Below are 230,686 nucleotides of genomic sequence, written 5' to 3' on the forward strand. Positions count from 1 at the left end.
CGTCTGCGACAGCAAAGGCTTCGACCTTCAAGCTGTCGCTGAACGTTGCGGACAATGCGTCAGCGCCCCACAGCAACGTGACTCGATCCCCCGCCGCCATTCGGGCATAAGGCTGGAGCACGATAAGCGTGCCGTCCGGCACCCGCGCCGGATCCAGCGCCCCTCCGATGGCCCCCTCGACAATCGGTGCAAGCAATTGTTGCCGGACATCACCCACGGACAAATGCACACGGGCAGACACCGCCGGTTCAGCCGAGCGCGCACTGAGCAGTTTCCAGTAGACCGCCAGCGAACCGCCATCCAGTGCAGCGATGTGCAGGCCTTTGATCACGAAAACGATGTCTTTGCCGACCTGGGCTTCGCTGATATAGCGAACCATTTCATGCTGATAAGCAAAGCCCTCTATGTCCAGACCGTCCCAACTCAAGAGCAACTGATCGCCGCAGCTCATGTTTGCATAAGGAGCAATACGGACAACGACCTTGCCCAGCGATGGATCAAGCACCGCCCCCTTCAGACTATCAACGATTGCCGCTGGCAGCAGTTCGTTCGAAACACAGGGGCTGGCGGGGTGGCGCATCCGGTAGCAAAACTCGACTTCGTGCGTGTGCATTAGTGGCTCCATTCCTTGGAAAGAACGCCGCTTTCATGGGCGGCGTCGACAGCCAACATTGAACGCTATTGCGCACACTTTCGATGTCAGCCTCAGCCGCCGCGAACACCCGGCAAAGGCCTCCCACCGGGTAGGCAAACTACGCAAAAACGCCATCAACCGAGCGAAAGATGTCCTCAACTTCCGATTCGGATTTCATAAGTATCTGAAAATTCGTACAGCCACTAGTCCAGATTCAACGGCCAAGAGAAGCCCCTTCTTACTTCTTCAACGGGATGAGTGTTTTAGAGTGGCCTCCGGATTCCCCGATGAACTTCTGCGAAAAAGGTAAGAACATGCAACGGAATGCTTCAACTCGCTATCCCGTCCTGTTGGTACATGGCCTGTTCGGATTCGAGCGCATCGGTCACTTCGAGCTGTTCCATGACGTAAAGGACGCTCTGAAAACGGCCGGCAGCCGAGTGTTTGTTCCGCACCTTTCTGCCACCCATAAAAACGAAACCAGGGGTGAACAATTACTTGCACAGATTGATCGTGTCTTGCGAGGCACAGGTGCAGACAAAGTCAACCTCATAGGACACAGTCAGGGAGCACTGGCTGCTCGATACGCTGCGGCGCTCGCGCCACACGCCGTCGCTTCCGTAACCTCCGTCAGCGGCCCGAATCACGGTTCGGAACTGGCCGACTTTCTGCGTAAGGCCCTGATACCCGGGCGACTGCCGGAGGTCGTCGCCCAAAATATAGCGACGCTATTTGCCGATTTTCTATCGTTGCTCAGTGGCAGTGTCACCTTGCCGCAGAACGCACTGGCGGCGCTCAATGCACTGACGACCGAAGGCGTAGGCGAGTTCAACGACAAGTTTCCGCAGGGATTGCCCAGCACTTGGGGCGGACAAGGCCCGGAACAGGTCAACGGCGTACGCTATTACTCATGGAGCGGCGTCCTGCCGGCCAACAGCCCGTCGACACTCGATCCAACCCAAAGCATTTGCCACGCGTTATCGCAGTACTTCATGACCGAAACGCAGCAGAATGACGGCTTCGTTGGCCGCTTCAGTTCTCACTTGGGGCAAGTGATCCGCTCCGACTACCCGCTGGACCATCTGGGCAGCCTGCGCCGCACGGCCAGCACGGCAACCGCACTGCTCGACCCGATTGAGCTGTACGTCGAACATGCTGAACGTTTGCGAGCCGCGAATCTCTGATCAAGGCCACGGACAATCGAACGGAACTTTGCCGAGAATTCGCCCACTGAATCCGGTAGGCTCCACACTTTTACTGAAATAGATTGGAGAGTTTCCCCATGGCTAAAGCCACTGCCCGCCACATCCTGGTTTCCAGCGAAGACAAGTGCAACGAACTCAAGGCCCAGATCGAAGGTGGCGCTGATTTCGCCGAAGTTGCCAAGGCCAACTCCACCTGCCCATCGAGCCGTCAGGGCGGTGATCTGGGTTCGTTCGGTCCTGGCCAGATGGTCAAGGAATTCGACACCGTGGTCTTCAGCGCGCCAATCAACGTCGTGCAAGGTCCGGTAAAAACCCAGTTCGGTTATCACCTGCTGGAAGTCACCAGCCGTCAGGACTGATCCGTCGCCTGATTGCTTGCCAACGGCCCGCCTTCTGGTGGGCCGTTGTGTTTCAGTTACATATACGGCTGGCGACTGACGCGCCTGTAGCGTACAACTTGCGCTTATCGATTTCCCGGTTCCAAGGCTGACAATGCGACTGGTTTTCCCCACATTGATGCTCACCGCCCTCGCCCTGTTGACGGGCGCCACCGGCGCAAACGCTGCACCGCAACACGCGTTGACCGTTTATGGCGAACCTGCCAAGTATCCTGCCGGTTTCAGTCATTTCGACTACACCAACCTGCAAGCGCCAAAGGGCGGGACAATGCGCCGCTCGGCCATCGAGATCGGCCACTTCGACCATGTCCTTCCTTATATAGACAAAGGCATCGGCGTCACTCAGATCGATGGCTTGCTCTATTCGCCGCTGGCCCAGCGTTCGCTCGACGAGCCTTACACGGTCTACGGTCTGGTCGCGCAAAAGATGGAACGCTCGGACGATGGTCTGTCGCTGCGCTTCTACATCAATCCCAAGGCACGCTTCGCCGACGGCAAAGCGATCACCGCCGAAGACGTGCGTTACACCTACGATTTATTGATGACCCAGGGCAGCCTGCGTTATCGCACCCAGTTTGCCGACGTCAAAGGCGTCGAAGTCGAAGCGCCGCTAACCGTGCGCTTCGATTTCAAGAGTAATGAAAACCGCACCCTGCCACTGGACATCGCGACCCTGCCGGTATTCCCCGAGCATTGGTGGAAGCGTCGCGATTTCGCCGGCGGCGGCGGTTATGAAGCCCCCTTGGGCAGCGGCCCGTATCGAGTCGGCAAGGTCGATTCGGGGCGCAGTATCACGTTTGAACGCAACGCCGAATGGTGGGGCAAGGATCTGCCGGTCAGTCGTGGCTTGTACAATTTCGATCATTTCAGCATCGAGTACTTCGGTGATACCGACGTCGCCCGCCAAGTGCTGCGCGGTGGCGCCTATGACTACAACCGCGAGTTTTCGGCCACTGGCTACTCGATCGGCTATGACAGCCCGGCACTGAGCGACGGACGCCTGCAAAAGGCGCATCTGGCCACCGAGGCGCCACAGTCAGCCCAGGGTTTTGTGTTCAACCTGCAGAAACCCATGTTCGCCGATCGCCGCGTACGCCAGGCCTTGGCCATGCTTTGGGATTTCGAGTGGAGCAACCGGCAGATGATGCGCGGTATGTATATCCGCCAGCAGAGCTACTTTTCCAACACACAACTGGCGGCAAGCGAACTGCCCGATGCGCAGGAACTGAAAATCCTCGAACCGCTGCGCGGCCAGGTTCCCGAAGAGGTTTTCACTAAAGTCTTCGAAGCGCCGAAAACCGATGGCAGCGGCGTCATCCGTGACAAACAGTTGCAGGCCCTCGAACTGCTCGAACAGGCGGGCTGGAAACCGGATGGCGATCAGTTGGTGAACGCCCAGGGCGAACCACTGAGCTTTACCTTCCTGGTCAGCCAGAACGGCATGGATCGCTTGCTGCTGCCGTACAAGCGCACGCTGAAACAGATCGGCATCGATCTTAACATTCGCCGTATCGACTCCTCGCAATACGTCAATCGCCTGATGAGCCGCGACTACGACATGATCGTCACCGGCTACCCAGTCAGCACCTCGCCGGGGGGCGAATTGCTCAATTACTTCGCCTCCGCATCGGCCAACGACCCGGGCGCGAACAACTACATGGTGTTGAAAAATCCTGCCGTGGATACGTTGATCAACGGCCTGATCCGCGCCTCCACCCAGTCCGACATGCTGCATTACGCGCACGCCTTGGACCGGGTCCTGCAATGGAATTACTACTGGATTCCCAACTACTATCCACCGGGCACCTCGACCGTGTGGTGGAACCGCTTCGGCATACCGTCGGTGCAAGCCAGCAATGACGAAGCCATCGAGAGCTGGTGGGAAATCAGCAGCACACCGCTGACCAATCAGCAGATGACCGCGGAAAAAATTGCCCGTGGCAGACCCGGAGGGCCGCACTGATGTGGGGTTACATACTGCGGCGCCTGCTGCTGATCATCCCGACGCTGGTGATCATCCTGCTGGTCAATTTCGTGATTATCCAGGCCGCGCCCGGCGGTCCGGTGGAACAGGCCATCGCTCACCTGCAAGGGATCGGCGGCGCCAGTGTCGGCGGCGGTGCCAGCGAAACCATGAGCGGTACTTCCCGCGCCAGTCGCGGCCTCGATCCGCAACTGATCAAGGACATCGAAAAACAGTACGGCTTCGACAAACCGGCCCATGAACGTTTGTGGCTGATGTTGAAGAACTACGCGCAACTGGATTTCGGCAAAAGCTTTTTCCGTGGCGCGACAGTCACCGACCTGATCCTGGAAAAAATGCCGGTGACCATTTCCCTCGGGCTATGGGCGACGCTGATCACCTATCTGGTGTCGATTCCGCTGGGGATCCGCAAGGCCGTGCACCATGGCAGTCATTTCGATATCTGGAGCAGCACGGCGATCATCATCGGCTACGCGATGCCGGCGTTTCTGTTTGCGATGTTCCTGATCGTGGTGTTTGCCGGCGGCACGTCATTGAACTGGTTTCCGGTGCGTGGCCTGGTGTCGGACAACTTCGAATCGCTGTCGACCCTCGGCAAAATCGCTGACTACTTCTGGCACCTGGTGCTGCCGGTCACGGCGCTGGTGATCGGCGGTTTCGCCACGCTGACCATCCTGACCAAGAACTCGTTTCTCAATGAAATCACCCGCCAATATGTGGTGACCGCTCGCGCCAAAGGCCTGAGCGAGCGTCGCGTGCTGTACGGCCATGTGTTCCGCAACGCGATGCTGCTGGTGGTGTCCGGCATCCCTCAGGCATTCATCAGTGTGTTCTTCGCCGGCTCCTTGCTGATCGAAGTGATCTTCTCCCTCGATGGTCTTGGGCGCATGAGCTACGAAGCAGCAGTTTCGCGGGACTATCCGGTGGTGTTTGGTTCGCTGTTCATCTTTACCCTCTTCGGCCTGCTGATAAAACTGGTGGGTGACCTGTGCTACACGCTGGTCGACCCGCGCATCGACTTCGCCGCGAGGAACGCCTGATGTTCGAGCTCTCCCCTCTAGGGCGTCGGCGCTTCGAGCGCTTCAAGAAAAACCGTCGTGGCTGGTGGTCGCTATGGCTGTTTATCGGCCTGTTTGTGGTGACACTGGGTGGTGAGTTGATCGCCAACGACAAGCCTCTGGTCGTCAGCTATCAGGACCAGTGGTACTTCCCGGTGTTAAAGCGCCACACCGAGCAGGAGTTCGGCGGACAGCTGCCGTTCCAGGCCGATTACCGCAGCGACTATGTGCAGAACCTGATTCGCAAGGACGGTGGCTGGCTGCTGTTCCCGCCGATTCCGTTCAGCGATGACACGCCGAACTACGACCTCAACAAACCGGCGCCGAGCCCGCCGACGGCGGTCAACTGGCTGGGCACTGATGATCAGGCGCGAGACGTGCTCGCGCGGGTGATTTTCGGTGCTCGGGTGTCGATTCTGTTTGCCTTGATGCTGACCTTTGTCAGCGCTCTGATCGGCATCGCCGCCGGGGCATTGCAGGGCTACTACGGTGGCTGGGTCGATTTGCTCGGGCAGCGCTTGCTGGAAGTCTGGTCGGGGCTGCCGGTGTTGTACCTGTTGATCATCCTCTCCGGTTTCGTCGAGCCGAATTTCTGGTGGCTGCTGGGGATCATGGCGCTGTTCTCATGGCTGGCGCTGGTGGATGTGGTGCGCGCCGAGTTCCTGCGCGGACGTAATCTGGAGTACGTCAAAGCCGCCCGCGCGCTGGGCCTGAGCGATCGCAAGGTGATCTTCCGGCACATTCTGCCCAACGCCATGAATGCAACATTGAGCTACTTGCCGTTCATTCTGACCGGGGCGATTTCCACCCTCACCGCGCTGGATTTTCTCGGTTTCGGCATGCCCGCCGGCAGCGCCTCGCTGGGTGAGTTGATCGGTCAGGGCAAACAGAATCTGCAAGCACCTTGGCTCGGGTTGACGGCGTTTTTCACCCTGGCGCTGATTCTTTCTTTATTGGTGTTCATCGGCGAAGCGTTGCGTGACGCGTTCGACCCTCGATCCTGAAGCGTGGCCATGACTGACAACCTGATTGAAATCCGTAACCTCAACGTTGCCTTCCATGACCAGAGCGTGGTGCGCGACCTGTGCCTGGACATTCGCCCCGGTGAGTGTCTGGCCCTGGTTGGCGAGTCGGGTTCAGGCAAATCGGTGACTGCCCATTCGATTCTGCAATTGCTGCCCGAAAGCGAAGCGCAAACCACTGGCAGCATTCGCTATCGCGGACAGGAACTGATCGGCGCCGATCCCAAAGTCTTGCGCGAACTGCGTGGCAACCGCATCGCCATGATTTTTCAGGAACCGATGACCTCGCTGAATCCGCTGCACACCATCGAAAAACAGATCGGCGAAACCCTGCTGCTACACCGTGGCCTCGGCGGCAAAGCGGCGCAGGCGCGGATCCTCGAACTGCTCGGACTGGTGGGCATCCAGAAACCCAAGGAACGCCTCAAGGCTTACCCGCATCAACTTTCCGGCGGACAACGCCAACGGGTGATGATCGCCATGGCCCTGGCCTGCGAACCGGAGCTGTTGATCGCCGACGAACCGACCACCGCGCTTGACGTGACCGTGCAGCGCAAGATCCTGCTGCTGCTCAAATCCCTGCAACAGCGCCTGGGCATGTCGCTGCTGCTGATCAGCCATGACCTCAATCTGGTGCGCAGCATTGCGCAACGCGTGTGCGTGATGAAGGCCGGGGAAATCGTCGAGCAGGCACCCTGCGAAACCCTGTTTACCGAACCGAAGCATCCTTACAGCTGCGTGCTGCTCAACGCCGAGCCCGAAGGCGAAGCACTGCCTCGGGATGAGCGCGAAAACGTGCTGGAAGTTGACGATCTCAAGGTTGAGTTTGTCGTCGGTGGCGGTCTGTTCCAGCGCAAGCAGTACCTGCGCGCGGTGGATGGCATCAGCCTGAGCATCCAGCGTGGCAAGACGCTGGGCATCGTCGGCGAGTCGGGTTCGGGCAAGTCGACGCTGGGTCAGGCGATCCTGCGTCTGCTCGACTCCGAAGGCAGTATCCGCTTTCAGGGCGAGGCACTCGACGGTCTCAATCAGAAGCAAATGCGCCCATGGCGCCGCCAGATGCAGGTGGTGTTTCAGGATCCGTTCGGCAGCCTCAGCCCGCGCATGTCAGTCGCGCAGATCATCAGCGAAGGCTTGGAAGTACACTGCGAGTCGACGGCTGATGAATGCGATGAGCAAGTCATCCGCGTACTCAAAGAGGTCGGTCTCGACCCGCAAAGTCGCCATCGCTATCCCCACGAATTCTCCGGTGGCCAGCGCCAACGCATCGCTATCGCCCGAGCTCTGGTGCTGAAACCGGCGCTGATCCTGCTTGATGAGCCGACGTCGGCGCTGGATCGCACGGTGCAGAAACAAGTGGTCGCCCTGCTCCGCCAGCTTCAGGAAAAACACGGTTTGACCTATCTGTTCATCAGCCACGATCTGGCGGTGGTGCGCGCCCTGGCCCACGACATGATCGTGATCAAGGACGGCAAAGTGGTCGAGCGTGGCGCCAGCCATGAGGTGTTTGATGCGCCGCAGCATCCGTACACCAAAGAGCTGTTGGCGGCGGCGCATCCGGGGTAGGCATAATCTGTGCTCGACCTGAAACCGGGTCACGGCTTTCGCGAGCAGGCTCGCTCCCACAAGGTTCACGGTCGTTTACAACATTTGTGAACAACCCGGTTCACTGTGGGAGCGAGCTTGCTCGCGAAAGGGCCGGAACAGGCAACATACAATCAGGATCAGCCTCCATGAACACCACCGAAAGCCTCAAGGACTACCAACGGGTGCGCACCTTGGCGATCCGTTCGCTGTTCGAGATCATCGAGCAGTCCAGCGAAGGCACGGTGATTGTCGACCGCGATGCCAACATCGTCTGGATGAACGAACGTTATGCTCGGCGTTTCGGTCTTGAATCGGCTGCAGGCGCGATCGGCAAACCCTGTGAAAGCGTGATTCCCGGCAGCCTGTTGCGGGAAGTCGTGCGCACCGGTCGCCCTATTCTTCTGGACATGCAGGACACACCGAAGGAGCCTTTGGTGGTGATGCGCCTGCCGATCCACGATGACGCCGGCACGGTCATCGGCGCGATCGGTTTTGCCCTGTTCGACGAGTTGCGCACGTTGTCACCGATGCTCAAACGCTACTTGAGCATGCAGGAAGAACTGGCCTCGACCCGTTCTCTGCTGCGCGCCCGGCAGACCAAATACAACTTCGCCCATTTCATCGGCACCAGCGCCGCCAGCCTTGAAGTCAAACGCCGCGCCCGGCGCAGTGCCAGCGCCGAGTCACCGGTGTTGCTGCTCGGTGAGACCGGCACCGGCAAAGAGCTGCTGGCCCAAGCGATTCACAGTGCCTCGCCACGGGCGCACAAAGCATTCGTCAGCATCAACAGCGCGGCAATTCCCGAGGCACTGCTGGAGGCGGAATTTTTCGGCACGGCACCGGGCGCGTTCACCGGCGCCGACCGCAAGGGTCGCACCGGCAAGTTGCAGATCGCCCAGGGCGGCACGTTATTCCTCGACGAGATCGGCGACATGCCGCTGCCCTTGCAGAGCAAGCTGCTGCGCGTGTTGCAGGAAAAGGAGTTCGAACCGGTCGGCTCCAACGAGGTGATTCAGAGCGACGTGCGCGTGATCGCTGCCACCTCGACCGATCTGCAAGCGGCGATCAAGCGCGGCGAGTTCCGTGCCGATTTGTACTATCGCCTGAATGTGTTGCCGATTCAGGTGCCGCCATTGCGTGAACGCCTTGATGATTTACCGGCACTCAGTGAAGCGATTCTGGAAGAACTGCGCAGCCAACACGAACTGCACCGGGATGCGCTGGCATTGCTCGGACAGCACGCGTGGCCGGGGAACATTCGCGAACTGCGCAATGTGCTGGAGCGAGCGGCGTTGCTCAGTGATGACTTGATGCTGACCGAGCAGGATATTCGTGCGGCGATTGGCACGTTGACGCCGGTCGAGCGTGCGCTGACGCCAATGGCTGAAGCGTCGGTGTCTGAGACGTTCACCGAGGCGCGGGCGCGTTTCGACCGGCAACTGATTCAGTCGACCCTTGTGCAATGCGCGGGAAACGTGCCGGAAGCGGCGGCTCGACTGGGGCTTGGGCGGTCGACGTTGTACAAGAAAATGGTGGCGTTGGGAATCGCCTGAATCTCTATATAGAGACGTTAATCTCTATATGTAGATATGCATAAAGGAGTGCTTCGCACTCATCGCGAGCAGGCTCACTCCTACAGTTTTACCGGTGTACACATCCCCCCTGTAGGAGTGAGCCTGCTCGCGATGACGCCAAATCGATCAACACTATCTCAAAACAGAGACAAACAACTCATTCGCCACTCAATCACTCAGATTAACTTCATATATTTCAATTGCTTACGTATCTGGCACAGATCTCGCTAACACCTCTCCCACACCCGTTCTACCCACAAAAATAACAATTCTGGAGAGACACACCATGAGTGTGATCATTGCCTTGGCAGCCCTGGCGCTGCTAATGCTGGCCGCCTACCGTGGCTACAGCGTTATCCTCTTCGCCCCGATTGCCGCCCTCGGCGCAGTTCTGCTCACCGACCCTTCCGCCGTTGCCCCTGCGTTCACCGGGGTGTTCATGGAAAAAATGGTCGGCTTCATCAAACTGTATTTCCCTGTATTCCTGCTCGGCGCTGTGTTCGGGAAGTTGATCGAACTGTCGGGCTTCTCCCGTTCGATTGTCGCGGCGGCCATTCGCTTGCTCGGCACCAAGCAAGCGATGCTGGTGATCGTGCTGGTCTGCGCTCTGCTTACTTACGGCGGCGTGTCGCTGTTCGTGGTGGTCTTCGCGGTCTATCCGTTTGCTGCCGAGATGTTCCGCCAGAGCAATATCCCCAAGCGGCTGATCCCGGCCACCATCGCTCTCGGCGCTTTCTCGTTCACCATGGACGCCCTGCCGGGCACGCCGCAGATCCAGAACATCATCCCCAGCACCTTTTTCAACACCACCGCATGGGCGGCGCCGTGGCTGGGGGTGATCGGCACGATTTTCGTGTTCTGCACCGGCATGCTGTTTTTGCAGCGGCAACGCAACAAGGCGCAACGTGCTGGCGAAGGATACGGCACTGAATTGCGCAACGAGCCGGAAACCGCTGAAGATCTGAAACTGCCAAACCCATGGCTTGCCCTGTCGCCATTGCTGGCGGTGGGCATCATGAACCTGCTGTTCACCCAATGGATTCCGCAGTGGTACGGCAAGACCCACAGTCTCGCGCTGCCGGGCATGGCGGCTCCGGTGACCACCGAGATCGCCAAACTGACGGCGATCTGGGCCGTGCAGGCGGCTTTGCTGGTCGGCATTCTGATGGTGCTGGCGTTTGGCTTTCAGGCGATTCGCAGCAAGCTCGCCGAAGGCAGCAAAAGTGCCGTAAGCGGCGCATTACTGGCGGCGATGAATACCGCCTCGGAGTATGGCTTTGGCGCGGTGATCGCGTCGCTGCCAGGCTTTTTGGTGCTGGCGGACTGGCTCAAGCAGATTCCCAATCCGCTGGTTAACGAAGCCATCACCGTGACCCTTTTGGCCGGTATCACCGGTTCCGCTTCCGGCGGCATGAGCATTGCGCTGGCGGCGATGTCCGAGCAGTTCATCAGTGCGGCCCACGCCGCGAACATTCCGCTGGAAGTGCTGCACCGCGTCGCCGCGATGGCCAGTGGCGGCATGGACACCCTGCCGCACAACGGTGCGGTCATCACCTTGCTCGCGGTGACGGGCCTGACCCACCGCGAAGCCTACAAAGACATTTTCTGTATTACGCTGATCAAGACCCTGGCGGTTTTCGTAGTGATCGGCACCTTCTACGCCACTGGCATTGTGTGAGGTATTCATGACGACTCTTTCCGGCAAGACCGCGCTGGTGACTGGTTCCACCAGCGGCATTGGTCTGGGCATCGCACTGAGCCTGGCCAAGGCTGGCGCGAATCTGATTCTCAATGGTTTTGGCGACGCGTCGAAAGTCATCGCCGAAGTCGCCCGGTTCGGCGGCATGGTCGGCCATCATCCGGCCGATGTCAGTGACCCGGCGCAGATCGCCGACATGATCAATTACGCCGAGCGCGAATTCGGCGGTGTCGACATTCTGGTCAACAACGCCGGCATCCAGCACGTCGCCGCCGTGGAGGATTTTCCGGTCGAGCGCTGGGACTCGATCATTGCCATCAACCTGTCTTCGGTGTTTCACAGCACGCGTTTGAGCTTGCCGGGAATGCGCGCCAAAGGCTGGGGGCGGATCATCAACATCGCCTCCGTGCATGGCCAGGTCGGCTCGACCGGCAAAGCGGCATATGTCGCCGCCAAGCACGGCGTGATCGGCTTGACCAAAGTGGTCGGCCTGGAAACCGCGACCAGCAATGTCACCTGCAACGCGATCTGCCCGGGCTGGGTGCTCACGCCACTGGTGCAGAAGCAGATCGACGACCGTGCGGCCAAGGGGGTCGATCCGCAGCAGGCGCAGCATGATTTGCTGGCCGAGAAGCAACCATCGCTGGAATTCGTGACGCCGCAGCATCTGGGCGAACTGGTGTTGTTTTTGTGCAGCGAGGCTGGCAGCCAGGTGCGCGGCGCGGCGTGGAATATTGATGGTGGGTGGTTGGCGCAGTAATGCTGCGTCCCTGTAGGAGTGAGCCTGCTCGCGATAGCTTTGTGTCAGTTAACTTTTACGGTTCTGGCACACCGCTATCGCGAGCAGGCTCACTCCTACCGGGGATAGGTGAACCGCCCAAGCTTTGTGCATGAATAAAACAAGAGGCAAACAATGTCCGACATCCTCTGGCAACCCGACGCCAACCGTATCGCCCAGTCGCGCATGGACACCTTCCGTCGTGCGGTCAATCAACGCCATTCACTGAAAGTCGACGATTACCCTGCCCTGCACCAATGGAGCGTCGAGCAGCGCGCGGAATTCTGGCAGGCGATTGTCGATTTCTTCGATATCCGCTTCCACACGCAACCCGATGCCGTGCTGCGCGAAGGCTCAAAGATGCCCGACGCCGAGTGGTTTCCAGGCGCCACGCTGAACTTCGCCGAACACCTGCTGCGGCGGCGTGACGATGCCGTGGCGGTGATCAGCGTGGCGGAAAACGGTCAACGCGAGCAGTTGACCTGGGCCGAACTCGCCGAGCATGTCGCCGGATTTCAAGCCGGTCTGCGCGCCGCCGGTGTTGGTCTTGGCGATCGCGTCGCCGCCTGCATGCCCAATACCTGGCAGACCCTGGTGGCGATGCTCGCCACCACCAGCCTCGGTGCGATCTGGTCGTGCTCCTCACCGGATTTCGGCACCCATGGGGTGATCGATCGCTTCGGCCAGATCGAACCCAAGGTGCTGCTCACCTGCGCCAGTTATCGCTATGCAGGCAAAGTCATCGCGCAGACCGACAAAATCAACGGAATACTCGAGCAACTGCCAACCCTGAGGCAGTTGATCATCGTGCCTTACGCCCAGCCGCAGGCCCGTGTCGAGGCATACAAGACTCCCGCCGAAGTGACTGTGTGGGATGACTTTTATCAGGTCGGCGGCGAACCGGACTTTGTCCCGGTGCCGTTCCATCATCCGCTGTACGTGCTGTATTCCAGCGGCACCACCGGCGTGCCGAAATGTATCGTTCACAGCACCGGCGGCGTGTTGCTGCAACATGTCAAGGAACACGGCCTGCATTGCGATCTCGGCCCCGGCGATCGACTTTTCTACTACACCACCTGCGGCTGGATGATGTGGAACTGGCTGGTCTCGGCGCTCGCGGTCGGCAGCGCCGTGGTGCTGTACGACGGCTCGCCGTTCCACCCGGACAACCAGCGTTTGCTCGACTTGATCGACGACGAGCGCATCAGTGTGTTCGGCACCAGCCCCAAGTTTCTCGCCACCCTGGAAAGCAGCGGCGCCAAGCCCCGGGAAAGTCATGATCTGAGCAGCCTGAAGACGCTGCTGTGCACGGGCTCAGCGTTATCGCCGCAAAGCTATGACTTCGTCTATCGCGACTTGAAAGCGGATGTATGCCTGGCGTCGATGTCGGGCGGCACTGATATTGTTTCGTGCTTCGTCAACGCCAATCCGCTGTCCTCGGTGCGGCGCGGCGAGATCATGGGCAAGAGCCTGGGCATGGCGGTCGAAGTCTGGAATGACGCCGGCCAACCGGTGCTTGGTGAAAAAGGTGAACTGGTCTGCACCCGGCATTTCCCGGCCATGCCGATTGGCCTGTGGAATGACCCGGACGGCGCAAAATTGCGGCAATCGTATTTCAGCCTGTTTCCCGGGGTCTGGGCACAGGGCGATTACGCCGAGCAACGGCCTCACGGCGGGATGCTGATCCATGGTCGCTCTGACGCAGTGCTCAACCCGGGTGGCGTGCGCATTGGCACAGCGGAGATCTATCGGCAGGTCGAGAAAGTCAGCGAAGTGCTGGACAGCGTCGCTATCGGTCAGCAGTGGCAGGATGACGTGCGGGTTGTGCTGTTTGTGAAGTTGCGCGAAGGGCTGGCTCTGGATGACGCATTGGAGCAACGCATTCGTCAGGAGATCCGCGCCAATACCACCCCAAGGCATGTACCGGCGAAGATCGTTGCGGTGACGGACATTCCGCGCACCATCAGCGGCAAGATTGTCGAACTTGCCGTGCGCGAGGTGGTGCACGGCAGGCCGGTGAAAAACACTGATGCGTTAGCCAATCCCGAAGCGCTGGAGCAGTTTCGGGATCGGCTGGAACTGAGCATTTGAACCCGGCGCTGATACGCTTACGGCAAGCGTTGGCGACGGTGCCTGGCGTCAGCGGGGTTTGTTCAGCGTAATCACAACCGGCTGACCAATCGCTCTACCGCCACTGGCATCGAGTGCCCTGCGAATGATCGTCATGTTGCGGTCGAATGTCGTTTTGTCCGTAGCCATTTGACTCAGTAACGAAGTGGCAATTGCCAGCGAGTCGGCATTCTCAAAGGCCTTGGATACCGCATGATTGCCAGCGATCGAGTCCGCGACAGGGAGGTTGCCGGACGCAAGATTCAGCAACTGCGCTACATCCAGTCGCTGCCCGCTGTGGCTTGCATGCTCTGTGTCCGTGGCGTAGCCGACATCCACGGTCTGCGCACTGCCATGGAACAGTTCATGGATCAGGTCATCGGCCACCACGTCATGGTTGAAGCCCAGATTGACGAAGTGTTTGTTCAGGTTTTGAGTATAAATCTCGATAAACGCAATACCCGATGCGTCGTTGGAGCTGGCACTTTTCCATCGCTTGTAGTTGTTCACATCAAAAGAGGCGAGTGTCTCGTTATGCTTCACTGCATCGAGAAGCGTGTTGCTCACCGAGAAGCCAGCGAAATCAAAGCGAATCAAGCGCAGATAATTCACCAGTCGATCGGTCGCTACCTGCGACGTGTTACCGAACAGTGCCTTCATCAGCAGATCGCCGTCTCGCTTGAACTCATGTCGGCTGATCACAGCAATAGCGTTGTCAATCTTCGCCCGAGCGCGAGGCAGACTTGTTTCGATGAAGTTGCGCGTGTAGCTCGCGGGAAGTGTCTTGGTCGAATACGGCAACTGCAAGGGCGTTTGATAGGCGAAGCCGCTCAGCGGTTGACCCCACAACTTGCCACGGCGGTTCAAGGCGTACCATTCGTTGCCACTGCGGGCCGCCTGAACAACAACGCTGCCAGGCGTGCCGCGAGGTTGCCAGTGACCCAACCCCAAATGGGTACTTTGCGACGCACCGAGCAAATCATAGGACTGCCGACGACCACTGAGTTTGTGCAATTGGCTGTTGGCCCTGGCAACCAGTTCATGGCTGTTTTTGCTACAACGCAACAAGCCCTTGTTCACCAGTTTTCCGCCCGACTGAATGCCAGAGGGCACCCCATCCAGCGGGTTGAAAAGGGAAACGGCCGAGGTGAATGCCAATCGGGTAAAACGCGCCGCCCTGGATGTGGTTGAAATAGCCTTCGCCGAAATGCTCAAGACTTTGGAGGTGGCTCCTGTCACCGTGCCCACCAGGCCGATGCCATCCATCAGACATCCGTAAACTCCGTCGACGACCTTGTCATGTTCACCCGAGGCAATATCCTCGATGCACTTTTTGAAAGGCACCACCAGGTCGATGAAATAAGTCAGCAATCGCTCGCCCTCCTCCCTGGAAAGTTCAAGCGGAGTCGGGACGCGTACCAGTTCTCTCAGCTCGTTCTTGTTCAGATAAGGTCGATTTTTAACCAGAAACGTGGCGATACGTTCGATATTCGCGTCGTTGAATTTTTGATAGAACCCTGACTTTGGCGTCGACGATGCTCGCGGTGCGTTCAGCAGGCCAAAATTATCGATAATGGCCATGCTGCTGGTGATCGAAGAGTCCTCGGCAGCCGCATGGGTATAGCGTTTTACATCGAGCGGCAGGAGTTGCGTCGCGGTGATGCTCAGTGGAAACGTTAGATCCGCACTGGCACTCATTCTTGAACGTTGGCGCAGTTTTCGCTCTCGCTTGATGAAAGCCGCCAAGGCGTCATTTTTTCGAGTCTCGGCACGCGATGTGAACAGTTCGTAGCAGATGTCCGCATTCTCGTGAGACGCATACATCACAATGCCAAAACGTCCCGTGGCGGCATCTCTGCTTTGCATTGTTTCCTGGTCAAGATCAATTTTCAGGGGCCCGCCCAGGCCGCGCGATTTAGAATAAATGGCGGACTCGCGTACGGTCAGAAAGTGAATATCGGCATTCATGAAGACTTGCAAATCCGCCTCTGGCATCTGTGCCAAAGCCAGTTTCACGCTAGACAACATGGCGCTGTTCAAATCATCGAAATGCACAGCCAGCTGACGATCCATCTCCTCGTCACAGGATCCTAGCTTCAACAGGTTCGGGTAACGCGCGTAAAGGCTGACACCGGACGGGTTGTAGTTGATGGCCGGCCTGAGGACACCGTTAGTGACCAGGCGCACGGTACGTCTATCCCACTGGCCAGTGACCAGATCACCTGATTGATGCAAGTCGACCATCGACATGACTTGCTGTCCGCCTTTCTCGGACAGTGCTTTTTCGTCCAGGCTGTCGCAACCAGGCGCGGCGACTTGCAAAGCGGATCGGGCAATCTTCGCTCTGTCGGGTAACGGCGTCGAAAATGCCTTGGCGATTTGAGCGAACGTTTCCGAGTGGCGCTCGAATGCGTCAATTGCACGTCGGGTAGTGGTTTGCTCGGCCTGCTCGAGTTCAGCGGCGGTCACAATCTGGTTGATCAATGCCCAATCGACGATCGGGTCAATCATGGCCAGGTCACGCTTGTGTTTCTGCGACTCACTGACCGGTTCAAGTTCGCCATACGCCATGACCTGCGCATAGGTCATGCCACGCGTCGCACCGGTTTTCAGTGTCTCGACCAGCATGACGGCGCGACAGAAATTGATCCATCCAATCGAACCCAAGGTAACCGACGAGGGAATCTCCCTGACCAGAAACTCGGGTGCGTTGCGTGCCAACAGCAAGTGGGCAACCAACGGCTCCAGACCAGCCTCAACCCATTGTCGGGTTCGCAGCACAGCCGTCAGCGCCTCAAGTATGACCGAGGGGTGACGATCAACATTTTTCGGCGCATACAGATCAAGTCCGACCACGCGATTACGTTGCATGCCGTGACCAATCGATGGATCAAGGTCGAGCAATATCGCCGTCATCAGCAATTGCCGGAGAATGTCATCGGAAGCCTGCTGTCCCTCGTTCACACCGAACCAGCCCAGTTCTTTCAGGTAGTCACCGGCGAGATTCAGAGCAATCGGATGATTGACGAGTTCAATGACCCGTTGAGCCGCACGTTCATGTGTGACGGCGGCGCGACCGGTAACATTGTAGAGGGCCGTGAGAAGTTTTCTGTTGGGCAACAACTTGGCAGTCGCATTACGAATAGCTGAAAACTGTTCCTCGCTTAATACGACCAATGCCGGATCTTCGGTTTGAAAATGCTCCCAGTAGTTGCCCGGCTCTGGCACTGGCGGATCAAACTCGAATAAATCGATCAAATTCCTGACCTTTGCCTTGTTGTCGGGCAAGTTTATGTCATGAAAGCGGAACCATTGATCGAGGGTTATAGCGTTATCAGGCCATATATAACCACCGGCCACTTTTGCTATATCCGAAATCAACGTCAGTGCAGATTGTGTCGGAACACTGTATTCAAAGTGCCGCGCCGCGACCAGATCCACCCACCCCCTGACCGCACGGACTTCCATCTTGCCGTCGGGCGTAACACGCAGAAGTCCGTCATGATCGCTTGCGCCTTCCCTGGCAATCGCACCGAATACCGGGCCGGTAGCAAGCAACTGATTAAGCAAAAGACTGCCGGGATTATAGATCTCGAACAACGACGATCCGGTTTGCAACTCTACTTCATGCCCATACCAATTGATCTTTTGATCATCCGTGTATTGGCTTAACGCCCCCTCTAGTTGAGCCAAAACCAATTGACGCTCAACGGCATCGGCTTCATCCCTGCTCTTCCATTCGGAAAGAGCAACAGGCGAAGACCAGAAGGTTTTATTCCGGGTCTTATCATTCATATTAGAACCTCATCAAGTTAATTAGCTGACAACTTCAGCGCGATGACGTTCTACTTTCTTTGATACGACCAATCCATCTAAAAAACATGAATAACTGTTTCCTGGCGCCCCCACAAACAATCAAGAAAATATTAATCGATCAAACCCCATTCTTCGGACGCTGTATCGTTACCAGCATTTGCCTCTTCAGAAAGTTTCATCCGTAACTTCAGATTATTCACCGAATCTGCATTCTTTAAAGCTTCCTGTGCACTGATTGCACCTTCAGCGACTAATGCGTACAGCGCCGCATCAAATGTCTGCATACCCAGTTCGGTGGATTTTTCCATTATCGGTTTCAGCTCCTCGAACTGTCCGCGCCGAACCAGATCTGCGATGGTTGGCGTGCCCAACAGCACCTCGACAGCCGCCCTGCGTTGCCCATCGACGGTGCGCACTAAGCGTTGCGAGATAAATGCTTTCAGGTTGTTTCCCAGCGTATGCAACAACTGCGGTCGCCGTTCTTCCGGGAACATATTGATAATCCGATCCAGTGCCTGATTGGCGTTGTGCGCGTGCAACGTCGAGAGCACCAGATGCCCGGTATCGGCAAACGCCAAGGCATGTTCCATGGTTTCGCGGTCACGGATTTCGCCGATCAGCACCACGTCCGGTGCCTGGCGCAGGGTGTTTTTCAGGGCCGCGTGGAAGCTGCGTGTATCGACCCCGACTTCCCGTTGATTGATGATCGAGCGCTGGTGGCGATGGATGTACTCGATCGGGTCCTCGATGGTGATGATGTGCCCACTGCTATGGCGGTTGCGGTGATCGATCAGCGCGGCCAGCGAGGTCGACTTGCCCGAATCGGTGGCCCCGACAAAGAGGATCAACCCCTGCTTGAGCATGACGGTGTCGAGCAGTACTGTCGGCAATTTCAGATCGGCAAAACGCGGGATGTCGAGTTTGACATTGCGAATGACGATCGATACATCGTTGCGCTGCTTGAAGATATTGACGCGAAAACGCCCGATGCCCGCTCGCGAAATCGCCAGGTTCATTTCCAGATCCCGGTCGAACTCCCGTCGTTGCTCGGCGTCCATCAGGGAGGCGCCGATGGCGGCGGTTTCACCGTTCTTGAACGGGCGTTCGCTCAACACTGTGAGCACGCCGTCAATGCGCGCACTGGGCGGTGCTCCCGTGGAGAGGAACAGGTCCGAACCGTTTTTATTGGACAAAATTGACAACAGTGCATCGATTTCCATGGCAAAAAGCACCCGCGAAGCATTCAATGAACAGACAACGGCCTGCGCCTGGCGCAGATCAACTGCAACAATGATAGACGTCGCCTCAACGAACCACGCTCAGGATTGATGTAATGAATGCTGTACCGAACACCGATGACGCACAAGCACTGATCGCCCGTACCGACTGGAGCCGCAGCCCCCTGGGCGCTGCCGGCAACTGGCCGCAGAGCCTGCGCACCGCGGTGGACATCGTGATTCACTCGCCGATGCCGATGCTGTTGTTGTGGGGGCCGCAGCTCACGCAGATCTACAACAACGGTTTCGCCCTGCTTGCCGGCCACAAGCATCCGCACGCTTTCGGACAGCCTGCGCACCAGATCTGGCCGGAACTTCGCGACTTTACCGACCCTATTTACAGCGCCGTCCTACAGGGCCAGGTTCGCACCTACAGCGAAAGACGCTTCACCCTGCAACGAGACGGCAGAGAATCCGACTTCTGGCTGGATCTGACCTATAGCCCGATTCGTGATGAGACCGCGCAAGTTGCCGGAATCCTCGTCACCGCCATCGAAACCAACGAACGCCGCCGCATCGCTCTGGAGCTGCAGCGACGCTCGGAAGAAAGCCTCAAAGCCCAACGGGAAACCGAGGAGCGCCTGCAACTGGCCCTGGCTGCGACCGATGCTGTCGGCACCTGGGATTGGGACATCGGCGAAGACCGCTTTATCGCCGATGCGCATTTCGCCCAATTGCATGGCGTCGACCCCAGCCTCGCCGGCCGGTTGCCGATCAGCGACTACTTGCAAGGCGTGCACCCGGAAGACCGCGCCATGATTGCGCGCAGCATCAAGCACTGCATCACCCACGGCACCGAATACGCTGAGGAATATCGCTTGCAGCAAGGCGATGGCGAGGTGCGCTGGGTGTTCGCCCGCGGGCGCTGCTACAAGGATCATCATGGCCGGCCCATGCGTTTTCTCGGCGCGGCGCTGGACCTGACCGAGCGCAAACACACCGAACAGGCGTTGCGCCAGAGCCAGACCGAACTGCAACTGATCATCAACGCCATGCCGATCCTGATCAGTTATGTCGACTGTGAAGAGCGCTTTCGCCTCAACAACGCGGCCTATCTGGACTGGTACGGCCTCACGCCACAGGAACTCTACGGGCGCACGATTCGCGAAGTCATCGGTGAAGAAGCGTATTTCCTGCGCCGGCCCTACATTGCCGAGGCGCTGGCCGGCAGACCGTGCTCATTCAGCCTGTATACCCCGCACCGCGATGGCAGCAATCGCCACGCGCTGATGAATTATCTGCCGCGTTACGCCGCCGACGGCGCGATCAGTGGTTTCTATATCTTCGTGATCGATGAGACCGAGCGCAAGAAAACCGAAGAAGCCTTGCGCAATCTCAACGAAACCCTGGAAGAACGGGTCAGCGCCCGCACCGAACAGTTGGCCCAGGCCAACCAGCGTTTGCAGAACGAGATGTTCGAACGCGAGCGTGCCGAAGATGCCTTGCGCCACGCGCAGAAGATGGAGGCTGTCGGCCAGCTCACCGGCGGTATCGCCCACGACTTCAACAACATGCTCACCGGGATCATCGGCAGCCTCGATTTGATGCAGCGCTACATCGCCAACGGCCGGGCTGACGAAATTGGCCGTTTTACCGAAGCCGCCGTGTCATCGGCCAACCGTGCGGCAGCGCTGACCCATCGATTGCTGGCGTTCTCGCGGCGCCAGTCGCTGGATCGCAAAACCCTCGACGCCAATGAACTGGTGCATTCGCTGGAAGATCTGATCCGCCGTACCAAGGGCGACCCGATCGAACTCACCCTGCGTCTGGCCGAGAACGTGTGGCCGGTCAGCACCGACGTCAGTCAGCTGGAAAACGCCTTGCTCAACCTGGTCATCAATGCCCGTGATGCAATGCCCGATGGCGGTGAACTGGTGATCGAAACGGCCAACGTCTACCTCGACGGCAGCGACATCACCACGCTCGAACCGGTCAAGGCCGGCGATTACCTGATGCTGGCGGTCAGCGACAACGGCACCGGCATGACGCCCTCGGTGCGTTCCAAGGCCTTCGATCCATTCTTCACCACCAAGCCCATCGGCCAGGGCACCGGGCTGGGGCTGTCGATGATTTATGGGTTTGCCCAGCAGTCGGGTGGTCATGTCAGCCTCGACAGCCTGCCGGGCCAGGGTACTTGCGTGCGCTTGTACCTGCCGCGCTTGTATGGCGTCGAACCGGAACGGCCGGCCATCGTCGCCGTTGAACAACCGTCGGCGACGGCGACCGGTGAAACCGTGATGGTGGTTGAGGACGACCCGGCGGTGCGCATGCTGGTGCTCGATCTGCTCCGGGAGTTGGGTTATCAGGCCCACGAAGCGGAAGATGCCAAGACCGCCCTGCCCCTGCTGGAGTCCGATCTACGCGTCGATCTGCTGGTCACCGACGTCGGCCTGCCGGGCATGAACGGCAGGCAACTGGCGGAGATCGCCCGCCAGCATCGGCCGGGCCTCAAGGTGTTGTTCATGACCGGTTATGCGCAGAAAGCCGCCGAGCGTCAGGGATTTCTTGAGGATGGCATGGACATGGTTGCCAAACCCTTTGCCATTGAGCTGCTGGCCAGCAAGATCCGCACGATGATCAGCCAAACCCCGTGACTTGAGGCATAATCCGCGCCCCGCCGTCACCCCGTTATCAGGTATCGCACGATGAAAGCCCAAGCCCGCCACATTCTGGTGAAAACCGCCGAAGAGGCCGAACAGCTCAAACAACGCATCGCCAAGGGTGAAGCGTTCGATGTGCTGGCGAAGAAATTCTCGACCTGCCCGTCCGGCAAGCGCGGCGGTGATCTGGGTGAAGTGCGGCCGGGGCAGATGGTCGGGGCGATTGATGCGGTGATTTTCAAAAAGCCGCTGCGCACCGTGCATGGGCCGATCAAGAGCAAGTTCGGGTATCACCTGGTGCAGGTGTTTTACCGCGATTAGTGCTTGGCTCCAGGGCCTCTTCGCGAGCAGGCTCGCTCCCACATTTGGAATGCATTCCCTTGTGGGAGCGAGCCTGCTCGCGAACCGATTGCGCAGCAAGCGGCCATTCAAGCCTGTTTCGGAATCAATGCCCCCGGCACCTGAATCACCTTGCTGGCCAGCAGATGCCCGGCCTCGGCAGCCTCCGCCGGACTTCCGCCCAGCAATCGACTGGCCAGATACGCCGCACTGAACGAATCCCCCGCCGCCGTGGTATCCACCACTTTCTCTACCTTCTGCGCCGGCACTTCAAATGTCTCGCCATCACAACGAATCAGACACGCCTCGGCGCCACGCTTGAGCACCACTTCCAGCGTGCCGAACTGCGCGTAAGCAGCAAACACCGCTTCGCAATCAGCGAAACCAAACAGCGCCTGTTCGTCATCCACCGTCAGCAACGCCAGATCAACGTACGGCAACACGTTGCGATAAGCCGCCCGCGCGTCTTCGACCGAGGCCCACAGGCGTGGCCGGTAATTGTTATCGAAGACGATGCGCGCATCCCGCTGCCGCGCTTCGATCAAAGTCTGGATAAGTTTTTCCCGGCCCAACGCACCGAGCACAGCCAGGGTAATGCCGCTGAAATACAGCACATCGTAATCCGGCAACGCCGCCAGAATCGGCTCGGCGGCCGGGGTGGTGAAACAGTCACGAACTGCCGCTTCGTTGCGCCAGTAGAGAAAACGCCGCTCGCCGCTGGCATCGGTCTGGATGCAATACAGGCCCGGTAAACGCCCCGGCAGACGCTGCACCAGATCCAGGCCAATGCCTTCATCGGACCAGATCTGGCACATGGCGTCGCTGAAGCTGTCGTCACCCAGTGCGGTGACGTAATCGACCTGCGCCTTGTCGCCCATGGCGCGGGACAGATACACCGCGGTGTTCAGGGTGTCGCCGCCGAAGCTTTGTTGCAGGCTGCCGTCGGCGCGTTGCTGCAGTTCGATCATGCATTCGCCGATCAGGGCAATGCGTGGGGGGTTCGGGCCCAGGGGGCTGAGGGTGTTCATTTTGTACTGTCTCTGGTTGATCGTTGGTGTCTGGACTGGCGCCTTCGCGAGCAGGCTCGCTCCCACAAGGGAACGCATTCCAAGGGTGGGAGCGAGCCTGCTCGCGAATGGCCGCGACTCGGTCTCAAGCTTTAGAAACAAGTCTCCATGCTCTCGATCACCGACAACTGCTCATCCACCAACAACCCCACACGCCACTTGTCGAACGTCAGGCACGGGTGCGACGTACCAAAGGAAATGATGTCGCCCACGCGCAACTCAACGCCCGGCGCCAGCGTCATGAACGCGTGCTGGTCCATCACCGCCGTGACCTTGCACGCACCGACGTCATCGCCCAGCGCCGGCACCACACCCGCCTTGTAACGCAGCAACGGCACCGGCAAACCGGCATCGAACGCAACATCACGCTTGCCCAGTGCGATCACCGCAAAACCCGGCTCGGGCAGCGACTGCACGTGGGCCCAGACTTCCAGCGCCGGGCGCAAACCTTCGTGCAGGTCACTACGGCGGTCGAGCACGCAGCACTGCGCCTCTTTGTAGATGCCATGGTCGTGCGCCACGTAGCTGCCCGGGCGCAACACGCTGAGGAAACGTCCAGCAGCATTCTGCGCTTCGAACGACTCGGCAATCAGGTCATACCAGGCCGAACCCGAGGCGGTGATGATCGGCTTGCCGATGGCGAATGCGCCGCTGTCCTGCAACTGCACCGCCAGGCGCACCAGCGACGCGGCAAATTCACGAATGCCGCTGACCGCGTGATCGCCGTGAATCACCCCTTCGTAACCTTCGATGCCGGTCAGGGCCAGCGCCGGTTGCGCGCTGATTGCCTTGGCCAGCTCCATGACTTCCTGCTCGCTGCGGCAACCGCAACGCCCGCCGACCACGCCGTACTCGATCATCACGTTGAGCTTCACCCCGCGCGAGGCGAAGTACGCGCCGAGATCGGCGACGTTGTCCGGGTGATCGACCATGCAATAGAAATCGAACGACGGATCGGCAAGCAGATCGGCGATCAACGCCATGTTCGGCGTGCCGACCAATTGGTTGGCCATCAGTACCCGACGCACGCCATGGGCATAAGCCGCCCGGGTCTGGGTCGCGCTGGCGAGGGTGATGCCCCACGCGCCGGCGTCGAGCTGACGCTTGAACAGTGCCGGGGTCATGCTGGTTTTGCCGTGGGGCGCGAGTTCCGCGCCGCTGTCGCTGACGAATTTCTGCATCCAGTGGATGTTGTGCTCCAGCGCTGCACGATGCAGCACCAGCGCCGGCAGGCTGACGTCACGTACCAGGTGCGCGCCGATGGCAGCGTCGCCCTTTTCTCCAGCAGTATTGATGGCAGTGGTCATGGTCGAACTCCTCACATTCGCGGCTGCAGCCAGCCGCCGTTATTCGTTGATCCGCCGGGCGAGGCTGTTGGCGCTCTCGATCAGCACCCGGCGATAGTCGTTGTAATTGTTTTTCGCATCGGCCCGTGGCGCGACGATGCACAAGGTGCAAATGGCCACGCCTTGCGCGTCTTTGACCGGGGCGGCGAAGCAATGGGTAAAGGTGTCGGCAACACTGTCGAAGGAGAAGAAACCATCGATGCCGGCCTGACGGATTTCCGCCAGAAAACGCTCCAGCGGCAGGCGCTCGCCGTCGGGCAGGATGAAGTCGTTTTCGTCGATCAGGTCGATGATCTGTTGATCGCTTAAATGCGCAAGCAGCAGGCGCCCGGAAGCGGTCCACGGGATGGGGGCGTTTTCACCGATGTCGGAGGAAATGCGGAAATGCCGCTCGCCCTCCTTCATCAGTGCCACGGTGTATTTACGCCCGTTGAGCAGGCACATCTGCGCGGTTTCACGGGTCTGGCTGACGATCTCCTGCAAGGCATGATCGGCCTCGCGGCTGAGGTCGAAATGACGCAAATGCGCCTGACCGAGGAAGTACAGCTGCCGGCCCAGGTAGACATGACCGTCCTTGCCCACCGGCTCCAGAATTCGCCGTTCCAGCAACGATGCAACCAGTTCGTAGACCGTGGATTTCGGGCTGCCGATGCCGTTGGCGATGTCATTCGGGCGCAGCGGCTGGCCGATCTCCTTGAGGAAATCGAGAATATCGAACGCCCGGTCCAGACCGCGAGCCCGGCGTTTGATGGTGTCTTCGGTCATTTCAGTGGTTCCCATTCAAAGTCGCCGGGAGTTTACCGCTAATGATCGTTCCCATGCTCCGCGTGGGAACGCAGCCCGGGACGCTCTGCGTCCCTTGGAACGCGGAGCGTTCCGTGAGGCGTTCCCACGCAGAGCGTGGGAACGATGATGTGTAGTTCAAGCCTTCTTCTTGTAGGCGATGCAATCGATCTCGACCTTGCAATCCACCATCATGCTCGCCTGCACGCAGGCCCGCGCCGGGGCGTGCTCAGGCTTGAAGTACTCGCCAAAAACCTTGTTGAAACTGCTGAAATCCCGCGGATCATCCAGCCACACGCCGGCACGCACCACGTCTTCGAGGCCATACCCGGCCTCTTCGAGAATCGCGATCAGGTTCTTCATGGTCTGGTGGGTCTGCTCGACGATGCCGCCAACAATGATTTCGCCATCCACCGCCGGCACCTGGCCGGACACATGCAGCCAGCCATCCGCTTCAACGGCGCGAGCGAAGGGACGTGGCTGGCCGCCAGCGGCGGTGCTGCCGGTGCCGTAACGCGTAATGCTCATGGGTGTTTCTCCTGATGTGAAAACGTAAGATTAAAACCGCGTATTTTTCAGAAACTCAGCCAGACGCGGCGATTGCGGACGTTCGAACAGTTCCTTGGGAGGCCCCTGCTCTTCGATCCGCCCCTGATTCATGAAAACGATTTTGTCCGAGACCTCGAAGGCGAAACGCATCTCGTGCGTCACCAGCAGCATGGTCATGCCGTCTTCGGCCAGGCCCTTGATCACGTTGAGCACTTCACCAACCAGCTCCGGGTCGAGAGCCGAAGTGACCTCATCGAAGAGCATCAGGCTCGGGTTCATCGCAATCGCCCGGGCAATCGCCACACGCTGTTGCTGACCGCCGGACAACTGACCGGGAAAGTGATTGCGTCGCTCCAGCAAGCCGACGCGCTCCAGCCATTTTTCGGCGAGCGCCACAGCTTCATCCTTATGCATTTTCTTCACCTTGAGCAGGCCCAGGGTGACGTTCTGCAATGCGGTCAGATGCGGGAACAGGTTGAATTGCTGGAACGCCATGCCGGTCATCGCACGATGGCGGGCGATGAGTTTTTCCGCATGCCGCACACGCTTGCCGTTGACCTCGTCATAGCCGATGGATTCACCGTCGAGCAGGATCTGCCCACCCTGGAATTCTTCGAGCATGTTCACGCAACGCAGCAGCGTGGTTTTACCCGAGCCGCTGGAGCCGATCAGCGTGACCACGTTGCCGCGCTGCATGCTCAGATCGACACCTTTGAGCACTTCGACTGCACCGTACTGTTTGTGCAGGCCACGGATGTCCAGCAACGCCTGATTCTGTGGGGAAACTTGAGCTTGAGTCATGGCAGGGCCACCCGCTTTTCAATGTGCCGGCCGAGTAATTCGATGCCGTAGTTGATGACGAAGAACAGAAAACCGGCGAACAGGTAGAACTCCAGGGTCATGAAGTTCCGGGCGATGATCTGTTGCGTGCTGAGGAGCAATTCGGCGACGCCGATCACCGAGAGCAAGGTCGACGCCTTGACGATTTCCGTGGACGAGTTGACCCAGGTCGGCAGGATCTGCCGCAGCGCCTGTGGCAACAATACGTAGCCAAGGGATTGATAGAACGTCAGACCGATGGCTTTGCTCGCCTCCATTTGCCCGCGCGGCAAGGCTTGCAATGCACCGCGAACAATCTCGGCGACGTGGGAACCGCAAAACAGCGTCAGGCCCAAGGCCCCGGCCTGAAATGCGCTGATCTGCCAACCGAGTGCCGGCGCCATGTAGAAGCAGGCCAACACCAGCACAAACACCGGTGTGCCACGAATCAGGTCGACGTAAAAACGAAACGGCGCGCGCATCCAGAATTTGCCGTAGGTCAGCACCAGACCGGTGATCACGCCGAGCATCGTGCCGAGCAGAATCGCCAGCGCCGACACTTGCACGCTGGTCAGAAAACCCTGCCACAACGGCTCACGCGCGAGCCACAATTCATGTAACCAACTGGGAGATTCGTACATCGCAGCCTCCTATCGGCGGATCGCCAGACGCTGCTCGAGGTAACGCAGCAACATGGCAATGAGGTAACAGGCCGCGACATACAAAGCCGTGGTCACCAGCCAGGTTTCGATTACCCGGTAGCTCTCGACGTTGATCTTGCGCGCGTAATAGGTCAGCTCCGGCACCGCAATTGCGGCGGCCAGCGAGGTGTCCTTGAACAGCGAAATGAAATTGTTCGACAGCGCCGGCAGCACATTGCGCAGCATTACCGGCACGGTGACGTAGGCCTTGACCTGCCACTCGCCGAGACCAATGGCCAGTCCGGCCTCGCGCTGGCCTTTGGGGATACTCAGCAAACCGCCACGGAACACTTCGGTCAGGTACGCCCCGGCATACAACGACAGGGTGACGATGAACGACGGGATCTTGTCCAGACGAATCCCGAGACTCGGCAACGCAAAGTAGATCAACAGAATCAACACCAGAATCGGCGTGTTACGCACCACCGTGACGTACACCGAGGCCAGCACGCGCAAGGCGCGATGCTTCGAGAGCAAGGCGAACGCCATCAGCAGGCCGATCACGCAGCCGATGGCGATCGACACCAAGGCCAGTTCAAGGCCCAGACCGAGCCCCGCCAGCAAGGTGTCGAAATCACGCCACACGGCGGCAAAGTTCAACTGATAGTTCATGGTCAGCAGTACCTTGAGCGGGGCGACTTTAATCGCCCCACTCTCACGGGATCATTTGAATTCGACTGGGAAACCGATCGCAGGCGACGGCAGGTCAACGCCGAACCATTGTTTGAACGACGCCGCATAAGTCGGGAATTCAACGCCGGTCATCGCTTCATGCAGTGCGGTGTTGACGAAGTTCAGCCAATCCTGATCGCCGCGTTTGACTGCGCACGCGTAAGTCTGGGGGCTCCACGCATAGGTCGGGCTGCGGTAGCGACCTGGGTTCTGCACCATCAGGTATTTGACCGAAGACTGGTCAGTGGCGGCGGCATCGGCGCGGCCGGAGTTCACGGCCTGGTACATCAGGTCGACGCTGTCGTACTGATCGACCTTGGCTTTTGGCAATGCTTGATGCACCAGCTCTTCGGCGTAGACGTTTTGCAGCACGGCCACGGTGACGCTGTCGCCGGCGGCTTGCAGGTCTTCGATTTCCTTGTACTTGCTGTTGTTCGGCAGCAGCAGGCCGACGCCTTCGCGGTAGTACGGCAGGGTGAACGCCACCTGCTGCGCACGGCTGGCGGTGACGGTGATGAACTGGCAACTCATGTCGACCTTGTCGGTGAGCAGATTGGGAATCCGCGCATCGGACGACTGCACGACGAATTCGACCTTGCTCGGGTCGTTGAACAGACCTTTGGCCACCATCCTGGCGATGTCGATATCAAACCCCTGCAACTTGCCGTCCGCGCCCTGAAAGTGCCACGGCGCATTGGTGCTACCGGTACCCACGATCAACTTGCCACGGGCCAGAACACTGTCGAGCTTGCTGTCGGCTGCCTGGGCCAGGCCCATGACAGCGGACGAAGCCGCAAGAACAAAAACACACGCTTTTAACAACGAAGGACGGCGATGCATGGCAAGCACTCCAGGATGGTGTTTATTCCGCTATACCGGAACACGGTTTGTTACTACGGAATAGACAGCAGAAAGTGTGCCATAGCTTTGGCAATAAAACCCAGGTCCTCGGAAACATTAATCGGTTCAACAAGTTAGCCCGCGTATCTACACGCGACTATTGCCAGTAGAAGTTTGACCGTCGCTACTGAGGGCAACCAATTGGGAAGTAACGTCACATTCAAGGGCATTTGCGCGACCAATTGATGCACACATAGAGCAATGAATCGGACTTGAAAAATGGACTGAGCACGGGTGACCGTTCATCGGATTTGCGGCTTGACCTGTCAGAGTTGACAGTTGTTGACCGGTGAATTGATAGGCCTACTGGTTTGGACCGAACGGGTCAGGAATCGAACTCAAAATCTCAATAAGGACTTTTGAAATGGCCAACCTGATAAAAAACGGTGATTTCGCCAATCAAGGCGACCACTGGACCGCAACAAATAAAGAAAACGTCAGTTATGTGAATGGTCACTGCATAATCGCGACTCCTGACTCCATTAGTCAGGACGTTCTCCTGGGTAGCGAGGGCGGCGGTAAATTCATGATCTCGGCAAGAATGAAAACACTGCCTGGCTATGCTGGCCGCGTCACTGTGCAACCACTTCCGACAGGCGACCTGGTTAAACTTGACGTCTCTGGAGGTCAGAACTGGACGATCAAGTTCCAAGAGTTCGAAGCACCTCTTGCGACACTCAAATTCACGGTGAAGGCAGAGTCAAATGACGGTACGTTTGATGAACTTGGCTCTTATTTCAGCGATTTAACGCTATCCAAGTTGCTCTGAGCCAATACTCTTGAAAGCGAGCTTTCATCTCGTGACGGCTCGCTTTTTCCGTGAACCACTGCATTCCGAAAAGGGAGTTTCCAATGAACTCGACAACCCCTTTCGCAGCCTTGCCGGCCACCTATCGAAAAACACTGAAAACCTGGCGCCCGGTGATTCTGTATTTCGCCAACGAACACTGCCCCGCCTGCGAATGGGCCGGACCGATTTTTCGCCAGACGGCCGAGCCATACCGATATCGTGCCAATATCTACATGCTCAATACCAGCGAGTCCCCGCGCCATCCGCTGGTCACCGGCACGCCCACCGTGCTGTTTTACAAGAACGGTAGGCTGGTGAAAAAACTCAAAGGCATCGGCAGTGAAGAAACCCTCGCACGGGATTTCGCCGAGCATATCGGCAAGACCAAAGCACCCGTTGCCGTCCGCAAACAAACGCATGATCTGCCTTGGCTGCGTCAGACACTTCGTACTCTGCGCACTGTTGCACGTGCTCGCCTGCGGAAATTCCTCGAACGGTGACAACCAGTATCGGTGAGACCCGGGTCGAGGATTTCGATTCGCTGAATCAGGCGGCGCTCAAGGCGTAAGGGGCGTTGTTTGCGTCAAAGCATATCGGGAAGGATCGCTACACTTTTCATCAGTGAATACTGCGGTGCCTGAACCCAAGCATTCGCGAGCAAGCTCGCTCCCACATTTGAAACGCGTTCCAAGGTGGGGGCGAGCTTGCTCGCGAAGAGGCCGGCACAGTTAGTAGAGAACTCAAGGATTACGCTGGCGTGCGCTCCAAAAGCACCCGCGTCACCCGCCGCTCATCCACCGCTTTGACCGTCATCTGCCAGCCATCCAGTTCCAGACGATCACCAATGACCGGGAGACGATCAAGAAGGCTCATCACCAACCCGGCCATCGTCTGATAGTCCTCGGTCGGCTGCGCACCAAACCCGGTGCGTTGGCGCACTCGCGACAGGTTCAACGCACCACTGACGATAAACCCGCCCTGCTCCTCGACCACATCCGGGCCTTCGATTTCGCTGGCATCGGGCAACTCACCGGCTATCGATTCGAGGATGTCGGTCATGGTCAATACACCAACGAAATCACCGAACTCGTTGACCACAAAAGCAATGTGCGTCGAGGCGGCGCACATTTGCTCCAGCGCGTTGAGGATCGAGTAGCTGTCGAGCAAATTGATGGTCTTGCGCGCCAGGTGTTCCAGGTTCGGCTCGGCGCCGGCCAGGTACTCCTTGAGCAATTCTTTCTTGTGCACGAAGCCCAACGGCTCATCCACCGCACCGTTACGAATCAACGGCAGACGCGAGTAGGACGAGTGCATCAAGCGAGCCCGAATCGCTTCACGATCATCGGCCAGATCAAGCGTGTCGACATCGGCGCGCACGGTCATCAGCCCGCGAATCGGGCGTTCGGCGAGTTGCAGCACGCCGCTGATCATCACCCGTTCGCGACGGTCGAACAGTTCCGCGCTTGGCGCGTCACCGTCGTCGAGCAGGTCGGCAATTTCCTCGCCGACCTCTTCCGCCGCCAGTTTACGCCCACCCAGCAAGCGCATGACCGCGTGAGCCGTGCGCTCGCGGATCGGCCGCAAACCCTGCATCGAACGCTTGCGCCGAGCCCGGGCGATCTGGTTGAACACCTCGATCAGAATCGAGAAGCCAATGGCGGCGTACAGATAACCTTTCGGAATGTGGAAGCCCAGACCTTCGGCCGTCAGGGCAAAACCAATCATCATCAGGAAGCCCAGACACAGCATGATCACCGTCGGGTGCGCGTTGACGAAGCGCGTCAGCGGTTTGCTGGCGACAATCATCAAGCCAATCGAGATGATCACCGCGATCATCATCACCGCCAGTTCATCGACCATGCCCACGGCCGTGATCACCGCATCCAGCGAGAACACTGCGTCGAGCACCACAATCTGCGCGACGATCGGCCAGAACAGCGCATAGGCGGTGTTGCTCGAGCGTTCGCCAACGTGGCCTTCCAATCGCTCATGCAACTCCATCGTCGCTTTGAACAGCAGGAACACACCACCGAACAACATGATCAGGTCGCGACCAGAGAAACTCTTGTCGAACACCTCGAACAATGGCTGCGTGAGGGTGACCAGCCAGGAAATACTCGCCAACAGGCCAAGGCGCATGATCAGCGCCAGCGACAGGCCAATAATCCGCGCGCGGTCACGCTGATGCGGTGGCAGCTTGTCTGCCAGAATTGCGATGAACACCAGGTTGTCGATACCCAGCACCAGTTCCAGCACGATCAAAGTCAACAAGCCTAACCAGGCCGTGGGATCCGCTAACCATTCCATAAAACGTCTCTATCTCTCTCGATGAATTCAGGCTGCCGGACACGGCAAAGCGCAACGCGAAGGCTCTGGGGCCGCGTTAGCAACGATAGTCGGATGTCGGAAAACGGGATGCTGCGAGTGCGTCAAGACCGCGCCATGGCGCGAGGGGAAGGTGCGACTGGGAGGCTCCGAGAGGGTGTTCATGCAAATCCTGAATGAAAAATGGCCTTGGAGCGTACAGGCTTTGGGAACATTTCCTACAGCGGCAAATCATTTCTAAATTTGTAACAGCGCTCCAGATTCCCCCGTAGGAGCTGCCGCAGGGGCAATGTCAGCGGCCGGCGAAGCGCAGCCGGGACAACTGCCGCAAATCCCCTTCGATGTAATAGTCATTCGTCCAATGGTCATCCACCGCCAACGGACTCACCTGCTTCAACGCCAGCTTCTTGGCGAAATAACGAAAGCGGTAATGCTCATAAAACCGCAGCAGCTCCAGCCCGTAACGATCCGCCAGATCGGTGTCGCCGCGAATGATCAGGTAGTTTTCATCGTTGCCATTACTCGCCGAAACGCTGAGGTTGTGGCTGCCGCTGATGATCGTTGGTGTGTCCGTGGTGAAGTCGGTGACCACGGCTTTGGTGTGCACCAGCAGATTGCCTTTCTGGCCTTTCATGTTCTCGCGCAGCCAGCCTTCCAGCCCGGTGTTGAGCAATGCGGTGGCGGCGAATTCGGCGCTGCGGTCGGCGTGAAAACCGGTGATTCGGCTGGCAGTGTTCTGCAGGCCATAACGCAAAACATCGTCGTGGGGCTGGCCGAGTAACGCGTTAAGAATCGCGTCCGGCAGCGAGAACGCGGTGACGAACAGCACGTCCTTTTTCGCCGCGCTGATGATCTGCACGAACGCCTGCAGATCGGCCCCGCCGGTGCGCGGCGAGAACCCGGCGAACACAGGTTGCTGCGGATTCATCGGGTTGTGTTCAGTAATCCAGTCACGGGTAACGCCGATATCATCAGGCTGCGCCCAGATCTGCTCGAACGTCTGCAGATAACTGGCGGCAATCGATGCATCGTCCAGCACATGCACCACGTTGGCCTGACGATAAACCCCGTTGGCGGTGAAATTGGTGCTGCCACACAAAACCGCTTCAGGCTGATGAGTGCCGCTGGCATCGACGCGGCTCAGGACCATGAATTTGTTGTGAAAGATGTTGTGGGTCACCCGCCCGCGTTTGCTCGCAGGAGGCAGTGCCGCCAGGCTCGCTTCGTTGAGCGTGGTGTCTTCATCATCGGGCCGGGCGTGATACAGCACCCGCACCTGTACGCCTCGCGTGAACGCCGCGTTCACCGCATCGACGATTGCCTGCAACTGATACTCGTAAATCGCGATGTCCAGCGCCCACTGACCATCGACCGCACGCTCGATAAACCCCAGCAAGCGCCCGAGCAAACCGTTTTCCAGCCACTGTCGCGCGGCATCGGGCCAGGCTTCGATGGGCATGTTTTTGTTGGCGCTGATCTGCGCGTCCAGATCGGGAAACTTGCGCTGGAATGCCTGACTGGCGGCGACCGCACGGTTGAATATCACGCTTTGATTGCTCGGGTGACCGTCATCGGAGGTGATCGTCAGTTCCAGCGGCTCACCCAACTGCACGGCATCCGCAGTGCCGTAGGCCAGATGCACGCGATAGTGAAGGGTCATGCCCGGATTGACCGCGTAATCGGCCCAGCGAAATTTCTGCAGCGGGGCTTTATCGCTTGGGGTGGCGTGGAACTGGGGAAAGGTGTGAGCCTTATTCGGGAAGGTCAGGCTGTTGAACAGGAACAACCAGGGTTTGGCGCCCTGCTGCTTTTCGATGGCAAACCCGAGCAAGCCTCGGCGCCGGGACTCGGCGAGGTCCATGGCCAGCAGCACGCCGTTGGTGCCGGCATAGGCTTTGACGCGGAAGTCGTCTTGAGGGTTTTTGACCAGAACGCGCATCGCTCACTCCTTGTGATTGGGGCTGGGTGCAGCATAGAGCAGTGATGCGGGTTTTGAGTGTTCGGCTCTAGACCGGGTCGATGCAATCGCGAGCAGGCTCACTCCTACATTTGGAATGCGTTCCCCTGTAGGAGTGAGCCTGCTCGCGATGAGGCCCGACCAGACACAGAAAGTATCAGAGGGAAATCAATTCATCGATATGTTGATACTGCGCATCCAGCTCCGTCGCCAGATCCTTGGCCCGGCCCAACCGGATCGGCCCACGCTCGATGTCGATCAGCAACCCCGGACACCCCAGCGCGGGTAATCCCGACCACTGTTTCAGACGCCCATCGGTCACCACCAGCAAGCGTTGCTGCTCGGCAGGAAAGCGCTTGCGCCGCACCGTCAGCCACTGCCCGGCCTGCTCCAGCGCCGCCAGCAACGGCGTGCCACCGCCTGCACCCAAAGCGTCCAGCCACATCCGCAAGCCGCTGGACGCCTTCAATCCCTGCACCTGCCATTTCGGCACCGAGCCACTGGCCGTCAACAATGCGAGTCGTGCCCGTTGCCGGTAAGCATCATCGAACAATTGCGCGAGCAAACCTTTGGCATCGCTCAAGGCCTGATGGCGGCGGGTCGAGGCGGAGGCATCGACAATCACAAGCCACAATTCATGCGGTGAGCGCGTGCGCAGTTGAAACAGCAAATCTTCACGCGTCCGGGGACGCCCGTTGAGCAACGTGCCCGGCCAATTTACTGTACCGCTGCGCGCCTTATGGCGCTTGCCTTGGCGTCCGTTGTCCAGCCGACCGGCGCGGGGTCTGGCATTCGCCCCCGCGTCGGATCGGGGGCGAATGCCTAAGGCTTTTTTGGCCAGCTCGGCACTTCGCGGCGGGCGCCGGTGGCGAGCGCAGGCGCCGGCATGTCGCCCCACTGGCCCTGCCCTTCACTCGGTGATGCCTGAGTCGCGGCCGGCGACTGGGCCGGTTGCGGCGGATTCGATGGCGCTTGCTCACGGCGCCGATGGCGCAGGGCAAACTCGGCGACAGCGTCGATATCCTCTGCGCCAATCACCTCAGCTCCGCGCCACGCTGCGTGGGCACGTGCGGCGCGCAACCAGACCAGGTCGGCACGCAGACCATCAACCCCGGCGGCGAAACAACGCTCGGTGATCTGCGCCAGTGCGGCATCATCCAGCGGAATATTGGCCAGGGCATCACGAGCGTTTTCGCAACGCGCACGCAAGGCTTGCTGCTCGGCTTGCCACTGTGCGCAGAACGCTTGCGGGTCGCTGTCGAAATCCAGTCGCCGACGGATGATCTGTCCGCGCTCGGTCGGTGCCGTGTGGCCACTGAGGGCGACGTTCAGGCCAAAGCGGTCAAGCAGTTGCGGACGCAACTCGCCCTCTTCCGGGTTCATCGTGCCGATCAGCACGAACTTCGCCGAATGCCGATGGGAAATGCCGTCGCGCTCGATCAGATTGGTGCCGCTGGCGGCAACGTCGAGCAGCAGATCGACGAGGTGATCGGGCAGCAGATTGACTTCATCGACGTAGAGTACGCCGCCGTCAGCCTTGGCCAGCACACCTGGTGAGAATTGTGCGCGGCCCTCGCTGAGGGCAGCGTCAAGGTCGAGGGTGCCGACCAGGCGTTCTTCGGTGGCGCCCAACGGCAAGGTGACAAATTGACCGCTGGCGAGCAGATCGGCCAGGCCCCGGGCCAGGGTGGATTTGGCCATGCCGCGCGGGCCTTCGATCAGCACGCCGCCGATTTTCGGGTCGATGGCGGTGAGGCACAGGGCGAGCTTGAGGTCATCGGCGCCGACCACGGCGGAGAGCGGGAAATGCGGGGTGTCGGTCATTTGGGTTTTCTCTGTCGTGGTCTTTGGTGTGCTTGAGTGTTGTGGTGTGTCAGTCGGGGTGGCCCTCACCCTAGCCCTCTCCCAGGGGGAGAGGGAACTGATTGCGGTGTTCTTGCAAGTTGCGCCGACCCGAATTATCGAGTTGAACTCAGGCTCCAAAGCCAACACAAATCGGCTCCCTTACCCCCTTACTCCCCTGGGGAGAGGGAACTGACCTAGGTGTTCTTTCGAATTCCGTCGACCTGATATGTCGGGCCGAACTCAGACTTCGACAGCAACGCAAATCGGCTCCCTCTCTCTCCGGGAGAGGGCTGGGGTGAGGGTAGCTTTTGGCCGGTTACATATCTTCCTCAATATCCAGCAGCAGATTCTCCAGCGCTTCCTTATAAGCCCCAGGCTCCTGCCACATCCCCCGCTGCTGTGCCTCAAGCATCCGCTCGGTCATATCCCGCAGCGCGTGCGGATTATGCTCACGAACAAATTCCCGCGTTGCCGGATCCAGCAGATAAGCATCGGCCAGCAAAGCGTACTGGTGGTCATCAATCAACTGCGTCGTCGCATCGAACGCGAACAGGTTATCAACCGTCGCAGCCATTTCGAACGCGCCTTTATAGCCGTGGCGCTTGACCCCGTCGATCCATTTCGGATTGACCGCTCGTGAGCGGATCACCCGGTTCAGCTCTTCTTTCAAGGTGCGAATCTTTGGCAGATCCGGTTGACTGTGATCGCCGTGATAACTCGCCGCCGCTTCACCGCGCAAGCTTTCCACGGCAGCGAGCATGCCGCCCTGGAACTGGTAGTAATCATTGGAATCGAGCAGGTCGTGCTCGCGGTTGTCCTGATTCTGCAGCACCGCTTGTACCTGACTCAGGCGCTGAACGAACTGCTCGCGCGCAGCGGTGCCCTCATCAGCACCGCCATAGGCGTACGCGCCCCAGTTCAGATAAACCTCAGCGAGATCTTCACGGCTCTGCCACAAGCGACCGTCGATGGCGCCCTGCACGCCTGCGCCGTACGCGCCGGGTTTGGCGCCGAAGATCCGCCATCCGGCCTGACGCCGCGCGGTGTCCTCGTCGAGGCCCGATTGCCGCAGCGCCTCGCGCTCGGCACGCACTTTCGCCGCAAGCGGGTTGAGGTCGTCCGGCTCGTCCAGCGCTGCCACTGCTTGCACGGCGGCGTCGAACAGGCGAATCAGGTTGGCGAAGGCATCCCGAAAAAACCCGGAAACTCGCAGCGTGACATCGACGCGCGGACGATCAAGCAGGCTCAGCGGCAGAATCTCGAAATCATCAACGCGCTGACTGCCAGTGGCCCACACCGGACGCACGCCCATCAGTGCCATGGCCTGGGCGATGTCGTCGCCACCAGTGCGCATGGTCGCGGTGCCCCACACGGATAATCCGAGCTGGCGCAGGTGATCGCCGTGGTCTTGCAGGTGCCGTTCCAGAACCAACGTCGCCGACTGGAAACCGATGCGCCACGCGGTGGTGGTCGGCAGGTTGCGCACGTCGACCGAGTAGAAGTTGCGGCCGGTGGGCAGCACGTCAAGGCGACCACGGCTGGGTGCACCGCTGGGGCCCGCGGGGACGAAGCGACCGCTGAGGGCGTCGAGCAGGCCGCGCATTTCAGCGGGGCCGCAGGCATCGAGGCGTGGGGCGACGACTTCGCGCAGCGACTGGATAATCGCATTCACATCAGACCACCCCGGACCTTGTGGGAGCGAGCTTGCTCGCGAAAGCGGTGTGTCAGTGAATGAAGTGTTGGCTGACACGACGCCTTCGCGAGCAAGCTCGCTCCCACATGGATCGTGCAGGGCTTGGGAAATCAGCTGTGTGGCAAACAGTTCGAGGCGTTCGCGGGTATCGCCGGCGGTGCGCCAGACTTCGTCGCCGATTGATCGCAATTGATCGGGGCGCGGACCAGACCAAGGGTCGGCCAGCGCGCAATCGAGCGGATCGAAACCGAGTTCGAATGCTTTGGCCAGTGCCCGCAATAAACTCGACTGCGCGCCTTTGCCATCGCCACGCGGTATACGCAGCAAAGCCAACAACGTATCAATGCGCAAACGCCCGCTCGGCGATTCACCAAAAATGTGCAAACCATCGCGAATCTGCGATTCCTTCAAATCACACAAATACGTATCCAGGCGCGGCAACCAGATCGCCGCGTCGGCATCACTGTCCAGCGCGGCATCGAGTTGCAGTTCGCGGTCGATCTGCGTCTCGCGGACCAATAGCAGAATGTCGCGCTGCAGTTCACGGGCGCGGCGCGGATCAAGCAGCTGCGCTTCGTAATACTCGTCGGCCAGCAGCTCCAGATTGCGCAACGGGCCGTAGGTTTCGGCACGGGTCAGCGGCGGCATCAGGTGATCGATAATCACCGCTTGCGTGCGCCGTTTGGCCTGCGCGCCCTCCCCCGGATCGTTGACGATAAACGGATAGATATTTGGCAGCGGACCGAGCAACGCATCCGGCCAGCAGTTCTCCGAAAGACCGACGCCTTTGCCCGGCAGCCATTCGAGGTTGCCGTGTTTGCCAACGTGAATCACGCCGTGGGCGCCGTAGGTGTTGCGCAACCAGAAATAGAACGCCAGATAAGCGTGCGGCGGCACCAGATCGGGGTCGTGATAGACCGCGCTCGGGTCGACCTGATAACCGCGCGCCGGCTGAATACCGACGAAGGTCAGGCCGAAGCGCAGACCGGCGATCATCATCCTCCCGTCGCGGCACATCGGGTCGTTTTGCGGCGTGCCCCAGCGTTCGATCACAGCGCTGCGATTGGCCTCGGGCAGCGCGTTGAACATCGTCAGATAAGCGTCCATCGCCAGGCTTTGCTGGCACGGACGCAGATCAATGGTGTCGAGATCGTTGCTGACGCCGCCGAGCAATTGCTCGATCAACTCGGTGCCGCTATTCGGCAGTTCAGCGGTGAGCGGATATCCCTCAGCCTGCAATGCACGCAGGATGTTCAGCGCCGCCGCCGGCGTGTCGAGACCGACACCGTTGCCGATGCGGCCATCACGGGTCGGATAGTTGGCGAGGATCAATGCGATGCGTTTTTCGCCATTTGGTACTTGCGCCAGATCAATCCAGCGCCGCGCCAGTTCAGCGACGAAATACATGCGCTCAGGTTGCGCGCGGTAGCAGACGACATCGGACTGACTGCGCTCACTGCGCCAGGCCAGATCCTTGAAACTGATCGGTCGGCTGATGATGCGCCCGTCGAGTTCCGGCAAGGCAATGTGCATGGCCAGATCCCGTGGCCCCAGGCCTTGCTCGCTGTCGCGCCAGCCGGGCTCGTTGTCCTGCGCGCAGATTGCCTGGATCACCGGGATATTGCGGCGAAACGGTCGCAGATGCGGCGCTTCCGGGCTGGATTGAGCGAACCCGGTGGTGTTGAGAATCACCCCGGCCTCAACCTCGTCCAGCCAGTCCTCGACCACCGTCAGGCAGCCGGGTTCTTTCAGACTGGCCACCGCGATCGGCAGCGGATTCAGCCCCGCCGCTTGCAAGCGCTGGCAGAACACATCGATGAACGCGGTGTTCGCCGCTTGTAGATGCGAGCGGTAAAACAACACCGCCGCGACCGGATGTGCAGGCAGCCAATCGGCTTGCCAGTCACTCAGTGCGGCGCTGGTTTTATTCGGGTGGTAAATCGCCGTGCGCGGCAGCGCCTGCGGTTCTTCCCAGACGTAATCGCGAGCCAGCCAACGGTTGGCGAGGCAGCGGAAAAAGTCCAGCGCATTGCCCAGTCCGCCCTGGCGCAGGAATTGCCAGAGGCGATCACGATCCACAGCGTTGACGGTGCTCAGGTCGCTGAGTTCCGGGTCAGGACGGTCATCGCCCGGCACCAGAATCACCTGCACACCGCGCTCGGACAGTTCAATCAGACGCTCGACGCCGTAGCGCCAATAGGCGATGCCGCCGTGCAGCGAGATCAGGATCACCTTGGCGTGGCGCAGCACTTCATCGACGTACAAATCGACCGAAGCGTGATTCTGCACCTGCATCGGGTTGGCCAGACGCAGGCTCGGGTAATCTTCCGGCAACTGCTGCGCGGCTTCGGCGAGCAGCGCCAGACTGGAGTCGCCGCTGCACAGGATCACCAGCTCGGCGGGGGTTTGGCCAAGGTCGGCAATGTTGTCATCCGAGACGAAACCGCCGGGCTGAGTCCTGAGCAGGTGCATGGCTTAAACGCTGAGCGCAGCGCGCAGTTGCGCTTCGAGTTGCGCGGCGTCGAGCTCCTGGCCGATCAACACCAGACGCGTGACGCGCGCTTCATCAGCGCCCCACTGACGGTCGAAATGCTTGTCGAAACGCGTACCCACGCCCTGGATCAGCAGACGCATTGGCTTGTTCGGGATGGCGGCGAAACCTTTGACGCGCAGGATGCCGTGCTTGACCACCAGTTGCGTCAGGGCGTCGAGCAGCAGGCTTTCGTCGGCTTGTGGCAGTTCGATGGAGATCGAATCGAAGGCGTCGTGATCGTGGTCATCGTGGTCGTCATCGCCTTCACCGTGGTGGTGATCATGATGGCTGTGGCGGCTGTCGATGTGCTCCTCGGAACCGGCGCCGAGGCCGATCAGCACGTCCAGCGGCAGACGGCCGTTGCTGGCTTCGATGATTTTCACTGCTGGCGGCAGCTCTTCGGCGACTTCAGCGCGGACACGAGCGAGATCTTCCGCGCTGGTCTGGTCGGCCTTGTTGAGGATCACCAGGTCGGCGCTGGCCAGTTGATCGGCGAACAGTTCGTGCAGTGGCGATTCGTGGTCGAGGTTCGGATCGAGTTTGCGCTGGGCATCAACCTGATCCGGGAACGCGGCGAAAGTGCCAGCAGCGACGGCCGGGCTGTCGACCACGGTGATCACCGCATCAACGGTGCAGGCGCTGCGGATTTCCGGCCACTGGAAGGCTTGTACCAGCGGTTTTGGCAGGGCCAGGCCCGAGGTTTCGATAAGGATATGGTCGAGATCGCCGCGACGGGCAACCAGTTCGCGCATCACCGGGAAGAACTCTTCCTGAACGGTGCAGCACAGGCAGCCGTTGGCCAGTTCGTAAACGCGACCGGTGGCTTCTTCTTCGGTGCAACCGATGGTGCATTGCTTGAGGATTTCACCGTCAATGCCCAACTCGCCAAACTCGTTGACGATCACCGCGATACGACGGCCCTGAGCGTTGTCGAGCATGTGCCGCAGCAGCGTGGTCTTGCCCGAGCCGAGGAAGCCGGTGACGATGGTGACGGGGAGTTTGGCCAGTGTTTTCATCGGTATGCCCTTTGGCAAGCGGCGGGCATACGGGACGAGAACCGGCAACGCGCGTGCGTGCCTGGAGAGTTCGCCACCGGATCACCCCGCCCGGTTGTAGTGAGAATCTGTGACGAGGCAGGTCTCCTGGCTGACGGTGTTCAGGCGCTGGGCCTGGCGTTGGCTGCGCCTTCCCGCGGGCTCATAAGTTGAGCTGGCAGTGGCGTGGCAGCGAACATCACCGTTCACAGTTGCGGGGGCAGCCGCGGCATTGACCGCGTTCCCTTCTTAGCTCCGGCACACGCCGGAGAACCTCGAATGCGCAAGGCTACGCATGCACGGCAGGCGGGTCAACGCCTGGATCATTGTGGTTATAAGGACAGCAACTTTTCCATCTAATGATTGCGAACACTTCTCACTTAATAAGTAGTTGTAAGTTATGTCTTACATGCCCTATCCGTTAAATTAAAAAACCACCACCGAGTTAAACCCTGAAATAGAGCGGCTGCGCGCATTTGATTACATATCTTTACAAAAACCAAATTGATAAATCAATACAAGATATGAACGATGAGTTCGCACAAGGACTATGAGTCTCTCAAGAAAGGATTTCTTGCATGGCTGATTATTATCAGTATTTGATCCTGCCTATTTCTTTCCTGCACCCATGGGTATCCACAACATGAGTGCCGGTAACGCGTTACGGCTATCAAGTGATGCCGGACTAAAGGAACTTTCCGAACTACTGCGCAATTGCCACTATGCGCACAGTGCCCACTATCCAGCATTGGATGTTGCGCTGCTGGGACGCGAAGCATGCAGGGCATTCAATGCGACCTGGGAGCATTTGCATACCGATGCGTATCTCAGCGCAGAGAACGGTCTTCGCGAACGACGTATCTGCAAGTTCCAGTATCGCCAACGGGAACGCCAGTGGACGGCGCTACAAGACTGCCACTTTTTTCAAGCCGAGACCGACAACCCGCTGTTGGGCGGGGTGCAGCGCACCTACACCCGCTGCGAGGCGACGTTCATTGACTCCCCGATTCTACAGACACTGCTGGCCGCCGACCTGGCACTGCTGGACATGGCGCTGGGCCCGCGCGACTGGCTCGTGACCTGCCATCAGTTCCGTATCCTCTGCGATCAAGGCAATGCTGGCCAGGCCACTCCTGAGGGCCGACATCGCGACGGGCACGATTTTGTCTTTCAACACCTGATTCAACGTCAGCATGTCATCGGTGGCGAAAGCCGGATATTTGATGAAGAAGGTGGCCAAGTATTCAGTGCAACTTTGACTGACTATCTGGAAACCGTCGTCTTGAATGACCGAATACTTCTGCATGAAGTTTCCCCACTGCAAACATCGAGCATTAATTCGGATCGCGGCAGTCGCGATATGTTGATTATCGACTTCGACCTGGCGGACTACTAATGAATCATTCGACTCATGCACTTTCAGTCAGTACCCCACTCGCGCATAGCTTCATCATTGAACAGTTTCAACAGGCGTGCGCACGAAGAACTTCCACACTATCGCTGACCGCCAATGAAAACATATTGTCCGAGACTGCACGCACGCTAGGACAGAATCGCCATTACGAGCGTTACTTGTTCAATGCACAGGCCATTGACGGTCAATGCTATGCCGCCGAATTCAATGGTATGCAGGTCGAACACTTCCCCGAAGTCGAAACATTAAAGGCTTTGGCGACCCAAGCCGTGCAGGCAATGTTCAACGCGCCGTTCGTCGAATACCGTGTGCTCTCCGGCGTGCACTGCACGCTGAGCGTGCTGGCCGCCCTGACCGAGCCGGGCGACTGCGTATTATCACTGGCGCCCGAAAGCGGCGGGCATTTCGCAACCGGGCCTCTGGTGCAGAAGATGGGCCGGCACAGCGTCTTTTTGAAACTGACGGCTGACGGACAAATTGATCTCGGGGACGTTGATCGGCAACTCCAGTCGTGCGGTCTACAACCGGCAGCCGTACTGCTCGATCATGGTCTGACCACACGGGTAATCGCCCTTAAACCACTGCGCGCGCTGCTGAACCGCCGGGGCTTTGAGCGGACACTGATCATCTACGATGCGTCGCACACTCTGGGCCTCATCGCCGGGAAGGCCTTTCCCAATCCGCTTGACGAGGGGGCGGATATTCTTCAAGGCAACACCCACAAATCCCTGGCAGGTCCGCACCGGGCACTGATCGTCTGCCGGCGTGCCGATCTGGCCCAGCGGATCGAGCAAACGCTCAGCGATGCGCTGGTGTCCTCGCCCAATCTGCCCGGTCTGCTGCAACTGTTCGTCAGCCTGCTGGAAACCCAGCGCTACGGCCAGGCCTACGCCCAACGCATGTGCGCCAATACTCGCCAGTTGCACGACGCACTCGCCGACCTGCCGGGCTGGACGCTGCACCCCTCCGACACGCACCTGCTGTTGCTCGAAGGCGAACGGGCCCGGCAAGCGGCGCAGCAGCTCAATGAACTGGGGATCCGGATCAACAATAAACAGATCAATGGCCGCGACTGCCTGCGCTTCGGCCTTCAGGAAATCACTCGTCTGGGCATCAGCAGCGAAGACCTGGATGCCTTGGCGCACATCATTCGCAATGTCTTGAGCGGTGGCGCCTACAGCGTGGACCGGATTCGTCTGGCTCACATTTGCCAACGCCTGAACCGGGTCCACTACAGCTTCGATCAGGAGGTTGACGAATGAGTGCTGCGGCCTGCCTGATCATCGGCAATATTCGTGACGGAGAATACGAGGGCCTGATTGCCGAGGGCATCACCCCTTTGCTGATTGCCGATAGTCGCAAAACCAGCAAGATCGCCGATGCGAAACAGATCTCTCCGGTGGCGCTGTACGACTTTTCCAGAGGGCTGACCGCGGATCTGATCCAGCTGACGCAGCAGTTGCTGGACGAGCATGGCTTCACCAGTGTCCTGAATTTCCGTGAAGGCTATGTCGCGATCACGGGGCGGCTGTGTGCGGCGCTGCCGGCGCTGGCCCACTTGCACCGTAACGTGGAAAACACGCTGGACAAGGTGCTGCAACGCCAATGCTTCCAACAGTCGCGCAACCTGGATCTGCACGTGGTCTCTCGCCAGGTTCGTATCGACGACCTGCTGGCGCGCCCGGGCGATCTGCCCTATCCGTTCATCCTGAAGCCAGCGAACCTTTACAGCAGCCTGTTCGTACGCTGCATCGACGATCAGCAGGATCTGCTCGACTACGCCCGTCATGAATGGCCGGCGCTGCAGCGCTATGTGGCGGGCAAAAGCCGCGAAACCGATCAACTGCTGCTGGAGGAATTTCTCCAGGGCTCCAACCATTCCATCGACTGCACGATTGCCGCCGATGGCACGATCAGCAGTTTTCCGATCGTCGATGTGATTGCCGGCGTCGATATCGATCGCGGCGACTTTCACCATTTCGCCCGCTACACGCCGTCGCTGCTGGAGCCCGACGCAGCGCTGAAGGAGCGTTGCCATCGCCTGGCCCATGACGCCGTGAAAGCGTTAGCGCTCAAAGGCACGTTTGCCCATGTCGAGTTCATTCTCACCCCCCGCGGGCCAAGAGTCCTCGAAGTCGGCGCACGCCCCGGCGGCAGCCGGATTCATGTGATTCGCCAAGCCTGGGGGCTGGCGCTGGATGTCTGCTACCACCGCGCGCTGTCCGCCGAGCCTCTGCCCAGCGCCAGCGAAGCGCCGGATGCGTTCGGCATCGCCACCCCTTTTGCCCGCACAGACCGGCTCTATGACGGACTGCACGGCGCCGACCGGATCTGCCGCTTGCCAGGTTTCCAGCGTTGGTACGCCTACGTCACTCCGGGCGAAGCCATCGGACCGGTCAGCAACGGTTTTCAGAACTACCTGTACATCGAGTTCAGGCAACCCGACACCGCCCGCCTGCGACAATCCTTGCTCGCCGTCAGCGACATTGATGTCTACGGCGAGCAGCCCACGGCGGCGAACACCAAACACATTCTGCTCATCGGCGGGCGTGATTCGGGACTGGATTGGGATACTGCGCGGCAGTTTCGATTTACTCTCGTCCAGCAACCCGGCGAGTTATCTGACTATCAGCGCGAGCGCGCAACGCTACTGCTGACGCCTGACATCGCCTATCTGCCGGCCTACAGCACGATGGTAGAACGGCTTCACCGGCAATCGCCATTCGATGCCGTGGTTTCGTTTTCGGAACTGGGCCTGTTGCCCGCGTCACGCTTGGGCGAACGTCTGGGCATCGTCCACAACAACCTGCGCAGTGTGGAAGTCAGTCGCGACAAACTGCTGTTTCGCCAATTGCTCAAAGGCAGTCGCTACGAGTTGCCCACTGCCGCTATCAACCATGGTGCCGAGGCTCGCGCTTTCGTGCTGCGCCATGGCCCGGCCATCGTCAAACCCGTCAACGGTTCGGGCAGTCAGGGCGTCTATGCCATAGACAGGCCCGAGGATGTCGAACACCTCTCGCTGGAGGGAAACAATCTGATCGAGGCCTTCGCCAGCGGCGACGAATACAGCGTTGAATCCCTCAGCCTGGATGGCCAGCACCGGATTCTCGGCATCACGCGCAAATACACCAGCGGTGCCCCCGGTTATGTCGAAACCGGGCATGACTTTCCTGCCGGGCTCGACGAGAAAACCGCCGCGCAGATCGAAGAAGCGGTGCTGTGGCTGCTCGGGCGAATGGGCAACCGCTGGGGCCCGGCCCACACGGAAATCAAGCTGGACGGTTCACGCCTGCAATTCATCGAAACCCAGACCCGCTTCGGCGGTGACCAGATCTGGGAGATGGTCTGGAAAACCACAGGGGTGCATTTGGCAGCCAGCACCATCGCCGCGATGGCCGGCACGTCACTGCCGACGCCCGAGAAAACCTACGCCAAAATGGCGATCCGCTACATCGAGGCGGCCCCGACCGCCGATCCGCAACAGCTCCAGGCACGCCTGCTGCAACACCCGTTTGCATTACGCGTGAACCTCAACCCCGACAAGTTCGGCCAGAGCATCAGCCGTTCCGCAGACCGCCACGGCTACACGCTGCTGGGCTGCAGCGACGCCGACGACCCGGCGGACTTCAACGCCGCGATCACCCACCCAGAGTTCACTACGCAAGGACCAGCGCAATGACCCGTAAAGACCCGCTATATCACATCGAAGGCCCGATCAGCGCTCACTTCCCGATGATCTCCTTTTCCACCAATGTCTACGACAACCCAGCAGACATCCTGGGTTCGATCACCGATCTGGCCAGACATTTCCAAGCGGTCGAGTTCGAGATCGGCGAAGACGCCGAAAAAACCTTCTGGTCGCTGAGCGCCGAAGACCGGTCTGAGCTTGCCGGGAAAATCCGCAGCTTCGCCGAACACAATGGCATCACGCTGACCGTCCACGCCGGATGGTGGGGTCGCCAGTACAACCTGTGCTCCCCGGATTTGACCGAACGTGCCCAAGCGGTGGACTGTCTGAGTGCCGCCGTGGAGTTTTCCCACGAGGCCGGCGCCACCAGCGTCACTTTTCATCCCGGCTACAAAGATCAACTGGAAAACGGCGAACTGCTGGACAACCTGATAGTAGCGATCAACCAGGTGACCAAGCGCTGCAACACCGATGGCATCGCCCTGTGCCTGGAGAACATGGGCGGTCAGCGGCCGAAATTCCCGGTCTTCACCGTCGAGGAACACCTGCGCTTTCACAAGGAGACCGGGTGCTTCGTGACCATCGACGTGACGCATCTGTGCTCACTGCTGCCGTATGGTGAAAGCCTGTTCAAAGCCATTGCCGATCTGGCGCCGGTTACCCGGCATCTGCACATTGCCGACCTCAACAACACCCACCATCAACATCTGCCGATTGGCGAAGGCAACTTGCGCCTGAGCGATGTGCTCAATCGCTTCGCGGTCAACGGCTATCGGGGGGTGGCCGTGGTGGAAGAGTTCATTCCGCGCTTCTCCACCGAGTACTACCTGGAAAAAGCCCTGGCCTACAAGAACGGCGTAGAGCAATTGCTGGCCGGCTCGCGGCACAGCACTCATGCTGGTTGAGTCGAACCTGGCAAAACCGGCGTCGCGCAGCGAGATCGCGACCGGTATCCGCGATGCGCTACCGTTCGTCTTCTCGCTGCTGCTGACCTTCACCCTGATCGGCATGCTCGGGCGCCGCCATGGTCTGGATCTTCCGGCCATGGTGGTTTTCAGCGGTACGGTAATGGCCTCGCCGTTGCAACTGACGCTGCTGGAAACCCCCGCGCACCTGCTTAACGCCTTTGGCGTGCTGGTCTCGGCGCTGAGTATCAACTTGCGTTTTCTGGTCTTCACACTGAGCCTGAAATCCAGCCTCCAGGGCCCGGTCAAAGCGTTCGTCCCCGCCCTGGCGGTGATGGCAAATGCGGCTTTCACGTTGATGTCGATCCGCAAGGATCAGCAACCGATCAGCCGCCCGTATGCCAACACCGTGTGCTTTCTGCTGTACGCCGCCGCCCTGCTTGGCACCGTGGTCGGGTACTGTTTCGCCAGCGTGGCCGACAACGCAGTGATGGATCACGTCAGTGTGGTGATCGCGATTTTCATCAGCGCTTCGCTTGGCAAGATGGCCCGCGACCGTCACAGCTTCCATGCGCAATGGATTGCCGGCCTGGCCACCGCCGCGAGCTTGTTGTGGCTGGGCGAGGTCAGCTTGCTGCTGGTGCTCGCCATCACCGTTCTGACGAGCTATGTCTATGATTGAACCTGGTACTTTCTGGCTGTACGTACTGATTTGCGCGCTGGTTTCGATCGTCTGCCGCTTGCTGCCGCTGGCCGTCGATGTCGAACGGCTTTCGGCAACTGCCCGCGCTTTCATCGATCGTCTGGGAAAATACACATCGGTGGCGATGCTCGTCAGCCTGCTGGCGGTCTCACTCTATCCTTTGGCCAGCCAGCACCTGGCGGCCATGCCATGGATCCTGCCGGTGGCGTTGGCGTGGCTGCTGAGCCTGACGCGAATCAAATCCTATTATGCGTTCCTGATGGCGCTGGGGGTGTACGTCCTGCTGATCATGCGCTAGGCGTCGATTGACTCAAATCCCCCGCCCATGCTCTCCTACACAACTTGTTACGGGTGCCCTTCACAGGGTGAAACGGGAAACCGGTGAATCATGTGCTTTACTCAAGCCCATGTCAGTCCGGTGCTGCCCCCGCAACGGTAAGCGAGCGAAGCGTCAAAACCACTGTGCCAATACGGTATGGGAAGGTGACGCTTGCAGGTCGGCCTGACGCCAGCCCCTCGTGAGCCCGGAGACCGGCCCGCAACACACAGCCCGCATTTGTGCGGCGCTGCACATAACAAACCCGCGGTGGGCGGGCGCTGTTCGAACCTCTGCGAGCCCGACCCGCAGGGGTTTTCATGCGCTCTATTCACCCGCTGACACTCCAGAGGGAAGCGCCATGTCGATTATCAGCAGCACCGGCAGCAACACGGACAAAATCGCCAGCACCACCACCCTGAGCCAACGCCTGACCGCCGCGATCTTTGCATCGATCCTCGGCGCCAGTCTGGTTTACTTTGCCGGTTTCTCGCACATCGAAGCGGTACACAACGCCGCCCACGATACCCGCCACAGCGCCGCGTTCCCGTGCCATTGAGACCTGCCGACATGATCAAGCGTATCGCGCAAACTGCAGGTTTCTCTGGTCTGCTGGCCGCCCTGCTCCTCACTCTGCTGCAAAGCTTCTGGGTTTCGCCGCTGATTCTGCAGGCGGAAACTTTCGAGAAGTCCGAGCCGGTGGCGGTTCACGAACACGCCGCTGGCGTGGCTGCGCACACCCATGATGCCGAGGCCTGGGAGCCGGAAGACGGCTGGCAGCGCGTAGTCTCGACCACTGGCGGTAATCTGGTCGTAGCCGTCGGTTTCGCCCTGATGCTCGCCGGCCTCTACACCCTGCGCGCGCCGACCAAAACTTCGCAGGGCCTGCTCTGGGGCCTGGCCGGTTACGCGACGTTCGTGCTTGCTCCGACCTTGGGCCTGCCACCAGAACTGCCGGGCACCGCTGCGGCTGATCTGGCTTCGCGGCAGACGTGGTGGATCGGCACGGCCGCTTCGACGGCTGTAGGTCTGTCGCTGATCGCGTTCAGCCGTCACTGGCTGATGAAGGTCCTCGGTGTGGCCATCCTCGCTGTGCCCCACGTGATCGGCGCACCGCAACCGGAAGTGCATTCGATGCTCGCCCCCGAAGCACTCGAAGCTCAGTTCAAAATCGCTTCGCAGTTGACCAACGTGGCGTTCTGGCTGGCCCTGGGCCTGATCAGCGCTTGGTTGTTCCGCCGCAAAAGCGCTGGTCAATACCACGCATGACCGATGACCGCGCAGCGCCGACCTTCGTGGTCGGCCTGGGCTGCCAGCGCGGCTGCCCGGCCAGCACGCTGCGCGCGTTACTCGATCAAGCGCTACAGGCGCATCGCATTGAGCTTGAGGCGGTGAAAGCGTTGGCCAGTATCGACTTGAAGCGCGACGAGCCGGGCCTGCAAGAACTTGCTGCACAACTGGCCCTGCCCCTGCTGTACTTCAGCAGTGACGAACTGGCCAGCTACCAACAGCGGCTCAGTCACCATTCACAGATTGCTTACGAACGCACCGGTTGCTACGGCGTCGCCGAAAGTGCCGCGCTTGCGCTCGCTGAACAGCTGATTCAAGCGCCGGCAAAACTGCTGATCTCCCGGCAAAAATACGCTCAGGCCACGCTGGCATTGGCCGGCGCGGCGTAAAATCCCGATAATCCCCGCCATTGATCATGAGCGTTGTTCATCTGCAACGCAGTCGTGCCCTCTTTTACTCAGGATTCAACGATGACCGTCTACTTCATTGGCGCCGGCCCCGGCGACCCGGAATTGATCACTGTCAAAGGCCAGCGGCTGATTCGCAGTTGCCCGGTGATTATCTACGCAGGTTCGCTAGTGCCGGCGGCGGTACTCGACGGCCATCAAGCCGAAACAGTGGTGAACAGCGCCGAATTGCATCTGGAACAGATCATCGAATTGATCAAGACCGCGCATGCCAAGGGTCAGGATGTGGCGCGGGTGCATTCCGGCGATCCGAGTCTGTATGGCGCGATCGGCGAGCAGATCCGTTATCTGCGTGAGCTGGATATTCCGTTCGAGATCATTCCCGGCGTGACGGCCACCGCAGCCTGTGCGGCGTTGCTTGGCGCGGAATTGACGCTGCCGGACGTGTCGCAAAGCGTGATTCTGACCCGCTACGCCGACAAAACCGCAATGCCGGCAGGCGAAGAGCTTGGCAGTCTGGCGCAGCATGGCGCGACCATGGCGATTCATCTGGGCGTTAATCATCTGGATAAGATTCTGGCCGAACTGTTGCCGCACTACGGCGCGGATTGCCCGATTGCGGTGATTCACCGAGCAACATGGCCGGATCAGGATTGGGTAGTCGGGACACTGGCGGATATCGCCGGAAAGGTCGAGGCCAAAGGGTTTCGGCGTACGGCGTTGATTCTGGTGGGTCGGGTATTGGGCAGTGAGGTGTTCAGCGAGTCATCGTTGTATCGCGCTGGGCATGCGCATCTCTATCGCCCATGAAGCCGCCTTCGCGAGCAAGCTCGCTCCCACATTTGGAATGCGATCAAATGTGGGAGCGAGCTTGCTCGCGAAGGCGTCGGTACATGTCACCCATAAAAAAACGGCGCTCACGGGGCGCCGTTTTTCATGTCCGCAGCGAACACCTTAGTAGTAGGCGTTTTCTTTCTGCGTGTGGTCGGTCACGTCGCGAACGCCTTTCAGCTCCGGAATACGCTCGAGCAAGGTGCGCTCGATGCCTTCCTTCAAGGTTACGTCCGCCTGGCCGCAGCCCTGGCAACCGCCACCGAACTGCAAAACGGCGATGCCGTCTTCAACCACATCGATCAGGCTGACCTGACCGCCGTGGCTGGCCAGCCCCGGGTTGATTTCGGTTTGCAGGTAATAGTTGATGCGCTCATTGACCGGGCTGTCAGCGTTGACCATCGGTACTTTGGCGTTCGGCGCCTTGATGGTCAGCTGGCCGCCCATGCGGTCGGTGGCATAGTCGACAACGGCGTCATCGAGAAACGCTTCGCTGAAGTGATCGATATAAGCGGTGAAGCTTTTCAGCCCCAACGCGGTGTCTTCAGGTTTTTCTTCGCCCGGCTTGCAGTAGGCAATGCAGGTTTCAGCGTACTGGGTGCCAGGCTGGGTGATGAAGACGCGGATGCCAATGCCCGGGGTGTTCTGCTTGGAGAGCAGATCAGCCAGGTAATCGTGGGCGGCGTCGGTAATGGTAATAGCGGTCATGGAAACTCCTCGCAGGCTTGGGCGCAGTTTACGCCAATCATTGCGCCGGACAAAGTCCTAGTATTTTTGTCGGGAAAGATTCTCGTCCGGCTCCATGTCAACCCGCGCCTTGAGCCAATGGTAGCTGCGCTTTTCCACCCATTCGTAGCTCAACCACGAGCCAACGCCAATCGCCAGCGCGCACAGGGCAAACATCAAATACGGGTTGATCGCGTAGCGCTGCGCGATAAATCCCCCCGCCGACAGCACCAGCACGTGCATCAGGTAAACCGAATACGAGCAATCGCCAAGCAGTTTGAGCATTCGGCTGCGCTCGACATAACGCTCAAGTGAGATACACGCCATGACCAGCACTGCACTCGGCACGCCCCAGTTCAGCAGCCTTGGCGCCGGTGCCAAGTGATAGATCGTCAGCAACGCCGCGACGATGGCCACTAGCGGCAGCCACAGTCCCGCACCGATCCAGCCCCGCCGATAGAGCATGCCAATGCCGATCCCCAGCAGAAACTCATAAACGATGTCCGAGCGATAGAACGCGCTGACCCAGCCAAACCCGGTCCAGGCCTGACACACGGCAAACAACAGCGCCGCGACCACCAGCAGGCGCACCTGCAAACGAAACAGCAGCGCCCAGGCAAACAGCACGTAGAAAAGCATTTCGTAATTCAGTGTCCAGCCGACATTTAACGTCGGATAGATACCGTAGCCGCCAGGATTCTCGGTAGGAATGAACAGCAACGACAGCAGCAGATGGCCCCAGTCCACCGTCTGATCCGGCAGCAAAGGTTGGGCGAACACCACCAGCAGCGCCATCAGCAGCGTGTACAGCCAGTACGCCGGGACGATGCGAAACAGCCGGTACAGCAGGAAACGCGCGGGCGGCAGCGGTTTGTTTTCGGTCGAGAGGAAAATCACCAACCCGCTGATGACAAAGAAAATGTCGACGCCCACCGCGCCTTTGTCGATAAAGAACTGGCCGACCGGTCCGCGCGCCTTGAAGTCAAAAAAATCTGCATGAAGTGGTGGCACACCACCGTCCACGCGGCCAGCGCACGCAGGGCTTGCACTGAAATCAACATCACCTGCTCCCGATCACAATTCCTGAATCCACCTCAGATCCCTTGTAGGAGTGAGCCTGCTCGCGATAGCGGAAAATCAGGCACTAGAGATGTTGAATGTACCGCCGCCATCGCGAGCAGGCTCACTCCTACAAGGGTTTGGTTGTGTTGCTTCAAGTTGGGACAGCAGGCCAATCTGAAACGATCAAAGATTCTCGTAGCGGTTCATGTCCAGCACGCCCTCTTCCACCGGGTCGGTTTCGTGCAGGTATTGGCTCAGATCGTGGAAATAGAACCAGAATTGCGGGTGACTGCGCCGAATACCCCAGCGTTCGACGATTTTTTCGAAACGATTGGCGTCCTTGGCGTTTTCCATTGCATCGACAAACTCCGGCACCTGATCGGCCGGGACATTAAAGATGAAGTTCGGATAGCTGCTGAGCACGCCCGGGTAAATGGTGATCGTGTCCAGCCCGGGCTGATAGCGCAGCGACTCACCAAGCAGGAACGCCACGTTGCTGTGCGCGCGGTTGCGCAACAGGCTGTAGACCTCGCGTTTGCCGTTGGCGGTTGCAATGCGCAGCATGGTGGCTTCCGGCAGTTGGTCGATGACCTTCAAACCGGCCGCCGGACGCGAGGTCAGGCGGCTCAGCGCCTGCTCGGCATTTTGCAGGGCCGGGTCAATATTCGGCCGCGAGCAGTAAGCCCCATCGCAGCGGTTGATCGGATCCGGGTGCGCATTGAGATCACCATAACGCGCCAGCAACTGCATGGCGAAGTCGTATTTCGGGTCTTTCTCATCAAGTTTCAGTGCCGTCGGCTTGTCGTCGTCGATCGCTTCGTAATCGAGCCACATCTTGAACTGGCCGCTGTTCTGATACCAATCGTCGAGGTAATCCTCTCGGGAGTCGGCCGGCATCAGGCGCAGGAAGTTTTGCTCGGCGCCATTGCGGATCAAATCGAAATACAGACGGGTTTGCGCCTGATGCGAGACGTTGCCGAACACATCGAAGTTGACTGCCAACTGGTAATAGGTGCGCTCCAGCAGCGGATAGTCGAACAGCCACATCGTCTGCGGCACCTCGCCGATCAGGCCTTTGGTCACCGAGGCGCTGTCGAAGTGGCGGAAAATGCTCAACAGCGCGTTGTCGTTGCCGGCCCACAGGGTCGACCAGCTGGGCGCCGGCAAATCAGCGTAGCTGTCGCGGCGCAAGGCTTCGTATTCGTTTCGTTTGTCACGGTAGTTGCGCCACAGGCTCAGTACGCTGCCGACGTCATCGTTCTGCCCGGGCATGGCCAGCAACGGCGTGGCCTGGCCGCGATAGTTCGGGTCAGTGATATAGAGGTCATGTTCCGGCGCCTGGAACAGCGCCCAGAAGTTGTCACGGATCACGTCGGTGGCGATCGGCCCACGGCACACCGGGCCGCGAATGAAGGTGCGGACAAAGTATTCGGCGTTGTCGAGCATGAACTGATAACGCGCCTGCGCCGGAATCGCTTCAAATGTGGCGAACGGGTTGGCGCGGCTCTGCGGGCCGTAACCGGGCAAGGCATTAACCTGCCAGTTACCGCTATAGAACAGACTTTTGACCCGCGCCATTTTCGCCGCGCTCAACGGATAGGTGATGTGGGTCTTGTGCACGATCACCCCTTGCACCGGCCACAAGCGGTAATACACCTGAGTGCCCGGATCATCGTTGGGGCGACGGGTGGCGATCAGGTCGATCGGCTGCCCGGTCGGCGTGCGCGAACGTACCCACTGGAAATAATGGCCCGGCTCGCCGTCCTTGAAATAGATATGCGCAAGGTACCAATGCTCGTACAACCAGCGACCGACCAGACTTTGCCGCGCGCCGGGAGTGTTGAGCAGGTTTTCCCACTGGACGATCTGCAGCGCCTCTTTGGTGCTTGGCGCCAGGCCTTGTTCGTCAATCGGCGCACCCGAGGCCAGCCAGCGCTGCAGCGTCTGATATTGCTGATCGGTCAGCCCGGTGACTGCCAGCGGCATGCCTTCTTTCGGATGCGCGCCGGCGTAGCCTTCGAACTCGGCGGGCATCGCGCACAGGTTTTCGCGGTTCAGACCCAGCACGATGTCTTCCGGGAGCTTGGCGTTCGGCGTCAGTGGCGTCTTGTGCCCAAGTTCAAGCATGCGCGCCATCAGCGCAGCCTGGCTGCCTTGGGCATCGAGCACCGAATAGAAGTCTTTTTGCTGCCAGGCACGTTTACCGAAGGCATCGTAAAACAGTCGGGTGGTGGGTGCCGCTTGTGTGCGCTCGCCATCGTAGACCGGCATTTTGCTCGCACCACGGGCCGCGCCCTCACCGCTGCCCAGATTCAACTGGCAGGCCGAGTCATAACACGCATGGCAGGCCACGCACTTCTCGGTGAAGATCGGTTGGATATCACGGCTATACGAGATCGTGGGTTCCTGCGCAACGGCGCCCCAGCTTAAAAGCAGCAAAAAAATGCTGATGACGCGGTACGACATGCCCTTGATCCCGATCCTGAAAAAAACGCCGCGATTCTACAGTATGACGCTCGTACCAACATGAGCGATATTCATGCAAAAGCCCAACATGCTCTAAAAGCGCACAGGTTTGCTATGATCCCGCTCCTTCGTAATGGTCTTTCCGAGTAGTCCAAATGTCCGATCGCAGCGTCCGCCTTCAAGCTCTCAAGCAAGCTCTCAAAGAGCGCATCCTGATACTCGATGGCGGTATGGGCACGATGATCCAGAGCTACAAGCTCGAAGAGCAGGACTATCGCGGCAAACGCTTCGCCGACTGGCCGAGTGACGTCAAGGGCAACAACGACCTGCTGGTCATCACCCGTCCGGACGTGATCGGCGGCATCGAGAAAGCCTATCTGGATGCCGGCGCCGACATCCTCGAAACCAACACGTTCAACGCCACGCGTATTTCCATGGCCGACTACGGCATGGAAGAACTGGCCTACGAGCTAAACGTAGAAGGCGCACGTCTGGCCCGCAAGGTCGCTGACGCCAAGACCGCCGAGAACCCGGCCAAGCCGCGCTTCGTCGCCGGCGTGCTCGGCCCGACCAGCCGCACCTGCTCGCTGTCGCCCGACGTCAACAACCCGGGCTACCGCAACGTCACCTTTGATGAACTGGTGGAAAACTACACCGAAGCCACCAAAGGCCTGATCGAAGGCGGCGCGGATCTGATCCTGATCGAAACCATTTTCGACACCCTCAACGCCAAAGCGGCGATCTTCGCCGTGCAAGGCGTGTTCGAAGAGCTGCACATCGAACTGCCGATCATGATTTCCGGCACGATCACTGACGCCTCCGGCCGGACCCTGTCGGGGCAAACCACCGAAGCGTTCTGGAACTCGGTGGCGCACGCCAAGCCAATCTCCGTTGGTCTTAACTGTGCGCTCGGCGCCAGTGAGCTGCGTCCGTACCTGGAAGAGCTGTCGAACAAGGCCAGCACCCACGTTTCCGCGCACCCGAACGCCGGCCTGCCGAACGAGTTTGGCGAGTACGACGAACTGCCGTCGCAAACCGCCAAAGTCATCGAAGAATTCGCCCAGAGCGGCTTCCTCAACATCGTCGGCGGTTGCTGCGGCACCACCCCGGGGCACATCGAAGCCATCGCCAAAGCCGTCGCCGGTTACGCGCCGCGTCAGATTCCGGACATTCCGAAGGCCTGCCGCCTCTCGGGTCTGGAGCCGTTCACCATCGATCGCAACTCGCTGTTCGTGAACGTTGGCGAGCGTACCAACATCACCGGTTCGGCCAAGTTCGCCCGTCTGATCCGTGAAGACAACTACACCGAAGCCCTCGAAGTCGCCCTGCAACAGGTCGAGGCCGGCGCGCAGGTGATCGACATCAACATGGACGAAGGGATGCTCGATTCGAAGAAGGCCATGGTGACCTTCCTCAATCTGATCGCCGGTGAACCGGACATCTCCCGCGTGCCGATCATGATCGACTCGTCGAAATGGGAAGTGATCGAAGCCGGCCTCAAGTGCATTCAGGGCAAGGGCATCGTCAACTCGATCAGCATGAAAGAAGGCGTCGAGCAGTTCATCCATCACGCCAAGCTGTGCAAACGCTACGGCGCGGCCGTGGTGGTGATGGCGTTTGACGAAGCTGGCCAGGCCGACACCGAAGCGCGCAAGAAAGAAATCTGCAAACGCTCCTACGACATTCTGGTCAACGAAGTCGGCTTCCCGCCGGAAGACATCATCTTCGACCCGAACATCTTCGCCGTCGCCACCGGTATTGAAGAACACAACAACTACGCGGTGGACTTCATCAACGCCTGCGCCTACATCCGCGACGAACTGCCGTATGCGCTGACCTCGGGCGGCGTGTCCAACGTGTCGTTCTCGTTCCGTGGCAACAACCCGGTGCGTGAGGCGATTCACTCGGTGTTCCTGCTGTACGCAATCCGCGCCGGCCTGACCATGGGCATCGTCAACGCCGGGCAGTTGGAGATCTACGACCAGATCCCGCAGGAACTGCGCGACGCCGTTGAAGACGTGATTCTCAACCGCACGCCGGAAGGCACCGACGCCCTCCTCGCCATCGCCGACAAGTACAAGGGCGACGGCAGCGTCAAGGAAGCCGAGACCGAAGAGTGGCGCAGCTGGGAGGTCAACAAGCGTCTGGAACATGCGCTGGTCAAAGGCATCACCACGCACATCGTAGAAGACACCGAAGAATCGCGTCAGTCGTTCGCGCGCCCGATCGAAGTGATCGAAGGCCCGCTGATGTCCGGCATGAACATCGTCGGCGACCTGTTCGGCGCCGGCAAAATGTTCCTCCCGCAAGTGGTGAAATCCGCGCGAGTGATGAAGCAGGCGGTGGCGCACTTGATCCCGTTCATCGAACTGGAAAAAGGCGACAAGCCGGAAGCCAAAGGCAAGATCCTCATGGCAACCGTGAAAGGCGACGTGCACGACATCGGCAAAAACATTGTCGGCGTGGTGCTCGGTTGCAACGGCTATGACATCGTCGACCTTGGCGTGATGGTCCCGGCAGAGAAGATTCTGCAGGTCGCCAAAGAACAGAAATGCGACATCATCGGCCTCTCCGGCCTGATCACGCCGTCGCTGGACGAAATGGTTCACGTTGCCCGTGAAATGCAGCGCCAGGACTTCCACCTGCCGCTGATGATCGGTGGCGCGACCACTTCCAAAGCGCACACGGCGGTGAAGATCGAGCCGAAGTACAGCAACGATGCCGTGGTCTACGTGACCGACGCCTCCCGTGCAGTGGGCGTGGCGACGCAGTTGCTGTCGAAAGAATTGAAGGCCGGTTTCGTCGAAAAGACGCGTCTGGAATACATCGATGTGCGCGAACGTACCTCGAACCGCAGCGCCCGCACCGAGCGCCTGAGCTACGCAGCGGCCATCGCCAAGAAGCCACAGTTCGACTGGGCCAATTATCAGCCGGTCAAACCGACCTTCACCGGCAGCAAGGTACTGGACAACATCGACCTCAAGGTCTTGGCCGAATACATCGACTGGACGCCGTTCTTTATCTCTTGGGACCTGGCTGGCAAGTTCCCGCGCATCCTCGAAGATGAAGTGGTCGGTGAGGCCGCCACCGCGCTGTACAAGGACGCGCAGGAGATGCTCGCCAAGCTGATCGACGAGAAGCTGATTAGCGCCCGTGCGGTGTTCGGCTTCTGGCCGGCCAATCAAGTACATGACGACGACATCGAACTGTACGGCGATGACGGCAAGCCATTGGCCAAGCTGCATCACCTGCGCCAGCAGATCATCAAGACCGACGGCAAACCAAACTTCTCGCTGGCTGACTTCGTAGCGCCGAAGGACAGCGAAGTGACCGACTACGTCGGTGGTTTCATCACCACCGCCGGCATCGGCGCCGAAGAAGTGGCCAAGGCTTATCAAGACGCTGGCGACGACTACAACTCGATCATGGTCAAAGCCCTGGCCGACCGTTTGGCCGAGGCCTGCGCCGAGTGGCTGCACCAGCAAGTGCGTAAAGAGCACTGGGGTTATGCCAAGGACGAAGAGCTCGATAACGACGCGCTGATCAAAGAGCAATACAGCGGCATCCGCCCTGCTCCGGGTTACCCGGCGTGCCCGGATCACACCGAGAAAGCGGCGCTGTTCGCCTTGCTCGATCCGCAAGCCGAAGAAATGCGCGCCGGTCGCAGTGGTGTGTTCCTCACCGAACACTACGCGATGTTCCCGGCGGCTGCGGTCAGCGGCTGGTACTTCGCCCACCCGCAAGCGCAGTACTTCGCCGTGGGCAAGGTCGACAAGGATCAGGTGCAAAGCTACACCTCGCGCAAAGGCCAGGAGCTGAGTGTGACCGAGCGCTGGCTGGCGCCGAACCTCGGCTACGACAACTGAAACCCGCCACGGATCTGGGAGCTCAGTCCCAGGTCCGTTCAGGCATTCATTGGCGTCTTGAGGGCCCCGGTTGCGGTGATGATGGCGCGGGTGGTGCATCGATAACCACCGTCGCCAGCTTTTGCAATTCCGTTCGGGACAGTTCCTTCAGCCTGTCGGCGCGTGCCAGCGCCAACTCGATCTCCAGCAGGTTCATGGCCTCTAGATAGCGCTCGCGCGACGCTTCATCGCCGTGTTTGTCCGGATGGGCGTCCTCGACCTCTTCCAGGCGTTGTGTGGCGTTGCGTTCCAGTTCGTCGAAAACGTCAGGGTAAATATCTTTCAGGTAACGGCTCCAGTAGTCACGCGAAATCAGATCGTCCAGAAACAGGCTGGACGCCTCATCCGCCAATACCGCAGCCCGAGCATTGATCAAGCGCTGCCCGCTGATCGGCGTGTCGTATAGCGAGTGTTCTGGCTGACCCGGCAACTCCAGCCCGTCCGGCCAGCCGCGAGTCATGCCAAGCCGGTAACGCAGGCGGATTTGCGCCCGGTCTTGATGGCGTCCGGCGACTTCTGCCAGCCTGTCGACCCGTTCCAGTCGAAACAGCCGCCGAGTCAGATCGAGCAAGGCTCGCCCGCGAAGGTCCGGACGGTCGTGCGGAATATCGCGCAGTGCGGTGTATTCATAAGCGCGAACCTCCAGCTCGCTGAACGTCAGGATTCGGCCATCCGGACACGCACCGTGCGTCTCGGCGTTGTGGAACATCAATTCGCGCAGTTCGCTGTTCTCACCGGCAGCCTCCATGACACGCCACAACCGATGGGTCAGTTCGGCGCGCGCAATCCGGAAGTCCTGGGCATAACGCAACAGGTAGATCAGCTGAAAAAAGCGCTCGTGATTCGGCTCTTCCGCCAACCGCGTCCAAAGGGTTGTTCGCGTGGTGGCCAATGCCGGCGGAGCACCTGCGAGCCAGGGATTCAATGCTTCAGGCGATATAGCCAGAGCCGGATTAGAGACGGGTTCGACGGGCGCCACCACGGCATATATGTCTACGCCGACAGCCCCCTCAGCAGAACCGTTGCTGTCACTGCCCGACTCTGAAAAACCGCTTTCGTCGATGCCGAATATGTGCGCGTCAATCATGCCGTCAATGTCCTCACGCGCAATGCCCAGTATCTCTGGAGCGTGGTTGACGCGGCTTTGGAATCTGAGTCGCTGTAACGCGTGAAGTGACAGTTCAGTGTTCTCCGACAAGTCCGTGCCCGCGATCAGTTGCGCGTGACTACCGTCGAAGAGTTCATCGGGAATCTCGGTAATGTCGTTGCCACTGAGGTTCAACGTCCGCAGGTTTGGCGCCTCGAGTACTCCACCGGGCCAATCAATCAGCTGGTTGAAGCGCAGATCAAGCGTTTCGACAGCACCTGATCCAGGCGGGTTGAAAACCTGAAGTTCGTTATAACTGAGGTCGAGCCAGCGCAACCGGATACTACCGAGCAACGGATAGACGCTGGTGGCGCTGGACAGGTCGCAATATTGCATTTCCAGACGTTCCAGCTGACTCATGTGCAGCAGTGGCTCTGGAACAGCCGTCAGCTCATTGCCACTCAGTCTCAATGTCCTGAGATTGGCAAAGGCTCCCAGAAAACCGGATGCGCCGGCGGAGGTCATACCCACACCACTCAGATCCAGCGTGGTGACGCTCGCAAGCGGCACCGTCAGGCTTGGCAAGTCGCCAGTCTGCAAGCCCTCAAGGCCAAGTGTCAGCCCTTCTGCACCGGGGCTATGTCCGAGTCCCGCACGCCAGGCTTCGCGGATACGTACCGCCGCGCGGGAACGGCTTTGCGCAGACACTCGGCGCTCGCCTGTGGGTACACCCCGCGTAAACAGCCAGCCATTCAACTGCCGGGTCAGCCCTTCGCAAGCCTGATGCCATTGAGCGATCTGCACATCTATTTGCCCACTGCTCAATCCTGTTTCACGCAGGTTCTGCAATACCTGCACGGCGCGCTCCTGCGTCATGCCCGGATGCAGGCGCTGCAGATCCGTCAGTCTCCCGGCTTCGCCCGGGGATGCGATACGCTGTTCGGGAAGCTTCAATAACAAGCTCGTCAACGACCAGCCCGACTGGCTCGGCAAAATGTTGTCCGGGACGGGCTCCTCGGCAAAACGTGTGAGTGTGCCTTCGGGTAACACGAAGCTGTGTTCGATGCGCTGCAACGCGGCGTTCAGGGCAACCGCACCGGCAGGACTGAAAGCATTGCCGCTCAGATTGACTTTCATCAGCGCGTGCGGATCGGCCAAGGCTTGTGGCGGGAGCGCTGCGATCGCGTTGTCACGCAAGTCGAGCCAGTACAACCGCTCGAGACGCTCGGCACCGGCAGGCCAGGCTTGCAACCGCGTTGCTCTGAGGTTCAGCGCCTGAAGGTGGCTGAAGGCGCTTACATCCAGTTGGCCCAGCGGGTTTGCTTGCAGGTTCAGGCTGCCGAGTCGTTGCAAGCCATTGAATTGTGCCTGCACCGCCGGGGTGATCACGATGCTGTTGGCCGATACATCGAGTTGTCTCAACGCTGGCAGATCAGCGGCAGCGAACGGCAACTCGGTGAAGTTGTTCCCCGCCATGACCAGCGTTTCGGTCGCACTGAACCCCCGGATAAAGGCACGCGCCTGTTCGACGGGAACGTCCAGTTGCCCCAGACGCAGCGTGCGGACATGGGCAAAGCTGCCGGCCGGCAATGCTGGCAATTCGATGATCTGCTCCATGCCTGCCTGTTCAATCAGCCCCACTCTCGATACAGGCAATTCGAACGTGGCAATGTCGCCGGGCACGCCATAACGTTGGCGGATGGCGGCATTCCAGCTTTGCTTGAGGGCGCGTAAAGTCCCCGCGTTGCGCCCCGTTGCCCATTGCCAGCGAAGCCCTGCAGAGCGCATCGCCTGCGGATGCGCCGGCATATGAAATTGGGCAAAGATTGCGTCGTGTTCAGCCCTGAGTCGGGTAATCGCCGTCATTCTCGCCTCGGGCGTTGTCCATGCGGCATCGAAGCTTGCCGGTAAGGGATCGAGCAGATCGGGCAAGGTCGCCATGAAGTCCAGCTCCGCCCGGCAATACTGGCTGACCATCTGATTCAGATCGACCAGATGGCCGAGCTCACCGGAGTAGTTGCGGACATATTCGTAAGCACGCATGAACTGCGCCGGAGCCAGCGCCGCCCAGTCCAGCGACAGTCCGGCCCAGAGCCGCTCTTGTCCGCTATACAGCGATTCGGGCAGCGTGCGTATTGCGCTGTGCGTCAGATCCAGACGTTCCAGTTGCGCGAGCCGCTCGACGTACGCCGGCCATTGCCATAACGCATGGGGCGCGTCGATGCGCAAGGAGCGCAAGTGCCGCAAAGGGCTCAGATCCAGCGCATGCAGGCTTCTGGCGTCGAAGCCGGCATAGTCGAGATGCAGCGTTTCCAGCGACGTAAGCGTACCCAGCGTTGCCGGAAAGTCCGCTGCCAGTGCTGGCGCATGGGTGGAAAAGCGCAGACTGACAAGCCGGGGCAACCGGGCGACCGCCGACGGCACTGAAGTGAGCGGCCGGGTTCTGGACGATAGATATTCCAGACCACGCTCAAGGTTGCCTATCGACAGATGGGTCACCTCGGGGAATTGCGCCAGAAAGGCATCCGCATTGGCGTCCGTCAAGCCGCTGCCAGCCACCGACAGCTCACGTATGTGTGCAAAAGAAGTGTTCAGCTCTGGCAACGGCGCATCACACACCAGCGACAAACGTGCCGCGTCCGGAACCTGCGCGGCGAGCGGCGCATTGCGCCATGCGTCGCGCACGGCCTGGGCAAACCGCGCCCTGCCCTGTGCAGCCTCGCTGCCGGACGGACCGGCCTGCCACTGGTCAAGCGCAGCGTTGAGCCCTTCCCACTCACGTTGGCGCATCTGCAACACCGAGAAGATTTGCTGGTCGGTCCGGCCACGTTGCTGCTGGAGAAATGCCTCCGCCTGTTGCGGGCCCGGATAGAGCTCCATCACCCGCACCCAAAGCGAGGGAAGCAGGCCGGAGCCACGCCCGCTCGCGTAATAGCCCTTCAGCGTGGCGCCGATTCGGCTCGGTGCTTTGAACCGCTTGGCCTGTGGCGCCAGTAATTGCGCAACGCCCTCACGGTGCTTGAACGCAGACTCGATAACCTTGCGCTGCAACGCATGACTTCGGCTGCCATCGCTCAATCCCATCGCGGCGGCATTGTCATCGGGCAGCACGCGCATGATCGCGCGGTAAAAGCTGTCAGCCGGTCTGGGCGTGCTGTTGAGCGGTTGCCCTCGATCGTCGAAGGCCTGGTAAAACAGCCCGTCTTTGATTAGATACTTTCGGTTGGCCGCGGTGTTTTCACCGAGGCTGTCGAGCAATGCGCCAGTCGGACTGCCCGCGCGAATTTCCAGACGTAACGACTGCGGCCAGCCCGGTAACTTTGACATCGCATGTAAGGCGAGGCGGCGGCTATCCGCCGACGCGAGGTTTTCGCTGTGCAAACCGGCAAATGCACGCGTCTGGCGGCCGCGACCGGCATGCCAGCGCGCTTCTTCAAGCATGTTCAGCGGTGCCCGCCTGGTTGTGTCCAGACGCACCCGTTCCGCCGGTGTGGCGTGATCGAGCACATCCTGCGCGGCGGCCTCGCTCAGACCAGGCGTTTCGCGCCGCAGGATACGCAGGCGAACACTGTCCGGCTCACTGCTGCGGTACAGGCTGTCAACAATCGAAGCCTGGCGCGTATAAACATGCTCCGTCAGCTGCTGGCCGAACGCCTCGGGCCGCGCTACACGAAATTGCGCGGTTTCCCTGCCAAGCAAATAGTTGATCTCATTCTCTTCCAGTGCCGCAAGAATCCGTTCGGGCATTTGCCCATTCAGCACCTGTGTGCGCGTGAGCTGGATCGCTGGCTTGATGCTGACTCCGGGCACGGCTTTTTCGCTGCCATAGCGAATCGACGGCCCTGACAGCTCGGGGCCGGCGAAGACCTCCAATACCCGATCGTAGGGCCAGCGCGGCATTTGCGTGACCAGCGGCAAAGCCAGCAAATAACGGTCATCAATCGGTGTCGCGCCGCGCAATTGCTCGATCATTTGCACGGCTTGTGCATCAGCTTTGAACAAGCGCAGGGCGTCGCGCAACTCGGGCGGCGCGGACGCGTGATCCAGGTGCATCTTGCGTAAGCTGTTTTCGCTGACGCCGCTGACATCGGCCAGCGTCAGCAACATTTCATCAGAGAGCCCATCGGTCACATGCCCCATGCGCCGCAACAGCGTCAGGCGATTCCAGCTCATCGGTTGTTCCAGCGTATGGCGCCAGGCACCCTGGCCATTGTGTTGCAGCACTGGCTGGTAAGCGTTGGGCTCAGCGGGATGTTTGATCCGCCACTGCGCTGTGCTCGGATCGACAATCAGCTCGTAGACCTTTTCGCCCTGACGCAGGTAAGTCTTGCCGTCGAGTTGATACCGGCCCGACTGATCCGGCCCGGTCGCGTCACTCAAGCTGATGTCTTGCTGGTAGCTGCTGAGGTCGGGGTTCCACAGGCGTGTTTCGCCGTTGGGCAAGGTCACCGGGTGCAAGTCCTCGATCACCGGCTCCGGCTTGACCGCACCGAGCTTGCGGAGACCTGCCCCGGCGGCGCTCATTACACCGAGGAGTGCGAGGTTTTCCGCGACATCGATCAAATGCGCCTTGGCTGCGTGCTTGTCGCCCTCACTCCATTCGAGCGCGCCCTCGAAGGTTTCGTACAGCAGTTGCCCCGCCATGATCGCCAGCATGACCTCGCCGAGTACCGGCACGAACATGGACACCAGGTTGAGCACCAGCAGCCCGACTTGCAGCAGGGCCGCAAGTTTTGCATCGCGCACCTTGGCGTCGATGTCACTCGACGGCACCGCATGACTACGGGCATCGGCCAGCACTTTTTCGCAATGCTGCTTATAGAGCCTGGCCCAGAGGTCGCTGTTTTCAGCCCATGGATCGCGCTCATTGTGCGCCATGATCGAGACGGCAATATAAGGATCAGGCTCTGGTTCCATTGGCGGGTACTCAGGTGGCAACTCCTTGAAATCGACAAAAGCCGACAACATACCGAATGCCGCCGGAACTCTGCGCCAGGGCGACGAAATGATATTCGGCGGCGAATCGGCTGACTCGCGCACGAACTGACTGAAATAGTAAGGGCGCTGGTCATAATCCAGGAACTGGCTGATGAATTGCTGGTACGGCGTCGGCCCGGCACTCTGCTCCGCTTGTGTATCCCGGGCGGTCAATCGGCGCTTGAACGTCTCCTCCATTTGCGTCCCGGTGTAGCGCTTCAGCGGATGCTCGGGATCATTGGGCACGTAGACAATGACTGCTTCAGGGGCGCGACGCCTCTGGCCAATAGCAAAAGCGACGCAGCCGGTCAGTCTGTGCCGCATCAGACTCAAATCATGAAACCAGACCTGCCTGCCGCTCACCTCAGGATGTTTTTCACCGTCGATGACCGAGACGATCATCGCGTGTTCCTCAGGCCGAATATCCTTGGTCAGCAACGCTTGCTCGGCCGCCGCCCGCATGGCGGCTTTCTGGCTGGCAATGAACTGCGTGCGCAATGTCTTTGCCAGGTCTGGGTCGGCAGTGTGGAAAAACGCCTTGAGATACGCCTGGTACTTCGCGCCAAGATCCAGATGACGGCACAAACGCAGAAACTCCATGACGGTCAGGTTGACCGTTACGGGCGCAAAAGTACCGGCCGTGGTGGTTTCTTCCTCAAAACCCGAACTGTCGTGAAAGGCACCGGGCAGGCATTCGCGGATTTCGAAATTGTGCAGTGCAGCCTGAAGCATCGTCAGGTTCAAGACTTCGAACGAGCCGATTTCCACACTGAAAATACCCACGGTCAAAGAACGCCGGAGGCTGAGGAACGTCTTGTCGACATCGACAGTGACCTTGCAGCGTTCTTGCAGCGCTTGCGTCAGTAGCGGGCGGGCAAACGCGTCGATGTCCTTGAGCGGAGACATTGTTTTGTCCAGTGCAGACTGGGCCAGGACACTGTTCCTGAAACTGCTGTCCAGCGCCTGGCGTTGCTGCGACGACGCTTGTCTGTACCAGGCCGGTATCACTGGCCTGGCCTGTCTGATCTCATCCTTCCTTTGCGCAGCAGCGTCGACCAGCCATTGCGGAACCGCGCCTTCGAGATACTCAGCGTGGAGACTGCCCGTGACCACAGGTTTGGCTGGTTTGTCGTTGACCTGCTGGGGGCTGGAATCGGGGGACATACATCGCTCCTGTAAATGGAGCGTCAGCAGACCATCCCGGGCGAACGCCTCTGCGGTACATAGTTATCGCGCCATGACGCAGTTGTAACGATATGTCTGGGCGGCCACCTCAGGCGCATGCGCGTATGTTGACTATGCTTGTAAGGCACGACTTTCGAAGAGGGATTTATGGACGATCCAGTCGACAACAAACCGCCGACCTTCTGGCAGATGCTGCACAGCGTGATGGCGGCGGCGTTCGGGGTGCAGAGCGGCAAGAACCGGGCAAGGGACTTCACCCATGGCAAACCCAGCCATTTCGTGATGCTGGGCATTCTGTTCACGGCGGTGTTTGCGCTGACGCTGTTTGCCATCGTCAAACTGGTGCTGCATTTCGCCGGGGTCTGACGCGGTCAGCGCATCAGGGTCTGCAAGGTGAAGGGGTAGCGATACGACGCCGGTTGCCCCTTGGCCGAGAGCTTGCGGAAATTCACGCCGTAGTCAGGCGACGTGCCCATGGCCAGCATTTGCCGGGCGTGCGCTTTGTCGATCAATTGCAACAAGGGAATCTGCCGGTCACGGCCGCCGTAGTGATTCAAATCGACGCCCTGCTCAACATCATGCAACTCGACCAACGCCCAGCCGCCCAGGGTGAAATGCCCGCCGACCAGCGCGCTCAAACGCCCATCAACCAACGCCTGCAAGGCCGCCGGTGAGGTATTGACCGCACTGAACAAGGCATCTTTGCCGGGGACTTTGCCGGTCTCGGCGTAAGCGCGCATCGCGCCGAAGGCCATTTCATCATTGGCCGACCACACCAGCGACACCTTCGGGTAGCGGGCAAACAGCTGTTTGGCCTGCTCATAGGCGCGCTCTTGGGTCCAGCCGCTGTAGACCAATTGGCGCAGACGCATCTGTGGGTGTTCGGCCAGCGCTCGCTGCATGCCGCGCTCGCGCAATTGCGCCGAGGGGGTGACCTTCAACCCGGAGAACGCCAACACTTCAATCGGCTCAGCAGCGGGCGTCGACGGGTGCAGGCGGATCAGTTCCTTCATCATCAGGTAACCACCCTCCTCGTCGTTCGGCACCAGGCTGCCGATGCGGTCGTTCCGCTCACCGACCAGCGCTTGCTGGTCAGGTGTCAGCGCCGCGTTGACCATAAACAGCTTCACGCCGCTGTTCTCGGCCAGACGCAGAATTTGCGGGGCGACGTATTGTTCGTTGACGAACACCAGGTACTCGGGACGATTCGGCCCCTGCAACGCGATGCGCGCCTGAGCCAGGGTCAGTTCGGGCTGACGTTGGGAATAGAGAATCTGCAGATCGATGCCCAGATCATGGGCGGCCGCCTGCATGAACTGCGAATAGCTGACCCAGAATGCTTCCTGCGTCGAGCCCGGATTCAAAAACAGCACAGACTCTGCCCGCGCGCTGGTCTGAAACAGCGCGCCGAACAACAGAAGACTGATGTGGACAAACTTGAACATGAAGCATCCAGGCCCAAGGAAAAATGGCCGCGCATTATAGCCCTCGTTCCACCGGCTATTGATGCCTGATCCCGTTTTTTGTCCGACAATCTGTCGGAAGCGGGCCCGGATGGGTCGTTTACTGATGACTGACCCAGAATACCGCTGTCCCTACTACGAGAATGATCAGGAACAAAATGGCCCACGCATCGACACTGCTGTCGCTTTTTCTTGCCTTGGTCGGATTGCTCATTGCATCGCCTCTTGTCGGTTTTATCGGTGATTGCAGAAAGACTCGACCACAGTTAAGACGATGATTGTCCGCACGACAAATGTGGGTTAGTTGACAGCCATTCTCGTTAGGCGATTTGGTTCTTTACATATACTCAAACATCACTTTTGCGCATAACTGCAAACGGGTATATTGCCCCGGCTCCGTTAGGGAGTGCGCGGCCGTGCGCGCAGAATTGCAGAGGCACAATCGGACTCCAGCAAGCGAAAACGCAGTGCTACTCCGAATGGCCCAAGCCTGAGAACAGGACTTATATGTACGTATACGACGAGTACGATCAGCGGATCATCGAGGACCGCGTCAAGCAGTTCCGTGATCAGACCCGACGCTATCTGGCAGGTGAGCTGAGCGAAGAAGAATTCCGCCCCCTGCGCCTGCAAAATGGCCTGTACATCCAGCGCTTCGCGCCGATGTTGCGTGTGGCGGTGCCTTACGGCCAGCTGACTTCGCGTCAGGTGCGCATGATGGCCAAGATTGCCCGCGACTACGACAAGGGCTACGCCCACATCAGTACGCGGCAGAACGTGCAGTTCAACTGGCCCGCGGTGGAAGACATCCCGGACATTCTGGCTGAACTGGCCACCGTGCAGATGCATGCGATCCAGACCAGCGGCAACTGCCTGCGCAACGTCACCACCGACCAGTTCGCCGGTGTCGCTGCGGACGAAGTGATTGATCCGCGCCCATGGTGCGAGATCGTCCGTCAGTGGACCACGTTCCACCCCGAATTCGCCTACCTGCCGCGTAAGTTCAAGATCGCCGTCAACGGTTCGACCGCTGACCGTGCGGCCATTGAAGTTCACGACATCGGCCTTGAGCCGGTGCACAACGCCGCTGGCGAACTGGGCTTCCGCGTGCTGGTCGGTGGTGGCCTCGGTCGTACTCCGGTGGTTGGTGCGTTCATCAACGAGTTCCTGCCGTGGCAGGATCTGTTGAGCTACCTCGACGCCATCCTGCGCGTGTACAACCGCTACGGCCGTCGCGACAACAAATACAAGGCGCGGATCAAGATCCTCGTCAAAGCCCTCACGCCGGAAGTGTTCGCGCAGAAAGTCGATGCGGAAATGGAACACCTGCGCGGTGGCCAGACCACACTGACCGAGGCTGAACTGCATCGCGTCGCCAAGCACTTCGTCGACCCGGACTACAAGGCGCTGGACAACCAGACCGCGCAACTGGCCGAGCTGGACAAAGAGCATCCAGGCTTCGCTCGCTGGCGCACCCGCAACACCCTGGCGCACAAAAAGCCGGGCTACGTGGCCGTGACCCTGTCGCTGAAACCGACCGGCGTTGCCCCGGGCGACATCACCGACAAGCAGCTCGACGCCGTCGCCGATCTGGCCGACCGCTACAGCTTTGGTCAACTGCGCACCTCGCACGAGCAGAACATCATTCTTGCCGACGTCGAGCAAAGCCAGTTGTTTGCTCTGTGGGGTGAGCTGCGTGAAGGCGGTTTCGCCACGCCGAACATCGGCTTGCTGACCGACATCATCTGCTGCCCTGGCGGTGATTTCTGCTCGCTGGCCAACGCCAAGTCGATCCCGATTGCCGAGTCTATCCAGCGTCGCTTCGACGACCTCGACTACCTGTTCGACATCGGTGAGCTGGACCTGAACATCTCCGGCTGCATGAACGCTTGTGGTCACCACCACGTCGGCCACATCGGCATCCTCGGGGTGGACAAGAAAGGCGAAGAGTTCTATCAGGTCTCCCTCGGCGGCAGCGCCAGCCGTGATGCGAGCCTGGGCAAGATCCTCGGCCCGTCCTTCGCCCAGGAAGCCATGCCGGACGTGATCTCGAAGCTGATCGACGTGTACGTTGAACAACGTACTGAAGACGAGCGCTTCATTGACACCTACCAGCGTATTGGCATCGACCTCTTCAAGGAACGCGTCTATGCAGCGAATCATTAAGAACAACGCGGTCGTCGACGAAACCTGGCACTTGCTGCCCAAGGATTTCAACATCGACGAGATCAGCAACTGCGACGACCTGATCGTGCCGCTGCAACTGTGGCGTGAACACAGTCGCATGCTCAAGGCTCGCGACGGTGGTCTGGGTGTGTGGCTGGACGCCGACGAAGAAGCCGAGGAAATCGGTGAAGACGTCGCCGAGTTCCAGGTGATTGCCCTGAACTTCCCGGCGTTCACTGACGGCCGCAACTACTCCAACGCCCGTCTGCTGCGCGACCGTTACGGTTTCAAAGGTGAACTGCGGGCGATTGGCGACGTGCTGCGCGATCAGCTGTTCTACATGCACCGCTGTGGTTTCGACGCCTTTGCCGTGCGTGCGGACAAAGACCCGTACGAAGCTTTGGAAGGTCTCAAGGACTTTTCGGTGACCTATCAGGCCGCCACCGACGAACCGCTGCCGCTGTTCCGTCGCCGCTGAAGGTTTGCTGCGGACAAAAAAACGCCGGTCATGTGACCGGCGTTTTTTTATGCCTGCTCGAATTACCAGAAGCGCTGCTGGGTCAGACGACTCCACCAGCTCAGCAGTACGCGGTCGACCGAGCCGCTGGCGGCCATGCCGATACGCTCCTGCAGGCTTTTGCGCTCGGCGTAGTGCAGGTGGTAGACCTCAGCCTTTTTCGCCCGGTCGGCCAGGTATTCATCACTGGTCTTTAGTTCATCGACCAATTGTTTATCCAGCGCCGCGACGCCGAGCCAGACTTCACCGGTGGCCACATCGTCAATCGCCAGTTGCGGGCGATAGCGGGCCACGAAGTTCTTGAACAGTTGATGGGTGATGTCCAGGTCTTCCTGAAACTTCTCCCGGCCCTTCTCGGTGTTTTCGCCAAACACGGTCAGGGTGCGCTTGTATTCACCGGCGGTGAGGACTTCAAAGTCGATGTCGTGTTTCTTCAGCAAGCGGTTGACGTTGGGCAGCTGTGCAACCACGCCGATCGAGCCGAGAATCGCGAACGGCGCGCTGATGATCTTCTCGCCGATGCACGCCATCATGTAGCCGCCGCTGGCCGCGACCTTGTCGATGCACACGGTCAACGGTACGCCGGCCTCGCGGATACGCGCCAGTTGCGATGATGCCAGACCATAGCTGTGAACCATGCCGCCGCCGCTTTCCAGACGCAGGACCACTTCGTCCTTTGGCGTGGCGAGCGTCAGCAACGCAGTGATTTCGTGGCGCAGGCTTTCGGTGGCGGAAGCTTTGATGTCGCCGTCGAAATCGAGGACGAATACGCGGGATTTGGCGTCAGGTTGTTTCTTCTGCTTTTTCGCGCTTTTTTCGGACTTGGCTTCGCCTTTGCGCAAAGCCTTGAGCTGATCCTTGTCGAGCAACGTCTGCTCCAGGCGCTCACGCAGGCCCTTGTAGAAATCATTGAGTTTGCTGACCTGCAACTGACCGGCCGATTTGCGCCGGCCCTTGCTGCGCAATGCGGCAAAACTGGCAAGCACCACCAGAATGGCGACTACCAGGGTGACGGTCTTGGCCAGGAAGCTGGCGTATTCGGTGAAAAACTCCACAAAGACTCCTTAAACGATGCGCGGATGTGAGACACACGCGGGATGGCTCCAGCATACCCATGCGTCGGCTTGTCGGCCAGCCGTGAAACCTCTGGCAACACCCCTGTAACGGGCATTTCAAACAAGCGTATGTTTTTTCATTGACAGCTACCCGTCATCCTCATAACCTCGCCACAACCTTCAACGTACCGGGATGACGCGGACGTGGGCAGCATCTACTTGATACGACATGGCCAGGCCTCCTTTGGTGCAGACGACTATGACGTCCTGTCGCCGACCGGTGTGCGTCAGGCAGAAATCCTCGGTCAGCACCTCGCTGAACTGGGCATCAGCTTCGATCGCTGCCTCGCCGGTGACCTGCGTCGCCAACAGCACACGGCCACCAGCGCGCTGGCGCAATACGCCGCCAAAGGCCTGCCGGTGCCGACCCTGGAAACCGATTCTGCGTTCAACGAATTCGATGCCGACGCGGTCATTCGCGCGCTGCTCCCGGACATGCTCGCGGACGAGCCGGAAGCCCTCGACATCCTGCGCAACGCCGCACAGAACCGTGGCGAATTCCAACGGATTTTCGCCTTGATCATCGAGCGCTGGCTGGCCGGCACTTTTGACACGCCGGGGCTGGAAAGCTGGCTGGGTTTCGTCGAACGGGTTCAGGCCGGACTGCAGCGAATTCTTGAACAGGCTGGCGACAAACAGAAAATCGCCGTGTTCACCTCCGGCGGCACCATCACCGCCCTGCTCCACCTCATTACGCAAATGCCTGCCAGACAGGCCTTTGAATTGAACTGGCAAATCGTCAACACCTCGCTCAACCAGCTGAAGTTCCGCGGTCGCGAGGTGGCTTTGGCCTCCTTCAACAGTCATGCACACCTGCAGCTGTTGAAGGCTCCGGAACTCATCACTTTCCGTTGAGTCCGGTTAACTGTGAACCTTGCTGTAATCAACCTCATAAGGATCGAACCATGACCTCCGTAGCCGATGCCGTAAAAGCAATGCAAGCCAAGTTCAACCCAGCCGCTGCTGCCGGTCTGGATCTGGTTTTCGGTTTCAACATCACTGACGAAGACAAGCAGTACTCGCTGATCGTCAAAGACGGCACCTGCGATATCCAGGAAGGCGAGAACCCGGACGCCAACTGCACGCTGGTACTGGATAGCGAAACCCTGAAAGGTATCGTCAGCGGTGAAACCGACGGCATGCAGGCTTTCATGGGCGGCAAGCTGCGCGTTGAGGGCGACATGATGCTGTCGATGAAACTGTCCGAGCTGTTCCCGTCGTAATAGCGACGTTCAGCGGCATAAGAATCCCGCCTTCATGGCGGGATTTTTTCATTCGCGCGCTCAAATTTACTGCGCATTCCCGCTCTCACATTCTGTTGCCATGCCGTCGGCGGCAATGGCCGGCAGCGTGTTGATGGCCAGCCGCAAGGCCAGGCTCAAAGGTAATTTGACGGGTAAAAACTGAATCATGAACAGCATCTTTGCTTGTCAGGCCAATGCCATGTCCTTCAACAACCGGGTATCCAGGCCAAACCTTTCTTGAGAGACCATCTTGAACTGCCCCTCTGCCAGCTCGCAGCTCACCAGCAGATTCCAGGAATACCGAGTCGCCGCCGAGGGGATCAGCACAAACGGATGTTCGGCCAGCAGCGCCTCGGCAAACAACTGCTGATTGGGTGAAGGTCGGGCAGGGCTTAACCAGTACGGATTCGGCACCTCTTCCGGCTGCACGATTCTGACCTTGGCATCGCTGATGACTTCAAAGCACGTCAGCACGTACGGCTCACTGTCGAGCGCATCAAAACTGTTGTTGGCTGCCACCTCCAGAATGGCCGAAGACGGATCGACTGATGCATAAACGACTCGCCGGCCAGGCACATTCCATCGACCTCCATTCAGTTCTGAGCCTATCCCGCTGTCCCACGTAGTCCCGTAAACCTCGGGATCCAGCCGCCAGGCATACCAGTGCTCGTCCCAAGGCAAGGGATTCATGGGTAAACCCCGGACATGATCTGCCACAAATATTGTTCCACCATCTGGAAACCCAGTGGATGTCGGATAAATTCCAATGGCACGCGGCCGCTCAGATAAGGGCTGGGTTTCTGCATCCATACCTCCGCCCGCGATTGCCCGGCGAATGCCCGAGTGGCCATCTCCAGCACCAGCGCATATTGGTAGGCGACGACACTCTGTTGCGGGTCAAGCCGTATCGGTTTGCCTTCCTTCATGAGCCGGCGCACGGTTCTTACAGACTTGCCGGTGATACGTTTGACCATGTCTTCGCGCAGATACAACTCGCAAGTTGAAAGCATGTTGACGACATCGCTCAGCTCAAAGCCCTCGTCGGTAAGGCGGATGATCAGCAGGGCATCGTCACCGATGTTCTGGCCGTTCACGAGCAGATCGACAGGCTTGCCCGCGACCTTCTTCAGCCCCGTCAGCCGGGGCGCTTTGGGTGTGGGCATCGCGATATCCTCCATGGGGCATCTGGCGCGATCGTCGATCCAGAAATTGCGCAGGGAATAAACAGAGGTTTCATGCTCAATGTGTGGGGTACGCATAATTGATCCTTGATCTGGGAGCCTGAGCGTTCAAGCCGCTCAGCGACTTCAATGTCAGGACCGATGCTATAGATCGCGCTTCCGACGACCAACCTGAAAAGGTCGTCGGAAATATCCCCTGCTTGCCGCAAAACCCTGCATTTTCCGTAGGACGTAAACACAAAAATCCTGCCAGCAGCTGCCGCAGTGATCACTCACATCCAGCCACCACTGCCGCCCGCCTGGCTCTAAGCCAGGCGCGACTGTGCAGCAGCCTCGGCGACACTTTAAGCAATAAAAAATCACCACATTCAAACCACTGAACATAAGGCGCTTGGTCGCCGCAGAAACATTGGCTGACAGAACGTTGACCTCGATCACTGGCGCGTGGGTGGTCACTGATTAATCTCGCGGCTCAATCGAAGGCCAGGGACGGCTCAGCGAGAGCCCACGGCCGAATCCACTCAAGGAAGAGCAATCATGCGATCACTCAACATCATTCTGCTGTCGTCAGCGTTCAACGGCCTGACCCAACGCGCTTGGCTGGAACTGCGCGAGGCCGGGCATTCACCCAGCGTTGTGCTGTTTACCGATGAACAGGCCGTGTGCGAACAGATCGAACACAGCGGCGCGGATCTGGTGATCTGCCCGTTCCTCAAGGACCGCGTGCCGCAGGCGCTGTGGAGCAACACCGAACGGCCGGTGGTGATCATCCATCCGGGTATCGTCGGCGATCGAGGCGCCAGTGCCCTCGACTGGGCGATTACCAACGAGCTGCCGAGCTGGGGCGTCACTGCGTTGCAGGCAGTTGAGGAAATGGACGCCGGCCCGGTGTGGGCCACCTGCGAGTTCAACCTGCCGGCGGGCCTGCGCAAATCCGAACTGTACAACGGCCGGGTCAGTGATGCGGCGATTCGTTGTATTCGCGAAGTGGTGGAGAAATTCATCGAAGGGTTTGAACCGGTTGCCCTCGACTATGCCGACACGAAAGTACGCGGACGCTTGCAGCCGAACATGAAGCAGGTCGACCGCAGCTTCAGCTGGCACGATTGCGCACGCTTTATCAAACGCTGCATCGATGCTGCCGACGGCCAGCCTGGCGTGTTGGCGAGCCTCGCCGGCGGTCAGTATTACGTGTACGACGCGCACCTGGATTCGCGTAGCGGCATGCCCGGCGAGATTCTTGCGGTGCATGACGATGCGGTGCTGGTCGCCGCCGGTGATCAAAGCCTGTGGATCGGCGCCCTACGGCGCAAACCGCAACCTGGCGAAGAGACCTTCAAGCAACCGGCGCGGCACTTGCTGGCCGGGCAACTGGCCGAGGTGCCTGTGCTGGACTGGTCGATCGCCACGCAGCCGTTCAGTGACGAAGCCTATCAACCGATCCGCTACCGGGAATCCGGCATCGTCGGTGAACTGACCTTCGAGTTCTACAACGGCGCCATGAGCACCGAGCAGTGCCAGCGCATGGTCGCCGCGCTGCGCTGGGCCAAATCCCGTGATACCCAGGTGTTGTTGATCAAGGGTGGGCGCGGCAGTTTTTCCAACGGCGTGCATTTGAACGTGATTCAGGCCGCGCAGGATCCTGGCGCCGAAGCCTGGGCGAATATTCAGGCAATCGATGATGTCTGCGCAGAACTGCTGACCGCCCGGCAACTGGTGGTCAGTGGCGTCACCGGCAACGCGGGCGCCGGTGGTGTGATGCTTGCGCTGGCGGCCGACATTGTCTTTGCCCGCGCCGATATCGTGCTCAATCCGCATTACAAGAGCATGGGCTTGTACGGCTCCGAATACTGGACCTACAGCCTGCCCCGCGCCGTCGGCCCGGCAATGGCCGAGCAATTGACCCAGGCTTGCCTGCCGGTAAGCGCGGTACAGGCGTGGCAACTGGGCATGGTTCAGGAAATCGGCCCGCGCTGCCCGGACGAGTTTGCCCTGTGGTTGCTGCAACGGGCCAACAGCGTGGTGAGCGATCCGACTTACGCGGCGGTACGCGAGCGCAAGGTGCGGGTTGATCAGGTATTGATCCAGCAATGCCGCGAAACCGAGCTGCAGGAGATGCAGGAAGACATGCTCTACAACCGTAATCAGTTTGCCGAGAAGTGCCGAAATTTTGTCTTCAAGCGCAAGGTGTGTGGCACGCCGGCGCGGTTGATTGAAGAGTGGGCGCGGGTGCGTTCGGTTGAGTTGGCCAGTTGATTTCGCGGTGACTGCTTTCCCCTCACCCTAGCCCTCTCCCAAGGGAGAGGGAACCGAGACGGGGATATTGGCGATCTTCACCGACCTGAGGGTCTTGCTTTGAATCCATAATCGACGCGATCTTTCAGGTCGATGTATGACGCCAGACACCTCGGTCAGTCCCCTCTCCCTCCGGGAGAGGGTTAGGCGGGCGGCGATCCGATGAGGGGCTTTTGCCTTTACAATGCCCGCCACCTCAAACACCGGCCCGCCCATGGACATCGATCTCGCTCGCACCTTTCTGGAAATCGTCCGCCACGGCAGCCTCGCCGCGGCGGCGCAGAAGCTGTTCGTCACGCAAACGGCGATCACCGCTCGCGTGCAGAAACTCGAAAGTCAGCTGGGCAGCACGCTGTTCGTGCGTAACCGCGCCGGGGCGAAACTGACGCCCAATGGCGAGGCTTTTGTGGTTTACGCCAATCAACTGGTGCAAACCTGGGAAGCCGCGCGCCGCGACCTGCCGCTGCCCGAGGGCTATCACAACGTGCTGCACATCGGCGGCGAAGTCAGCCTGTGCAACCCGTTGATGCTCAGTTGGGCGGCGGAACTGCGCGAGAAGATTCCGGGGCATGCCCTGCGCATGGAAATTCGCGACGGCGAAAACCTCCTGCGCCAACTCGAACTCGGTGTGCTCGACGCCGCACTGGTCTACCAGCCGGAATACTGGCCAGGCTTGCAGGTCGAGCAAGTGCTGGAAGAAAAACTGATCCTGGTGCGAGCCCCCGATCGTCCCGATCCCTACGTCTACATCGACTGGGGCCCGGACTTCCGCCGCCAGCATGACGCGGCCCTGCCGGAAAAAGCCAAAGCCGCGCTGAGTTTCAACCTCGGCCCGCTGGCCCTGCAGTACATTCTCGAACACGGCGGCAGCGGCTATTTCCGTACCCGAGTCGTGCGTACTTACCTGGAAAGCGGCGCCCTTGAAGCGGTGACCAAAGCCCCGGAATTCGGCTATCCGACTTACCTCGTGTACTCACGCGATCGCGATTCGGCGACGCTGCAGCAAGCCTTCCATCTGCTGCGCGAAGTGATCCGCACCGATGATGACTGGTCGCAACGCTGGAACCCGCTGAGCTGAAGCGGCGGCTTCACAGCCGATCATGGCGCATGTGCCATTGAGGTCCGGCCTGCACATACGGCCGGATCGGCTAATCTGCCGGGTATAACAACAATCCCGCAGGTGATGCAGTGAGGCAGACCACCGAGGCATTTCGCAGCCGCTATCGTGCGGCCATTCATCCGCTGTACAACCCGTGGCTGCACGGCGCCTTCGTGCTGCTGTTCGGTGTGTTGGCCATTGGTGGTTTCTGGAGCAGCGTGCACCAGGTCAGCCTGCTGGAATGGCTGACGGTGCCGTTGACCCTGCTGTTTTTCAATTTCGCCGTGTACATGGTCCATCGTCATCTCGGCCACCACAAAAAGACCTTCGCGAAAATGTTCTACGCCCGGCATGCCGGCGATCATCACAGTTTCTTCACCCCCGGCCACATGACCTACGACAGCGCCCGCGACTGGCGAGTGATTCTGTTCCCCGCGTGGCTGATCGTGCTGCACACACTGCTGATCACCCTACCGTTGTGGTGGCTGCTCGCACAGGTAGACGCCAACGTGGCCGGGTTGTTTGGCGGCTGTATGGTCCTTGGTTATCTGACTTACGAGATATTCCACGCCTGCGAACACCTGCCGCCACACAACCCGCTGACCCGCCTGCCGTGGATCCGCCAGATGCGCCACTTGCACGAGCTGCATCACCGCCGCGAGCGCATGCAGGAGCGCAATTTCAACATCGTTTTGCCGCTGATGGACTACCTGTTCGGCACCCTTTACCGGGAGCCGGAAATCACCCTTTTGAGCGATTCGAAAATGCCCATGACCCGCCTGCAACACCCGATCGATATCGCTGGCGAACCCATCGCCGTGCTGGCCTATGCCGCCAGTGTCAGTCGCTGGCCGGAGTGGCACCCCTCGTCGCTGAAAATCGACGGTGCGCAAGGCCCTTTGCATGCAGGCGCGCGCTTCGAAGAGGACATTCATGCCGGCGGGCGCGCGGGCCATTTGCACTGGGAAGTCACCGAATACCTGCCCGGCCGGCGCTGGTGCGCGCGGGCGCAGGGCGATCATGGTTTGTCGCTGCTGCTGACCTATGAATGCAGCCCCGAGGGCAGCGGCACGCGTTTTGTGCGCACGCTGGATTATCGCTTCGACGGACTGGGCATGCGCATCGCCAATCGCTTGCTGCTCAAACGGCGCATCGAGCGCGAATCCGCCGCATCGATGCTGGCGCTGCGCGACATGGCCGCCCGCTACCTGGCCTCGGCGAGGGCCAGCGCGTGAAGCTGAGACATCTGCTGTTGTTGCTGGTCCTCATCGTCATCGGCTTTTTATTGTTGATGCCCACCAGGGTCGAACCCGTGGCCTGGACGCCGCCGCCAGCGCCATCGCTGACAGAAGGTCTCTACGCCGAGAACCAGAAACTCAAAGGCGCAGCGCAGGTCGGGCCGAGCGACATCGAAGGGCCGGAAGCCTTGCTGCTGGAAAGTGACTTCCTGATCACCGGGCTGCACGACGGCCGACTGATCCGCACCAGCCTCGACGGCCAGCAACGCAAAGTACTCGCCGACACCGGTGGCCGCCCGCTGGGCCTGGCCCGGCATCCGAACGGCATGCTGGTGATTGCCGATGCGATCAAGGGTTTGCTGTCCCTTGATGCGCAGGGTCAGCTGGTGCCTTTGACCACGGCGGCCAATGGTCTGGCGTTCGGGTTCACCGATGACGTCGCCATCGACAAGTCCGGGCACTACGCCTATTTCAGCGATGCTTCGAGCCGCTGGGGTTATGGCCATGACGGCGAAGCAATCATCGAGCACGGCGGCGATGGACGCCTGCTGCGCTATGACTTTCAGAGCGGCAAAACCAGTGTCCTGCTGGACAAGCTGGAGTTCGCCAACGGCGTGACCCTCGGCCCGGATGACGCCTATGTGCTGGTCAACGAAACCGGTGCCTATCGCATTGACCGGGCCGAAAGCCGGCACTCACGACCTGTTTATCGATAACCTGCCGGGGCTGCCGGACAACCTGGCGTTCAATGGCAGCAATCGGTTTTGGGTGGCGTTGTATGCGCCGCGCAATGCTCTGCTCGACGATACCGCCGGGCATCCGCTCGTGCGCAAGATGATCGTGCGGGCGTTGACGCTGTTGCCGAAACCGGTGGAGAAGCGCGGGTTTGTCCTGGGGCTGGATCTGGAGGGCAAGGTAATTGCCAATTTGCAGGACGCCAGCAGTGGCAACTATTCGCCGATTACCACGGTGCGCGAGTATGGGCCGTGGTTGTATTTCGGCTCGTTGAAGGCGACGCATATGGCGCGGATGCCGTTGGATGTGGCCCTGAAGTGAATCTGGCAACTTTGTGGTGAATGCGCTGACGCCATCGTCGGAACGCCGCCCGGAGCAGGCTCGCTCCCACAGGGTTATTTGCTGACCACAGCATTTGGGCTCAACGCAATCCACTGTGGGAGCGAGCGTGCTCCGGGCGGCGTTCCGACGAAGACGGTCTGTCAGTTGCTGGACTTGTCGAACTTGTCCGGATCTTCGTCTTCGGGCAGATCCTCATCCGGCTCTTCGGGATTGGCCGTGGTATGCGCCGGGCTGTTCGGTTCGGGATGCGTGGGAACCGGGTCGAATGCGCCCTGCTCTTCACTGGGGAATTTGGGATCGTTCATAAGGCACCTCGCAATGAGTCGGATGGAAGACTCTGTACATTCGAGGTGCCGGTCGTGGCTGTCGTTCCCGTCAATCCGCAACCGCAGGTCGGCGGGTCAACCGGGCTTCAGGATCGCGCCTGTAATTGCTCGACGATCTTATCTTTGACCTGCAAGCGCTTCTCTTTGAGTTTTTTCAGCGTGTCGTCGCTGGGAGCATCCGAGGTGGCAGTCTCGGCCTTGACTACGTCGGCGTCCGCCTGGGAATACTTGTTGATCAGTGCGTCCAGATGTGGATCCGCGGTGCGTTTTTGCTGGATCTCTTCCTTTGTAAGCTTCAAGTCCTGAAACAGGTCATGGGGAACCGGCATGGAACACCTCCGTCAGTTGATCGGCTGGCCAACGCGACCGATTGCGCTGGCCAGTTATCAGAATGGCCTCGGTTGCACGGTTCTGTCGACCACCTGTCAGACCAGCGGTGTCCGTTCGTCGCCCTGTCGCAAATGCGATCAAACCTTTGCTCGTCGTGTTCCCTCCATTGGTTAACACCAACAAAAACTGCGTGGAGATACACCAATGGACGGATTCAACCTGCGTCATCTGGTTCTGGCTGTCGCGTTGAGCAGCGGCATGGGCAGCGCTTTCGCTGCAACTGACAATGACTTCGTCGATAACGCCGCGGCCGGTGGTATTGCCGAAATCGAAACCAGCCGCCTCGCCCTGGAAAAAAGCCAATCGGCTGACATCAAAGCGTTCGCCAACATGATGATCACCGATCACGGCAAGGCCAACGATGAGCTGGCGACTATTGCCAAGGCCAATGACATCGAAGTTCCGGACGAAACGACGCTGGTCAAACAGGCCAAGGAAAAGATCCTCGATATGCGCGATGAGTCCTTCGACGCCGCTTACGCCAATAATCAGGTGAAGGCTCATGAAGAGACCATCGAGCTGTTCAAGAAACAAGCCAATACCGTGACGGATGACAAGGTCAAAGGCGCCCCTGAACTGAAGGCATTTGCGCAGAAAATGTTGCCGGCGCTGGAGAAACATCTGGCAGCGGCGAAAGAGCTGCAGGCCAAACATCCTAGTAAGTAAAAGCTTTACCCTCACCCCAGCCCTCTCCCGGAGGGAGAGGGAGCCGATCGAGGTGGATGTTCGAGTTACGCCGACCTGAAAGTCTTGCGTCGAACTCAGGTTCTGAATAGACCCCGATCGGCTCCCTTTCCCCCTCGTCTTTCCGGAGAGCGAGACGGAGCCGATCGTGTTGAATGTTCGAGTCACACCGACCTGAAATCCAGAGTTGAACCTGGCTTTTGAAAGGCACCGAGATCAGCTCCCTTTCCCCTCGCCCCCTTGGGGGAGAGGGCTGGGGTGAGGGGGATCGATGTCAGCAACACCACAAACCCAAAGCAAAAAAAAGGCCGCATCCAGATAGATGCGGCCTTGTCATATCCGCCGAAATCAACCGCCATCGGTATCAATATCGGCATCCGTCTCCTCCCCCGGCTTCGCCCGATCCGGTTGCGGTTCGAAGCCCGGACTGAACTCGTTGTCGTTGTCCGTGTGCTTGTTCTTCTGGTCCACTGCCGGGTCTGCGCTCTGCGCCTGACCATCCTCGCCCTGCTGCTGCGTCGGCGCCGGCTGCCCCTGCACCTGCGGGTCAATCGCTGGATCATTGCGGTTAATCGGTTCGCCAGATTGACTCTGTTGCCTGGTTTGCTCGTTCATGGCCACCTCGTTGGTCAAAACACCCCCGACACACATCCGTCGGGTGTCAAAGATTCGAAGCCTGGCCCGCGCCAACGTTCAAAACTTCGCCGCCCGCTTGATGGTGCCAGTCGGAACGCCGCAATTACCGGCTCAAGGCCCGGGCCAGAAACGGCGCGGTTTTGCTCTTCTTGCTCGCCGCAACCTTCTGCGGTGTGCCCGCCACCACGATTCGACCACCCTGATCCCCCGCGCCCGGCCCGATGTCGATCACCCAGTCACTCTGCGCGACCACGCGCATTTCGTGCTCAACGACAATCACCGTGTGCCCCGCCGTCACCAGTGTATCCAGCTGTTCCAGCAGCCGATCGACATCACGCGGATGCAGCCCGGTGGTCGGCTCGTCCAACACATACAAGGTCGCGCCGCGCTGATTGCGCTGCAACTCGGTGGCCAGTTTGATCCGCTGCGCTTCGCCACCGGACAACTCCGTGGCCGGTTGACCCAGGCGCAGGTAACCCAGGCCAATATCGCGCAGCACTTCCAGTGACCGGCGAATCCCCGCTTGCTCGGCAAACACCGTCACCGCTTCCTCGACGGTCAATTGCAGCACCTGCGCAATGCTCAAACCCTCCCAGAGAATCGCCAGGGTCTGCGGGTTGTAGCGCGCGCCATGACAAGTTGGGCACGGCGCATAAACACTGGGCATGAATAACAACTCGACACTGACAAAGCCTTCACCCTCGCAGGTGGCGCAACGGCCCTTGGCGACGTTGAAGGAAAACTGCCCGGCGTCGTACCCAGCGGCTCGTGCCGCGTCGGTCGCGGCGTAGAGCTTGCGCACGTTATCGAACAACCCTGTGTAAGTGGCCAGATTGGAGCGTGGCGTGCGGCCGATGGGTTTCTGGTCGACCTGCACCAGTCGCTTGATCGACTCCAGCCCCGACGTCACCTGGCCGCTGCTGATCTGCGGCGCGTCGTCCTCGAGGCTGAGCTCTTCCGGCTCGCTGTCCACCGTTGGCCGCCCCAACTGCGCGCCGACCAGTTCCAGCAGGGCCTGACTGACCAGACTCGACTTGCCCGAGCCGGACACGCCAGTCACCGAGGTGAAGCAACCCAGTGGAAATTCGGCGCTGAGGTTATTCAGGTTGTTGCGGGTGATGCCATCAAGTTTCAGCCACGCCGTCGGTTTGCGCGCGGTGCGTGCCTGGCGCTGCGACTCGGCAAACAGATAAGCCCGCGTCTGCGATTGCTCGATCTCGGCCAGACCAGCCGGCGGGCCGCTGTACAGCACCTGCCCACCCTGCTCGCCCGCCGCCGGGCCGACGTCGATCAGCCAGTCGGCGCGGCGCATGGTTTCTACGTCGTGCTCGACCACAAACAGCGTGTTGCCGTCTGCCTTCAAGCGCTGCAACGCCTCGAACAACGCCTCGCCATCGGCCGGGTGCAAACCGGCGGAGGGTTCGTCGAGCACGTAGATCACCCCGAACAATTGCGAACCCAGTTGCGTCGCCAAGCGCAAGCGCTGCAACTCACCGGACGACAGCGTCGGGGTGCTGCGCTCCAGCGCCAGATAACCGAGGCCCAGATCGGTCAGGGTGCTGACCCGCTCCAGCAGATCCTCGGCGATGCGCTGCGCCGCCAGGCGTTTCTCCAGCGACAGGTTTGGCGTGTGGCGCACGTCTGGCGCGCTGCCGTGGCCGCTGGCGCCGTGGGCCACGCGTTGCTGGCGGGCCTCGCGGGTTTGCGCGTGACTTAAGGTCTCGCCGGTTTCTTCAGCGTGTTCGAGGTAGCTGGCCGCCGCCACCGGCCGCAGCACCTCGGCCACTTGCAGCAATGGCATCTGCGACAGCTCACCGATGTCATACCCGGCAAATGTCACCGACAACGCTTCACGTTTCAGGCGTTTGCCATCGCATAACGGACAAGAACTGCCGAGCATGAACTGCGAAACGCGCTTTTTCATCAGCGCACTTTGCGAGTGAGTAAACGTGTGGAGAATGTAGCGCCGGGCGCCGGTGAAGGTGCCCTGGTAACTAGGCTCCATCTTGCGTTTGAGGGCGACGCGGGTTTCTTCCGGGGTCAGCCCGGCGTACACCGGCACGGTCGGGGTTTCTTCGGTGAAGAGAATCCAGTCGCGCTGCTTTTTCGGCAGTTTTTTCCACGGGATGTCGACGTCGATGCCCATGGTCACGAGGATGTCGCGCAGGTTCTGCCCCTGCCACGCCAGCGGCCAGGACGCCACCGCGCGCTGGCGGATGGTCAGGTTCGGGTCCGGCACCATCAGCGCTTCGGTGACCTCGTACACCCGGCCGAGGCCATGGCATTCGGGGCACGCGCCTTGCGGGGTGTTCGGCGAGAAGTCCTCGGCATACAACATCGGTTGCCCCGGCGGATAACTGCCGGCGCGCGAATAGAGCATGCGGATCAGGCTCGACAGCGTGGTCACGCTGCCCACTGATGAGCGCGTACTCGGCGTGCCGCGTTGCTGTTGCAGGGCCACGGCCGGCGGCAGGCCTTCGATGGAGTCGACATCCGGCACGCCGACCTGATCGATCAGCCGTCGCGCGTACGGCGCCACCGACTCAAAGTAACGGCGCTGGGCTTCGGCATACAAGGTCGAGAACGCCAGTGACGACTTGCCAGACCCGGACACCCCGGTGAACACCACCAGCGCATCGCGGGGAATGTCGACATCAACGTTCTTCAGGTTGTGTTCACGGGCGCCACGTACCCGGACCATGCCGGTGGGCGCTTTGGAGGTGCGTTTGGAAGTCATCGACCTGCCTTGGTGAAGGAATGTTCTACGCTCAGCTACCGAGCACCACCCGAATCATCTGCAACATGGCCTCCGGGCTGTACGGTTTGCCAAGCAAGTGCGTGTCAGGGCTTAACTGGTGATTGCGTGAAATGATGTCGCGGGTGTGCCCGGAGGTGAACAGCACCGCCACCGGCGGTGTCTGCACCTTGGCCCAAGCGAACAGGTCGGAGCTTTTGATCAGCCCCGGCATGACCACGTCAGTGAAGATCAGGTCCACCTCGACACCTTCGAGGAGCATTTGCATGGCCGCATCGCCATGACCGGCGGTCAGCACGCGATAACCCTCCTCGCGCAACAATTCGACCGCCGAAGCGCGCACGGCGTCATTGTCCTCGACCACCAGAATCGTTTCGTGGCCGCCGCTCTGCTGCCTTTGCAGACTGGGCGCCTCATCAAGGATCGGCCGCAGACTGCGCGGGAAGTACAACTGCACCCGCGTGCCCTCGCCGAGGGTGCTGGTGATCTCGACATGCCCGCCGCTCTGTTTGACGAAGCCAAACACCATGCTCAAGCCCAGCCCGGTGCCCTGACCGTCAGCCTTGGTGGTGAAGAACGGCTCAAACACTTGCTCGAGAATCTCTGGCGGGATGCCGGCGCCGGAGTCACTGACCGCGACGCGGACAAACTCACCGGGAACGATGCCTTTACCGGCACAGAACTCGCGTTCGAGCCGCACGTTGGCAGCGCTGAGCGCAATGGTGCCTTCGCCCTTCATCGCATCGCGAGCATTGATCGCCAGGTTGAGAATGGCGTTTTCCAACTGGTTGCGGTCGACGTTGATGTGCCACGGCTTTTGCGGCAGTTGCACGTCGATCTGAATGGTTTCACCCAGCGCACGCTGCAGTAATTCGCCGACACCTTCGAAAATCTGCTGCGGGTTGCACACCGCCGGCGACAAAGGCTGGCGCCGGGCGAACGCAAGCAATTGCGAGGACAGCTTGGCGCCGCGTTCGACCGCTGCCAGCGAGGCGCTGACGCGGCGCTGCACGTTGGCATTGTTCGGTTCATGGCGCGCGAGCAGATGCAGATTGCCGGCGATCACTTGCAACAGATTATTGAAATCGTGGGCGACGCCGCCGGTCAGGCCACCAATCGCTTCAAGCTTCTGTGACTGGCGCAACTGCTCTTCAGCCGCCAGCCGCGCCTCGACCTCTTCGCCCACGCGCTGTTCGAGGTTGCGGGTAAATTTGAGCAGGGATTCTTCGGCAATCTTGCGTTCATGAATGTCGATCAGCACGCCGGGAAAGCGCAACGGCGCACCGTGTTCGTCGAACTCACAGGCGCCACTGGCCAACACCCAGGAATAACTGCCGTCACTGCGCCGCACGCGATATTCGGCGTTATACGGTTCACCGGTCTGCACGGAATGGACGACCCGCTCCTGCACCCAGGCGGCGTCATCGGGATGAATGCGCGACTCGGCGATGTCCTGCGGGAGGTCGCTGAGGTCCTGATCCGGCGGATAGGAGAACGTGCGAGCGAATCGCTCGTCTGCCGACAACGTGTTGTTTTTCACGTCCCAGACAAACGAGCCGAGCAAGGCCCCGGCATTCAACGCCAGACGCACCCGCTCGTTGTCGGCGCGGTAAGCGCTTTCAGCTTCCTGCCGCCGGCGTTCGGAGTGCATGAACTCGGTGGTTTCCACCACCATCGCCATCACCCCGGCCGGCTTGCCGTCATCATTGGCCACCGGGCTGTAATACAGGTCCATCCAGACGTCTTCGGGGACGCCATCGCGCAACAGCACCAACTCTTTATTGCGAAACGACAAGGTGCCGCCGGCCAGGCAGGTATCGACCACATGCCGGTTGAAATCGGCGACTTCCGGCCAGCCCAGCTCCACCGGCGCACCGAGTAGATACGGGTGCCGACCACCGGCAAATTTCGAATAGGCATCGTTGTAGATCATGTACCCGGCATAGCCCCAGAGCATGACCATCGGCAGCGGCGACGCCAGCATCAGTTGCACCGCGCTGCACAGGCTGGCCGGCCAGCTGTTCAGCGGACCGAGTTCAGTATGGCTCCAGTCGAACGCACTGATGCGCCCGGCCATTTCGCCTTTCCAGCCGTCACAACCATGGCTATCGGATAAAAACTGCATCGACTGACTCAGTGTCCTGTTGTGATTGCCCGATAAATCGCGACGCCATAACGACGCGACGCCCGTCTGTTTCGAGCGCCTCCAGTCGCATTGGTTTCATATGATATATAGCCGATTTCATCCGCGCCCGGAACCTAAACCCCGATCAGGTGCTTGAGCGGGTGGTAGCCGGTTTTCATTTTGGCGGCGGCGTCGAGAATGGCCTTCTCGATGCCGTTCAGATGCGTGCAGGTCAGCTCGATGGCGGCGCTCTGATTGCCGGCCTCGATGTATTCGATCAGGCGCAGGTGTTCGTTGTCGCGGCAGACTTCATGGCTGTCGTCGTCCAGCGCTGCAGCGTACAGCGAAGCGCGGGAGATCAGTTTCTGGAACCAGTCGAGCAGCACCGGGTTATTCAGGCTGCACGCCAGTTTGATGTGGAACTCACCGAGCAGATGGATCAGCCGTTCGTGATCGCCCGCCGCGTGGGCTTCATCTTCCAGCAGCAGGTGTTCGCGCAAATCCTGCATCGCCGCGCTGTCCTTGCGCCGGCACAGTTCGGTAACGATGCCGATCTCGATCAGCCGGCGGGTTTCAAACAGCGAGCGGAGCTCTTCATTGCTCGGCAGCGACACCGATGCCCCTTTATTCGGCTCGGTGGTGACCAGTCCATCGGCCTCCAATTGCTTCAATGCCGCGCGCACCGACGTGCGGCTGACATTGAATAATTCGGCCAGCGAGGCCTCACCCAGTTTCATCCCCGGGCGCAACGAACGCTTGCTGATCGCCTCGTAAACCCCTTGGTAGACGCGGTCGACCGTGGTTTCCGGTTTCTTTTCGGTCATTTGGGCACTCCTTTAACGTCGAGCAACTGAGTGCCACGCAGGATATAGCCTTCGGCTTCGAGATGCAGGGTCTTGATTGCACGTTGAGTGCGGATCAGCCATCGAGGCGGCGTCGCGCTACTTGTCTGCTCGTTGCAAGCAGGACATATGTGCCGGGAGGGGGCGGTGAGCAGGCTCACGCGTACATTTGATCTTTCCCACGCAGTGCGTGGGAAAGATCTTACCGGGCTCAGTCAGTGCCGTACTTCGGCGAGCGCGGGCCGTATAGCAGGCCTGCCCGGTGTCCGGCCGAGAGCAGACGATTGCTCGCCACACCGGCAATCGGGTAGCCGGCATCGGTGGAGCTGTTGATGATCTGCTTCACTGCCGCCGAGATCAGCATGCCGACGATACCGCCGGCATTGCTATTGCCGCCCTCTTCGCTCGACGCCCGGGCCGAACCGGTCCACAGCGTCGTGCCACTTTTCAGGTCGACCAGTTTCGCCGTCGCGGTCACTGCTGTTTCGCTGCTGATCACCATGTAGCGCGTACCGTATTCGGTCACGGTGATGTACAGCGCAGCGTCCGCACCGAAGATTTCCTTCAATTTGCCTGGCGGTGCCTGGTGGATGTCGTCCGGGGTGCTCAGACCGTTCTGGCGGAACGTCTCATCAACCAGCGCAATCGGCAGCACGTAGTAACCGGCTTCGGCCAGTGGGAAGGTCACCTGCGACAACAGGCTGTAGGACGCCTTCACATCCGGCGAAGTGTTCAGCGGAGGCAGCACCAGAATGGTTTTCGGCCGCGCCTGTTTGTAGGCCGAGTAATCCACGGTCTTGGGCGCAACGCAGCCACCCAGCACGGTCAGGGCCAGACCGGCGACCAGCAGTTTCAAGGTGCGCGCGATCATTTCGCGTCTCCGGTCTTGGCGTTTTTGAGCAGGAAATCCATGTACGTCCCAGACTCGGGGAACAGGGTTTTCTCGGTTTTGAACTGCTGCACCATCTGGTCGTCCTTGCCCATGCTCAGATAGAGCAGGCCAAGGTGCGCGTGGTAACCCGGCGGTACAGCCTTGCCAGTGGAGCGGATTTTCTGCAGGTCACGTTCCAGCGCTTCGGCCTGGGCTTCTTTCGGCTCTTCGCCTTTGAAGTATTCGTAGACCTGGGGCTCGTAACCTTCCCACTGGTACAGGGTTTGCGGGCCGGAGGCACAACCGGCCAACAAGGCGCTGGCGGCCAGCGTCAGCGCCATCAGCGCGCGCGACAAAGTCAGATTCATGGGTGTTGCTCCTTGCAATGGGCGTCGATCAGTTGCCCGGTTTCCAGGCACCGGCGTTCATGCCATCGACCAGACGATTGATCGCCTCGCGCATGGCCAGATCCAGTACTTTGCCGTTGAGGGTGGAGTCGTAGGCAGCGGTGCCGCCGAAACCGATGATTTCGCGGTTGGACAAGGCGTATTCGCCGGCGCCCTGGGTCGAATAGACCACTTCGGAGGTGCTGATATTGACGATATTCAGGTTGACCTTGGCGTAGGCCACCTGAGTCTTGCCACGGCCGAGGATGCCGAACAGTTGGTGATCGCCGGTCTCTTTGCGGCCAAACTCGGTGACGTCGCCGGTCACCACGTAATCAGCACCTTTCAGACGCTGAGCCTGGCCCTTGATCGCCGCTTCCTGCTGGATTTCGCCCATGTTGTCGCGATCCAGCACGCTGAAGCGGTTGGTCTGCTGCAAATGGGTGATCAGGATGGTCTTGGCCTGACCGCCGAGACGGTCGACGCCGTCGGAGAAAATCCCGCGCATATAGCTGGAGCGGTTGTCGAACTTGCCCACGGCCATCGGCACACGAACGCCGGTCCAGACTTGTGTGGCGCTTTCAACCTTGGCCACCGGCAAGGCGCGCGAGCTTTCGGTCGCGCAACCTGAGAGTGTGCCAGCCATCGTGCCAAGCACAGCAATCGCGACGCCTGAGACCAGCATCCGGGAGATCATTCTCACTGAGTATTCCTTTGAAAAACGGGGATGTCCCGGCACGACAATGCGCAGCCGGAGCTGAAAAGGGGCGGCATTATGACAAAGTGCCATCATTCGTGACAGGTTTTTTTTGACGCCAGTGAATTGGCTGTTCCGGACTTGATCGTTCCCACGCTCTGCGTGGGAATGCAGCCACGAACGCTCCGCGTCCGCTGTGACGCGGAGCGTCACGGGAGGCGTTACCACGCAGAGCGTGGGAACGATCAGATCAGGGCGCGCTAATGGAAATCGCGGCTCTGCACGCGGATGCCATTGAGCAGCGGGCTGAGGTCGCTCAGGCGGCCGGCGATCAGGTGGCGCACTTCGCCTTCGCGCTCCCAGCGGCCGTCGACTTTCAGCAGTTGCGAGCCCACCAGCACTTGCCGTTGACGCTCGGCCAGATCCCGCCAGACCACCACGTTGACGTTGCCGAACTCGTCTTCCAGCGTCACGAAGGTCACGCCACTGGCGGTACCCGGTCGTTGCCGTCCCGTCACCAGCCCGGCGATGCTCACCGGTCGGCCATGTTCGACTTCAAGCAACTCCTGCGAACTGCGGCAGCGCCGGGCTTTGAGTTCGCCGCGCAACAGTGCCAGCGGATGCGGCCCCAACGTGGTGCCGACGGTGCTGTAATCGGCGTGCAGATCCTCGCCAACGCTGGGTTTGGGTAGTACCACCTCCGGCTCCTCCTGACTCGGCAACCCGGCAAACAGGCCCAGCTGTTTCTGCACCCCGGCGACTTCCCAGCGCGCCCGATGCCGATGTCCGGCCAGGCCACGCAACGCCCCGGAATCGGCGAGCAACGCCTGCGCCCGACTGTCGAGCGCCGCCCGCTCGCCCAGGTCGGCGACATCGGCAAATGCCCCGCGCGCGCGCGCCGCTTCGATGCGCCGGGCATCGTCCTCGCGAAAACCCTTGATCATCCGCAGACCCATGCGAATCGCCGGTTGCGCCGTCGTGGTGGTTTCCAGGCTGCAATCCCAGTCACTGGCGCGCACGTCGACCGGGCGGATCTGCAACTGATGGCGGCGCGCATCCTGGAGAATCTGGTCCGGGCTGTAGAAGCCCATTGGCCAGCTATTGATCAACGCGCAGGCGAACGCCGCCGGTTCGTGGCACTTGAGCCAGCAACTGGCGTAAGTCAGCAAGGCAAAACTGGCGGCGTGGGACTCGGGAAAACCGTAGCTGCCGAAGCCTTTGATCTGCTCGAAAATCTGCGCGGCGAACTCCGGCGTGTAGCCGTTCTTCTTCATGCCGGCGGCGAGGCGTTCCTTGTGCGGTTCCAGTCCACCGTGGCGTTTCCACGCAGCCATCGAGCGACGCAACTGATCAGCCTCGCCGGGGCTGTAATCGGCGGCGACGATGGCGATCTGCATCACCTGTTCCTGAAACAGCGGCACGCCGAGGGTTCTTTCCAGAACAACCTTGAGTTCTGGTGACGGGTAGGTTTCCTCTTCTTCCTTGTTCCGGCGACGCAGATACGGATGCACCATCCCGCCCTGAATCGGTCCCGGGCGGACGATGGCCACCTCAATCACCAGATCGTAGAACTTCGCCGGTCTCAGGCGCGGCAGCATCGACATCTGCGCCCGCGACTCGATCTGGAACACGCCGATGGTGTCGGCGCGGCTGATCATGTCGTAGGTCGGTTTGTCTTCGGCTGGAATCGTCGCCAGGCTCAGATCCAGATTGCGATGGTGGCGCAGCAGGTCGAAGCAGCGGCGAATCGCGCTGAGCATGCCGAGGGCGAGAATATCCACCTTGAGCAGGCCGACTGCATCGAGGTCATCCTTGTCCCACTGAATGATCGTGCGCTCGGCCATGGCGGCGTTCTCCACCGGCACCAGCGTGTCCAGCGGCTGCTCGGAAATCACAAAGCCGCCGGGATGCTGCGACAGGTGCCGGGGGAAACCGATCAACTGCCCGGTCAGGCTCAGCACCCGGCGCAGCACCGGGCTGTCCGGGTCGAAACCGCCTTCGAGCAAACGAGCGACCGGCGGTGTTTCATCGCTCCAGTGGCCGCAGCAATCAGCCAGTGCGTTGATCTGATCCGGCGGCAGGCCCAAGGCCTTGGCCACGTCGCGCACCGCGCCGGCAGCGTGGTAGGTGCTGACCACCGCCGTCAGCGCCGCACGACCACGGCCGTAACGGCGAAACACGTATTGCAGGACTTCTTCGCGGCGCTCGTGCTCGAAGTCGACGTCGATGTCCGGCGGCTCGTTGCGCTCCTTGGACATGAAGCGTTCGAACAGCAGCGTGGTGCGATCCGGGTCGATTTCGGTGATGCCCAAGGCAAAACACACCGCCGAGTTAGCCGCAGAGCCACGCCCCTGACACAGAATCTTCTGCTCACGGGCGAAGTGCACCACATCGTGCACGGTGAGAAAGTAGCTTTCGTAACCGAGTTCGGCGATCAGCTTCAGTTCATCGTCGATCTGCTTGAGCACTTTGCCTTGCGGCCCCTGTGGCCAGCGCCAGGCAATGCCTTCTTCGGTCAGATGCCGTAGCCAGGAACTGGCGCTGTGCCCTTCCGGCACCAGTTCTTTCGGATACTGATAACGCAACTCGCCCAGATCGAAGGTGCAGCGCCGGGCCAGGCTCACCGACTCATCGAGCAAGGCCTGCGGATACAACTCGCGCACGACCTCGACACTGCGTAAATGCCGTTCGCCATTGGGGTGCAAACGTAACCCCGCCTCGGCCACCGGCACGTGATGACGGATCGCAGTCATGGTGTCCTGCAAGGCACGCCGGCCACGGGCATGCATGTGCACATCGCCGCTGGCCACGGCAGGAATCAGCAACTCGGCGGCCAGCCCCAACAATGCCGCCAACCGCTGCTGATCGTCCTGGCCACGATGCAATTGCACTGCCAGCCACAACCGTTCGCCAAAGGTCTGCTGCAGCCAACGACCCTCCTCCACATCATCAAGCGAGTCCGGCACCCACAACACCAGCAACCCCGGCAACGGCTCGGCGAAGTCTTCGCGCAGCACCTGATACTGGCCTTTCTGCGTGCGCCGTCGGGCGCGGGTGATCAGGCCGCACAGCGCTTGATAGCCCGCCAGATTCTCCACCAGCAGCACCAGTTTCGGGCCGTTTTCGATACGCACTTCGCTGCCGATGACCAGCGGCAGCTCCACCGATTTCGCCGCTTGCCAGGCCCGAACGATCCCGGCCAGCGTGCATTCATCGGTGATCGCCAGTGCCTGATAGCCGTGCTTTTTTGCGCGCTGGAACAGTTCCAGCGCACTGGACGCACCGCGTTGAAAACTGAAGTTCGACAGGCAGTGCAGTTCGGCATAACCGTCGTTCATGCAAACCAGCCCTGCAGCCACAGCGGACCGCCCTCACCCACCGCCCGATAAGCCCAGCCCTGCTGACCGGCGCGGTTCTGGATCAGGTAATAATCGCGACGCACGTCGTCACCGTCCCACCAGCCGGACTCGATGCGCTCCGGGCCCATGAGAATCCGCGCCGAACCTTCCGCCACGCTTTGTGGCTCGCCGAGCAACCAGCCCGGACGATGCACGTTCGGCAAGCCTGCGCAGCGTTGTTTATCAACGCCGTGCTGCCACGCGCACTCGGGACGATGATCGGCCTGAAAACGCAACCCCTGCACCGCGTCATCGCCCAAGCGCGCACGCAGGCGTTCGCGCAACTGCTCCCACGGCAAGGTCTGCTGCGGACGGTCGTCGAACAGTTGCTGAAACTGCGGCACGAAACTCGGCAGGTCCTCGGCGCGCAGACGAAAGCCGCGCACGGGCGCCTCGACTTGCACTTGTTCCAGCCGGCCACGGGCCAGTTCGAAGAGCATCGCCGGATCACGTTCGGCGCTGAGCAGGCCGACCTTGATGATGCTGTCCGGCAGCCCGGCGTGTTCCAGGTGCAGATCGAAACGCTGCACGCCGCTGTCACGCCCGCAGAGGAACGCCGACAGATCGCCGGTCAAACGGCGTAACGGGAACAGCAGTGCCTGATGGGACTGCACGTCAAAGTTGAGTTCGATGCGTACGTCGAAACGATCCGGCGGCAGGTAAAACGCCAGCGCCAATGGCCGCGCGCCGAACAGCGTGTCGAGATGCTTGAGCATCTGCGCTTCGAAGCGCCGGGCCAGCGCCTGACGCGGCAGGCTCTGCACCTGACTGAGATTGCGCAGGCCCATACGTGATAACGCCGTGGCCACTGCGGGTTCCAGACCGACGCGGTCGACCGGCAACTGACCGAGATGATGCTGCAAGGCCTCGCCGTCCGGCACCACCAAGCCGTCATAGGCGTTGGCCAGCACCCGCGCCGCCACGGGATTCGGTGCCGCGACGATGCGATGGCGGAAGCCCAGGTCGGTCAGTTCCCGGCGCAGTCGTGCTTCGAACTGCGCCCACGAACCGAACAGACCCAGGCTGGATTCGATCTCGAACACCACGGTACGCGGGTAATGCACGCTGACCTGCGAACTGAAACGGTAGGCCCACGCAGCGAGAAACTGCTGCCAGTGTTCGACCTCGGCGGCCTCGTAATCAGCCGTGGCAAAGCCTTTGCTCATCGCCTGCGCAGCGGTCATCGACTGGCCTGCGCGCAAACCAAGCTTGCGCGCCGCCGGGTTGACCGCTTGCAACACCCGGCGCTGGGCCGGTCCGTTAAGCAGCACCAACGGTTCATCGGGATCGGGACGCTGACGCAGCACGGCGTCCAGGGCCAATTGCGGAAACAGGATACACACCCAGCGCATGCTGACCTCAGTGCCCCACAGCAAAGGCAATCGGTGCCGTACGCGCCAGCCCGCCACGGCACTTGAGTACGCGCAACTGTGCAGGTCTGGCGTCGATGGCAATGCGTAACGCCGCCGGTGACGGGTTGATCGCTTCGCTCAACGGGCGCCAGGCAAACGCCAGGGTCTGACCGGTTTCCGCCGCCACCTGCAAACGGCGCAACGCGCGATCATCAGCCTTGTGCGGCCAGCACAGCACCGCGCCGCAACTGCCCGAACGTAAACATTGTTCCGCCGCCCACAAGGCATCGCGCTCGGTGGCCTGGATCACCGACAACTGGCGCAGATCGACCCCGGCGCTTGCCCACGCCTGCGGGTACGGCACGAACGGCGGCGCCACCAGCACGATGCGCTCGCCCGCCGCCGACAACCGCGCCAGCGTCGGCCAGACCAGCTGCAGTTCGCCGACACCGGGACCGGCCAGGAGGATTTCGCTCAACGCCGCTTCCGGCCAGCCACCGCTGGGCAGTGCCGCGTCCAGCGCGGCGTGGCCGGTCGGCTGCGGGCTGGCGGCCGGTGGCGCAGGCCGGCCTTTCCAGACCTGGCCGCCATTGAACAGCGTATCCAACGCAACGACGGCGCCCATCAGCCTTGCCTCACCAGACCGCAAAACACCCCTTCGATGGCCAGATCCTGATCGTCACGCACGACAATCGGCTGATACGCCGGGTTGCGCGGCAACAGGCGCACTGCATCGCCCAGCCGTTCGAAACGTTTGATGGTGACTTCACCGTCGAGGCGCGCTACGACGATCTGGCCGTTGAGCGCCTCGGGATTGCGCTTCACGCCGACCAGATCGCCGTCGAGAATGCCGTCCTCGATCATCGAATCGCCCTGCACCCGCAGCATGTAATCGGGCGTACGGGAGAACAGCACCGGGTCGAGCAGCAAGCGGCTATGGATGTCGGCATCGGCGCCAATCGGCGCACCGGCAGCGACGCGGCCGAGCACGGGAATGTCGAGCAATTCCGGGCGCGCCGGCTGCCCGAGCAGGCGAATGCCACGGGCCTGATGCGGATTGACCTCGATAAAACCGGCTTCGGTGAGCGCGAGTACATGCTTGCGCGCCACGCTGCGCGAGGCAAAACCAAAAGCCTCGCTGATTTCAGCGAGGCTTGGGGGCTGACCGTGTTCGGCGATTCGATCGCGGATAAAAGTCAGAATGGCAGTACGGCGGGGAGTCAGGTTCGTCATGGAGTACATTTGTACTCCTGTAGGATTTTCCTGACAAGCACCGCAGGTCGGCCCAGGCCGACGCAGGAGTTGCCGAAGGTTCGGCAGCGCCTGCATTGATCTTCAATGGTCACTTGATCAGGGTGAAGTGGCCTGCCGATACTCGCGTGGGGTAAACCCGGTCGACGCCTTGAACTGGCGCGTGAACGCGCTGTGATCGGTGTAGCCGCATTGCAGCGCCACGTCCGTTATCGGCAGGTCGGTGTGCAGCAATCGATGCGCGTGCTCCAGGCGTACTTTCTGGATCATCTGTCGTGGCGTCAGGTGGAATACCCGTTTGCAGTAACGCTCCAGTTGCGCCACGGAAATGCCAGCGATGCGGGTCAGTTCACCGAGGGTCACGCGGCGATTGAAATTCGCGCGAATATGCTCATCGACAGCCGCCAGCCGCTCGAATGCCGGGTGGGTTTCACTGGCCGATTGCAGATCCACCGAAATCCCCGCCAGACCGATAATCACCCCGTCACGGTTATACAGTGGCTGCTTGTGCGTCAGGCACCACCCCGGTTCGCGGCTGCCGTACAGATGCAGTTCGAGCTGATCCTCCAGCACAAAACCCTCCTCCAGCACCTTGCGATCCTGCTCGGTGTAGCCCGGCCCGAGTTGCGCCGGAAACACCTGCGCGCTGGTCTTGCCCAGTAACGGACGCAAATCCTTCAAGCCACAGCGCTGCACCAGCGTGCGGTTGGCAAGCACGTAACGGGCCTGCACATCCTTGATGAAAATCGCCGCATTGGGGATCACATCAAGCATCGGCAACAGCAGCGCCGCGCCGGCCAAGAGTTCCTCCAGTGTCTGCGGACGCTGGCCATTCATGCCTTGAGCCAGGATCGAAAACGCCTGCTGCATCAAAGATTCCCCTCGTAACGTGGACAGACCAAATGTCCGCCATGCGCCGTTCGCCCGCAGATTGCAGCATCGTTCGCGGCGTGTCGAGGGCCATATTTTATCGGCGTCATTGTGCTGATTTCGTCATCGAAGCCAGCAAAAAACATCAATCGCCGCGAGGTCGATGAGTTCAAAGTCTGGCCGTCCCAGTGACACAACTGCCTATCCAATAACTCACAAGAAGGCGATGCCATGTCAGGCCAAGGCAAGTTCAAAAAACAGCTTTCACTGATCGACCTCACATTTATCGGGCTGGGGGCGATCTTCGGTTCCGGCTGGTTGTTCGCGGCCAGTCATGTGTCCGCCATTGCCGGCCCGGCGGGGATTTTTTCCTGGCTGCTGGGCGGCTTCGCCGTGTTGTTGCTGGGCATCGTCTATTGCGAACTCGGCGCTGCACTGCCGCGTGCCGGCGGCGTGGTGCGTTATCCGGTTTACTCCCACGGGCCGCTGCTCGGCTACTTGATGGGCTTCATCACCCTGATTGCGTTTTCCAGTCTGGTCGCCATCGAAGTGGTCGCTTCGCGCCAATACGCAGCGGCGTGGTTTCCCGGCCTGTCCAAAGCTGGCACCGGCGATCCGACGATTCTCGGCTGGCTGGTGCAGTTCGGGCTGTTGTGCGTGTTCTTCCTGCTCAACTACCGCAGCGTGAAAACCTTCGCCAAGGCCAACAATCTGGTCAGCGTGTTCAAATTCATCGTGCCGTTGCTGGTGATCGGGGTGCTGTTCACCTTCTTCAAACCGGCCAACTTCGAGGTGCAAGGCTTTGCCCCGTTTGGCCTGTCCGGCGTCGAGATGGCCGTGTCGGCGGGTGGCATCATTTTCGCGTATCTGGGCCTGACGCCGATCATCTCGGTGGCCAGTGAAGTGAAGAATCCGCAGCGCACCATTCCCATTGCGTTGATCCTCTCGGTGCTGCTGTCGACACTGATTTACGTGCTGCTGCAAATGGCCTTTCTCGGCAGCATCCCGACGGAAATGCTCGCCAACGGCTGGGCCGGAATCAGCAAGGAATTTGCCCTGCCGTATCGCGACATCGCGCTGGCGCTGGGCGTGGGCTGGCTGGCGTATCTGGTGGTCGCCGACGCGGTGATCTCGCCGAGCGGCTGCGGCAACATCTACATGAACGCGACCCCGCGAGTGATCTATGGCTGGGCGCAGACCGGGACCTTCTTCAAGGTCTTCACCCACATCGATGAAAAGTCCGGCATCCCGCGCCCGGCGCTGTGGCTGACCTTCGCCCTGTCGGTGTTCTGGACGTTGCCGTTCCCTTCGTGGGAGGCGCTGATCAACGTGGTCTCCGCTGCGCTGGTGTTGAGCTACGCCGTGGCGCCGGTGTCGGTGGCTGCGCTGCGCCGCAATGCGCCGGACATGCCACGGCCGTTCCGGGTCAAGTGCATGGGCGTGCTCGGCCCGGTGTCGTTCATCATCGCCGCGCTGATCGTCTACTGGTCGGGCTGGAGCACCGTGTCGTGGCTGCTCGGTCTGCAGATCCTGATGTTCGTGGTCTACCTGCTCTGCGGTCGATTTGTACCAACCGCTCACCTGAATCTGGCCAGCCAAGTGCGTTCCTCGGCGTGGCTGATCGCCTTCTACGCGGTGACCATCGTGCTGTCGAAACTCGGCACCTTCGGTGGCCTCGGCATCCTTGCCCATCCATTCGACACCCTTGTCGTCGCGGCGTGTGCCACCGGCATTTACTACTGGGGCGCGGCGACCGGTGTACCGGCGCATCTGCTGCGCCTGGAAGAGGACGACGAGGACAGCGAAATCGCTGCCCCCGCCTCGACCGTCTCTGCGCGCCCTGCCGGCGCCTACTGAAATCATCCAACGGGACATGTTCATGAAACGAGTACACGTGATTGATTCCCACACCGGCGGTGAACCGACGCGCCTGGTAATGAACGGCTTCCCCGAGCTGCCCGGCACCAGCATGGTCGAGAAGCGCGATGCGCTGCGCACGCAACATGATCAATGGCGCCGCGCCTGCCTGCTGGAACCGCGCGGCAATGATGTGCTGGTCGGCGCGTTGTATTGCGAACCGGTCTCGGCGGACGCCACTTGCGGGGTGATCTTCTTCAACAACGCCGGCTACCTCGGCATGTGCGGCCACGGCACCATCGGCCTGATCAACTCGCTGCAGTACCTGGGGCAAATCGAACCGGGCGAGCACAAAATCGACACCCCGGTCGGCCCGGTCAGCGCCACGTTGCATGACGACGGAACCGTCACCCTGGGCAACGTCCCCGCTTATCGCCATCGCCGACAGGTGCCGGTGGATGTGCCGGGTTACGGCCGCGTGTTGGGCGACATCGCCTACGGCGGCAACTGGTTTTTCCTCGTTTCCGAGCACGGTCAGACGCTGACCATGGACAACGTCGAACACCTCACGGCGTACACCTGGGCCATGCTCAAGGCCCTCGAAGACCAAGGCATTTACGGCGAGGACGGCGCGGTGATCGATCACATCGAACTGTTCGCCGATGACGATCAGGCCGACAGCCGCAACTTCGTCATGTGCCCCGGCAAAGCCTACGACCGCTCCCCGTGCGGCACCGGCACCAGCGCCAAACTCGCCTGTCTGGCCGCCGACGACAAGCTGCAACCCGGCGCAACCTGGGTGCAGGCAAGCATCACCGGCAGCCAGTTCGAAGGTCGCTTCGAATGGCAAGGCGAACGCATCCGCCCGTACATCACCGGCCGCGCTTACATGACCGCCGACAGCACCTTGCTGATCGACGAAGCAGACCCGTTCGCGTGGGGCATCTGAACCGCCACGCTGACTTTTCACCTCAATTTGAATGATGTGCCAAGGAGTTAAAACAATGAGCGACAACATCTTCACCGGTTGCATGCCGGCCCTGATGACCCCGTGCACCGCCCAGCGCAAACCGGACTTCGATGCCTTGGTGGCCAAGGGTCGCGAGTTGATCGATATCGGCATGAGCGCCGTGGTGTATTGCGGCTCGATGGGTGACTGGCCGCTGCTGACCGAAGCCGAGCGTCAAGAAGGCGTGGCGCTTCTGGTCGCGGCAGGCATTCCGACGATCGTGGGCACTGGCGCGGTGAACTCACGCGAAGCGGTTTCCCACGCGGCCCATGCGGCGAAAGTCGGCGCGCAGGGTTTGATGGTGATTCCCCGCGTGCTGTCTCGCGGCGCTTCGGTCACCGCGCAAAAGGCCCATTTCGCCGCGATTCTGCAAGCCGCGCCAAATTTGCCGGCGGTGATCTACAACAGCCCTTACTACGGCTTTGCCACCCGCGCTGACCTGTTCTTCGAACTGCGCCGCGAGTACCCGAACCTGATCGGCTTCAAGGAATTCGGCGGTGGCGCCGACCTGCGTTACGCCGCCGAAAACATCACCTCCAAGGACGATGACGTGACCTTGATGGTCGGCGTCGACACGCAAGTGGTACACGGTTTCGTCAACTGCAACGCCACCGGCGCCATCACCGGTATCGGCAACGCCCTGCCCCGCGAGGTGCTGCAACTGGTCGCTCTGAGCAAGCAAGCGGCCAAAGGTGACGCCAAGGCCCGGCGTCAGGCGCGGGAACTGGAATCGGCGCTGGCGGTGCTGTCGTCGTTCGATGAAGGCTGCGACCTGGTGCTGTATTACAAGCACCTGATGGTGCTCAACGGCGACAAGGAATACACCCTGCATTTCAATGAAACCGATGCGTTGAGCGACTCGCAGCGGCGGTATGCCGAGAAGCAGTATTCGCTGTTCCGTCACTGGTACGAGAACTGGTCGGCGGAACAGAACTTCGCCTGATCACGTCCCCCTCACCTGCCGCGAAGCCTTGTGATTCGCGGCAGGCCTCCCTCTTTTTATCAGGAAGACACCATGACTTTGACGGGCCACATGCTGATCGGGCAGCACATGATTGCCGGCAATCGCAGCGCCATTCGCGGGATCAATCCGGCTACGAATGAAACGCTGGAACCGGCGTACGCCGGTGGAGCGGCCGAGCATGTCGAACAGGCCTGCGCGCTGGCCTGGGCAGCGTTCGATGTTTATCGCGAGACAACCCTGAATGTCCGCGCTGAATTCCTGCAATCCATTGCCGAAGAAATCGAAGGCCTCGGCGATGAACTGATCGACCGTGCCCACGCCGAAACCGGCCTGCCGCACGCGCGTCTGCTAGGTGAACGCGGGCGTACTTGCCAACAATTGAGAATGTTCGCTCGCACGGTCCGCGCCGGTGAATGGCTGGATGTGCGTGTCGATAGCGCGCAACCGCAACGTCAGCCGTTGCCGCGCGCCGATCTACGTCAACGGCAGATCGCGCTGGGGCCGGTCGCGGTGTTTGGCGCGAGCAATTTCCCGCTGGCGTTCTCCGTGGCCGGCGGTGACACCGCATCGGCGCTGGCCGCCGGTTGCCCAGTGATCGTCAAGGCGCACAGTGCGCATCCCGGCACCAGCGAACTGGTCGGCCGCGCCGTCGCTCGGGCGGTAAAAAACTGTGGTTTGCCGGAAGGCGTGTTCTCGTTGCTGTACGGTTCCGGCCGCGAAGTGGGCATTGCGCTGGTCACGGATCCACGGATTAACGCAGTGGGTTTCACCGGCTCGCGTAGCGGTGGTCTGGCGCTGATGCAAGCGGCGCAAGCGCGGCCCGAGCCGATTCCGGTGTACGCGGAAATGAGTTCGATCAATCCGGTGTTGCTGTTTCCGGCGGCGCTGGATAAACGCACGCAAGCATTGGCGGAAGGGTTTGTGGCTTCGCTGACATTAGGCGCGGGCCAGTTTTGCACCAATCCGGGCTTGGTGATTGCCTTGAAAGGACCGGCGTTGGACAAGTTCATCGCCGCCACCGCCGAGGTGATTCAACGCAGCCCCGCGCAGACGATGCTGACACCCGGCATCTTCAGCGCTTACGAGTCTGCCGTGAATGCACTGGCCGAAAATGCCGCTGCACGCATCACCGGCATCGGTCAGACCGGCAACGGCCCGAATCAATGCCAGGCCCATGTATTCGTGACCGAAGCCGCCGACTTTCTCGCCGATCAGCGCCTGCAAGCCGAAGCCTTCGGTGCGGCGGCGCTGATCGTGCAATGCGGCAGTGAAGCGGAAATTCGCCAGGTGACCGAACATCTGGAGGGCCAATTGACCGCGACACTGCATCTGGATGACCAAGACCTGCAACAGGCGCGTGCATTACTGCCGACGCTGGAACGCAAGGCCGGCCGGTTGCTGGTCAACGGCTGGCCAACCGGCGTCGAGGTGTGTGACGCGATGGTGCATGGCGGGCCTTTCCCGGCCACCTCCGACGCCCGCACGACTTCGGTCGGTACTGCGGCGATCCTGCGGTTCCTGCGCCCGGTGTGCTATCAGGACTTCCCGGACAGCTTGTTGCCTACCGCACTGAAACAGGCCAATCCGCTGCAATTGCGCCGTCTGCTCGATGGCCAAAGGGAAGCGCAGCACCATGGCGAATAACGGCTCCCACGACATCGCCGTGGTCGGCGCCGGCATCATCGGCGTCGCCTGCGCACTGCGTCTGGCTCGCCAAGGGTTGCGCGTGGTCGTGATCGATCAGCAGCAAGCCGGCCACGGCGCCTCGTTCGGCAACGCCGGGCATCTGGCGACCGAGCAGGTATTTCCGATTGCCGACGTGTCCATCCTCAAGCGCCTGCCGGCCATGCTGATGGACCCGATGGGGCCGTTGCGACTGGACTGGAAATACCTGCCGCGCGCCCTGCCATGGTTCACCCGCCTGCTGCTGAATCTGCGCCCGGTGTCTTTTCAGAACACCGTGGCGGGTTTGCGCGCGCTCAATGAAAACAGCCTGGACGCCTGGCAGCGCTTGCTCGCCGACATCCAGAGGCCGGACTTGCTGAAGATCGATGGTTCGCTGCTGGTGTTCGAACGCCCCGAATCGCGTCAGGCCATCCAGGCATTACAGGCTCGCCTGCATCAGCAGCAGGTACCGGTCGATTACTGGCAGGCCGGCGCCATCCGCGAAACCGCGCCGCAACTCAGTGAACAGATCCAGGGCGGTTTGTTCTTTCCACGCACCGGGCACTTTATCGATCCCTTCCGCGTGGTGTGCGAACTGGTCGAAGCGGCCAAGGCCAGCGGCGTGAGTTTTGTCCAGCAACAGGTTCAGGGCGGCTACGTGCAGGAGCACGGGGTTACGCTGACCACTGGCAATGGCGGCCTGACTGCAAGCCGCGTCCTGATCGCCTGCGGCGCACATTCAGCAAAACTCACCGCAGCCCTCACCGGCAAAAAAGTCCCACTGGACACCGAGCGCGGCTATCACCTGATGCTGCCGCAGGAACACGACCGACTGCCCTTCCCCGTGACCTCGCTGGAGCGCAAATTCATCATGACGCCAATGTCCGAAGGGTTGCGCCTGGCTGGCACGGTTGAATTCGCCGGACTGGAGAAACCACCGAACATGGAGCGTGCGTGGCAATTGCACCGGTTGAGTCAGGGCTTGTTTCGCCAGGATCTGAATGCTGAAGCAGCGACGCCGTGGATGGGTTTTCGACCGTCATTGCCCGATTCATTACCGGTGATTGATCAGGTGTGCGGGGGCAAGGTGTTGCTTGCTTTTGGGCATCAGCATCTGGGGCTGACGCAGGCGGCGGTGACGGCGGAGATGGTGGTGCGGATGGCGGGCCTGTACGCCTTCCCGGCAACGGCATTGCCGAGTGGCGAGCCCTATAGGTTGGCGCGTTTCTGACGGCACTGATCTGCAAGTTCGACGGTGAGCGAGCGTAGCTGCGTTGCCGCCGTTTTTTTTCAACATCAAGAGCGCCCGATAGGAATAGGCAATGCTCGAAGATAAACCGGCATAGGTGCCCCGTTTGCTGATCGCTACCATGGACTCAGACCTGACCCAATGGGAGCTCGACATGACTCACGCTAAAACCCTGTTCATCACCGGCGTCAGCAGCGGTTTCGGCCATGCGCTGGCCAATGAAGCCATTGCCAACGGCCACCGTGTCATCGGCACTGTGCGCAATGAAACCGACCTGAAAAACTTCCAGGCACTGTCCCCGGACAACGCTTACGGGGTGGTGCTGGACGTCACTGATTTCGAGCGGATCGACAGCGTCGTTATGCAGGTCGAAGCCACTCACGGTCCCGTCGACGTTTTGGTCAACAACGCCGGATATGGCCACGAAGGCATTTGCGAAGAATCACCGCTGCAAGACATGCGTCATCAATTCGACGTCAACGTGTTCGGCGCGGTGGCGGTGATCAAAGCGTTTCTGCCCTTCTTTCGCCAGCGTCGTGCGGGGCACATCCTCAATATCACCTCCATGGGTGGCACCATTACCATGCCGGGCATCGCTTACTACTGCGGTAGCAAATTTGCGCTCGAAGGGATCTCCGATACCCTGAGCAAGGAGCTGCAGCCGTTCAACATCTTCGTCACTGCCGTCGCACCGGGTTCGTTCCGCACGGATTGGGCGGGCCGTTCGATGCAACGCACCGCGCGCAGCATTGCCGACTATGACGCCAGTTTCGATCCGATCCGCAAAGCCCGCGAAGAGAAAAGCGGCAAGCAACTCGGCGACCCGCAAAAGGCTGCCCAAGCGATGCTGCAGATCATCGCCAGCCCGACACCACCGGCCCATTTGCTATTGGGCAGTGACGCCTTGCGTCTGGTCCGTGACAAACTGAAAAATGCTGCCAGCGAGATTGACCAATGGGAAGCGCTGAGCCGGTCCACCGATCATTGAGAGAGGATGTGATGACGCAGGTCGATGCAGGCACCGCGCGCATGGTGCAGCTCATGAAAGCCCTCGCACCGATCGAGGGCTACAACCTCAGCGCCCTCGGAGGCGTGCGCTTCCTGCGTTCGAATCGCCCCCTGACGCGCACCCCGGTGCTGTATGACCCCGGCATCGTGATTCTCTGCCAGGGCCGCAAACGCGGCTATCTGGGAGAGGACACCTACGTCTATGACGCCCAGCACTATCTGGTGGTCTCGGTGCCGATCCCCTTCACCATGGAGACCGATGCCACTGAGACCGAGCCGATGCTCGCGATCTACATGCACCTCGATTTCCAGTTGGCCAGCGAGTTGATGCTGCAAGTGGATGACGTGCATGGCCCAAGCGATGCCCCGCCCAAAGGTATGTATGCCTCGCCGATGGACGCTTCACTGCGGGCAACCACCCTGCGTTTTCTGGAAGCGATGAGCGTTGCCGGCGAAGCGCAAATCCTCGGGCCGGCACTGTTGCGGGAAATCTATTACCGCATCCTTACCGGTGAGCAAGGTGGCTCCATGCGCGCCGCGCTCAACCGACAGGGACATTTCGGCAAAGTGACCCGTGCGATCCGCAAGATCCATAGTTGTTATCAGCAGCGACTCGACGTCGAGCAACTGGCCCATGAAGCGAGCATGAGCGTGCCGAACTTCCACCTGCACTTTCGCAGCGTGACCGACACCTCACCCATGCAGTATTTGAAGTCGACGCGTTTGCATCAGGCGCGCCTGTTGATGTTGCGCCAGGCCATGAGTGCCTCGGCAGCCGCCTTCAACGTTGGCTATGAAAGTGCTTCGCAATTCAGTCGTGAGTTCAAACGCTTCTTCGGCAGAACGCCACAGGCAGAGATCGAATGGATGAAGGCAACGTATGCACTGCCATTGCCAACCACACCGTCGGAGTATGTTTCGTCGCATTGACGGTCACGCCACAAACGAAAAGCCTGCTTTTCAGGGCAGGCTTTTTTCGTTGTGTGTAGCGGTGAGCGCTGAAGGTGCACTAGTCGTAAAACGCCTCAACCAACACCCGACTGCCGACAAAGAAACTGTCCGCCACCAAGCGCAACGGCTGCACATCCAGGTCACTGGCCTTGTCGCCAATCAACTGCTGAAAATGCCGATACACCGCTGCGTACTCACCCTCCTCCGACACCGCTTGGCGCACACCGTCGATGCTCAACAACGCGCCGCCGTTATCCAGGCGCAACACGCCTTCAGCGCAACGCACCTCGATGCTCCACAGCTCATCATGCCCATGGTCAAAATCAAACTCTGCGCGCACATCGAGGCAGCGCGGGTCGGACATTTTGATCGACGCGGCAATTGGCGACTGGCAGTTGCTCGGTACGCGCAGTTCAGCCGATTCGACAAACAACGGCAGCGCCAGCAAATGAGTGACGATCGACAAGGCATTGATGCCCGGATCGAATACGCCGAGGCCGCCGGGTTGCCAGATCCAGGCCTGACCGGGGTGCCATTTGCGCACGTCTTCTTTCCAGTCGATCTGCACGCTTTGCAGGGTGCGCGAGGCGAGCCAGTCGCGGGCGGCTTCGATGCCGGGCGCGTAGCGTGAGTGCCACGCAAACAAGGCGCTGACGCCCTGCCCGGCAGCCTGATCGACCAGCGCCAGCGCCTCGCCCAAGGTGGCGCACGGCGGTTTTTCCACCAGCACGTGTTTGCCGGCGGCCAGTGCCTGCTGCACCAGCGCAAAACGACCTTGCGGCGGCGTGCAGAAGGCAATCGCATCCACCGGCGGACCGTTTTCCAACAACTCGCTCAAGGACTGGAAGTTCTCCACGCCCGCGCAGGGTTTGCCTTGAGTGGCGACGGAGACCAAGTGGAAAGCGGGATTGGCGTTGATCGCCGGGACGTGTTGATCCTGGGCGATCTTGCCGTAGCCCACCAGACCGAGACGGATTGGTTGCATCAATGACTCCTGTTTTGATTTTGTTGTCGTCAGTGAACCGGGAGATTACCTGCAAACGCCACGAGCGTCTGTCCGCGCAATGTCACAACGACGCACAGGATCAGGCAAGGATTGCACAGGAATGCACTACTGCCCGCAGCGCTGAACAAGCAACAATGCCTTACGACAAACCGATTGAGGATGTTCCCATGCTTGTTCAAGCCTACGGTGCCCACGCTGGCGACAAACCCCTTGAGCCGATGCAGATCAACCGCCGCGCGCCGGCCGCCCATGATGTGCAGATCGACATCGCGTTCTGTGGTATCTGCCATTCCGACCTGCACCAGGTACGGGCGGAATGGGCCGGTACGCAGTTCCCGTGCGTACCGGGGCACGAAATTGTCGGTCGCGTTTCGGCCGTCGGCGCGCATGTCGCCGATTTCAAGGTCGGTGATCTGGTCGGCGTCGGTTGCATCGTCGACAGCTGCAAACATTGCGATGACTGCGAAAGCGGGCTGGAAAACTACTGCGACGGCATGATCGGCACCTACAACTTCCCGACCCCGGATGCACCGGGCTGGACGCTGGGCGGCTACTCGCAAAACATCGTCGTGCATGAACGCTACGTGCTGCGCATCCGTCATCCCGAAGCGCAACTGGCCGCCGTCGCACCGCTGCTGTGTGCCGGCATCACCACCTACTCGCCGTTGCGCCACTGGAACGCTGGCCCGGGCAAAAAAGTCGGTGTGGTCGGCATCGGCGGCCTCGGCCACATGGGCATCAAACTGGCCCACGCCCTAGGCGCCCACGTTGTGGCCTTCACCACCTCCGAATCCAAACGCGAAGCGGCCAAAGCGCTGGGTGCCGATGAAGTGGTGGTGTCGCGCAATGCCGAAGAAATGGCCGCCCACGCCAAGAGTTTCGACTTGATCCTCAACACCGTCGCCGCGCCGCACGATCTCGACGCATTCCTCGTGCTGCTCAAGCGAGATGGTGCGTTGACGCTGGTGGGTGCGCCGGCCACCTCGCACCCTTCGCCGAACGTGTTCAATCTGATCATGAAGCGCCGCACGATTGCCGGCTCGATGATCGGCGGCATTCCGGAAACCCAGGAGATGCTGGATTTCTGCGCCGAGCACGGCATCGTTTCCGACATCGAACTGATCCGCGCCGACCAGATCAACGACGCCTACGAGCGCATGCTCAAGGGTGATGTGAAGTATCGTTTCGTGATCGATAACGCAACGTTGGCCGGCTAAGCCTCAGCGCCCATTGGCCATTAAGTGCGGCCAATGGGCCATTGAATTCCGTCGCCGGGATTTGACAGGCCCGGCGTTGCTCGCCAGAGTCGCACCCCTTTGCCTGCCATCAAGGGGTTGCCGTTGAACGAACAGACATTGTCCATGCGCCTCGAGCGCGTGGCTGCCCACGTACCTGCCGGTGCGCGACTGGCCGATATCGGCTCGGATCACGGCTATCTGCCGGTGGCGCTGATGCGTCGTGGCTCGATCACTGCGGCCGTGGCTGGCGAGGTTGCGGCGACGCCGTTCCAAGCGGCTGAACGCACCGTGCGCGAGAACGATCTGCAACAGCACATCAGCGTACGCCGGGCCGATGGTTTGGCAGCAATCAAACCTGACGACGGCATCACCGCCGTCAGCGTCTGCGGCATGGGCGGCGAAACCATCCGCGACATCCTCGACAGCGGCAAGGCTCACCTCAGCGGCCAGGAACGTCTGATCCTGCAGCCCAACGGCGGTGAACAACCCCTGCGCCAGTGGCTGATGGAAAACGGCTACCGCATCCTCAGCGAAGAAGTGCTGCGGGAAAACCGCTTCGACTACGAAATCATCGTCGCCGAACGCGCCGAACCGGTGAGCTATTCCGACCAGGAACTGTACTTCGGCCCCTTGCACCTTCAGACCCGCAGCCCCGCATTCCTGACCAAGTGGCAGCACAAACTCCGCCACAAGCAAAAGACCCTGAGCCATCTCGCTCGCGTGCAGCACAATCTGCCTGAGCAAAAGCTGCAGGACATCACCCGACAAGCACGCTGGATCAACGAACTGCTGGCCTGAGCGCCAGCGTTTCGCGCCAGGATCACCTGAGTCCTCACGCCCTCATTTGATACACCACATCACAAATGATGTACCTCAAGCCCCATTTATCAATTCCAGCCCTCCCCCTAAAGTCCTCTCCAACAGCCGCCCATCACTCCGACGGGCCAGCGACTGGAGATACCCCAAATGCCTTTCATCAGCGTACGTATCACCCGTGACGGCGTGACCCGGGAGCAGAAAGCCCAGGTCATCAAGGAAATCACCGAAACGATGGAGCGGGTACTGCACAAGGATCCGAAACTCACCCACATCGTGATCGAAGAAGTCGACACCGATAACTGGGGTTATGCCGGCATCACCACCACCGAGTATCGCCAGCAGTTGGCGGACTCGCAGTCATGAGCCGAGCCGTGAAAATCGATTTCGTCTCGGATGTCGTTTGCCCCTGGTGCGCGTTGGGCGCCACCGCTCTGGAGCAAGCGATCCGCAACCTGGCAGGCGAAGTCGACGTGGAGCTGACCTACAAACCGTTCGAACTGAATCCGGACATGTCCGCCGAAGGTGAACACGCCATCGAACACATGATGCGCAAATACGGACGCAGCGCCGAGCAAGTGGCGGACCGCAACGCGATGATCGTCGAGCGCGGCGAGCAGATCGGTTTTCACTTCGACCTGGAAAAACGCAGCCATTTCCACAACACCTTCGACGCCCATCGACTGCTGTTCTGGGCCGCCACACAAGGACGTCAGCGTGAGTTGAAGCAGGCGTTGCTCAAGGCCTACTTCACTGACGGCAAGAATCCGAATGACCACGCCACGCTGGTGACACTGGCAGAAGCAGTCGGACTCGATGGCCAGCGTGCGCAAGCGCTTCTGGCCACCGCTGAGTTCAGCCAGGCAGTGCGCGAACTCGAACGGTTTTATCAGCAACGCGGCATCGATTCGGTTCCGGCCATGGTCATCGATAACAAACAGGTCATCCCCGGTTCCCAATCCGTTGCTTATTACGAGCAAGCGCTACGTCAGGCAGCACAGGTTGCGGCTCACGCCTGACCTTCGAAATCCGTTTATTCAAACCATCCAGATTGCATGAGGAAACATCATGAGCACGTCCAAGAAAGTTGTTGTGATTACCGGCGCCTCGCAAGGCATTGGCGCAGGCCTGGTCAAGGGATTCCGTGAGCGCGGCTATCAGGTTGTCGCGACCTCGCGCTCGATCAAGCCTTCCTCTGACCCGGACATTCTCGCCGTCGCCGGAGACATCGCCGACCCGCAAACCGCCGAGCGCGTGATCCGTGAAGCCGTTGCACGTTTCGGACGTATCGACACATTGGTCAACAACGCCGGGATCTTCGTCGCCAAGCCTTTCACTGAATACAGCCAGGAAGACTACGCACAAGTGGTGGCGACCAACATGAGCGGCTTCTTCCATATCTCGCAACTGGCGATTGCCGAAATGGAGAAAAACGCCAGCGGCCATATTGTCAGCGTCACCACCAGCCTGGTCGACCACGCGATTGACGGCGTGCCGTCGGTGCTCGCTTCGCTGACCAAGGGTGGCATCAACGCGGCGACCAAGTCTCTGGCCATCGAGTACGCCAAGCGCGGCATTCGGGTCAACGCGGTATCGCCCGGCATCATCAAAACGCCGATGCACGGCGAAGAAACTCACGCCGCCCTCGGCAGCCTGCACCCGGTCGGGCATATGGGTGAGATCGATGACATCGTGCAAGCGATCCTCTACCTGGACAGCGCGAACTTCGTCACTGGCGAAATCCTCCATGTCGACGGTGGTCAAAGCGCTGGCCATTGATACCTCCCTGCTGCATCGTCGGTGTGTACCGGCGGTGCCGCTTCATGAGATAAGCCTGAAGATGAACCGTCAGTTGATCCTCAGGCTTATCTCATGAAGCGCCACTTTGAAGACTTGCAGTTAGGCAGCATCGAACTCTTTTGCCTCGCCGCTGAAGCCGGCAGTTTCACCGCCGCCGCCCAGCTTGCAGGCGTTACGCCGGCCGCTGTGAGCCGGTCGATTCTGCGTCTGGAAAAACGCTTGGGTTCACGCTTGTTTGCCCGCACTACCCGCAGCATTCGCTTGACCGAGGCCGGTAGAAACTTTTTCCTGCAGTGCAGCCAGGCCCTGACTCAACTGGTCGAAGCGCAACAAGAAGTCATGGGCGCACAGACCTCACCGTCCGGTCAGTTGCGCATCAGCCTTCCCACCACTTACGGCCATCACCGCATCCTGCCGCTGCTGCCGAAATTCCGTGCGCTCTATCCCGACGTCACCGTCGACATCCACTTGGGCAACCGTAATATCGACTTCGTCGGCGAAGGCTACGATCTGGCGATCCGCGTCCGCGCCCAACCGGACTCGACCATGGTCGCGCGCCTGTTGGAGGATGCAAAACTGGTGGTGGTCGCGTCTCCCGACTATCTGAAAAAGGCTGGCACACCGCAGACGCTGGAGGATCTGCTGCAACATGAATGCATTCAGTTCGAACTGCCGAGCAGCGGACGGCGGATCTCTTGGCTGTTCGAGGAAAATGGCGATGATCGGGAAGTGATTTCCGACGGCGGCTACTCCTGCTCAGACGATGTGCTCGGCGGCGTCACGCTGGCCAAACATGGCGCCGGGGTCTTTCAGACCTACAAATTCATTGTCGAAAAAGAACTGGCCGACGGCAGCCTCGTCGAGGTTCTGCAACCTTACGCCGGGCGCTCGCGACCTTACACCTTGCTCTACCCGCACGGCCGGTATGTGCCGCAACGGGTCAGGGCGTTTGTCGATTTTCTGCTGCAGTTTCGTGATGAGTGGGCCGGTTAACGCGGATTAAATCGGCGCAACAAATGACAAAAGCCTGCTTTTCAGGGCAGGCTTTTGTCCGGATCGCGCAGGCTTACTTCTGCTGAGCGGTCAGCGCCGAGTAGCTGTTCATCAGGTTGCGGTAGTTGGGGATGCGCTGCGACAGCAGATTGCCCAAGCCTTCAATATCGTTGCGCCAGTCGCGGTGCAGCTCACAGGCTACCGAGAACCAGTTCATCATCTGTGCGCCGGCCTGGGTCATGCGGCTCCACGCGGCTTGCTGCACGGTGGTGTTGAAGGTACCGGAAGCGTCGGTGACCACAAACACATCAAACCCTTCTGCCAGCGCCGACAAGGTCGGGAACGCTACGCAGACATCCGTTACCACACCGGCAATGATGATCTGCTTGCGGCCGGTGGCTTTGATCGCCTTCACAAAGTCCTCGTTGTCCCAAGCGTTGATCTGGCCTGGACGAGCGATGTACGGCGCGTCCGGGAACATCTCTTTCAGCTCTGGCACCAGCGGGCCGTTCGGGCCTTGTTCGAAACTGGTGGTGAGGATGGTTGGCAGTTCGAAGAACTTCGCCAGATCCGCCAGGGCCAGCACGTTGTTCTTGAACTCGTTTGGCGAGAAGTCCTGCACCAGGGAAATCAGGCCGGTCTGGTGGTCGACCAGCAGCACAATGGCGTCATCTTTGTTGAGGCGGTTGTAGGTTGGAGTGGTCATGATTTGCTTCCCTTTTGAGTTTTTGAAGTTGTTGTTGCGTTCAAGTTGGGTACAGATTACTGACGCACAGGGACGGGATAAATCGGCTGAAAAGCGTTTATCCGTCAACTCAAAAAGGACAATCTCTAGCGACCACAATCGCGCCACTTCGCCCACCGAGCGCGTGCTGTTGAGCAGGAAATTGCGCGCCGCGTGTATCCTGATTTCGAGCACTCGCTCACTAACGGGCATGTGCCGAAGCAGCTGCCCTCACCCTAGCCCTCTCCCTCAGGAGAGGGGACCGATTGGGGGATATTGACGATGAACGCCGACGTGCAATAGCGCCGGTGAATCCAATACCACCAAGCATTGCCGATGCCCGCGTAATCGACGCGATCTTTCAGGTCGATGCATAACGCAAGACACCTCGGTCGGCTCCCTCTCCCCGAGGAGAGGGGATCGATTGGGGGATATTGGCGATGAACGCCGATGTGCACAAGCGCCGCTGAATCCAATACCGCCAAGCATGCCGATGCCCGCGTATCGACGCGACCTTCCAGGTCAATGCATAACGCAAGACACCTCGGTCGGCTCCCTCTTCCCGAGGAGAGGGGACCGATTGGGGAGATTGGCGATTGACGCCGACGTGCAATAGCACCGGTGAATCCAATACCGCCAAGCATTGCCGATGCCCGCGTAATCGACGCGACCTTTCAGGTCGATGCATAACGCATGACACCTCGGTCGGCTCCCTCTCCCCGAGGAGAGGGGATCGATTGGGGGATATTGGCTATGAACGCCGATGTGCACAAGCGCCGCTGAATCCAATACCGCCAAGCATGCCGATGCCCGCGTATCGACGCGACCTTCCAGGTCAATGCATAACGCAAGACACCTCGGTCGGCTCCCTCTTCCCGAGGAGAGGGGACCGATTGGGGAGATTGGCGATTGACGCCGACGTGCAATAGCACCGGTGAATCCAATACCGCCAAGCATTGCCGATGCCCGCGTAATCGACGCGACCTTTCAGGTCGATGCATAACGCAAGACACCTCGATCGGCTCCCTCTCCCTCCGGGAGAGGGCTGGGGTGAGGGGCTGTGGTTGCAGCGTCGAGCTCGGCTTACAAGGTGTAGGAAATCCCCACCTGCACGGTTCTTGGTGCACCTGGATAGGCGTAGACGTTACCGAACGCGCCCTCTTCATAATCGCGGTCAAACAGGTTTTTCAGGTCAAGGTTGAGCCGCACTTTCTCGTTGACCTTGTAGAAGCCGAGCAGGTCGACAACGGTGTAACTGTCCATCGAGAACGCGGTATTGGCGGTTTGCCCGGCACGCTGGTCGACGTACTTGAGTCCGGTGCCCAGGCCCAGGCCTTTTAGCGCACCGTCCTGAAACTCGTAGACGTTGAGCAGACTGAAGCTGTTTTGCGGAATGTTCATCAGGCGCGTGCCAGAGCGGATCACATTGTCCTTGGTCACCTCGGCATCGACGTAGGCGTAGCCGCCGATCACCCGCCATTCGGGTGTCAGGTTACCGGCGACGTTCAGGTCGAAACCTCGGCTGCGCACTTCTCCGGCGGCGACGTTGAAGGTCGAGTCCACCGGGTCGGTGGTCAGCACGTTGCGTTTTTCGATCTGGTAGATCGCGGCATCCACGCTCAACTGATGGTCCAGCGCTTCCCACTTGATGCCCATTTCGTAGGACTTGCCCTTCTCCGGTGCGAAGCCTCCGCCCGTACGACTCGCGCCGGTATTGGGCTTGAACGAGCGCGCGGTGTCGGCATAGATCGTCAGGGTCTCGGTCAGGTCGTAGGTCACGCCGAGGCGTGGAGTCACCGCGTTGTCACTGGCCTGCCAGTTTTTGCCGCCCGGCACATAGGTTTCATAGTCGTGCTCGAAACGCTCGAAACGTGCGCCGGCCAAGACCTTCAGACGCTCGGTCAACGCGACCTGATCCTGCACAAACGCGGCGTAAGTTTTGAGGTTTTCCTTGTCGTGGGTCGGCGTGCGCGTCAGTGCCGGACGCGACTGGCCGTAGACCGGATCGAAGATGTCGATCGGGTAGGCGCCGACCACGCCGCTGGAGCGCTGAATGATCGACTTGTAGTCATAATCTTCATACTCAATGCCGGTCAACAAGGTGTGCTGCAAACCACCGGTGCTGAAATGCCCGGTCAGATTGAGCTGCGTGTCCTTGTCGGTCCATTCCAGTTTGCGGTAGTTGAAGTTGCGCCCCAGGGTTCGACCGTCATCGGCAATGCCGTTGGCCTCGATCGCATTGCCCTCAAGCGAACCGTCGAGCCACTGGAAACCACCGCCCAGCGTCCAGTCATCGTTGAGCAGATGTTCGAAGCGCAGTTGCGCCATGTTGTTGTCGTTGTGCAATTTGCCGGCGTCTTTTTCGCCGAAAAACGTGTCACGCGAGGCGGTGCCGATCTGCTTGGCGTAACGCGTCACGCCGCGATCCAGCGGATGATTGTTGCGCATGAAATCACCCTCGAAGATCACCCGGGTGGCATCGCTGGCCTGCCAGGTCAGCACTGGCGTGATGCCGTAGCGCTCAGTCTCGACGTGATCGCGGAAGGTATCGCCGCCCTCACCCACCACGTTCAGTCGATAGGCCAGGCGCCCCTCTTCATCCAGCGGGCCGGAGGCGTCCAGGGTGCCGCGCTTCATGCCTTGATCGTTCAACTGGCTGCCCAACGTGACCGTACGCTCGGCCAACGGCTGCTTGGAAACGACATTGAAGGTGCCGCCCGGATCGCCACGGCCGTAGAGCATGGTTGCCGGCCCGCGCAGCACTTCCAGACGCTCGATGATGTTGGCGTCGGGCATGTTCGGGTAGCCGCGATTGATCGGGAAACCGTTGCGATAGAACTCGCCCGTGGTGAAGCCACGCACAGTGAACGTCGTCAGCCCCTGCCCGCCGAAATTGTTCGCCCGGCCCACACCGCCGGCATAGTCCAGCGCATCTTGCAGACGCGTGGCGCCGAGGTCTTCGACAGCATCCCTGGTCACTACGCTGATCGATTGCGGGGTTTCATGAATCGAGGTGTCGGTACGGGTAGCACTGGCGGAACGTGTGGCGCGGTAACCCTGCACCGGGCCGTCGGCCCGTTCGTAATCCGCTGTACCGACCACGTCGGTCGCCTCCAGCTCTAGCGCTGCGGGTGTTGATTCGGCCTGTTCGGCCCATGAGGAAGGGGACAACGCCTGCAGCACGCAAATTGAAAGCAGAGTACGACGCATGAAATGAAAACCTTACGAATAGGCCAGAACGAAGGGTAAAACCGCCAGCAAAACGCGGCGATGGTATACCAAGCGCTCCGTTATTGAAACTTATTCCCATTCGTATATTTAACCGATCGAGTGCCGACAGGTAGGTCACCCATTGCGTCGCACAAAAACCTTGGTCAAACGTGCAATAGTTGTTTCGTCATCGCCATCGAGGTCTCCAGCGACTGCCCGGTACGCTGCAACTTGTTCAGCAAACTCGCGCCCAACCACAGCTGATACAAGGTTTCCGCCAGATGCCGGGCATCGCCTTTGGGCAGGCTGTCTTCGGCCTGACCCTGTTCGATGCATAGCGCAATGCGCGCCACCACTTGCTCGGCGCCATCGCGCAAGGTGAGGCGCATCGACTCCGACAGGTCGGCGACTTCGGCACTGAGTTTCACCACCAGACACTCATCGCCGTGGCCTTCGAGGGTGCAGCGGTTCTGCCAGCCCTGCCAGTAATCCATCAGCCGCTCGTACGCGCTCAGTCCTGGCAGCGTCAGGCGCCGCTCCATGTCGGCGAGGTAATCGACGAAGTAATCCGCCAGCAATGCCTGGCCGTACAGTTCTTTGGATTTGAAGTAGTGATAGAACGAACCCTTGGGCACACCGGCGGTTTGCAGGATCTCGTTGAGGCCGACACTGGTGAAGCCCTTTTCGGCCATCATCCGGTGGCCGGTGTCGAGCAAGTGTTGGCGGGTGTCGTCGTAGGTCGGTTTCATGGGGCGCGAATTACCAGGCAATAGACCAGTCGTATTTTCTGAGGAACGGAAGTTTGCCATACCTGTCGATGAAAAACCTTCGGATAAAAAATTACTAGACGACTGGTCTAATTGGAATCTATGCTGCGCCCCGACAAACGTTTTCTGACCGGTGTGGCCGATGCGCGAATGTTTCGCCCAATCGAAGACGCCCAACCTACGCAAGGTGCTCTATGAAAATCTTGATGGTTCTGACTTCCCACGATCAACTCGGCGACACCGGCAAGAAAACCGGCTTCTGGCTGGAAGAGTTCGCCGCGCCCTACTACGCCTTCAAGGACGCCGGCGCCGACGTCACCCTGGTTTCGCCAGCCGGTGGCCAGCCGCCGCTCGACCCGAAAAGCGATGAGCCTGATGCTCAAACCGCCGAGACCGATCGCTTCCGCCAGGATCCGGCCGCACAACAGGCACTGGCCAACACCGGCCGCTTGGCCGACGTCAACGCTGATGACTTTGATGCCGTGTTTTACCCGGGTGGCCATGGCCCGCTGTGGGATCTGGCCGAAGACAAGCAGTCGATCGCGTTGATCGAAGCGTTTGACCGCGCCAACAAACCCCACGGTTTCGTCTGCCATGCGCCTGGCGTATTGCGTCATGTCCTTACCGCTGACGGCAAACCGCTGGTGCAGCATCGCCAGGTCACCGGTTTCACCAACGCCGAAGAAGAAGCAGTCGGCCTGACAAAAGTGGTGCCGTTCCTGATCGAGGACGAATTCCAGCGTCTCGGTGGTTATTACTCGAAAGTCGCTGACTGGCAGGTTCATGTGGTCGCCGACGGGCAACTGGTCACTGGCCAGAATCCGGCCAGTTCCGCCGCCGTCGCCGAGAAACTGCTGAAGATGCTCGGCTAAAACCTCGAACAACCCTTCCAAACGCCGGGTGCGTCTTGCCCGGCGTTATTTTTTCGCCCAACCAATAGACGACTGGTCTAATAAGCCACAAACAAGGTCATCCATGAACCACAGCAGTTTCTTCACCCCCGCCAAACTGGGTCATCACACCCTGAAAAACCGTATCGTCCTGCCGCCCCTCACCCGCCAGCGCAGCACGCAACCGGGCAATATCGCCAACGAGCTGATGGCCGAGTATTACCAACAGCGCGCCGGCGCCGGTCTGCTGGTCACCGAAGGCACACAAATCGAACCTCGTGGCCAGGGTTATGCGTGGACGCCGGGCATTCATACGCCTGAGCAAATCGCCGGTTGGCGCAAAGTCACCGACGCCGTGCATGCCGTGGACGGGGTGATTTTCGCCCAGTTGTGGCACGTTGGCCGTGTCTCGCACACCGCGTTGCAGCCTAACGGCGCAGCTCCGGTTTCAGCCTCCGCCGTGGCCACCGACCGCGTCAGCGTGTTTATCGAAACCGCGCCCGGCGCCGGTGAACTGGTTCCACCGTCAGCACCTCGCGCACTGAGCACTGATGAAGTTCAGGAACTGGTGCAGCTGTATATCCAGGCTGCGCGCAACGCGATGGATGCCGGTTTCGACGGCATCGAACTGCATTGCGCCAACGGCTATCTGGTCAACCAGTTCATCTCGGCCCACAGCAACCTGCGCACCGATCAGTACGGCGGCTCGCTGGACAATCGCCTGCGTTTTCTGCGCGAAGTGGTGGCCGGTGTTGCCGAATGCATCGGCAAGGAAAAAGTCGGCGTGCGCTTCGCCCCGCTGTTCACCACCACTGATGAAGCGCGGACCTATTTGGGCATGGTCGAGGAAGACCCGCACACGACTTACATCGAAGCGATCAAAGTGCTGCAGGACGTGGGCATCGCCTATCTGTCGATCGCCGAAGCCGATTGGGACAACGCCCCGGCGATGCCATTGACGTTTCGTCAGGCAGTACGCGCAACCTTCAGCGGCGCGATCATTTACGCCGGGCGCTACACCGCCGAATCCGGGGCGCAACTGCTCGACTCCGGGCTGGCGGATCTGGTCGCTTTCGGCCGCCCATTCATGGCCAACCCCGACCTGCCGGCGCGCATTGCCAATGACTGGCCGTTGAATGTACTGAACCCGGCGACGGTATATGGCGGCAACGCCGAGGGCTATGTGGATTACCCCGTTTATCCCGGCTAACCCTTTCCACGCGGCGTCAAGCGCTCCCGCAACAGCGGGAACGTTGATCCGAGTCGCAGTGCAAATCCTTGTGGGAGCGAGCCTGCTCGCGAAAGCGCCATGTCAGTCAGCCAAAATATTGAATGTGACGCCGCCTTCGCGAGCAGGCTCCCTCCCACAGGGGAGATCTGAATATCACGCAATTCACCGCACAAAAACCTATACACAAACTACAATCTGTACAACTATCTGGATTTAGCACTTAAACGTCCACGCGGCAGCCTGCTGCCTTTACGCTGAATTCGTGAAATGAACAAAACCCGTCGGTTTTGCCTGGTGCTGGGTGACCAGTTATCGTTTGATCTGGCGTCATTGGCCGGACTGGATAGCGAACACGACCGTGTGCTGATGGTCGAGGTCATGGAAGAAGCCACCCATGTCGCCCATCACCCGCAGAAGATCGCGCTGATTTTCAGTGCCATGCGTCACTTTGCTCAGGCGCTGGAGAACCAGGGCATCCACGTGCATTACGTGGCCCTCGACGACCCGCAGAACAGCGGCTCGGTGCTCGGCGAGCTGAAGCGCTGGCAGGCTTTGTTGCAGGCCAGCGAGTTGCACGTGACGGAGTGCGGAGACTGGCGCCTGGAGCAATCGCTCAAAGCATGTGGTGTGCCGATCCACTGGCACGCCGACGGCCGCTTCCTGTGCAGCCGCGATGAGTTTCGCGCTTGGGCCGCAGGCAAAAAACAGTTGCGCATGGAATTCTTCTACCGCGAGATGCGCCGCAAAAGTCGCCTGTTGCTCAACGGTGACGGCACGCCGGTCGGCGGCGCGTGGAACTTTGACGCCGAGAATCGCAAAGCTTTGCCGAAAACCGTCAAGGCACCCTACCCGGCCGGTTTTGCCAACGATGCAATCACCGTCGAAGTCCTCGCCTTGGTAAAACACCGTTTCGCCAGTCATTACGGCAGTCTGGAGGACTTCAACTATCCGGTGACGCACGCCGATGCGCAGGCGCTCTGGGCGTACTTTCTCGACTACGCCTTGGCCGGCTTCGGCGACTATCAGGACGCCATGGCCAGCGACGAGCCGTTTCTGTTCCATGCGCGCATCAGCGCGGCGCTGAACATTGGCTTGCTCGACCTGCGCCAGCTCTGCGCTGATGTGGAGTCGGCCTATTGGTCCGGCAGCATCGCGCTGAATGCTGCCGAAGGTTTCATCCGCCAACTGATCGGCTGGCGCGAATATGTCCGAGGCGTTTACTGGCTGCACATGCCCGAGTACGCCGAGGGCAATGCATTTGCCAACCAGCGGCCATTGCCGGAGTTCTACTGGACCGCTGCAACCAAAATGAATTGCATGCGCCAGGCCATCGGCCAAAGCCTTAAACACGCCTACGCTCATCACATCCAGCGCCTGATGGTCACCGGCAATTTCGCCCTGCTCGCCGGCATCGCGCCGAAGCAGATCTGTGAATGGTATCTGGCGATCTACATGGACGCGTTCGATTGGGTCGAACTGCCCAACACCCTCGGCATGGTCATGCACGCCGATGGCGGTTACCTCGGTTCCAAGCCTTATTGCGCCAGCGGCCAGTACATCAACCGGATGTCCGACTACTGTCGCGACTGTGCTTACTCCGTGCGCGAAACCACGGCCGACAACGCCTGCCCGTTCAACGCCCTGTACTGGCATTTCCTGATGCGCCACGCCGACCTTCTACGGAGCAATCAGCGCATGGCCATGATGTACAAAAACCTCGACCGCATGCCGCCAGCCAAACAACAGGCACTGTGGCAACGCGGCCAACAGTTGCTCGACACGCTGGATAACGGCGACTCGTTATGAAAACGCACGCGCCCGTGCCCCGCGTGCAACTTAAACAGGGCGCCCCGGGTCAATGGCTCACAAAGCTTACGAAGCAACCTGGGTGTTCGCTTGAAACACGCCTATTGAACGCAGACCAATAATCAAGGCATGAGGGGTGGATATCCTGAAACAGCTTACTCGCGAGGAGCTTGAGTCCGAGGTCACGCGCCTGCGCCTGGCCGTCAAAGCGACCTGCGACGCCGTCTGGGACTGGAATCTGACAACCCATCAGATTGTCTGGAACGACGCGTTGGAACAGGCGTACGGCTATGCCCCCAGCGCCATCGAACCGACGTGTGACTGGCGCTTTGCGCAGATCCACCAGCAGGATCGCGCGCGGGTCGAGACTTCGATTCGGGCGGCGATGGCGGGCACAGGCACCACCTGGAGTGCCGAGTACCGCTTCCGCTGTCAGGACGGATCCTACGCCGAGGTGCTCGACCGCGGGCATCTGATCCGCAATGCCGACGGCAAAGCCGAACGCATGATCGGGGCCATGCTCGACCTGACCCGTTCGCGAAGTGCCGAAACCGCACTGCGCAAAAGTGAAGAGCGCTTCAGCACCATTCTGGAAACCATCGAAGCCGCCTTCGCCATCGTCAAAGTCAAATTCGACGCCGACGACTACCCCATCGATTACTGCTTCGTTGAAGCCAACCCGGCGTTCGAGCGTCAGGCCGGGGTCAACCTGCGGGGCAAGTGGGTCACCGAGTTTGCGCCCAACCTGGAGAAATTCTGGTTCGAGACCTACGGCCACGTCGCCAAGACCGGCGAGCCGGCCAACTTCGAGAACTACGCCAACACCTTCGAACGCTGGTTCGACGTACGCGCCGTCCGTGTCGGTGACCCGGCCGATCGGCAGATTGCGATCTTCTTCAGCGACGTCACCGAGCGCCGCGACGCGCAGGAACGCTTGCGCGTCAGCGAGGCGATTGCTCGGGAAAACGTCGAACGGGTCCAACTCGCCTTGGCCGCCGGCGCCATTATCGGCACTTGGCACTGGCACTTGCCCACCGATCGTTTCTACGTCGACGAAGCTTTCGCCCGGGTCTTCAACCTTGACCCGGCACTGGGCCGTGACGGTCTGAGCCTGGAGCAAGTGGTAGTCACCGTGCACCCCGATGACCGCGAGGGGCTGACAGAGGCAATCAATGACGCCCTTGCCCGCGGTGGCGCCTATTCGCACCAGTACCGAGTGCGCGGTGCGGATGGCAAATACACCTGGATCGAAGCCAACGGACGCGTCGAATGCGCCGAGGACGGCACGCCTTTACGCTTTCCCGGCGTGCTGATCGATGTCGAAGACCGGCGCAATGTCGAAGACGAACGTGACCGGGTCACCGCCGCTTTAAAAGCGCTCAACGACACACTGGAACAACGGGTCTCGGCGCGCACCGCAGAGCTGATGCAGGCCGAAGAGAAGTTGCGCCAATCGCAGAAAATGGAAGCCGTCGGGCAACTCACTGGCGGTCTGGCCCATGACTTCAACAACCTGCTGGCGGGGATCTGTGCCTCTCTGGAGCTGATGGAAAAACGCATCGCCCAAGGTCGTCTGAAGGACATCGACAAATACATGCTGATCGCCCAGGACGCCGCCAAACGCGAGACTGCCCTGACCCATCGCCTGCTGGCGTTCTCCCGCCGGCAGACCCTCGATCCTCGGCCGACTGAAGTCAACGCACTGATTGCCGGCATGACCGAACTGATCCAGCGCACCGTCGGCCCGAGCATTCGCCTGAAGACGGTCGTTGCCGCCGATCTGTGGCCGGCGCTGGTCGACGCCAGCCAACTGGAAAACGCTTTGCTCAACCTGTGCATCAACGCCCGTGATGCGATGCCCGATGGCGGCAGCATTACCGTTGAAACCGCGAATCGAACCTTCGATGCTGAATCGGCGCGCATCAGGGAGATGCCCGAAGGGCAATACCTGTGCCTGTCGGTTGCCGACACCGGTACCGGTATGAGTGCGGAGGTCATGGCCAAGGCGTTCGACCCGTTTTTCACCACCAAACCGCTGGGCCAGGGCACCGGGCTGGGGCTGTCGATGATCTACGGTTTCACCAAGCAATCCGGTGGCCAGGTGCGGGTGCAGTCGACCGTGGGGCAAGGCACCATCATCTGCATTTACCTGCCGCGCTACCGCGGCGAAACGCAGCGCAATCACGATGACACGCAAAACTCGGCAACCCTGCCGGCAAAGGCCGGTGAGACCATCCTGATTGTCGACGACGAACCCACCGTTCGAACGCTGCTCAAAGACGTGCTGAACGACCTCGGCTACAACCTGCTCGAAGCGGCCGACAGCGTTGAGGGACTGGAAGTATTGCGTTCCAGCGCGCACATCGATTTGCTCATCACCGATGTCGGCTTGCCGGGCGGCATGAACGGCCGGCAGATGGCCGATGCGGGCCGGGAAATCAGGCCGAGGCTGAAGACTTTGTTCATCACCGGGTACGCGGAAAACTCAGTGATCGGCAACGGTCAGCTCGGCCCGGGCATGCAGGTACTGACCAAACCGTTTGCCGTCGACACGCTGGTGTCACGAGTCGGTGGCCTGCTGTCCATCGACGTTGAGTGAGGGTTGCGCAGCGGATGTCATGAACCTGTTGCGCCCTGCCGTTTTCGCTTGATACAGCGCTTGGTCGGCGCACTCGATCAGAGCGCTCACCGGCTCCAGGTGCGCACCGCGCGCAGCGGCGATGCCGATGCTCAGGCTCACACGAGCCACCGGACTGGTGGGGTGGGCAATGTTGGCTTGCTGCAGGCGCTCGATAATCAGCTGCGCCACCACCGCAGCGCCGCCCATATCGGTGTCGGGCATGATCACGGCGAACTCTTCGCCGCCGTAGCGCGCCACCAGGTCCGACGGTCGCCGCACACACTCATCCAGCACGCTACCGACGGTTTGCAGACAAGCGTCGCCGGCAACATGCCCGAAGGCATCATTGAAGCGCTTGAAATAGTCGATATCGATCATCAGCAAGGCCAGTGACGAACCGTCGCGCTTTGCCCGACGCGCCTCTGTGGCCAGGGTCTGGTCGAAGCAGCGCCGATTCGCCAGCCCGGTCAGCGCATCCTTCATGGCCAACAACTCGAGTTGCCGATTGGAGCCGAGCAACTGCTGCTGAGCGATGCGCAGTTCGCCTTCAACCTGGGTCCGACGGCGGATGTCGAGGATCAAGAACCAGCCGATCAGACCGGTGAGCCCCAACAGCCCCGCCACCACCACCGCCGACAGCAGTGCCTCGGTTCGCCACGCCTTGAGCGCTTCACGCTTGCCGATGGCGACCGTGGTGATCAGTGGCAACTTCTCACTTTTGCGGAAGGCGTAGAGGCGTTCGACGCCATCCAGGCTGGAGGTATAAGACGCGGTGCCGACCGATTGATCGACCAGGTACTTGGCGTAGATCGGCGACTTGGAAAAGTTGCGGCCCATGTCCTGCTCGCGGAAGGGATAGCGCACCAGCAACGTACCGTCGGTATAGGACAAGCCGATGGCGCCGTCCTGGCCGATGTCGAGTTTGCCGAACAGGCGCAGAAAGTTTTCCACGCCCAGGGTCACGGCCACAACCCCGGCGAACTCGCCGCGATCATCATTGAAACGGCGGCTGACGGTGATCACCCACTCCTGATTGGAACGGCTGCGGATCGGTGGCCCGATAAAGGGTTCGCGGCTCGGATCGGCGCGATGATGAATGAAATAGGCTCGATCACTGCTGTTGGCACCGACCGGAATCGGCCGGTTCGACGACATCAGCCAATGGCCATGGCGGTCATAGATGGTGATACCGCTCAGCTGTGGCATCAGCGGTTGCTGGCGGTTGATCAGGGCACTCAGGCGCTGAATCTGCGCGGGGCCACTGCCCTCGGTTTCCAGGCGTTCGACCAGCCCGAGCAACAGCAGCGAACTTTGCCGGACAATGCCTTCGGAATAGGTCTCGAGTGCTTGGGTCAGGTTCAACCCGTGCACGTTGACTTCCTCCAGCGCGCGATCGCGCGAAGACAGCACTTTCCAGATGGTCAGCGACGCCAGGGAGCAGCCGATGACCAGCAGCAAGAGGATGACGAGGTGTGTATCACGCTTCACGAAAGTACCTAATGGAAAGTCCGGTTTCCGGTTCCGGCCGTTACTGATTCAAGGCAATAACAGCGGTCGTATGTCCTCGACCGGCGCAAGGATACAAGTAGCGCGTCGAACGTGCAGCAACCGTATGACGGAACGTCGTTTTCAGCCCCTTGGCGTTGTTTCACAACGACACGGCAGCGGCCTGCAACTTATATTCACGGGCGCAGGTCATTAGGCTTGCTGAGGTTGAATCCATCCGCAAACCTCGAACATTGAAGACACCGCCGTGGCCGCTGACCTCGATCGCCGCAACAACCTGTCCCTGGACAGCCTGAACTTTTTCCTCGCCGACGTGCGCGACGGCCTCGGCCCCTATCTGGCCATCTACCTGTTGGCGGTGCATCACTGGGAGCCGGCCAGCATTGGTCTGGTGATGACCATCGCCGGGGTCGCCGCGCTGATCACCCAGACACCCGCCGGCGCCTGGGTCGACAACAGCCGGCGCAAACGTGCGTTGATTGCGATCGCCGCGCTGGTGGTGACCGGAAGCTGCCTGGTGCTGCCATTCGTGACGTCGTTCACTTGGGTGGCGCTGACGCAAACCTTGAGCGCAATGGCCGCCTCGATATTCGCCCCGGCCATTTGTGCGATTACCCTGGGCATGACCGGGCCACGGGCGTTCACTCGGCGAACCGGGCGCAACGAAACCTTCAATCATGCCGGCAATGCCTGCGCCGCACTGCTGGCCGGTATATTTGCCTACCTGTTCGGCCCGGTGGCGGTGTTCTATCTGATGGCGGCCATGGCTTTGGCCAGTGTCATTGCCATCGCCTGCGTTTCGCCAGCAGCCATCGACCATGATCTGGCCCGTGGACTGGATCCGGCCGACGCCAGCCACCGCCAGCCTTCCGGTTTGTCGGTGCTGCTGAGCAACCGGCCGCTGTTGCTGTTCGCCATTTGCTGTGCGCTGTTCCACCTCGCCAATGCGGCGATGTTGCCGTTGGTGAGTCAAAAACTCGCGCAAGCCAATTTGCAGATGGCCACCCCGTTGACTTCGGCCTGCATCGTCGCGGCGCAATTGGTGATGGTGCCGGCGGCATTGCTGGTCGGGGCAAAAGCCGATCTGTGGGGACGCAAGCCGCTGCTGCTAGCCGGATTCCTGATCCTGCCCTTGCGCGGCGTGCTCTACACGCTGTCGGACGATGCCTATTGGCTGGTCGCGGTGCAACTGCTCGACGGCGTCGGCGCCGGTCTGTTCGGCGCCTTGTTTCCGATCATGGTCAAAGACCTCACCCAGGGCACCGGTCACTTCAACATCAGCCTCGGCGCGCTGACGACAGCCTTCGGACTCGGCGCGGCACTGAGCAACGGCCTCGCCGGACTCGTGGTGCAAGAGGCCGGTTACAGCGCGGCGTTTCTGACCCTGGCCGCTATTGCGGCGGTAGCGGTTGTGTTGCTCGCGATGGGTGTTCCGGAAACTCAGCGCAGTGGCCGGCAAGCTGAAACCGGATTGGTCGAGGCCAGCACCGAATCCTCAGCGTAATCCATATCCCGTCCCTGCCCTCTCATCGCCGCCAAATCGTGTTTGCGCGGCATTAAAAATCCAGGACTCAGTGGATCAGGCAAGCAATCCAGAGGAATGCACTTCGGCGCCGAGGCGCTGATCGAGAGAATGTTCGTGCACAGGCTCAGACGAATAAACCCTCAATCGCAAGGACATTCCAGTGAAAGGTTTTTGCTTGGCCTTCGGGCTGCTCTTCAGTACTTTTTCAGCCATGGGAGCCGATATGTCGAACGGCGCAGACAACTTCTACACCAGCGATAAAGTGACCGTGGAAAAGGTCACCTTCAAGAACCAGTACGGAATGAAGGTCGCAGGCAATCTGTTCAGCCTGAAGAACCTCGACCCACAGTCAAAAAATGCCGCAATCATCGTCGGCCACCCGATGGGCGCAGTGAAGGAGCAAAGCGCCAATCTCTACGCGACCAAAATGGCGGAACAGGGTTTCGTCACGCTGTCGTTCGACTTGTCCTTCTGGGGCGAAAGCGAGGGCCTGCCACGCCAGTCGGTTGCGCCGGACATTTATGCCGAAGACTTCAGCGCAGCGGTGGACTTTCTCGGCACTCGCCCACTGGTCGATCGCGAGCGTATCGGCGTTATCGGTATTTGCGGCAGCGGCAGCTTCGCCATCAGCGCCGCCAAGATCGACCCACGTTTGAAGGCGATTGCCACCGTCAGCATGTACGACATGGGTGCTGCCAACCGTAACGGTCTCAAACATTCGCTCACGCCAGCGCAACGCCAATCGATCATTGAACAGGCGGCGCAGCAGCGTGACGCGCAGTCCTGGGGCGGCCCGGTCCGCTACACCGGCGGCACACCGCTCAAACTCACTGGCAATGCCGTGGGTGACGAGTTCTACGATTTCTACCGCACCCCGCGTGGCCAGGTCACCCCGGCCGGTGCTTCGCCGCAGACCACCACCATGCCGACGCTGATCAGCAACGTGAAGTTCATGAACTTCTACCCGTTCAATGACATCGAGAGCATCTCTCCGCGCCCGCTGCTGTTCATTGCCGGCGCTCAAGCGCACTCCCGCGAGTTCAGTGAAGACGCGTACCAGCGCGCGGCCGAGCCCAAAGAGCTGCTGATCATTCCAGGGGCCGGCCATGTCGACTTGTACGACCGGGTCAACCTGATTCCCTTCGCCAAATTGACCACGTTCTTCAGCCATAACCTGAAGTAACGTCATCGAAACGCTGCTAGCACGTTAAAGCGCAGACACGACAAAAGCCTGCTTTCAGAGCAGGCTTTTGTTCGGTCGCGTCGGCTTACTTCTGCTGAGCCGTCAGCGCCGAGTAGCTGTTCATCAGGTTGCGGTAGTTGGGGATGCGCTGCGACAGCAGATTACCCAAGCCTTCAATATCGTTGCGCCAGTCGCGGTGCAGCTCACAGGCCACCGAGAACCAGTTCATCATCTGCGCACCGGCTTGGGTCATGCGGCTCCATGCAGCCTGTTGCACTGTGGTGTTGAAAGTGCCGGAAGCGTCGGTCACCACAAACACATCAAACCCTTCTGCCAGCGCCGACAAGGTCGGGAACGCTACGCACACATCCGTCACCACACCGGCAATGATGATCTGCTTGCGGCCGGTGGCTTTGATCGCCTTCACAAAATCTTCGTTGTCCCAGGCGTTGATCTGGCCTGGACGAGCGATGTACGGCGCGTCCGGGAACATCTCTTTCAGCTCTGGCACCAGCGGGCCGTTCGGGCCTTGTTCGAAACTGGTGGTGAGGATGGTCGGCAGTTCGAAGAACTTGGCCAGATCCGCCAGGGCCAGCACGTTGTTCTTGAACTCGTTTGGCGAGAAGTCCTGCACCAGGGAAATCAGGCCGGTCTGGTGGTCGACCAGCAGCACGATAGCGTCGTCTTTGTTCAGGCGGTTGTAGGTTGGAGTGGTCATGGTGTGCGTCCCTTTTCAATGTTGGAAAGTTGTTGTTGCGTTCAAGTTGTGTACAGGTTACTGACGCATCGAAAAGGGATAAATCGGTTGAAATGGGTTTCACCGTCAACCTGAACAGGACAATTCAACGACGGTGTTCTCTTCGTTCCCACGTTGAAGCCAGCAAATTCAGGGTTATTAGCTAATAACACCTTCATTAAACCGTCGCTCAAACGTTGTACTAGGATAGGATCCAAGTCTGCGGTTTTTCGTCGACCAAGGAGATCGTCGACAGGGCTGCAGACGTTTTTGAATTAACGCCTCTCAGGGATGACACGCACATGAATTCACACTTGTTCCCCCACATCGGCAAGGTCATCGCCAGCACCGGCAGCCGGCACTTTCCGCGCATGCTGCATGACCTGATCCTGACGCAACTGGCGGTCGACGCCACGCACATCCGGCAGATGCGTGTCGAACCGGTGAGCCGCGCGTCGAGCCGCAGTGAGCCGGAGCCGCTGAAAGAGCCGGCCCTGCTCGCAGAAACGGTGTTTTCCGAACACAGTGCGGCAGCTCACCATTTACAGAATCCGCCGGCCGCGACCAGTGCGGACGCCTCGCAACTGCACCTGACCCGGCGCAAGGACGGCTATCGCTACGTGATTTCGGTGTACCGCAACGGCGAGTCGCAGCGTTTCTCCGCGCAGGAGCGCAGCCTGTTGCAGGACATCTCCCCGGTGCTGCTGCCGATGGTGGAAAAACACATCAACGCCCTGCAACCGGCCACCCCTGATCCACAAATTCCGTCCGATGCAGCCGAAGGCAGCGGCCTGGAAACCTTGCGCCTGCGCTTTGACGAGCGCCTGGAGCAACTGGGACTGAGCCTGTCGAACCGCGAAACCGAAGTGTGTGTCGGCCTGCTCGCCGGCCGCACGGCGCCGGAACTGGCGGAGCAATTGGCGTTGAAGGTCAACACCGTCGAGAGTTATCTGAAACGCGCGGCGATCAAGTTGGGCATCAGCGGGCGGCATTCGTTGATGCGCTGGATGTATTCGCCGTTGGAGGCGTTGGCGTCGAGTGCGGCGTGATACGCAGGGATTGCGACGCCTTCGGTATTTGGGTGGGTCAGTTGGATCTACCCCCTCACCCCAGCCCTCTCCCCCAAGGGGGCGAGGGGGAAAGGGAGCCGATCTTTGTGCTGTTCAAAACCTGAGTTCGGCTCGGTAGTTCACGTCGGTGCATCTTCAGCAAACACCGCGATCAGTCCCCTCTCCCACTGGGAGAGGGTTAGGGTGAGGGCAATCCCGCGACGTGCTCCAATGCCTGATTCACCGCCAATTCCCCCAACATCACCACTTGCGCAATACCCAGCAAGGTATTGCGATGCGGCCCCTCCAGCATCCCGGCAAAATCAGACAACATGACCGAGGCGGATGCCAGCGATTCACAGGCGTTTGCCAGCAGGGATTCGGTATCGGTTTGCGGGTTGACCCGGAACATAGCGTTGGGCGTATAGGGCGTGGCCATGATGTTGGCCGCAGTCACCGGCGGATCGGGTGTCTTGGACATCAGCTCAAACTCCTTCTGCGCAGCGAGGGAGCAGGCTCCCTCACGCGGCCGTTTCGCAATTAATTGGGCAAGCGCTGATTGTCGAGGACGCGACTCACCACCAATTCACTCAACATGATCACCTGTTGCAGGATCAGCATCTTCTTGCGGTGCGGGCTGTCGTTCGAGTCGGCAAGGTCGCGGGCCATGTCACTTGCCGATGACAGCGATTCGTAGGCTTCAACCAGCAGGGTTTCGTCGTCGACGGTGGGGTCGATCAGGTAGATCTTGCCGGTTTTGCGGGTGGGTTTTGAGGTTTTGAGTGCGGAAGGGTTGAGGTAGAAATTGATCGCCCGCTCTGTGGCCTCTTTGATGTTTTGAGGTTCCAGTGCGGCGTCGTAGGGGATCGGATCGGTGTCCGGAGGGTTCGGCGTAACTTTGAACATATTCATCTAATTCCTGAAATAGGGCCGCGACCGTTCTCTACTAAAAGAAGGGTGGCGGCTGTGCACAGGTTAGTAGACCGGTGGAATTAGCAAGACCGGCGCGCCCGAGGGCGCCCTGCGCACAACCACCATTGAGTGCAGGCAGAGACGCACCTGACTAAATGGAACTCATGCACTTACTAATACCAATCGGGCTACTAAACCCGACCACTGATAGGCAGTGGCAGGGAAACGATAGAGCCCATGGGATAAGCGCACAAGCCGGCGGATTCTGGCGTACGCGTAGGTAACGACGCAAGGTGTTGTAGGCGGTATGACGTAACGGTTCGTGTAATTTAAACGCGCTCACGGCGTTATGTTTATTGATGGAAATTCTGGATGGCGGTGATTCGAGGTTTTGCGGTGTGTCAGTTGGATCTACCCCCTCACCCCAGCCCTCTCCCCCAGGGGGGCGAGGGGGAAAGGGAGCCGATTTTTGTGCTGTTCAAAACCTGAGTTCGACTCGGTATCCCACGTCGGCGTATCTCCAGCAAACACTGCGGTCAGTCCCCTCTCCCTCTGGGAGAGGGTTAGGGTGAGGGCAATCCCGCGACGTGCTCCGATGCCTGATTCACCGGCAATCCCCCCAACATCACGACCTGTGCAATGCCCAGCAGGTTTGATGAGGGGCCGCTTTTAATCCCGCGCCAACGCCTCGATCGGATCAAGCCGCGAAGCATTCCGCGCCGGCACAAAGCCAAACACAATCCCGATCAACGTCGAGCACACCACCGCCGTCAACACCGACGCCAGCGAGAACACCATCTCCCACTCCTTGATAAACACCGAAAACAAATGCCCGATGGCATACGACAGGGAAATGCCGATCGCCCCGCCCAACAGACAAACCATCACCGCCTCCACCAGAAACTGTTGACGAATGTCCGACTGCCGCGCCCCCACTGCCATGCGAATACCGATCTCGCGGGTCCGTTCGGTCACCGACACCAGCATGATGTTCATCACCCCGATGCCGCCGACCACCAGGGAAATCACCGCAATCAGCGACAGCAGCAACGCCAGCGAGCGGCTGGTTTTCTGCACGGTCTGCAAGACGCTGTCGAGGTTGTTGGTGAAGAAATCCTTGGTACCGTGGCGTTGCAGCAGCAGTTGGGTGACGTGCTCTTCCACCACTTTGCTCGGCTGGCCGTCCTTCATGCGCACGCTGATGCTGTCCAGATAACGCTGGCCCAACACCCGCCCGGCCGCCGTTTCGTAGGGCACCCAGACGTTGAGGGTCTTGCCCGAGGCAAACAGGCTTTTATCCTGCGCGGCCACGCCGATCACTGTGCATGGCAGGTTGCCGATCAGGATCACCTGGCCCAACGGGTCGACATCCTGGCCGAACAGGCGCTGCCGGGTGTTGTGATCGATGACCACCACCTGCGCCTGGCGCCGCGCATCGCTTTCGCTGAACGGGATGCCCGCGGCCATTTTGATCCCGCGCACCTTGAAGTACTGATCGCTGACGCCGTTGACCTGCGCATCCAGATCGATATTGCGATAACGCAACAACAGGCTGCGGCCGATCATCGGCGTGGCGCTGTCGACGTAGTACAACTGATTCAGCGCGGTGACGTCGGCCGGCGTCAGGGTTTCAATGGCGGCGGCACGTTTGTCGCCATAACTGCTGCCGGGGTAGACATCGATGGTATTGCTGCCAATCGCGGCGATGTCCTTGAGCACGTAGTTTTTCGCGCCCTCCCCGACCGCCGAAATCGACACCACCGACGTGATGCCAATGACGATGCCGAGCATGGTCAGCAAGGTACGCATGCGGTGCGAGATCAACGCCACCCACGCCATGGCGAACGCCTCTTTGAACAGCCCGAGACTGGCGACCAGGCGACGCGAAGCGGTGGCTTTCGGTGCCACCGGTTCTTCGCTGAGCAGGTGCGTGGTATCGCGTTCGTTGCTGCGGTCGCTGAGGATTTCGCCGTCGCTGACTTCGATGATGCGCTCGGCATTGGCCGCCACTTTCGGGTCGTGAGTGACCAGAATCACCGTGTGCCCCGCCGCGTGCAGCTCCAGCAGGATGCGCATGACCTCCTTGCCGCTGGCCGTGTCGAGGGCGCCGGTCGGTTCGTCGGCGAGGATCACTTCGCCGCCGTTCATCAAGGCGCGGGCGATACTCACGCGCTGTTGCTGACCGCCGGAGAGCTGGCTCGGCCGATGCGTCAAATGGCCTTCCAGACCCAGTCGCGCCAACAACTCACGGGCACGGGCATGGCGTTGAAGCTGTGGCGTACCGGCGTAAATCGCCGGCATCTCGACGTTGTGCATTGCGCTCAAATGCGGCAGCAAGTGGTAACGCTGGAAGATGAAACCAAAGTAGTCGCGACGCAGCTCGGCCAGGGCCTGATTGTCCAGATCGCGGGTTTCCTGGCCGTTGATCCTGTAGCTGCCGGCGGTGGCGTAATCGAGGCAACCGAGAATGTTCATCAGCGTCGATTTACCGGAACCGGAGGCACCAATGATCGCCACCATTTCCCCGGCATTGATCGTCAGATTGATGTTGTTCAACGCGAGAAACTCGCGGTCGCCAGCGGTGAAACTGCGGGTGATGCCGCTCAGCTGTAGCAGTGGCTCAGTCATGCTCAGGCCCCCGCCACATTGGTCAGCGGATCACCGATCACCACGCGGTCGCCTTCTGCCAGACCGGCGTTGATCTGCACTTTGACGTTGTTGTTGATCCCGGTCTGCACGTTGCGCGACTGCGCGTGGCCCTTGGCGTCGAGTACGCGTACCGGGAAACTGCCGTCGGCATTGCGCGGGCCGAGCGCCGCCACCGGCACGGTCAGCACCGACTTGGCGGTGTCGAGGATAATGCGCACCTGCGCGGTCATCGAGATGCGCAGGCGATGGTCGGGATTGGGCACCTCGAACAACGCGTTGTAAAACACCGCGCTGCTTTGCTTAGGCGTGCCGGCGGGCGGTGTTTCAAGAAAGTTCTGCGGCGCCGGGTCCGTGCCGCGCAGTTTCGCGTAGTAGCGTTTGTCCTCGCCGAGAATGGTGAAATACACCTCTTGCCCCGGGGCGATGTGAATTACATCGGCCTCGGACACCTGCGCCTTGACCGTCATGGTGTCCAGATCTGCCAGTTTCAGCAGGACCGGCGCCAGTTGGCTGGCAATCACCGTTTGCCCTTCCTGCGTGACCACGCCGACCACGTCGCCATCAATCGGCGCGACAATCCGCGTGTACGCCAGATTGACCTTGGCCGTGTCGATCTGGATATGCGCACTTTTGATCTGCGCATCCAGCGACATCAGGTTGGCCTGCTGCACCTGATAGTCCGACTCGGCGGTTTCAAAATCCTGGCGCGAGATCGACGCGTCGTCCTGCAAGTTCTTGTAGCGCTCGTAAATCGCTTTGGTTTGCCTGAGCTGAGCCTGGGTCGCGCGTTTTTGCGCTTGCAGGTTTTCCTCATCAACCTGGGCCTGACGCAAAGTGTTCTGCAACACCAGCGGATCGATTTCCGCCAGCCACTGCCCTTTCTTCACCTTGTCGCCAACCTTGACCTTGAGCGACTTCAATTGCCCCGACACTTGCGCGCCGACGTCCACTTGTTTGATGCCTTCGAGCAACCCGGTGGCGAGAACCGCGTTTTCAATGTCACTGCGTTCCACCGGCGCGGTCAGGTATTGCGGCGCCTCGGCCGGTGCCTGCACCGTGTAGAAAGCCAATCCCGCTACTGCCACTAACGCTAAACCCATACCGACTTTGCGCAACTTCGACTTTTCCATAAATAACCACAAGTCCGTTCAGGGGTGAGCCCGGCCAGCAGCCGGGCTCTGGTAGATAAACAACAATCAGGAAACCACTTGGCCGGCCGGCACTTTCAGGCCGTCATGCCACCACGCCGCGAGACTGAAAACGTTGGGCGTCTTGAGAATCGTGAAGTGGTTGCCCGGCCCGTACCACACCGCCAGATCCGTCACCTGGCGTTGCCAGCCTTCGACCATCGCCGCTTGCTCACGCTGATTGCCCCACGCATCCAGCGTCGGGTCATCGACCAGCGCCAGCCGCACCGGCCCGGTGTAGGCCAACTGCGGTTGATAGACCGTGCGCAAGGCTGTGGCGAAGGTGCGGACCGGGCCGTGCATGGCCTGCGCTGACGAACGCGCAGACAACACACCGGCGCGCACCATGCCCTCGTGCAACAGGCGCATTTGCGTGGTGTCGTCAGCCTCGGCGAACGCCAGCGGGTCGATGCCCAACGACTTGCCGCTGGACAGTTGCAGCGTCTCGATCAAGCGTTCCAGTGCGGCAGTCGTGGTGTACGGCTTGCCCGCCGTACCGTTGCCGCCGGGAGATTCGCTGTCGATCAGGGTCAATGACGCCACCTCACGCCCCGCCGCCTGCAACTGCGCGGCCATGGCATGCGCGACCCAGCCGCCGAAGGAATGGCCGATCAGGTGCACCGCACCTTGCGGATACAACTGCTCGACCGCTTGCAGATAGCACTTCGCTGCCGCTTCAACCTGGCTGTGCGGCACGCCGTTGCCATCGAGCCCGCGCGGTTGCAGGCCGATGATCGGCCACTCCGGGCCCAAGGCCTCGGTCAGGTGAATGAACCCGGTGACACTGTCGCCCGCCCCCGGCACGCAGAAGATCGGCGCATGCCCGGCGTGCCCGCTCTGAATGGTCAACAGCGGCTGATAGGCCTCTGGCTCCGGAACCTGCGCAGCGGCCATAGCCTGACTCAAGGCCTGACCGAGCGCCTGAATATCCGGAGCTTTCATCATGCTGCGGTGATCACCCGGGACATCGATGCAGCGCAGCAAACCTGTACTGATCTTGTTTTCCCAACCACGGGTCGGACTCGGCTGCGCCTGCCCCGGCATCAGTGCCTGAGCGCGGAACAAGTGCACCGGCAGACTGGCCGGGCTGACCCGGTAATGCGCCAGCGCCAGGCCATGAGCGGCCTCACGATCAAAGTAACTCCAGGCATCCGCTGCACTCAGTGCGACCAGTTCCGGGTCAGGCAATTGCTGTTCGCAGCAGCGCTGGAACAGCTCATCGAACGCAATGCGTTCGACTTCAGCCTCAAGCCGCTCGACCTCAGCCAACGCCGGCAGCCCTTCTGCACCGCGCATCTGCGAACGCGCGCGGCAGTGCTCCAGCAACTGATGCTTGTCGCGATGCGCGCCGCTCCAGCGGGTTTTATCCTGACTGGCCGGATGCGGCGCGTAAGTATCGAGCAGGCCGACAAACGCCACCGCCTCATCGAGGCCAAGCAACTGCTGAGCGATTTCATACGCCAGCAAGCCGCCAAACGACCACCCGGCCAGACGATACGGCCCATGCGGTTGTACCGCCCGGATAATCCCGACCATCCGCGTGGCCATGCACTCAAGCGTGCGCATCTGCGGCTGCCCCAACGGCACACCGGGCAAACCGTAAATCGCAAACTGCCCCTCGATGTGCATCGCCAATGCCGGGAAATACACCTCCCTGCCACTGAACTCATGGATCAGGAACAGCGCATCGCCGCCCGCGCCCGGCCGCACCACAACCAGTCCTTCCGGCTGTTCGGGCGCGGCATGGCGTTGACCGACCAATGCGGCCAGCGACTCGACACTCGGACGCTGGAACAGCTCCGCCAGGGTCACCTGTTGCCCCGCACGCTGCAGCAGGTTGACCAGACGAATCGCCAGCAGCGAATGCCCGCCCAATTCGAAGAAGTTGTCGTGGCGTCCGACCTGCTCGACATTCAGCACCTCAGCCCAGACCCGCGCCAACACGGTTTCGACCTCGCCTTCAGGTGCTTCGTAATGTCGGCTGAGTACCGCGTCGAGGCCCGGCGCCGGCAGCGCCTGACGGTCGATCTTGCCGTTGGGACTCAAGGGCAGGACGTCGAGCGCAACAAACGCTCCCGGCACCATGTACTCGGGTAACTGCTCAAGAATGAACGCGCGCAGCATGTCGATAGCCGGAGCAGCGCTGCCCTCGCGCACTGTGAAATACGCGACCAGACGCTCGTCGCGCATCAGCACGACCACCTCGTGCACACCCGGGTGCTGGATCAACCGCGCTTCGATTTCACCGAGTTCCAGGCGCAAGCCGTGCAGCTTGACCTGGAAGTCATTGCGCCCGAGGAATTCGAGGTTACCGTCCGCGCGGTACCGCACCAGATCGCCGGTGCGGTACAAGCGGTCCCCGGGCACAAACGGACTGTCGATAAAGCGCTCGGCCTGCATCTGTGGCAGTCCCATATACCCTCGCGCCACGCCGATGCCGCCGATGTGCAACTGGCCAATGACGCCGAGCGGTACCGCTTGGTCATGCGCATCAAGCACGTACAAACGGGTGTTACAGATGGCCTTGCCAATCGGTAATTCGGTGGATGGCACGGGCATGTGCGGTTCCAGTGTCCACGCGGTGCTGTCGACCGTGGCTTCGGTCGGGCCGTACACGTTATGCAGGCGTACCCACGGCAGTTGCTGGCGCACAGCAGCGGCCAGCGCCGCCGTGAGTTCGCCGCCACCGCAGAACACATCGGTGAGGCTGGTGCATTCACTGACGTCTTGCAGCTCGAGAAATTGCTGCAACAGCGCCGGCACGAACTTGACCACCGTGACCCGCTGCTGACGAATCACTTGCGCCAGGTATGCCGGTTCCCGGTGACCTCCCGGCCGTGCCAGCACCAGACGCACACCGGCCGTCAGTGGCCAGAAGAATTCCCACACCGAACCATCGAAACTGAATGGGGCTTTCTGCAACAACGCGCCCTCTGGAGCTGGCGGGCAAATCTGCGAGCCCCAATGCACCAGATTGCACAAGCCACGATGTTCGAGCATCACGCCTTTTGGTGTGCCGGTCGAACCTGAGGTGTAGATCATGTACGCCAGGTTCGAAGGACTCAGGCCTGGCACTTGCGGATCGTTTTCCGACTGGTCGTGCCAAGTGCATTGGTCAAAGTCGATCAGCACTGCCCCAGCCTCGGCAAACAGTGATCGCGTGGCCGTCTGCACCAGCACCGCCACCGGCGCGCAGTCCCTGAGCATAAAGTCCAGGCGCTCCGCCGGATAAGCCGGATCCAGCGGCACGTACGCGCCACCGGCCTTGAGAATGCCGAGCAGCCCCACCACCAGATCAAGCCCACGCTCGACGCACAGCGCCACCCGCGCATCCGGCCCGACGCCTTGCTCACGCAGGTGATGCGCGAGGCGGTTGGCACGGGCATTCAGTTCGCGATAGGTCAGGCTGTGTTCGCCCGACTGCACGGCGATGGCGTCCGGCTGACGCCGCACCTGTGCTTCGAACAGGTTCTGCACCGGTTGCTCGACCGGGCAATCAAGCGCCGTCGCGTTAAAGTCGCCGAGCAGGCGTTGCTGCTCATCCGCCGCAAGCAACTCGACTTGCGCCAACACCGCCTGGTCATCACTGACCAGCGCCGCCAGCAAGCGCTGGAAGTAACCGACAAAACGCTGCACGGTCGACTCATCGAACAGCGCGGTGGCGTAGCGCAGCGAGCCACGAACCCCGTGCTGGCTTTCGCCCAGGCTCAGCGACAGGTCGAACTTCACAAAGTGATTTTCCCCGGCCAGGCCTTCCAGCGTCAGCTCGCCGAGTGCCAGGGCTGGCGCCACGCTGCTGTCCCAGCTCAGCAAAGTCTGGAACAACGGTGTGTGGGAAAGGCTGCGCAGCGGTCGGGTGACTTCCACCACGTGTTCGAACGGCAGATCCTGATGCGCCTGCGCGGCCAGAGTCTGGGCCTTGACCCGCGCCAGCAGCGCTGCCCCCGTCAGATCACCCGAGGTATCGATGCGCAGCGCCACGGTGTTGACGAACATGCCGATCAACCCTTCGATTTCGGCGCGGGTACGGTTGGCGACGGGCGAGCCGATGACCACATCGGACTGCCCGGACAGACGCGTAAGCAGCATCGCCCAAGCGCTCATGATCACCATGTACGGCGTCACGCTGTGGCGCTGACACAACGCCTTGAGACCGGCACTGGTCTGCGCGTCCAGTACGATCTCGACACTGCCCCCGCGGTGATCCTGTTGCGCCGGCCGTGGTCGGTCAGTCGGCAGGCTCAACAATGCCGGGGCGCCGGCCAGAGTCTGCTGCCAGTAATCACTCTGGCGCTGCAACACCTCGCCGCTCAGCCAGCGCCGTTGCCATACCGCGTAGTCGGTGTACTGCAAGGCCAGCGGTGGCAGCGGATCGTCCTCGCCACGGCTGAACGCCTGATACAGCGCCATCAATTCATGGGTCAGCACGCCCATCGACCAACCGTCGGAGATGATGTGGTGCATCGTCAGCAACAGCACATGGTGCTCATCGGCCAGACGCACCAGCCGACCGCGAATCAACGGATCGTCCTGCAAGTTGAACGGCCCGCGCGCTTCAGCGTCGACCAAAGCACGCAAGGCCTCCTCGGTCTGCGGCTGTTGCCGCCAATCTTCCACAATCAGCGTCAGGCCACTGCCGACCGGGGCAATCAGCACCTGTGCTTCGTCATTCAATTGGGTGAAACGACTGCGCAGGGTTTCGTGACGAGCGACGATCCGCGCCAATGCCCGTTGCAGGGCCACAGCGTCGAGTCGGCCACGCAGGTGCAAGCCCAGAGGAATGTTGTAGGCGGTGTTGCCACCATCCATTTGCGCGAGGAACCACAAGCGTTGCTGGGCGAACGACAACGGCAGTGCCTGATCGCGCGGCGCCGGCAGAATCGGCGGCAAGCTGCTGCGTTCGGCCTGACTCAACACTTCGGCAACCGCCGCCAGTTCCGGGTTGGCAAACAGATCGGCCAGCGCCAGCTCCACGCCCAATTGCTGGCGCACCTGGGAGAGCATGCGCATGGCCAGCAATGAATGGCCGCCGAGTTCGAAGAAGTTGTCATAGCGACCGACCTGCCTGACCTGCAACACCTCGGCCCAGACCTGCGCCAGGCTTGCTTCCAGTGGATTGGCCGGTGCCTCGTAGGCCCGACTGAGCAGTGCCTCCTGCGTCGGTACCGGCAGCGCCTTGCGATCAACCTTGCCGTTGTTGTTCAACGGCAATACATCGAGTTGCACCCACGCGGTGGGCACCATGTATTCCGGCAGTCGCGCGTGCATTTGCGCGTGCAGCTCAGCGCTATCCAAGTGTTCATCGTGCGCCGTGTAGTACGCCACCAGACGCGGGGAATCCTGTCCGTCGCGGCGCGCCAGCACCACCGCTTCCTTGATCCCCGGGCAATTCAGCAGGCGGTTTTCGATTTCTCCCAGTTCGATGCGGAAACCGCGAATCTTCACCTGATCGTCGTTACGCCCGATGCAATCGAGTTGCCCCGGCGCCAGCCAGCGCGCGAGGTCGCCCGTGCGATAGAGCAACGCGCCCGGCATCTCGCTGAACGGATCGCAGAGGAATTTCTCGGCAGTCAGATCCGCCCGGTTCAGATACCCCAGCGCCACGCCCTGCCCACCGATATACAGCTCGCCGGTGACGCCCATCGGCACAGGCTGCTGATACGCATCAAGCACGTAAACCTGCGTGTTAGCGATCGGCCCGCCAATCGGCACGCTCTCGGCGTTTTCTGCCACTTCGCGCACTTCAAAGGTTGTGGCGTAGGTGGTGGTTTCAGTCGGGCCGTAGCAATGCACGATGCGCAGTGTTGGCGCCTCGGCCAACATTCGACGAAACGCCGCCGGATCGCCACGCTCACCGCCGCACAGCAGAATCCGCAGGCCCTTGAGCGCCTGCGGAATCAGTTGCACGTATTGATTGAACAGCGCGGTGGTGACGAACAGGATCGTTGCGCCACTGCTGCTCAGTTCACGGCCGAAAGCATGCGGATCGAGCAAGGTTTGATGGTCGATGATCACCACGCGACCGCCATTGAGCAGTGGCCCCCAGATGTCCATGGTGCTCGCATCGAACGCCGGGTTCGAGGCGAAGACCACACGATCCTGCGCATTGAAATCGGCGTAACCGTTGTTGAGCACCAAGCGGCCGATGCCCCGGTGCGGCACCATCACCCCTTTCGGCGTGCCGGTGGAACCTGAGGTGTACATGATGTACGCCAGCGACTCGGACGACTGCAGCAGGTTCGGGTTGTGCGTCGGCTGGCCGTTGAGGGTCAGCCTGTCGAGGTCGATACGCGGCGCGGCGTAGTCGATGACTTCGCCGCTCAAGGTCAACAACGCCACCGCGCGGCAATCCTCGACCATGAACGCCTGGCGCTCGCTCGGTGCATTGATGTCCAGCGGCACATAAGCGGCCGCGCATTTGGCAATGGCCAGTTGCGCGACCAGCAACTCCAGCGAACGCGGCAACAGGATCGCCACGTGATCGCCCGGCTGCACGCCGTGAGCGATCAGGTGATGGGCCAGGCGGTTGGCTTGCGCGTTGAGTTCAAAGTAGCTCAGCGATTGCGCGCCGTGCACGGCCGCCACAGCTTTGGGATGCGCCGCCGCCTGCTGCTGGAAAACCCCGTGTACGGTCAGTGTTTGCGGGTAGCCACGCGCCGTGGCGTTGAAGTCGTACAGCAAGCGCTGGCGCTCATCATTTGCCAGCAATGGCACACGTTCCAGCACCGTTTGATCATCGGCAACCATCGCCTCGAGCAGACGTTCGAAGTAGCCGATGTACCGCTTGATCGTCAGCGTATCGAACAGCGCCGTGGCGTAGTTCAGCGTGCCGCGAAGCACTCCGTTGACCTCGCCCAATGTCAGCGTCAGGTCAAACTTGGCGACATCGCCGGTCCCGGCAACACCCTCCAGCGTCAGCTCGGCCAAGGCCAGTTGCGGGCCAACGCTGCCGTCCCAGCTCAACGTGGTCTGGAACAACGGGCTGTGCGCCAGGCTGCGCACCGGGCGGGCGATTTCCACCACTTGCTCGAACGGCAGATCCTGATGCGCCTGCGCTTCCAGTGTCCGCGCCTTGACCTGTGCCAGCAGCGCTTCGACGCTCGGCGCGCCTGAGGTGTCGATGCGCACGGCGAGCGTATTGACGAACATGCCGATCAGGCCTTCGATTTCAGCGCGGCTGCGGTTGGCCACCGGCGCGCCGATCACCACATCGGATTGCCCGGACAGCCGACTCATCAGCAACGCCCAGGCACTCATCAGGGTCATGAACAGGGTCGCGCCATGACGCTGGCTCAACGCTTTGAGGCCAGTACTCAGGCGCTCGTCCAGCAACACCTCGACGTTGCCGCCGGTGTAATCCTGCTGCGCCGGTCGCGGGCGATCGGTGGGCAGCGTCAACAAGGCCGGCGCACCGTCGAGGGTCCGCTGCCAATATTGGCTTTGCTGCTGCAGCACTTCACCGCTGAGCCGGCGCCGTTGCCATAGGGCGTAGTCGCCGTATTGCAGCGTCAGTGCTGGCAGCGGATCCGGTTGGCCTTGGCTGAACGCCTGATACAACGCCATCAACTCGCCGGTCAGCACACCCATCGACCAGCCATCGGCAACGATGTGATGCACGGTCAACAGCAGCACATGATGATCGTCAGCCAGACGCACCAACCGTCCACGAATCAACGAATCGTTCTGCAAATCAAACGTTGTCGAGGCTTCCTGCGCCAGCAATATTTGCAAGGTGTGCTCGGCCTGCGGCTGTTGGCGCAGATCTTCTACGCGCAGCAGCCAACCGTTATCGACCGGGGCAATCGACACCTGTGCGCTGTCGTCGAGGCGGATGAAACGGCTGCGCAGGGTTTCGTGGCGGGCGACGATCCGCGCCAGCGCCGATTGCAGGGCATCGACGTCGAGGTGACCGCGCAGGCGCAAGCCGAGAGGAATGTTGTACGCCGAGTTGCCACCCGCCATTTGCGCGAGAAACCACAGGCGCTGTTGGGCGAAGGACATCGGCAGCGCCTGAGCACGCGGTGCCGGCAAGATCTCCGGTAACGCGCTGCGCCCGGCGCGGTTCAATACTGCAGCGATTGCGCTCAATTGCGCATCGGCAAACAGATCACTCAGCGCCAGTTCGACGCCGAGGCGCTGACGGATCAGCGAGACCATGCGCATCGCCAACAGCGAATGACCGCCCAGTTCGAAGAAGTGGTCGTGACGGCCGACCTGCCCGACTTGCAGCACTTCGGTCCAGATCTGCGCCAGCGCGGTTTCCAGCTCGCCTTGCGGAGCCTCGTATTCGCGGTTCGGCAGCGCGGCCAGGTCCGGTTTCGGCAATGCCTTGCGGTCGACCTTGCCATTGGCGGTCAGCGGCAAAGCCTCGAGCCGGACAAACGCTGCCGGCACCATGTAGTCCGGCAACTGCGTCAGCAGATGCTCGCGCAACTCGCCCACTGCCAGTGGCTCGACCCCCGCCTGTTCGGTGAAATAGGCCACCAGTCGCGGCTGGCCGGGTTGGTCCTCGCGGGCCAGCAACACCGCTTCGTTGATACCAGGGAGCTGATTGAGGCGAGTCTCGATTTCGCCCAATTCAATGCGCATGCCACGGATTTTCACCTGGTCGTCGTTACGCCCCAAGTAGTCGAGCGAGCCGTCTTCGCGCCAACGGGCAAGGTCACCGGTGCGGTACATGCGCGCATTCGGCAAGGGGCTGAACGGGTCGTGCAGAAAGCGCTCAGCGGTCAGATCGGCGCGGTTCAGATAACCCCGGGCCACGCCCGCGCCACCGACGTACAACTCGCCCATGACGCCCATAGGCACTGGCCGTTGCTGCTCGTCGAGCAAATAAACCGCCGCGTTCGCCACCGGTTTGCCGATGTGCAACGCCGCGCCAACGTCGATACGCCCGGAAGTCGCGACCACGGTGGCCTCGGTCGGGCCGTAGTTGTTGATCACGGCGAAGCGCTGCTGACGGCTGAACTGGCGCAAGCGATCGCCACCGATCAGCAAGGTGAGCAAGGTCGGATGATCGAGGTTCTGACTGAACGCATATTCGGCGACCGGTGTTGGCAAAAAGCTCACGTCCAGCGGCTGCACACGCCACCAGTCGAGCAACCCATCGATGTCTTCAGCGCCGTCATGGGTTGGGGCCAGGTGCAGGGTCGCGCCCGCGCACAGGGCCGGCCAGACTTCCCACGCCATCGCATCGAAACCGAATCCGGCAAGGCTTGAGGTGTGGCTGCCGGCGCGTAAATCGAACGCTTCACAGTGCCAGTCGACCAGATTGGACAACGTCTGATGTTCGACCATGACGCCTTTGGGCAGACCGGTCGAACCCGAGGTGTAGATCACGTACGCCAGATGCGCAGCGCTCAGGCCCGGCACCGCAGGGTTGTGCTGCGCCTGCGCCGGCCATGCGCACAGATCGACATCAATCACTGGCACGCCCGATTGCGGCAGTCTCTCGTGCAGATCGCTTTGCGTGAGCACCGCGACCGGTGCGCTGTCGCTCAGCAAATAACTGATCCGCTCGGTGGGATGCGCCGGATCGATCGGCACATAGCCGGCGCCGGCCTTGAGGATGGCGACCAGCCCGACCAATGTATCCAGGCCCCGGCGGGCGACGATGGCCACGCGGTCATCGGCTTTCACCCCGATGGCGATCAAGTGATGCGCCAAGGCATTGGCCTGGCGATTGAGCTGCAAGTAAGTCAGTGGCTGTCCGGCAAACACCGCTGCAATAGCCTGCGGACGCTCGGTGACCTGCGACTCGAAGCGCCGGGCAATCGTCAGCCCACGCGGGTAATCAGCCTCGGTAGCGTTGAAATCCACCAGCAACTGTTCGCGCTCATCTGCCGGCAGGATCGACAACCGGTCAAAGCCCACGTGCGGCGTGTGCTCCAGTGCCTCCAGCAACGTCATCAACGCTCCCTGCATGTACCCGCAGATACGCTGCGCATCAATGCCGGCCCCGGCCAATACCTTCAGGCGGAAGTCTTCACCGAGATCATCAACGCTGAGAGTCAGGCGATAGTTGGTGTGTTCCTCGGCAGCGAGCAATTGCATGCCGTGCCACGCCGCTTGCACCTCAGCGGATATCGGCCCGACCGGCACGCTGTGACGATAGTTGAGCAGCGTGCTGAACAGCGGCGTGCCCGCCGGCATCGCGCTGTACTGTTGCACCTGCGCCAGTTGCGCGTGCTCATGAGCGAGCAACTGACTCAGGCGTTCGTGGGTCGCCAGTGCCGCACCTTTAACGCTGTGCGCATTCAGTTCGATGCACAGCGGTAAGGTATTGATGAACACACCGAGTGCGCGCTCCGATCCTTCACCGCCCTGCAATCGCCCGAGCAACACCGTGCCAAACACCACGGCGTCGCGTCCGGACAATTGCCCCAGCACCTGTGCCCAGGCGAGGTGCATCAGGCTGGCGGCGCTGACGCCCAAACGCCTGGCCTGCTGACGGATGCTGTGGCTCAGCGCGTTTTCCAGGTCCAGTTGCGCCTCTTGTGCAGGGCCGTCGCTGGCCAGATTCTGCCCGTAAGGCAAGGTCGGCTCATCAACAGCGCCGAGCATCTCGCCGAAGAAACTGGCGTGTGCTTGCGCGGTCAGGCCGGAACGGGTGTGCGCCACGTAATTGCGGTACGGCACCGGTTCGCTCAGCAGCCCGTCGTTGCCCAGCAGAAACGCCTGCATCTCGTGCTGCAACACCTCCAGCGCCACGTGATCCATCACCAGGTGATGGAACAGCAACAACGCCACCACGCGTTGATTGGCCTCATCGCGGCCGTGCACCACGCGCATCAGCGGCGCCTCGGTGACGGGCATACGGTAGTTATCGATGGTGAAGCGTCTGCGCAACTGGCTCAGCGCATCGCCCGCTTCGGCGTCTAGCGGCAAGGCCTCGCAGCCCAGCGAAGCCTGACGCCAGACCACTTGCACCGGCTCTTCCAGCCCCTCCCAGAACAGCGACGTGCGCAGAATGTCATGGCGTTCGATTACCCGTTGCAGGGCATCAGTGAACACTTGCAAACGCTGTTCATCGGCGAAGGCAAACTGCGCCTGCAGCACATATGGATCGCCGTGCGCGGCCGACAGATGATGGAACAGGATGCCGGTTTGCAAAGGTGCCAGTGGGTAGATGTCCTGAACATTGCGCACACCGCCGGGGACGCTTGCAACGATACGGTCGATCGTCGCTTGGTCCAGCGCTACCAGCGGCAACAATTCGGGGGTGATGCGCGGGCAATCGGCCGCAATGAGGTTTGCCGGCACCGCCGCATCAGGTTCGCCGCCCACAGCCGCAGCGAGCGCGGCCAATGTCGGCTGGCCAAAGAGCACACGAATATCCGCCGACAGGCCGGCCCGACGCATGCGCGCAACCAGATTGACCGCCAGCAACGAGTGACCGCCCAGTTCGAAGAAATGATCGAAGCGCCCTACCCGCTCGACCTTCAGCAACTCGGCCCAAATCCCGGCAATCACGGTTTCGACTTCACCGATCGGAGCTTCGTATTCCCGGCTCAGCAGCGCAGTCTGGTCAGGAGCCGGCAAGGCCTGGCGATCCAGTTTGCCGTTGGGGCTCAGTGGCAACGCCGGCAGATTCACAAACACGGCAGGCACCATGTAGGCCGGCAGATGCTTGAGCAATTGGCTGCGTAGCTGATCTGTTTCGACGAGTTCGCCGCTGTAGTACGCGACCAGACGCTGATCGCCCGGCACGTCTTCACGGGCCAGCACGGCCGCTTCGCGGACACCGTCGACCTGCGCCAGATGCGCCTGAATCTCGCCCAGTTCGATGCGTAAACCACGGATTTTGACCTGATCGTCATTACGCCCCAGGTACTCAATGTTGCCATCGGCCAGATACCGTGCGACGTCACCCGTGCGGTACAAACGTGCGCCGGGCTGATCACTGAACGGATAGTCGAGGAAACGTTCGGCGCTCAGCTCGGGCCGATTCAGATAACCCCGCGCCACCTGCACGCCGCCGAGATACATCTCGCCGACCACACCCAATGGCGTCGGTTGTTGGTGAGCATCAAGGATGTACACGCGGGTATTGCACAGCGGTTTGCCAATCGGTGGCGCGCCTTGCGGTACCGGCGAATTCGCCTCCAGCGTCCATACGGTGCTGTCGACGGTGGCTTCGGTCGGGCCATAAACGTTGTGCAGGCGTACCTGCGGCAGATGTTCGCGCACGCTGCGCACCAACGCGGCCGTCAGCGCACCGCCACCACAGAACACATCGGTAAGACTGCTGCACTCGCCCACCTCTGCCACTTCAAGGAATTGCTGCAACAGCGCCGGCACAAACTGGACGACGTTGACCTGTTGCTCACGAATCAGTTGCACCAGCGCGGCTGGATCGCGGTGGTCGTCCGGGCCAGCGAGGATCAGACGCATACCGCAGCTCAACGGCCAGAACAGCTCCCACACCGAGGCGTCGAAACTCAGCGGGGTTTTCTGCAACAGCGCGGCGCCGGTAGAAAGCGGACACAGGCTGGCGCTCCAGTGCAGCAGATTGCCCAGGTTGCGGTGCTCGACCATCACGCCCTTCGGCGTGCCGGTGGAGCCGGAGGTGTAAATCACATAGGCCAGGTTCGCGGCGCTCAGGCCTGGCACCTGCGGATTGCTTTGCGCAAGGTCTTGCCAGGTGCAATGGTCGAAATCGACCAACATGCCGGCCCACTCGCCGATCAGCGCACGCGTCGGCGCATGCACCAGCACCGCCACTGGCGCGCTGTCCTCAAGCATGTAGGCCAGACGCTCAGCAGGATACCCCGGGTCCAGCGGCACATAAGCGCCGCCGGCCTTGAGAATCGCCAACAGACCGACCAGCAATTGCGGCCCGCGCTCGACGCAGATCGCCACCCGCGAATCGCGGCCCACGCCGCACTGGCGCAGGTGATGGGCGAGCTGGTTGGCGCGATGGTTCAACTCGGCGTAACTCAAACGCAATTCACCGGCCACCACGGCATCCGCGTCTGGCGTGCGCAACACCTGCGTCTCGAAGCGAGCATGAACAGTCTGCTCAAGATCGTGGGTGACAGTGGTTGCGTTCAGATCGACCAGCAGATGCTGACGCTCATCGTCCGCCAACAACGTTACCTGCTCCAACACCGCTTGATCGTTGCTGACCATGGCCTGCAACAGGCGCTGGAAGTAGCCGACGTAACGTTGAATAGTCGACTCATCGAACAAGGCAACGGCGTACTCCAGCACACCGCGTATCCCGTCCGGCGCGTCTGCCAGCGTCAGTGACAGATCGAATTTGGCAAAGTGGCTCGGTTCGGCAACACTTTCCAGCGTCAGCTCGCCGAGACTCAGGCTGGCACCGTGGCCACTGTCCCAACTGAACATCGCTTGAAACAACGGGCTGTGCGCCATGCTGCGTGCAGGCTTGGTGATTTCCACCACTTGTTCGAACGGCAGGTCCTGATGCGTCTGCGCATCCAGCGTCCGCGCCTTGACCCGCGCCAGCAGCGCCTCGGTGCTCAAAGCGCCCGAGGTATCGATACGCAGGGCCAGGGTATTGACGAACATGCCGATCAGGCCTTCGATCTCGGCCCGACTGCGGTTGGCCACGGGCGAACCGACGACCACTTCCGATTGCCCGGACAACCGACTCAACAGGCTCGCCCATGCGCCGAGCATGAGCATGTACATCGTCACGCCGTGACGCTGGGCCAAAGCCTTGAGCCCGGCGCTCAGGCGTTCGTCGAGCACCACCTCGACGGTGTTGCCGGCGTAATCCTGCTGCGCCGGGCGCACGCGATCAGTCGGCAGCGTCAACAGTGCCGGAGCGCCCGCCAACGTTTGTTGCCAATACTCGCTTTGACGCTCCAGAACCTCGCCACTGAGCCAGCGCCGCTGCCACACTGCGTAGTCGGTGTATTGCAGCGCCAGCGGCGGCAGTGGATCTGGTTGACCGTGGCTGAACGCCTGATACAACGCCATCAGTTCGCGGGTCAAAACCCCCATCGACCAGCCATCGGAGATGATGTGGTGCAGGGTCAGCAACAGCACATGATGATCGTCGGCCAGCCGCACCAGGCGTCCGCGAATCAGTGCATCATCCTGCAAGTCAAACGGTCCCGAGGCCTCGCCCTGAATCAGCGCCGCCAAGGTCTGGTCGGCTTGCGGATGCTGGCGCAGATCTTCAACGCGCAGCAGCAGACCGCTGTCGACCGGGGCGATCAGCACTTGCGCCTGGTCATTGAACTGGGCGAAACGGCTGCGCAGGGTTTCGTGACGCGCAACGATACGCGCCAAGGCTTGTTGCAGCGCATGCTCATTCAGTTGCCCACGCAGGCGCAGGCCGATGGGAATGTTGTACGCGGTGTTGGCGCCTTCCATTTGTGCGAGAAACCACAAGCGTTGCTGGGCGAACGACAGCGGCAACGCGCCGTCACGAGCCACCGCGACAATCTCCGGTTGCGTGCTGCGCCCGGCTTGCGCCACCGCCTCGGCAACCGCTGCCAGTTCGGCGTTGGCAAACAGGTCGCCCAGCGCCAGCTCGACACCAAGACGCTGGCGAACCTGGGACACCATGCGCATGGCCAACAGCGAGTGACCACCGAGTTCGAAGAAATGGTCCTGACGCCCGACTCGCTCGACTTGCAGCACCTGCGCCCAGATCTGCGCCAAGGCGCTTTCCAGTTCGTTGTGCGGCGCCTCGTATTCGCGGGTGAACAGCGCCGCTCGCTCGGGTTTCGGCAGGGCCTTGCGGTCGACCTTGCCATTGGCGGTCAACGGCAGCGTGTCGAGTCTGACGAAGGCCACCGGCACCATGTACTCCGGTAACTGGGTCAGCAGGTGCGCGCGCAACTCGGCCACGGCCAACGGTTCGACCTGGCTCTGCTCGGTGAAATACGCCACCAGCCGCGGCTGGCCGGGTTCATCTTCGCGCGCCAGCAGCACGGCTTCCTGAATGCCGGGCAACTGATTGAGGCGGGTTTCGATTTCCCCGAGTTCGATGCGCACGCCACGGATTTTCACCTGATCGTCGTTACGCCCCAGGTACTCGATCGTGCCGTCCGCGCGCCAGCGTGCGAGATCGCCGGTGCGATACATGCGCGGGTTCGGCAAAGGGCTGAACGGGTCATGAAGGAAGCGCTCGGCGCTCAGGTCGGCACGGTTCAAATAGCCGCGAGCGACCCCGGCACCGCCAACATACAACTCGCCCATGACGCCAATCGGCACCGGACGCTGCTGTTCGTCGAGCAGATACACCGTGGCATTGGTCACCGGTTTGCCGATGTGCAAGGCATCGCCTGCCTCGATTCGCCCAGAGGTCGCGACCACGGTGGCTTCGGTCGGGCCGTAGTTGTTGATCACGTCGAATTGCTGGTTGCGGCTGAACTGGCGCAAGCGGTCGCCACCGATCAGCAGTGTGCGCAGCGTCGGGTGTTCAAGGTTCTGGCTGAAGGCGTATTCGGCGACGGGCGTCGGCAGGAAACTGACGTCCAGTGGCTGCGCGCGCCACCACTCGAGCAACGCATCGATGTCCTCGGTGCCCTCGTGAGTCGGTGCCAGATGCAGGGTCGCGCCGGCACACAGCGCCGGCCAGACTTCCCAGGCCATGGCGTCGAAACCGAACCCGGCAAGGCTTGAAGTGTGGCGACCGGCGCACAGATCAAACGCTGTGCAATGCCAGTCGACCAGATTCGACAAGGTGCGGTGTTCGACCATCACGCCTTTGGGCAGGCCGGTGGAGCCGGAGGTGTAGATCACGTAGGCCAGATGCGCGGCGGTCAGGCCCGGCACCTGCGGATCAAGGGTCTCGCTCAGCGGCCAGGTGCGCGGGTCAAGATCGATCACCGGCACCGCCAGCGTCGGCAAGCGCTCCCGCAGATTATTTTGGGTCAGCACAGCAACGGGGCCGCTGTCGCTGAGCAAGTAGTGCAGACGTTCGGCCGGGTGCGCCGGGTCGACCGGTACATAACCGGCACCGGCCTTGAGAATCGCCACTAGCCCGACCAGCGTATCGAGGCCACGGCGAGCGACGATGGCGACGCGATCATCGGGTTTCACACCCAGTGCGATCAGATGATGAGCCAAGGCGTTGGCATGCCGGTTGAGCTCGGCGTAACTCAATTGCTCACCGAGGTATTGCGCGGCAACGGCTTCGGGCCGCTGCGCCACTTGCGCCTCGAAACGCTGGGCGATGGTCAACATTGCCGGGAATTCGGCGTGGTTGTCATTGAACGCCAACAGCACCTGCTCGCGCTCGGCCGTCGGCAGAATCGGCAACTGGTTGAGCGCGGTGTCGGGTGCCTGCTCCAGTGCCAGCACCAGACTCTCCATGGCGCAGTGCAGGTAATCACAGATGCGCTGTGGATCGACCTCGGTGGTGGCCAGCAACGTCAGGCTGAAGGCATCGCCGAAATCGTCGATGCTCAGGGTCAGCGGGTAGTTGGTGCGTTCTTCGGAGCTGATCGTGCTGATGCCTTCCCACGCCGCCAGGGTCTCGGCACTCGCCGTCGCCGCCGTGTGGCTGTGGCGGTAATTGAGCAAGGCACTGAACAACGGTGTCGGTGCGACCACGCCACTGCAACGCTGGGCCAGCGCCAGTGGTGCGTGTTCGTGGCGCATCAGCGTGGTCAGGCGTTTGTGGGTCGCCTCCACCGCCGCACGCACGCCCTGCGCATCGACATCAACCCGCAGCGGCAAGGTGTTGATGAAAATCCCCAGCGCCCGCTCGGTGGCTTCGGCACCTTGCATACGCCCCATCAGCACCGTGCCGAACACTACGTTTTGTTTGCCGGTGAGCACCACCAGTACCTGCGCCCAGCCCAGATGAAACAGGCTCGCGACACTCACGCCGAGCTGCCGCGCCTGTGCGCGCAAACGCTGGCCGAGCAATGGGTTGACCGGCAGGCTCAGCTCGGCGATACCGAGGCCGTCGCCCTGCACATCCTGCAAACCGTAGGGCAGGGTCGGCTCGGCTATGTCAGCGAGCATGTCGCGAAAAAAAACCTCGTGTTCGGCTTCGCTGATGCCCAGTCGCGCTTGCGCCACGTAATTGCGAAACGGCACCGGACGCCCGAGCGATTGAGCCTGGCCAGTGAGGCAGGCGAGCAGTTCGTGACGCACCACGTCGAGCGCCGAGTGGTCCAGCGCCATGTGATGGAACAACAACGTCGCGACCACCCGCTGACCGCCCTCATCCCACGCGTAGGCCAGACGCATCATCGGCGCGCACCGGACGTCCAGACGGAAATGCCGCGCATCGAAACGTTCGTGCAGTTGCTGCAGCGCATCACTTGCGCCGTCTGCCAGCACGATCTCCTCCATCGGCAACGGTGCCTGACGCCACACCACTTGCAGCGGCACGTCCAGCCCTTCCCAATGCACCGCCGTGCGCAAGATGTCGTGGCGATCGATGACCTTTTGCAAGGCTTGAGCGAAGTCCTGCAGACGCTCGCGGCTGCTGAACGCAAAGTACGACTGCATGACGTAGGGATCGCCCTGCTCGTTGCTCGCGTGGTGATAGAGGATGCCTTCCTGCAACGGCGCCAGTGGGTAGATGTCCTGCACATTGGCGGCGCCGCCCGGCACCTCGGCGAGCAAGCGGTCGAGGGTCGCCTGATCCACGTCAGCCAGGGTCACCATCGCTGGCGTGATGCGCGTGGTGCCGGGGAGGATGCCGTTGGCCGGAACGTCGATCTGGCCGACGCGGCTGGCCGAGTATTGGCCGGCCTTGATCAGTTCGATCAGCGCCGGTTTGTGCTCGCGCAGCGCGGCCAGCAGCGCCGGATCGCTCAACGCCTGTTTGTTGCCGTTGACGCGCAATTGCTCATCGGTCACCGCCAACTGAATGTCTTTTGTCTTCAGGGTTGCCAACAGTTCGAGCACATTCACAGGACGATCTCCATTCTTTCCGTAATTGCGGCGTAGCCGGCCAGGGTCGGTTGTTCGAACAACGCCCTGACATCGGCTTCCATGCCTTCCTGACGTAACCGGCCGATCAGACTGACCGCCAGTAATGAGTGACCACCCAGTTCAAAGAAATGGTCGTGACGCCCTACCCGTTCGACGTTGAGCAGTTCGGCCCAGAGCCGTGCCAGGGTGATTTCGACGTCGCCGACCGGGGCTTCGTATTCGCGGGTTTTCAGCGATTGCTGATCCGGCGCCGGCAAGGCCTTGCGGTCGAGTTTGCCGTTGGGGCTCAGCGGCAAACTATCGAGATGCACAAACACCGTAGGCACCATGTAATCCGGCAAGTGCTCGAGCAAGTGACTGCGCAGCAGGTCGATTTCCAGGCGTTCGCCGGTGTAATAGGCGACCAGACGTTTGTCGCCGGGCACATCTTCGCGGGCGACCACCACCGCCTCCTGCACAGCTTCGATCCGGGCAATGCCGGCCTGAATTTCGCCCAGTTCGATACGCAAGCCACGGATCTTCACCTGATCGTCGTTACGCCCCAGGTATTCGATGTTGCCGTCCGCCAGATAGCGGGCGACGTCACCAGTGCGATACATCCGCCCGTTGGCCTGGAACGGATCGTCGAGGAAGCGCTCGGCACTCAGCTCAGGTCGGTTCAGATAACCGCGCGCCACCTGCACGCCAGCGATGTACAGCTCGCCGATCACGCCTTGCGGCACGGGTTGCTGTTGCGCATCAAGGATGTACATGCGGGTGTTGGCGATCGGTTTGCCAATTGGCGTGTTGTCCGGGGTCTGCTCGATCGTTCCCGCGCAGTCCCACGCGGTGACATCGACGGCGGCTTCGGTCGGGCCGTACAGGTTATGCAACGCGCTGCCCGGCAATTGCAGTTTGAAACGCCGCACCACACGGCCCGGCAACGCCTCGCCGCTGCACATTACCTGCCGCACGCTGTCGCAGCGTGTGGTGTCGCTGTTGGCGAGGAACACATCGAGCATCGACGGCACAAAGTGCAGCGTGGTGATGTGTTCGCGCTCGATCACTTCGCTCAGGTACTGCGGATCCTTGTGCCCGCCGGGCTGCGCCATGACCAGGCGCGCGCCGGTCATCAGCGGCCAGAAGAACTCCCATACCGAGACGTCAAAACTGAATGGGGTTTTCTGCAACACCGAATCGGCAGCGGTCAGGCGATAGGCGTCCTGCATCCACAGCAAGCGGTTGACCACCCCGGCATGTTCGTTGACCACGCCTTTCGGTTGGCCGGTGGAGCCGGAGGTGTAGATCACGTAGGCGCTGTGCTGTGGTGTCAACGTCGGGATTTGCGGATTTTCGGCGGACAAGGAGTGCCAGCTGTTCTGGTCAAGATCGACCACTGCCGCCGTGATATCTCCCAGCAACTCGCTGGTAGCCCCGTGCACCAGCACCACGGCCGGCGCGCTGTCCTCGAGCATGTAGGCCAGACGCTCCGGCGGATAGGCCGGATCGAGCGGCACATAACCAGCACCGGCCTTGTTGATTGCCAGCAGGCCGATGACCATTTCCAGGCTGCGTTCGACGCAGATCGCCACCCGCGAATCCACTTGCACGCCGAGACTGAGCAAGTGCCCGGCCAGGCGGTTGGCGCGTTCGTTCAACTGCGTGTAGCTCAATGCCTGTTCGCCGGCAACGACGGCCACAGCCTGCGGCGTACGCTGCACCTGCGCTTCGAACAAGCCGTGCAGCGTCTGCTGCAAATCGTAATCGACGTCCGTGGCATTGAGGCCGAACAGCAACGCCTGCCGCTCCTCGTCCGGTAACACCGTCAGGCGATTCAACGCTTGCTGCGGTGTGTGCTCCAAGGCTTCAATCAGCGCAGTCAGCGCGTTCTCCATGTACTGGCCGAGGCGTGCCGCACCGATGCGCGAAGGGGTCATCACCGTCAGTTCAAAACCGCTGCCCAGATCGTCGACGTTCAGGGTCAACGGGTAGTTGGTGCGCTCCTCGCCGGCCAGGGATTGGATGCCCTGCCAGGCATCACGCTTGGTAGTTTGCTGAGCTTCGCTGTCGCTATGGCGGTAATTGAGCATCGCGCTGAACAGTGGTGACGGCGCCGCGACACCGCTGCAACGCTGGGCCAATGCCAGCGAAGCATGTTCGTGAGCCAACAGCGCACTGAGCCGCGCATGGGTCGCCTTGACCCCGGCGCGCACGGCGGTTTCGTCGACATCCACGCGCAATGGCAAGGTGTTGATGAACATGCCCAGCCCGCGATCTGCGCCCGCGCCGCCCTGCATGCGGCCCAGCAGCACCGTGCCGAAGACAACGCGCTCCTGGGCCGACGTTGCCGCCAGCACCTGCGCCCAGGCGAGATGAAACAGACTGGCGACGCTGACGCCGAGCAAGCGCGCCTGGCTGCGCAGCCGCTGCGCTACCACGGCGGGCAGCGGCTGGCAGACTTCCTCGATGTCATTCCCGTCGCCATGCACATCCTGCAAACCGAACGGCAGTGTCGGTTCGTCGATGTCACCGAGCATCTCGCGGAAGAACGCTTCGTGCTCTTGTTCGCTGACGCCGAGGCGGGTCTGCGCGACATAATTGCGGTATGGCACGGCGGACACAGGCAGTCGCTCATCACCGTGCAAAATCGCCTGCATTTCTGCGCTGACCACCGCCAGCGCGGTGTGGTCCATGGCGATGTGATGGAACAACAGCATGGCGACGACACGCTGATTGTCCGGATCGAGGGCATACACCAAACGCAGCAACGGTGCCTGATCAAGTTCCAGACGCCAGTGCCGCGCATCGAAGCGTGCACGTAGTTGATCGATGGCTTCGCCCTGCGCGGCTTCAAGCGCCACCGCTTGGACCGGCAACTGCGCACGGCGCCAGACCACTTGCACCGGCGCCGCCAAGCCTTGCCAGACAATCGATGTGCGCAGGATATCGTGGCGCGTCATGACCTGACGCAACGCCGCCGCGAACCCTTGAAACCGTTCAATGCTGTCGAACGCCAGACACGATTGCAGCAGGTACGGATCGCCCTGAGCCGCACTGAGGTGGTGATACAGAATCCCTTCCTGCAACGGTGCCAGCGGGTAAATGTCCTGCACGTTGGCCGCGCCGCCCGGCACCGTGGCGACGATGCGCTCGATACTGGCCTGATCCAGTTGCACCAGCGGCAGCATGTCCGCAGTGATGTGCGTGCAATTGGCAGGAATCAGATTGTCCGGCACGGCGACCTCGCGGCCACTGCCCACCGCCGCCGCCAGCGCAGCCAGGGTCGGTTGGCTGAACAGCACGCGCACGTCGGTGCTCAGATCGACCTGACGCATACGTTCGATCAGCGTCACCGCCAGTAATGAATGCCCGCCCAGTTCGAAGAAGTTGTCGTGACGGCCAATCTGTTCGACCTTGAGGACGTCCGACCAGATCTGCGCCAAGGCGATTTCCACCGAACCTTGTGGCGCGGCATATTCGCGGCTCAGCCACGCCGTTTGATCCGGTTCTGGCAACGCCTTGCGGTCGAGTTTGCCGTTGGCGGTCAGCGGCAGTGCTGGCAGGCGCACGTAAGCGGCAGGCACCAGGGTTTGCGGCAACTGCGCTTGCAAATGACTGCGCAAATCTTCGATCTCGACGTTCAGGCGTTCGGTAAACCAGGCCAGCAACTGGCCGTCGCGCACCAACACCACGCAATCCTGCACAGCCTCGTGAGCGCTCAACGCCGCTTCGATTTCGCCCAATTCGATGCGCACGCCGCGCAGTTTGACCTGATCATCGTTGCGCCCCAGGTATTCGACGTTGCCGTCAGCCAGCCAGCGTGCGAGGTCGCCGGTGCGGTACATGCGCGCCTGCGGTTCATCGCTGAACGGATCGTCGAGGAAGCGTTCGGCAGTCAGCTCGGGGCGATGCAGATAACCGCGCGCCACGCCGGCACCGCCGACATACAACTCGCCAGCGACGCCAACTGGTACGGGGCGCTGCTGGTCATCGAGCAGGTAAATCTTCGCGTTGGCCATCGGCCGACCGATGTGCAGCACCTGCCCGGCCTCGACCGCGCCGCAGGTGGCAACCACCGTAGCTTCGGTCGGGCCGTAGTTGTTGATCACCGCGAACGTCTGCTGACGCGGGAACTGGCGCAATTTGTCGCCACCGATCAGCAGCGTGCGCAAGGTCGGGTGGCCGAGGTCACGACTGAAGGCGTATTCGGCGACAGGCGTGGGCAGGAAACTCACCTGCAACGGCTGCGCGCGCCACCACGCCAGCAATTCGTCGAGGTGCTCGTTGCTCACCGATTGCGGTGGCAGATGCACGGTCGCGCCGATGCACAGCGCTGGCCAGACCTCCCACGCCATGGCATCGAAACCAAACCCGGCGACACTCGACGTGTGACTGCCCGCGTGCAGGTCAAAGGCGCCGTTGTGCCAGTGCACGAGGTTTTCCAGCGTCGCGTGTTCGACCATCACGCCTTTCGGCTGGCCGGTGGAGCCCGAGGTGTAGATCACGTAGGCCAGATGCGCCGGGGTCAGCATCGGCACCTGCGGATTGCGGTCCGGCAGATGCGCCCAGTCAAGGTGATCGAGATCGATCACGCGCGCAGCACCGAGCAAATCACGCGTCGAGGCCTCGGCCAGAACCGCCAATGGAGCGCTGTCCTCCAGCAGGTAGGCAATGCGTTCCGCCGGGTAGGTCGGGTCGACCGGCACATAACCGGCGCCGGACTTGAGGATCGCCAGCAGCGCCACCAGCATCTGCGGGCTGCGCCGCACGCACACGGCGATGCGGTCGTCAGGCTGCACGCCAAGGCTGAGCAGATGGTGAGCCAGGCGGTTGGCGCGTTGATTGAGCTGGCCATAGGTCAACGCTTGCCCGCCCTGCACCACCGCCAGCGCATCCGCCCGTTGTGCCGCCTGAGCCTCGAACAGCGCATGAAGGGTTGCGCCACGGCGAAACGCGACGGCACTCCGATTGAAATCGACCAGCAGTCGCGCCTGCTCCGGCAGCGACAGAATCGGTAGCTGATCGAGTGGCGTCTGGGGCTGCTGCTCCAGCGCTTGCACCAGTTGCTCCAGTGCGGTGTGCATGTAACTGCAGATCCGCTGCGCACCGATCTCGGCGAGCGCCAGCACGTCCAAGGCAAAACCGTCGCCCAGATCATCCACCGACAGGGTCAGCGGATAGTTGCTGCGCTCCTCGCCACCGAGCATGCGCACGCCTTGCCAGATCCCCTGGCCGTCGCGCGGCTGTTGTGCGGCGGCGCTGTGCCGGTAGTTGAGCAAGGCGCTGAACAGCGGCGCAGAACCCGGCATGCCGCTGCAGCGTTGAGCCAGCGCCAGTGACGCGTGTTCATGAGCGAGCAGCGCCGTCAGCCGCGCGTGGGTGGTTTTCACCCCGGCGCGCACGCTTTCAGTGAGACCCACCCGCAGCGGCAGGGTGTTGATAAACACCCCCAACGTGCGGTCGGCGCCCTCACCGCCCTGCATGCGCCCCATCAACACGGTGCCGAAGACCACGTCGCGACGGCCGGAAACGACGCCCAACACTTGCGCCCAGGCCATGTGCATCAGGCTCGCCGGGCTGACGCCCAACTGCCGCGCCTGTTCACGCAGGCGCAAATTGAGAGCGGCATCGACCGCTTGCAGCGCTTCTTCGATGCCACGCCCGTCGCCCTGAACATCCTGCAGACCGAAGGGCAAAGTCGGCTCGTCGATGTCGCCGAGCATCTCGCGGAAGAACGCTTCATGTTCCTGCGCATCGGCGCCCAAGCGTGCCTGCGCCACGTAATTGCGGTAAGGCATCGGCGGCGTCAGTGTGTCGAGCTGATCGAACATCAACGCGTGCATTTCCCGGCCGATCACGTCCATGGCGGTGTGGTCGAGAATCGAGTGATGGAACAGCACGATGGCGACCACTTGCTGGTTCAACGAATCCTCGGCGTAGACCATGCGGATCAACGGAGCTTGATTGAGGTCGAGGCGGAAATGCCGGGCATCGAAACGCGCGTGCAGCTGTTCGAGAATGTCGCCGTCCTGCGCATCCAGCAGCACCTGCTGGACGACCATCTGCGCCTGCCGCCAGACTACTTGCTGCGGGCTCGGCAAGCCTTGCCAGACCACGCTGGTGCGCAGAATGTCGTGACGGGCGATGACCTGCTGCAAGTGTTCAGCGAAGCTGTGCAAACGTTCAAGGCTGTCGAAGGCCAGACGCGATTGCAGCAGGTACGGATCGCCCTGTTCGGCACTGAGGTGGTGATAAAGAATGCCTTCCTGCAACGGTGCCAGCGGATAGATATCCTGCACATTCGCTGCACCGCCCGGCACCGTCGCGACGATACGATCAATGCTGGCCCGATCCAGCGTGGTCAGGGTCAGCATGTCCGGGGTGATGTGCGTGCAATCGGCCGCAATCAGATTGGCCGGCACTGCGATTTCCCGGCCACTGCCCAAGGCTCGCGCCAGTGCGGCCAGACTCGGCTGGTTGAACAGCACGCGCACATCGGCGCTCAGACCGGCCTGACGCATGCGTTCGATCAGGCTCACCGCCAACAGCGAATGGCCGCCGAGTTCGAAGAAATTGTCGTGACGGCCGATCTGATCGATGTTGAGTACGTCGGCCCAGATCTGCGCCAGCGCCATTTCGACCGGGCCTTGTGGCGCTTCATATTCACGGCTGAGCCACGCGTCCTGATCCGGTTCGGGCAAGGCCTTGCGGTCGAGTTTGCCGTGGGCGGTCAGCGGCAGGCTGTCCAGACGCACGTACGCCGCCGGCACCAACGTGTCCGGCAAGAGTGCTTGCAGATGCTGGTGCAAATCGCCGATCTCGACAGACTCGATGGCGGTAAACCAGGCGACCAGACGGCCGTCGCGCACCAGCACCACGCATTCGCGCACCGCGGCGTGAGCGCTCAGCGCCGCTTCGATTTCGCCGGGTTCAATGCGCACGCCGCGCAGTTTGACTTGATCATCGTTACGCCCCAGGTATTCGATATTGCCGTCCGCCAGCCAGCGCGCGAGGTCGCCGGTGCGGTACATCCGCGCATGCGGTTCATCGCTGAACGGGTCGTCAAGGAATTGTGCTGAGGTCAGTTCCGGACGATTCAGATAACCGCGCGCAACCCCGGCGCCGCCGACATACAACTCGCCTTGCACACCGGTCGGCACTGGTTGTTGCTGACGGTCCAGCAAATAGACTTTGGCATTGGCAATCGGCCGGCCTATGTGCAAAACCCGCCCGGGCTCGATGCGCCCGGACGTCGCCACCACCGTGGCTTCGGTCGGGCCATAGTTATTGATCACGGCAAATGTCTGATCACGCGGGAACTGGCGCAACTTGTCGCCACCGATCAGCAACGTGCGCAGGGTCGGATGGCCCAATTCACGACTGAAGGCATATTCGGCCACCGGGGTTGGCAGAAAGCTCACCTGCAACGGCTGCGCGCGCCACCATTCGAGCAGTTCATCAAGATGTTCGTTTTTGATCGAAGACGGTGGCAGATGCACGGTCGCGCCAACGCACAACGCCGGCCAGACTTCCCAGGCCATGGCATCGAAACCGCAACCGGCGACGCTGGCGGTGTGGCTGCCAGCATGCAGATCGAAGGCTTCGGCGTGCCAGTGCACGAGGTTTTCCAGGGTGCGGTGCTCGACCATCACGCCTTTCGGCTGCCCGGTAGAACCCGAGGTGTAGATCACATAGGCCAGATTCGCCGGGGTCAGCCTCGACAGCGCTGGGTTGGTGTCAGGCAAGTGCTGCCAGTCGGTGGCGTCCAGATCGATCACGGGGACAGCGCCAAGCAGGTTACGCGTCGACGCCTGCGCCAGCACCGCGATCGGGTCGCTGTCCTGCAACAGGTAGGCGATGCGTTCAGCCGGGTAATCCGCATCGATCGGCACATAACCCGCGCCGGCCTTGAGAATCGCCAACAGCGCAACGAGCATGTCCGGGCCGCGACGCAGGCACAGCGCGACACGGTCGTCGACTTGCACGCCGAGACCAATCAGGTGATGGGCGAGACGATTGGCGCGCTGATTCAGTTCGCGGTAGCTGAACTGTTGCTCGCCCTGCACCACCGCCAGCGCCTCGGGGTGCGCCGCCACTTGCGCTGCGAACAGGCGCGGCACGGTCTGCGCCGGCGGGTATTCACGACCGCTGATGTTGAAGCCGACCAGCACGCGCTGCCGCTCACTCGGCGACACGATCGACAGTTGCTGCAACGGTGCCTGCGACGTGTACTCCAGTGCCGTGACCAGACTGTGCAACGCGGTTTGCAAGAAATCGCAGACCCGCGCGCCGTCCACCTGTGGCACAGCTTGCACGCTCACGCGGAAGCCTTCGCCGAGGTCGTCGACGCTGACCACCAACGGATAATTGCTGCGCTCGCGGGAGCTGAGAATCTGCACGCCGTCCCACGCTACAGCGGCCGACTCGGGCGCGCTGTGGCGGTAGTTGAGCAAAGTGCTGAACAGCGCCTGCGCACCGCTAACACCACTGCAACGCTGGGCCAGCGCCAGCGAGGCTTGCTCATGGCCGAGCAATTGCGCCAGACGCGCATGGGTACCCCGCACGCTGCTCTCTACCGAATCCGCCCCGACGCTGACGCGCAGCGGCAAGGTGTTGATGAACATGCCCAACGCCCGATCTGCGCCTTCGCCGCCCTGCATGCGCCCGAGCAATACCGTGCCGAACACCACGTCCTGCTGGCCGGACACCTGCGACAACACCTGAGCCCAGGCCTGATGCACCAGACTGGCCACACTGACACCGAGCCGCCGCGCCTGCTCACGCAGACGTTTACCGAGGTCGGCATCGAGTTCGGAATGACTGTCGAGAATGTTGCTGCCGTCGCCGTGCACGTCCTGCAGACCGAAGGTCACGCTCGGCTCGTCGATATCGCCAAGCATCTCGCGGAAGAACGCCTCATGGGCCTGATCATCAACGCCGAGCCGCGCCTGGGCGACAAAGTGGCGGTATTGCACCGGCGGCGGCAGATCCTCGCTGCGGCCAAGCATGACGTCATTCATTTCCGCGACCAGCACGTCCAGTGCGGTGTGGTCGAGGACGATATGGTGCATCAGGAGAATGCCGACCCAGCGCTGGTTTGGCTGATCTTCGGTGTAGACAAAACGCATCAGCGGCGCGCGATTGAGGTCCAGACGATAGTGGCGTGGATCGAAACGCGCCTGCATCTGCTCGAGCACGTCGCCGTCGAGTTCGTCGGCATCGACGCGTTCCAGCGCCAGCGGCGCCTCGCGCCAAACCACTTGCACCGCCTCTTCAAGCCCTTCCCAGACGATGCCGGTGCGCAGAATGTCGTGGCGTTGGATGACGCCGTTCAAGGCGCGAACGAAGGTTTTGATCTGCGCCAGACCGTCGAAGGCAAATTGCGCCTGCAACACATACGGATCACCGGCACTGGTTGCCAGATGATGATAGAGAATCCCTGCCTGCAAAGGCGCCAGGCCATAGATATCCTGCACATTGGCGCTGCCGCCCGGCACGCTGGCAACGACACGGTCGATCGCGGCTTGATCGAGATTGCTCAGCGGCAGCATGGCCGGGGTGATGCGCATACAACCCGGCTCGATCAGGTTGTCGGGAACGACGATGCCGCGTTCGCTGCTCAAGGTCGCCGCCAGCGCGGCCACACTCGGCTGACCGAACAGCACGCGCACATCACAGTGCAGATCCTGTTGGCGCATGCGTTCGATCAGCTTCACTGCCAGCAGCGAATGACCGCCGAGCTCGAAGAAATTGTCATGGCGGCCGACCTGCTCGACACCAAGCAATGTCTGCCAGAGACCAGCGATCAGATTCTCTACCGCTCCGACCGGCGCTTCGAAACCGCGCCGCGCGAATGCATCGCTGTCCGGTGCCGGCAAGGCTTTGCGGTCGAGCTTGCCGTTGGTGGTCAGCGGGAAGGCTTCCAGGCGCACGAAGGCGCTCGGCACCATGTAGTCAGCCAACCCCGCCAACAGCTGATCACGCAATTGCGCCACATCCGGCGCCGCACCTTCATCGGCCAGCCAGTACGCGACCAGCCGCTGATCGCCGGGGCTGTCCTCACGGGCCATCACCACGGCTTCGCGCACACCTTCGCAAGTGCTCAGCCGCGCCTCGATCTCGCCCAGTTCAATGCGAAAGCCGCGAATTTTTACTTGATCGTCATTGCGACCGAGGTATTCGAGGCTGCCATCCGCAGCCCAGCGCGCAAGGTCTCCGGTTTTATACAACCGCGCCTCGGCGTTTGCGCCAAACGGATCATTGATAAAACGCTCGGCCGTCAGCGCTTCACGATTCAGATAACCGCGCGCCACCCCGGCCCCGCCGACGTACAACTCGCCGACCACGCCGACCGGAACCGGTTCGCGCTGGGCATCGAGGACATACAGTTGCAAATCGGGAATGCGCACGCCAATCGGGCTGACGCCGAGCAACTGCGCGTCGGCGGCTTGCAGCGGCCGATAGGTCACGTGCACGGTGGTTTCGGTGATGCCGTACATGTTCACCAGCCGCGTGCCGGCATTGCCGACCCGCGCATACCACGGCTTGAGCAAGCCCGGTTCCAGCGCTTCGCCGCCGAACACCACTTCCCGCAACGAGTGTTGCAGCTGACTGCGGCCCTGCGCGGCGATCAGTTGGCGGAAGGCGCTCGGCGTCTGGTTGAGTACGGTCACGCCGGTCTGGCAGAGCAATGCATAGCAGTCGTCCGGCGAACGGCTGACGGCTTGCGGGATCAGCAGCAATTGCCCGCCGAACGCCAACGCGGCCCAGATTTCCCAGACCGAGAAGTCGAACGCGAAGGAATGGAACAACACCCCGATGTCTTGCGGGTTGAACTGGAACCAATCGTGGGTGGCGGAAAACAACCGCGCCACGTTGCGGTGCTCGACCATCACGCCTTTGGGTAAACCGGTGGAACCGGAGGTGTAGATCACGTACGCCAGATGCGCCGGGGTCAGCTCAGGGATCTGCGGATTGCTGTCGAGTTCGGCCTTGAGGTGAGCGCTGTCGAGGTCGATCTGCGGCACTTCGAGAGCGGCCACGCGCTCGCGCGTCGCCGCCTGCATCAGCACCGCTGCCGGGGCGCTGTCCTGCAAGGTGAAGCTGATTCTGTCGAGCGGATAGGCCGGATCGATCGGCACGTAACCGGCGCCGGCCTTGAGCACACCAAGCAGGCCAATGATCATCTGCGGGCCACGCTCGACGCAGATTGCCACGCGGTCGTCGGGACGTATGTTCAGAGCCAGCAGATGATGTGCAACCTGGTTGGCACGGCGGTTGAGTTCGCCGTAACTGAGGGTTTGTCCGTCGAATATCAGCGCCGTGGCCTCAGGCTGGGCCTGGGCATGGGTTTCGAATTGCTGATGAATCAACAGGGTTTCCGGGAACTGTGCCAGCGGCGAATTGACGCCGTACAGCAAGTGTTCGCGTTCGCTGGCCGGGAGGATGCGCAGCGTTTGCAGCGGCACATCGGCGCTGGTTTGCAAGGCTGCGAGCAGACTCTCCAGCGCCGTGTTCAGGTAAGCGGCCATGCGCTCGGCCCCCAACGCTGCATCCGCCAGCGCGGTGATGCGCAAGTCGGCGCCGAGGTCATCGATGTTGATGGTCAGCGGATAGTTGGTGCGCTCGCGGGCACCCAACACCTGCACACCGGGGGCAATGTCGATTACCTCCGCCACTTCCTCAACGCTGCTGTGTCGGTAGTTGAGGATCGCGCTGAACAGCGGCGTCGGCACCGCAACGGCGCTGCAGCGTTGCGCCAGGGCTAGCGAAGCCTGCTCGTGCGCCAGCAGCGCGGTCAGGCGCCGATGGGTCGCCAGCACGCCGGCGCGCACGCTTTGCTCGCCAACATCAACGCGCAGCGGCAAAGTGTTGATGAACATGCCCAACGCTTGCTCGCCGCCCTCGCCCGCGTCCATCCGCCCCAGCAGCACGGTGCCGAACACCACCGCCGTGCGCCCGGACAATTGCCCGAGCACCCGCGCCAGCGCCAGATGCGTCAGGCTCGCGACGCTGACGCCGAGCTGCCGCGCCTGCTCGCGCAACTGCCGGCTCAAGCGGCTGTCGAGCATCAGCGAGGCTTCCTCGATGGCGTGGCCATCGCCCTGCACATCCTGCAAACCACAGGGCAGCGTCGGCTCGTCGATATCCGCGAGCATGTCGCGGAAAAACGCTTCCTGTGCCTGCTCGTTACCGGCATTGCGTGCCCTGGCCAAGTGATCGCGATACGGCACAGCGGCAGGCACTTGCGCGGTCTGCCCGAGCAGACAGGCCTGAATTTCCCGGCGCAGCACATCCAGCGCCACGTGATCCATGATCATGTGATGAAACAGCAACAACGCCACCACGCGGCCCTGCGCGGGATCCTGCGCATACACCAGACGCAGCAAAGGCGCTTGCTGCATATCGAGACGGAAGTGCTGCGGGTCGTGGCGTGCGAGCAGTTGCGTGAGCACGTCGGCGCCACTGTCGACGGGGACTTCCTCACACACCAGCGGCGCCTCGCGCCAGACCACTTGCAGCGCTTCGTCGAGGTATTCCCAGACGAACGAGGTGCGCAGGATGTCGTGACGGTTTACCACCCAGCGCAGCGCGTCGGCGAAAGCGTCCAGCCGTTCCTGACTGTCGAATACGAAGCGCGCCTGCGAGATGTAAGGGTCACCGGCAGCGGCCGATAGGTGGTGATAGAGCATGCCTTCCTGCAACGCGGACAACGGATAGATGTCCTGCACGTTGGCGGCGCCACCCGGCACCGTGGCGACGATGCCGTTGAGGGCATCCTGCTGCAGATCCACCAGCGGCAGCATGTCCGGGGTGATGCGAAAGGCCGGGCTCAGCCAGTCACCGCCGTGTTCGGCGACCAGCTCCAGCAGTTGCGCCTTGTGCGCCGCGAGGCTGTCCCACAACGCGTCATCCAGCGCGTCGTCGCTGCCCAGAATGACCAGGTCTTCATCTTCCTGTTGAAGGCGGATCGCACGGGTGGAAATGGCAGCCATCAGTTCGCTGAAATGCATGAGGTAACCTGCTGTAAATACGAAAAAAAATGAGCGCGCAGCAGCGAGTCCATGCAGGCGGCGCGCAGCCTGGAAAAACTAAAACATCGGGGCGTGGGTGTCTGACATGGGAAGCGGGGACAAGCCGCCGGCGCGAGCACCGCAAGTCCCCTGTGGGAGCGAGCTTGCTCGCGAAGGCGGTATATCAGTCACCAGCAACATTGACTGAGCCAGCGCTTTCGCGAGCAAGCTCGCTCCCACAGGTTTCGTGTCCGACGATCAGAGCCGGCGTTTGCGGTTGAGGCTCGGGATGGTGGTCTGGGCGATCTCGACCTGCTTGGCCTGCCGCGAGGTCTGAGCCGCCAGCGCCGCCAGTGTCGGCCGGCTGAACAGCGTGCGCGCGTCGACATGCAGACCGGCCAGACGCATGCGCGCGACCAGACTGACCGCCAGCAACGAATGCCCGCCCAGCTCGAAGAAGTTGTCGTGCCGGCCCACCCGCTCGACCTTGAGCACCTGCGCCCAGATCTGCGCCAACGCGGTTTCCACATCGCCTGCGGGGGCCTCGTAAGGACGGCTTAGCAGCGCCTCCGCCCCCGGTTCCGGCAACGCCTTGCGGTCGATTTTGTCGTTTGGCGTCAACGGCAACGCCGCCAGCCTCACGTAGGCGCCAGGCACCATGAACTCCGGCACCTGCGCCAACACATGCGCTCGCAATGCTTCCAGCGTCGGTGCAGCCAGTTCGGCGCGCAGGGTGTAATAAGCCACCAGTCGCTCATCGCGTACCAGCACCACCGCCTCGCGGATGGCCGGGTGTTCCAGCAGGCGCGCTTCAATCTCGCCCAGCTCAAGACGCACCCCGCGCAGCTTGACCTGAAAGTCGTTACGACCGAGGAATTCGAGGTTGCCATCGGCGCCATAACGCACCAGATCACCGGTGCGATACAAGCGATCACCAGCCACAAACGGACTATCGATAAAACGTTCGGCCTGCAATTGCGGCAGTCCCAGATAGCCCCGCGCCACGCCCACTCCGCCAATGTGCAAATGCCCACTGACGCCAAACGGCACAGGCTGATCAAAGGCATCGAGGACGTACAGCCGCGTGTTGCTCAGGGCCTTGCCGATCGGCACCAGTGTCTGCGGCACCGGTTCGCCGGGTTGCAGCGTCCAGCCACTGCTGTCGACCGTGGTTTCGGTCGGCCCGTAGACGTTGTGCAGGCGCACCCACGGCAGGCGCTCGCGCACTTGCCGGGCCAGCGCAACGGTCAACTCGCCGCCACCGTTGAGCACGTCGGTCAGGCTGGTGCACTGGCTGACATCGTCCTGTTCAATGAACTGCTGCAACAAGGCCGGCACAAACTTGACCACGGTGATGTTCTGCTCACGGATCACTTGCGTGACATACGCCGAATCGCGATTGCCATCGGCTCGCGCCAGGACCAGGCGCATGCCCGAGCACAGTGGCCAGAAGATCTCCCACACCGAACTGTCGAAACTGTACGGCGCCTTTTGCAGCAACGCACCGTGTTCAGTCGGCGGCGACAACTGCGAACCCCAATGCACCATGTTGCAGGCGCTGCGGTGCTCGATCATCACGCCTTTCGGCGTGCCGGTGGAGCCGGAGGTGTAGATCATGTAAGCCAGATTCGTCGCGCCGAGACCGGGCACCTGCAGATTCTCGTGCGGTTGGTCCCGCCATACACCGAGATCGAGATCGATCAGCGGCACGCCGGATTCGCTGAGCAGGTCGCGTGTCGCCGCATGCACCAGCAGCGCAACCGGCGCGCTGTCCTGCAACATGTAGTTGAGCCGTTGCTGCGGATAATCGGGATCGAGCGGCACATAAGCACCGCCGGCCTTGAGAATGCCCAACAGACCGATCACCAGTTCCGGCCCGCGCTCGACGCAGATCGCGACCCGCGAATCCGGTTGCACGCCGAGCCCGCGCAGATGATGGGCCAGGCGGTTGGCCTGCTCGTTCAACTCGCGATAGCTCAGGCGTTGCTCGGCGAACTGCACGGCGATGGCATCCGGCTTGCGCTGCACCTGTTGTTCGAACAGCGCCTGAAGTGGCTGATCCAGCGGACAGTCGACTGCCGTATCGTTGAACTCGATCAGCAGCCGTTGCAGTTCTTCCTGCGGTAACAACGGCAGGCTATTCAGCGGCCGCTGCGGCGTGTTCTCCAGCGCTTCGACCAACACGCTCAGCGCTGACTGCACATAACTGCAAATCCGCTGCGCACCGATGCTCGACAGGGTTCGGCTGGTCAAGCGCAAGCCTGTGCCGAGGTCATCGACACTCAGGGTAAACGGATAATTGGTCCGCTCCTCGTTGGCCAGGGTCTCGATGCCCTGCCAGGTTTGCCGGGAGGTTTTTTGCCCGACATCATCGCTGTGCCGATAGTTGAGCAAGGCGCTGAACAGCGGCGCCGGCGCAGCAACGCCGCTGCAACGCTGGGCCAGCGCCAACGAAGCGTGTTCATGGGCAAGCAACGCGCTCAGGCGCGCATGGGTGGACTTCAGCGCTGCGCGCGCGCCCTCGCCGACATCGACCCGCAGCGGCAAGGTGTTGATGAACACCCCGAGCGCCCGGTCGGCACCCGCGCCACCCTGCATGCGGCCCATCAACACCGCGCCGAACACCACGCTTGGCTGGCCGGATGTCGCCGCCAACACTTGCGCCCAGGCGAGGTGGATCAGGCTGGCGATGCTCACGCCCGCCAGGCGTGCCTGCTGCTGCAGGCGCTGATACAGATCGCTGGCCAGCGCCTGCTCGGCTTCTTCGATGTTGCTGCCGTCACCCTGCACGTTCTGCAAAGCGAACGGCAAGGTCGGCTCATCGATGTCGCCGAGCATCTGCCGGAAGAACGCTTCATGCTCCTGCTCACTGACGCCCAGTCGCGTCTGCGCCACATAGTTGCGGTATGGCACCGGCGCCGCCAGGGGTTCAGCGCTCCCGGACAGGCTGGCGTGGATTTCTTCGCGCATGGCCTCCAGCGCGATGTGATCCATCGCCAAATGATGGAACAACAAGATGCCAACCACCCGATTGTGCGCGGGATCACGGGCATACATCAGGCGCAGCAGCGGCGCCTGACTGACATCGAGGCGATAACGCCGCGCGTCGAAACGCTCGTGCAACTGATCGATGATCGCGCCACGGGCAGGATCAAATTCGACCTCCTGCACCGGCAAAATCGCCTCGCGCCAAACGACCTGAACCGGCGACGTCAGCCCTTCCCAAACCACCGCCGTACGCAGGATGTCGTGCCGCGCCATGACCTGACGCAGCGCAGCGGCAAAGGCCTCGACCCGCTCGAGGCTGTCGAACGCCAGCAGCGATTGCAGCAAATACGGATCGCCCTGCGCAGCGGTGATGTGGTGATAGAGAATGCCTTCCTGCAACGGGGCCAACGGGTAGATGTCCTGCACATTGGCGGCACCGCCCGGCACTGTCGCGACGATACGTTCGATCATCGCCTGATCCAGTTGCACCAATGGCAACAGGTCCGGCGTGATGTACGTGCAATCGGGCGCAATGCGGTTAGCCGGCACCTCGACTTCGCGGCCGCTGCCCTCTGCCGCCGCTAACGCCGCCAGTGTCGGTTGATTGAACAGCACGCGAACATCGCTGCTCATGCCAATCTGGCGCATGCGTTCGATCAGGCCCACGGCCAACAAGGAGTGGCCGCCCAGCTCAAAGAAATGGTCGTGACGCCCTACCCGGTCGACCTGCAGGACCTCGGCCCAGATCTGCGCCAAGGCGATTTCGACGTCACCTTGTGGCGCCTCGTATTGACGACGGATCAACGCGTCCGGCCCCGGCGCCGGCAACGCCTGGCGATCGAGCTTGCCGTTGGCCGTCAGCGGCAAACTCGCCAATTGAATGTAGGCGGCCGGCAGCATGGCGGCTGGCAAACGCGATGTCAGGTGCGCATGCAGTTGCTGGATGTCCAGCGCTTCGCGCCCGGTGAACCATGCCAACAATTGACCGTCGCGCACCAGCACCACGGCTTCCTGCACCGCGTCATGGCTGGCGAGTGCGGCTTCGATTTCGCCCAGCTCGACACGCACCCCACGAACTTTCACCTGGTCATCGTTGCGACCGATGTACTCAAGATTGCCGTCGGCACGCCACCGCGCGAGGTCGCCGGTACGGTACATGCGCGCATCAGGCTGCGCACTGAACGGGTCGTCGAGAAAGCGTTCGGCGGTCAGGTCCGGACGGTTCAGATAACCCCGGGCCACCCCGGCGCCGCCGACATACAACTCGCCCATGATGCCGATCGGCACCGGACGCTGCTGATCATCGAGCAGATAAGTCGTGGCATTGCTGACGGGTTTGCCGATGTGCAACGCCTGCCCCGGTGTGATCAACCCCGACGTGGCGACCACCGTGGCCTCGGTCGGGCCGTAGTTGTTGACCACCGCGAACGACTGCGCGCGGTTGAACTGGCGCAGACGATCGCCGCCGATCAGCAAGGTGCGCAAGGTCGGATGATCGGCCTGTTGGCTGAAGGTGTATTCGGCAATCGGCGTCGGCAGAAAGCTGACGTCCAGCGGCTGCGCCCGCCACCAGGCGAGCAGCGCATCGATGTCTTCGCTACCTTCGCTCGCGGGCGCAAGATGCACCGTCGCCCCGGCACACAGCGCCGGCCACACCTCCCAGGCCATCGCGTCAAACCCGAAGCCGGCGAGGCTTGAGGTGTGCTGCCCGGGGCCAAGTCCAAACGCCGAACAGTGCCAGTCGACCAGATTGCCCAGCGTGCGGTGCTCGACCATCACGCCTTTGGGCAAACCGGTGGAGCCGGAGGTGTAAATCACATAGGCGAGGTGGCGAGTGTTCAACCCCGCCACGTCGGGATCGGTCAAGTTGTCGAGCGGCCACTCGCGCCGATCCAGCTCGATCACCGGCAGCGTTGTGGCGGGCAGACGATCACGCAGATCGCTTTGCGTCAGCAGCGCCACCGGCGCACTGTCGCTGAGCAGATAACTCAGGCGCTCGGGCGGATGCGCCGGATCAATCGGCACATAAGCAGCGCCAGCCTTGAGAATCGCCAGCAACCCGACCAGCGTGTCCAGGCCGCGGCGGGCAACGATTGCCACACGATCGTCAGGAAGCACGCCGAGGCCGATCAGATGGTGGGCCAACGCATTGGCTTGCCGATTCAGCTCGGCATAACTCAGGGTTCGCCCCTGATACGTCGCGACCACAGCGTCCGGCTCTTCGGCCACTCGCGATTCGAAGCGCTGATGAATCAGTCGGCCTTGCGGATAACTGACCCGGGTGTCGTTCCACTCATTGAACAGGGCCAGTTCTGCCGGGCTATTGAGGTTGAAATCGGCGATCGCCAGCGCCGGGCATTCCAGACCTTGCTGCAGAATCAGCAGCAAGCGCTCGGTCAACGCCGCGATCTCGTCAGCCGTGAAATAGGCTGGCGAGTACACCAGATGCAGCCAGGCTTTATCGGTGTAACGGTTGCTGCGCAGGTGAATGGCCAGCGGAGTCGCCTCGTGCTGATTAGAGACCTTGACCGAGTGTCCCGACGCCTCACCGTAACGGTAGTCGTGGTCGTCCTGCTCGTAGGACAGCGACAGCTCGAACAGTTGCGCACGGTCTTCACGTAACAGGCCCAACGCGCGATTCATCTCGCTCAGTGGGTAGCGTTGATGGCGGAAATCCTGCTTCAGGTCAGCGCCGATCGCCTTGATCAATCCAGCGAATGACAACGTTCGACCGAAGCCCATGCGCATTGCACTGACCTGGGTGAACAAGCCCAAGGTGCTTTTGAAGCGGGCACCGGAGCGATTGAGAATCGGCAAACCGACCACCCACTCGTCACGTTGCGCGGTACGACTGAAATACACGTGCAGCGCCGCCAGCAATACATGAAAGGCCGAACCGCCGAGGTGCCGCGCAGTGTCTTTCATGCGCTCGTGCAGCACGGCTGGAAAAGCCTCGACGTGGATGCGACTTGGCGCTGCTTCAACATCAAGGAATTCGCGATGACGGGGCGTCAACAAGGGCTCGGGCAAGCTACGGTACTTGTCCAGCCAGTAACGTTGATCGCGCTCATAGCGAGGTGACTGATGGTAGCGCGCGTCTTCTTCGATAAAGCCGACATAGGACGGTGCCGCCCTGCGCGGATGCTCGCCACGGCACAACGTGCTGTAGATCTCGCCCACCGACTTGAACAGCAGCGCGAACGCCCAGCCATCAATGATCAAGTGATGGGCCTGGGCTGCCAGCCAGTGACGATGGCGATCGAGGCGAATCAGACTGAAGCGGAACAACGCCTGCCCGCTCAACACAAAGGCCTGCGCCATCTGTGCTTCAACCAGCGTCTGGGCCGCCGACTGTGGATCGGCTTGCCCGCTGAGATCAAACAGCGGCATGGCCACCGGCAGCGCCTGCGCAAACCCTTGCAACGGCAGCCCGTCGTGACCAACGTCCGATCGCAGAACAATGCGCAAGGCATCATTCGCTGCCACCAGACACTCAAGCGCCGATTGCAGCAATGCCGGATCCAGCGGCCCGCTCAGCTCCACGTAACCGCCAATGTTGTACAGCGGCGAATCGCCGCGGCTCAGTTGGTCCAGCCAGATATCCCGTTGGGCGGCAGTCAGCGCAAATGTCTCGACAGGCACGGACACATCGTCCGCCACGTTGGCAGAAGTAGGCTGCATAAGATCCATCTCATGAAATTTTGCCGGTATTCAAGCATCGGCCCCGGCGCCGACATGACACCTGAAACCCGGACAACCACCAGGCTCGTACACCCCTGTCTGACCTTGTGGGCGTGTTTACCGTAGGCACTGTCGAAAAGTTCGGAGAGGAAATACTGAAAAGCTTGTAGGAAAAAAACCACATAGCAGCGCCGCCATTTACCCGAGCGCTGCCGATCAGAATTCCCCTTCGCCAGGTTTTCCGGGGCTTGAGCGTGACTGAACAGTCACTCTCGCCGCTACGCCGGCGTTTAACAGCGTCAGAACCCCGGCGCCAATATTCAGAAATAGTGGCACTTTGTGTCCCTGTTTTCCCCTACAGACGTAGGACAAATCCATAGGCTTAAATCCCGCTCCAGATCATGTTCAAGGAGAAATGACTGCGTGGGCGGCTTTTACAGAGACGGCAGACGATTCAGTGATGGCTCTGAACCAAGGATGAAGGATATGAATCTGACCGGCAGCATTCGTAATATGGAAAACCCACACTTCTACTGGCAACTGGGTGAGTTGATTGCCAGCACCGGCGATGATCACTTCGCCACGAACATGTTCCAGTTGGTCGACACCTTGGTGCCGGTCAACCGCGTGGATCTCAGTGAGTGGACGCTGGATGAACGTCAGGCCAGTGTGGTCGACATCAAGCCGTTGGGCAGCGCCGGTTTGACGCAGACCTGTGCAGCGCCCGATCCGCTGGAGAGCCCCGACGATCATCCGCTGCTGCAGAAGATGATCGAGATGAACGACTCGCTGCTGATTCAACTGAAAGCCTCGCTCCAGCCGCGCCATCCGCAACACAGTGCGCATCAATGCAATCTGGTTTCGCGTACGTCCAACCGCCGTTGCGTGATTTCGTTTTACCGACCGCATACCCAACGGGTGTTTTCCCTGCCGGAGCTGTCGTTTCTCAAGAGCCTGTCCGACACCCTGCTGCCGCTGATCGAACGTCACGCGCAGATCAGTCGGCAAATCCTCGCCCGGCAACCGCGCCAACCGTTGGCCGAGCTGGATCAGGCGCCGCTGGCGCAGGTGTTCGATGAGCGCCTGGCATTAAGCGACATCGCCCTGTCGGTGCGCGAGAAAGAAGTCTGCCTGGGCCTGTTGACCGGCGGCACCGTGCCGCAAATGGCGGAAAAGCTGCGGGTCAAAAACAGCTCGATCGAGACGTACCTGAAACGCGCCACGGCCAAACTCGGCGTCAGTGGCCGCCATGGCCTGGCGAAATGGATGGCCGGCGCCTGAGCACAAAGCTCTCTAAATGCATGAGGCAGTTCGATGTTGACGTTGCGACTTTCCCTGCTGTCCATCGCGGTGCTGATGGCCGGTTGTTCATTGATTCCCGAGTATCAGCGCCCCGCGTCCCCCACCGCCGCGCAGTATCCGACAGCAACGCAGCCCGCCACGAGCGCTGAGGACTGGCGCACGCTGTTCACCGATCCGGTGCTGCAACAACTGATCGAAAGCGCGCTGGTCAACAACCGCGACCTGCGCGTGGCGGCACTCAACGTCGAAGCCTTTCAGGCGCAATACCGCATTCAGCGCGCCGACCTGCTGCCGGCGGTGTCGGCCAATGCCAATGAATTGCGCCAGCGCATGCCGCCGAGCGTGACCCAAGGCAAAGCGCTGATCAATTCGACGTACTCGGTCAACCTCGGCATCAGCGCTTATGAGCTGGACTTCTTCGGTCGCGTGCGCAGCCTCAGCGAGCAAGCGCTGCAAACCTGGCTTGCGACTGAAGAAGCGCGGCGCAGCGCACAGTTGAGTCTGGTGGCCAACGTCGCCAACGCCTACCTGACCTGGCGCGCCGATCAGGAGTTGCTGGAGCTGACCCGCGACACCCTTGCTGCCGATGAACAGAGCCTGCACCTGACCACCCGCAACCGTGAGGCCGGCAAATCGTCAGCGCTGGAGCAGGCGCAGGCCAGAACCAGCGTCGACAGTTCCCGGGCCAATCTGGCGCGCTATCAGCGTCAGGTCGCCCAGGACTTGAACAGCCTGACCTTGCTGGTCGGCGCGCCGGTGCCCGAGTCGCTGCCCGCCCGTCCACTGGCCAGCGAGCTGGTGCGGCAACTGCCCGCCGGCCTGCCCTCGGATCTGCTGCAACGGCGTCCGGACATCCTTCAGGCGGAGTACAAACTGAAAGCAGCCAACGCCAATATCGGTGCGGCACGGGCGGCGTTTTTTCCCAGTGTCAGCCTGACGGCGAATGCCGGGACGTCGAGCCGCGATCTGTCCGGGCTGTTCGGCGGTGGCTCTGGCGCCTGGACCTTTCAGCCGCAGATCAGCCTGCCGATTTTCAATGCCGGCAGCCTGCGCGCCAGCCTGGATTATTCGAAATTGCAGAAAGATGTGGCGGTGGCCGAATACGAAAAATCGATTCAAACCGCATTTCAGGAAGTCGCCGACGGCCTCGCTGCGCGCAGCACTTATCAGCAGCAATTGCAGGCGCAGCGCGATCTGGTCGCGGCCACACAGACTTACTACAACCTGGCGCAAAACCGTTATCAGAATGGCGTCGACAGCAGCCTGACGTTCCTCGATGCGCAGCGTTCGCTGTTCAGTTCGCAGCAAGGCCTGATCACCGATCGCCTCGCGCAACTGGTCGCCGAGGTCAACCTTTACACCGCGCTGGGCGGGGGCTGGAGCGCCGCTGAATCAAGCGTGCAGTAAGCTGTAGTCACTTTTTCTTACACCTTTTGTCGCGCGATCCTCTGCCGTGCGGCGATCCGTGGCCGGCGCCTGCCTGCAGTTTGGTATCATGCGCCGCTTTTACGGTTAACCCCCCGCCAGTCCTGCTGACTGACGGGCTGCAAAAGGCGGTATTAGATGACGGCTTTGTTGACTCGCCGCAAGGTGCTTGCGGGAATGGGCGTACTCGGGCTCGGCCTGCTCGCCGGCTGCGACACCCGCGGCCAACTGTCGTACAAGTACGGCAAGGATCTGAGTAACAAGATCATGGGGCGCACCTTCAAACTGAAGAACACCGATGGCGAAACCATGACGCTGTCGAGCTTTCGCGGCATGATGCCGATGGTCTTCTTCGGCTTCACCCAGTGCCCGGCAGTCTGCCCGACCACCCTCGCCCGCGCGGCGAAAATCAAGAAACTGATGGGCGCCGATGGCGATCGTTTGCAGGTGATCTTCATCACCCTCGATCCCGAGCGCGATACCCCGGAAATCCTCGACGCCTACATGAAGGCCTTCGACCCGACGTTCGTTGCGCTGTACGGCACACTCGAGGAAACCGCGGCCACCGCCAAGGAATTCGACGTGTTCTACGAGAAAGTCCCGGCCGGCGACACCTATACCATCTCGCACACTGCCACCAGTTACGTTTACGACTCCAACGGCGGCTTGCGCCTGGGTCTGTCCACCTCGCTTTCGGCAGAACAATGCACGGAAGATTTGCTTACTGTTATGGAGGTTTGCTGATGCAACCTGTTCTGAACCACATCAAACGCGCTGTCATCGGTCTGTCTCTGCTGGGCCTGGCGTTCCAGGTGTCCGCGCAGACCAAAGTCGACGAAGCCTGGGTCCGTGCCACCGTGCCGACCCAGTCCGCCAGCGGCGCGTTCATGACCCTCACCGCCGACAGCGACAGCAAGTTGCTCAGCGTCGCGACGCCGGCGGCCAAAGACGTGCAGATCCACGAAATGACCATGAAGAACGACGTCATGAGCATGGGCCCGGTGAAGTTCGTCGAGCTGCCGGCCGGCAAAGCCGTCAAGCTTGATCCAAACGGCTACCACGTGATGCTGATGGGCCTGACCGGTCAGCTAAAGGAAGGCGAAACTGTGCCGCTGACCCTGACCGTGGAAAACGCCAAGGGCGAAAAAGAAACCATCGAAGTGAAGGCACCGGTTCGTGCGCTGACCAACATGGAAGGTCACGATCACAGCAAAATGCACTGATCTGACTGAGCGGCAATAAAAAAGGGGTGGCCTGATCGATGATCAGGCCGCCCCTTTTTGTTTTTGATCTGTGCCGAATTAACGCTTGCGGGCCAATGCGTTGCGCACGCTTTCCCGTGACATTCCCGAGCCGGAACGGGGCACCGCCTTATCTACGGGCGCCTTGGCCAACTGTTCCTTGCGCTTTTCCACCTCACGCCACTGGTAACCGAGATATCCGCCCGCCGCCACAATCCCCAGCCAACCGAAAACCAGACTGACGAAAAACCACAGTCCGAGGGTGATCCACACGGTTTTCGAGGTGAACAACTTCACACTGTCATCGGCAGGCACCGGTTCCACCGGTTCAACCGCTGCCTGCGTCACCGGTACTCTGTGCACCCCATCCAGATCAATGCGCCAAGCGAAGTCCGCCCCGGCCACCGGAATGTCTAGCTGCTTGCCTTCAGCACGATGCACCCGAATTTCGCCATCGACGAGCGACATGGAGCTGAAACTGATCTGGGTTTCATGGTGAATCTCGCCGTTGACCAAGGTCACGACGGTTCGTTGTGGGTCATTGGGGGTCTCGCGCATGTCGATTCCTTGAGCGTTGCACGTCGGACGACGTGCGAAGGGATAATCCGTTGGGCTCGAATGCTACTGAGTGGTTATTACGCTGTCCAGAACGCGTGCCCCTACTCTGCAACTGCTCCGACACCAGCGTGTTCGAGGCGACCAGCGTGATGGAAAGCAGGCTTTACATCGAATAAATCTTCGGCGACCATGTAAAGGGTCTTTTACATAGGAAGTGAAGAATGAACCGGTACTACCTCGAATTGGGCGCAGCATTAATCATCTACATGCTGGTGCTGACAGCCTCATTGATTGCCTCGCAATACCTGATGGACGCCCCCATCGTGCTGCGCTCGGCCGTCGCAGTGACGCCGGTCATTCCGGCGGGACTGATGTGCTGGGCCATCGTGCGCAACATGCGGCGCATGGACGAGATGCATTTGCGCATCCAGTTTGAGGCGTTGGGTTTTGCCTTCGCCGCCTCGGCACTGCTGACCTTCAGCTACGGTTTTCTGGAAAACGTCGGTGCTCCGCACATTCCGTGGACGTGTGTGTGGCCGGTGATGGGGCTGATGTGGATTGTCGGCCTGCACATTGCGCGACGCCGCTACCAATGAAAAACCGTCTCAAGGAATTGCGCGCCGAGCGCAAATGGTCGCAGGTTGATCTGGCTGAACGCCTGAGCGTGTCGCGTCAGACGATTAACGCTATAGAAAACGAACGCTACGACCCGAGTCTGCCACTGGCCTTTCAGATTGCTCGGGCGTTCGAGTTATCAATCGAAAGCATTTTTGATGATGGCATGAACTGAAACGCTCCCCTCGCGTCCTCGCTACTTGCAAAAACGGACTACGCTCGGAGACACCACGGCATTGCGTGGCATCCGTTTTTCTATTGTCAGCGAGGACGACAACATGAGTCCCTTTGGCCCGGTTTTGAGCTTTCGCGGTATTCAGAATCAGAAATACTGTGTATCTGCCCTGCTGGTGCAAGACCTCAACGCACCGGCACCCACTACGCAGGTCGCGCAGGCACACAATCCGACGATCAAACGGATTGCCCGGATTCCTTTGATCAAACCGCGCATGGCCGTCTGGCGACTGGATATGCAGATCCAGCAAAGTAAAACGCAGTTGAAGATCGACTATGACTTGGGAGATGTGTCGGGCTCATTTCACGTCCCGCCTCTGGATCAGGCTCCCCGCATCGCTTACACCTCGTGCAACGGTGTGTCGGACGTCAAATACCTGAATTCGCTGGCAGATCGCTATGCCGAACGCTGGAGTCATCTCGCGCAGACCCACAAGCAAGCCGAGTACCATCTGTTGGTCATGGGAGGCGATCAGATTTACAGCGATGAACTGTTACAGACTCAAGGCCCCTTGAATGAATGGTACAAACAGTTCTCCTGGAATCGTGATGACACTCTGTGGACTGAAGAAATGGAAGTTCAGGCAGACGAGTTTTTCGCCAGTGTTTACCCGCGATACTGGGCTAGACCACAGATACTGAAAATGCTCAGTTGCGTTCCGACCCTGATGATGTGGGACGATCACGACATCATTGACGGTTGGGGATCCTATCCCCAGGCCCTGCATGAAAGTCCCGTACACCAGGGGCTGTTCCGCATTGCCAGTTATTATTTTCGTCTCTACCAATTACAGGTTGACGAAACCGAGAGCCGCCCGGGAGCGATTACTCGTCAAGGGCATACCTTCGCTTTTGAAGGCCTCGGTGGCCTCGCCATTGTCGTTCCCGACCTCAGGTCTGAACGTGCGCCCGACATCAAAGGCAGAAACGGCCAGCTCAAACAGCCCACGCAAATCATGTCGCAAAAAAGCATCTCGCAGATGTTTACCTGGATCAAAAGCCTGACGGCCAGCAAACCTTCACACCTACTGTTCATATCCAGCGTTCCAGTATCGTTCGTCAACCTTGCGCTGCTTGAGGCCCTGATCGGATGGATTCCGGGAGAGATCGGACCGGAGGATGATTTCCGCGACCACTGGCGCCATCAGCCGCACAAAAACGAGCGCAAGCAACTGATCAATGGATTGCTCGATTTCGCCAAGTTGGCGAAATGCAAAGTCACCATTGTCTCCGGGGATGTGCATGTAGCGGCCGCCAGCATCATTCGTTCGGCCAATCCCCGGCATATCGACAATGGTGCAGAAGTCATCCATCAGCTGATTTCAACCGGCATCGTCCATCCTCCTCTGCCTGTGCTGACGATCAGAAGCCTGGAAACGATCACCGCTACCCGGGAAAAGATCGACACCGACCTTACTGCCGAGATGCAAGCCATTGGGCACGACGGAAATTGCCTGATTGCCAGTCGTAACTGGCTGTCCATCGAGCCAGACAAAAGTTCCGACGGGCGCAATCGGTTGTGGGTGAAATGGCACGTCGAGGGGCACGATCACCCCATTACGCGACTGATCGAGCCTGCCGGTTGAGTTCCGGAAATCCCCTGCACCGGGCCGGGTTCTTCAGCTACCGGCCCCACCATGCGCCTCTTCAAAGAAGTAATCCTTCCAGCTGTCGGCCTTGTTCTTCAGCACACCCAGTTCCTGCAACTTCTCGGCATAGATAAAGGTGCGCTGTGGCACCACGGTGAAATCGATTTCCGGGTCCTTGACGATTTGCTCGACCAGGGCCAGCGGCAACTTTGACTGCTCGACACGGATGTAAGCCTGAGCCGCCGCCGGTTTGTCAGCCTTGATGATTTTCTCAGCCTCAGCCAAAGCGTCGTAGAACGCCTTGTAGGTTTTCGGGTTTTCGTCGTGGAATTTTTCTGTTGTGTAGAGCACGTTGAACGTCGCTTGGCCGCCGAGCACGTCGTAGGAACTCAACACTTTGTGCACGTTGGGATTCTGCAGGGCCTGGTACTGGAACGGCGGGCTGGAGAAGTGCGAGTTGATCTCAGAGCCGCCGGCGATCAGCGCGGCCGTTGCATCGGGGTGCGGCAGGCTGACTGAGATGTCATCGAATTTCTTGTACTGCCCGTCACCGAATTCCTTGGCGGTTTCGATCTGCAAGGTGCGTGACTGGAAACCGACACCGGCGGCCGGTACGGCAATGCGGTCCTTGTCGGTGAAGTCCTTGAGCGTCTTGATGTTCGGGTTGTTGGTCAGCAAATAGTTGGGCATCGAACCCAGCGCGGCGATGGCTTTGACGTTCTGTTTGCCTTTAGTGCGATCCCACACGGTGAGCATCGGCGGCACACCGGCGGACACCACGTCGAGGGATCCGGTTAGTAATGCTTCGTTCATCGCGGTGGCCCCGGAGATGCTGTTCCAGTCGACCTTGATGTCGAGGCCCTGCTCCTTGCCGTGTTTTTCGATGAGGTTCTGGTCGCGCACTACATCGAGAATCAGGTAACCGATGCCGAATTGCTGGGCGATGCTGATCTTGCCTTCAGCCTGGGCGCCGGTGCTGAACAACGCACTCGCGGCCAGGGAGGCGGCCAACAGAGTCAGTGCAGAACGTTTGAACGGTGTGGCCATGACAACCTCGCAGCATGGGGGTGGTGTGCTGAAAGGCCTGACTTTATCGCTATAAAAAACAGAAATTAAATACCTTTATCGCATATCGATAGCACGGGTTGTCGAGCGAAAGGAGGCTGCAATCTTTTGATTCCGGGTTTCGATAACAAGATCAAAAGATCGCAGCGTGCCGCAACTCCTACATTGGAATCCGGTGGCGGCTCGACGGGTTAAACAGCCTGAAACAATAAATCCACCAGCCTCAATATCGTCGATTGCTGTGCCACGCGAAGGCCGGTCAGGCCTGCAGACACTCCATCACCTTCAGGGGCCACCGCACCAGCACATCAGTTGAGGGTTTAAAAGGGCGATCAGACAGTCCACCCTTGGTATCATCGCGCACACTTTTATGACGATTTAATGGCTGGAAGGTCTTTTTTTGTGAGCGCTCTTTTTAACCGGTTGCGGCAGCCGCATGCCCGCCTCTTTTCCCTGATTGTTCTGGTGCTGGTGGTACCGCTGTGCCTGCGTGCGGCGCTGGGTTGGTCGGCACCGCTGGGCTATTTGTCGGATCTGGCCATTGGCAGCCTGTTGGTGGTGTTGCTGCATCGCCGGGCGTGGTGGCTGGCCTTACCGGTGTTGCTGTTCTGGGTATTGCTGGCGGTGGCGACCGCTGAACTGGTCAGCGCGGTGGGTCGGCTGCCGACGCCTTCGGACATTCATTACCTGATCGATCCGCAGTTCGTGGAAAACTCCACTGGTGGCGGCCTGGCCCATCCTGCGCTGGGCATCACTTTGCTACTGGCCCTGCTTTTCTGGCTGCTGACCCGGTTTGCCAACCGCAACCTGCCACGTCCGCCCCTGCCCCGCGCAGCCTGGAGCGCGCCGCTGGTATTGTTCGCCGCCCACTGGGGCGCGCAGAACCTGTGGCCGAACGAAGCGGATCCGTGGCGTCAGTACAACCTGCCGCACCAATTGCTGGCCAGCGAGGTCGCCGATCTGCAGATCCAGGCCGAGGAATGGCTGGACGGCGATGTCGAAGAACCCGCGCCGGCCATGGCCGGGCTCACCGACGTCGACCTCAACGGGCAGAAACTGCTGGCCGCGCCGGGGCAAGCACGCAACGTGCTGATCATCGCGCTGGAAGGCATTCCCGGGGCTTACATCCGCGCCAACCGCGAGGCGATCGGCAGCCATTATCAGGAAGACCTGATGCCCAACCTCAGCCGCTGGGCCGAGCGCGGCATGAACACCCCGGACTACGTGCTGCATACGCACCAGACCATTCGCGGTCTGTACGCGATGCTCTGCGGCGATTACGACAAACTCAACAACGGCACGCCCAAAGGCGTGGAAATGCTCACCCTCAACGAGCGCAATCAGGCCTGCCTGCCGGCGCAACTGCGTGAACACGGCTTCAGCACGCACTATCTGCAAGGTGCCGGGCTGCGCTTCATGGCCAAAGACAAGATCATGCCGCACATTGGTTTCGATGCGACGCACGGTCTGGAATGGTTCAGCAACAGCAATTATCTGGAGTTCCCGTGGGGCAAGGATGACAAGGCGTTTTTCGAAGGTGCGCTGGACTACGTCGGCCAACTGAAGAAGCAGAAACAGCCATGGATGCTCACGCTGCTGACCGTCGGCACCCATCAGCCCTACTCCGCGCCCGAGGAATACCTGGAGCGCTACGAAACGCCGAAACAGGCGGCCGTCGGTTATCTCGACGATGCGCTGGAGCAATTCCTTAGTGGCCTCGAACGCCAGGGCGTCCTGAAAGATACGCTGGTGGTGATCACTTCGGACGAATCCCATGGCATTGACGGCGTGCGCCTGGCCTCTTCATGGGGCTTCAACCTGACCCTGGCGCCGGAGCATGAACAACTGCCACGGCTCAACAAAGGCGTGTATGGCCACGTCGATCTGAGCACTTCCATCCTCGACTACTTCGACCTGCCGGTGCCTTCCGCGCTGAGCGGCCGCTCGCTGTTTCGCGACTACGACAGCGGCCGCGAAATCATGTCGTTCACCAACGGCAAGCTGCGCTATCACAACGGTCAGGGGATTTTTTCCGAGTGCGACATGCCGCGCCGCTGCCGCTATTACGAAAGCGCCGGGTTCATCGCTGAAAGCGCCACGTACAAAGGCAACTACAGCGGTCACCCGGCCCGGCAGATCGCCGCCCGCGCCAACGCTCTCGACCTGTCGCTGCTGCGCACGCCGCTCAATCATCGCTATCAGTTCGGCAGCACCAACGTCATCCCGCTGCAAGCGCAAATCAAGGATGACTGGGCCGACAACCTGATCGGCGCGCAGTACCTGGAAATGCCCAAAGGCTCGCACACCCGCGTGCGCCTGACCGTGCGCTCAGTCGATCCGCAACAAGCGGCGTACATTCAGCTCAAGGCCAAAGAGTTTGAACAGGACGTGCAGATTGGCCTGCCGCAGGAGATGGTGGCAACTGCCGAGCAGCCACTGGAAATGAACTTCAGCTTCGACAACCCGCAAGAGCGCAAAGCGTTTTCTTTCCATTTGCTGGGGTATGGCTTGGGCGCGGTTGAGGTGACGGATTTCAGTGTGATTACCGAGTTGCCAGGGCAAGAGGACATCCTTGACGACGTGCCGGAGGACGACACGGCCCAATCCACCTGATCAAGGTCATATAGGGGCGAGCGCGCAGTAAAAGGTTCTGACTATCAACGTCCAATAGTCGGCCTATTAGCTGACTTCCCCAGTCGGGTCTAGCCTTACTAGTCCGAAGTCGGCACGAGCCGGCCGTAGCAGACCTGATAAGGACCCGAACATGGCAAACGAATCGAAATGCCCGTTCAACCACGCCGCCGGTGGTGGTACGACGAACCGTGACTGGTGGCCGAATCAACTCAACCTCAAAATCCTCAGTCAGCATTCGCCAAAGTCCGATCCGTTGGGCAAGGATTTCGACTACGCCAAAGCCTTCAAAAGCCTGGACTTCCAGGCGCTGAAACAAGATCTCAATGCGCTGATGACCGACTCTCAGGACTGGTGGCCAGCCGACTTTGGCCACTACGGCCCCCTCTTCATCCGCATGGCCTGGCACAGCGCCGGCACTTATCGCACCGCCGATGGCCGTGGTGGCGCCGGCTCCGGGCAACAGCGCTTCGCTCCACTGAACAGCTGGCCGGACAACGTCAGCCTCGACAAGGCCCGGCGCCTGCTGTGGCCGATCAAGCAGAAATATGGCCGCAATATTTCCTGGGCTGACCTGATCGTTCTCACTGGGAACGTCGCGCTGGAATCCATGGGTTTCAAAACCTTCGGATTCTCCGGTGGCCGCCCCGATGTGTGGGAGCCGGACGAAGACGTTTACTGGGGTTCGGAGCACGAATGGCTGGGCGGCGACAGCCGTTACGGCAAGGACAAGTCCGCCATGCAGGAACCCGGTGACGGTACGCTGGTCGCCGAACCGGATTTGCATGGCAAAGAAGAGAGCCGCACCGATCAGGGCGAACGCAATCTGGAAAACCCGCTCGCCGCCGTGCAAATGGGCCTGATCTACGTGAACCCCGAAGGTCCGGAAGGCAATCCAGACCCCGTCGCTTCAGCCCACGACATTCGCGAAACCTTCGGCCGTATGGCCATGAACGATGAAGAAACCGTCGCGTTGATCGCTGGCGGTCACGCCTTCGGTAAAACCCACGGCGCCGGCCCAGCCGATAACGTCGGGCCTGAGCCGGAAGCGGCCGGCCTCGAAGAACAAGGCCTCGGTTGGCGCAACGCGTTCGGTACCGGCAAGGGTGGCGACACCATTACCAGCGGTCTGGAAGTGACCTGGACCACCACACCGACGAAGTGGAGCAACAACTACCTGGAAAACCTGTTCGGCTTCGAGTGGGAGCTGAGCAAAAGCCCCGCTGGCGCGCATCAGTGGATTCCGAAAAACGGCGCCGGTGCCGGCACCGTTCCGCATGCCCATGATCCGAACAAGAAACTCTCGCCGACCATGCTCACCTCTGACCTGGCGCTGCGTTTCGATCCAGCCTACGAGCAGATCTCCCGGCGCTTCCTCGCCAATCCGGATCAGTTGGCCGATGCCTTCGCCCGTGCCTGGTACAAACTGATCCACCGCGACATGGGCCCGCTGTCTCGCTATCTCGGACCGGAACTGCCGAATGAAGAACTGTTGTGGCAGGATCCGATTCCCGCTGTCAGTCATCCGCTGATCGACGAAAGCGACGCGGCTGCGCTGAAAGGCAAAATCCTCGCGTCAGGCCTTTCGGTGTCGCAACTGGTCTCGACCGCATGGGCCGCTGCCTCGACCTTCCGTGGTTCGGACAAGCGCGGCGGCGCCAACGGTGGACGCCTGCGTCTGGCACCGCAAAATTCTGGCAGGCCAATCAGCCTGAGCAACTGACCAAAGTGCTGCAAACCCTTGAGGGCATTCAGAACGACTTCAACAGCGGCGCTGCTGGCAAGAAAGTCTCGCTGGCAGACCTGATCGTATTGGCCGGGAATGCCGGGGTCGAGCAAGCAGCGAAAAACGCTGGCCACTCGGTCACGGTGCCGTTCACACCGGGGCGTACGGATGCAACCCAAGAGCAAACCGATGTTGATTCCTTCGGTTTCCTTGAACCGATTGCCGATGGCTTCCGCAACTACAGCAAAGGCAAATACACCGTCTCGGCCGAGGCGTTGCTGATTGACAAGGCGCAACTGCTGACGCTTACCGCACCGGAGATGACTGTGCTGCTGGGCGGTTTGCGGGTGTTGAACACCAACGTCGGGCAAACCCGGCATGGCGTGTTCACCTCGCAGACCGAGGCGCTGACCAACGACTTCTTCACCAACCTGCTGGACATGGGGGTGGAGTGGAAGCCAACGTCACGGGATGCGGATGAGTTCGAGGGGCGTGACCGTAAAACCGGCAGCGTGAAGTGGACGGCGACGCGGGTTGATCTGGTATTCGGCTCGAATGCGCAACTGCGGGCTTTGGCTGAGGTGTATGCCAGTTCGGATGCGAAGGAGCAGTTTGTTAAGGACTTTGTTGCGGCGTGGACGAAGGTCACCAACCTGGATCGTTTCGACCTGAAGTAACTTTTAGTCAATAAAAACGCCGCATTGGTTAATGCGGCGTTTTTTTATGTGTACGGCTTGGGGTTTGTGGCGATGCGTGAATCCTACCCCCTCACCCCAGCCCTCTCCCCCCAGGGGGGCGAGGGGGAAAGGGAGCCGATCTTCGTGCTTTTCAAGTCCTGAGTTCGGCTCGGACTTTCAGGTCGGTGTCACTCAAACATTCACCTCGGTCAGTCCCCTCTCCCACTGGGAGAGGGTTAGGGTGAGGGCCGGCAACAGCTGGAACACCGACACCAACACACCATCAAGCCAGGCTCTTGCTCACCACCTCATACACATCACTCGACAACTGCCCAGACGCCCGAATCCGCTCCAGCTCAGCCTTCATCAGCGCCTGCCGCGCACCGTCGTATTTACGCCAGCGCGTCAGCGGCGCCAGTTGGCGCGAAGCGATCTGCGGGTTGAAGCCATTCAGCTCGATCACCAGATCCGCGAGGAAGCGATAACCGGAACCGTCCGCAGCGTGGAAGTTGATCAGGTTCTGCCCGGCAAACGCACCGACCAGTGCACGCACCTTGTTCGGGTTCTTGATGTTGAACGCCGGGTGTTGCATCAACGCTTTCACCCGTTCCAGACCGCCCGGCAAGGTGCTGCCGGCCTGCACGCTGAACCACTGATCCATCACCAGCGGGTTGTCCTTGAAGTGCTCGGCGAAACTGGCCAGCGCCAAGGCTTTCTGCTCTTCGAACGGCGAATTGACCAACACCGCCAGCGCGGTCAGGCGCTCGGTCATATTGTCGGCTGTTTCGAACTGTTCCAGCGCCGCCGCAAGTACTTCCGGCTTGCCGCTGAGCATCAGGTACGACAGCGCAATATTCTGCAGCGCACGACGAGCGAAGTGCTCGGCTTCGGCCACATACGGGGTTTGCTTCGACAGATCACGGTTGGCCTGATAACGCAGCCACAGCGCTTCGAACAGACCTTCCGCCAGTTGCTGACGAGCGAACTCTCGGGCGATATGGATCGCGTCGACGTCAGCCACTTCGCTGATTTCAGTGAGGTACGCCTCACCCGGCAACGAGAGCATTTCGGCGACCATGGCCTGGTCCAGCGTTTCATCCGACAGCACCGTACGCAGCGCCGAGACCAGGCGCGGATCAAGCTTCAGGCTCTCGCCCTTCTGCTGCTGGCCAATCAGTTCTTGCAGCACTTGCACCGACAGTTGCTGACCGGCATCCCAGCGGTTGAAGCCGTCGCTGTCGTGCTGCATCAGGAACATCAGCTGATCGCGGTTGTACGGGAAGCTCAGCTTGACCGGTGCGGAGAAACCGCGCAGCAGCGATGGCAGTGGCTGTTCAGCGATGTCGACAAAGGTGAAGGTCTGCTCGGCTTCGGTGACCGAGATCACGCGGGTGGTGCCTTGCGCCGACGCTTCGCCGCTCAGACGCAAGGCAATTTCGTTACCTTGGCTGTCGAGCAGGCCGAGTTCGACCGGAATCACGAACGGCAGTTTTTCAACTTTATCCGGGGTTTCCGGGCAGCTCTGGCGGAAGGTCAGGCTGTAGGTTTTTGCGGCAGCGTCGTAAGACTCGCTCACCGCCAGACGCGGCGTGCCGGCCTGGCTGTACCAGCGCTTGAACTGCGTCAGATCGACGCCGTTGGCATCTTCCATGGCCTTGATGAAGTCCTCGCATGTCACTGCCTGACCGTCATGGCGTTCGAAGTACAGATCGCTGCCCTTACGGAAGCCTTCGGCACCGAGCAAGGTGTGAATCATGCCAACCACTTCCGAACCCTTCTCGTACACGGTCAGGGTGTAGAAGTTGGAGATTTCGATAAAGCTGTCCGGGCGCACGGCATGAGCCATCGGGCCGGCATCTTCGGCGAACTGGTGGGTGCGCAGATAAGCCACGTCCTGAATGCGCTTGACCGTGGCCGAGTTCATGTCGGCAGAGAAGCCGGAATCACGGAATACGGTGAAGCCTTCTTTCAGCGACAGCTGGAACCAGTCGCGGCAGGTCACGCGGTTGCCCGACCAGTTGTGGAAATACTCGTGGGCGACGATTGCTTCAACGCGCTGGTGTGCGGCGTCGGTCGCGGTTTCGGCGCGGGCCAGTACGGCGCTGGAGTTGAAGATGTTGAGGCCTTTGTTCTCCATCGCGCCCATGTTGAAGTCGTTGACGGCGACGATCATGAAGATGTCCAGATCGTACTCGCGACCGTAAACCTCTTCGTCCCAGCGCATCGACTTCTTCAGGCTGTTCATCGCGTGCTGGCACTTGTCGATGTTTTCCGGCTCGACGTAAATGCGCAGTGCAACATCGCGGTTGGTCATGGTGGTGAAGCTGTCTTCAACGCACCACAAATCACCGGCCACCAGCGCAAACAGGTACGCCGGTTTCATGAACGGGTCTTCCCAGGTTGCCCAGTGCCGGCCGTCTTCGCCCGGGCCCGAGGCAATCGGGTTGCCGTTGGAGAGCAGCACCGGATAGCTGTGCTGTTCGGCGACCACGGTGGTGGTGAACTTGCTCATCACGTCCGGGCGGTCGAGGTAATAGGTGATCTTGCGGAAACCTTCGGCCTCGCACTGAGTGCAGAACATCGTGCCGGACTTGTACAGGCCTTCCAGCGCGGTGTTGGTTTCCGGATGGATCTTCACGCTGGTGTCGACCGTGAAGCTTTCGCTGGTCGGCTGCAGGGTCAGGTGGTTTTCGGTGAGCTGGTAGTCGCCGTCAGACAGTTCCTGATCCGCCAGCGTTACCGAGAGCAACTCCAGCTGCTGGCCATCGAGCACCAGCGGCGGCAGGCCCGGGCCACGTGCCGGATTGCGGCGCATGACCAACTGCGCGTGGACCAGGCTGTGATCCTCGAACAACTCGAAGGTCAGGTGTGTTTCGTCGATCAGGTACTCGGGCGCCTGATAGTCCTTCAGGTAAATCATCTTCGGTTGTTCGGTGCGCATGCTGGCGTCCTTATTGATGCACGGCGAGCTGATAAGCCGTGTACTTGCGAATATTGATCACGCCGGTGTCGAAGATCAGGTACTGACCCTTGATCCCCAGCAGCGTGCCTTCGGCAATCGGGTTCTTGTCCAGGTTGAAGCTGACGATTTTGGCCGGGTATTGCTCGACCGGATAGCGGATTTCGAGAGGTTCGACATCGGCAATCGTCTGAATAGCCTGTAGGCCGAATCGCTCCTGCAAACCTTGCAGGCCTTCGGCGCAGCTTTCGAATAACTGGTCACGTACCTGCGCCAGATCGACCGCCGCCGCATCGCCCTTGAGCAGCGCGCGCCAGTTGGTTTTATCCGCGACCTGACTGCGGAACAGGTCTTCAACGAAGCCCGATTGCTGCCGTGTCGAGACGCGCATGATCGGCAATGCCTGACATGCGCCCTGATCGATCCAGCGAGTCGGCAGTTGCGTAGCACGAGTGATGCCAACCTTGATCCCCGACGAATTGGACAGGTAAACCACATGGTCGGTCATGCAGAATTTTTCGCCCCACTCCGGCTCGCGGCAGGTGCCGGCGTCATAGTGGCAGCGCTCCGGGCTCATGATGCACAGGTCGCACTGCGCCAGTTTGGTCATGCACGGGTAGCAGTAACCCTGACTGAAACTGGTTTTGGTCTTGCGCCCGCAATGGGTGCAGTGAATCGCCCCCAGGTATTCCAGACGCACCGTGCTGCCGATCAACGGGTTGACCGGCACCTCGACGTCATCCAGACGAAACGCGTATTGCACGTTCGGCCCGTCCAGGCGCGCCGACATTTTGCTGATTGCACCGCGGCCAATCTCGATCAATGGATGGCATCCGATTTGAACAGAATGTTCGGCACTTCGATCGACTTCGATGCACATTCCTGCGGGCCCATGTAACCGGTGCGCTGGTCTTCAGGCAGGTTCTGGATTTCCCAGGCGATCATCGCCTGCAACGACAGCTCGCGCTGTTCGGCGGTGAGCTTGCCACCGTCGGACCACTTACCGATTTCCACGGCCAGTTTCAGGCTCTCGTAGATGTCCGGGGTGATGTTGTTGATCATGTCGTTAAAAGAGGACATCAGGGTCTCCGTGCTCTTTATCTACTGAAAATTTCAGGCGGCCAGTTTACGGCGGTTATACAAACCGCCCAACAAACCGGTGAAGCATCCGATGAGTAACCCGCCGACGTGGGCGGCGTTGGCGATTTCGCCGAAACCGATCATCGAGATCAGCCCGGACATGCACACCAGCAACCACACCAGCATCATCACCAGCACGCCACGCGGCAGGCGATAGGCCGGGTTCGGCGCCAGCAGCTGGAAGATCCAGCAATGTCCAAGCAAACCGTACAGCACGCCGGACAGACCGCCGAACAACGTCGCGCCGCTCCAGGCAAATTGCGCGTAGTTGGACACCAGGCTGAACAGCAGCGTCAGGCCGATCAGGTTGATACTGCCCTGACGCGACTCGATACGCCGGCCCAGCTCCCAATACCACATGCCGTTCATGGCCAGATGGAGGATGCCGAAGTGGATCAGCATCGGCGTGACCAGACGCCACCACTGCCCTGCCGCCAGGCTGTCGGCCAATGGCGTGAAATGGATGTACTCGCCTACAACTTGAAAATCGAGGAAGGTCAGCCAGCGCAGGGTTTGCAGGTTTTCACCAAGGTAGGTCAGCCCGCCAACGATCAGGCACAACAACAGGATGAACCCGGTGGCCTTGGCGTATTTCAGTTGCTCGGCGAAGCTCGGCCGCTTGAAGGTCTGCGCGACGGGGATGTCCAGTGTTTGCTCGGGATCGCCCGCCGGGAAGCGTTCGTACAAGGAGCGCACGTCTTCGCTGATTTCCGCCGGCGCCCACAACACCTGCTCGCCCGCCTCTTCGCTGACCCGATGCGGGACCTGCATGCGTTGCAGCAGTTTGACGAAACCACTCAAATCCACCGCCAACGGCAGACGCAATACCGCTACCGCACTCATTGCAGCACCTCCGGCCGCTCGACATCGACCCAGACAAATTTATGCGGATCCAGACGTGTTTCCTGATCCAGACGATAGGCGACCAGTTTGCCGTAAAGCACCGCGCTGTAATCCAGGCACGCGAGGTTCGGGCGGATCGGCGCTGGTTTGCCGCTGCGCCAGTAATGGCCGACGAACAGCAGTGGCTCGTCGACGCCGTAGCGCAGCAGGTTGTTTTTTTCGCTGGACGTCAGCGGCTTCTGCGCCACCGGATCTGGCAGTGCATCAGGCTGGAAAACGATATCGCCGTAAGTCTTCGGATCGTCTTCCCAGAACTTGGTGCGGAAGAACGACCGCACCAGACCATCGCCGCTGGTCATGGTCAGACCATCCGGCAGGCGCATGTCGGTGCCGCGCAACAGACGGTCGAACACGGTGCAGGCAAAGCTGTCCGGCACCGCCGAAGCCTGGAGGAAGTGTTCGTCGATACAGCCATTGGGGAACAGCGCGCGCAACGGCTCGATCAGGCCGGCATCCCAACAGGCATGCACGACGCGGAAGCGGCCGGCGTCGACAAACAGCGGCAACTCATAGAACCAGCGCTGGAAATCGTGCCAGTCACCGGGATGGTCTTCGAACTGGGTCAGGGTTTCGTGCAGCAGACGCGCGTGGCGCGGCGTGTGTTCGCGAACGAACTGCTTGCCACTGCCTGGCGGCGCCGGCGTGCTCCAGCCCAATGCGTTGAATTCGTGGTTGCCCATGATGCACAAGGCCTGACCGGCCTCGACCATGTCGTGGACGATGTGCAGCGCCTCGCGGATGCGCGGGCCACGGTCGATGATGTCGCCGACGAACACGGCCATGCGCGATGGATGCCGCCAGACCCCGCCCTGCTTGTGATAACCGAGACGGTCCAGCAAGTGTTCAAGGGTCAGGGCGCATCCGTGCACGTCACCAATCAGGTCATAACTGCGCGCGGGATCGAGCATCAGTCGCCTCCACCACCCAACTTGCTGCCCCAGCCGAGCTTGGTGCGGCAGACTTCGTAGTAGTTGTGGTCGAGCGGATGAATCAGCCGCAGCTTCTGTGCTTTCTTGCTGACGGTGATGGTGTCGCCCGGCGCGCAGGTGAAGTGGTTCTGCCCATCGCAGGAGACTTGCGGGTAAATCTGCATGTTTTTCGACACGACGATTTTCAGCTCACTGTTGCCATCGACCACAATTGGCCTGCTCGACAACATATGGGGGTACATCGGCACAATCACAATGGCATCGAGCTTGGGATGCATGATCGGCCCGCCGGCAGACAGCGCATACGCGGTGGAACCGGTCGGCGTCGCGACGATCAGGCCGTCGGCCTTCTGGCTGCAGACGAACTGACCGTCGATGTACAGCTCGAACTCGATCATCCGCGTTGATTTGCCGGGGTGCAGCACCACATCGTTGAGCGCGTCGCCCTGACCAATGGCCTCGGCGTGGCGGCGCACTTCGGCTTGCAGCAGGAAGCGGTTTTCCACCAGATAGTGGCCGTCGAGCACCTTGGCGACTTCGACTTCCAGCTCGTCCGGACGAATGTCGGTGAGGAAGCCGAGGCTGCCACGGTTGATCCCCAGCACCGGAATATTGTGTTTGGCCAGCGCCCGCGCGGCACCGAGCAGGCTGCCGTCACCGCCGACGACGATGACCATGTCGCAGACTTCGCCGAGCATTTTGCGCGACGAGGTTTGCAAACCGTGGCCCGGCAGGACTTCGGCGATGGTGTCTTCGAGGATCACATGCAGGTGACGATCGAGCAGAAACCGTTTCAGTCGGCGGACGGTATCCAGCACCTGGGAACTGCCCAGGCGACCGATGATGCCGATATTACGAAATTGCTCCATGGGACCTCTGCGGACAATCGAAAACGCGAAAAGCACGATTATGGGCGAAAGCGCCGGTTAGACAAAATCCTTTCAGCCTCAAGGGTGCGCTCATGTTTCAGGCTATGCTCGCAAGATGATCCTGTTTCCCGATTTGCTTCAGTTGCCCCACCAATTACGCCACCCGGAAGTGCGGGATCTGGCGTGGGTGATCCTCGCCCCGCCGATGCTCGCCACCACGCCATGGCCGCAGCGTCATCCGCTGGCGGGTAGCGATTGGGTGCATGACCCGCAGCGGCTGGAGCACTGGTTGCGCCAGCTCGACCGCGACAGTTATGGCTTGTTGCATTGGCTGTCGCAGGCGCGCACGCGGCGTCTGGGCCTGTATTACGAACGGCTGTGGCAGTTTGCCGTGGAGCATGCGCCGGGCATTGAGCTGATCGCCGCCAACCTGCCGATCCGCCGCGAGGGCCACACCCTCGGCGAGCTGGACATGCTGTTGCGTGACCGCGACGGCGTGCATCACCTGGAACTGGCGATCAAGCTTTATCTCGGCCCGCAAAATGGCGACGGTCGTGATCCCGCGCAGTGGCTAGGCCCGGGTTGTCATGATCGGCTGGATCGCAAACTGGCGCATCTGGCCGAGCATCAATTGCCGATCTCGGCGCGCCCGGAAAGTCGCGAAGTGCTGGCGGCGCTGGATATCGAGGTGTTCAGCGCGCAGCTGTGGCTCGGTGGTTATCTGTTGTATCCGTGGCCCGGGCCGGCTGAATCACCGAGCGGTGCGCACCCGCAGCATTTGCGCGGCAGTTGGTTGCATCAGAAGGATTGGCCAGCATTCGTCGCTCAACGTCCGGCAGGACGCTGGCAACCCCTGCCCCGCCACGCTTGGCTGGCACCGGCGCATTATCCGGCGGACCAGACATGGACCATGGAGCATTTACGCATGTGGCTGGAGGATCTTGAGCCGCTGGCCCCGGCACAGCTGATGGTGCGCCTGACCGAGAACGCGCAGGGGGAATGGGAAGAGGCTGAGCGGTTGTTTCTGGTGTCGGATCTTTGGCCGAATGTCCCGGGCCAGGCCTGAGTTTGTTGGTGTTTGATATGACGCCTTCGCGAGCAAGCTCGCTCCCACATTTGGAATGCATTCCCCTGTAGGAGTGAGCCTGCTCGCGATGGGGTCACCTCGGTCTAAAGTGAAAGCCGCAAAGCCAAAGCCGCCAACGTCACCAACAACACCGGCACCGTCAACACAATCCCGACCCGGAAGTAATAGCCCCAGCCAATATGAATCCCCTTGCGCTCCAGCACATGCAGCCACAACAACGTGGCCAGGCTGCCAATCGGCGTGATCTTCGGCCCCAGGTCACTGCCAATCACGTTGGCATAGATCATCGCTTCCTTGACCACTCCGCTGGCCTGACTGGCATCAATCGACAACAAACCAATCAACACCGTCGGCAAATTGTTCATGATCGATGACAGCAACGCGGTCAGCACACCCGTGCCCATTGCCGCGCCCCAAACGCCATGACCGGCAAAGACATCCAGCCAACCGGCCAGATACCCGGTCAGCCCGGCATTGCGCAGGCCATACACGACCAGATACATGCCCAACGAGAAAATCACGATCTGCCACGGTGCCTCTTTCATCACCTTGCGCGTGGAAATCTTGTGGCCGCGGGCGGCGATGCCCAGCAACAGCGCGGCGCACACGGCAGATATCGCACTGATCGGAATGCCCAGCGGCTCCAGCGCAAAGCAGCCGATCAGCAGAATCACCAACACCGCCCAACCGGCGTAGAACGTGGCTTTATCGTGGATCGCGGTTTCAGGATGTTCGAGTTGCTCAGGGTCGTACGCCGAGGGAATATCGCGGCGGAAAAACCACAGCAGCATGCCCAGCGTCGCCGCCACGCTGACGAAGTTGACCGGCACCATCACCGCTGCGTAGCGGTTGAAGCCGATGTGGAAGAAGTCTGCCGAAACAATGTTGACCAGGTTCGATACCACCAGCGGCAGGCTCGCCGTGTCGGCAATAAAACCCGCGCCCATGACGAACGCCAACGTCGCCGCCGGGGAAAACCGTAGCGCCAGCAACATCGAAATCACGATCGGCGTGAGGATCAGCGCTGCACCGTCATTGGCAAACAACGCCGACACCAATGCGCCAAGCAGCACCATAAAGGCAAACAGCTTGCGCCCACTGCCTCGCCCCCAACGCGCCACGTGCAACGCGGCCCAGTTGAAGAACCCGGCTTCGTCGAGCAACAGGCTGATGATTATCAGCGCGACAAAGGTGCCGGTGGCGTTCCAGATGATCTGCCACACCAGCGGAATGTCGCTGAGGTGGACGACGCCGAAGATCAGCGCCAACACCGCGCCAAGCGTCGCACTCCAGCCGACGCCAAGGCCTTTGGGTTGCCAGATGACAAGGGTAATGGTCAGCAGGAAAATCAGTGACGCAGCGAGCATCCGCAACAGCCTTAAATTAAGTAGAAGAGCTAAACACTAAAACCTGTGGGAGCGAGCTTGCTCGCGAAGACGGACTGTCAGTCACCCATGATGTGTGGCTGATGGCCTCTTCGCGAGCAAGCTCGCTCCCACAGGATGTCTGTTGTGCCAGGGATTTCGGTGAGCTTATTTTTTGTGTTGCTCTACGAATTGTCCGTAGGCATTGATAAAGCTTTGCAGAAAAGGTTTCACCGACTCGCTCAACTTGCCCGCCTCGTCAAACGCCGAACCCGCGCCGCCCAGATACGCTTCCGGTTGCTGCATGCACGGCACATTGAGGAATACGAACGACTGGCGCAGATGCTGATTCGCCCCGAAACCACCGATCGCACCGGGCGATACACTGATCACCGCCCCCGGTTTGCCACTCCAGACAGCCTTGCCATAAGGCCGCGAGCCAACATCGATGGCATTCTTCAACGGCGCCGGCACCGAACGGTTGTACTCGGGCGTGACAAACAGCACCGCGTCGGAAGAACCCACTTTTTGCCTGAAAGTGCTGTAGGCTGCCGGCGGTGAATCGCCGTCGATGTCTTCGTTATACAGTGGCAGATCGCCAATTTCGACAATCTCAAGCTTGAGGTTCGCCGGGGCCAGCTCCGCCAGTGCCAGGGCGACTTTGCGATTGATCGAAGCTTTGCGCAGGCTACCGACCACTACAGCGACGTTGTAGACATTGCTCATGGAAGAACTCTCGATGGTCCGTGGGAGGAGCCACTAGTTATAGATGATCCGGTGACGATTCCACCAGCACACAATGGGAAATTCCCGCGCGCTGATTATTTTTTTCCTGTAGGAAAACTTACAGGCCTTGATGGCGGTCTACCAAGCCGCAAATCAAGCGTTTTATCTCCAGAGGTTCTAAGCAGATGGCAGCAGTACTGGTCGGTCAGTTCCATGCAAGAGATGCGGAAGGCCGCGTTTATTCCGTGCATGAGTTCCAGGAATCCAACCCGTCGGCAGACGGTTCCACTGGCTCGGAGCCGATTTACAAACTGGCCATTGGCGATCGCGTCAACAAGGTCAACGACAATGAGTTTCTCCTGGTTCAGTCAGGCATCACCCTGACCCGAGAGCCTGAGACCACCGTCGCTTCATAACTGGCCGTTATGAGCAGAAGTCATATGCGCAGAGTTGGGGTAGGATTCAGCCACTGACCCCACCTGCTGAACATGGACTTCACGCATGCGTTTACGTCATATCGAAGTGATTCAGGCGCTCTTGCAGACCGGTCACCTGGGCACCGCCGCCGAATGGTTGCAGTTGCCGGTGGCCGAGGTCGAAGAGCGTTTGCGCGAAGCCGAGAGTCAGTTGGGGTTCATGCTGTTTGCCAGCGTGCGCGGGCGCCTGCAATCGACGCCCGAGGCGCGGGCATTGCAGGTCGAAATCGCCCACGTTTATGAAGCGCTGGAGCCGGTGCAGCGCCTGGCCAGCAGCCTCAAGCAATACCTCGCCCCACCCTTGCGCATCATCGGCACCCCGCCGCTGGCGCAACAATTACTGCCACAAAGCCTTGCCGCCCTGCGCCGACGCCTGCCCGATGCACCGTGCAGCCTGCTCAGCGCGCCAACCCGCGATATCGTCCGCAGCCTGTTGTTACGTGAAAGCGATCTCGGCTTGAGCCTGCACGATCCCGAACACCCCGACATTGATTGCCGGCCATTGGCCCAGGGCAAGCTGCAACTGCTCGCCCCCCATGGCTGGCTGCAACCGAAACAGAAATACATTTCCCTGCAGGATCTCGCTGGCCAGGCCATGGTCGGCCTCGAAGGCCAGGACCCGCTGAGCCCGGCGCTGGAAAACAAACTCCAGGCGTTGCGCCCGGCACCGAGCATCCAGACCCGCGTACAAACCCATCAGATGATGCGCAGCATGGTCGAGGCCGGCGAAGGCCTGGCCATCGTCGATCCGTTCACCGCACTGGGCGCGCGTCCGGCAGGGTTGGATGTCTGCCCACTGTCGCCGGCGGTGCCGATCAGCCTCTATGCCCTGACGTTCAAGCACACCGCGCCGGCATCGGCGATTCAGACGTTACTGGCGATCATCACGGAACAAGCCGAGGCGATGCTGGCGAGCTGAGCGGGTTTTCCAGCGGGTTATCGAACAATCGATACCAGAACAGCGCCACTTCGGCGGTGTTCGGATCAATGCCGCGATAGCGCAACTGGTCCACGCCGCCAATCACGTAGCCGCAACGCTCATACAACCGGCAAGCGCCGAGGTTGTTGTTCTGGGTTTCGAGCATGATCCCCGGCAGTTTTTTCTTGCGACTCCAGAACTGCGCGACATCGAGCAACGCCTTGGCCACGCCATGGCGCCGCGCCGGCGCATGCACCGCCAGCTCATCGATATGGGCGAAGCCGTTCCAGTTGGTACTGATCACCAGATGGCCGACCGGCTGATCATCCAGATACGCCATGAAAATCGCGCTGTCCGGCGCGTTATGAAAGGCGCTGAACTCTTCCGGATCGATGCCGTAGCACTTGCGGTACGGCACGATCGGCGTCACCCGCCATTGCTCGACAGGCTGGCCGATCACGGCAGCGCCATAGGCGGCGACCTCGAAACTGAAGTCGCTGCCCCAGATATACGGCGCAAAGCCTTCATCGGCGACGCGCACCGACAGCCCTGGGTATTTCGGATTCATGACCGGTTGCATACTGGGAAAAGTCCTCATTCCTTGACGCAATCGACGGTGTATTGCCGCCCATTGCCTTCATCTTCGTGCTGCAATCCATGCACATCCGCGACAAAACCGGGGAAGCTGCTATCGAACGTGCGAGCAAATTTCAGGTAATCAATGATCGAGCGTGTCGACTCGGTAAAGCGTTCGCCGGGCATGATCAGCGGAATCCCCGGCGGATACGGCACCAGCATCACCGCGGCGATGCGCCCTTCCAGCTCATCGATCGGCACCGCCTCGACTTCGCCACGCACCAGATGATCGTAGGCGTGCGCCGGTTTCATGGCAATTTCCGGGAGCACGGTGTACATGCGCTTGAGGTGTTTGGCCGTGGCATTGCTGCGATAACAGGCGTGCAGTTGATCACACAAATCCCGCAGGCCCATGCCGCGATAACGCACGATGTCTTGCTGAGCAACACACGGCAGGCAGGTGTCGAGGCGCACATTGGCGTCGTAGCTGCGTTTGAATTCCAGCAACTCGGTGAGCAGCGTGCTCCATTTGCCTTTGGTAATGCCCATGGAGAACAGCACCAGAAATGAATACAGACCGGTCTTCTCCACCACCAGCCCCCGCTCCCAGAGGAATTTGCTGACCACCGCCGCGGGGATGCCCTTCTCGCTCAGCGCGCCGCCGGCGTTCAACCCCGGCATGACCAGCGTGACTTTGATCGGATCGAGCAACACGTAATCGTCGCTGACCTCCCCAAAACCATGCCACTCGGCATCCGGTTGCAATAACCAGTCTTCGGTCTGCACGCGGTCGATGCCCTCGACACCCGGCGGCTGCCAGATCGAAAACCACCAGTCATCAGCGGCGATGTGCTGCCGCAGATTGGCCAGCGCGCGACGGAAGCTCAGCGCTTCGTCAAAGGTTTCCTGCAACAGCGAACGCCCGGCCGGGCCTTCCATCATTGCCGAGGCAACGTCGAGCGAGGCGATGATGCTGTACTGCGGCGAAGTCGAGATGTGCATCATGAACGCTTCATTGAAACGATCACGGTCCAGTTGCCGCGCACCGCCGTCCTGCACATGAATCATCGAGGCCTGACTGAAGGCGGCGAGTAGCTTGTGCGTGGAATGCGTGGTGAATACCAGCGGGCTGTCTTCGCTGCGCGAGGTGGCCATGCCGTAGCGCCCGGCGAAGAATTCGTGAAACGCCGCATAGGCGTACCAGGCCTCGTCGAAATGCAGCACCTCGACGCTGTTGCCGAGACTTTGCTTGATCAGCTCGGCGTTGTAACAGAGACCGTCGTAAGTCGAATTGGTGACCACGGCGAGTTTGACTTTCGGCGCGCGGCCCTTGGTCAGCGGGCTGGCGTCGATCTTGGCCTGAATCGACTCGCGGCTGAATTCGCTCAGCGGGATCGGGCCGATGATCCCCAGCTCATTACGCTCAGGGCACAGATACAGCGGGATCGCCCCGGTCATGATGATCGCGTGCAACACCGACTTGTGGCAATTGCGGTCAACCAGCACCAGATCGTCGCGCGCGACCATCGAATGCCAGACAATCTTGTTGGCGGTCGAGGTGCCATTGATCACGAAAAAGGTGTGATCGGCGCCGAAATTGCGCGCGGCGCGCGCTTCGGCTTCGGCGAGCGGCCCGGTGTGATCGAGCAGCGAACCGAGCTCCGGCACCGACACCGACAAATCCGAACGCAGGGTATTTTCACCGAAGAACTGGTGAAACGCCTGCCCGACCGGACTCTTGTGATACGCCACACCGCCGCCATGGCCGGGGGTGTGCCAGGAATAATTGGAGTCGGCGGTGTGCTGCACCAGCGCCTTGAAAAACGGCGGCAACAAGCCATCGAGGTACTTGCGCGCCGCGCGGGCCACTTGCCGGGCGAGGAACGGTACGGTGTCTTCGAACAGATAGAGAATGCCGCGCAGTTGATTGAGCTCGGCCATGGCATCGGCCGGCGCATTTTCCAGGGTGACTTGCTCGCCCAGGGCAAAGATCGGCAGATCCGGTGCACGCACCCGCGCCAGACCGATCAGCTCGGCCATGTTCTGCAACAAATGTGAGTGGGTGCTGGCGTCCTCGGCGGCAATCAGCATGCACGCCAGACCATGATGGGTCGACGCGACCAACCGCCCTTCGGCGTAGTCGGTGGCCGACACGATACTGAAACCTTCCTGCTCCAACTCTTGGGCAATGCCACGGATACGGTCACCGGCGACCGTGTCGGCCTTGATGTCGCGATGAACGATCAACACCGGAAACTTCAAATCTTTGTACATGAGGCTCAGTGTCCTGAGGCGGCCGAATTGAATCGGCCAATGCACTCAGGGTAGAGGGTTGCAGCGAATGTGGCGAGGGTGGCCAGTTGGCTTCATGCCGCCAAAAGCAAAGATCGTCCGATCCGTTGATCTTCAAGCCTGGGCGTCAGCTTCCGCGATCTGCGTCCACATCGCCGGGCCACCGGCGGACTTGGCAATAATTTCCAGCCGCACCAGATGCGCCGCCAGTTCCTCTTCGGTTGCACGAATGATCCGCGCTGGCTGACGATCAGCCGGCAAGCGGCGAATCTCGGTCGCCGAGTTGTCCGCGCCCTCGCCCGTGCCATTGCCGTCGGAAGCGTTGCCGGCCAGTGACAGGCTGGTCTGGCCACCGGTCATGGTCAGGTAGACGTCGGCGAGAATCTCCGAGTCGAGCAAGGCGCCGTGCAGTTCACGGCCGGAGTTGTCGACGCCATAACGTTTGCACAACGCATCGAGGCTGTTGCGCTGCCCCGGGTGACGTTCCCGAGCCATCATCAGGGTGTCGAGGATTGAGCAGTGCTGGGTGATGTCAGCACGATCGTGCTGACCCATCAGGGCGAATTCGTTGTTGATGAAGCCAACGTCGAACGCCGCGTTGTGGATGATCAGCTGCGCGCCCTTGATGAACTCGAAGAACTCATCGGCCACTTCGGCAAAGCGCGGCTTGCCAACCAGGAACTCGTTGGTGATGCCGTGGACGCCGATAGCGCCTTCATCACTCTCGCGATCCGGCTGCAGGTAAACGTGAAAATGCCGGCCCGTCAGGCGCCGACCGATCAGTTCGACACAACCGATTTCAATGATCCGGTGACCATCGGTCACCGGCATGCCGGTGGTTTCGGTATCGAGTACAACGGATCTGGTGGCCATCAGTGTTCAGCTCTCAACGGGGCGATCTTGCAAAAAGCGCGGATGTTAACACGCTCGGCGGGGTGTTTCAGTCAGACCGTGGCGCGCGCTTCGCGAGCTAGCTCGCTCCCACATTGGAATGCATTCCAATTCAGGGAAGGGCATCAGATCTGGAATGCATTTCCCTGTGGGAGCGAGCTTGCTCGTAAATGGCCGCACCACGGTTCAGAAGCGAAATCAGCTTTGCTTGTAGCCGCGCACTTCGTCAACGCCACGGTTAGCCAACTGGTCGGCCCGCTCGTTACCGTGATGGCCAATATGCCCACGCACCCATTTCCAGGTGACCTTGTGGCGGTTGACCTGCTCATCCAGCTCCTTCCAAAGATCAGCGTTCTTTACCGGCTCTTTCGCGGCGGTTTTCCAACCGCGCTTCTTCCAGTTGGGCCATCCACTCGTTGATGCCCTTCATCACGTATTGCGAGTCGGTCACCAGCAGCACTTCACAGGGGCGCTTCAAGGCTTCGAGGCCACGGATCGCGCCGAGCAGTTCCATGCGGTTGTTGGTGGTGTTGGTTTCGCCACCCCACAGTTCCTTTTCGACGCCCTTGCACACCAGCAAGGCGCCCCAGCCGCCGGGGCCGGGGTTGCCTTTGCAGGCGCCGTCAGTGAACAGCTCTACGGTGTCGACGCTTTCAACGCTTTCGCTCATGCCAATCTATCCAGAAAAATGCGTGTCTTGCCGATCACGGATCGACAATGACCGAGGCCGGGACACACCCGGCCACAAATAAAAGAAAGTTTTACGGTTCGATGCGGCGGCGGTTGACCTTGGCCATCGGCAGCGGAATCAGCTTGCCCATCGGCTCGCGCCGTTCCTGACGCAACGGTCGCAGTCCGACCACAATCTTGCGCGCGACCAGTAAATAGAAGCCGCCACCCGACAATTGCCAGTCACCGGCCTTGCGTTCCCAGCCGGCCAGACGGGCCTGCCACTTGGGTGACGCGAGCGGCGGACGATAGCACCCGAAGCGGCGTTTCTCCAGCGCGAAGCCCAGCAGATTGAGCCAGTCGGCGACCCGCGACGGCGAGATGCAGCGCGCCTGGCGCAAGGCGTCGTGGGCGAACACATGGCGCAGGCCCCAGGTGCTCCAGGGGTTGATGCCGATGATCAGCAAATGCCCACCGGGACGCACGCTGCTCGCTGCTTCACGCAGCAAACCGTGGGGCGACAGGCAGAAATCCAGACCGTGCTGCATCACCACCACATCGGCGGCATGCTCGCTCAGCGGCCAGGCCTGCTCCTCGCAGACAATCTCGACCCCGGGCAACGGTGCACCGAGGCGCACATTGCGCTGCACTTGCGGTGCCGACGGCGGGGTTTCGGCCGATGGCCCGTAGTGCACCAGATAACCGCCAAAGAAACGGCCCAACTCGTCTTCGAGCATGCGCCGCTCTTCATCGAGCAGAAATTGCCCGAGCGGGCCGGACAGCCATTCACGGGCTGCACCGATCAGGGCCAGCCAGTCAGGATCAGCCTGTGCGAACGCTTTATCACTCATCGCATTCTCCAAAGCGCCAGGAACTACTAAGATGCGCCAATGTTTTCCGCTTGGCGAATTCCGACGATGATACAGATCAGTGCCCTGCCCGCGTTCACCGACAACTACATCTGGTTGTTACAGGATCACCGCACCCAGCGCTGCGCCGTGGTCGACCCGGGCGATGCCGCGCCGGTGCAGGCGTGGCTTGCAGCGCATCCGGGCTGGGTGTTGAGCGACATCCTGATCACCCACCACCATCATGATCATGTCGGCGGCGTCGAACGCCTGAAAACGCTGAGCGGCGCAAAAGTCTACGGCCCGGCCAGCGAAAGCATCCCGGGGCGCGACGTGGCGCTCGAGGACAACGACACGGTCAGCGTGCTCGGCTGGGACTTCGACGTCTATGCGGTGCCCGGTCACACCTTGGGACACATTGCCTATTACCACCACGGCCTGCTGTTTTGCGGCGACACCCTGTTCGCCGCCGGTTGCGGTCGCCTGTTCGAGGGCACGCCGGAGCAAATGCACCACTCGCTCAGCCGCCTCGCTGCTCTACCGGAAGATACCCTGGTCTACTGCACCCATGAATACACGCTGAGCAATCTGAAGTTTGCCGCTGCCGTCGAGCCGGGCAATCCGGACATCGCCGCCCGTCTGGAAAAAGTCACTCAGCAGCGGCAAAACGGCGTCATGACCCTGCCTTCGACCCTGGCACTGGAAAAGCTCACAAACCCGTTCTTGCGTACCTCTGAAACATTAGTTACACAAAAAGTGGACGAACGGGCAGGCGCTCAAAACCGGGCGCCGAGTGAGGTATTTGCGGCTCTGCGGGCTTGGAAAGATAAGTTCTAAGCCCCCCACTACTTGGTACAAAAATTCTGAATGGTTGACCGCAGGGGGTGCGCTTTCTAGAATCGCCCGACATTTTTGCCCGGAACTTACTTCCAGCCAATGTCGTCATCCATACGTAAGTCCGTCAATTCAGACGCATTGACCCGCCTGGCGCAGGCCATCGCGGTGGCTGTGTCCGCCACGCTGGCGGGCTGTTCCAGCCATGCTCCGCAGACTGAAGCGACCCATACGCCGAACATTGCTGCGCGAGCCAAGCAGAAGCCGATCTGGCTGTCCGAAAAGCCCAGCCCACAGGTTCCCCAGGACATCTGGGAGCGCATGCGCCAAGGCTTTCAGCTGCAGGAAGGTCTCGGCGTCAACCCGCGCATCGAGCAACAGCGCCTGTGGTTCGCCAGCAATCCCTCTTTCCTCGAGAACGCCGGTGAACGCGGCAGTCTCTATATTCACTACATCGTCGAACGCCTCGAAGAACGCAACATGCCGCTGGAACTGGCCCTGCTGCCAGTGATTGAAAGCGCCTACAACCCGATGGCCTATTCCCGGGCCGATGCAGTCGGGTTGTGGCAATTCATTCCGTCCACCGGGCGTTACTTCAACCTGCGTCAGACGCGCTTCTATGATGGCCGTCGCGACATCACCGCCTCGACCACCGCAGCGATGGATTACCTGACCCGCCTGCACGACATGTTCAACGGCGACTGGTTGCTGGCGCTGGCGGCGTACAACGCCGGTGAAGGCACGGTCAGCCGCGCCATCGAACGTAACGAAAAGCTCGGCCTGCCCACCGACTACTGGAACCTGCCGTTGCCGGCGGAAACCCAGGCCTACGTGCCGAAGCTGCTGGCACTGTCGCAAGTGGTGCTGGCGCCGGAAGCCTACGGCGTGAACCTCAACCCGATCGCCAACGAACCGTACTTCCAGGTCGTCGAAATCAACCAGCGCATGGACCTGTCCAAGGTCGCTGCGGTGGCCAACATCGACGAAGACGAACTGTTCCAGCTCAACCCGGCCTTCAAGCAACGCACCACCATCGACGGCCCTCAGCATTTGCTGGTGCCGACGTCGAAGGCGCAATTGCTGACGGCCAGTTTGCAGACCATGCGTCCGGAAGAGTTGATCAGCCCGCGTTCGCTGAAACCAGTCTTCGAAGGCGCCGATCCGTCGGAAGTGGCGCAGCTCAAGCGTGCCTATCGGGTGAAGCGTGGCGACAACCTCGGTTCCATCGCCAAGGCCAACAAGGTCGAAGTCAAGGATCTGCAGCGCTGGAACAAGCTGACCGGCAAGAACCTCAAGGTTGGTCAGACCCTGGTGATGCAAGACACCACCAAGCGCGCGCCGGCGCGCAAATCCGGCCGGGTCAACACGGTGATTGCGGCCAACAGCAAGAGCAAAGGCAAGGACGACAGCGCGCAGCAAACCCAGTACAAGGTCAAACGCGGCGACACGCTGTACGTCGTGGCCAAGCGCTTCAACGTTGAGATGCAGCATCTCAAGCGCTGGAATCCGGGTGCGGGTAAAGCACTGAAGCCGGGGCAGATGCTCACGGTTTATCAGCCGCACTGACAGAAGAGCCCCTGAGATTTCAGGGGCTTTTTTTGGTCCGGATTTTGTGGTGTGCTTTAGATCGATCCCCCTCACCCCAGCCCTCTCCCCCACGGGGGCGAGGGGGAAAGGGAGCCGATCTCCGTGCTGTTCAAAATCCGAGTTCGACTCGGTATCGCACGTCGATGCAATTCGCCCAGACACCACAGTCAGTCCCCTCTCCCTCCGGGAGAGGGTTAGGGTGAGGGGCTTTTCAAAACGTAAGTTCGGCTCGACAGTTCAGGTCGGCGCAGCTCGAAGAAACAACTCGGTCAGTCCCCTCTCCCCCGGGAGAGGGTTAGGGTGAGGGGCTCTTCGCGCAAACGATTAACCCTGCATTAACTCCCGTCTTTTTCCTGTCCAGACAAGCTGTTACTGTACGGCCCACTAAGCCCAAGCCGCCTGGATCGGATCTGACTTGAAGCGTCCCCTCCTCCTGCTCCTGATCAGCCTGGCCTTGAGCTCAACCGCAAGCGCGACGATTACCGAAAGTCACGGTTATGCGCAGTTCGGCACGCTCAAGTACCCGGCCAGATTTACCCACTTCGACTGGGTCAACCCGCAAGCGCCCAAGGGCGGTACGTTGCGGGTGATGGCGTTCGGCACCTTCGATACGGTCAATCCGTACACGTTCAAAGGCACCAGCCCGGTGACCACCGCGAATTTCCTCCAGTACGGCATCAATGAGCTGAACGAGCCGCTAATGGTCGGCACCGGCCAGTATTCGCCGTCCGGTGACGAGCCGGCGTCGAGCTATGGTTTGATCGCGCAATCGGTGGAGTACAGCGAAGATCGCAGCTGGGTCGTCTTCAACCTGCGTCCCGAGGCGCGTTTCCACGACGGCACGCCGATCACCGCTTATGACGTGGCTTTCTCCTATCGAACGCTGCTCAAGGACGGCCATCCGCTGTACCGTACCGCGTTGCAGGAAGTACTGCGGGTCGACATTCTCAACAAGCAGCGCATTCGCTTCGTGCTCAAGCGCTCGGGCAATCCGCTGCTGATCCTGCGCCTCGGCGAGTTGCCGGTGCTGCCGCAGCATTACTGGAAAGACCGCGACTTCAAGGCCACCACCTTCGAACCACCGTTGGGCAGCGGCCCGTATCGCATTACTTCGGTGACGCCGGGCCGGCAGTTGATCTTCGAGCGGGTCAAGGATTACTGGGGCAAGGACTTGGCGGTCAATCGCGGCAAGTACAACTTCGATCGCATGGAAGTCGAGTTTTACCGCGACAGCGACGTGGCCTTCGAAGCGTTCAAGGCTGGCGAGTTCGACATTTACATCGAGCATCAGGCGAAGAACTGGGCCAACGGCTACAACTTCCCCGCCATACGCCGTGGCGACGTGATCAAGGCACAGATCCCGCATCAGATCCCGACCCAGAGTCAGGGCCTGTTCATGAACACCCGCCGTGCGACGTTCTCGGACGTTAAGACCCGTGAAGCGCTGGGCCTGATGTTCGACTTCGAGTGGACCAACCGCGCACTGTTCAGCGATGCCTACAAACGCACCACCAGTTATTACCCCAACAGCGAGTTCACCACCTCCGGCCTGCCGGTCGGGCATGAATGGCTGATGCTCAAGCCGTACAAGGAACAACTGCCGGCCAAGCTGTTCACCGAGCCGTTCACCCTGCCAAAAACCGATGGACGCGGCATTCCCCGGGAAACCATGCGCAAGGCATTGGCATTGCTCGCCGAAGCCGGCTGGAAGCTCAACGGTCAGCGCCTGCAAAACGCTGACGGCCAACCGCTGCGGTTCGAGCTGTTGCTGGTCAATCCGAACCTGGAGCGCCTCTACCAGCCCTATATCGAGAACCTCAACAGCATCGGCATCGACGCGCGCCTGCGCACCGTGGATCGGGCGCAGTACAAACAGCGCCTCGATCAATTTGATTTCGACATGATCTCGATGACGCTCAACCAGACCCTCAGTCCAGGGCTTGAGCAGTGGCAGTACTTCCACTCCAGTCAGGTCGGGGTCAAGGGCAGCAAGAATTACGCAGGCATTGCCAACCCGGTAGTGGATCACCTGCTCGAACAATTGCTCGCCGCGCGCACCCGCGACGAGCAGGTCGCCGCCGGCAAGGCGCTCGACCGCGTGCTGCTCTGGCAGCACTACAGCATTCCCAATTGGTACCTCAATTATCACCGTCTGGCCTACCGCAACCGGTTGGCCTTCGTCACCACGCCGCCCTACACCCTGGGCCTGAGCGCGTGGTGGCTGAAGTCTTCGGAGAAAGATCAATGAAACCGATCCGCGCCCTGCTCGTCCAGGCCAGCGGTTTGCTGTTCGCCGGGCTGGCTTTTGCCGCTCCGCAACACGCCGTGACCCTGTACAACGAGCCGCCTAAATACCCGGCCGATTTCAAGCATTTCGATTATGTGAACCCCGATGCGCCCAAGGGCGGCATCTTCCGTCAGGCCGGTTTCGGCGGCTTTGACAGCCTCAACCCGTTTATCAGCAAAGGCGTACCGGCCGATGACGTCGGGCAGATCTACGACACTCTGACCAAACACAGCCTCGACGAACCCTTCACCGAATACGGCCTGATCGCCCGGCAGATCGAAAGAGCCCCGGACAACAGCTGGGTGCGTTTCTACCTGCGCCCCGAAGCGCGCTTCCACGACGGCCACCCGGTACGCGCCGAGGACGTGGTGTTCAGCTTCAACACGCTGACCAAGGAAGGCTCACCGCTGTTTCGCGGCTACTACAGCGACGTTTCTGAAGTGATCGCCGAAGATCCGCTGAAAGTGCTCTTCAAGTTCAAGCACACCAATAACCGCGAACTGCCGCTGATCCTCGGCCAGTTACCAGTACTGCCCAAACACTGGTGGGCCGATCGCGATTTCACCAAAGGCAACCTGGAAATCCCGCTGGGCAGCGGCCCTTACAAGGTTGCCGAAGTGAAGGCCGGACGTTCAGTGCGTTACGAGCGGGTCAAGGATTACTGGGGCAAGGACCTGCCGGTCAACCGTGGTTTCTACAACTTCGACACGATGACCACCGATTACTACCGCGACAACACCGTCGCCCTCGAAGCGCTGAAGGCTGGACAATTCGATTACTGGCTGGAAATGACCGCAAAGAACTGGGCCAACGCCTACAACATCCCGGCGGTTACCGAAGGCCGTTTGATCAAGGAACAGATCGCCAACAGCAACCCGACCGGCATGCAGGGCTTCGTCTTCAACCTGCGTCGCCCGGTGTTTCAGGATGTGCGGGTGCGACAGGCACTCGGTCTGCTGTTCGATTTCGAGTGGACCAACAAACAACTGTTCAACAGCGCCTACTTCCGCACCCGCAGCTATTTCGAAAACTCGGAAATGGCCGCCACCGGCCTGCCCGACGCCGATCAACGGGCGATCCTCGAGCCGTTCCGCAGCAAACTGCCGGCGCAGGTGTTCAGCGAAGCGTTCGAGAATCCGAAGACCGATGCCAGCGGCATGATCCGCGCGCAGCAGCGCGAGGCCTACCAACTGCTGCAAGAGGCCGGCTGGAAGATCGTCGACGACAAAATGGTCGACGCCACGGGCAAACCGGTGGTGATCGAGTTCCTGCTTGCGCAGACCGAATTCGAACGCGTACTGCTGCCATTCAAGCGCAACCTCAGCGACCTTGGCATCGATCTGGTAATCCGCCGCGTCGACGTTTCGCAGTACATCAACCGCGTGCGTTCGCGGGACTTCGACATGATGGTCGGCAGCTTCCCGCAATCCAACTCACCGGGTAACGAACAGCGCGAATTCTGGATGAGCGCCGCTGCCGACAAACCGAGCAGCCGCAACACCATTGGCCTGAAGGATCCGATTGTCGATCAACTGGTCGAAAACCTGATCAACGCCGACTCACGCAAAAGCCTGGTGGCCCACGCCCGCGCACTGGATCGCGTGCTGCAATGGGGTTACTACGTGGTGCCGAACTGGCACATCAAGACCTGGCGCGTGGCGTACTGGAACCACATCGGTCACCCGAAAGTCTCGCCCAAGTACGACATCGGGATTAATACCTGGTGGGTCAAGCCCGACGCAAAACCGGCAATAGAAGTCGAAACCAAACTGCAAGCCGACCCTGTGGGCACGGAGTAATCAGATGCTGGCGTATATTTTTCGGCGACTGCTGCTGATCATCCCGACCCTGTTCGGCATTCTGCTGATCAACTTCGTGATCATCCAGGCCGCGCCCGGAGGCCCGGTGGAACAGATGATCGCCAAGCTCGAAGGCTTCGAAGGCGCCACCAGCCGGATTGCCGGCGGCGGTGCCGAGGTGTCGGTGGCCGGCTCGTCCTATCGCGGCGCGCAGGGTCTGGACCCGGCGCTGATCAAGGAAATCGAGCACATGTACGGGTTCGACAAATCGGCCCCGGAACGTCTGTGGATCATGGTCAAGAACTACGCGCAGCTGGATTTCGGCGACAGTTTCTTCCGCGACGCCAAGGTCATCGACCTGATCAAGGAAAAGATGCCGGTGTCGATCTCGCTGGGGCTGTGGAGCACGCTGATCATGTACCTGGTGTCGATTCCGTTGGGGATCGCCAAAGCCACGCGACACGGCAGCCATTTCGACGTGTGGACCAGTTCGGCGATCATCGTCGGCTATGCGATCCCGGCGTTTCTCTTTGCGATCCTGCTGATCGTGGTGTTTGCCGGCGGCAGTTATCTCGACTGGTTCCCGCTAAGGGGTCTGACCTCAAACAACTTCGATGAACTGAGCTTCGGCGGCAAGATCCTCGATTACTTCTGGCACCTGGCGCTGCCGGTGACCGCACTGGTGATCGGCAACTTCGCGACCATGACCCTGCTGACCAAAAACAGCTTCCTCGATGAGATCAACAAACAGTACGTGGTCACCGCCAAGGCCAAAGGCCTGACGCGTCATCGCGTGTTGTACGGCCATGTGTTCCGCAACGCCATGCTGCTGGTGATTGCCGGATTCCCGTCGGCGTTCATCGGCATCTTCTTCACAGGATCCTTGCTGGTGGAAGTGATCTTCTCCCTCGACGGCCTCGGCCTGATGAGTTTCGAAGCGGCGATCAACCGCGATTACCCGGTGGTGTTCGGCACCCTGTTCATCTTCACCCTGCTGGGGCTGGTGGTGAAACTGATCGGCGACCTCACCTACACCCTGGTCGATCCGCGCATCGACTTCGAAAGCCGGGAGCATTGAGATGAACCTGTCCCCTCTCAACCGCCGCCGCTTCGAACTGTTCAAGGCCAACAAGCGTGGCTGGTGGTCGCTGTGGCTGTTTCTGGTGCTGTTCGGCCTGAGCCTGGGCGCCGAGCTGATCGCCAACGACAAGCCGCTGGTGGTGCATTACGACAACAACTGGTACTTCCCGGCGATCAAGCGCTACCCGGAAACCACCTTCGGCGGCGAATTTCCGCTGGAAGCCAACTACAAGAGCCCGTACATCCGCGAATTGCTCAAGGCCAAGGATGCGTGGGTGTTGTGGGCGCCGATTCCCTACAGCTACCAGAGCATCAACTACGACCTGAAAGTCCCGGCCCCGGCGCCGCCCTCGGCGGACAACCTGCTCGGTACCGACGACCAAGGTCGGGATGTGCTGGCGCGGGTGATCTACGGTTTCCGCATCTCGGTGCTGTTCGCGCTGACGTTGACCGTGCTGAGTTCGATCATCGGCGTGATTGCCGGTGCTTTGCAGGGTTTCTATGGCGGCTGGGTCGATCTGGCCGGGCAGCGATTTCTGGAAATCTGGTCAGGGCTGCCGGTGCTGTATCTGCTGATCATCCTCGCCAGTTTCGTCCAACCGAATTTCTGGTGGCTGCTGGGGATCATGCTGCTGTTCTCGTGGATGAGCCTGGTCGACGTGGTGCGCGCCGAGTTCCTCCGTGGCCGCAACCTCGAATACGTGCGCGCCGCACGGGCGCTGGGCATGCAGAACGGCGCGATCATGTTCCGCCACATCCTGCCCAACGCGATGGTTTCGACCATGACGTTTATGCCGTTCATCCTCACCGGCGCCATCGGCACCCTCACCGCTTTGGACTTCCTCGGTTTCGGCTTGCCGGCCGGCAGTCCGTCGCTGGGTGAACTGGTCGCCCAGGGCAAATCCAACCTGCAAGCGCCGTGGCTGGGCATGAGTGCCTTTGCCGTGCTGGCGTTGATGTTGAGTTTGCTGGTGTTTATCGGCGAGTCCGCTCGCGATGCCTTCGACCCGAGGAAGTGAAATGAATCAGGACAATCTGATCGAAGTGCGTGACCTCGCCGTCGAATTCGGTTTCGGCGAGCGCGTGCACCGGGTCGTCGAAGGCGTGAGTTTCGACATCAAGCGTGGCGAAACCCTCGCGCTGGTCGGCGAATCCGGCTCGGGCAAATCGGTGACCGCGCACTCAATCCTGCGCCTGCTGCCCTACCCGATGGCCCGCCATCCGGCCGGCAGCATCAACTATGCCGGGCAAAACCTGCTGGGCCTGAGCGAGAAGACGATTCGCCACATTCGTGGTAATCGCATCGCGATGATCTTTCAGGAGCCGATGACCTCGCTGAATCCGCTGCATTCGATCGAGAAGCAGATCAACGAAGTGCTCGGCATCCACAAGGGCCTGACCGGCAAAGTCGCGACCAAGCGCACGCTGGAGCTGCTGGAGATGGTCGGCATCCCCGAGCCGCACAAGCGCCTCAAGGCTCTGCCCCACGAGCTGTCCGGTGGCCAGCGCCAGCGTGTGATGATCGCCATGGCCCTGGCCAACGAGCCGGAATTGTTGATTGCCGACGAACCGACCACGGCGCTGGATGTGACCGTTCAGCTGAAAATCCTCGATTTACTCAAGGAATTACAGGCCAGATTGGGCATGTCGCTGTTACTGATCAGTCACGATTTGAACCTGGTGCGAAGAATTGCGCATCGTGTATGTGTCATGCAGCGCGGTTGCATCGTCGAACAGGCATCGTGCGCAGAGCTGTTCCGTTCGCCGCAGCATCCGTACACTCGGGAATTGCTCGGTGCGGAACCCAGCGGAGGCCCGGCGAGCAATAAAATCGGCGCGCCGCTGCTTGAGGTCGAGGACCTGAAAGTCTGGTTCCCGATCAAGAAAGGCCTGCTCAAGCGCACGGTGGATCACGTCAAGGCAGTGGATGGCATCAATTTCAGCCTGCCCCAGGGTCAGACCCTGGGGATTGTCGGCGAAAGCGGTTCCGGCAAATCCACACTGGGTCTGGCGATTTTGCGGCTGATTGGCAGCAAAGGCGCGATCCGCTTTGAAGGCAAGCAGCTAGACTGCCTGACGCAGAACGAGGTTCGCCCGTTGCGGCGGGAGATGCAGGTGGTGTTTCAGGACCCGTTTGGCAGCCTGAGCCCGCGCATGTGTGTCAGCGACATCGTTGGCGAAGGCCTGCGGATTCACAAGATGGGCACCGCTGAGGAACAAGAGGCGGCGATTATTGCGGCATTGAAGGAGGTAGGTCTGGATCCGGAAACCCGGCACCGCTACCCCCACGAATTTTCCGGTGGGCAACGGCAGCGAATCGCCATTGCCCGGGCTTTGGTGCTGAAACCGGCGCTGATCCTGCTGGACGAGCCGACGTCGGCACTCGACCGCACGGTGCAGCGGCAAGTGGTGGAGCTGTTGCGTTCACTGCAAGCCAAGTACAACCTGACGTATTTGTTTATCAGCCATGATTTGGCTGTCGTCAAAGCGCTGAGCCACCAGCTGATGGTGGTCAAGCATGGCCAAGTGGTCGAACAGGGAGACGCGCAAAGTATTTTTGCCGCCCCCCAACATCCGTATACACAGCAGTTGCTGGAAGCCGCTTTTTTGGCACCAGCCACTGCGCAATAACCTGAAAGAGGAGCAACACATGGGTTTTCTCGCCGGTAAGCGCGTACTGATCGTCGGTGTCGCCAGCAAGCTGTCCATCGCATCCGGCATCGCTGCCGCCATGCATCGCGAGGGCGCTGAGCTTGCCTTCACTTATCAGAACGACAAACTGAAAGGTCGTGTTGAAGAATTCGCCCAAGGCTGGGGTTCGAGCCCTGAGCTGTGCTTCCCGTGCGACGTGGCCAGCGATGAAGAAATCGCCAAGGTCTTCGAAGCACTGAGCAAGAAGTGGGACGGCCTGGACTGCATCGTTCACTCCGTTGGTTTCGCTCCGGGCGACCAACTGGACGGCGACTTCACCGAAGCCACCACCCGTGACGGTTTCCGCATCGCGCACGACATCAGCGCCTACAGCTTCGTGGCCCTGGCCAAAGCCGGCCGCGAAATGATGAAAGGCCGCAACGGCAGCCTGCTGACCCTGTCGTACCTGGGCGCCGAGCGCACCATGCCGAACTACAACGTGATGGGCATGGCCAAGGCTTCGCTGGAAGCTGGCGTACGTTACCTGGCCGGCTCCCTGGGCCCGGACGGCACCCGCGTCAACTGCGTATCGGCTGGCCCGATCCGTACCCTGGCAGCCTCGGGCATCAAGAACTTCCGCAAGATGCTGGCCGCCAACGAAGCGCAAACCCCACTGCGTCGCAACGTCACCATCGACGAAGTCGGCAACGCCGGCGCCTTCCTGTGCTCCGACCTGGCGTCGGGCATCAGCGGCGAAATCATGTACGTCGACGGCGGCTTCAACACCACCGCCATGGGCAACATCGAAGAGTGATCTTCGCCTAGCCAATAAAAAAACCCGCCGATCTGGCGGGTTTTTTTATGCCTGCAACACTGCCCCCTGTGGGAGTGAGCTTGCTCGCGAAGGCGTCCATTCAGTCAACTGATCATGGCCTGATCCAGCGCCTTCGCGAGCAGGCTCGCTCCCCACATGGATTTGTGGTGAACCGGGATGTTTTGAACACCGAAGGACCCGTGGGAGTGAGCTTGCTCACGAAGAGGCCAGCACGTTCAACGGAGATGTTGCCTGACCGGACGCCTTCGCGAGCAAGCTCGCTCCCACATGGATTTGTGGTGAACCGGGATGTTTTGAACACCGAAGGACCCGTGGGAGTGAGCTTGCTCACGAAGAGGCCAGCACGTTCAACGGAGATGTTGCCTGACACTCCGCCTTCGCGAGCAAGCTCGCTCCCACATGGATTTGTGGTGAACCGGGATGTTTTGAACACCGAAGGACCCGTGGGAGTGAGCTTGCTCACGAAGAGGCCAGCACGTTCAACGGAGATGTTGCCTGACCGGACGCCTTCGCGAGCAGGCTCGCTCCCACATGGATTTGTGGTGAACCGGGATGTTTTGAACACCGAAGGACCCGTGGGAGTGAGCTTGCTCACGAAGAGGCCAGCACGTTCAACGGAGATGTTGCCTGACCGGACGCCTTCGCGAGCAGGCTCGCTCCCACATGGATTTGTGGTGAACCGGGATGTTTTGAACACCGAAGGACCCGTGGGAGTGAGCTTGCTCACGAAGAGGCCAGCACGTTCAACGGAGATGTTGCCTGACCGGACGCCTTCGCGAGCAAGCTCGCTCCCACATGGATTTGTGGTGAACCGGGATGTTTTGAACTCCGAAGGACCTGTGGGAGCGAGCTTGCTCGCGAAAGCGTCCATTCAGTCAACTGATCATGGCCTGATCCAGCGCCTTCGCGAGCAGGCTCGCTCCCACATGGATTTGTGGTGAACCGGGATGTTTTGAACACCGAAGGACCCGTGGGAGTGAGCTTGCTCACGAAGAGGCCAGCACGTTCAACGGAGATGTTGCCTGACCGGACGCCTTCGCGAGCAGGCTCGCTCCCACATGGATTTGTGGTGAACCGGGATTTGAGAACACCCGACACCCCTGTAGGAGTGAGCCTGCTCGCGATAGCGCTGGGTCAGGCAATGAAGAGGTTGATGGCCGGACACTATCGCGAGCAGGCTCACGCCTACAAGCGATCTGCGGTGCATTCGCTAACAACGCTTCAAGGCCTGCTTGTGCACATACATCGCGCTATCGGCATCCGCCAGCAGCCGATCCACGGTCTCATGGCGCTTGGCGTCATATTCGATCTGACCCACGCTAAAGCGAATCGCATAGCCCCGGTGCAACGTGGCATTGCGCTCTTCGAGAATATCCTTGAGCCGCGCCATGATCGCCGTCGTTTCAATATGGCTGGAGCCGGTCAGCAGCGCAACGAACTCATCGCCACCGAGCCGCCCGACCACATCACTCTCGCGGAAGGCGATGCGCAGCACGTCGGCAAAAGTTTTCAGCGCACTGTCACCCTCGGCATGCCCATACAGATCGTTGATCTGCTTGAAGTCATTAAGGTCGAAAAACAGCAAGGTCGCCGGCCGTTCCAGCCGTGCGCAGGCGTCCAGTGCATGCTGCGCCAGTTGCTTGAAACCACGGCGATTGGACAGCAACGTCAACTCATCCATGCTCGCGATCTGCACAGCAGCCAACTCTTGCTCGGCCATTTCCGCCAGATCACGCAACAACGCACGCTCTTCCTCGTCGAGGTCGCGGGGCCTGGTGTCGATCAGGCACAGCGTGCCCATTTTGTTGCCATTGGGCACGGTCAGCGGATAACCGGCGTAGAAACGAATGTTCGGCGCGCCCGTCACCAACGGGTTGTCATGGAAGCGCAAATCCTCGCGAGCGTCCGGCACCAACAGCAGGCCGTCGTTAAGAATCGCATGGCCGCAGAACGAGACATCCCTCGGTGTCTCGCTGACATCCAGGCCCACGCACGACTTGAACCACTGCCGATTGGTGTCGACCAACGTCACCAGTGCAATCGGCACATTGAACAGGCGTTTCGCCAACCGTGTCAGTCGGTCGAAACGTTCTTCAGGGGCGGAATCGAGCAGCTCAAGACCGTGCAACGCTTGAACGCGCGCCGTTTCATTCGCAGGTTTTCCTGGAACCAGCATCAGCACACTCCATTGGCAACAATGCTTCCAAGCGTAGCGCTAATTTGGCAATGGCTCACATTTGCGCCACCGGGCATGGCCCGCCCGCATCGGCCCAGAGCTTGAATTGCGTGACAAAAATATCGTGCGGCACTGGCACCGGCGCGCGCCCTGCCCCGGGATTCCAGCCCCACAGCACCAATTTGTCTTCGCTGACATGCTTGATCAGCGCAGCAAAGTCGCGATCGCCATTGCTCGAACGGTCCTTGATCATCGCGCAGAGCTTGTCCGGCGGTAGGCCGATCCAGGCCATTTTGTGCGCCGCCGGCGGCAGGCTCCAGTGCGGCGCCCCCGGTGGCGCATGCGGGCCGTAACTGGCCGGCGGATTGTTTTCCGCGTGGCAGGTCGCGCAAGGCAAACCGGCCGCGCCCTTGCCGTCCATGCCGCGCACCACGTTCATCGCATGGGGAATGCCGGCGTCGAACTGCAACGGCGAATCCCCGGGAATGTGGCAGTTCTGGCAACGCGGGCTCTGGAAGACTTTCTGCACCGTGCCGAAGGCTTTCAACGCTTCCTGATCATCGGCAAAAAGGTCCGAGGCATAACCGCCCAGCCCCAGTAGAACCACCGTGCCCAACACTAGATGTCGTTTCATCTCACACCCCCGACAGTTGCAGCGGCAACTCGCGCAGGCGTTGCCCGGTCAGGGCGAACACCGCGTTGGCCACGGCTGGCGCGGTCGGCGGCACACCGGCCTCGCCGATGCCGCCGGGTTTGTCGCTGCTGGGCACGATGTGCACTTCCACCACCGGCATCTCGTTGAGCCGCAGCACCTGATAATCGTGATAGTTGGACTGCACCACCGCGCCATCCTTGAGCGTCAGTTTGCTGTGCAGGGCCATGCCCAGGCCGAAGGTGATGCACGATTCCATCTGCGCGGCGATGCTCTGTGGATTCACCGCGATCCCGCAATCCACCGCGCAGACCACGCGATGCACGCGAATCGCCAGATTGTCCTGCGACACCTCCGCGACCTGCGCCACGTAACTGCCGAATGACTCGTGCACCGCCACGCCCAGCGCATGGCCGTCCGGCAGCGGGGCTTTCCAGTTAGCCTTTTCCACCGCCAGATTGAGCACGCCCAAATGCCGAGGATGATCCTTGAGCAAGGTGCGTCGGTACTCCACCGGATCCTTGCCCGCCGCCGTGGCCATTTCATCAATCAGCGATTCCATGACAAAACCGGTATGGCTATGGCCCACCGAGCGCAGCCACAACACATTGATGCCCGTTTGCGGCGAATGCAGATCAACCTGGTGATTGGCCAGGCCTTTGACGTAAGGGCTGTCGGCCACGCCTTCGACCGAGGTCGGGTCGATGCCGTTTTTGACCATCGTCGCCTCCATCAGCGTGCCGGTCATGATCGATTGCCCTACCAGTACGTGCTGCCAGCTCGACGGCAAGCCATCAGCACCGAGGCCGATCTTCGCCTGATGCAGAAACATCGAGCGGTAGTACCCGCCGCGAATATCGTCTTCGCGCGACCACACGGTTTTCACCGGCATCGCGGCGGCTTTCGCCACTTGCACCGCCTCGGCGACAAAGTCTGATGTCGGGTTGGCCCGGCGCCCAAAACCACCGCCAAGGAATTCGGTGTGGATTTCCACCTGCTCCGGTTTCAGCCCGGTGATCTTGCCGGCGACCATTTGATCGAGCGTCTGAAACTGCGTGCCGGTCCAGATTTCGCATTTCTCGGCGCTGATTTTCACCGTGCAATTGAGCGGTTCCATCGGCGCATGAGCCAGATAAGGCACGCTGTATTCGACATCGATCTTCTTCGCCGCTTTGCCAAAACTGCCCTTGGCATCACCGGCCTGACTGGCTGACGTGCCTTGCGTGGCGGCCAGTTTGCGGAAACTCGCCAACAGTTTTTCGCTGCTCAGGTCCGCATGCGGACCCAGATCCCAATCGACCTTCAGCGCATCACGCCCCAGTTTCGCCGCCCAGTAATGCTCGGCAATCACCGCCACGCCCGTCGGTACCTGCACCACTTTGTGTACGCCCGGCACCGCCAGCGCTTCAGCGCCTTCGAAAGATTTAACAGTGGCACCGAATACCGGTGGGCGCGCAACCATTGCGGTCATCAAGCCTTCAAACTGCACGTCCATGCCGAACTTGGCGCGGCCGGTGATTTTCTCCGGTGTGTCGAGGCGTTTGGTCGGTTTGCCAATGACTTTCCAGTCCTTGGCTTCCTTGAAGGTAATCGACTTCGGATCCGGCACCGGCAGTTGCCCGGCGGCATCCGCCAGCTCGCCATAAGTTGCACGTTTGTCACCGGCAATCACCACGCCCGATTCAGTGCGAATGGCCGATGGTGCCACCTCGAAGCGTTTCGCCGCCGCCTCAACCAGCATCTGCCGCGCGGTCGCGCCTGCCAGTCGATAGCGGTCAAATTCCATCCACGTCGACGTCGAGCCGCCGGTAATCTGCATGCCGCCAAAACCGGGCATGCCGTAATCCGCCGCCGACGCGGGTGAGTGCTCGACGCGGATCTTCGACCAATCGGCGTCCAGCTCTTCGGCAATCAACATGGTCAGGCCGGTCCAGATGCCTTGGCCCATCTCCGAATGCCCCAGCAAAACGGTGACGCTGTTGTCTGCTGCGATGCGCAAAAACGCATTCGGCGCGAAAACCTTGCCTTCATTCTCGGCCGCATAGGCAAACTTGTGGCCGCCAGGGACGACAAACGCCACCACCAGACCGCCGCCCAACACGGCGCTGCCCTTGAGAAAACCCCGACGCGATACAGGACTGTTCATCGCCTATCTCCCACAGATTGAATCAGCCGATTTCCGATGCACGCTTAACCGCTGCGCGAATGCGGGGATAGGTGCCGCAACGGCAGATATTGCCGGAGAGCGCCTGATCGATATCGCTGTCGGTGGGTTTGGGGATTTTTGCCAGCAGTGCCGCCGCAGACATGATCTGCCCCGACTGGCAGTAACCGCACTGCACCACGTCGAGTTCGGCCCAGGCTTGCTGCACCGGGTGCGAACCGTCGGTGGACAGCCCTTCGATGGTGAGAATTTTCTGGCCGTGGGCTACGGCGGTTGCGGGCGTGATGCAGGCGCGCAATGGCGCGCCGTCAACGTGCACGGTGCAGGCCCCGCACTGGGCCATGCCACAGCCGAATTTGGTACCGGTCAGGTGCGCGACATCGCGCAGGACCCAGAGCAACGGCATGTCCGCAGGGACATCGAGCTCCTGATCCTTGCCATTGATATTCAAGGTCAGCATCGGGGAAATTCCTCAGACTCACGGTGTTCTGAAGGGGCGCCGCTGTGGCCAGCAAAGCCTACGCGCGCCTCGGCTTATCCCTTTCAGCAAAGCCTAATTTGCGTACGAAGCCAGACGTTGCGACCACCGGTCATGCAGATGTCGACTTTAATCCTACAGTTGATAACGGCTCGCACTGAGCCTGCACTGTAGAAAACTCGTCATGAGCGAAACCGGTCCGCGATCACCGCGCGGGTTATCCATCAGATTGGTCTGGAGTTGCGAACATGGGATTTGTCACCAGCAAAGACGGCGTCGAGATTTTCTACAAGGACTGGGGCCCGAAAGACGCGCCAGTGATCCACTTCCACCACGGCTGGCCGCTCAGTTCCGACGATTGGGATGCGCAGATGCTGTTCTTCCTGGGCAAAGGCTTTCGGGTGGTTGCCCATGATCGCCGTGGGCATGGGCGTTCGAGTCAGGTCTGGGACGGGCACGACATGGATCATTACGCCGACGATACGCTGGCCGTGGTCAACCATCTGGGTCTGAAGAACGTCGTGCACGTTGGCCACTCGACCGGTGGCGGTGAGGTGATCCATTACATTGCCCGGCATGGTCAGGCCAACGTCGCCAAAGGTGTGTTGATCAGTGCGGTGCCACCGTTGATGGTGCAGACCGAGAGCAATCCGGGTGGGCTGCCGAAATCGGTGTTCGATGATTTTCAGGCGCAACTGGCGGCGAACCGGGCGCAGTTCTATCGGGACATTCCGACGGGGCCGTTTTATGGCTACAACCGGCCGGGTGCCACGCCATCGGAGGGGATTATTGCCAACTGGTGGCGTCAGGGCATGATCGGTGGAGCGAAGGCGCATTACGACGGGATCGTGGCGTTTTCGCAGACGGATTTCACCGAGGACTTAAAGAAGGTCACGGTGCCGGTGCTGGTGATGCATGGCGAGGATGATCAGATTGTGCCGTATGCGGATTCGGGGCCGTTGTCGGCGAAGTTGCTGCCCAATGGCACGCTGAAGTCTTATCCGGGATTCCCGCACGGGATGCCGACGACGGAGGCCGAGACGATTAACGCCGATCTGCTGGCGTTTATTTGCGGTGAAGATCTGTAAGTTTATGCACTGCACCCTGTGGGAGCGAGCTTGCTCGCGAAAGCGTCATTACTTTCAACATTGATGTCGACTGACACGACGCCTTCGCGAGCAAGCTCGCTCCCACAGGGACTATGTGACATGCCAAAAATCCTCACTCCATTCCAAGTCCCACACGTTTTCTGCCCCCTCTAATCCTCTGTACGCTCCGTGCTCTCGCGATCACGCTCGTAGTGGTGAGCCAGTGGCAGCGCCGGCAGCCACGACTCGCGGCGGATGGTCCAGAGTTCGTAGGTGGGTTTGAACTGATTAGGCTCATCCAGCGATCCGACGTTGACCTCTACTTCATCTGCCGAACGCGTGAACACCGGAGAGCCGCAGCGCGGGCAGAAAAAGCGCCCGTTGTAGTCGCGGGTTTCGCCAGTGACTTTCAGCGCATCCTCGGGAAATATGGCCGAGGTGCCGAACAGCGCGCCGTGGCGTTTGCGGCAGTCGAGGCAGTGGCAGATGCCGACGCGGTAGGGCTGACCTGTCACTTCGAAACGGACATCGCCGCATAGGCAACCGCCAGTCAATCGATCCATGTCACACCTCCTCTTCAGATCCGAAATTACCGATAACCCAGACGACAGCCCTCACCCTAACCCTCTCCCAGAGGTAGAGGGAACTGACCGCGCTGAATGTGCAAGTTGCACCGACTTGAAATACCGAGTCGAACTCAGGTTTGAAGAGCACAAAGATCGGCTCCCTTTCCCCCTCGTCCCCTTTGAGGGAGAGGGAACTGACCGCGCTGAATGTGCAAGTTGCACCGACTTGAAATACCGAGTCGAACTCAGGTTTGAAGAGCACAAAGATCGGCTCCCTTTCCCCCTCGCCCCCTTGGGGGAGAGGGCTGGGGTGAGGGGGAAAAATCTCCCAGACTCACGCAAAACCGAAAGCCGCCACCAACCGACATTGCCCATGTGTAAACGTCATCCAGTAATCACGTTTAAAGCACACAAACCGTTACGCCATCCTCCCTACAACACCTTGCGTCGTTACCTACGCGTACGCCAGAATCCGCCGGCTTACACGGCTATGGGCCGGGCTATATCGTTGGCCTGTCACTGCAAAACAGTGATCGGGTTTGGTAGCCCGTCTGTAATAGCCGTGTGACGACACCCTGTGCTTTCTCTTTGTGGAGGCTCAGTTCAATGGTGGTCATGCGTGGGGCTCACTCGTGAGCGCCGGGTTCCTATTGCAGCCGGTCTACCAACCCGCGTATGGCCACCACCCACTCGTTTGGTAGCGAGAGTGATGGCTCCTTAAACTGCGATAGGAGTTTCATCCATGTTCAAAATCACGCCAAATCCGCCACCCACCGATCCAATCCCTCACGACCCCGCGCTCAACCCGCAAAAGCTCAAAGAAGCAACCGACCGCGCCCTCGACTACTACCTCCGGCCCGAAGCACTAGGGGCGCCGCCAAGCTCACCCAAGTTTCGCCCCGTCTACCTCGTCGACCCCACGCTGGATGACGAAACCCTGTTGGTCGAAGCCTGTGAGTCGCTTTCCTACGCCCACTCCATGGCCGGTAACATCGCCAACTCGATAGGCGGCCCGGAGCGCAAACCGCTGCTGGCGCTGCAACAGGTGATCATGCTGAACGAGCTGCTGGTCAATCGCCTGCTGGACAAGCTGCGCGTACCAAAGTAGTCACCCAAACGAATGAGTGCAGGGATACCCCTTCACTCATTCCGTGGATTGATGAGCAGAACTCATCAAGCCATCCCGATTTACCCGTCTAGTCCTCACCAGCCACCTCGCCTACTGTTCTCCCCACGCCCAAAGGGAGATCGACATGCACAAGCGCACACGCGGCAACCGTCCACTCGAAGTATCCGCCCTCGGCGTTGGTTGCATGGGCTTGAACCATGGTTATGGCCCGACCACGGATACTCAGGACATCGCAGCACCGCAAAGGATGGAGCCTTTCACGATGGCCACTGACACACGCAGCAGCGCTGCCCTCCCCGCACTCATGGCGTTCTGCCTGAGCGTTGGGTCGATGTTCAGCGCTACCACTCAAGCAGCCGAGACACCGCAATCCATGACTACTCCGCAAACCACCGCACAAGCCCTGTCGAGTAAACAACAGACGATTCCACTGATGGCCGCGTTCATGGCGACCAGCGACATGCCCAACCTCAACTCGGCGCTCAACCAGGCACTCGACGCCGGCCTGACCATCAGCGAAACTCGGGAAATTCTCGTGCAGCTCTACGCTTACGTCGGGTTCCCGCGCAGCCTCAATGCCTTGAACGAGCTGATGACCGTGGTGCAGGCACGCAAACAACGCGGCATCGAAGATGCGCCGGGGCGTGAGCCGGGCCGGGCGATTCCAGTTGGGGATGAACTGCTGGCCAGCGGCACCGCGAATCAAACGAAAATTTCGGGCGCCCCGGTCAAAGGCCCGGTGTTCGAGTTCGCCCCGGTTATCAACCGGTTCCTGCAAACCCACCTGTTCGGCGACATCTTCGAGCGCGACAACCTTGACTGGCAAAGCCGTGAACTGGCGACTGTCGGGGCCCTGGCAGCGACGCCGGGCGTGGAATCGCAACTGCGCGCACATATGGCGGCAAGCCTGCGCGTCGGGCTCAGCGCGGCACAGTTGGCCGAGGTCACTGAGCTGCTGAAAAAGCACGGTGATGCGCAAACCGCCGAGCGTGCAAATGCAGCGCTCAAAGAGGCTTTGGCGGCTTCGAAAAAATGACCGAAAAATGAGCCTGATATCGATTTCTCAAAGAAATCGGCGTTCGGAGTTGTGTGGGTGCGCTGATCTACAAACCCTGGCTTGCGATCAGCGTCCATACTGTGGTTTTTCAGAAGTCGGGACACCGCCATGCCTTCCCCCGAGTCCAGCCTTTTGCAGAGCTGGCACGACAACGCTGATGCCTGGATCGAAGTGATCCGCAGCGGCGCCATCGAAAGCCGTCAGCAGGTGACCGATCAAGCGATTCTGCTGGCGATCATGAGCCGGCAGCCGCAGCGTGTGCTCGACCTCGGCTGCGGCGAAGGCTGGATGTTGCGGGCGCTGGCGGATCGCGGGATTGAGGCAGTCGGTGTGGATGGCGATGCGCGGCTTATTGAAGCGGCGCGTTTGGCGGGGGCGGCGCGGGTGCATGTCGCCTCTTATGAAATCCTGGTCGATGGCAAGATCGACATCGGTCGCGACTATGACCTGATCTGCGCCAATTTTTCATTGCTGCATCAGGACATCATTCCGTTGCTTGCGGCGATGAATACGCTGCTTGTTCCCGGCGGGGTTTTAGTCATTCAGACACTGCATCCGTGGGCTGTGGCGGCTGGGGATTATCAGGATGGCTGGCGCGAAGAATCCTTCGCCGGGTTCAAGGGCCAGTGGCAGCCGATGCCGTGGTATTTCCGCACGTTGTCGAGCTGGTTGAATGCACTTGATATGGCCGAGTTCCAACTGGCCAGCCTGCAAGAGCCACAACACCCGCAAAGTCCGCTGCCGCAGTCATTGCTGATGGTTGCCGAGCGCCGCTAAATTTTGAAAACACCGCCCTCACTGTGGGAGCGAGCTTGCTCGCGAAAGCGGTGTGTCAGGCAACGCAGATTCCGACTTTGCCGACGCCTTCGCGAGCAAGCTCGCTCCCACAGGGGTTGGAGTTGACCCCAGATAGTAGAAACAAATTTAGGCGGTTTGCGGGATCACCTGCGGACCACGGATGCGGTATTGCGCCAGCAGGCGCATGACGTAGCCGATCTTGATCAGGGTCGGGCCGAGGATGGTCAGCGAATGCATCGCCACCAGCAGCGCAATCGGCATGTGGCCGTTGTAGAGATATGCGCCGTAGATGCCGGCCAGCAACATGAGCAGACCAGCAACGAGGATTTTGCTCGAAAGGTGCAGAACGTTCAGCGGGCTTTCAAAGAAAGTGAGCATGGTGGCGTACTCCTGAGCGGTTCGTTTAGGTCAGTTGAGTACATCAAGTCTCGTGCCAAATTTTTAATTCAATAGAATCAGTTAGTTGCACGATAACAAGTCAATTTGACACAAACCGGACGCAGTCAATTCGACCCGAAACCTTGTCATTACGACTACAGCAAGGCACGAAAGGAAACGCCGATCTGCGGCTCGGTGTCTCCGTCGTCGGGATTTCCAATGCTCGGCAATTGTCGATCTACGGCATCGGCAATCGACCAAGGACTGACTACGCTGTAAATCCTGCGTGTCTAACCTGCCGAGGATGACTGCCATGCAACGCTTTCAAAAGCTCACGCCCTGCCTGTGGTTCGACGATCAGGCCGAAGCCGCCGCGAAGTTCTATTGCTCGATCTTCGATCACTCGAAAATCACCGGCCTGACCCACTACAGCAAGGTCGGCCAGGAATTTCACGGCAAGCCGGAAGGTGCGGTGATGACCGTCAGTTTCGAACTCGATGGCCAGACCTTCACCGGCCTCAACGGTGGGCCGATGTTCAAGTTCAGCGAGGCGATTTCATTTCAGGTCAATTGTCAGAATCAGGAAGAAGTCGACCATTTCTGGGGCCGTCTGTCCGAGGGTGGCCCTGTCGAAGCCCAGCAATGCGGCTGGCTCAAGGACAAGTTCGGCGTGTCGTGGCAGATCGTGCCGGTGGCGTTCATGCAGATGATGCTGGATGCCGACACCAGCAAATCGCAGCGAGCGATGCAGGCCATGTTCACGATGAAAAAACTCGACATTGCCGAACTCGAACGGGCCTTTGCCGGCCAGAGCTAATACACTGGCGCCCTGGCCTGCCGGGAATAACAACGATGAAACACGCTGCCGCCAAACACCCTGAAAAAGCCCCGCGCTTCTGGCGCGACGCGGCGCTGCCGTTCATTGAAGCGCGGGCCATCGCCGATGGCCGCGAGGTCTGCTACGCCCGGCATTCTCACGCGCACTTTTCCATTGGCGCGATCACCGCCGGGCGCAGTACGTATGTGCACGAGCAGGCGCAGTTCGAGGTCGCGGCGGGCACCGTGGTGCTGATGAACCCCGGCGATGTGCATGCGTGCAATCCGATCGATGATCAGCCGTGGTCGTATGTGATGCTGTACGTTGAGACGCCGTGGCTGACGGACTTGCAGCATCAGTTGGGCTTTGCCAGTGATCTCGAGTTTCGGCGCTTTTCCACCACACACCTTGATGACACTGCGCTGTTCAACGAACTGAACGGGCTGTATCAAACGTTGGTCGACCCGCAACAGGATGTGCTGCGCAAGCAAAGCGCTGCGGTAGAGTTTTTCAGCGATCTGCAACTGCGTTTGAACCCCGCCGGCCCCTCTCTGCGCGAGCCGAATTTCAAACTGGAACGCGCTGCCGATTTCATCCGCGAGCACTGCACCGAGGTACTGAACCTCGACGACATCTGCGCCGCCGCGCAGCTGTCACCGTCGTACCTGATCCGCGCCTTCAAACAGCATTACGGCATGACGCCCCACGCGTTTCTGGTAAACCAGCGCATCCAGTTTGCTCGCGAGCGTTTGCGCGGCGGGCAGTTGATTGCGGATGTGGCGCTGGAAGCCGGGTTTGCCGATCAGGCGCATTTTCAGCGGGTGTTCAAACAACATCTGGCGGCAACGCCCGGCCAGTATCGCGGCTGACACTTCATCTGAAACACAACACTGCCCCCTGTGGGAGCGAGCTTGCTCGCGAATGCGGTTGAACAGTCAGCACATCCATTGACTGACACAGCGCCTTCGCGAGCAAGCTCGCTCCCACAGGGTCAGATGACACGTCGCTGGCCAACACATTCAGATATTGACATATCGGTAAATTCCGATATCGTCGCGGCATGGAACTACTCGAAATCTTCAAAGCCCTCTCGAACCGCACGCGCCTGGAAATCCTCAAAGGCTTGAAGGATCCCGAGAAACACTTTCCTCCCCAGGACGAAGGTGACGTGCATACGGTGGGCGTTTGCGTCAGCAGTATTCAGGAAGGCGTCGGGCTGTCGCAGTCGACGGTGTCCGATTACCTGGCGACGCTGCAACGCGCCGGCCTGGTCGAAGTCAGGCGTATTGGGCAGTGGACCTATTACAAACGCAACGAAGCAGCGATCAGCGCGCTGGCCGAGATCATCGGCAGCGAGCTGTAATTTTTTACCCCATGATATCGAGAATTCCCGATATCCCTTTTTACCGAAACGAGGCAATGCAATGAAAGCGATGATCCTTACATCATTTGGCGGCGCGCAATCGTTCGAACTGTGCGACGTGCCCAAACCAGAGCCACAAGCCGGAGAAGTACTGGTACGGGTGCACGCGACCTCCATCAACCCGCTGGATTATCAGGTGCGCCGTGGCGACTATGCCGATCTGGTGCCCCTCCCCGCCATCACCGGGCACGACGTCTCTGGCGTTGTCGAAGCGGTCGGCCCGGGGGTGACGGCGTTCGTGCCGGGTGAAGAAGTCTGGTACACCCCGCAAATATTCGACGGTCCGGGCAGTTACGCCGAGTACCACGTGGCGGCCGAAAGCATTGTCGGGAAAAAGCCTGCCACGTTGAGCCACCTTGAAGCGGCAAGCCTGAGCCTGGTTGGCGGAACGGCGTGGGAAGCGCTGGTCGTGCGGGCGGCGCTCAGAGTCGGTGAGAACATTCTGATTCATGGCGGTGCGGGCGGTGTCGGTCATGTCGCAATTCAACTGGCCAAAGCCATCGGCGCGAAGGTGTTCACCACCGTGCGTGAAGGCAACTTCGAGTTCGCCAGGCAGATGGGCGCCGATGTGCTGATCGATTACGAAAAGGAAGATTACGTCGAAGCGATCCTGCGGGAAACCGATGGCCGCGGCGTCGACGTCGTCTTCGACACCATCGGCGGCAACACCTTGACGCGCAGCCCCGACGCCCTCGCACAGCTTGGCCGCGTGGTATCGATCGTAGACCTTGCCCAGCCACAGAACCTGATTCAAGCCTGGGGCAAGAACGCCAGTTACCACTTCGTTTTCACCCGACAGAATCGCGGCAAGCTCGACGAGTTGAGTGCGTTGATTGCGAACGGGCAGTTGCGCCCACACGTTGGCGCAGTCTATGCGCTGGCCGACATCGGCCTCGCCCACACCCGGCTGGAGACGCCCAACAACGGCGTTCAAGGGAAGATCGCGATTGCCGTCGCGCCGTCGCCCGAACTCGCCAATCGCTGAATTCAGTCCCGAGGAGAACATCATGGTTTACGAGATCGCTCTGCTACCCGTTCACAAAGAACAAACTGAAGCGTTTCGGCGTGCGTTTACCGAGGTCGAGCCACTGCTCATGCGCGCGCAGGGTTACGGCGGCCACATGCTCGCGCCAGGAATCGAAACGCCGGAGGTGTTCAATCTGATCGTGCGCTGGCAATCGCTTGAGGATCACACGCCGGGGTTTGAAGCGAGTGAGGACCATCGGTTGTTCATGCTGGGTCTGGAGAACTATTTTTCCGAGGAGCCGAAGGTTTATCACATTGAGGGCGGTGCCTTTCAGCAGCCGTTCAACTAATCTGCGGCAGTGACGCCCAATCAATGTGGGAGCGAGCTTGCTCGCGAATGCGGTGGAACAGTCAGCACATCCATTAACTGACACACCGCTTTCGCGAGCAAGCTCGCTCCCACAGGGTCAAGTGAACAACAAGTAAATTGCACTGAGTGCCAACAACCCCGCCATCACCCGATTGAACCAGCGCATCCCTACCGCATTGCTCAAATACCCACGCAAAAACGTCCCGGCATACGCCCAGCAGCCGACCGACAGATAACAGATCACCAGATACACCGCTGCAAACTGCCACACCAGCCGCGCCTCGCCATCGGCGACAAACGCGCCCATACCCGCGACGCATGCCAGCCAGGCTTTCGGGTTGAGCCATTGCATCACGGCGCCATACAGCATCGATGGCGCCCGCCCTGAGTCACCGGCATTCAACTGCCCGTCATCCATGGCCAGTTTCCACGCCATGAACAGCAGAAACGCCACGCCGGCCAGTTGCACCACACGGGTCATGAATGGCCAGAGTTTCAGCACCTCGTGCAGACCCAGGCCCATCAACACCAGCAACAGCACAAACCCCAGCGTCGCTCCGGCAACATGCCGCTGACTGGCGCGAAAACCGAACTGCGCCCCGGAACTCAACGCGACAATGTTCACCGGCCCCGGCGTGATGGACGCCGCCAGCGCAAACGCCGCCATGGAAACAATCAGACTCATCGCACACCTGCTTCAAATCGAGGAACAAGGTGCTCACGGTAGCGAGCACCCGGTCTTCGGTATTGAAGAAAATGCCCCTGTGATCCTGATCGTTCCCACGCTCTGCGTGGGAATGTAGCCCGGGAGGCTCCGCGTCCCTTCCAGAGCCGAACGCAGAGCGTCCGTTGAGGCATTCCCACGCAGAGCGTGGGAACGATCAAACGACACAAATCCCCTGTGGGAACGAGCCTGCTCCGGGCGGCGTTCCGACGAAAGCGGTGGGTCATTCATCACTGCATTGCCAGGACGACCCCATTCGCGAGCACGCTCGCTCCCACATAAAAGCTGTGTTCAGTCCAAACGCGGCACGGTGAAGCGGAACTCGCTGCCCTGCCCCGGTTCGCTCTCGGCGAAGATCCGCCCGCCATGAGCTTCGACGATGCCTTGGGTGATGTACAAGCCCAGACCGGTGCCGGTCGGATTGCCCTCTTTCACCGTCCAGTAACGGTCAAAGACGTGCGGCAGATGTTCCTTGGGAATGCCCTCGCCGCTGTCGCGCACGGTGAAAACGATATCATCGCCGACCGACGTGGCATGCACGCCCACCGTGCCCAGGCGCGGGGTGAACTTGATCGCGTTGCCGACCAGATTGGACAGCACCTGAAACAGCCGCTCGGGGTCAGCGTGGATGCGCAGATCGGGGTCAGCGGCGAAAGAAATGCTGATGTCCTTGTCCAGCGCCAGCGGCGCGAGCAACGCCTGCGCCTCCTCGAACATCTGCCCGACATCGAGTTTCTGCGGGGTGATGGAGTAGCGCCCGGCATCGATTTTCGAGGTATCGAGCAAGTCCTCCAACAGCGTGTTCATGCGCCCGGCGGCCTGCTGCATGGTGTCGATGGCCGTGGAGATCCTGCGCGAAGTGTGCGGGCCGTCGGAGCTGAAAGCCTTCTGCATCATGCCGCAGAGCATCGAGATCACGGTCATCGGGTTACGCAGATCGTGCGACACCACCGCCACCAGCTCATCGCGGGCGCGCACCGCTTCCTGCTCACGGCGGACCTGTCGGGCCAGATCGTTTTCCAGCGCCGAACGGCGCAGATCGTTGGCGGCAAACAGATCACCGTGGCTCCACTTGGTGGAGATTCCGGCCATCTCGACCTTCCAGATTTCGAACGAAGTGCGCGGGCGCAAACGCAGGCCGGCGTCGGAGTTTTCCAGGTCCAGCGGCTTGCGCGGGTCGCCGCTCCAATTGATGTTTTCCTTGACCTCGGGGCGGAACCAGAACACGCCGTTGTCCACCGGTTTCGGCAGGCTCATGGCGAGCACGCCGCTGGCCACCTGCTGGAACTGCGCGGCCGGCGGGTAGACGCTGGCCAGGTGATGACTGGCAAACACTGGCTCGCCGCTGTCCTGCAGCCACTTGTGCAAGGCGCGAATGTCTTCCGGTTCCGGGCAGTTGCCGTAACGGTGCAGTTGTTTGTCTTCGATGATCGCGATGCCGCCGGCATTGGTCAGCGCCATCAACGTCTGCGGTTGATTGGCCAAGCCGTCGAAGACGTTCTGAGGCGAATCGATCATTGCCTGATTGAGCAGCGCCAAGGCTTCGACTTTTTCTTCACGCTGACGGCTGATCTCCAGCGCTTCCATGGCGCTGATCTGCAGCGACAGCACTTGACCGATGGTCTGGCACGCCGCACGCAATTCGTGCGGCACATGCAGTGGCTGACGATTGCCGCAGCTGATCAAACCCCAGAGTTTGTCGCCCTTGAGCAGCGAAATGCTCATCGACGACAACACGCCCATGTTTTTCATGTACTGGCAGTGGATCGGCGACACACTGCGCAGGGTGGCAAAACTCAGGTCCAGCGGCGTGTTCGTGTCCGGGCGCAACTTCGGCACCAGCGGCACCGGTTGGTAGTCGGCATTGGGGATGATCCGCAGCCAGTTGGTGCGATACAGCTCGCGCGCCTGTTCGGGAATGTCCGACGCCGGGAAAAACAGGCCATTGAACACTTCCATCGACGGGTCGGAGGCTTCGGCGATGACCTGACCGTGGCCCTCCTCCTCGAAACGATAGATCAACACCCGGTCGTAACCGGTCATGGCCTGAATTTCCTTGACGCTGATGTCATACAGCGCCTGCAACGTGGTGGCCCCTTGCAGACGCTGGAGCATGCGCCCCAGATGCGTTTGATTGCCGGCGACATTGCGCGGCTGGAAATTTTCCACGTGGATTTCCAGCTCCAGAATCAGCACACCTTGATGGCGGTGCAGCAAACCTTCGAATGCCGTGCCGTTGAGCCTGAAGCGCAGCGGCTGCACATCGGACAGCAACGGTTGCAGCAAAGCTTCGCGCACTTGCGCCGCTTCGGCGTCGCCGATCAGGCTTTCCAGTGGCTGGCCGATCAGGCTTTGCGGCACCCGGGCCAGCAGGCTTTCGACGTTGGCGCTGACCTGAATGATCGCCAATGCAGGTTCGCTCAGGGTCAGCAGCAAACCGTGGGGCTGGATCGCACCGGGGAAACGAATGGGCTCGTCTGCACAGTTGGCCAGCAGTTCTTCAAAGTCTTGTTTGTCTTGCGGGTTCATGCCAGTACCTCCCGGCTTTCGAGCCAGCGCTCGAAACAGCTGAATGTGGTTTGTGCAGCGGTGACGACAGCGCCGCGCTCGGCGGCGCTCATTGGCCGACTGCCGAGGTATTCGATAAAGTCACGCCAGCGCCGCCCCGTGGCAGCGCCGTAGATATCGAGAAAGGCCGCGCCGTTATCGGCTTCCAGGCCTAACCGCGTCGAGATTTCCCGGCGCAGAATCTGCCCGCCCAGCGTCGCCCCCTCGAGGACGTAGAGCACGCCAAGGCAGGCAGCGCTTGAGTCGATGCCCGGCAACTGCTCGCACTGCGGCAGGTTTTGCAGCACTTCGGCAGATACGCCCAGCGCGTGCAGATCAGTGCGCAAGGTTAGCGCTTTGAGTCGAGGCGTCAGATCAAAATCGGCAGGAATTGCATCACTGCGGAGCAAGGCGTTTTCCAGCGGCAGATAGAAGCCGTAATAAGCCTGCATCAACCGCACAAAAGCCTGGGTATCGAGGGTATCGGAGAAAAAAGGAAGGCGTTTTTCCAGTGCGATGTGCAGTTCGGCAGTGCCGGCTCGCAGATCTTGCAGCACCGGTGGCACATAAACTTCACGGGCCTTTGCTTGCATGTAGATCGCTCTTGGTGGGGCCGCCGGGGGCCAAACGGGGTGAATGCAACGTCGGCGAAATTTTACACGGCTATCGCGGTTTCTGACCGGCCGGATAGATATTTCTGCCGAAACTATCACCCTCTGAGTCTTTCAGAGTGAAGGCATCTGCAAAAAGTTCGACCGCGTTGCCCAACGGCGCCGGGCGCTGTACCGCGACAGCGCCGCGTGACTGTATGGGTCTGAGCGCCCGGAGGCTGTGCTAAAAATATCGCTCTCGTTTCTGGAGTGCCGTCATGGATCTCGCCACGCTCATCCTGTTTCTCCCGGCCTGCTTCGCCCTGAACATGGCCCCCGGGCCGAACAACCTGCTGTCGGTCAGCAACGCCACACGCTATGGCTTTCGCCGTGCCTGCACCGCGGGTATCGGGCGGATTCTGGCGTTCGCCGGGATGATCGCACTGGCCGGTGCCGGTCTGTCGGTGGTGTTGCAGACTTCGGAATGGTTGTTCCATGCGATCAAGATCGTCGGCGCGGCGTATCTGTTGTACATGGCCTGGCAGTTGTGGCGGGCCAATCCCGAGGCCGAACAGCAAGCAACGGGCACGACCGTTGGCTTCCTCGCGTTGGCGCGGCAGGAATTTCTGGTAGCGGCGGGCAATCCGAAGGCGATTCTGCTGTTCACCGCGTTTCTGCCGCAATTCGTCGACCCGGCGCGCCCGGTGGCGGCGCAATTCGCCGTACTCGGCGTGCTGTTCCTTTTGCTGGAGTGGATCGCCATCAGCGCCTACGCCTGGATGGGCCTGCACATGCGCCGCTGGTTCGCCGAGCCGCGCGGCAAACGGATCTTCAATCGTTGCTGCGCAGGCCTGCTGTCGGCAGCGGCTTCGGTGCTGTTGCTGGCCAAACGCGCTTAAGCCTCGGACGGGCCTTTGAGCTCGACCTGATTGCCGTCCGGGTCGAAGCAGTACAGCGACAGCCCTTTGCCCTCGGCGCCGAAGCGTGACTCGGCTTTGGCCACGCTCAAGCCGAAGGATTGCAAGTGCGCGCGCAGTACTTCTTCGTCGAACGGCTCGATGCGCAGGCAGAAGTGATCGACGTTACGCCGCTCGCTGCCGGCCGCCCCGCCGCCCTTGCGGCCGAGTTCGCCTTGCAGGTCGACGAGGTCGATCATCGAGGTGCCGGCGCGCAGGTGTATCAGGCCCAACGGTTCGTTGCGCTTGACCACTTCGGCGCCGAACACCTGGCCGTAGAAGTCGATGCTGCGTTGCAGGTCGGCGACGCGCAAGACGATGTGATCAATGTGTTGGATGGAAAACGGATGCATCGGGCACACCTCAACAAACGGTAGGAGCTGCCGATAGCGGCGATCTGGGATTTTGGGACGCGGAGCGTCCGGGCTGCATTCCCACGCAGAGCGTGGGAACGATCAAGATCGCAGCCTGCGGCAGCTCCTACACGGTAGTTCAGGGGATTTGAAAATTCACTGTCGATTTTTCGGTGGAGCCATCGAGTATCTGGTTTTACTCTCGAACCATGAACATACAAACCGCTGTCCTGCCGCCCCACGCCGAAATGGTTCGCGCCATGCTCGAACGCGACACTGCCTACGAGGGCGTGTTCTTCACGGCCGTGAAAACCACCGGGATCTTCTGCCGCCCCAGTTGCACGGCGCGCAAACCGAAACCGGAGAACGTCGAGTTCTTCGCCCACGCCGACGACTGCCTGTCGGCGGGCTATCGCGCCTGCCTGCGCTGCAAACCACTGGATGCCGCAGCCATCGCCCCGGACTGGGTGCAACGGCTGCTCAACGCCGTGGACGCCGATCCGGAGGTGCGCTGGAGCGACGCACAATTGCTCGCTGAAGGCATCGAGCCGCTGAAGCTGCGGCGCTGGT

161 protein-coding genes, 4 pseudogenes and 2 riboswitches (2 of these 167 only partly in view) are annotated in these 230,686 nt (G+C 60.6%); of the genes and pseudogenes, 86 read left to right on the top strand and 79 right to left on the bottom strand.

Features of this window, described 5'->3' with window-relative positions; genetic code table 11:
• Positions 1–613, bottom strand: partial view of a hypothetical protein gene (locus tag AB4O01_RS07245; protein ID WP_460091154.1) — the 5' portion only. Its footprint begins 467 nt before the window's first position; only the first 613 of its 1,080 coding nucleotides appear in the window; it begins with the start codon at positions 611–613; its stop codon lies off the left edge, out of view.
• Positions 614–948: 335 nt separating this feature from the next.
• Between AB4O01_RS07245 and AB4O01_RS07250 the strand changes: the two genes are divergently transcribed.
• From AB4O01_RS07250 to AB4O01_RS07295, 10 genes are all read left to right on the top strand, one after another.
• Positions 949–1,818 carry a lipase family alpha/beta hydrolase gene (locus AB4O01_RS07250; RefSeq protein WP_320337176.1) on the top strand — a complete coding sequence of 290 codons (870 nt, stop codon included), beginning with the start codon at positions 949–951 and terminating at the stop codon, positions 1,816–1,818.
• A 98-nt stretch (positions 1,819–1,916) separates the two neighbouring features.
• Positions 1,917–2,198 carry a peptidylprolyl isomerase gene (locus AB4O01_RS07255; protein ID WP_007912303.1) on the top strand — a complete coding sequence of 94 codons (282 nt, stop codon included), beginning with the start codon at positions 1,917–1,919 and terminating at the stop codon, positions 2,196–2,198.
• Positions 2,199–2,331: 133 nt separating this feature from the next.
• Entirely contained in the window at positions 2,332–4,200 is a 1,869-nt protein-coding gene (locus AB4O01_RS07260) for an extracellular solute-binding protein (RefSeq protein ID WP_460091155.1), read from the top strand.
• Positions 4,200–5,261 (top strand): microcin C ABC transporter permease YejB, encoded by a 1,062-nt coding sequence (locus tag AB4O01_RS07265; protein ID WP_034154280.1) that lies wholly within the window; start codon positions 4,200–4,202, stop codon positions 5,259–5,261. Before AB4O01_RS07260 ends, AB4O01_RS07265 begins: the two co-directional genes overlap by 1 nt.
• Positions 5,261–6,283 carry an ABC transporter permease gene (locus tag AB4O01_RS07270; RefSeq protein ID WP_460091156.1) on the top strand — a complete coding sequence of 341 codons (1,023 nt, stop codon included), beginning with the start codon at positions 5,261–5,263 and terminating at the stop codon, positions 6,281–6,283. Before AB4O01_RS07265 ends, AB4O01_RS07270 begins: the two co-directional genes overlap by 1 nt.
• Positions 6,284–6,292: 9 nt before the next feature.
• Positions 6,293–7,867 carry an ABC transporter ATP-binding protein gene (locus AB4O01_RS07275; protein WP_460091157.1) on the top strand — a complete coding sequence of 525 codons (1,575 nt, stop codon included), beginning with the start codon at positions 6,293–6,295 and terminating at the stop codon, positions 7,865–7,867.
• A gap of 167 nt (positions 7,868–8,034) precedes the next feature.
• Positions 8,035–9,441, top strand: coding sequence for a sigma-54 interaction domain-containing protein (locus tag AB4O01_RS07280; RefSeq protein WP_186621386.1), 1,407 nt, complete (start codon positions 8,035–8,037; stop codon positions 9,439–9,441).
• Positions 9,442–9,748: 307 nt separating this feature from the next.
• Positions 9,749–11,140 (top strand): GntP family permease, encoded by a 1,392-nt coding sequence (locus AB4O01_RS07285; RefSeq protein WP_093430962.1) that lies wholly within the window; start codon positions 9,749–9,751, stop codon positions 11,138–11,140.
• 7 nt (positions 11,141–11,147) lie between these two features.
• Entirely contained in the window at positions 11,148–11,921 is a 774-nt protein-coding gene (hbdH, locus tag AB4O01_RS07290; RefSeq protein WP_093430959.1) for a 3-hydroxybutyrate dehydrogenase, read from the top strand.
• A 153-nt stretch (positions 11,922–12,074) separates the two neighbouring features.
• A complete protein-coding gene (locus AB4O01_RS07295) occupies positions 12,075–14,030 on the top strand; it encodes an acetoacetate--CoA ligase (RefSeq protein ID WP_460091159.1) in 1,956 nt (651 codons plus the stop codon).
• A 48-nt stretch (positions 14,031–14,078) separates the two neighbouring features.
• On the opposite strand, the gene AB4O01_RS07300 is transcribed toward AB4O01_RS07295, so the two are convergent.
• A complete protein-coding gene (locus tag AB4O01_RS07300) occupies positions 14,079–17,843 on the bottom strand; it encodes a hypothetical protein (protein WP_460091161.1) in 3,765 nt (1,254 codons plus the stop codon).
• Between the two features lie 131 nt (positions 17,844–17,974).
• Positions 17,975–19,084 carry a PilT/PilU family type 4a pilus ATPase gene (locus AB4O01_RS07305; RefSeq protein WP_414926166.1) on the bottom strand — a complete coding sequence of 370 codons (1,110 nt, stop codon included), beginning with the start codon at positions 19,082–19,084 and terminating at the stop codon, positions 17,975–17,977.
• 113 nt (positions 19,085–19,197) lie between these two features.
• Here AB4O01_RS07305 and AB4O01_RS07310 point away from each other — a divergent pair, with 113 nt between their 5' ends.
• A complete protein-coding gene (locus AB4O01_RS07310; RefSeq protein ID WP_460091162.1) occupies positions 19,198–21,735 on the top strand; it encodes a hybrid sensor histidine kinase/response regulator in 2,538 nt (845 codons plus the stop codon).
• Positions 21,736–21,786: 51 nt separating this feature from the next.
• The gene (locus tag AB4O01_RS07315) at positions 21,787–22,062 is read left to right on the top strand and encodes a peptidylprolyl isomerase (protein WP_007912322.1); all 276 of its coding nucleotides are present in this window, start codon (positions 21,787–21,789) and stop codon (positions 22,060–22,062) included.
• Positions 22,063–22,169: 107 nt separating this feature from the next.
• Here the strand turns inward: AB4O01_RS07315 and kdgK are convergent, their stop codons facing one another.
• The 8 genes from kdgK to AB4O01_RS07355 form a co-directional block, all read right to left on the bottom strand.
• Positions 22,170–23,108, bottom strand: coding sequence for a 2-dehydro-3-deoxygluconokinase (gene kdgK / locus AB4O01_RS07320; RefSeq protein WP_460091164.1), 939 nt, complete (start codon positions 23,106–23,108; stop codon positions 22,170–22,172).
• A 131-nt stretch (positions 23,109–23,239) separates the two neighbouring features.
• Positions 23,240–24,454, bottom strand: a complete 1,215-nt coding sequence (locus AB4O01_RS07325) for an amino acid deaminase (protein WP_460091166.1) — start codon at positions 24,452–24,454, stop codon at positions 23,240–23,242.
• Between the two features lie 39 nt (positions 24,455–24,493).
• Complete coding sequence (locus tag AB4O01_RS07330; RefSeq protein WP_093430933.1) at positions 24,494–25,258, bottom strand: IclR family transcriptional regulator; 765 nt, start codon at positions 25,256–25,258, stop codon at positions 24,494–24,496.
• A gap of 156 nt (positions 25,259–25,414) precedes the next feature.
• Positions 25,415–25,804, bottom strand: coding sequence for a RidA family protein (locus tag AB4O01_RS07335; protein ID WP_007912330.1), 390 nt, complete (start codon positions 25,802–25,804; stop codon positions 25,415–25,417).
• Between the two features lie 30 nt (positions 25,805–25,834).
• Positions 25,835–26,626 carry an amino acid ABC transporter ATP-binding protein gene (locus tag AB4O01_RS07340; protein ID WP_093430931.1) on the bottom strand — a complete coding sequence of 264 codons (792 nt, stop codon included), beginning with the start codon at positions 26,624–26,626 and terminating at the stop codon, positions 25,835–25,837.
• On the bottom strand, positions 26,623–27,285 hold the full coding sequence (locus tag AB4O01_RS07345; RefSeq protein ID WP_116254839.1) for an amino acid ABC transporter permease: 663 nt from the start codon (positions 27,283–27,285) through the stop codon (positions 26,623–26,625). Before AB4O01_RS07345 ends, AB4O01_RS07340 begins: the two co-directional genes overlap by 4 nt.
• A gap of 9 nt (positions 27,286–27,294) precedes the next feature.
• Positions 27,295–27,957 (bottom strand): amino acid ABC transporter permease, encoded by a 663-nt coding sequence (locus AB4O01_RS07350; RefSeq protein WP_460091167.1) that lies wholly within the window; start codon positions 27,955–27,957, stop codon positions 27,295–27,297.
• Positions 27,958–28,008: 51 nt separating this feature from the next.
• Complete coding sequence (locus AB4O01_RS07355; protein ID WP_460091169.1) at positions 28,009–28,857, bottom strand: transporter substrate-binding domain-containing protein; 849 nt, start codon at positions 28,855–28,857, stop codon at positions 28,009–28,011.
• A gap of 424 nt (positions 28,858–29,281) precedes the next feature.
• Here AB4O01_RS07355 and AB4O01_RS07360 point away from each other — a divergent pair, with 424 nt between their 5' ends.
• Both AB4O01_RS07360 and AB4O01_RS07365 read left to right on the top strand, forming a co-directional pair.
• The gene (locus AB4O01_RS07360) at positions 29,282–29,686 is read left to right on the top strand and encodes a hypothetical protein (RefSeq protein WP_460091170.1); all 405 of its coding nucleotides are present in this window, start codon (positions 29,282–29,284) and stop codon (positions 29,684–29,686) included.
• An 83-nt stretch (positions 29,687–29,769) separates the two neighbouring features.
• Positions 29,770–30,207 (top strand): thioredoxin family protein, encoded by a 438-nt coding sequence (locus tag AB4O01_RS07365; protein WP_460091171.1) that lies wholly within the window; start codon positions 29,770–29,772, stop codon positions 30,205–30,207.
• 247 nt (positions 30,208–30,454) lie between these two features.
• Here AB4O01_RS07365 and AB4O01_RS07370 read toward each other — a convergent pair whose 3' ends face one another.
• The 6 genes from AB4O01_RS07370 to cobW form a co-directional block, all read right to left on the bottom strand.
• Positions 30,455–32,014 (bottom strand): TerC family protein, encoded by a 1,560-nt coding sequence (locus AB4O01_RS07370; RefSeq protein WP_460091172.1) that lies wholly within the window; start codon positions 32,012–32,014, stop codon positions 30,455–30,457.
• 310 nt (positions 32,015–32,324) lie between these two features.
• Positions 32,325–33,971: a phospholipase D-like domain-containing protein gene (locus tag AB4O01_RS07375; protein ID WP_460091173.1), complete on the bottom strand. Its 1,647-nt coding sequence runs from the start codon at positions 33,969–33,971 to the stop codon at positions 32,325–32,327.
• A 175-nt stretch (positions 33,972–34,146) separates the two neighbouring features.
• The gene (locus tag AB4O01_RS07380; protein ID WP_286079811.1) at positions 34,147–34,830 is read right to left on the bottom strand and encodes a vWA domain-containing protein; all 684 of its coding nucleotides are present in this window, start codon (positions 34,828–34,830) and stop codon (positions 34,147–34,149) included.
• A complete protein-coding gene (locus AB4O01_RS07385) occupies positions 34,812–35,813 on the bottom strand; it encodes an ATP-binding protein (RefSeq protein WP_460091174.1) in 1,002 nt (333 codons plus the stop codon). The genes AB4O01_RS07380 and AB4O01_RS07385 overlap by 19 nt, the downstream gene beginning before the upstream one ends.
• Positions 35,814–36,150: 337 nt before the next feature.
• The gene (gene cobN, locus AB4O01_RS07390) at positions 36,151–39,999 is read right to left on the bottom strand and encodes a cobaltochelatase subunit CobN (RefSeq protein WP_460091176.1); all 3,849 of its coding nucleotides are present in this window, start codon (positions 39,997–39,999) and stop codon (positions 36,151–36,153) included.
• Between the two features lie 3 nt (positions 40,000–40,002).
• Positions 40,003–41,076 carry a cobalamin biosynthesis protein CobW gene (cobW, locus tag AB4O01_RS07395; RefSeq protein ID WP_093430911.1) on the bottom strand — a complete coding sequence of 358 codons (1,074 nt, stop codon included), beginning with the start codon at positions 41,074–41,076 and terminating at the stop codon, positions 40,003–40,005.
• Between the two features lie 99 nt (positions 41,077–41,175).
• Positions 41,176–41,387: riboswitch (cobalamin riboswitch) on the bottom strand.
• 350 nt (positions 41,388–41,737) lie between these two features.
• Between cobW and AB4O01_RS07400 the strand changes: the two genes are divergently transcribed.
• The 10 genes from AB4O01_RS07400 (at position 41,738) to cobM (ending at position 50,627) form a co-directional block, all read left to right on the top strand.
• A complete protein-coding gene (locus tag AB4O01_RS07400; RefSeq protein WP_186624549.1) occupies positions 41,738–42,490 on the top strand; it encodes a 2OG-Fe dioxygenase family protein in 753 nt (250 codons plus the stop codon).
• Entirely contained in the window at positions 42,490–43,770 is a 1,281-nt protein-coding gene (locus tag AB4O01_RS07405) for a hypothetical protein (protein ID WP_460091178.1), read from the top strand. Before AB4O01_RS07400 ends, AB4O01_RS07405 begins: the two co-directional genes overlap by 1 nt.
• Positions 43,767–46,187 (top strand): ATP-grasp domain-containing protein, encoded by a 2,421-nt coding sequence (locus AB4O01_RS07410; RefSeq protein ID WP_460091179.1) that lies wholly within the window; start codon positions 43,767–43,769, stop codon positions 46,185–46,187. The genes AB4O01_RS07405 and AB4O01_RS07410 overlap by 4 nt, the downstream gene beginning before the upstream one ends.
• Positions 46,184–47,101 (top strand): sugar phosphate isomerase/epimerase family protein, encoded by a 918-nt coding sequence (locus AB4O01_RS07415; RefSeq protein ID WP_099756449.1) that lies wholly within the window; start codon positions 46,184–46,186, stop codon positions 47,099–47,101. Before AB4O01_RS07410 ends, AB4O01_RS07415 begins: the two co-directional genes overlap by 4 nt.
• Entirely contained in the window at positions 47,091–47,783 is a 693-nt protein-coding gene (locus tag AB4O01_RS07420) for an AzlC family ABC transporter permease (RefSeq protein ID WP_093430896.1), read from the top strand. Before AB4O01_RS07415 ends, AB4O01_RS07420 begins: the two co-directional genes overlap by 11 nt.
• Entirely contained in the window at positions 47,776–48,102 is a 327-nt protein-coding gene (locus AB4O01_RS07425; protein WP_093430893.1) for a hypothetical protein, read from the top strand. The genes AB4O01_RS07420 and AB4O01_RS07425 overlap by 8 nt, the downstream gene beginning before the upstream one ends.
• Positions 48,103–48,136: 34 nt before the next feature.
• A riboswitch (cobalamin riboswitch) is annotated at positions 48,137–48,358 on the top strand.
• Between the two features lie 123 nt (positions 48,359–48,481).
• Positions 48,482–48,679 carry a CbtB domain-containing protein gene (locus AB4O01_RS07430; RefSeq protein ID WP_093430890.1) on the top strand — a complete coding sequence of 66 codons (198 nt, stop codon included), beginning with the start codon at positions 48,482–48,484 and terminating at the stop codon, positions 48,677–48,679.
• Between the two features lie 11 nt (positions 48,680–48,690).
• Positions 48,691–49,389 (top strand): CbtA family protein, encoded by a 699-nt coding sequence (locus tag AB4O01_RS07435; RefSeq protein WP_093430887.1) that lies wholly within the window; start codon positions 48,691–48,693, stop codon positions 49,387–49,389.
• Entirely contained in the window at positions 49,386–49,799 is a 414-nt protein-coding gene (locus AB4O01_RS07440) for a cobalamin biosynthesis protein (protein WP_003225490.1), read from the top strand. Before AB4O01_RS07435 ends, AB4O01_RS07440 begins: the two co-directional genes overlap by 4 nt.
• An 81-nt stretch (positions 49,800–49,880) precedes the next feature.
• Positions 49,881–50,627 (top strand): precorrin-4 C(11)-methyltransferase, encoded by a 747-nt coding sequence (gene cobM, locus AB4O01_RS07445; RefSeq protein WP_320336643.1) that lies wholly within the window; start codon positions 49,881–49,883, stop codon positions 50,625–50,627.
• A 144-nt stretch (positions 50,628–50,771) separates the two neighbouring features.
• Here cobM and nfuA read toward each other — a convergent pair whose 3' ends face one another.
• The 3 genes and pseudogenes from nfuA to AB4O01_RS07460 form a co-directional block, all read right to left on the bottom strand.
• Positions 50,772–51,356 carry a Fe-S biogenesis protein NfuA gene (gene nfuA / locus AB4O01_RS07450; protein WP_007912592.1) on the bottom strand — a complete coding sequence of 195 codons (585 nt, stop codon included), beginning with the start codon at positions 51,354–51,356 and terminating at the stop codon, positions 50,772–50,774.
• Between the two features lie 57 nt (positions 51,357–51,413).
• Positions 51,414–52,435 (bottom strand): annotated as a pseudogene (locus AB4O01_RS07455) (acyltransferase family protein).
• Positions 52,436–52,619: 184 nt separating this feature from the next.
• Positions 52,620–54,902: a fatty acid cis/trans isomerase gene (locus AB4O01_RS07460; protein ID WP_460091180.1), complete on the bottom strand. Its 2,283-nt coding sequence runs from the start codon at positions 54,900–54,902 to the stop codon at positions 52,620–52,622.
• A 155-nt stretch (positions 54,903–55,057) separates the two neighbouring features.
• On the opposite strand from AB4O01_RS07460, the gene metH reads away from it, so the two are divergent.
• The gene (gene metH, locus AB4O01_RS07465; RefSeq protein ID WP_460091181.1) at positions 55,058–58,768 is read left to right on the top strand and encodes a methionine synthase; all 3,711 of its coding nucleotides are present in this window, start codon (positions 55,058–55,060) and stop codon (positions 58,766–58,768) included.
• Positions 58,769–58,814: 46 nt separating this feature from the next.
• On the opposite strand, the gene AB4O01_RS07470 is transcribed toward metH, so the two are convergent.
• Positions 58,815–66,035, bottom strand: a complete 7,221-nt coding sequence (locus AB4O01_RS07470) for a dermonecrotic toxin domain-containing protein (RefSeq protein ID WP_460091182.1) — start codon at positions 66,033–66,035, stop codon at positions 58,815–58,817.
• Positions 66,036–66,203: 168 nt separating this feature from the next.
• Here AB4O01_RS07470 and AB4O01_RS07475 point away from each other — a divergent pair, with 168 nt between their 5' ends.
• Positions 66,204–66,422 (top strand): DUF2970 domain-containing protein, encoded by a 219-nt coding sequence (locus tag AB4O01_RS07475; RefSeq protein ID WP_016983294.1) that lies wholly within the window; start codon positions 66,204–66,206, stop codon positions 66,420–66,422.
• A gap of 5 nt (positions 66,423–66,427) precedes the next feature.
• On the opposite strand, the gene AB4O01_RS07480 is transcribed toward AB4O01_RS07475, so the two are convergent.
• Complete coding sequence (locus AB4O01_RS07480) at positions 66,428–67,501, bottom strand: ABC transporter substrate-binding protein (protein ID WP_257355329.1); 1,074 nt, start codon at positions 67,499–67,501, stop codon at positions 66,428–66,430.
• 525 nt (positions 67,502–68,026) lie between these two features.
• Here AB4O01_RS07480 and AB4O01_RS07485 point away from each other — a divergent pair.
• Positions 68,027–69,685, top strand: a complete 1,659-nt coding sequence (locus AB4O01_RS07485) for a nitrite/sulfite reductase (RefSeq protein ID WP_194933086.1) — start codon at positions 68,027–68,029, stop codon at positions 69,683–69,685.
• A complete protein-coding gene (locus tag AB4O01_RS07490) occupies positions 69,669–70,163 on the top strand; it encodes a DUF934 domain-containing protein (RefSeq protein ID WP_093430863.1) in 495 nt (164 codons plus the stop codon). The genes AB4O01_RS07485 and AB4O01_RS07490 overlap by 17 nt, the downstream gene beginning before the upstream one ends.
• A gap of 62 nt (positions 70,164–70,225) precedes the next feature.
• Here the strand turns inward: AB4O01_RS07490 and sohB are convergent, their stop codons facing one another.
• Positions 70,226–71,257: a protease SohB gene (gene sohB / locus AB4O01_RS07495; RefSeq protein ID WP_093430860.1), complete on the bottom strand. Its 1,032-nt coding sequence runs from the start codon at positions 71,255–71,257 to the stop codon at positions 70,226–70,228.
• Between the two features lie 204 nt (positions 71,258–71,461).
• Between sohB and AB4O01_RS07500 the strand changes: the two genes are divergently transcribed.
• Both AB4O01_RS07500 and AB4O01_RS07505 read left to right on the top strand, forming a co-directional pair.
• Positions 71,462–72,172: a histidine phosphatase family protein gene (locus AB4O01_RS07500; protein ID WP_186624538.1), complete on the top strand. Its 711-nt coding sequence runs from the start codon at positions 71,462–71,464 to the stop codon at positions 72,170–72,172.
• A 50-nt stretch (positions 72,173–72,222) separates the two neighbouring features.
• Entirely contained in the window at positions 72,223–72,540 is a 318-nt protein-coding gene (locus AB4O01_RS07505) for an SCP2 sterol-binding domain-containing protein (RefSeq protein WP_007912567.1), read from the top strand.
• A 66-nt stretch (positions 72,541–72,606) separates the two neighbouring features.
• Here AB4O01_RS07505 and AB4O01_RS07510 read toward each other — a convergent pair whose 3' ends face one another.
• From AB4O01_RS07510 to AB4O01_RS07520, 3 genes are read right to left on the bottom strand one after another with little or no spacing between them, the layout of a single operon-like run.
• Entirely contained in the window at positions 72,607–72,729 is a 123-nt protein-coding gene (locus AB4O01_RS07510) for a hypothetical protein (RefSeq protein ID WP_460091183.1), read from the bottom strand.
• An 18-nt stretch (positions 72,730–72,747) separates the two neighbouring features.
• Complete coding sequence (locus AB4O01_RS07515; RefSeq protein WP_093430855.1) at positions 72,748–73,251, bottom strand: RES family NAD+ phosphorylase; 504 nt, start codon at positions 73,249–73,251, stop codon at positions 72,748–72,750.
• Positions 73,248–73,724, bottom strand: coding sequence for an antitoxin Xre/MbcA/ParS toxin-binding domain-containing protein (locus AB4O01_RS07520; protein WP_460092237.1), 477 nt, complete (start codon positions 73,722–73,724; stop codon positions 73,248–73,250). Before AB4O01_RS07520 ends, AB4O01_RS07515 begins: the two co-directional genes overlap by 4 nt.
• 555 nt (positions 73,725–74,279) lie before the next feature.
• On the opposite strand from AB4O01_RS07520, the gene AB4O01_RS07525 reads away from it, so the two are divergent.
• The 4 genes and pseudogenes from AB4O01_RS07525 (at position 74,280) to AB4O01_RS07540 (ending at position 79,430) form a co-directional block, all read left to right on the top strand.
• On the top strand, positions 74,280–75,998 hold the full coding sequence (locus tag AB4O01_RS07525; RefSeq protein ID WP_460091184.1) for a hydrogenase maturation protein: 1,719 nt from the start codon (positions 74,280–74,282) through the stop codon (positions 75,996–75,998).
• Positions 75,999–76,251: 253 nt separating this feature from the next.
• The gene (locus AB4O01_RS07530; RefSeq protein ID WP_007912548.1) at positions 76,252–77,115 is read left to right on the top strand and encodes a LysR family transcriptional regulator; all 864 of its coding nucleotides are present in this window, start codon (positions 76,252–76,254) and stop codon (positions 77,113–77,115) included.
• 110 nt (positions 77,116–77,225) lie between these two features.
• Positions 77,226–78,371, top strand: a complete 1,146-nt coding sequence (locus AB4O01_RS07535; protein WP_460091185.1) for a sterol desaturase/SRPBCC family protein — start codon at positions 77,226–77,228, stop codon at positions 78,369–78,371.
• 56 nt (positions 78,372–78,427) lie between these two features.
• Positions 78,428–79,430 (top strand): annotated as a pseudogene (locus AB4O01_RS07540) (SMP-30/gluconolactonase/LRE family protein).
• A gap of 161 nt (positions 79,431–79,591) precedes the next feature.
• On the opposite strand, the gene AB4O01_RS07545 reads toward AB4O01_RS07540, so the two are convergent.
• Together AB4O01_RS07545 and AB4O01_RS07550 are read right to left on the bottom strand one after the other, a co-directional pair.
• Positions 79,592–79,756: a hypothetical protein gene (locus tag AB4O01_RS07545; protein ID WP_007912545.1), complete on the bottom strand. Its 165-nt coding sequence runs from the start codon at positions 79,754–79,756 to the stop codon at positions 79,592–79,594.
• Positions 79,757–79,863: 107 nt separating this feature from the next.
• Entirely contained in the window at positions 79,864–80,106 is a 243-nt protein-coding gene (locus AB4O01_RS07550) for a YdcH family protein (protein ID WP_099756464.1), read from the bottom strand.
• Between the two features lie 205 nt (positions 80,107–80,311).
• On the opposite strand from AB4O01_RS07550, the gene AB4O01_RS07555 reads away from it, so the two are divergent.
• Positions 80,312–80,833: a DUF4142 domain-containing protein gene (locus tag AB4O01_RS07555; protein ID WP_186624531.1), complete on the top strand. Its 522-nt coding sequence runs from the start codon at positions 80,312–80,314 to the stop codon at positions 80,831–80,833.
• A 366-nt stretch (positions 80,834–81,199) separates the two neighbouring features.
• Here the strand turns inward: AB4O01_RS07555 and AB4O01_RS07560 are convergent, their stop codons facing one another.
• The 12 genes from AB4O01_RS07560 to AB4O01_RS07615 form a co-directional block, all read right to left on the bottom strand.
• The gene (locus AB4O01_RS07560) at positions 81,200–81,466 is read right to left on the bottom strand and encodes a hypothetical protein (RefSeq protein WP_460091186.1); all 267 of its coding nucleotides are present in this window, start codon (positions 81,464–81,466) and stop codon (positions 81,200–81,202) included.
• A 124-nt stretch (positions 81,467–81,590) separates the two neighbouring features.
• Entirely contained in the window at positions 81,591–84,224 is a 2,634-nt protein-coding gene (locus tag AB4O01_RS07565; protein ID WP_460091187.1) for an excinuclease ABC subunit UvrA, read from the bottom strand.
• A 31-nt stretch (positions 84,225–84,255) separates the two neighbouring features.
• Positions 84,256–86,367, bottom strand: coding sequence for a hybrid sensor histidine kinase/response regulator (locus AB4O01_RS07570; protein WP_258708352.1), 2,112 nt, complete (start codon positions 86,365–86,367; stop codon positions 84,256–84,258).
• 134 nt (positions 86,368–86,501) lie between these two features.
• A complete protein-coding gene (locus tag AB4O01_RS07575) occupies positions 86,502–87,191 on the bottom strand; it encodes a GntR family transcriptional regulator (RefSeq protein WP_095047854.1) in 690 nt (229 codons plus the stop codon).
• Positions 87,192–87,420: 229 nt separating this feature from the next.
• Positions 87,421–88,080, bottom strand: coding sequence for a DUF799 domain-containing protein (locus tag AB4O01_RS07580; protein WP_093430822.1), 660 nt, complete (start codon positions 88,078–88,080; stop codon positions 87,421–87,423).
• On the bottom strand, positions 88,077–88,448 hold the full coding sequence (locus AB4O01_RS07585; RefSeq protein ID WP_093430820.1) for a DUF4810 domain-containing protein: 372 nt from the start codon (positions 88,446–88,448) through the stop codon (positions 88,077–88,079). The genes AB4O01_RS07580 and AB4O01_RS07585 overlap by 4 nt, the downstream gene beginning before the upstream one ends.
• Positions 88,449–88,476: 28 nt before the next feature.
• Positions 88,477–89,163: a CsgG/HfaB family protein gene (locus AB4O01_RS07590; protein ID WP_176470095.1), complete on the bottom strand. Its 687-nt coding sequence runs from the start codon at positions 89,161–89,163 to the stop codon at positions 88,477–88,479.
• Between the two features lie 260 nt (positions 89,164–89,423).
• The gene (locus AB4O01_RS07595; protein WP_460091189.1) at positions 89,424–92,522 is read right to left on the bottom strand and encodes an error-prone DNA polymerase; all 3,099 of its coding nucleotides are present in this window, start codon (positions 92,520–92,522) and stop codon (positions 89,424–89,426) included.
• Complete coding sequence (locus tag AB4O01_RS07600) at positions 92,498–93,913, bottom strand: Y-family DNA polymerase (RefSeq protein WP_220556363.1); 1,416 nt, start codon at positions 93,911–93,913, stop codon at positions 92,498–92,500. The genes AB4O01_RS07595 and AB4O01_RS07600 overlap by 25 nt, the downstream gene beginning before the upstream one ends.
• A gap of 7 nt (positions 93,914–93,920) precedes the next feature.
• A complete protein-coding gene (imuA, locus tag AB4O01_RS07605; RefSeq protein ID WP_093430813.1) occupies positions 93,921–94,538 on the bottom strand; it encodes a translesion DNA synthesis-associated protein ImuA in 618 nt (205 codons plus the stop codon).
• Positions 94,538–95,155, bottom strand: a complete 618-nt coding sequence (lexA, locus tag AB4O01_RS07610; protein WP_116254867.1) for a transcriptional repressor LexA — start codon at positions 95,153–95,155, stop codon at positions 94,538–94,540. Before lexA ends, imuA begins: the two co-directional genes overlap by 1 nt.
• Before the next feature lie 108 nt (positions 95,156–95,263).
• Positions 95,264–96,034, bottom strand: a complete 771-nt coding sequence (locus AB4O01_RS07615; protein ID WP_093430807.1) for an AraC family transcriptional regulator — start codon at positions 96,032–96,034, stop codon at positions 95,264–95,266.
• Positions 96,035–96,265: 231 nt separating this feature from the next.
• Here AB4O01_RS07615 and AB4O01_RS07620 point away from each other — a divergent pair, with 231 nt between their 5' ends.
• The 7 genes from AB4O01_RS07620 (at position 96,266) to AB4O01_RS07650 (ending at position 104,716) form a co-directional block, all read left to right on the top strand.
• Positions 96,266–97,891, top strand: a complete 1,626-nt coding sequence (locus AB4O01_RS07620; RefSeq protein WP_095047859.1) for an APC family permease — start codon at positions 96,266–96,268, stop codon at positions 97,889–97,891.
• 22 nt (positions 97,892–97,913) lie between these two features.
• Positions 97,914–98,840 (top strand): 4-hydroxyproline epimerase, encoded by a 927-nt coding sequence (locus tag AB4O01_RS07625; protein ID WP_460091190.1) that lies wholly within the window; start codon positions 97,914–97,916, stop codon positions 98,838–98,840.
• A 55-nt stretch (positions 98,841–98,895) separates the two neighbouring features.
• On the top strand, positions 98,896–99,843 hold the full coding sequence (locus AB4O01_RS07630; protein WP_460091191.1) for a dihydrodipicolinate synthase family protein: 948 nt from the start codon (positions 98,896–98,898) through the stop codon (positions 99,841–99,843).
• 72 nt (positions 99,844–99,915) lie between these two features.
• Positions 99,916–101,508, top strand: coding sequence for an aldehyde dehydrogenase (NADP(+)) (locus AB4O01_RS07635; RefSeq protein WP_460091193.1), 1,593 nt, complete (start codon positions 99,916–99,918; stop codon positions 101,506–101,508).
• Entirely contained in the window at positions 101,498–102,760 is a 1,263-nt protein-coding gene (locus AB4O01_RS07640; RefSeq protein ID WP_460091194.1) for an NAD(P)/FAD-dependent oxidoreductase, read from the top strand. Before AB4O01_RS07635 ends, AB4O01_RS07640 begins: the two co-directional genes overlap by 11 nt.
• Before the next feature lie 172 nt (positions 102,761–102,932).
• Positions 102,933–103,766 (top strand): oxidoreductase, encoded by an 834-nt coding sequence (locus tag AB4O01_RS07645; protein ID WP_186624522.1) that lies wholly within the window; start codon positions 102,933–102,935, stop codon positions 103,764–103,766.
• Positions 103,767–103,777: 11 nt separating this feature from the next.
• Positions 103,778–104,716 carry an AraC family transcriptional regulator gene (locus tag AB4O01_RS07650; protein WP_460091195.1) on the top strand — a complete coding sequence of 313 codons (939 nt, stop codon included), beginning with the start codon at positions 103,778–103,780 and terminating at the stop codon, positions 104,714–104,716.
• 79 nt (positions 104,717–104,795) lie between these two features.
• Here the strand turns inward: AB4O01_RS07650 and AB4O01_RS07655 are convergent, their stop codons facing one another.
• On the bottom strand, positions 104,796–105,722 hold the full coding sequence (locus tag AB4O01_RS07655; RefSeq protein ID WP_093430789.1) for a Gfo/Idh/MocA family protein: 927 nt from the start codon (positions 105,720–105,722) through the stop codon (positions 104,796–104,798).
• A gap of 188 nt (positions 105,723–105,910) precedes the next feature.
• On the opposite strand from AB4O01_RS07655, the gene AB4O01_RS07660 reads away from it, so the two are divergent.
• The 6 genes from AB4O01_RS07660 (at position 105,911) to AB4O01_RS07685 (ending at position 110,590) form a co-directional block, all read left to right on the top strand.
• A complete protein-coding gene (locus AB4O01_RS07660) occupies positions 105,911–106,960 on the top strand; it encodes an NAD(P)-dependent alcohol dehydrogenase (protein ID WP_093431666.1) in 1,050 nt (349 codons plus the stop codon).
• Positions 106,961–107,083: 123 nt separating this feature from the next.
• Positions 107,084–107,779: a tRNA (adenine(22)-N(1))-methyltransferase gene (locus tag AB4O01_RS07665; RefSeq protein ID WP_302473220.1), complete on the top strand. Its 696-nt coding sequence runs from the start codon at positions 107,084–107,086 to the stop codon at positions 107,777–107,779.
• 168 nt (positions 107,780–107,947) lie between these two features.
• Positions 107,948–108,163 (top strand): tautomerase family protein, encoded by a 216-nt coding sequence (locus AB4O01_RS07670; protein ID WP_007916028.1) that lies wholly within the window; start codon positions 107,948–107,950, stop codon positions 108,161–108,163.
• Positions 108,160–108,816 (top strand): DsbA family oxidoreductase, encoded by a 657-nt coding sequence (locus tag AB4O01_RS07675; RefSeq protein WP_460091197.1) that lies wholly within the window; start codon positions 108,160–108,162, stop codon positions 108,814–108,816. Before AB4O01_RS07670 ends, AB4O01_RS07675 begins: the two co-directional genes overlap by 4 nt.
• A 49-nt stretch (positions 108,817–108,865) precedes the next feature.
• Entirely contained in the window at positions 108,866–109,576 is a 711-nt protein-coding gene (locus tag AB4O01_RS07680; RefSeq protein ID WP_093430780.1) for an SDR family NAD(P)-dependent oxidoreductase, read from the top strand.
• Between the two features lie 93 nt (positions 109,577–109,669).
• Positions 109,670–110,590 carry a LysR family transcriptional regulator gene (locus AB4O01_RS07685; RefSeq protein ID WP_460091199.1) on the top strand — a complete coding sequence of 307 codons (921 nt, stop codon included), beginning with the start codon at positions 109,670–109,672 and terminating at the stop codon, positions 110,588–110,590.
• A 73-nt stretch (positions 110,591–110,663) separates the two neighbouring features.
• Here the strand turns inward: AB4O01_RS07685 and ycaC (AB4O01_RS07690) are convergent, their stop codons facing one another.
• The 3 genes from ycaC (AB4O01_RS07690) to AB4O01_RS07700 all read right to left on the bottom strand — a co-directional run bounded on the left by ycaC (AB4O01_RS07690) (position 110,664) and on the right by AB4O01_RS07700 (position 115,273).
• Positions 110,664–111,296, bottom strand: coding sequence for an isochorismate family cysteine hydrolase YcaC (gene ycaC / locus AB4O01_RS07690; protein WP_007916011.1), 633 nt, complete (start codon positions 111,294–111,296; stop codon positions 110,664–110,666).
• Between the two features lie 1,101 nt (positions 111,297–112,397).
• Entirely contained in the window at positions 112,398–114,524 is a 2,127-nt protein-coding gene (locus tag AB4O01_RS07695; RefSeq protein ID WP_460091200.1) for a TonB-dependent siderophore receptor, read from the bottom strand.
• A 164-nt stretch (positions 114,525–114,688) separates the two neighbouring features.
• Entirely contained in the window at positions 114,689–115,273 is a 585-nt protein-coding gene (locus AB4O01_RS07700) for a TetR/AcrR family transcriptional regulator (protein WP_093430772.1), read from the bottom strand.
• A 212-nt stretch (positions 115,274–115,485) separates the two neighbouring features.
• Between AB4O01_RS07700 and AB4O01_RS07705 the strand changes: the two genes are divergently transcribed.
• The 4 genes from AB4O01_RS07705 to AB4O01_RS07720 all read left to right on the top strand — a co-directional run bounded on the left by AB4O01_RS07705 (position 115,486) and on the right by AB4O01_RS07720 (position 121,817).
• Positions 115,486–116,163 (top strand): type 1 glutamine amidotransferase domain-containing protein, encoded by a 678-nt coding sequence (locus tag AB4O01_RS07705; RefSeq protein WP_116254878.1) that lies wholly within the window; start codon positions 115,486–115,488, stop codon positions 116,161–116,163.
• Between the two features lie 103 nt (positions 116,164–116,266).
• Positions 116,267–117,391 carry an alkene reductase gene (locus AB4O01_RS07710; RefSeq protein ID WP_186624367.1) on the top strand — a complete coding sequence of 375 codons (1,125 nt, stop codon included), beginning with the start codon at positions 116,267–116,269 and terminating at the stop codon, positions 117,389–117,391.
• 288 nt (positions 117,392–117,679) lie between these two features.
• Complete coding sequence (locus AB4O01_RS07715) at positions 117,680–119,218, top strand: cryptochrome/photolyase family protein (protein ID WP_460091202.1); 1,539 nt, start codon at positions 117,680–117,682, stop codon at positions 119,216–119,218.
• A gap of 136 nt (positions 119,219–119,354) precedes the next feature.
• Positions 119,355–121,817, top strand: a complete 2,463-nt coding sequence (locus AB4O01_RS07720; protein WP_460091204.1) for a PAS domain-containing protein — start codon at positions 119,355–119,357, stop codon at positions 121,815–121,817.
• Here AB4O01_RS07720 and AB4O01_RS07725 read toward each other — a convergent pair.
• On the bottom strand, positions 121,779–123,326 hold the full coding sequence (locus tag AB4O01_RS07725; RefSeq protein ID WP_257355358.1) for a sensor domain-containing diguanylate cyclase: 1,548 nt from the start codon (positions 123,324–123,326) through the stop codon (positions 121,779–121,781). The two genes, AB4O01_RS07720 and AB4O01_RS07725, sit on opposite strands and share 39 nt — an antisense overlap.
• 265 nt (positions 123,327–123,591) lie before the next feature.
• Between AB4O01_RS07725 and AB4O01_RS07730 the strand changes: the two genes are divergently transcribed.
• Entirely contained in the window at positions 123,592–124,848 is a 1,257-nt protein-coding gene (locus AB4O01_RS07730) for an MFS transporter (RefSeq protein ID WP_320336623.1), read from the top strand.
• A gap of 181 nt (positions 124,849–125,029) precedes the next feature.
• Complete coding sequence (locus AB4O01_RS07735; protein ID WP_099756485.1) at positions 125,030–126,052, top strand: alpha/beta hydrolase; 1,023 nt, start codon at positions 125,030–125,032, stop codon at positions 126,050–126,052.
• A gap of 85 nt (positions 126,053–126,137) precedes the next feature.
• Here the strand turns inward: AB4O01_RS07735 and ycaC (AB4O01_RS07740) are convergent, their stop codons facing one another.
• Entirely contained in the window at positions 126,138–126,770 is a 633-nt protein-coding gene (gene ycaC / locus AB4O01_RS07740) for an isochorismate family cysteine hydrolase YcaC (RefSeq protein WP_007916011.1), read from the bottom strand.
• A gap of 320 nt (positions 126,771–127,090) precedes the next feature.
• Between ycaC (AB4O01_RS07740) and AB4O01_RS07745 the strand changes: the two genes are divergently transcribed.
• Positions 127,091–127,837, top strand: a complete 747-nt coding sequence (locus AB4O01_RS07745; RefSeq protein ID WP_460091205.1) for a response regulator transcription factor — start codon at positions 127,091–127,093, stop codon at positions 127,835–127,837.
• Between the two features lie 199 nt (positions 127,838–128,036).
• Here the strand turns inward: AB4O01_RS07745 and AB4O01_RS07750 are convergent, their stop codons facing one another.
• From AB4O01_RS07750 to AB4O01_RS07780, 7 genes are all read right to left on the bottom strand, one after another.
• Entirely contained in the window at positions 128,037–128,276 is a 240-nt protein-coding gene (locus AB4O01_RS07750; RefSeq protein WP_460092239.1) for a DUF6124 family protein, read from the bottom strand.
• 101 nt (positions 128,277–128,377) lie between these two features.
• Entirely contained in the window at positions 128,378–128,743 is a 366-nt protein-coding gene (locus AB4O01_RS07755; protein WP_099756488.1) for a DUF6124 family protein, read from the bottom strand.
• 675 nt (positions 128,744–129,418) lie between these two features.
• Positions 129,419–131,377 carry a MacB family efflux pump subunit gene (locus tag AB4O01_RS07760; protein ID WP_093430744.1) on the bottom strand — a complete coding sequence of 653 codons (1,959 nt, stop codon included), beginning with the start codon at positions 131,375–131,377 and terminating at the stop codon, positions 129,419–129,421.
• Positions 131,378–131,379: 2 nt separating this feature from the next.
• Positions 131,380–132,528, bottom strand: a complete 1,149-nt coding sequence (macA, locus tag AB4O01_RS07765; RefSeq protein ID WP_414926479.1) for a macrolide transporter subunit MacA — start codon at positions 132,526–132,528, stop codon at positions 131,380–131,382.
• A 66-nt stretch (positions 132,529–132,594) separates the two neighbouring features.
• Entirely contained in the window at positions 132,595–150,438 is a 17,844-nt protein-coding gene (locus AB4O01_RS07770; RefSeq protein WP_460091207.1) for a non-ribosomal peptide synthase/polyketide synthase, read from the bottom strand.
• The gene (locus AB4O01_RS07775) at positions 150,435–163,451 is read right to left on the bottom strand and encodes an amino acid adenylation domain-containing protein (protein ID WP_460091209.1); all 13,017 of its coding nucleotides are present in this window, start codon (positions 163,449–163,451) and stop codon (positions 150,435–150,437) included. Before AB4O01_RS07775 ends, AB4O01_RS07770 begins: the two co-directional genes overlap by 4 nt.
• Before the next feature lie 258 nt (positions 163,452–163,709).
• Complete coding sequence (locus AB4O01_RS07780; RefSeq protein ID WP_460091211.1) at positions 163,710–170,120, bottom strand: amino acid adenylation domain-containing protein; 6,411 nt, start codon at positions 170,118–170,120, stop codon at positions 163,710–163,712.
• Positions 170,121–170,606: 486 nt separating this feature from the next.
• On the opposite strand from AB4O01_RS07780, the gene AB4O01_RS07785 reads away from it, so the two are divergent.
• The 4 genes from AB4O01_RS07785 (at position 170,607) to AB4O01_RS07800 (ending at position 174,070) form a co-directional block, all read left to right on the top strand.
• Positions 170,607–171,401, top strand: coding sequence for a helix-turn-helix transcriptional regulator (locus tag AB4O01_RS07785; RefSeq protein WP_095047888.1), 795 nt, complete (start codon positions 170,607–170,609; stop codon positions 171,399–171,401).
• A 33-nt stretch (positions 171,402–171,434) separates the two neighbouring features.
• Positions 171,435–172,829, top strand: coding sequence for an efflux transporter outer membrane subunit (locus tag AB4O01_RS07790; RefSeq protein WP_460091213.1), 1,395 nt, complete (start codon positions 171,435–171,437; stop codon positions 172,827–172,829).
• Between the two features lie 156 nt (positions 172,830–172,985).
• Complete coding sequence (locus AB4O01_RS07795) at positions 172,986–173,591, top strand: SCO family protein (protein WP_007915980.1); 606 nt, start codon at positions 172,986–172,988, stop codon at positions 173,589–173,591.
• A complete protein-coding gene (locus AB4O01_RS07800; RefSeq protein ID WP_460091216.1) occupies positions 173,591–174,070 on the top strand; it encodes a copper chaperone PCu(A)C in 480 nt (159 codons plus the stop codon). The genes AB4O01_RS07795 and AB4O01_RS07800 overlap by 1 nt, the downstream gene beginning before the upstream one ends.
• A gap of 78 nt (positions 174,071–174,148) precedes the next feature.
• On the opposite strand, the gene AB4O01_RS07805 is transcribed toward AB4O01_RS07800, so the two are convergent.
• Complete coding sequence (locus AB4O01_RS07805) at positions 174,149–174,646, bottom strand: hypothetical protein (protein ID WP_460091218.1); 498 nt, start codon at positions 174,644–174,646, stop codon at positions 174,149–174,151.
• Between the two features lie 221 nt (positions 174,647–174,867).
• Here AB4O01_RS07805 and AB4O01_RS07810 point away from each other — a divergent pair, with 221 nt between their 5' ends.
• The 3 genes from AB4O01_RS07810 (at position 174,868) to AB4O01_RS07820 (ending at position 177,081) form a co-directional block, all read left to right on the top strand.
• Complete coding sequence (locus AB4O01_RS07810) at positions 174,868–175,242, top strand: hypothetical protein (RefSeq protein WP_320336614.1); 375 nt, start codon at positions 174,868–174,870, stop codon at positions 175,240–175,242.
• Positions 175,239–175,436 carry a helix-turn-helix transcriptional regulator gene (locus AB4O01_RS07815; RefSeq protein ID WP_093430734.1) on the top strand — a complete coding sequence of 66 codons (198 nt, stop codon included), beginning with the start codon at positions 175,239–175,241 and terminating at the stop codon, positions 175,434–175,436. The genes AB4O01_RS07810 and AB4O01_RS07815 overlap by 4 nt, the downstream gene beginning before the upstream one ends.
• 61 nt (positions 175,437–175,497) lie before the next feature.
• Positions 175,498–177,081: an alkaline phosphatase D family protein gene (locus tag AB4O01_RS07820; RefSeq protein WP_460091220.1), complete on the top strand. Its 1,584-nt coding sequence runs from the start codon at positions 175,498–175,500 to the stop codon at positions 177,079–177,081.
• Positions 177,082–177,114: 33 nt separating this feature from the next.
• On the opposite strand, the gene AB4O01_RS07825 is transcribed toward AB4O01_RS07820, so the two are convergent.
• Entirely contained in the window at positions 177,115–178,131 is a 1,017-nt protein-coding gene (locus AB4O01_RS07825) for an ABC transporter substrate-binding protein (protein WP_095047894.1), read from the bottom strand.
• A 420-nt stretch (positions 178,132–178,551) separates the two neighbouring features.
• Between AB4O01_RS07825 and AB4O01_RS07830 the strand changes: the two genes are divergently transcribed.
• On the top strand, positions 178,552–180,762 hold the full coding sequence (locus tag AB4O01_RS07830) for an LTA synthase family protein (protein WP_460091223.1): 2,211 nt from the start codon (positions 178,552–178,554) through the stop codon (positions 180,760–180,762).
• Positions 180,763–180,913: 151 nt separating this feature from the next.
• Positions 180,914–183,183 (top strand): annotated as a pseudogene (gene katG / locus AB4O01_RS07835) (catalase/peroxidase HPI).
• Between the two features lie 283 nt (positions 183,184–183,466).
• Here the strand turns inward: katG and pepN are convergent.
• The 6 genes from pepN to AB4O01_RS07865 are packed head-to-tail and all read right to left on the bottom strand — an operon-like array spanning position 183,467 to position 189,983.
• A complete protein-coding gene (gene pepN / locus AB4O01_RS07840; protein ID WP_460091224.1) occupies positions 183,467–186,124 on the bottom strand; it encodes an aminopeptidase N in 2,658 nt (885 codons plus the stop codon).
• A 10-nt stretch (positions 186,125–186,134) separates the two neighbouring features.
• Positions 186,135–186,965, bottom strand: a complete 831-nt coding sequence (locus AB4O01_RS07845) for a DUF2797 domain-containing protein (protein WP_093430729.1) — start codon at positions 186,963–186,965, stop codon at positions 186,135–186,137.
• A complete protein-coding gene (locus tag AB4O01_RS07850; RefSeq protein WP_007919229.1) occupies positions 186,962–187,222 on the bottom strand; it encodes a YeaC family protein in 261 nt (86 codons plus the stop codon). The genes AB4O01_RS07845 and AB4O01_RS07850 overlap by 4 nt, the downstream gene beginning before the upstream one ends.
• Positions 187,223–187,255: 33 nt before the next feature.
• A complete protein-coding gene (locus AB4O01_RS07855) occupies positions 187,256–188,125 on the bottom strand; it encodes a rhomboid family intramembrane serine protease (protein ID WP_460091226.1) in 870 nt (289 codons plus the stop codon).
• Positions 188,122–189,093 (bottom strand): metallophosphoesterase, encoded by a 972-nt coding sequence (locus AB4O01_RS07860; protein WP_093430727.1) that lies wholly within the window; start codon positions 189,091–189,093, stop codon positions 188,122–188,124. The genes AB4O01_RS07855 and AB4O01_RS07860 overlap by 4 nt, the downstream gene beginning before the upstream one ends.
• On the bottom strand, positions 189,093–189,983 hold the full coding sequence (locus tag AB4O01_RS07865) for an NAD(+) kinase (protein ID WP_003224174.1): 891 nt from the start codon (positions 189,981–189,983) through the stop codon (positions 189,093–189,095). The genes AB4O01_RS07860 and AB4O01_RS07865 overlap by 1 nt, the downstream gene beginning before the upstream one ends.
• A gap of 115 nt (positions 189,984–190,098) precedes the next feature.
• On the opposite strand from AB4O01_RS07865, the gene AB4O01_RS07870 reads away from it, so the two are divergent.
• Complete coding sequence (locus AB4O01_RS07870; protein WP_186624348.1) at positions 190,099–191,049, top strand: DUF1853 family protein; 951 nt, start codon at positions 190,099–190,101, stop codon at positions 191,047–191,049.
• A 104-nt stretch (positions 191,050–191,153) separates the two neighbouring features.
• Here the strand turns inward: AB4O01_RS07870 and AB4O01_RS07875 are convergent, their stop codons facing one another.
• The gene (locus AB4O01_RS07875) at positions 191,154–192,437 is read right to left on the bottom strand and encodes an arsenic transporter (protein WP_099756505.1); all 1,284 of its coding nucleotides are present in this window, start codon (positions 192,435–192,437) and stop codon (positions 191,154–191,156) included.
• Positions 192,438–192,602: 165 nt separating this feature from the next.
• The gene (locus AB4O01_RS07880; protein WP_038366013.1) at positions 192,603–193,160 is read right to left on the bottom strand and encodes an NADPH-dependent FMN reductase; all 558 of its coding nucleotides are present in this window, start codon (positions 193,158–193,160) and stop codon (positions 192,603–192,605) included.
• Between the two features lie 185 nt (positions 193,161–193,345).
• Here AB4O01_RS07880 and AB4O01_RS07885 point away from each other — a divergent pair, with 185 nt between their 5' ends.
• Positions 193,346–193,576 (top strand): hypothetical protein, encoded by a 231-nt coding sequence (locus AB4O01_RS07885; protein ID WP_093430724.1) that lies wholly within the window; start codon positions 193,346–193,348, stop codon positions 193,574–193,576.
• A gap of 85 nt (positions 193,577–193,661) precedes the next feature.
• Positions 193,662–194,555, top strand: coding sequence for a LysR family transcriptional regulator (locus AB4O01_RS07890; RefSeq protein ID WP_427119735.1), 894 nt, complete (start codon positions 193,662–193,664; stop codon positions 194,553–194,555).
• Here AB4O01_RS07890 and AB4O01_RS07895 read toward each other — a convergent pair.
• From AB4O01_RS07895 to AB4O01_RS07915, 5 genes and pseudogenes are all read right to left on the bottom strand, one after another.
• Entirely contained in the window at positions 194,521–195,135 is a 615-nt protein-coding gene (locus AB4O01_RS07895; RefSeq protein ID WP_320336603.1) for a GNAT family N-acetyltransferase, read from the bottom strand. The genes AB4O01_RS07890 and AB4O01_RS07895 overlap by 35 nt on opposite strands.
• A gap of 14 nt (positions 195,136–195,149) precedes the next feature.
• On the bottom strand, positions 195,150–197,405 hold the full coding sequence (locus AB4O01_RS07900; protein ID WP_116254897.1) for an Orn/Lys/Arg family decarboxylase: 2,256 nt from the start codon (positions 197,403–197,405) through the stop codon (positions 195,150–195,152).
• A gap of 132 nt (positions 197,406–197,537) precedes the next feature.
• Positions 197,538–198,296: a DNA polymerase III subunit epsilon gene (gene dnaQ / locus AB4O01_RS07905; protein WP_093430720.1), complete on the bottom strand. Its 759-nt coding sequence runs from the start codon at positions 198,294–198,296 to the stop codon at positions 197,538–197,540.
• A gap of 216 nt (positions 198,297–198,512) precedes the next feature.
• A pseudogene (gene rnhA, locus AB4O01_RS07910) lies at positions 198,513–198,984 on the bottom strand (ribonuclease HI).
• 91 nt (positions 198,985–199,075) lie between these two features.
• Positions 199,076–199,834 (bottom strand): class I SAM-dependent methyltransferase, encoded by a 759-nt coding sequence (locus tag AB4O01_RS07915; RefSeq protein ID WP_093430718.1) that lies wholly within the window; start codon positions 199,832–199,834, stop codon positions 199,076–199,078.
• A 66-nt stretch (positions 199,835–199,900) separates the two neighbouring features.
• Between AB4O01_RS07915 and gloB the strand changes: the two genes are divergently transcribed.
• The 8 genes from gloB (at position 199,901) to fabI (ending at position 210,863) form a co-directional block, all read left to right on the top strand.
• Positions 199,901–200,668, top strand: a complete 768-nt coding sequence (gene gloB / locus AB4O01_RS07920) for a hydroxyacylglutathione hydrolase (protein WP_460091228.1) — start codon at positions 199,901–199,903, stop codon at positions 200,666–200,668.
• 99 nt (positions 200,669–200,767) lie between these two features.
• Positions 200,768–202,231 (top strand): transglycosylase SLT domain-containing protein, encoded by a 1,464-nt coding sequence (locus AB4O01_RS07925; RefSeq protein WP_093430717.1) that lies wholly within the window; start codon positions 200,768–200,770, stop codon positions 202,229–202,231.
• A 436-nt stretch (positions 202,232–202,667) separates the two neighbouring features.
• The gene (locus tag AB4O01_RS07930) at positions 202,668–204,500 is read left to right on the top strand and encodes an extracellular solute-binding protein (RefSeq protein WP_460091229.1); all 1,833 of its coding nucleotides are present in this window, start codon (positions 202,668–202,670) and stop codon (positions 204,498–204,500) included.
• Positions 204,497–206,338, top strand: a complete 1,842-nt coding sequence (locus tag AB4O01_RS07935; RefSeq protein WP_186624341.1) for an extracellular solute-binding protein — start codon at positions 204,497–204,499, stop codon at positions 206,336–206,338. Before AB4O01_RS07930 ends, AB4O01_RS07935 begins: the two co-directional genes overlap by 4 nt.
• 4 nt (positions 206,339–206,342) lie before the next feature.
• The gene (locus AB4O01_RS07940; RefSeq protein ID WP_007910584.1) at positions 206,343–207,416 is read left to right on the top strand and encodes a microcin C ABC transporter permease YejB; all 1,074 of its coding nucleotides are present in this window, start codon (positions 206,343–206,345) and stop codon (positions 207,414–207,416) included.
• A gap of 1 nt (position 207,417) precedes the next feature.
• Positions 207,418–208,437 carry an ABC transporter permease gene (locus tag AB4O01_RS07945; RefSeq protein ID WP_093430714.1) on the top strand — a complete coding sequence of 340 codons (1,020 nt, stop codon included), beginning with the start codon at positions 207,418–207,420 and terminating at the stop codon, positions 208,435–208,437.
• 1 nt (position 208,438) lies between these two features.
• On the top strand, positions 208,439–210,049 hold the full coding sequence (locus AB4O01_RS07950) for an ABC transporter ATP-binding protein (protein WP_095111844.1): 1,611 nt from the start codon (positions 208,439–208,441) through the stop codon (positions 210,047–210,049).
• A 19-nt stretch (positions 210,050–210,068) separates the two neighbouring features.
• The gene (gene fabI, locus AB4O01_RS07955) at positions 210,069–210,863 is read left to right on the top strand and encodes an enoyl-ACP reductase FabI (RefSeq protein WP_007910591.1); all 795 of its coding nucleotides are present in this window, start codon (positions 210,069–210,071) and stop codon (positions 210,861–210,863) included.
• A gap of 1,231 nt (positions 210,864–212,094) precedes the next feature.
• Here the strand turns inward: fabI and AB4O01_RS07960 are convergent.
• Genes AB4O01_RS07960 through AB4O01_RS07975 form a run of 4 tightly spaced genes read right to left on the bottom strand, consistent with a single transcriptional unit; the run spans position 212,095 to position 216,336 of the window.
• Positions 212,095–213,060, bottom strand: coding sequence for a GGDEF domain-containing protein (locus AB4O01_RS07960; RefSeq protein WP_257355385.1), 966 nt, complete (start codon positions 213,058–213,060; stop codon positions 212,095–212,097).
• A gap of 55 nt (positions 213,061–213,115) precedes the next feature.
• Positions 213,116–213,694: a hypothetical protein gene (locus AB4O01_RS07965; RefSeq protein WP_460091232.1), complete on the bottom strand. Its 579-nt coding sequence runs from the start codon at positions 213,692–213,694 to the stop codon at positions 213,116–213,118.
• A 1-nt stretch (position 213,695) separates the two neighbouring features.
• Positions 213,696–215,858 (bottom strand): xanthine dehydrogenase family protein molybdopterin-binding subunit, encoded by a 2,163-nt coding sequence (locus tag AB4O01_RS07970; protein ID WP_257355389.1) that lies wholly within the window; start codon positions 215,856–215,858, stop codon positions 213,696–213,698.
• A gap of 22 nt (positions 215,859–215,880) precedes the next feature.
• Positions 215,881–216,336, bottom strand: a complete 456-nt coding sequence (locus AB4O01_RS07975; RefSeq protein ID WP_003224136.1) for a (2Fe-2S)-binding protein — start codon at positions 216,334–216,336, stop codon at positions 215,881–215,883.
• A 266-nt stretch (positions 216,337–216,602) separates the two neighbouring features.
• Here AB4O01_RS07975 and AB4O01_RS07980 point away from each other — a divergent pair, with 266 nt between their 5' ends.
• Positions 216,603–217,442 (top strand): alpha/beta fold hydrolase, encoded by an 840-nt coding sequence (locus AB4O01_RS07980; RefSeq protein ID WP_460091234.1) that lies wholly within the window; start codon positions 216,603–216,605, stop codon positions 217,440–217,442.
• Positions 217,443–217,612: 170 nt separating this feature from the next.
• Here the strand turns inward: AB4O01_RS07980 and AB4O01_RS07985 are convergent, their stop codons facing one another.
• Both AB4O01_RS07985 and AB4O01_RS07990 read right to left on the bottom strand, forming a co-directional pair.
• On the bottom strand, positions 217,613–218,005 hold the full coding sequence (locus AB4O01_RS07985; RefSeq protein WP_414926464.1) for a GFA family protein: 393 nt from the start codon (positions 218,003–218,005) through the stop codon (positions 217,613–217,615).
• 1 nt (position 218,006) lies between these two features.
• Positions 218,007–218,270 carry a hypothetical protein gene (locus tag AB4O01_RS07990; RefSeq protein WP_460091236.1) on the bottom strand — a complete coding sequence of 88 codons (264 nt, stop codon included), beginning with the start codon at positions 218,268–218,270 and terminating at the stop codon, positions 218,007–218,009.
• 480 nt (positions 218,271–218,750) lie between these two features.
• On the opposite strand from AB4O01_RS07990, the gene AB4O01_RS07995 reads away from it, so the two are divergent.
• From AB4O01_RS07995 to AB4O01_RS08005, 3 genes are all read left to right on the top strand, one after another.
• Entirely contained in the window at positions 218,751–219,116 is a 366-nt protein-coding gene (locus tag AB4O01_RS07995; RefSeq protein WP_460091238.1) for a DUF6124 family protein, read from the top strand.
• Positions 219,117–219,261: 145 nt separating this feature from the next.
• Positions 219,262–220,173, top strand: coding sequence for a carboxymuconolactone decarboxylase family protein (locus AB4O01_RS08000; protein WP_460091240.1), 912 nt, complete (start codon positions 219,262–219,264; stop codon positions 220,171–220,173).
• Positions 220,174–220,302: 129 nt separating this feature from the next.
• Entirely contained in the window at positions 220,303–220,971 is a 669-nt protein-coding gene (locus AB4O01_RS08005) for a class I SAM-dependent methyltransferase (protein WP_320336596.1), read from the top strand.
• Between the two features lie 147 nt (positions 220,972–221,118).
• On the opposite strand, the gene AB4O01_RS08010 is transcribed toward AB4O01_RS08005, so the two are convergent.
• Positions 221,119–221,370 (bottom strand): transmembrane sensor/regulator PpyR, encoded by a 252-nt coding sequence (locus AB4O01_RS08010; RefSeq protein ID WP_099756519.1) that lies wholly within the window; start codon positions 221,368–221,370, stop codon positions 221,119–221,121.
• A 313-nt stretch (positions 221,371–221,683) separates the two neighbouring features.
• Between AB4O01_RS08010 and AB4O01_RS08015 the strand changes: the two genes are divergently transcribed.
• The 5 genes from AB4O01_RS08015 to AB4O01_RS08035 all read left to right on the top strand — a co-directional run bounded on the left by AB4O01_RS08015 (position 221,684) and on the right by AB4O01_RS08035 (position 224,926).
• Entirely contained in the window at positions 221,684–222,187 is a 504-nt protein-coding gene (locus tag AB4O01_RS08015; RefSeq protein ID WP_186625473.1) for a VOC family protein, read from the top strand.
• A gap of 35 nt (positions 222,188–222,222) precedes the next feature.
• Positions 222,223–223,056 (top strand): AraC family ligand binding domain-containing protein, encoded by an 834-nt coding sequence (locus AB4O01_RS08020; protein ID WP_460091243.1) that lies wholly within the window; start codon positions 222,223–222,225, stop codon positions 223,054–223,056.
• A 191-nt stretch (positions 223,057–223,247) separates the two neighbouring features.
• Positions 223,248–223,550 carry an ArsR/SmtB family transcription factor gene (locus AB4O01_RS08025; RefSeq protein WP_077572353.1) on the top strand — a complete coding sequence of 101 codons (303 nt, stop codon included), beginning with the start codon at positions 223,248–223,250 and terminating at the stop codon, positions 223,548–223,550.
• 61 nt (positions 223,551–223,611) lie between these two features.
• Positions 223,612–224,595: a zinc-dependent alcohol dehydrogenase family protein gene (locus tag AB4O01_RS08030; protein WP_460091245.1), complete on the top strand. Its 984-nt coding sequence runs from the start codon at positions 223,612–223,614 to the stop codon at positions 224,593–224,595.
• A 22-nt stretch (positions 224,596–224,617) separates the two neighbouring features.
• Entirely contained in the window at positions 224,618–224,926 is a 309-nt protein-coding gene (locus tag AB4O01_RS08035) for an antibiotic biosynthesis monooxygenase family protein (RefSeq protein ID WP_460091247.1), read from the top strand.
• A 117-nt stretch (positions 224,927–225,043) separates the two neighbouring features.
• On the opposite strand, the gene AB4O01_RS08040 is transcribed toward AB4O01_RS08035, so the two are convergent.
• From AB4O01_RS08040 to AB4O01_RS08050, 3 genes are all read right to left on the bottom strand, one after another.
• The gene (locus AB4O01_RS08040) at positions 225,044–225,631 is read right to left on the bottom strand and encodes a LysE family translocator (RefSeq protein WP_460091249.1); all 588 of its coding nucleotides are present in this window, start codon (positions 225,629–225,631) and stop codon (positions 225,044–225,046) included.
• 330 nt (positions 225,632–225,961) lie between these two features.
• Positions 225,962–228,199 (bottom strand): ATP-binding protein, encoded by a 2,238-nt coding sequence (locus AB4O01_RS08045; protein WP_460091251.1) that lies wholly within the window; start codon positions 228,197–228,199, stop codon positions 225,962–225,964.
• On the bottom strand, positions 228,196–228,810 hold the full coding sequence (locus tag AB4O01_RS08050; RefSeq protein ID WP_099756526.1) for a biliverdin-producing heme oxygenase: 615 nt from the start codon (positions 228,808–228,810) through the stop codon (positions 228,196–228,198). The genes AB4O01_RS08045 and AB4O01_RS08050 overlap by 4 nt, the downstream gene beginning before the upstream one ends.
• Before the next feature lie 275 nt (positions 228,811–229,085).
• Here AB4O01_RS08050 and AB4O01_RS08055 point away from each other — a divergent pair, with 275 nt between their 5' ends.
• Positions 229,086–229,706 carry a LysE family translocator gene (locus AB4O01_RS08055; RefSeq protein WP_460091254.1) on the top strand — a complete coding sequence of 207 codons (621 nt, stop codon included), beginning with the start codon at positions 229,086–229,088 and terminating at the stop codon, positions 229,704–229,706.
• Here AB4O01_RS08055 and AB4O01_RS08060 read toward each other — a convergent pair.
• Positions 229,703–230,116, bottom strand: a complete 414-nt coding sequence (locus AB4O01_RS08060; protein WP_099756528.1) for a VOC family protein — start codon at positions 230,114–230,116, stop codon at positions 229,703–229,705. The two genes, AB4O01_RS08055 and AB4O01_RS08060, sit on opposite strands and share 4 nt — an antisense overlap.
• Positions 230,117–230,325: 209 nt before the next feature.
• Here AB4O01_RS08060 and AB4O01_RS08065 point away from each other — a divergent pair, with 209 nt between their 5' ends.
• On the top strand, positions 230,326–230,686 hold the 5' portion of the coding sequence (locus tag AB4O01_RS08065; RefSeq protein ID WP_460091255.1) for a bifunctional transcriptional activator/DNA repair enzyme AdaA. 722 nt of this gene lie beyond the right edge of the window; the window shows 361 of its 1,083 coding nt (coding positions 1–361); its start codon is at positions 230,326–230,328; its stop codon lies beyond the right edge, outside the window.

This window comes from Pseudomonas sp. S2_E02, from assembly GCF_054668355.1.

Excerpts from the sequence above, each read along its gene's own strand:
- AB4O01_RS07250 (WP_320337176.1), top strand. The coding sequence starts at position 949 with ATGCAACGGAATGCTTCAACTCGCTATCCCGTCCTGTTGGTACATGGC.
- AB4O01_RS07255 (WP_007912303.1), top strand. The coding sequence starts at position 1,917 with ATGGCTAAAGCCACTGCCCGCCACATCCTGGTTTCCAGCGAAGACAAG.
- AB4O01_RS07260 (WP_460091155.1), top strand. The coding sequence starts at position 2,332 with ATGCGACTGGTTTTCCCCACATTGATGCTCACCGCCCTCGCCCTGTTG.
- AB4O01_RS07265 (WP_034154280.1), top strand. The coding sequence starts at position 4,200 with ATGTGGGGTTACATACTGCGGCGCCTGCTGCTGATCATCCCGACGCTG.
- AB4O01_RS07270 (WP_460091156.1), top strand. The coding sequence starts at position 5,261 with ATGTTCGAGCTCTCCCCTCTAGGGCGTCGGCGCTTCGAGCGCTTCAAG.
- AB4O01_RS07275 (WP_460091157.1), top strand. The coding sequence starts at position 6,293 with ATGACTGACAACCTGATTGAAATCCGTAACCTCAACGTTGCCTTCCAT.
- AB4O01_RS07280 (WP_186621386.1), top strand. The coding sequence starts at position 8,035 with ATGAACACCACCGAAAGCCTCAAGGACTACCAACGGGTGCGCACCTTG.
- AB4O01_RS07285 (WP_093430962.1), top strand. The coding sequence starts at position 9,749 with ATGAGTGTGATCATTGCCTTGGCAGCCCTGGCGCTGCTAATGCTGGCC.
- hbdH (WP_093430959.1), top strand. The coding sequence starts at position 11,148 with ATGACGACTCTTTCCGGCAAGACCGCGCTGGTGACTGGTTCCACCAGC.
- AB4O01_RS07295 (WP_460091159.1), top strand. The coding sequence starts at position 12,075 with ATGTCCGACATCCTCTGGCAACCCGACGCCAACCGTATCGCCCAGTCG.
- AB4O01_RS07300 (WP_460091161.1), bottom strand. The coding sequence starts at position 17,843 with ATGAATGATAAGACCCGGAATAAAACCTTCTGGTCTTCGCCTGTTGCT.
- AB4O01_RS07305 (WP_414926166.1), bottom strand. The coding sequence starts at position 19,084 with ATGGAAATCGATGCACTGTTGTCAATTTTGTCCAATAAAAACGGTTCG.
- AB4O01_RS07310 (WP_460091162.1), top strand. The coding sequence starts at position 19,198 with ATGAATGCTGTACCGAACACCGATGACGCACAAGCACTGATCGCCCGT.
- AB4O01_RS07315 (WP_007912322.1), top strand. The coding sequence starts at position 21,787 with ATGAAAGCCCAAGCCCGCCACATTCTGGTGAAAACCGCCGAAGAGGCC.
- kdgK (WP_460091164.1), bottom strand. The coding sequence starts at position 23,108 with ATGAACACCCTCAGCCCCCTGGGCCCGAACCCCCCACGCATTGCCCTG.
- AB4O01_RS07325 (WP_460091166.1), bottom strand. The coding sequence starts at position 24,454 with ATGACCACTGCCATCAATACTGCTGGAGAAAAGGGCGACGCTGCCATC.
- AB4O01_RS07330 (WP_093430933.1), bottom strand. The coding sequence starts at position 25,258 with ATGACCGAAGACACCATCAAACGCCGGGCTCGCGGTCTGGACCGGGCG.
- AB4O01_RS07335 (WP_007912330.1), bottom strand. The coding sequence starts at position 25,804 with ATGAGCATTACGCGTTACGGCACCGGCAGCACCGCCGCTGGCGGCCAG.
- AB4O01_RS07340 (WP_093430931.1), bottom strand. The coding sequence starts at position 26,626 with ATGACTCAAGCTCAAGTTTCCCCACAGAATCAGGCGTTGCTGGACATC.
- AB4O01_RS07345 (WP_116254839.1), bottom strand. The coding sequence starts at position 27,285 with ATGTACGAATCTCCCAGTTGGTTACATGAATTGTGGCTCGCGCGTGAG.
- AB4O01_RS07350 (WP_460091167.1), bottom strand. The coding sequence starts at position 27,957 with ATGAACTATCAGTTGAACTTTGCCGCCGTGTGGCGTGATTTCGACACC.
- AB4O01_RS07355 (WP_460091169.1), bottom strand. The coding sequence starts at position 28,857 with ATGCATCGCCGTCCTTCGTTGTTAAAAGCGTGTGTTTTTGTTCTTGCG.
- AB4O01_RS07360 (WP_460091170.1), top strand. The coding sequence starts at position 29,282 with ATGGCCAACCTGATAAAAAACGGTGATTTCGCCAATCAAGGCGACCAC.
- AB4O01_RS07365 (WP_460091171.1), top strand. The coding sequence starts at position 29,770 with ATGAACTCGACAACCCCTTTCGCAGCCTTGCCGGCCACCTATCGAAAA.
- AB4O01_RS07370 (WP_460091172.1), bottom strand. The coding sequence starts at position 32,014 with ATGGAATGGTTAGCGGATCCCACGGCCTGGTTAGGCTTGTTGACTTTG.
- AB4O01_RS07375 (WP_460091173.1), bottom strand. The coding sequence starts at position 33,971 with ATGCGCGTTCTGGTCAAAAACCCTCAAGACGACTTCCGCGTCAAAGCC.
- AB4O01_RS07385 (WP_460091174.1), bottom strand. The coding sequence starts at position 35,813 with ATGACCGACACCCCGCATTTCCCGCTCTCCGCCGTGGTCGGCGCCGAT.
- cobN (WP_460091176.1), bottom strand. The coding sequence starts at position 39,999 with ATGCACCTGCTCAGGACTCAGCCCGGCGGTTTCGTCTCGGATGACAAC.
- cobW (WP_093430911.1), bottom strand. The coding sequence starts at position 41,076 with ATGAAAACACTGGCCAAACTCCCCGTCACCATCGTCACCGGCTTCCTC.
- AB4O01_RS07400 (WP_186624549.1), top strand. The coding sequence starts at position 41,738 with ATGAGTGCCGGTAACGCGTTACGGCTATCAAGTGATGCCGGACTAAAG.
- AB4O01_RS07405 (WP_460091178.1), top strand. The coding sequence starts at position 42,490 with ATGAATCATTCGACTCATGCACTTTCAGTCAGTACCCCACTCGCGCAT.
- AB4O01_RS07410 (WP_460091179.1), top strand. The coding sequence starts at position 43,767 with ATGAGTGCTGCGGCCTGCCTGATCATCGGCAATATTCGTGACGGAGAA.
- AB4O01_RS07415 (WP_099756449.1), top strand. The coding sequence starts at position 46,184 with ATGACCCGTAAAGACCCGCTATATCACATCGAAGGCCCGATCAGCGCT.
- AB4O01_RS07420 (WP_093430896.1), top strand. The coding sequence starts at position 47,091 with ATGCTGGTTGAGTCGAACCTGGCAAAACCGGCGTCGCGCAGCGAGATC.
- AB4O01_RS07425 (WP_093430893.1), top strand. The coding sequence starts at position 47,776 with ATGATTGAACCTGGTACTTTCTGGCTGTACGTACTGATTTGCGCGCTG.
- AB4O01_RS07430 (WP_093430890.1), top strand. The coding sequence starts at position 48,482 with ATGTCGATTATCAGCAGCACCGGCAGCAACACGGACAAAATCGCCAGC.
- AB4O01_RS07435 (WP_093430887.1), top strand. The coding sequence starts at position 48,691 with ATGATCAAGCGTATCGCGCAAACTGCAGGTTTCTCTGGTCTGCTGGCC.
- AB4O01_RS07440 (WP_003225490.1), top strand. The coding sequence starts at position 49,386 with ATGACCGATGACCGCGCAGCGCCGACCTTCGTGGTCGGCCTGGGCTGC.
- cobM (WP_320336643.1), top strand. The coding sequence starts at position 49,881 with ATGACCGTCTACTTCATTGGCGCCGGCCCCGGCGACCCGGAATTGATC.
- nfuA (WP_007912592.1), bottom strand. The coding sequence starts at position 51,356 with ATGACCGCTATTACCATTACCGACGCCGCCCACGATTACCTGGCTGAT.
- AB4O01_RS07460 (WP_460091180.1), bottom strand. The coding sequence starts at position 54,902 with ATGTCGTACCGCGTCATCAGCATTTTTTTGCTGCTTTTAAGCTGGGGC.
- metH (WP_460091181.1), top strand. The coding sequence starts at position 55,058 with ATGTCCGATCGCAGCGTCCGCCTTCAAGCTCTCAAGCAAGCTCTCAAA.
- AB4O01_RS07470 (WP_460091182.1), bottom strand. The coding sequence starts at position 66,035 with ATGTCCCCCGATTCCAGCCCCCAGCAGGTCAACGACAAACCAGCCAAA.
- AB4O01_RS07475 (WP_016983294.1), top strand. The coding sequence starts at position 66,204 with ATGGACGATCCAGTCGACAACAAACCGCCGACCTTCTGGCAGATGCTG.
- AB4O01_RS07480 (WP_257355329.1), bottom strand. The coding sequence starts at position 67,501 with ATGTTCAAGTTTGTCCACATCAGTCTTCTGTTGTTCGGCGCGCTGTTT.
- AB4O01_RS07485 (WP_194933086.1), top strand. The coding sequence starts at position 68,027 with ATGTACGTATACGACGAGTACGATCAGCGGATCATCGAGGACCGCGTC.
- AB4O01_RS07490 (WP_093430863.1), top strand. The coding sequence starts at position 69,669 with ATGCAGCGAATCATTAAGAACAACGCGGTCGTCGACGAAACCTGGCAC.
- AB4O01_RS07505 (WP_007912567.1), top strand. The coding sequence starts at position 72,223 with ATGACCTCCGTAGCCGATGCCGTAAAAGCAATGCAAGCCAAGTTCAAC.
- AB4O01_RS07510 (WP_460091183.1), bottom strand. The coding sequence starts at position 72,729 with ATGATTCAGTTTTTACCCGTCAAATTACCTTTGAGCCTGGCCTTGCGG.
- AB4O01_RS07515 (WP_093430855.1), bottom strand. The coding sequence starts at position 73,251 with ATGAATCCCTTGCCTTGGGACGAGCACTGGTATGCCTGGCGGCTGGAT.
- AB4O01_RS07520 (WP_460092237.1), bottom strand. The coding sequence starts at position 73,724 with ATGCCCACACCCAAAGCGCCCCGGCTGACGGGGCTGAAGAAGGTCGCG.
- AB4O01_RS07525 (WP_460091184.1), top strand. The coding sequence starts at position 74,280 with ATGCGATCACTCAACATCATTCTGCTGTCGTCAGCGTTCAACGGCCTG.
- AB4O01_RS07530 (WP_007912548.1), top strand. The coding sequence starts at position 76,252 with ATGGACATCGATCTCGCTCGCACCTTTCTGGAAATCGTCCGCCACGGC.
- AB4O01_RS07545 (WP_007912545.1), bottom strand. The coding sequence starts at position 79,756 with ATGAACGATCCCAAATTCCCCAGTGAAGAGCAGGGCGCATTCGACCCG.
- AB4O01_RS07550 (WP_099756464.1), bottom strand. The coding sequence starts at position 80,106 with ATGCCGGTTCCCCATGACCTGTTTCAGGACTTGAAGCTTACAAAGGAA.
- AB4O01_RS07555 (WP_186624531.1), top strand. The coding sequence starts at position 80,312 with ATGGACGGATTCAACCTGCGTCATCTGGTTCTGGCTGTCGCGTTGAGC.
- AB4O01_RS07560 (WP_460091186.1), bottom strand. The coding sequence starts at position 81,466 with ATGAACGAGCAAACCAGGCAACAGAGTCAATCTGGCGAACCGATTAAC.
- AB4O01_RS07565 (WP_460091187.1), bottom strand. The coding sequence starts at position 84,224 with ATGACTTCCAAACGCACCTCCAAAGCGCCCACCGGCATGGTCCGGGTA.
- AB4O01_RS07570 (WP_258708352.1), bottom strand. The coding sequence starts at position 86,367 with ATGCAGTTTTTATCCGATAGCCATGGTTGTGACGGCTGGAAAGGCGAA.
- AB4O01_RS07575 (WP_095047854.1), bottom strand. The coding sequence starts at position 87,191 with ATGACCGAAAAGAAACCGGAAACCACGGTCGACCGCGTCTACCAAGGG.
- AB4O01_RS07580 (WP_093430822.1), bottom strand. The coding sequence starts at position 88,080 with ATGATCGCGCGCACCTTGAAACTGCTGGTCGCCGGTCTGGCCCTGACC.
- AB4O01_RS07585 (WP_093430820.1), bottom strand. The coding sequence starts at position 88,448 with ATGAATCTGACTTTGTCGCGCGCGCTGATGGCGCTGACGCTGGCCGCC.
- AB4O01_RS07590 (WP_176470095.1), bottom strand. The coding sequence starts at position 89,163 with ATGATCTCCCGGATGCTGGTCTCAGGCGTCGCGATTGCTGTGCTTGGC.
- AB4O01_RS07600 (WP_220556363.1), bottom strand. The coding sequence starts at position 93,913 with ATGCGCTGGGTGTGTATCCTGTTTCCGCAATTGGCCCTGGACGCCGTG.
- imuA (WP_093430813.1), bottom strand. The coding sequence starts at position 94,538 with ATGGGCGCCGTCGTTGCGTTGGATACGCTGTTCAATGGCGGCCAGGTC.
- lexA (WP_116254867.1), bottom strand. The coding sequence starts at position 95,155 with ATGTACTCCATGACGAACCTGACTCCCCGCCGTACTGCCATTCTGACT.
- AB4O01_RS07615 (WP_093430807.1), bottom strand. The coding sequence starts at position 96,034 with ATGCAGCAGGCGTTTTCGATCCTGGCTCAAGGCATGAATGGCCAGCGT.
- AB4O01_RS07620 (WP_095047859.1), top strand. The coding sequence starts at position 96,266 with ATGTCAGGCCAAGGCAAGTTCAAAAAACAGCTTTCACTGATCGACCTC.
- AB4O01_RS07625 (WP_460091190.1), top strand. The coding sequence starts at position 97,914 with ATGAAACGAGTACACGTGATTGATTCCCACACCGGCGGTGAACCGACG.
- AB4O01_RS07630 (WP_460091191.1), top strand. The coding sequence starts at position 98,896 with ATGAGCGACAACATCTTCACCGGTTGCATGCCGGCCCTGATGACCCCG.
- AB4O01_RS07635 (WP_460091193.1), top strand. The coding sequence starts at position 99,916 with ATGACTTTGACGGGCCACATGCTGATCGGGCAGCACATGATTGCCGGC.
- AB4O01_RS07640 (WP_460091194.1), top strand. The coding sequence starts at position 101,498 with ATGGCGAATAACGGCTCCCACGACATCGCCGTGGTCGGCGCCGGCATC.
- AB4O01_RS07645 (WP_186624522.1), top strand. The coding sequence starts at position 102,933 with ATGACTCACGCTAAAACCCTGTTCATCACCGGCGTCAGCAGCGGTTTC.
- AB4O01_RS07650 (WP_460091195.1), top strand. The coding sequence starts at position 103,778 with ATGACGCAGGTCGATGCAGGCACCGCGCGCATGGTGCAGCTCATGAAA.
- AB4O01_RS07655 (WP_093430789.1), bottom strand. The coding sequence starts at position 105,722 with ATGCAACCAATCCGTCTCGGTCTGGTGGGCTACGGCAAGATCGCCCAG.
- AB4O01_RS07660 (WP_093431666.1), top strand. The coding sequence starts at position 105,911 with ATGCTTGTTCAAGCCTACGGTGCCCACGCTGGCGACAAACCCCTTGAG.
- AB4O01_RS07670 (WP_007916028.1), top strand. The coding sequence starts at position 107,948 with ATGCCTTTCATCAGCGTACGTATCACCCGTGACGGCGTGACCCGGGAG.
- AB4O01_RS07675 (WP_460091197.1), top strand. The coding sequence starts at position 108,160 with ATGAGCCGAGCCGTGAAAATCGATTTCGTCTCGGATGTCGTTTGCCCC.
- AB4O01_RS07680 (WP_093430780.1), top strand. The coding sequence starts at position 108,866 with ATGAGCACGTCCAAGAAAGTTGTTGTGATTACCGGCGCCTCGCAAGGC.
- AB4O01_RS07685 (WP_460091199.1), top strand. The coding sequence starts at position 109,670 with ATGAAGCGCCACTTTGAAGACTTGCAGTTAGGCAGCATCGAACTCTTT.
- ycaC (WP_007916011.1), bottom strand. The coding sequence starts at position 111,296 with ATGACCACTCCAACCTACAACCGCCTCAACAAAGATGACGCCATTGTG.
- AB4O01_RS07695 (WP_460091200.1), bottom strand. The coding sequence starts at position 114,524 with ATGCGTCGTACTCTGCTTTCAATTTGCGTGCTGCAGGCGTTGTCCCCT.
- AB4O01_RS07700 (WP_093430772.1), bottom strand. The coding sequence starts at position 115,273 with ATGAAACCGACCTACGACGACACCCGCCAACACTTGCTCGACACCGGC.
- AB4O01_RS07705 (WP_116254878.1), top strand. The coding sequence starts at position 115,486 with ATGAAAATCTTGATGGTTCTGACTTCCCACGATCAACTCGGCGACACC.
- AB4O01_RS07710 (WP_186624367.1), top strand. The coding sequence starts at position 116,267 with ATGAACCACAGCAGTTTCTTCACCCCCGCCAAACTGGGTCATCACACC.
- AB4O01_RS07715 (WP_460091202.1), top strand. The coding sequence starts at position 117,680 with ATGAACAAAACCCGTCGGTTTTGCCTGGTGCTGGGTGACCAGTTATCG.
- ycaC (WP_007916011.1), bottom strand. The coding sequence starts at position 126,770 with ATGACCACTCCAACCTACAACCGCCTGAACAAAGACGACGCTATCGTG.
- AB4O01_RS07745 (WP_460091205.1), top strand. The coding sequence starts at position 127,091 with ATGAATTCACACTTGTTCCCCCACATCGGCAAGGTCATCGCCAGCACC.
- AB4O01_RS07750 (WP_460092239.1), bottom strand. The coding sequence starts at position 128,276 with ATGGCCACGCCCTATACGCCCAACGCTATGTTCCGGGTCAACCCGCAA.
- AB4O01_RS07755 (WP_099756488.1), bottom strand. The coding sequence starts at position 128,743 with ATGTTCAAAGTTACGCCGAACCCTCCGGACACCGATCCGATCCCCTAC.
- AB4O01_RS07760 (WP_093430744.1), bottom strand. The coding sequence starts at position 131,377 with ATGACTGAGCCACTGCTACAGCTGAGCGGCATCACCCGCAGTTTCACC.
- macA (WP_414926479.1), bottom strand. The coding sequence starts at position 132,528 with ATGGAAAAGTCGAAGTTGCGCAAAGTCGGTATGGGTTTAGCGTTAGTG.
- AB4O01_RS07775 (WP_460091209.1), bottom strand. The coding sequence starts at position 163,451 with ATGCATTTCAGCGAACTGATGGCTGCCATTTCCACCCGTGCGATCCGC.
- AB4O01_RS07780 (WP_460091211.1), bottom strand. The coding sequence starts at position 170,120 with ATGCAGCCTACTTCTGCCAACGTGGCGGACGATGTGTCCGTGCCTGTC.
- AB4O01_RS07785 (WP_095047888.1), top strand. The coding sequence starts at position 170,607 with ATGAATCTGACCGGCAGCATTCGTAATATGGAAAACCCACACTTCTAC.
- AB4O01_RS07790 (WP_460091213.1), top strand. The coding sequence starts at position 171,435 with ATGTTGACGTTGCGACTTTCCCTGCTGTCCATCGCGGTGCTGATGGCC.
- AB4O01_RS07795 (WP_007915980.1), top strand. The coding sequence starts at position 172,986 with ATGACGGCTTTGTTGACTCGCCGCAAGGTGCTTGCGGGAATGGGCGTA.
- AB4O01_RS07800 (WP_460091216.1), top strand. The coding sequence starts at position 173,591 with ATGCAACCTGTTCTGAACCACATCAAACGCGCTGTCATCGGTCTGTCT.
- AB4O01_RS07805 (WP_460091218.1), bottom strand. The coding sequence starts at position 174,646 with ATGCGCGAGACCCCCAATGACCCACAACGAACCGTCGTGACCTTGGTC.
- AB4O01_RS07810 (WP_320336614.1), top strand. The coding sequence starts at position 174,868 with ATGAACCGGTACTACCTCGAATTGGGCGCAGCATTAATCATCTACATG.
- AB4O01_RS07815 (WP_093430734.1), top strand. The coding sequence starts at position 175,239 with ATGAAAAACCGTCTCAAGGAATTGCGCGCCGAGCGCAAATGGTCGCAG.
- AB4O01_RS07825 (WP_095047894.1), bottom strand. The coding sequence starts at position 178,131 with ATGGCCACACCGTTCAAACGTTCTGCACTGACTCTGTTGGCCGCCTCC.
- pepN (WP_460091224.1), bottom strand. The coding sequence starts at position 186,124 with ATGCGCACCGAACAACCGAAGATGATTTACCTGAAGGACTATCAGGCG.
- AB4O01_RS07850 (WP_007919229.1), bottom strand. The coding sequence starts at position 187,222 with ATGTCCTCTTTTAACGACATGATCAACAACATCACCCCGGACATCTAC.
- AB4O01_RS07855 (WP_460091226.1), bottom strand. The coding sequence starts at position 188,125 with ATGAGTGCGGTAGCGGTATTGCGTCTGCCGTTGGCGGTGGATTTGAGT.
- AB4O01_RS07860 (WP_093430727.1), bottom strand. The coding sequence starts at position 189,093 with ATGCTCGATCCCGCGCGCAGTTATGACCTGATTGGTGACGTGCACGGA.
- AB4O01_RS07865 (WP_003224174.1), bottom strand. The coding sequence starts at position 189,983 with ATGGAGCAATTTCGTAATATCGGCATCATCGGTCGCCTGGGCAGTTCC.
- AB4O01_RS07870 (WP_186624348.1), top strand. The coding sequence starts at position 190,099 with ATGATCCTGTTTCCCGATTTGCTTCAGTTGCCCCACCAATTACGCCAC.
- AB4O01_RS07875 (WP_099756505.1), bottom strand. The coding sequence starts at position 192,437 with ATGCTCGCTGCGTCACTGATTTTCCTGCTGACCATTACCCTTGTCATC.
- AB4O01_RS07880 (WP_038366013.1), bottom strand. The coding sequence starts at position 193,160 with ATGAGCAATGTCTACAACGTCGCTGTAGTGGTCGGTAGCCTGCGCAAA.
- AB4O01_RS07885 (WP_093430724.1), top strand. The coding sequence starts at position 193,346 with ATGGCAGCAGTACTGGTCGGTCAGTTCCATGCAAGAGATGCGGAAGGC.
- AB4O01_RS07890 (WP_427119735.1), top strand. The coding sequence starts at position 193,662 with ATGCGTTTACGTCATATCGAAGTGATTCAGGCGCTCTTGCAGACCGGT.
- AB4O01_RS07895 (WP_320336603.1), bottom strand. The coding sequence starts at position 195,135 with ATGCAACCGGTCATGAATCCGAAATACCCAGGGCTGTCGGTGCGCGTC.
- AB4O01_RS07900 (WP_116254897.1), bottom strand. The coding sequence starts at position 197,405 with ATGTACAAAGATTTGAAGTTTCCGGTGTTGATCGTTCATCGCGACATC.
- dnaQ (WP_093430720.1), bottom strand. The coding sequence starts at position 198,296 with ATGGCCACCAGATCCGTTGTACTCGATACCGAAACCACCGGCATGCCG.
- AB4O01_RS07915 (WP_093430718.1), bottom strand. The coding sequence starts at position 199,834 with ATGAGTGATAAAGCGTTCGCACAGGCTGATCCTGACTGGCTGGCCCTG.
- gloB (WP_460091228.1), top strand. The coding sequence starts at position 199,901 with ATGATACAGATCAGTGCCCTGCCCGCGTTCACCGACAACTACATCTGG.
- AB4O01_RS07925 (WP_093430717.1), top strand. The coding sequence starts at position 200,768 with ATGTCGTCATCCATACGTAAGTCCGTCAATTCAGACGCATTGACCCGC.
- AB4O01_RS07935 (WP_186624341.1), top strand. The coding sequence starts at position 204,497 with ATGAAACCGATCCGCGCCCTGCTCGTCCAGGCCAGCGGTTTGCTGTTC.
- AB4O01_RS07940 (WP_007910584.1), top strand. The coding sequence starts at position 206,343 with ATGCTGGCGTATATTTTTCGGCGACTGCTGCTGATCATCCCGACCCTG.
- AB4O01_RS07945 (WP_093430714.1), top strand. The coding sequence starts at position 207,418 with ATGAACCTGTCCCCTCTCAACCGCCGCCGCTTCGAACTGTTCAAGGCC.
- AB4O01_RS07950 (WP_095111844.1), top strand. The coding sequence starts at position 208,439 with ATGAATCAGGACAATCTGATCGAAGTGCGTGACCTCGCCGTCGAATTC.
- fabI (WP_007910591.1), top strand. The coding sequence starts at position 210,069 with ATGGGTTTTCTCGCCGGTAAGCGCGTACTGATCGTCGGTGTCGCCAGC.
- AB4O01_RS07960 (WP_257355385.1), bottom strand. The coding sequence starts at position 213,060 with ATGCTGGTTCCAGGAAAACCTGCGAATGAAACGGCGCGCGTTCAAGCG.
- AB4O01_RS07965 (WP_460091232.1), bottom strand. The coding sequence starts at position 213,694 with ATGAAACGACATCTAGTGTTGGGCACGGTGGTTCTACTGGGGCTGGGC.
- AB4O01_RS07970 (WP_257355389.1), bottom strand. The coding sequence starts at position 215,858 with ATGAACAGTCCTGTATCGCGTCGGGGTTTTCTCAAGGGCAGCGCCGTG.
- AB4O01_RS07975 (WP_003224136.1), bottom strand. The coding sequence starts at position 216,336 with ATGCTGACCTTGAATATCAATGGCAAGGATCAGGAGCTCGATGTCCCT.
- AB4O01_RS07980 (WP_460091234.1), top strand. The coding sequence starts at position 216,603 with ATGGGATTTGTCACCAGCAAAGACGGCGTCGAGATTTTCTACAAGGAC.
- AB4O01_RS07985 (WP_414926464.1), bottom strand. The coding sequence starts at position 218,005 with ATGGATCGATTGACTGGCGGTTGCCTATGCGGCGATGTCCGTTTCGAA.
- AB4O01_RS07995 (WP_460091238.1), top strand. The coding sequence starts at position 218,751 with ATGTTCAAAATCACGCCAAATCCGCCACCCACCGATCCAATCCCTCAC.
- AB4O01_RS08000 (WP_460091240.1), top strand. The coding sequence starts at position 219,262 with ATGCACAAGCGCACACGCGGCAACCGTCCACTCGAAGTATCCGCCCTC.
- AB4O01_RS08005 (WP_320336596.1), top strand. The coding sequence starts at position 220,303 with ATGCCTTCCCCCGAGTCCAGCCTTTTGCAGAGCTGGCACGACAACGCT.
- AB4O01_RS08010 (WP_099756519.1), bottom strand. The coding sequence starts at position 221,370 with ATGCTCACTTTCTTTGAAAGCCCGCTGAACGTTCTGCACCTTTCGAGC.
- AB4O01_RS08015 (WP_186625473.1), top strand. The coding sequence starts at position 221,684 with ATGCAACGCTTTCAAAAGCTCACGCCCTGCCTGTGGTTCGACGATCAG.
- AB4O01_RS08020 (WP_460091243.1), top strand. The coding sequence starts at position 222,223 with ATGAAACACGCTGCCGCCAAACACCCTGAAAAAGCCCCGCGCTTCTGG.
- AB4O01_RS08025 (WP_077572353.1), top strand. The coding sequence starts at position 223,248 with ATGGAACTACTCGAAATCTTCAAAGCCCTCTCGAACCGCACGCGCCTG.
- AB4O01_RS08030 (WP_460091245.1), top strand. The coding sequence starts at position 223,612 with ATGAAAGCGATGATCCTTACATCATTTGGCGGCGCGCAATCGTTCGAA.
- AB4O01_RS08035 (WP_460091247.1), top strand. The coding sequence starts at position 224,618 with ATGGTTTACGAGATCGCTCTGCTACCCGTTCACAAAGAACAAACTGAA.
- AB4O01_RS08040 (WP_460091249.1), bottom strand. The coding sequence starts at position 225,631 with ATGAGTCTGATTGTTTCCATGGCGGCGTTTGCGCTGGCGGCGTCCATC.
- AB4O01_RS08045 (WP_460091251.1), bottom strand. The coding sequence starts at position 228,199 with ATGAACCCGCAAGACAAACAAGACTTTGAAGAACTGCTGGCCAACTGT.
- AB4O01_RS08050 (WP_099756526.1), bottom strand. The coding sequence starts at position 228,810 with ATGCAAGCAAAGGCCCGTGAAGTTTATGTGCCACCGGTGCTGCAAGAT.
- AB4O01_RS08055 (WP_460091254.1), top strand. The coding sequence starts at position 229,086 with ATGGATCTCGCCACGCTCATCCTGTTTCTCCCGGCCTGCTTCGCCCTG.
- AB4O01_RS08060 (WP_099756528.1), bottom strand. The coding sequence starts at position 230,116 with ATGCATCCGTTTTCCATCCAACACATTGATCACATCGTCTTGCGCGTC.